This window comes from Aquirufa sp. 5-AUSEE-100C1 (assembly GCF_054558655.1).
This window is the reverse complement of the sequence record NZ_JBPXKO010000003.1, coordinates 7,501-238,186: the sequence shown is the minus strand read 5'-3', so window position 1 is coordinate 238,186 and position 230,686 is coordinate 7,501. Positions and strand designations below refer to the sequence as shown.

Sequence of the window (230,686 nt, the reverse complement as noted above, 5' to 3'; positions counted from 1 at the left end):
AGCCTCTTAAAGCCTTATGGCTATCATTCTTATTTTTTTCATGGCGCCGGAAAGGGATCGATGGGATTTGATGCATTTACTTCGTCTGTAGGGTTTGATACGTATGTGGGGAAAGAAGACTATCCAACGATGGATGAATATGATGGTGCTTGGGGTATTTGGGATGAACCCTTTTTACAGTATATGAATACCCTAGTAAGTAAGGAAAAAAAACCCTTTGTTTCCGTTTTGTTCACGATCAGCAGCCATCATCCCTATCGTACGCCAGCAAAATATGGTAATCGTTTCCAAATAAAGGGACATCCCATTAATTCCGTTGTAAAATACACCGATTTTGCTTTGCAGCAGTTCTTTGAAAAAGCAAAAAAAGAGGCGTGGTTTACTAATACCTTATTTGTCATCACGGCGGATCATACGGGTCCCAATACCGGGGATAATTTAACCAATAAAAAAGATGTCTCCATTCCCATTGTTTTTTACCAACCCGACGGGGCTTTGGTAGGCGAAAGGGATGATGTTGCCAATCAAATAGACATCATGCCTTCCATATTGGATATTTTACATTATAACAAGCCCTATTATTCGTTAGGCAAATCACTTTTTAAAGATGATTGCAACCGATATAGCATCAATTACAAAGCGGGCCTTTACCATTGTTACAGCCAAGAATATTGTTACCAATTTAATGGGGAATCCTGCGTGGGTTTTTACCATGTCAGCAAGGATCCCTTATTTAAACACAATTTGCAAAAAGATAAATCGTATCGTAACGCACTCATCGAGCATCAGACCTATATCAAAAAGCAAATCCAAGCATTTAATCAATCCATGATACGAAATACGATGACATTCGATCGCTTTGTCAATGTGCACAAAATCTTTCAGACTCAATGATCGATAAATTTTGCAAGCCCTTCGTTGAATTCGATGAGAGTATCGTAGTATTAGAAAATAATGTAGGCAAGCATTTATATTTGATTAGCTTTACGGGCTCCTAAAACTCAATAAGCATCTACAAAATGAAATATATCGTCGCATTCATGTCACTTCAATTCCTGGTATGGAATGCAAATGCCCAAGACAATATTAACATTAGCTTCTCGAACGATTATAAGGATGTGTATCACCTTTCGCTAATCATCTACACGCCGGATGGGAACATTCAAACCAGGGTAAGCAACCTAAATCCGAATCAAATCAAATCGTATTCTTTACCCCTTAATACCGAAATATTTATCGCAGATTGGAAACAAGAAGCCTTTGCGATGAAAGGGAACGATATCAAATCCACAGGCGTAAAGCCCTATATTGTACTCAAAGAGTCTGATTCCCACCGAATCGTTTCGTTAAGATCCGTTGCGGTGCACCATCCGATAAGGTATTAAATTCCTCTATTGAGTTCCATTACTCCTGATTTCTTCTGCAGTTAATAGGATTTTGTCTCCCTAAGAGACCTTTCGATTATTTTTTGGAAAAATCATGTACACGTATTATCTAGTTCAATACCTATTTAAAAACCTGTTCTTACTCTGAGCTTTTTGTCTCATAATTGTCCATGAAACTAGCGGAATTTTCTGTGTGTAAATGTATATGTACAAAATTTCAGACAACACAGTTTACTTGCAACTTATTTCCAAGTCAACGCGCTTAAATCGTTCCTTAAGCCTACATAGCAAGTACTTCAATTTTAATAATTGAAGGGGTCAAATATGACCTTGTGTCAAATATGACCTTTAACCAATTTTAAACATGAAATTAAAGAAAGAGGAGCTTGTTGTTAAGATTGGTACAAAGATCCGGGAGAAACGCATTGAGAAGGGTTTATCCATCGAAAAACTTGCCAATGAAGCGGAAATCGAAAGCAAACAATTGCGCAGAATCGAACTCGGGGAAATAAATACGAGTATCTACCAGATTTACAATATCACGCACACCTTGGCGATTCCCATGCGGGATATTTTCATTTTTTAATCTAAGCCCTCATCTTAAAAAGTGAAAAAAAATCAAAAACAACTCGGTAGAGAAAAAATCCTTTTATTGGCCATCGTGGTCATTTTTTTCCTCATTGTTTTGTTTTTGAGGTTTCAAATTTCGGCTTGATTCCTGATTTAATCCGACTAATATTTCGTAGGATCTGGGCAATTATCCCTATAAAAATCCACATCTCTTTGCGAACAAACCCCCGGATAATCTCCGTTCATCCCTTGCAGATCTCGGATCAATTGAAAATGTAAATGCGGTGGCCAGTTCCCATTCTCATGGGCCTCTCCCAAATGGCAAAGTTCTTGCCCTTGCGAAATCGAATCCCCTATTTGTATGTGGGCCAAATCCGCACTCGCCAAATGCCCATACAAGCTATAAATTTCTTCCACAGGATGATATAAGATGATGGTCGGCCCATAATTCCCCGAACCCGGATTAACCCGAAAGCTGTGCACCACTCCATCCAAAGGTGCCATAACCGGCGTGCCAGCTTTCGTCCAAAAATCCATTCCCAAATGAATGTTTCGGAAATCTGCCGAATCCGTCGCAAAGTTGTCATGCGCCTCGTAAATCACTCGATGTTCCAGGTAGCCCCCATAGCCAATCTTTCCATCCAATTTTGCATCGATGTATTTGGTAAATGCCTCAATATCTCCAAAGATTTCGGCGTTTAAATCTGTATTCGCAGCGCTGAGGTCGAGCGCGATGCTATTGGTTGGATTTAGGCTTTGATAAAACAAGCGATGAATCATGGCAATCTTATTTGGTCTTTTCGGCCACTAAAAATTTATTGACATCCAACCAATGCGTGAATGCATCAAACCATTTATTACTCGTTCGATTCGGGTTGCCTAAACCAAAGCCATGGCCACCGTTTTGGTAGAGGTGAAACTCGACGGGCCGACCTGCCTTAAACCAAGATTCAATAATCCCAAATTGCGCGTTAAATAAGAAATCATCCGATGCGATGGCGTTAAACATGGGGGGTGCGTTTTCGGGTACTTTGACAGGCCCCATGCCTCCATAGATCGGACCGATAAAGGCTAATTTCATCGTTTTCGAATGGAGTGTCGCATGCATCGTCAAACCGGCTCCCGCCGAGAATCCAATCATACCGATACGCTTGGTATCTACACCCCACGCAGAGGCATTTTTGAGAATCAGCGCATAAGCTGCTTCGGCATCTTCCAATTGATTCGATAGATCCAATTGTGCCATGGGATTCGTATTTTTCGCTGTGCTATCTGTTTTCTGAGGAGCCGGACGTGGGCGATTCATCCAGGCGGTGAAATCCTCCAGTTTTTCGGCCGTCGGGAAAAGGCGGTATTTTAACACAAAAGCGGTTATGCCTTTTTTGGCAAGTGCCTCGGCTACTTCCCATCCTTCGTTGCCCATGGAAAGCCAGCGGTATCCTCCGCCGGGTGCCACAATCACCGCGGCACCATTTGCCGTCCCCTTTTCCGGAAAGAAGGGCGTTAATGTGGCGGTGGAAATATTACGTGCCATCGGATCCCCCCATTGGCGGAACCAAGTCTCAGGGGCGGGTTGGTCCTTCACGGAACCGGTACCCAAAGGAATTGCATTAGGTTCTTTGGGGGCCTCCAAAGGATAGATGGTTCCATCTTGGGCGAGTGTAGTCCAACCAAGGAACACGAATAAAAGGATAAATACACTTTTCATAGGGTAGGTTAATTAATGATTGATAGATTATCCAACGGATAATTAATAATACGAAATTAATTTCTAGTTATTGTACTTAATTACCACTTGAATTGTGGAACGCCTTTCACACGGGAATTAATCGTGTTGTACTTATATGCATGCTTATTGCAATTCCACGAATTGAACATATACCCCCAATAAAATATGCCAAAATAGGTAGTGGCCCAATCGCAAACTCAACGAAGCGAGAAATCCTGCCTTTTTGAAATAATACGCCTGCAAAGCGTTCATGCCTAAACCCGTCAGGAAGGCATAAAAGATGTAAGCAATTTGACCCGTAGGGAATTGCTCCAGCGGTTCTCGAAGTGCGGTAAGTATAATTGCCGACCACATAAAACGGTCGTAATATTTCCCATTCGCAATCTTGTTTCCTAGCAAAAGTAGGAGGGTCATCGGAATGAGTCGGTAAAATACTTCTACCTCCAAAGCCCCCGAAAAGAACAAGAAAATCGAATAGGGGAAAGGCTGTAAAAACGGAGGGAGCTCGGTATATGATTCGGGATGTTGGAGAACTTTAATGACCAAAATATCGAGGATTCCAAATAACGCCCCGAATACCAGGGGCCGTAAAAACCGATGTTTGTTTGGGATATTTGTATCGATGAAATTAGGCAAGCCAGCCGCGGATTGCAGGAACAGAAAGGGTACTCCCAATCCGAGCCAAGCTATATTTTTCCATTCCCAAATTCGCAACCCCGTATAACTTGTCTTTATTTCCTGGGCATACAGAATGCCTACAGCCGCCACGAGTAAACATGCCGCATAGATGAAAATGTTTAACCTAGCGGATTTCATTTCAAGACAAATGCATTTAATATCTCGATAAACACCAAACCCAATACGATGGACAAGTGCGTCACTAAGGCTAATTTTTGCCAGCCGGGTCTTTCCGCCCAAGCTTGTTCCGGGTTAAATGGATCAAATGCCAAGGCAATTCCCAAATAAATGAGCGCATCGCCAATGGATTTTTGGTACAGTTCTACACAACCCAGTAGGACAAATCCGAGGTAAAGAAATTTATTGATGCCGTATTTTTTCATGTCGAAAAATACAACACATCACCTATTTTTTGAAATCGAATTTACATAAGTGGCAGAATTTCATTTATTTTCCGCTGAAATTGCATTTATACACATGAATGATTTTTATCAATTACCGACAGCCTTGCTTTGGTTGGCCACTTTACTGTTGTTGATCCTTGGCTTTGCCCCTGCTATCCTCATCATCGAATGGGCCTATACTTCTCCGGTGTATTATCTGCTTTTTCTGCCTTATATCCCCTTTGCCCAATTTGCCTTTACTCCCTTTTTTACATTGATAGGGTCCTATAGATATTATTCCCCCATGCTATTGGGTTATATGGCGACCGACAAGCAAATCGATTTACACAGCGGAACAAGTTTTGATTACCTGATGGTCATGCGAAATACGAAAGCGGGTCGAGGCTTTCGTAATACGATATTCATGTATCACTTGAAGGGCATCCTAAAATTGATCGAATTGATTGAGTCGAAGCAGATTTTACCGTCCGTGCAGGTTGTCGGCACGTCCTATTTTTTCAATCAAAGAACCCTCCGAAAAATGGGATTCGAAATGCAAATGGCATCCGGATTTTACACGCTAAACTTATACCTCAATTTCATCGATTTATGTTGGATGTATTCGGTCTCACAGGGCAAGTTTGCCATTCCCAATTTAAGCAATGCGCAGAAAGCCTGGACCACGGGCGAAAGGCTAGTGGAACACAAGCCACAGATTGAAACAATTTATAACTACCTGAAAAATAACACGACAAGGTAAATGTCGGCCAAATGACGCTTTCCTGTCAATTTTATGATCAATCCTTTAAACATATTTGCAAATGGAATTTGGTGAACGAGTAAAGGAACTACGAACCGGGTTAAATTATTCTCAAAAAGAACTCTCTGAAAAATCGGGCTTAACGCTTCGGACCATTCAGCGAATTGAGAACAACGAAGTCAAGCCGAGCTTATACTCCCTAAAAGTGCTTGGAGAGGCTTTAAAAGTAGACCTTTCGAATGTAGCACCGAAATCGGACGCCAAACCTTATGAATTTAATTTCACCATTAAAATTACGGATATGAACCAACTCATCTCAGACCTGAAAACACTCATCAAAAACAACTGGAAAATCATTCTTTTGATTGTTTTGGTCATTTATTTGATCTCCAACTACACCGACTTCAAAACCGGGATTATAGAGGGATGGAATAATAAATAAGCTAATTTGGCCGACCGCATGGTCGACTTTTTTTATGCCCAAATGTTCCCTCTCCCGAAATGGGAACAAGGAAGGCCTAATTTAGTCTTCATTTCCTTTCAGATTTAATAGGTTTGGGTAAACAAATGTTAACCCATGAAAAAACTTATTTACCTCCTATTTGCCTTGTGCCCTATGCTGGCTCACGCTCAAACCAAAAAAGAATGCGCCGAGCTGCTGCAAGCGGAACAACATGTGGCCGCCAACATCAAAATGTATACGGAAACCTGGGACAAAATCTTTAATCAGCGCGACATCGACCAAGTCAATGAAAAGAACTTTGCAGCCGACGTGATTTTATTAAATCAAAAAGAAAAAATAAGGGCCCAAGGTATCGAAGAATTTAAGAAGTCATTTAATTATTATTTAACGACCTTTTCCGATATCAAATTTACCTTCATTGATGTTTGGGGGCACGGCGACAAACTAGTAAAACACTGGAATTTTAAGGGTACTCATACCGCCACAGGCAAGCCGATGGACTTGTCGGGCGTAACCCTGGTTAAAATGAAAGATGGTAAGATTATCGAAGAACAAGATTTTGATGATAACCTATGGTACAACCAACAATTGGGGCAATACCTCGTAAAATAATCGCGATGAAACAGATTAAACTTATATTCCTAGTTCTCTTCATTTTTGCTGCGCTACGAGTTCAAGCGCAATATCCTTTGGTCAACAAATTTGAATTGGATTCAAAATCGAACAAGACACATTACACCATCGAAGTTTCGGTACCCGAAAATTACAATGCCTCCAAGAAATATCCCTTCTATTACATTTTAGATGGATACTATTCCGCAGCCATGGCACATGGTGCGCACCGGGTTTTACAAATGGAGAATCTTATCGAGGACGTGGTCGTTGTGACCATTACGGGCCCCGAAAAGACGACCAGCGAGTGGTTGATTAACCGCTGGCCCGACTACACCTTTACGGTCGACACGCTTAATGACGTGGGCGCAGCGAGGTATTTCAAATTACCCGTAGGTAGTCTCCATTCAGGCAAAGGAGATGCATTCCTCAAAACACTTACCCAGGAGATTTTTCCCTTGGTGGAGGGGAAATACGGATGCAATGGTGATCGAGGAATTGCTGGGCATTCGTTGAGTGGTCAATATGTGGCTTACCTGATGTTTGGGACCAAGGATCTATTTAAGCGATTTGCGATTAATAGTTCTTCCCAACGACTTTGGCTTCAGAATGAAATCCGTCGCATCGAAGCCAAATATGCTGAGACGCATAAGAGTTATCCGGTGCGCGCGTTCTTATCTTTTGGGAGTTTAGAGGCGAAAGACGGGATCGAGGATTTACGGGATTTTGAAGGCGTATTAAAAACACATTATCCGGATATGAAATCCCAATTTGTGGAATTTGCGGATGAGACGCATGTCTCCGTGACGCCGGCCATGATCACACGTGCCATGTGGTTTCTTTACAAAAAACAATAAAACTTAAACAAACATACCATGAAAAAAATCATCCTTCTTCTTGTGTTTGGCTTGGGCATTAGCCGTGCGGCATCCGCACAACATGCCATCAATTCAGTCCATTTTTACGACGTAAAAAATGCGGACATGGAAAAAACCTACATCGCTAGTTTAAAAGAAATCAATGCCATCATGGCGGAGATGGGTTATCCCAAAAACTATTACACCCATTTGAAATTGGCGGCGTCGGATACGACAAGCAAATACCGCAGTTGCACGATTGGACACTGGAGTTCAGAGGCGGAATACAAATTGATTCACGACCATCCGAAGTTCAAGGCTTGGTCTGAGAAGAATAAAGGTACCAACGCCGTCTTCATTTCGGGTCAGTTGTACCGCAAGTTTTATGCGGATTAAGGGAATAGAATGGCAAATAAAAAGGGCTGCTTCCATTTAAGAGGCAGCCCTTTTTGAATTATGGTTGCGTTAAAAAGGCCTTCGAGTAATTAATCTTCATCGCATCCATAGAGGGCAAATGACCCGTTAAGCGCTTCTTGAAATCTGCGTAGTTTTTGGATTCCTTTGCCGACCATGCTACTTCTGAAAGTGCCAATGCGCGCGGATAGGTCATGTATTCTGCGTAGCCAATATTGCTGATGTATTCCGTCCAGACATTGGCCTGAATACCTACGACATGCTTAGCCTCTTCTGCGGTCAATTCAGGCAAGTTGGGCTCAAAAGAATAACACTTGCTCAAAGGCAAATTTCCGCCTATCGCAATCGGCTCCGTTTTCGGATCCGCTTGGTAATAATCCAAATAGAAATAGGAATTCGGAGACATCACCACATCGTGATTTTGCTTCGCCGCCTCGATTCCTCCCTTCGTCCCGCGCCAGGACATGACCATTGCATTCGGAGATAGACCCCCTTCCAGGATTTCATCCCAACCTAAAAGCTTCTTGCCTTTTGACGTGACGAATTTATCGATCCGACGAATAAAGTAACTCTGTAATTCATGCTCGTCTTTGAGCCCTAATTTCTTGATTAAATCTTGGCAAAACTTACTCTCCTTCCATTGTGTTTTTGGGCATTCATCCCCACCGATGTGAATGTATTGTCCCGGGAAAAGTGCCATCACCTCCGTCAAGACATCTTCCAAAAAGGTGAAGGTTTCCTCGCGCGGGAATAAGACATCTTCCGACACCCCCCATTTTGTTTTGACCTGGTAAAGCTTGTCGGCATTCGCCCCAAACTGTGGATAAGCCGCTAATACCGCCTGCGAGTGACCCGGCATCTCAATTTCAGGGATAATCTGGATGTATTTTTTGGCCGCGTACGCCACGATGTCCTTCACTTGTTCTTGTGTGTAGAAACCTCCGTGCGGTTTACCGTCGTACTTTTGGTCCTTGTAATGACCCAGCATACTCTCTTTCCGGACCGAGGAAATGGAGGTCAACAAAGGATATTTTTTAATTTCGATCCGCCAGCCTTGATCCTCCGTTAAGTGCCAATGAAAGGTGTTCATTTTGTAAATCGCCATTAAATCGATGAAGCGTTTTACGGATTCGACTGGGTAATAATATCGGCCCACATCGAGCATCAAACCTCGGTAGGAAAATCGTGGCTCATCCTTAATTTGGACATTGGGAATCGCGATAGCTCCCGCCAATTTGGTGCCCGAATATATTTGTGCAGGCATCAATTGCAGGAGTGTCTGCAATGCATAAAAAGCACCTTTGCCAGTCTTCGCCTGAATGGAAATTTTACCCGAGCTGATTTGAAGCGTATAAGCCTCCTCGCCCAAGGAGGTATTTTGGGCAAATTGAATCGATCCACTTTTGGCCAATTTCGTGCTAATCGGATAAGCGCTCGCTTTTTGAAGATAGTCCTGCAATAATTCCGCGACTGGCGCGAATTCCGGATGCGAATAAGTAACATTCGTCGATTTCTTCACCACAAATTGACCCGTCTGTGGCACAACTTCCTTCGGCAAAGGAATGAGGTTATAGCTGTTTTGGGCGAAGCCGACAAAAGATATGCAAAGCAATAATGCGATCGTTTTCATAGTTATCTTGATAGGTTTTGTGTTTGAATTTAGTTAAAAATTTGAGGATTCATATCCCTAATTGCCTGAAACAGGCATATTTAAAATAACTAAAAATTTAGTTAGAAATATTTTGTAACTAAAAATTTAGTTATACATTTGTCCCAACGAAAACGTAGACAGATGAAAAAACTAACGCAAGCGGAGGAGCAGGTCATGCAGGTCATTTGGACTTTACCAGAGGGTGGATACCTGAAAGACATCATTGAAATTTTACCTGAGCCCAAGCCCCATTCCAACACGGTCGCGACCTTGTTGAAGATCCTTGTCGAAAAGGATTTTGTGCAAATCTCCAATCCGAATCGCAACAACCTCTATTCAGCCAAGGTTTCAAAGGCGGATTATTCTGGCCAACGGATGGCGGGTCTCGCCGAATCATTTTTCGAGGGATCTTATGCCAATGTCGTTTCTTTCCTCGTGGATAAGAATCAGATGTCGATTGAAGACCTAGAACTTTTGTTGGAAAACCTAAAATCCAAAGGCCATGAATAAGTCGGAGCTTTTCACCTACCTCCTAAAATCGACGATTTTATCGGGGATCTTCTTTGGCTATTATTGGCTCTTCCTGAAGAACACGATTTACCATGCCTATAATCGCTTTTTCTTGCTAGGGTCCATGCTCTTAAGTTTATGGATACCCTTCATAAAATTATCGATGTTTACCTATACGCCAGAGGAGCTTGCCGATGTGCCGGCTTTGCGCTTTATTAACCCATTACCCGCAGCTCTTGTCGCCCAATCCGAGTTCGCATGGGAGGTCATCGCCTTAAGTCTCATTAGTGCCTTATTGCTTGCCTACCTAGCTTATTCTGCGTTTCGGATCTACCTCATTAAAAGGACAAATCCCGTGACGCACATGGAAGGATTCGATTTCATCGAAACGGAATTGGAGGAGGCGCCGTTTTCCTTTTTCCAAAACCTCTTTTGGAAAAAATCGCTCTCCATGGATGACGAAACGGGACGCAAAATATTCCAACACGAGTTGGCCCATATCCAGCAATGGCATTCGCTGGACCGACTCATCAGTCAATTGATCTGTTCGATTTTTTGGATGAATCCCTTTAACTGGATCATTCAAAAAGAATTGCAAAATATCCATGAATTTATTGCCGACCGCGATGCGGTGGGGACGGACGAGGTGGATGCCTTTGCCAAAATGCTTTTACAATCCTATTATGGGAATCATTTTTTAAACCCGACTCACTCTTTTTATTATTCATCCATTAAACGACGAATTATCATGCTAACAACATCGAAATCACCCAAATACGCCTACGCCAGAAAGGTAGCCGTATTGCCACTTGTCGCCTTGACTTTGGCGGTATTTTCCCTTCAAGTGAAGGCACAAGAAAAGAAGGCCAAGAAAGCATCAGGGGCGCAGTACCTCGTAACGATGCGTCCGGATTCCACAACTTTTACTGACCCGAAAACGGGCAAAAAAGTATTCTCGGTATCGACCAAAGATATGCCACCTCCACCGCCACCCGCTGCAGCGCCGGCGGCTCCGGAAGCTCCTGAACCAGTACCTACCGTTAAAATGGTTTATGTGGATTCGACAACCGTAGAATTTAAAGGATCGAAAGACGGTAAGAATATCGTTTTCCGTGCCGAGAAAGTGGGAACTAGCGCCTCTTCTCCCAATGAAAAATCGGGTATCATTTTGAAACCATCCGCTTCGTCGCCTCAAGCAAAACCCTTGGTGGTCGTTGATGGCGTGGTGATGAGCAACTTGGACTTGGATAAAATCAGCCCGAGCAAAATCGAGTCGGTGAATGTCCTCAAAGGCGAAAAAGCCCTTGCCAAATACCCCACGAATGGGGCCAATGGCGTGGTCGAAATAACCACGAAGAAGCCCTAGTGTCACGAGTTTAGTTTAAAAAATGAAAAGGATTACGAAATAGGCGGTGAAATTCACCTGCCTATTCCCGTTTGGGGGTATCAATGTTTTTGATATTAGTTGGTTTTCGTGTTCATTTTTTATTCAAATTTGCAGGCAATCTCATCGACACAAGCTCTTGAAATAACCTGTGTATAAACACGTTTTGGCCCTTTGTTTGTTCGCCGTTGTGAGTCACACGTTGGCACAATCGGATACCCTGAAATGGCATGTTGACGTCTATTCAGAGGTCTATTATGTCCATGCTGAAAAAGGTCAAAAATCCCCCATTTTTTACAATCACACAACTACCCAACAGCCCGCACTTAACCTGGGGATCTTGGATTTCGCGGCGGAGCACAAACGATGGTCTCTGCAAAGCGCGATTATGCTAGGGACTTACGCCCAAAAAAATTTGGCGGCGGAGCCGGAGTTTTGGAGACATGTCTATCAACTAAGCATTCAATATCAGTTGAATCCATCGAATCAACTCCAAGTGGGGATTTTCCCATCTCACATTGGACTTGAATCTGCAAAAAACATGGATAATGATCTCTTTTCGCGAAGTTACTTGGCGGAGAATTCGCCGTATTACGAGACAGGGATTGCCTGGAATTATACGCCTAAATCGCCATTTTCCATGCGCGTGTTGGCACTCAGCGGTTGGCAACAAATTGCCAAATTTAATCCGGCTTTAGGCGCACAATTTGGATACAGTTCCTTATCCGGCTTGAAGATTAATGCGAGCCAATTTGTAGGAAATCAAGGTAAAGGCACGCGGGTCTTTTTTAACCAATACGCCCAAATTCCGATATCAGCCAAATGGAGCGGAACGATCGGTTGGGATCTCGGATTGGAATCAGGAAATACCTGGCATGGCGGATTAATGTATTTGACTTGGAGGCCTGCTTCCCGTTTGCGAATGAGTGGTCGATTGGAATATTATTCGGACCCTCGTGGAGTTATCATGCCCGCGGCATTTGAAGATGTGACGCGATCATTAGCCCTTGATTACACACTAACTAAAAAAATCTTACTACGTTCAGAAGCCAAGCATTCGAATAAATTTGGGAGTGAAATTCTATTTGGACTGATTTTTAATGCTACATTAGCCTCTAAATTTCATACGCATTAACTACCAATTTATGAAGTTCGAACAAATTTTCTGGGTGAGTTTTGCCTTTCAGCTCATTGGCCCTCTTTTTAAAATTATGCACCTGCCTATTGCGGAGGAATTATTGATTATTGGGGTTATTTCTCATTACCTTGTCGCGATTCTTGCGATGTTAGAAATTTGGCAATCGGCAAAAATTGAACGTAACGAGAAAATCATGTGGACGATTGCCTTTCTTTTTTTAGGCGGATTAGTTGGATTACTTTATGTATTCGTTGGTCGAAAACGTATTAATCATGAACGAAAAAACCTCTTTTTTTCAAAAGTACCGCAACGAAATCATCGTAGGGGTCTTGGTATATTTATTCTTGCTTTTGCGGCATATTTGGGACTAGATTTATCGTCCAAAACAAGTTGGGAAGCCCCACCAAATTCAACAAATTACTTACTTATGGTATTTCCAAAACTCTCTCTTCTTTTAAATATTCTTGTCCTGATTCCGGTTTGCTCGGGAATTTATTTAAAAAGTTCATGGACATTAAGGTCCTATGGGACAGATACGCCCGCCCAAAGGATTCTTCTTTCCATTTACTTAGCGATTCTGATTTCCTCCGCAATCTTAATTTTCAAATTTGACCCAAAATTTGTGATGGCGCTATTAACGGTCCAAATCATTTATAAGCTATTGAGCCCTTTTATGGTTGGGTCATTTACGAATCCTGTGATTATCAGCAATATCTTTATTGCCTTATTTCACATGGTCAGCGTTTGGAAATTATCCCGGTAAAATTAATCATCCACTCTACCCCATACTTATCCCGAAAGGCACCAAAATACGAACCCCATGGACTGTCGCCTTGGGGGAATTCTACTTCGCCGCCCACGGATAGTCCCGCGAAGAGCGCATCAGCTTCTTCCCGACTGCCCGCTTGGAGGCTAATCTTGCTACGATTTTCGGATTCATTCACGACGCCTAACATGCTGGGAACGTCACTGCCGGTTAACAAAACCACGCCATCAAGTACTAAGCTAATGTGCATGATTTTAATCAACTCATCTTCCGGAAATGAAAATCCCTCGGTTTGTAAATCTTTGAATCGCATGATACCGCGAAGCTCACCGCCGATAGTGGATTGATAAAATTCAAAGGCCTCCTCGGTATTGCCATTGAAGTGGATGTGTGGATTGATTTTTGTCATGGTTATTCGCCCAAATAAGGGTCTTTGATTTTTTTATTTGAATATGTGATTTCACTAAAGGTCACGCTGCACTCGGTCCCCGTAGGCGATTGCGACAAAAAGCCAATCTTCAAATTCTTCGTGCTATCAAAGGTAAAGTGTCTAAACAAATACCAGTTTTTACCCGTCTGAGAATAATATAGTGTAATCACGTTGTCCGCCTTGGCGATTTTAAAATACACCTTGTTGCTATTGATTTCTACGGAATTACAATCGTCCGAAATGCCTTTGGTTACGACGCTGACCACTCGCCTAGCTCCCGTATAATCCTTTTCAAAACAACATTTTACCCAGTTCAAACTGTCTTGTTTCAACACGAGTGCACCTCCATCCCACTTGTTCGCAAAGGCGTGTTCCACCGCCGCAGTAAACACGAAATTCGAATCCGCTTCAAACAATAATTTCGGGGCATTGTCAGTATTGTAGGTAACATTCGGATCCCGGAACATGTCGGTCTTTTCTCCAGAAGTAATGCGGAGAATGGACTTATTGATCGTAAAAGATTTGGCTTTGTTTTCCCAATGCAACGCTTTGGGAATACCCGGAATTTCTAATTTTTGGCCCATCGTTTTGTTGTTCATCATTAAACTCAAAATGGCAATAAATAGGGCGAATGGTATTTTATTCATGAGTTAAAAATTGCGTTTTTTCTTTTCTTTGACGGCATAATCCACCGCCCTTGCCGTCAAGGCCATGTAAGTCAAGGACGGATTCTGTGTCGAGGTCGAGGTCATGCATGATCCATCCGTCACAAACACATTCGAACAATGATGCATTTGGTTGAAGGCATTCAGCATCGAAGTCTTTGGGTCCTTGCCCATGCGGACTCCACCCATCTCGTGATTCTCGTTTCCAGGGAGGCGTTTGGTATCGATTAATTGGATGTTATGGAAACCTGCCGACTCATACATGTCCGTGAACTGCTGGTGAAAGTCCTTCAACATCTTCTCGTCGTTCTCATCATAGCCAATCGAAACCCGAAGCTGCGGCAAGCCATATTTGTCTTTGGCTTGTTCATCCAAACGTACCGTCGAATGCGCCTTCGGAATCGTCTCGCCCATCATGCCCACATTAATATGCCAGTTGGCCAATTTCGGTTTAACCAAAGCCTGCTTCAAGGACTCTCCCATCAGGTCTTGGGCGTTCTCCACTGCCCGACTCGCCGTTAGGTTACTCGCATAACCCCGCAAGAAATCGGTCTCCTGCTGGTATACATTTCGGAATCTGGGTATATACCCCGAGGTAGGCCGTTTGCCTTCCGTGGTGACGTCCAGCATTCCGTCAAACTCGGCGGTGATCCGACCGCGATACGAATGAAATGCCATGTGCGTTCCCAAAATGCCTGAGTCATTTCCGAGGCCATTCGGGAAGCGGGATGAAGTCGAATTCAACAAGATTAGATTGGTCGCCAAAGGGGATGCATTCACGAAAATCACAGAAGCAAAATACTCCTCCATTTCGAGGGTTTGGGCATTGATGACGCGTACCCCCACCGCCTTTTGCTTTCGCTCATCGTAGATGATGGAATGCGCAATGGAGTGTTCCTTTAGCGTTAAATTTCCGGTTTGATAAGCAGCAGGTAAAGTAGCCGAATTGCTGCTGAAATAAGCGCCGTATGGACAGCCGCGTTCGCATAGTGTCCTGCTTTGGCATCGGCTTCGACCTACCGTCAAATGAATCTTTTCGGCTTGACTTAAATTCGCCGTGCGGGCGCTGATGACATGACGGTTCGGGTATTTGTTTTTGACAGTTTTGCCAAAGTGACTCTCCACGCAATTCAATTCATAAGGTTTTAAAAACTCGCCGTCAGGTAAGGTTTCCAAGCCATCTTTATTTCCAGAAATACCGGCGAATTTTTCAACATAAGAGTACCAGGGTGCGATATCTTGATAACGAATGGGCCAGTCGACCGCGAAGCCATCGCGTGCCGGACCGCTGAAATCAAAGTCACTCCAGCGCTGGGTATGTCGGCCCCACAAAAGCGATCGACCACCTACATGATAAGCTTGAATCCAATCATAGGGTTTGTCTTGGATGTAAGGCTGTTCGCCGTCTTTCGTCAAGAAGTGTGAAGTCGCTTCGGAAAAGATGTAGTTCTTGCTGGCGGTTTTGTATTCCTTTTTGAGGTCAATCGGCGCCTGTCCGCGGTGTGGATATTCCCAGGGATTCAGCATGGCCGTGGGATAATCGATGACGTGTTTCACGTCCCGACCACGTTCTAGGACCAAGGTTTTTAGCCCTTTTTCGGTGAGCTCTTTCGCGGCCCAACCACCGCTGATTCCCGAGCCGATGACGATCGCATCAAACGTACGTTTTGCTTTGCTGTCCATGGTTAAACCCAGAAGTTTGAAAAGTTTTTGGCATAATGCGGAATGGCAATTTCCGGATCTTCAATTTCCGGATGCCAATGTTTCTCCCATTCAAAACTGTAATAGCCCGAATAGCCTCCGGTTTTTAAAGCATGCAAGGCCTCTTGGACGGGAGCGTTTCCTTGTCCCAAGAGGGTATATTTTTCACCGCTTCCGCTAAGGATAGCGTCTTTGATGTGGGTATGCAGAATGTATTTTTTTAGGACTTGGTAAACCTGGGCTGGAGGTTCTTGGGTGACCGACCACATATTAAAGAAGTCCCAAACAAGCCCAATGTTCTTGTGATTCGTTTCCTCCATGATGTGTAAAAGCATATCGCTTTTGATGACCTTTCCATGGGATTCCAGCAGCACTTTCACTCCCGTGTTTTTGGCGAAATCCCCTAATTCTTGAAGGGCGCGAATGATGGCATCCACCGTCTCGTTTTCAGGTTGATCTTTAGGTAAGTCATTCGGAAAGACCCGGATAAATGGACAGCCCAATTGGCTCGCGAGTTCAATGTATTTTTTCGCCTCATCGAGGTTGTTTTGGCGCTTCGTTGGATCGAGAAAATGCATGTTTGCCGATGACCCCAAATTCACAATCTTCAATCCGGCGTCAGCGACTTGTCGGCGAGTCGCCCCCATATTCGTCGCCAAAAAAATGGGATTATTGGGCAGATCCAAATCCCCTTTGACTCCCCGGATTTCAATCCCTGCGTAGTGATTTGCTTGGGCACGTTGGAGGACTTGTGTAAAATCCCAAGCAGGACAACCGAGTGTCGAAAAAGACAGCAGCGGTTTTTTGGTCTTTGAAAAATCAAAAGCAGAAAGGGCCAAAAGCCCGGTGCTTTGTTTTAAAAATTCCCGACGGGTGTTCATAGGTTTCAAGTTAGCTCCTTGAAATTTAGTAATTTATGATGAGTTTATCGAACTAATTTTGATAACCCATCGACAGGCCTATGTCGCCTTTTACGACAAGCTCAACACTTACTTCCTTATCGGTATTATTTTCAATTTTCAATGCGGTATTTTGTTCGACGCGTATTTGTATCATTTGATTTGGGCCAACGCCAAGGGGTGAATGTTTTCCGCCGCTGATGGGTGCTTGCCAAACGGTAATCGGTGAATTTGAAATATTTTTCAACTTTACCCCAAATTTCCTATGTTCATTATTGCCCAAAATGAAAGTATCATGTGCCTTGATGAACGTTGTTGAATGCAGTTTTTGGAAGGGTAATGCAGCACATGCCGATAACATTAGGCACGCGATGATTAGCAAATAGTGTAGTTTCTTCATTAGTTTGTATGTGATTTCTATTCCTTAACTCAACTATTAACTTTATGTTAGCTGACATTGTTCCGAAACTACCCATGCGCAATAAAAGTGAGACACAGGATTTTTACATTAATCATCTTGGGTTTAAGGAGTTGAACGATTACGGCGATTATATTCTTTTACAGAAGGATCAGATTGAGATTCATTTCTTTGAATTTAAGGCATTAAATCCAAAGGAAAATTATGGACAAGTATATATTCGTACATCGAATATCGACGATTTTTACCAAAGCCTAATCCATCAAAATTTACCTATTCATCCGAACGGTCCATTGCAAGTAAAGCCTTGGGGACAAAAGGAGTTTTCGTTGTTGGACCCCGACAACAATCTATTAACTTTTGGTCAAACCCTTCATTCCTAACGGCATGAAAGAGACTCCTGCACATATCGAAAAAATGGCGAAGTTAAGTTTTGCATCGGTTTATCCGCATTATGTAAATAAGATTGAAAGAAAGGGTCGAACCGTTGTTGAACTTCATGAAGTGATCAAGTGATTGACCGGATTTAATGCAGACGACCTTAACAAACTAATCGAAGAACAGGCCTTGTTCAGTACGTTTTTTGAGCGGGCCTCTTTGCATCCGAATGCGCCTTTAATCAAAGGGCTTATTTGTGGCTATCGGATTGAAGAAATAGAAGATCCATTGACTAAAAAAGTGCGCTATTTGGATAAGCTGGTCGACGAATTAGCCAAAGGAAAACCCATCGAAAAAATCTTACGTTAAAACTATGGATAGCAAACAATTATTTATGGATTCTTTGTTGGCTGACGCCCCTCCGGCTCATTTTTCTGCAATTTTAAAAAGCCTGTGGTTTGATGCGAAAGGGGATTGGGAAAAGGCGCACGACCAGGTCGACCAATTAGGAGGTTCGGATGCGGCTTGGGTGCATGCCTATTTGCATCGCAAGGAAGGGGATCTCTGGAATGCGGATTATTGGTATGCCCGAGCAAAGAAAAACAGGCCATCCATATCCTTGGAGGCTGAATGGGAAAGCCTTGTTGGCCATTTTGCTTAGTTGGTCAGCCCTTTAATTCTTTCAGGAATTCTGACGGTGTTTGATTCATGCAAGCGATAAATGCTTTATTGAAATTCGAACGGGAAGAAAATCCAGATTTGGTGGCGATGGTTTCGATGGTATATTTTGACCATCGACCCGATTTAACCTCCGAAACGGTATATTCGATTCTCAATTTATTTTTCCAGTCATTGAAATTAGTATGCAGAAAGTCTTTGTAGTATAGTGAAATTTGGTGCGCGGGAATTCCAGTCTCTTGTGTGATTTTAGTCACCGTAAACCCCTTCTCTAAAAAACGAGAATCTTCAATATATGCGCGGATAATTTGATCGATTTCCAGCAGCCGCTCTCGAGAGATAATGGAATCTTCTGTTCGGCCTTCTTCATTTACTTTTTTGGTAGGCTTTTCAACCGTTACTTGTTCCCGAAATAGAATTTGAGGGAAAAAGAGTAGAAGTAGATTTTGAGCAGCGGATAAATAATGGAAGAAATTATTGACTGTTTTGAAAGAGATACTTGTAAATAGGTTTATATCAAAACTTTGTACGAGTAATTTATTCAAGATAAAAATGAACGAGAGGCTGTTTAGCAAGGTTGCGATGGCCAGGACCATGACCATAAAATTTCGTTCATTGAACTTGGCTTTTTGGAATTCTAATTCATGTCGTTCATTGAGATAAACACTGACCGAGTAAAGGATGAATAATAAGTTAAAGATGGGTCTGAATAAGGATTGATAGTAATAGGGAAGAAAAAGGAGTTTTGCTTGATATAAGGCTTCTGCATTTTCCAATATGGATCTACCAATTATTAATTTTTCGGAAAATGGAGTAATTAGGTAGGGAAAAACATTAACTAAAATAGCCAAAAATGGCATAAAGAATAAAAGGTAGCGGCCCTTAAATCGATAATCCTTACGGTGACTAATTAGGTATAAATGAAGGAATGGTAGTGTTAGAAAATAAAAGGGAGTAAAATTGATAGCAAAAAAAGCAGCTAACGTGGCATTTTCATGTTCGAAAATGATGTAATAAATCAGCGAAAATAAATTTGCAAACAGCAAGTATCCAGCCAAAAAGGCATTCATACTTTTCTTGTAAGATGAAAAAATTAAGATAATCCCCGCAAAAATAAACCCTAAAAGGGAAACGTTTAGGAGCATGGGTTAGGTTGGAATTAGAACACTTCGTGCGAATATAGAATATTTTTTCAAATATTTCCTTTTCACTTATTAAACGGTAAAAATTGAGGTCAATAGGGTGAGCTTTCTTTGGTTAAAAATAGATTAATTTAAATTCAAGCCAAAACTTAAGCCAATCCAAGGTTTTTGATGGTAAATCCAATTGTTTTGATTCGAATCAAGTAAGTGATCCCAGCCATAGGCTACCCCCACCGTGAAGTTATTGATAGCGATGATGCCGGCAATTCCTTTGGTCATTAGGATACCTTGGTATTCATTAATAATTGCGGAATTTGTTACATCTGCGTTTATGACCGAATTTCCGATTCCGATTAGTCCTCCCAAAGAGAACCCAACATGTTCAATTGATCGGTTTCTTGTACCACTGGGTTTTATTGGGTAGTTTATTTTAAATAAATCATTTCGTAAACCAAGGTATAGCGAAGCATTAATTTCACTTATTAATTGGTTCGGGATATTTTGTTGGCCGCCACGAAACTTGACGGGAATAGTTAAAACGTCAATATCAAAGCTTGCTTTATGTAACAAATATGATTCGTCTTTTGTATTTGTAAGAGGAATATGGAAAATCGCTTTTTGCTCGCTAAACCCAATCAGGGTATCAGCGTGATTTTCTATATAAACGGCTTTACGTTTTTGAGTATTGATGTAAGTAAAATTTCCATTGGTAAGTTCATTTTTGGGTAGTTGTTTTAATACGCCACAGCTACTGAATAAGAAACTTACGATTGAAAATACCAGAATTAGTCGCATATGAAAAAGTGTATGCTGCAATTTAACTTCTTTCTTTGTATAATTGAAAAGACAATAAATAAATCAAAACAATGGGAATACACGTTCATGTCTCGCCAAACCAGCAAATCACCTGGGTGGATGTTTCTGCTCCTACCAAAGAAGAATTGGAGGAGTTGAGTAAAAACTATGCCTTGAACCCCTATGCGATTTTAGCTTGTTTGCAGCCGGATCATTTGCCGAAACATGAAGACATGGATGGCACGCATTTCATCATCACACGCGCTTTAAGCCAGCCCTTGCCCAAGCAAACGATTTCGATACAAAGCATCTCGACGAAGATTGCCTTTTTTTATCGCAAAGGGCTGTTGGTGACTATCCATCGCAAGCATCATGATTTTATCCCTGATGTTCGTGAGAAATATTTCGAAACGGGAATTTATTTAGAGGAAGAACTTATTGTGGCCAAATTACTTTGGCACATCTTGCATTCCTATGAGATACAAGCCGTTTACCTTTCCAATGAGATGGATGTCTTTGAGAATAAAGTATTTTCTCAAGAAGTAACCCCGCACATGCTTTCGGATTTATACCAAATGAAACGAAAGGCCTTAATCAGCAAAAAACTCTTGCTATTTAGTCAAGAAGCGGTGAGTTCATTGAAGTTGAATTCCGGCGATTTAACCGTCATTCAAGACGATCGAGACTTGCATGTCAAGTTGATGAATATCTACGACCAAATCCACGAAGATGTCTCAAACTTGGTAAATTTTTACCTTTCCATCTCCGCCCAAAAAACAAATGACGTCATTAAGGTCTTGACCATTTTCTCGGTCTTCTTCATGCCGCTGACCTTTATAGTGGGAATTTACGGCATGAATTTTGAGCACATGCCCGAATTAAAAAGCCCTTATGGCTACCTAGGGGTTTGGCTTTCCATGGTAGGAATTAGTGCCTTTATTTATCTCTGGTTTAAGCGGAAAAAGTGGTTGTAAATTATTGAGCTATTAATTTTAAATACATATATTTGTACATAAAATTGTACAACATGTTAACGACTACTTTATCGGATTTCAGGAAGGATATTAAATCGTACCTTGATCGAATTACTAAGAGTTTTGATACCTTAATTATCAATCGCGGAAAAGACTCAGGTGTTGTCATCATGTCGCTTGAGGAATATAATTCACTCCTAAATACACAGCATGAGTTATCATCTCGCAAAAATCAACAGCGATTAGATGAATCAATACAAGAATTAAAGGCCGGGAAAAAACTTGAGAAAAAACTCGTAGTCGAATGAAAATTGTTTTCACGTCTCATTCATGGGAGGATTATCTCTATTGGCAGAAAATTGATAAGCAGAAATTAAAGCGTATCAATGAGCTAATCAAGGATATTACCCGTAATCCTTACGCAGGTATTGGCAAGCCAGAGGCATTAAAATATCAATATGCTGGATTTTGGTCGCAAAGAATTGATGAAGAGCATCGGCTTATCTATCGGGTTGTCGATGAGGAAATTCAAATTGCCAAATGTCGCTTTCACTACGACTAAACGCATTTATTTCACAAATCCCGCAATCGAAGCCGCTACTTTACCTGGCACCTCTTCCATCGGAACGTGGCCCACATTCTTATAAATTTCGGTTTGGCTTCCTTGAATATCGCGCTGAAATTGTGCGACGTTATCCACGCTGATGAGGTTATCCTTGTCGCCCCATAGAATGAGAGTCGGTGTTTTAATATCCTTGATCCGAGCAATGTTGGAATTTAAGAATCGCTTCGAATTTCCCTGGAAAGAACCTTTAAATATCAGCAAAGCTGCCGCGCGGTTTCCCTCCCGAATTGCAAAATCGTGAAAGCGTTCTACTTGCTCATCCGTCACCCGAGCCTGATCATAATAAACGGTCTCCAAACTTTTACGAACCAAGAATTTTGGTGTAGCGTACAACAATAGATTATTGATAACGGGCGTCGAGGCAATTGTGAAACCTAAAGATCCACTCTCTCCTTTTTTCGGATATCCAGCTGCATCAACGAGGACCATTTTGGCAAGACCTTGTGGGTTATGCAAGGCATAGTTCCAAGAGATCGCACCCCCCATCGAATTACCCACCAATATAAAGCGCTTGATCTTTAATCGCGTCGTAAAGGAATCGATGAATTTCGAATAATAATCAAAATTGTAGGCATTCTCCGGCGAGGGACCCGTCAGGCCAAAGCCCGGCAAATCCAAGCTAATTACCCGCTTTTTATCTTTCAAACCAATCACTACGCTGTCCCAAGTATTCAAGGACGAAGACATGCCGTGCAATAAAATCAAAGGTGTCGAATCCGACTGAATTCCTTCATCGCGGTAATGTACTTTCATGCCTAAAATCGGCATGAACTTGGAGTCTTTGTTGGCATACAAGGGAATCAATTCCTCCAGCGGCCGATCTCGTTCACATACAATAAACAATAAAATGAAGATTAGGGCTAAGAAGCCTCCGAGTATTTTAGCGATTGTTTTCATTCGTTTGTTTTTCCTTTTAATAAGGCGAAAATAGCCATGGCATGTCCATGTCCTAAATCGAATTCATCCTTTAGCCAATGGGTTATTTCGGTGGCTTTTACACAAGGGGCACCCTCTTTAACAAAGCCTTTTTCTTCGGCCATGGCTTTAAAATCTTCCGGACCTTTTCCGGTCTTTGCCTGTATGTTGTCGAGGTAGGCTTGAAAGGACACGGTATTGTGATTTATGGCCCAAAACTACGGCAATCTTTCGAATATTTGCTAGCTTTAAGCATGAAAAAATTGTTATTAAGTTTTGGGTTTTGGCTTGTGTTTTCATCGCTTTGGGCCCAAGAAAAATCCTGGGATTTAACCAACGTCATCATTACCCAGTTGACCGAAAATACCTTCGTTCACACCTCTTTTCTTCAAACTAATGATTTTGGGAAAGTCCCTTGCAACGGTCTGGTCGTTCGCAGCGGATCGGAAGTGGTCATTTATGATACGCCCACAGATGATGCGGGTTCGAAAACATTAATTGATTGGATACAAAATACCCTGCATGCGAAGGTAAAATACATCATCCCGACACATTTTCACAACGACTGCCTAGGGGGCCTGCAGGCCTTTCATGACCAAGGAATTCAGTCAGTCGCGAATCAAAAAACGATTGAATTGGCTGAACTGAATAAGGTTGTGGTTCCGAAGCAGGGCTTTGGCCAACAAACCAATTTGGCCTTCGGGAAGGGCCAAGTTGCTGTTCGCTATTTCGGGCCGGGGCATACGCAAGATAACGTGGTTGGGTATTTTGACAAAGAACAAGTGCTCTTTGGAGGCTGCCTGATTAAGGAATTGGATGCGACCAAAGGGTATTTAGGCGATGCGCTTGTCGGAGAATGGTCGGCCACGGTGGAGCAAGTTAAAAACGCCTACCCAAAACTAAAGTGGGTTGTACCTGGCCATGGTCAGGTGGGCGATGTATCGCTCTTGGATTACACGATTCAATTGTTCTCAACGCGCCAGTAGCTCCGCGGCGAATGTTTCGTATAGGGTGTCCAAGAACCGAGCTAATTCCCAGTCTTTTTCAGTCACCTGATTTCCGGCATCGTGCGTCGTAAGTTTGACATGCAACTGATTGTAGGTATTCGTCCAAATGGGGTGATGATTTTTTTCGCTGATAAACGGAGTGGCCAATACCATGAAGCGCATGACATCTTCGAAGCTATCTAGCACAAAAGTTTTTTCGAGGGAATCGTTATTCTGTTGCCAGTGTTCCATGATTAGTTTAAATTTCAGCTATGAAACCAAGCATACTCCTGATTGTTTTGCTGTTGACGGCAAATTTATCAAACGCACAAAGTTCGTTGCCCGACTCGAAAACCCTCGCATCCAGTGTGGGGAATTGGAAAGGTACCTTAACCTATTTAGATTACAGTTCAGGAAAGCCTTTTTCGATGGCCGCTAATCTGATCATTCGTCAGACAAAGGATCAATCGGGCTACATTCGCCGTTTCGAATACCCGAAGGAACCGCATGCAAATAGTTCAGATACGCTATACATCACAAACCAACAATTTGGGGATGGCCAAATCGTTTCTTTCCAACAACGTGCGTCTGGAGATTTTACCTTGGTAACCGAGCGACAAGGCCAGGATGGGAATGATCATAAACCGGCTCGAATTCGACTGACTTATCACATCTCGCCGAATAAATACCAGCTTATCAAGGATGTGCTTTTTGAAGGATCATCGACTTGGATTAAACGACATGAATATCTTTTTTCACGCTAACGTAAACTTTTTCGATTAAATCGAGTTTAGCATCTGCACTTCACTATAAATCAGATGCTTATGAAACGTGGCGAATTTTTATCTACCCTAGCAGGACCTATTTCCATGGCTTGTTTCGCTTGTTTGGCGAGCGCATGTTCCAAAGATGATAATGGCGCTCCCAGTATGGTAAACAACCCTGGGACATCTTCGGGCTTTACCATTAATTTGGATTCAGAATTAAAATCCGTCAATACCTTCGTGGCGAAAAGTGGTTTTATCGTCATTCGTATAGCTACAGGAAATACAGCAGCTAGTTTTGTGGCCTTTTCATCGGTCTGCCCACATGCAGGAGCGACCGTGGAATACAACGCAACCACATCATCCTTTTTATGTGCGGCGCATGGCTCTACATTTAATTCCGCAGGCGATCGATTGCAGGGTCCTGCACCGAAAGGGTTGAGTAGATTATCGATTGAAATTACAGGTACTACCTTACGTGTGAGCGCCTAGAAATATAAATTTCGTTTATAATTATCATAACGAAATTAATTTTTTTTAATGATTTTGCCTGTTTAAGTTTGTGACGTTAACAATGAACAGACAGGTTACGTTTGAGTAATTTAATTAATGAAAAAGGGTTGTACATTAAAGCCAGGCTAATTTGCCTGGCTTTATTTATTCAAAGTGTTTTTGTCTAATGGCATCCTTTTCTTCCATGACATAATTTAGGAAAGCCTTGGCCACCGGGGAGGGGCTTTTCTCTTTATGCCAAACGAGCTTCCAAGAGGATTTAATGGGTAAACCATCGTAAGGGATGATGGCCAACTGGCCATTTTTTATTTCATTTTTGATCCCATACATCGGCATAATCGAATAACCTAAGCCCGCCATGATGGCTTGCTTAACAGCTTCGTTCGACATCAATTCAATTTTTTTCAAGGTTTGAATACCCTTCTTCTTTAAGAATCCCTCCATAATTTTTCGGGTTCCGGAACCGTTTTCTCGGAATATTAACGGCAACTCTTTGGTAAAGGCCTGAGGAGAAAAAGTGGGGTTCAAGGCGGCTGTTTGAACATTGCCAACTAAGTATAATTGGTTCTCTAAAATGTCAATGTATTCAAAACTCGGGCTCTCTAAATTGGTAGAAATTAAACTGAAATCTACTTCATTATTCTCCAAACTATGAATCACTTTTTCACGATTCGTCACTTCAATACTGATTTCCACACCCGGATTCGATTTCAAGAATCCCGTTAAGAAATAAGGCATTACATATTTACCTGTCGAAACAACTGAAATCTTCAAACGACCCAAGAGCTGATCTTTGAAAGCCATCGTTTTGTAGTTGATGGCATAGACCTGATCGATGATGCTTTCGGCCGACTTGGCGATTTCCAACCCAAAATCGGTCACATAAATCTTTTTTCCGATGATCTCAATTAAGGGAATTTCGAATTGAGCCTGGAAGTTTTTCACCTGTATCGAAACCGCTGGCTGCGTGAGGTTTAACTCTTCCGCCGCCTTTGTGATGCTCAACGTTTGCACCACCTTTAAATAGATCTGTAACTGATTTAGGGTATAATTCATAAATAATCATGATGTATTGTATAATAAACTTAAATAAAAATTATTTAATCGAGGCACCTTACTTTGTAAAAAATATACCTTGATGCATTTAACCAAGCGAAAAATTCAAATTACGCTTCACTTTTTGGCCTTATTTCTCGGCATAATAGCCTTCCTGCAAGTGGAAGATCCCATTTTGGATAAACTTGGGATTAGCCTTTTAATCTTCGTGAGTTTAAGCCTAATCAAGTGCCTTCAAGAACCCAATTAACCTGCATTTATGTCAAATTTCGAATTACTTATATTTAATCTTAAAAATCCCACCCTCTTATTTTTTCTTCTCGGGGTCGTTGCTAAAATCATCAAAAGTGACCTCGAAATTCCTTCCGCCTCAAAAAGCTTTATTGCACTCTATTTGCTCTTTTCCATTGGATTTAATGGAGGTTCAGAATTGGCAGTAACGGGTATTACCATGGAGGTTATTGCGCATTTGTTATTTGGGCTCTTTTTAGCCACGCTCATTCCGATCTATTCATTTTTTATCTTAAAAACGAAGCTTAATTCCTTCGATGCCGGTGCCATTGCGTCCTCTTATGGTTCTGTGAGTGCAGTTACCTTTGTTACCGCCGCGGCTTTGTTGGAAATGAATAAATTGCAAGTAGGCGGCGAAATGGTCGCCGTGATGGCATCCATGGAATTTCCGGCCATCATCATGGGAGTTATTTTAATGAATATGTTTCCGGATCGTTCCCCGATCAAATCCGAAAAAGCACCCTGGCGTTCCGCGCTAAAACACTCCCTAACAAATGGTAGTGTGTTGATGATTTTCGGAAGCTTGTTGATCGGCTTTATCTCTGACTCCCATCAATCTGAGGGTATAAAACACTTCACCTCCGATATCTTTAAAGGATTTCTTGCCATCTATTTATTAGACATGGGGATGGTAGCCGCCAGTCGCTTCTCCGCCTTTCGAAAACAAGGCCTATTTTTAATTGGTTTTGGAATGCTCATTCCACTCATCAATGGTGTGCTCACGGCCTATTTCAGCCAATACATCACGGGTAACGAGGCAAACCGTTTCGTGTTTGCGGTCCTTGCTGCCAGTGCCTCCTACATTGCAGTTCCTGCTGCCATGCGTTTGGTAGCTCCCAAAGCGGACCCAGGAATCTATATTCCCATGGCCCTGGGTGTCACCTTCCCGTTTAATATTACCATCGGTATGCCCCTGTATTTGTTGATCGTCCATGGATAGTATGCAGTTTTTTCAGGGAAGAACCTTGGTGGTGGCGAGCCAACATGCCAAAGAAAGCGTGATTGGCCCTCGCCTCTCGAAGGCTTTTAACCTAAAGGTTTCATCAGCCCCCAATTTAGATACCGATGCGCTCGGAACTTTTTCCGGGGAAGTTGACCGACTACTTTCCCCCATCGATGCCGCACGCGCGAAGTGTCAGAAAGCCATAGATTTAACGGGTTGTAATTTGGCCATTGCGTCCGAGGCGTCCTTTGGACCACATCCCATCTATCCCTTTGTAGCTGCCCACGAAGAAATTCTGTTGATGCAGGACCGGAAAAATGATTGGGAGTTTGTCGTGAAGACCCTCGAGACAACGACCAATTATAACACGTGGACCATCCGTTCGGTGGAAGAACTGACGGATATCCTCGAGCCCGCTAAATTCCCCAGCCATGCCTTAATTGTCAAAAAATCAGCGTCTGATGCGAGTCATTGTGTGAAAGGAATTCAATCAAACACCTTGCTGGAGGAGACCGTGGAAGATTTTTTACAACGTTATTCAATTTGCCAAGTAGAGACCGACATGCGTGCGATGCATAACCCAACGCGCATGGATGTCATCGCCCGTTTGACGGATCAAATAATCGAGCAAATCAACACAAGCTGCCCTCAATGCGATGCGCCTGGTTTTCGAATCAGCGATATCATTCGTGGATTGCCGTGTGCGATTTGTGACCATGAAACGCGCGGAATTCGCGCAGAAATTTATACATGCTCACACTGTCTGTTTGAGGAGCCGCGTAAAAAAGTTGGTTCTCCCGAAAAAGAGGACCCCATGTATTGTGATTACTGTAACCCTTAATTCATTATGATTACCTCTGATATCAAAATTATTCGAGAGCGACTATTAGAGGGGGATGTCATCGGACTTCCCACCGAAACCGTCTATGGCCTTGCGGCAAACGTATTTAATTCGTCGGCCGTGAAACGCATCTTTGAAACGAAACAAAGGCCAACAACCAACCCGCTCATCGTTCACGTAGCATCCATTAGCCAAGCGCGTGCCCTCGTGAAAAATTTCCCTGAAAAAGCATTACTTTTGGCTAAGGAATTCTGGCCTGGTCCCATGACACTTATTCTCCCGAAGAATCAAACAGTGAGTGATTTAGTGACAGCCAACCATACCCGTGTCGCGATTCGGATTCCTAGTCATCCACTTACCTTGCAACTATTAAATCACCTCGATTTCCCGCTCGTAGCACCTAGCGCGAATCCCTTTAATCGGATTAGCCCTACTACCGCGGAACACGTGGAGTCTTATTTTCCATCGATTTACACCTTGGACGGCGGACCTTGCCAGTCGGGCGTCGAATCCACCATCCTCGGCTTTGAAGACGACGAGGTTGTCCTTTTAAGACATGGAGCCATTCCCATCGAGGCCATCGAAGGAGTTGTAGGCCGAATCTTAAATCGAACACATTCCAGTCAGGAGGGAGCATTACCTGGCCAACATAAAAAGCATTATTCCCCCAACTGCGAGTTGATCGTCACCTATGAACCCCTGTTCATGTTAAGCGCCGTCAAGAACAAACGCGTTGCCATCGTTTGGTTTCAGTCGATTCAGATTGAAAGTATCGACGTAGAGGTCAATAAGGTTTTATCACCTTCTGGAGATCTTGCGGAGGCCGCGCAGCATATTTTTTCCGTGCTGCATGAATTAGACCAAATGGGTATCGAAATGATTATCGTCGAGCGACTACCTGCCCATGGGTTGGGATTAACCGTTAATGATCGATTAGATCGCGCTGCTGCCAAATGAAAAAATACTTAATCACGAACGCCCGCGTTGTCAACGAAGGCGAAATAAAAGCATGCGATGTGCTCATCGCTGGGGATCGCATCGAGCGAATCGCCCCATCCATCTCGGATTCTACGGCGGAGGTCATTGACCTGGCGGGTAACTATTTGATCCCCGGCATGATTGACGACCAAGTCCATTTCCGCGACCCCGGATTGACCTATAAGGCGGATTTGGAAACGGAGTCCCGGGCGGCTGTCGCCGGAGGGGTAACCTCCTTCATGGACATGCCAAATACGGTTCCGAATACCTTGACCCGGGAATTGTTGGAGGAAAAATACCAACAAGCCTCGCAGAAATCCTTGGCCAACTACTCCTTCTTCATGGGTATTACGGCAGCTAACCTAGAGGAGGCGTTGCGGGTAGACAACGAAAGTGTTTGCGGCATTACGGATGATGGGCTCTACCTGGAAAAGCAGGAAATTCTCGCCAATAACCCCGAATACCTTGAGAAACTTTTCTCACGGGCAGAAACCTTGGTTGCCTTGCATAGCGAAGATGATTCCATTATTCGGGAGAATTTAATCGCAGCGAGGAATCTATTTGGGGACGATATTCCCATTGAGATGCATCCCAAAATTCGTACGGTTGAGGCATGTTTGGAGGCCACCAAACGGGTGCTGGAAATTCAGGCACGATACAATAACCGACTGCATTTGTTTCATATTTCTACGGGCGAGGAGGCAAAATTATTTTCGAATGATTTGCCCACCATCGAAAAACGTGTCACTGCCGAAGCCTGTGTGCACCACCTTTGGTTTAACCATGCGGATTACCGGGAGTTGGGGAGTAAAATCATGTGGAATCCCTCGGTGAAGTGGGAGGACGACCGACAAGAATTATTGCGCGCGGTGCAGGATGGTCGATTGGACATTATAGCCACCGACCACGCTCCTCATGCCTTAACAGAAAAGTTTGGGCATTACCTACAAATTAAATCGGGCGCACCGATGGTTCAACATGCCTTGGTGGTTTTATTTGAACTCTTCGCGCGAGGAGAATTGAGCTTGACCTCACTCGTGGAAAGAACCAGCCATCGTGTTGCGGATTGTTACCGCATGAAAGACCGCGGTTATATTCGCGAAGGTTATTTCGCAGATCTTGTGGAAGTGGAAACGAATCATCCTTGGGTAGTCACCCCTGATTCTTTGCACTATAAATGTGCTTGGTCACCATTGGTCGGCGCGCGTTTTCAATCCGTCATTAAACGAACCATCGTCAGTGGAAACCTCGTATACGAATCGGGGAAATTCGTTTCCGACCAAAAAGGACAAAGACTTCAATTCGCCAAAATCAGATAAATCCATGAAACAAGTATTCATCACCGGAATCGGAACCGACGTCGGGAAAACCGTTATTTCCGCCATCCTAACCGAACATCTCCAAGCCGACTATTGGAAACCGATTCAGTCGGGGGATTTACATAACTCCGACAGCATGAAGGTAAAAGCGTTGATTTCAAATTCGAAATCTGTTTTTCATCCCGAGCGCTACCGCTTAAACAATCCCTTATCTCCGCATGCTTCGGCAGAGATCGATGGGATACGAATTTCCTTGGATGATTTTGAGTTGCCTCAGTCGGATAACAATCTGATTGTAGAAGGTGCCGGAGGACTCTTCGTTCCGATTAATGAAAAAGATACGGTTATCGATTTAATCGAGCACTTGAACATTCCGGTGGTTTTGGTCTCCCGAAATTACCTGGGCAGCATTAATCACACGATGCTTTCCATCGAGGCCTTGAAGGCGCGCAATATCCAGATTGAGGGGATCATATTTAATGGGGCTTTGACGCCGGCCACGGAACGCTTTATTGAAGAAAACGCCAACATCCCGGTACTGTTTCGGGTAGAAGATTTACCGGAAATTACCCCGACGATCATTCAAGAAAAGGCGGGAAATATCAGCCCATTTTAACGTTAATTTCAGGCTTTCGCTCAAAGACTTGTTGGGCCATCCCATTGTCATAGCAGGTAGAACTAACGCATTGAAATGCCAGCGGATTTTCGAGTTCCCCAAACAATTTGACACCATTCCCCAATAGTACGGGAATGGTCGTTATGGTCATGGACGAAACTTTATCTGCCTGCAAAAAAGATTGAATCACCAGCCCGCCATCGAGGTATAAATGGGTATATCCTTTGGCTTTGATTTGCTCCTCGACTTCGTGCAGATTTCCTCGGACGAGAAAAGCCTGATCGGCTAATGCGGCAGGAATTTCTTGGAGTGTTTGGCTCCAAATAAAGACCGGTTTGGTGTAGGGCCAGGCAATGCCAAATCCAAGCACCGTTTCGAAGCTTTTTCGCCCCATCAAGAGGGCGTCTATGCGGTCCATAAAGGCGCAATACCCCATATCGGAATTGCTGGGTATGGGATAAGTATCCAGAAAATGTACCGCCCCTTGGGCGTCTGCGATATAGCCGTCGAGACTGGTGGCGATGAATACGTGGTGGGTACTTTTCATTGTTATACGGGATTTTCAAAAGGGGCAGAAAATAGGAGGTAATAGACTGTACCTAAACCGATTAGACAAAAAAGTAAAATTAGCCCGGCATTCACATATTTTATTGCCATCTGTTTATGCATCCAAAAACCCAATACACCACCAAGCCCATTTAAGATAATGTCATCCACATCGAATATTCCTACGCTTAAACTTATCTGGATGATTTCAATCAGTCCGCAACATGCGCAGGAAAGGAGCCAAATTTGGCCTGAATGGATTTTTGGAAAGCATATTGGAAGTAAAAAACCGATGGGAGAAAGCAATAATAAATTACCCAAAATATTAAGTCCGGAAATCAATAAACCCTTTTCCCCATTTAGGTAAGCAAAGATGGTATGTAATGGGATCCAATTGGCCGTACCCGACTCTGCTCCCCCAAAATAAAATCTCATTTTCCCTATTAAAATCATATCCATGTCTTTTAATACCACAAACTTGATTAAGATTAGTAGGTAAAAAAGGAGCGTGATTTTTGATAAAAGCTTCATAAAAATTTAAATCGTCTTTGCCCAAAGGTAAATTAAAAAGGGATAAAATGGGTATTTAATTGAATTTCAGTAAGTTTGGAATAAAGAACCTATTTAAACATTGATGAAGCAATTACAATCCCTAGACTACCTAGTCTTTTTCCTGTATTTTATATCCGTAACAGGCTATGGTTATTGGGTTTATCAGAAGAAAAAGAAAGCCGAAATCTCTACTAAAGACTTTTTCCTCGCCGAGGGTTCCTTGACCTGGTGGGCTATCGGAGCGTCGCTTTTAGCATCCAATATTTCTGCCGAACACTTTATAGGGATGTCGGGCTCCGGCTTTGCCATAGGTTTAGCCATCTCATCTTATGAATGGATGTCGGCCGCCGCACTCGTCATCGTCGCCGTATTTTTCATTCCCATCTTTTTGAAGAACAAGATCTACACGATGCCGCAGTTTTTGTCGCAGCGCTACAACAATACCGTCGCGACAATCATGGCCGTTTTTTGGTTATTACTCTATGTCTTTGTGAACCTAACTTCGATCTTGTATTTGGGGGCCTTGGCGATTGAAAGCATTACGAATATTCCATTCCTTTATGCGATGATCGGCTTGGCGCTCTTTGCCATTTTCATCACCTTGGGAGGTATGAAGGTGATTGGTTACACCGATTTTATTCAGGTGATTGTCTTGATTTTCGGGGGCTTGGTGGTGACCTATTTGGCCTTGGACATGGTGTCGGATCGATTCAACAGCGGAGGCGTTTTCGGGGGCTTGTTGGAGTTAAGGTCGCAGGCCGACGACCATTTTCACATGATCTTTTCGGAGGGCGATAAGTATTACGATGCCTTGCCGGGTTTCGCGATTCTGTTTGGCGGGATGTGGATTAATAATTTGAATTATTGGGGTTGTAATCAATACATCGTGCAGCGGACCTTGGGGGCAGATTTACCAACGGCCCGTTCGGGTATTTTGTTTGCCGCATTTTTGAAATTATTGATGCCTTTGATTTGTGTGATTCCAGGCATTGCCATGTATGTGTTATACCAAAATGGAGCCTTCCAAAACGAGATGACCTTGGGTGGTGTGATCAAGCCCGACCATTCGTATCCTACACTCATGAACCTACTTCCGGCGGGTTTGAAAGGACTTTCCTTTGCGGCGTTGACCGCAGCGATTGTGGCGTCATTGGCCGGGAAAAGCAATAGTATTTCAACGATTTTCAGCTTGGACATTTACAAAAAATCCTTGAATCCGAATGCCTCAGAAGCTCAAACCGTTTGGGTTGGACGCATCGCCATTTGGGTGTCCTTTGCCGTTGCTTTGTTGATCGCTCCCCAATTACGCCAGTTGGAGCAAGCCTATCAGTTCATTCAAGAATATTCCAATTACCTCACACCGGGCGCATTCGCCTTGTTCTCGCTCGGGCTTTTTTGGAAACGTACCACCTCGACCGCAGCGATTGTCGCGGCCGTGGCATCTATTCCCTTGGTCGTGTTATTTAAAAATCTGCACACCTTTATTGGCGGCAATCCGATACCTTTCTTGAACGTGACAATGTGGGTGTATGTGATCTTGGTACTTTTGATGGTTTTGATTTCGTTGGCTGATAAATCGAGCGTGGATAATCCGAAGGGATTGGCGGTGGAGCGGGCCGACTTCAAAGTAAGTAGCCAGTTTGCCATCATATCGATTTTAATTATGGGCATCGTAACGGCCTTATACACCGTATTTTATTAATTTATATCTTTGCCTTTATGGATACTATCGCAAAAGAAAAATCTGAGTTTCGTAATTACGAACAGGGAGATATTACCGCTGCTGTGAAAGAGCACTATCGAAAGATGCGTTCACGTCAAACCTATGACTATGTGCAGCGCATGAAGAAAAAATATTTAACTTTTGATCACCCGATGGACCTTTGGGAAATGATGGAGCGTTTAAATGTTTTGGTGGATGTTTCCGATCCCGATTTAAATCTTCCCAACATCATTCACCTGTTGCAATCTGCGGAAGGACTTCGTGCCGAAGGAAGACCGGATTGGATGCAATTGGTGGGCTTGATTCACGATTTGGGCAAGGCGATGTATTTATTTGGAAGCGATGAAGATGGCACCTCACAAGCTGAGCAATGGGGCTTGGTAGGCGATGTGTTTGTGGTGGGATGTAAGTTGCCAGATTCTTGTGTTTATCCGGAGTTTAATGCTTTGAATCCCGACATGCAGGATCCGCGTTATAATACGGATTTAGGTGTTTACGAAGCGGGTTGTGGATTGGATAATTTACACTTGGCTTGGGGACATGACGAGTATTTGTATCAGGTTTTAAAGAACCATAAGGATAATAAAATTCCCGAAGCGGGGATGGCGATGATTCGTTATCACTCATTCTATCCTTGGCATTCCGGTGGAAGCTACCGCCAGTTTATGACAGCCAAAGACGAGCAATACATGGAGTGGATTCGCGATTTTAATAAGTACGATTTGTACACCAAATCACCTGTCGTTCCTGTATACGAAGAGTTGAAATCGTACTACATGCCGATTGCCGAAAAGTATTTGGGTAAGGGGCCGATCAACTGGTAATGACAGTTTAGTATTCAATTGAAAAGGCATACCGCGATAGCAGTATGCCTTTTTTATTAGTTGGCGAATTTCAGATTCAAACCGAGGTACCAGGTCCGTCCATCGGCAGGCAAAATCCCAGGCCCCGGATAACCTCCTGAACGCCGCGTGAAATACCGAGCATCTGCCACATTGTTCACCCCAAATTTCAATTGCGCGTATTTTTTAAACTTGTAAGAACCCGAAATGTCCTGAACTTGGTAAGCGGGAATAAATCCTGTTGTTGCGGCCGCATTGGGTTTCATCGTATTGCTGGCATCTGCAAATGCGGATCCGATGTCGCTGATTTGCCAACTCACCGATAGGCCTTTTTTGGAATAGGTAATCCCATATCGGTTAATTTTTTCGGGGGCATTTTCTACCCGTTTGCCGTTCAAATTTCCCTCCACAATTTGTCCATTCACCACCGAGGTTGTTTTGAAATCGAGGTAGCGCGCATCGATCGAAGCGATGGATGCAAACATGGATAGATTTCCCCAGCGTTGGGTTTTTAACCAGGCGGTCGTTGGACTAAATTCCACATACGCTTCGAATCCTTTGGAAACCGAATGACCCAGGTTCGTCCGGAACTGATAGATTTTTCCATCCAAATTCGTGCGGGAAATAGTCCCCACTCGGTTGTCGTAATCGAGGTAAAAATAGTCCACATCAAAGGTCAGGTAATTCCCGATTTCCCCGCGATATCCCAAGTCAAAATTAAAGCCCTTGGCATCCTTTAAATTCGGGTCGATGACATCGGTGGTCGCCGGAGGCAATAAGTCGGAGGCCAAAACCGGTCGGTAAGCCTGTGCAATGTTACTGTATAATTTAGTATTTGCACTAACCTTATATTCCGTTCCGGCTCCGAAAAGCATGAAGGTTCGGCCTCGGTTTGTCGGCGTGGCTGCGATGGGCTGGCCAGATGCCGTTAAACCCGATTGCCCCATCATGTGCGTGTCGATCTGCTCCAATCGTCCGCCAATCGTGATTAATAAAGATTCCGATGGGCGTAAAATGGATTCCGCAAACGCGGCATAGTTGGTGTTATGGAAAGTCAAGTTTCTGGTGAAAAGACCTTGTATCGCAAAATTCATATCGCTGTCTTTAGTCCCCACGCCCAACTGCTTTCGCTTAATCTCTCCTGAAAAATAGCGCAATCCAGTTGCGAGCGTATTCTTCCATGAACCTATTGAGTAGTTGGTCAAATAGCGTAGCTCAAGGCCATTGGTTTGGTAAAAATCTTGATCAACTTGTCGGTTACCCATGGGGTCGATTTCGGTAATGGCTTTGGTGAATCCTACTGAGCTTCGCTCCGCGGTTGTTCCAAAGTATTTCAGCGATAACTTCGATTCTGTGCTAATGAGGTAGTCGGCCGTCAAAGCATAAATCAACCAAGGATTGCTGAACCAGTTTCGCGCGCGCTTGCTTTGTTGGGCGTTCTGCGCGAACTCCACATCGGTCAATCCGCCGGCTTGTTGGCTCTGTGTATACATATAGGTCAACTGTGCTCCAACTTTTAATTTATTGCTTACGGCATAAGACAATTCGGCATGCGAGTGGTCGGTGTTAAAGTAGGAATTCTGGCGCCAGCCTTTCCCGAGTCTTTTTTGGTAATAGGTCGTATAGCTTAAGCGGCCGGAAGTTCCCCCGAGGTAATTGAAGGAGCTAAAAAGTCCATTATTTCCAGTGGTATTTTGGCTTTCTACGACAAGCTTGGTGGAAATATCGGGTTTGCGTAGGATAAAGTTCATGAGGCCACCGAATTGCGGGCCGTATTGCAATGAGCTCGCGCCGCGGATGATTTCGATGCGGTCAACGACCTCCATAGGCGGCGTATAATAAGCTTCCGGGTAACCCATCGGGTCAGGTGTGATGTCGTAGCCATCCATGCGCACATTAAATTCCCAGGAGCGATTGGGAGATAGGCCGCGGGACGCAACTCCGAGTTGGATCCCTGAACCATCACTCTCCCAAACAGAAATACCCGGTGTCCGCGAGAAAATCTGGCGCGAATTGTTCATCGCCAAGTTTGCTTGCAGATTATCGAGCACGATGACTTCATTTTTTTTCCCAGCTGTGATCGTATATTCGTTGACCTGCGGTAAAAATTCATTCCCCTTGACACCGGATTGTGCAAAGACGGAAACCCCGCTTAATTCGGTCGCATCATTCAGGGTGAAATTGGAGATGTTTGATTCGCCTTCTTTTAAGTTGATTTCTTTTTCGGCCGACTGCAATCCAACGAAACTTACTTTGATCGTGTATTTCCCGGGCTTCAATCCTTTGAGAATGTATTGTCCAGCGTTATTGCTTTGTACCCCTCTAACGGTTCCGACAAGTATGATAGAAGCGCCGGGTAATGCCTCATGTGAAGCCGTTTGAACAAGTCCGGAGATTTGAGTTGATTGGGCAAAAGATGTCAAAGGAAAAAGCCATATGAGCCCCAAAGTGATATATTTCATGTTATACTTATTTAGACTAATTTTAAATAGAGCACAAATGTAGGTTGGGGCTTTTGTTTATGCAAGCTTATTTAGAATTATTTTAAATAATAACAAAAATACCTTAGAAACGACATAAATGATACCTTTGGAATATAAAATTCACGGGTATGTACATCTCATTGACGGGTTTAAAGCCCAAAGGGTTCTTTGCTTACATTCGTTTTTGGCTATTAGCCATTCCTTCCTTTCGGCAGGCCCAAACGGCACCTGGCAATCTGCATTGTGATGTCAAGAAGGTGAAGGAATATCAATGCACGATCACGGCTTGGGACAGTCGAGAAGTGATGTTGAACTACTTACGTAGCGGCGCCCATTTAAAAGCCATGAAAGCTTTCACGAAAATTGCGACGGGGCCCACCTATGGCTATGAATCCGATACCATCCCCACTTGGGAGGAGGCCTATGTGTTGTTAACCGAAAAAGGGAAAATGCATTAATAGAAGAGCAATTCATCCACCCGGAGCCAAGCGCCCTTGCCCTTATTATCCACAAATGCCGGTAGGCTACGTAAACGGGTCGCTTTCACGCGGTAGTATTTTGCCGTAACGCCTTTTAAAGGAATGTTAATTCCCTTTGGCGAATAGCCATTTTTTTCCTTCGGCTGTTCTGGTTTGAATCGCGAAACTAACCGAAGCTTCGCCGCATCATCTCCCGCCCAAACCTCGATGCTCGTCGGCGGAAACACATCCGAATCCGTCTTTTCCAAATAGGAGAATGTCACCCCTTGAATACGGGTTGGTTTCGCAAATGACGCCACCGCATCAAAGTCCGTTTCCTTAAAGCCCATCCATGTAAAATTGGATACCCCTTTCACCTCTCTTGCTCCTGGAATAAAATCCATCAAACTTGCTCCTCCGGCCGCGGGATACTTCGGATCCGTTTTCGAAAGCAAATCAATTCGCGAAGGAATGTATTGGGATTTATACACTCGGACGTCGATGGGGTTACTGGCCAACCAGCCTTCTTTGGTCGCGATGATACGCACCTTGGTGAAGTTTTTGATATCGATGGACGCTCGAGTTTGCAGACTCGATAAGCTATCCGGCAAGGAGTCATTCACGGTATAACGGAAGAGCACATCCCGCAAGGTATGTTTGAAATTTAGCTTTTCGCCCGGACGTAATATCAAGTTTTCATTCACCAAAATCGGCGGGTTGATTTGCAACTTTTCATCCTTAGGAATATAACCCTCATCGAAATGTATCTTCGGGAATTGCTTTCGAAATGCACTCATTTCGCCTGCCGAGATGCCCGTATTCCAAACATGAATTTCTTTTAATGCCGATAAATTTGAAAGTAATTTCGCAAGCCCCGCCCTCGTCACCTTCGTTCCCGAAATCGATAATTTTTCCAAATGGCTTAAGCCCGCTAAACTCGATAAGCCTGCATCGCCGACCGCGGTAAAATTCAGATTCAATTTTTCCAGATTCGTGAATTTCGCGACTTTCTTTAGGTCTGGATCTTGGATGGGCATTTTGGATAATTGTAGGCCGACCAACTGATCTTGCACCTGGCTTAAATTTTCCAACGTCTTGGGATCAAATTTCCCGGCCACAAAGAAGTCGGCCGACAAAGCCGGCGAATCATAGGCCACCGGATAAACCGTGCAATAAGGAGTATTGACTGCTTTCAAATCCGACTCCGAGGCCTCTGAAAAATCATAGCTTTTAGTCGTTTCGCTCAGCTGTGTTGGCTTAATGAGCCCCTGAAATTCCTTGCTGAATTCGCCCAATTTGCGGTCAACGGAAGCCCCCTCTTTTACCCACAAAGTCAAGATCGTAATTTCATCGGGTGTCAATTGAACCTTACCCAGCGGAGGCATGTGCTCCTTCGCATTCATCGGTAATTTGATTCGCTGGATCAAATGGCTATTCAGTGCATCTCCCGCCTTCCAAATGGGGCCATGCTTCCCGCCTTTTAACAAGCCCGCAATACTGTTCATTTTAAGTGCCCCTTTTGTCTTTTGGTCATTGTGGCATGACTCGCATTTGGCCTTTAAGATAGGCTGGACAATGTCCTCAAATACCACACTTTCCACACTGATCTCGGATTGCTGCGCGCCGAATTTCAGGTAATCTTCCCCATGCGTAATGCTCGCCCCCGTATGACCTGCGATGACCAAGGCGATGAATCCCAATACCGCTCCGAAAATAAGATTGCGACGTAAAAGCACCCAGCTAAAATACACGAAGGAAACCGCGACTCCCGACCATTGATGCCAGTCCAAGGCAGCTGCTTCATAGCCTCCCTCTTTGGATAAAAATAAACCGAATATGGCGGTAAGGCTTGAGAAAATAGCGGTCAACAAAAGCAAAAAATCGGCTAAAACCTCAAAGGAGGCCAACTGCTTTTGGATGGCGAATAAGCCCAATAAAAGTACTCCAAACCCGATAGGCAGGTGTAAAATGAGCGGATGCAAATGTCCGATTCCCGCTAAGGGCAATTCAATCCTCGATTGAAAAATCAAGAGAAAAACGAGGAAACCTTGCAAGGCCCACAAAATGATATTCCCTATTTTTTCGATACGTTCCATTAGGCGATTAATCCAGGTAAGACATTGCCTGCGATATCCGTTAATCGGTAGCGGCGACCCAAATGTTTATACGTTAATTGTTCGTGATTAATACCCATCAAGTGCTGCACTGTCGCATGAAAATCATGGATATGCACCGGATCTTTCACCACATTATACCCAAATTCATCCGTCTCCCCGTAAACCGTTCCCGCCTTCACACCGCCACCCGCCATGAAAATACTGTAGGCGCGTGGGTGGTGGTCCCGACCGTAATTGTCGACCGTATATTTTCCTTGGCAATAATTCGTCCGACCGAATTCTCCGCCCCAAATCACCAAGGTTTCATCCAATAAACCCCGTTGCTTTAAGTCGGTAATCAATGCCGCCGACGAGCGGTCCACATCTTGCGCCTGCATCGCCATTTCCTTCGGTAAGTTTCCATGGGAATCCCAACCCTGATGGTAAATTTGTACGAAACGAACCCCGGATTCCGAGAGTTTTCGGGCCAGTAAAACATTCGCCGCATAGGTTCCCGGAACCAAACATTCTGGTCCATACATCTTCACGATGTGATCCGGTTCTTTCGACAAATCCGTCAATTCCGGAACAGCCGTCTGCATGCGATAAGCCATTTCATATTGCTGAACTTTGGCCTCTACCTCCGGATCTTTGTTCTCCGAAAATCCCTCGTGATTCAATTCGGCCAGTTGGTCCAACATCTTTCGTCGTCCCGCCTTATCAATTCCATCCGAGTCATTCAAATAAAGTATCGGATCCTCCGAACTACTGAATACAACACCTTGGTGTGTCGAGTCCAAAAAGCCATTTGTCCAAAGCTTCGAATAGACTCCCTGCCCATTTCCCCTACCGCGTGAAAGTAACACACAAAAGGCCGGAAGATTTTTATTCTCACTCCCCAAACCATAGGACATCCATGCCCCCATGCTCGGACGGTTACCCACCTGTGCTCCCGTCTGCAAAAAAGTCAAGGCCGGATCGTGATTGATCGCATCCGTATTCATGGTTCGGATCACGCAAATGTCATCCGCCACCGAACCAATATGCGGGAATAAATCACTGATATACGTTCCCGATTTTCCGTATTGCTTAAAATTGTAAAAGGACCCCACCAAAGGAAATTTATCCTGCGAGGCTGTCATCCCCGTCAATCGTTGACCGCCTCGAATCGAATCCGGCAAATCCTGCCCAGCCATCTTGTTCAAGGTTGGCTTGTAATCGAAACTCTCGTACTGCGACGGTGCTCCGTTTTGGCAGAGGTAAATCACGCGCTTTGCTTTCGGTGCAAAATGGGCTACGCCCAAGGGCAATGATTGCAAAGAGGATTCGCCCTTGAATAGGTCGGGGACCAACAAAGATCCTAAGGCCAAACCACCAATGCCCGCTGCGGTCTGTCCGAAGAAATGCCGGCGGGTAATGTTCAGTCGGTTTTTGAAAAATTCGTTTTCCATATTACACGCGCATGATGGCCTCCTCCATGTTATAAATTAATTGAATCGTCAGCATCATCGCCGCCGTCGACCCGGTAACCGCCGCCTTATCCTGTTTGTACTCCCCGATTTGCATCAGTTTTTGAACCTTCTTCGGGTTTTTCATGCAGGAGGCTTGTTCTTCTTCGTAGTATTTTTTCAGCAGGGCGAGTTCTTTTTCTTTAGGGGCCCGACAAATAATTCGTCGGAATGCCTTCGTCAATTTCTCCTCCAAAGTCCCTTTTTCATGGGAAAATTGACTCGCCAAAACCCGGGAGCTTTCCAACACATGCGGGTCATTCATCATCACCAAGGCCTGCAAAGGGGTATTCGTACGTCCGCGTTGTACCTCACATTGATCACGATTACTCGCATCAAATATCAACATCGTCGGCGGAGGAACTGTGCGCTTAATGAAGACATACATGCCTCGTCGGTATAAATCCTGGTTATGATCCTGGATGTAATTCATTAAAGATCCTCGACCCGATGTAGCAACTTCCCAAAGTCCTTTGGGCTGGTAAGTCTTCACACTCGGCCCGCCGATTTCCGGATTTAGAATGCCCGCGGCCGACAAGACCTGATCTCTTACTTGTTCAGCCGGAATGCGAATACGGGACATCCGAGAAAGATAGATGTTCTCGGGATCTGTTTGTAGCGAGGCCGAGGTCACGGTAGAGGCTTGTTGGTAGGTTGCCGACATCACCATTTGCTTCACCAATCGTTTGATATTCCAGCCATGACTTTGGAAATCTACGGCCAACCAATCCAATAATTCCGGATGGGTCGGCAGTTCGCCCTGCATCCCGAAATCGCCGACTGTTTTCACGATTCCCCGACCGAATATTTGTGCCCACATGCGGTTCACGAATACCCGAGCGGTTAAGGGGTTTTTCGGATCTAATAACCAACGTGCGAGACCCAAACGGTTTTGACCATACTTCGCTGGCGAATAGGGCAAGATGCTTTTGGGGATTCCGAAACTTACTTCGGGGCCGGGCATGTCGTAATTTCCGCGCGACAAGACATAGGTAGGCCGGAGCTTACTTGAGTCGGCCATGACCATGACATCGACGGTGGCGGTATCCTTTTTGTGGATAAATTTCAAGATGGATTGCACGTCCTTCGTCGTGATGGACATGTTCGGAGGATCTGCGAAGGAGGCATCAATGGTACCAAATAAGCCTTTCTCGGGAACTTGATTAAAGAAGGCATAGGTGCTGTAATAGTCCTTTTGGGAGATCGGGTCGTATTTATGATCGTGGCAACGTGCGCATTCGAAAGTCAATGCAAGAAAGGATTTCGAAAAGGTATTTGTGCGGTCATTCACATATTCGACGCGGTATTCCTCATCGATCACACCGCCTTCCTGGGTAATTTTGTGATTTCGGTTGAAGCCCGTGGCGAGCAACATCTCCTTGGTCGGGTTCGGCAAAAGGTCCCCGGCCAATTGCCAAGTGACGAATTTAGAATATGTATAATTCGAATTGAAGGCATGTATCACCCAATCCCGCCAAGGCCACATGGTGCGTAAGCCGTCATCTTGATACCCATGGGAATCGGCATAACGTGCCAAATCCAACCATTGAATGGACATTTTTTCGCCGTAATGCTTACTGCTCAACAATTCATTGACAATCTTTTCGTAGGCCTGCGGGCTTTCGTCCTTTAAAAAACGATCCTGCATTTCGATGGTCGGAGGAAGACCGGTCAAGTCCAAACAAACGCGCTTCAGCAATTGCTCCTTGCTCGCCTCCGGACTTGGTTTCAAGGATTTTTCGGCCATTTTCGCATAGACAAAATAGTCGATCGGATTACGAACCCAATCTTCATCCGCATCGGGCAAAGCCGCCTTAACCGGTTGGATAAAGGCCCAGTGGGGTTTATAAACCGCACCTTGTTTGATCCATTTTTCGATTAAATCAATCTCGTGCTGGGAAACCGTCAAATGCGAACTAATCGTTGGCATCCGAAGGGAAGTGTCTTTCGTGATCAAACGCTGAAATGCATCCGAGGCCTCCGGATTTCCGGGTACGATGGCATGCATGCTGGGATTGTCCTTGAAGGCGGCATAAGCTCCTTCGGGGGTGTCCAATCGTAGATTCGCTTTTCGTTTGTTGGCATCCGGCCCATGGCACTTAAAACAACGGTCGGAAAAGATGGGTCGAATGTGGTAGTTGTAGTCGACGACATCCGGCATAGCCGTGTCTTGCGCTTGCGTATCCGTGCAACGCGTGTAGGCGAAAATACTCATACCAATGATGATAAAAATGAGTATGAAACGGATGGACCTATTCATGTTAAATGCGCTCTAATTTGATAGGATAAGTTTTATTAGATGCCCATTGTGGAACATAAATGTTTTCATCAGAATCAGAATAGACGTCATGAGGATGAATAAATACGTGATTTTCATCCTCTTTATGTTGGGCTTGCAAAATCCCCTTTTCATAAATGGGAGCTGATCCGCCAGGTGTTGAAACCACCTGCATATTTTTGTCTAGGATTTGGATATAGCCAGACCCAACAAGCGATTCGGCTGTACTACGAAAACAGGCGGCTAGGATATATTCTCCATGAAGCACTGGCCGACAAATATATGAACCTGGATAATGATAGCGAGTAATGAATTTGCCATCTAGCGTAAATCTTTTCAACGAATTGTTAACACGATCTGTAATTAACAAGGTGGGATTGTTTGCGTCACGGGTATCCACTAAAACACCATGGCAGCAATTGAATTTGTCGTCGGAATAGGTGTTTGTCTTACCACCAAAATGCCGGATATATCGCCCTGTTGAATCGTATTGTATGATGTAGTTTGCCCCATAGCCATCGGCCACATAGATATCCCCATTTTTGGGATTGATAGCAGTCTCTGTCGGCAAAAATTGATTAGGCGCATCGTATACACCAGTCTCTTTCGGATATTCAATTTTAAATATTTCACGACCTTTAAGATCTGTTTTAATCACTTGGTGGCGTGCTGTATCGCAGATCAATAAATATTGTTCTCCCCCTTCATTCAGAATGGAAAGTCCATGGCCCCCTGGGTAGGAATGCCCCCATGTATCTAAAAGCTTTCCAGATTTGTCATAAATTAAGACATTGTTCTTTGTTTCGTTCGTCAAAAGGATCAATCGCCCTTTGGCATCCTCTACCATTTCATGGCAGTCGTTGACGGGATTTTTCCCGGCATCTAGAATTCCCCAGTTGGGAATAACTTTATATCGAAATGATCCATGGCCAAGAATAATTTCGCCGGCTTTTGGGGCTATTTTTTTCATAGAATGAGTTGGTAAAATCGAACCACAAAGGATTGCAGCACTCGACTTGATGAAGTCACGACGCAGGATAGATAGGGTCATAGCCGAAAAGCCTTTTTCGTAGGTTGAGATTAATACCAAATATATAAGTTAAATTTTATAAATTCCTGACAAAATACTATAAACATGAAAAAGCTACTCGCATTGATTTTGTTGCCTTTTATTTTTCAGGCCAAACCCTTGCGGGTAGGCATCGCTGGGATGACTCACGGCCATGTGGGGCAGGTGTATACGGCCATTAAAAAGCCGCAAGCAGATGTGATTATTGTCGGCTTTGCGGAGCCCAACAAAGAATTAGCACTTTCGCTTTTAAAAAAACAAAATCTGCCGGACTCCTTGTGGTTTCCATCCTTGGAGGCACTTATTGCGAAAACCAAACCGGAGGCGATTGCAGCCTTTAACAGCATCTATGAACACCTCGAAGTGGTCAAGACTTGCGCACCCAAGGGAATTCATGTGATTGTGGAGAAACCCTTGGCGGTGAACATGGATCATTTGAATCAGATGAAGGCCTTGGTCGCGAAACACCCGATTCACTTATTGACGAATTTTGAGACCACCTGGTACCCCTCGCATTCGAAGCTTTGGCAAATGGCTAAAGAAGAAAAGTCCTTGGGTACCATCCGAAAGGTTGTCATTATGGATGGACACTGTGGCCCGAAAGAAATTGGTTGTTCGCCTGAATTTTTAAACTGGTTAACCGACCCTGTCATGAATGGCGGCGGAGCGATTATTGATTTTGGTTGTTATGGTGCGAATATCATGACTTGGCTGATGGATGGTCGTAAGCCGATTTCGGTGACGGCGGTCACCCAACACCTAAAACCGGATGTTTATCCGAAAGTGGACGACGAGGCGAGTATCATCTTGACTTATCCGGATTGCCAGGCGATTATTCAGGCATCGTGGAATTGGCCCTTTGACCGGAAGGATACGGAGGTGTATGGAACGAAGGGGATTTTGGTGGCCGACAAAACGAATAAAATGCGGTACGTTACGGGGGATCGTTTTGGTCAGGAAGGGATGTTGGAGTTGAGCCCACTACCGCACGATGTCTCGAATGTCTTTCCGTATTTAGCGGCGGTCGTTCAGGGGCGGGTGAAATCGAAAATGGATTTGTCGTCCTTTGCAATCAATCAGGTTGTGGTGGAGATTTTGGAGGCCGCAAGGGAGTCGGCGAAAACGGGGAAACAGGTAGTTTTAAAATAAAATGGACCGACAAAAAAGTGTAAAACCTAGTTTTAAACTATATTTGCGGAAACAAAACAAGCGCACGTATGATTATTGAGCCTAGAATGAGAGGGTTTATCTGTTTGACATCTCACCCAAAAGGATGTGAGCAGAATGTTATCAATCAAATTAACTACGTAAAATCAAAAGGATCGATAGAGGGCCCAAAAAAGGTCTTGGTGATTGGAGCATCGACCGGTTTTGGTTTAGCCTCTCGCATCACGAGTGCGTTCGGTTCGAATGCTGCGACGATTGGCGTGTTCTTTGAAAAGGCACCTTCGGAAGGGAAAACAGCCTCTCCAGGCTATTACAATAGTTTAGCGTTTGAAGCACAAGCGAAGCAAGCCGGTCTATATGCGAAGAGCATCAATGGCGACGCCTTCTCAAATGAGGTGAAAGCGCAAACAATCGATTTAATCAAAACGGATTTAGGCCAAGTGGATTTGGTGATCTACAGTTTGGCATCTCCCGTACGTCAGCACCCCGTGTCGGGCGTGTTGCATCGTTCGGTGTTAAAGCCGATCGGCGATACATTTAGCGACAAGACGGTTGATTTCCACACGGGGATTGTTTCTGATGTGACGATTACCCCTTGCAATGAAGAAGATATTGCGAATACAGTTGCCGTCATGGGTGGTGAAGACTGGCAGATGTGGACAAATGCCTTGTTGGAGGCCGGTGTTTTAGCCGACGGCGCGATGACTGTTGCTTATTCTTACATTGGGCCAAAAGTAACCGAGCCCGTTTACCGCAAGGGAACCATCGGTATGGCGAAAGATCATTTAGAGGCGACTGCCTTCAAGATCACGGAGGATTTAGCTAAAATCGGTGGAAAAGCATTCGTTTCGGTGAACAAGGCTTTGGTAACTCAAGCAAGTTCTGCGATTCCTGTGATTCCATTATACATTTCTTTGCTTTACAAGATCATGAAGGCTAACGGCTCCCATGAAGGATGTATCGAGCAAATCCAACGTCTATTCAGCGCGCGTTTGTATAATAATGGTGGAGTTCCTGTCGATGAAAAAGGACGTATCCGCATCGATGATTGGGAAATGGATGATGCCGTTCAAAAAGAAGTGGCGGAATTATGGAAAAGCGCAACGACCGAAAACCTTCCAGCCATTGGCGATTTGAATGGATATAAATCGGATTTCTTGAATCTATTTGGATTTGGTTTGGATGGCGTGGATTACGCGGCGGAGGCCAATGAAAATGTAGCGATTCCGGGTTTAATCACGGTAGAAAAATAAAAGGAAAGCCATTCGCCAACTGACGAATGGCTTTTTTTATGACTAAATAATTTTTTCAAGGGCTAAGGTCCCGAGTAAACCCACCACCGCTAAGATGGTCTCCATGATCGTCCACGAACGCAAGGTGTTCTTGATGGATACGCCAAAGTATTCCTTGTAAAGCCAGAATCCCGTATCATTCACGTGTGACATGACCATCGAGCCCGCCCCAATGCTCAAAGCAAGGAGGTTGGGATTCGTTCCCGTTTGTGCCAAGAGTGGCAAAATTAAACCTGCCGTTGTGATTCCCGCGACCGTTGAGGAACCCGTTACAATCCGTAGAATCGCTGCTATTCCCCAAGCAATCACCAAGGGATTGAGGGGAGAGTTTTGGACGCTGGCCAACAAAGCATCACCCACGTGCATCGACTGCAACATTTCTTTAAAGGCTCCCGCACCGGCGAATGTTAAGAGCAAAGGCGCGACTTCTTTGATGGCATCTAAGAGCCATACTTGCATGGTCGACCAATCGATTTTCCGCCGGAAACCCAAGAGGAAAATGGCCATAAAAAGTGAAATGAATAAGGCGACGATCGGCTCGCCGATGAAATCCAAGACGGTCGATTGATTCTTAAAGACCGACTTCAAGGCAATGAGTAGGACGGGCAATAAAAGTACCCCAAGGCTAGAAATTAATCCCGGGTTTTCGTTCTCGGAACTTTCCTCCACGAAGGACATGGGTTCGGATGGAATGTTTTTGAGGGTTTTTCCAAAAAGCCAACCCGAGGTTAACATGGCCGGAATGGAAATGAGGATTCCATAACCCAGGGTCACACCCATGTCGGCCCCCGGCAAATGAGTCACCAAATAATAAGGCGCCGGATGCGGAGGCAGAAATCCTTGCGTGATCGAAAGAGAGGCCAGCATCGGGATACCCAGATAAACCGCTGGGATTTGATAGCGTTGTGCGGTCGAGATGACGAGCGGAGCGAGCAACAGAAAAGCGACCGAATAAAACAAAGGAAGCCCCACGATAAAGCCAATGATCATAAAGGCGACCGGTAGGTTTTTGGGCCCAAATAGGCCAACGAGAAATTCGGAGATGACCCAGGTGGCCCGACTTTTTGCCACCATTTTCCCGAGCATGGCACCGAGGATGATGATAGGTACGATGGAACCGAGCGTACTGCCCATGCCTTTTTGGATGGCGGCCATGCTGTCATCTATCGACATGTTTCCGGCGATGCCGAGTCCAAGGGAGACCAATAGGAAAGCTAAAAATGCCTGCAATTTCGCCACCGAGATCAGGAGGACTAAACTAATGATTGCCAGGCTGATGAGAATCCAAATGCTCATGCGTGATGTATAACCTTGTTTTTACGAAGATGGGAAATGACTCGCAGAATTCCCGGATAAATCCGCGATAAATTTGAACATGTTCCCTTACATTTGGTTTACATTTCTGAATTCAACTAAAACGATGAAAAAAGGTATCCAATTTATTCTCTCTCTCCTGTGTTTGATCGCATCAACGACATCGGTCTTCGCACAAAATGCTAAAGCCTCCGATAAGAATGGCCCCACGAGACCTATTGATTCGGTCGCGGTGAAAAAACCGGCCTCCAAAATCAAGGCCTACGAACAAGTCATTACGAAGGAAGCCAAATCCAAGAAGGGCTTGTTTACGACCCATCAAGTAGGGGATAAATATTATTTCGAAATACCTAAAAAACTCCTGAACAAAGACATGCTTTTGGTGAGTCAAATTGCCAAACTTCCTAGTGGTATTGGAGGAGGTTATGTCAATGCAGGCACATCTTCCCGCGAGCAGCTCATTGTATGGGAGAAATTCCAAGAAAAGATTTTAATCAAAGTTAAATCGTACGCGGCTGTAGCTGCTGATTCCCTGCCGATAAGTCTTTCCGTCAAAGCGAATAATTACGAACCGACGCTTTACGCGTTTGATATTGAAACCTATAGCAAGGATTCATCCATGGTGGTAGACGTCACCAAATTTTACAGCAGTGATATTCCGGCCATGAGTGGTTTGGATGCCAATCTACGTGAAACGCACAAGGTTAAAAACCTAGATCCATCGCGTAGTTTTATCCGTTCCATCAAATCTTTCCCATTGAACATTGAGGTGTTGCAAGATTTTACCTTCAATGCTTCCAAGCCTTCGGCGACACCTTATACGGAAACCATCAGCATGCAGATGAATCAGTCGATGATTCTATTGCCTGAAAAGCCGATGAAGCCGCGTTTATTCGATCAGCGTGTGGGTTATTTCACACAAAAGCAATACGATTATTCGAGCGAAGAATTGAAGTCGGACCAAAAAACCTACATCCAGCGCTGGCGTTTGGAACCCAAAGATATGGAGGCTTACAAGCGAGGCGAATTGGTAGAACCGATCAAACCGATCGTTTATTACCTGGATCCTGCCACGCCGATGAAGCTTCGGAAACACATGAAAAAAGGGGTGGAGAATTGGCAAAAAGCTTTCGAGGCAGCCGGATTTAAAAATGCGATTATTTGCAAGGATCCACCGACCAAAGAAGAAGACCCTGATTTCTCGCCAGAAGATATTCGGTATTCGGTGATTCGTTACGTGGCAAGCACGACGCGTAATGCAACGGGTCCTAGTGTGGCCGATCCACGTTCGGGGGAAATTATCGAGAGTGATATCATTTGGTACCACAATCACTTGCGCTCATACCGCAACCGCTTTTTATTAGAAACGGGCGCATCAAATCCGAACGCACGTACCTTGGATACCCGCGAGGAGGATATCGGCGAAATGATGGAAATGGTGATCTCGCACGAGGTGGGTCATGCCTTGGGATTCCCGCACAACATGGGGGCGAGTAGTTCCTATGAGGTGGAGAACTACCGCAAGGCCGACTTCACAAATAAGGAGGGGATATCGGCGAGTATTATGGACTATGCGCGTTTCAATTACATCGCTCAGCCGGAGGACAAAGGCGTACGTTACATTCGCCAAATGGGACCTTATGACGATTATGCCGTGAATTGGGGTTACCGTGTTTTACCGGATGCCAAGACACCGGAAGACGAAGTGCCTACGTTGGACAAGTGGATTGAGGCCAAAGCGGGTGATCCGAGATTCCGTTTTGGAAATCAAGGAACGACCTTTGACCCGAGTTCGCAAACGGAGGATGTGGGAAATGACCCAGTTCGTGCGAGTACTTATGCCGTGAAGAACTTGAAATATGTGGCCAAAAATCTTTCGGATTGGACGAGCAAAAAGACGAATGATTATGAGGATTTGATTGAATTAAACGATGAATTATTGGGTTGCTGGTCGCGCTATGTGGGCCATGTCACCACAATGGTGGGGGGTGTATACGAGCAATATGCGAAACCGAATCAAAATATTTCGACCTATGTGCCGGTGCCGAAAGCGAGCCAACAAGCGGCGGTGAATTGGATTATCAATAATGCTTTTTCAAATGTAGATTGGTTGATCAACAAAGACGTGGTGACGCATCAAATGGCTGGCTATACGGATCGCATTCGCAGCCTGCAAGTAAGTCCTTTGAATCGGATGTTGAGCCTCGAGACTTTCGCGCGTTTAGACAATAGCGGATTGACTTCGGCAAATCCTTACAAGACGATTGATTTGTTCCAAGATTTACGTGGAGGTATCTGGTCGGAATTAGCGAAAGCTAAGAGCATCGACCGTTACCGCAGAAATTTACAGAAGGCTTATTTAGAGCGCATGAAGGCGTTGATGACTGATCAAGCTCCTGCTCCTGCGGCAGCTCCAGGTGGGCCGGCACGCGAAAGCTATCCGATTGCGCAATCCGATGTTCGTTCGATTGTTCGTGGCGAATTGAAGGAATTATTGGCGGCCTTGCAGGTGGCTAAAGTCAAGTATGCCGATAAAGAAACAGCCTACCATTTGGCAGACTGTATCGATCGAATTCAGACGATTTTGAATCCAACCAAAGCCCTGAAATAGGGGCTTTGGTTTTATTCCAATAAAGCATTTACACACCAAAGCAAGGGGCCTTGGCCGTGTAAATCACCCGTGATGCGCTTGCGATCGAGGTAATATTGGTGGTCATTTTTCTTGTTTGTCCCCTCGCAAATCTCCGTCAGGTCGCCGTTTTCATTGATGTAGTCCTGCAATTTGATCCAGGCTTTTCGCGCCGCGGTTCCGTAGGTCTTTTCGTCTAGCCAACCTTTTTTCACCCCGACGATGAAGGCAAAGGTGAACATGCCTGTGCAAGACGTTTCCGGCCAAGCATTCGGGTCATTGATCAATTGATGCCACATGCCGTTTGGGTCTTGGTGTTTTAATAAAACGCTCATCATGTTTAGATATCCTTCGAGAATGCGGGGATAATGCGGATTATTTTCGGGAAGGACTTTAAGCAGGTCGGCCATGCCGGCGGCCAACCAGCCATCGCCGCGTCCCCAATAGAACGGTACGTCCGGAGCGTGGTAGAAAAGCCCATCCTTATTTTGTAGGGTGTCCAAATAGGCCACCATTTCATACGCTGCGCGGTCGATGTATTTCCGGTCTTTTGTCGTTTCGTAGGCTTTGGCTTGCACGGCGGTGATCATGTACATGTCGTCCATCCAGAAGCGGGTGACCCAACTTAATCCGGCGGCATACCAGTTACGAACTTCGGGTTTTAGGGCTGCGTATTCCTCCGGACTCAAGGTTTTGAATTCCTCATCCGCATAGGCCATGCCTAGCGTTTTAAATTCCTGTTTTCCATTTTCCAAATAGACTGCCAATGGAATCGCCCCAAAAACAAAGTTGTCCACGTGGTTTTTCTTGGGTTGAAGGTGGGCTTCCTCTTTGAGTAGCAAATCGGTTTTTGCGTAAAGGCGTGCCTGTAAATCTTTATCGTGGGTCCTTTTTGCAAAGCCCAAAGACCCTAACCAGGTACAGACATCCGGGTAGGTAATCTGAGTAGCGGGGGGATTCGGGAAGGTCACGCCATAACGGGAGTGCGGAACGGCCATGAAGCGCTCGGCGGTGCGTTTACCCACGGTGATGGGGTCGGCTTTTTTAGGCCAATTGGTAAATACTTTTTGCGCCATCAGGGGCGCGCTGATCAACAGAAGGAGAAGGATTTTTTTCATGCTTATTTGGCACCGTCGAGGTTGCTTTGTTTAGTTTGATCGATTTGAGCGACTTTGCCTTTGGCGTTTGAAATTTTCAATACGACAGCATTGGGCCATTTGTTATTGGTATAGAATCGTTGCCCATTCACCGCGCTAATGGTCAGTCCGAGTGGCCCGGCACTGACATAGGTTTTCGCGTCAAAATTCTGCTTGTATTCCACTAATTCAGCTTTATACCCGAGAATTTCTACAGTCGTTTTCTCGTTGCCGATGATATTATTCAACACGAAATTTTTCCGTTCGCCGTATTTCCAATCTTCTTGGGAGGAGCGCAGTATGAAGGCATAAATGTATTTTTCGTCGTTTGATTGCGTGTACCAAACGCCTTCCTCGCGGATGATGGGCAAGGGTTTTACGGCATAAATCGCCTCCGAATAGGCGAAGTTCCACAGGGCGATTTCACGCAAGATGGCTTCCTGTTCGATTTGAATTTCGCCGTTAGGTTTCGGACCTACGTTGAGGAGAAAGTTTCCGCCTTTGGCGCGGATTTCGGCCAACATATTGATGACCTGCGTACCGGATTTTTGGGGATCGTTGGTGGGCTTATACTGCCAGTCGGTCCCCATCGTATAACATGCCTCCCAGGGGCGTGGCAAGGCCGTGTTGGGCGTTGTTTGTTCGGGGGTTTTCATCGCGTCGCGGGTGATGACTAGATCGGGATTAATAGACCAAGCGAATTCGCGTAGACCGTCACCGGGTCCGTCGATGAAGAGGATATCGATTTTGCCGTATTGGGTTAATAATTCTTTGAGCTGAGCCTTGTCGTATTCCATCAAACCGGGATTGGTTTTTGGGTAGTGGGCAGGATTTTGTGCGCGGCCGATGGGTTGCTGGTGTTTGTGTAAATAGTAGAAATCATCTGGGGAAAAATAGAGTCCCACGGCGATGCCTTCGGCGCGGTAGGCCTCGACGATCTCTTTGGTGATGTCCCGTTTGAAGGGGGTATTCATCACGTTGAAAGGCGTGGTTTTCGTTTGGAACATGGCGAAACCGGCGTGGTGTTTCGCGGTAAAAACAACGTATTTCATGCCGGCGAGCTTGGCCAAACGTGCCCAATCTTTGGGCTTAAATTGTTCGGGATTGAAATAGCTGGGGAGTTCTTGAATGTATTTTTCCACGTAGGCGTCGGACGCACCGGCGAGGGAGTGGCTAATGACACTGCCTAAACTTACGTCCACGTTCCAGTGGATAAACATCCCAAAACCAAGGTCTTGAAACCATTGTACCCGTTCGGGTTTATTGGCGGTTTGCTGGCCGAAAACGGGTAGGCTCAGCAAGCAGAGCAACAGCAACTTTTTCATAAATAGGTTTATTTACTAGAAAGTCGCGGTTGCTTGAAATCTACTAGGTGGCTGATAATGAGCTTATAAATTATCAGCAAAAGGCTGGCTGTAATGTCTTTTGCCCGTTGCCTGGTATAGCGCATTCGCTAACGCCGCAAAAACAGGTGGGTAGGCGGGTTCCCCCATTCCTGTCGGATCAATATCATTTTTCACAAAATGGACATCAATTTTCTTGGGAGCTTCGTGATGCCGAATCATGCGGTAGTTATCGAAATTACTGCTTTGCGGAACCCCTTTTTCAATCGCCATTTTTCCATACATGGCTGCGCCAATTCCATCTACGATTCCGCCTTCTGAAAGATTTTTAGCCGCATCTGGGTTGATGACGATCCCGCAATCTACCGCACAACAAACATTTTCGATGATGGGATTGCCGTCTTGCATGCGTAATTCGAGTACATGCGCGGCATAGGAATCATGACAGAAATAGGCGGACAAGCCCATTTTTTTTGTTTTTTTCCGGGTATCCCATTGGGATTTTTCTCGAAGTAATTCGAGTACCTTGATAAAGCGATCAGGTTCGTATTCGTTATTTTTCCCAACGGGATTTGTTTGGGCACGTTTTAAGAGATCTAAGCGAAAATCAAAAGGGTCTTTGCCTGCTAATTCGGCCACTTCATCCAAAAAGGATTGCTCGGCTGCCGCCATGAAGTTGGAGCGCGGAGCTCGAAATGACCCAACTGTAATATTGCTGTCTATGGTCCAATCTTCCGCCAAATAATTGTCTACTGCTCCGGCAGGGAATCGATTAGGGTATAAGGGAGACTCGGGTGTTCCGCCTGTTTTGACATGGAATCCAATTAGTTGGTTATTTGAATTCAAGGCTGCTCGAAACTTTGCGCTGTAAGTCGAACGGTAAATTCCGGCGGTCATGTCATCTTCCCGACTGTATTGCAGTTTAATAGGAGCCTGCATTTTTTGGGAAATTAAGGCCGCTTCCAAAAGCCAGTGGGCGTAGGAACGCCGTCCAAACCCTCCACCCAAGCGAGTCATTTTGATGTCAATATTTTCCACTGAAATACCGAGACGCGCGGCTAGGGCTTGCTCCGTATATTCAGGTTTTTGTAAGGGGCCTGCCAATGCTACCTTGTCGCCTTGTACGTGAGCGAAGAAGTTCATCGGCTCCATGCAGTTATGCGCTAGATAAGGCCCATAAAAGGTTCTTTCGATAACCTTTGCGGCGGATTTGAAGGCAGTATCGATATCGCCATCTTTCCGGCGAACCGTTCCGGCTTGTTGCATTCTTGCATTCATGGCCGTTATATGTTCACTTGAGCTCTCAAGTCCACCAGGAACTTTTTCAACGACTTTTCTCCCCAACATATCACGCGATTGCGTAAAACTAGCAAAGGGTTCCCAATTTACTTGGAGGGCCTTTTTTGCCTGCATTACTTCCCAGGTGGAATTGCCCACAATGGCTACGACTTCGGGGAAAGTTGTCGTATCAAAGAAGGTTTTTTCGTATCCATCATTGAAAAGCTTGATTGGGAAAATGGCTTTAATCCCTGGCATTTTGTGCGCAGCTCCCGTTACTATATTTTTAAGTCGTAAGCCAAATGCCGGAGGATGTACAATCATTGCATAGAGCATACCTTTAACTTGGGTATCGATTCCAAACAATGGCTTGCCTGTGACAATTTTACGGATATCTACATTCTGTTTTGATTTCCCAATTATCTGGAAATCACTTATTTTTTTTAATTCGACTTGTGTAGGGACGGGAATTTGGGAAGCCGCTATGGCCATAGATCCATAGCTTGCCGATTTACCTGATGCCTTGTGGTTCAAAACGCCTTTATCGGTGGTGACTTCGTCGACAGGGACTTGCCATTGTTTGGCAGCTGCCTCACGAAGGAGTTGGCGCGCTGTCGCACCGGCTTGTCGGAGCGGTTTCCATCCCTGATGAATTGCTTGACTGCCTCCAATGAATTGTCGGGTAAAGTGCTTGGTATCTAAATCCGCTTGGATGACTTGCACCTGTTTCCAATCTACGTCCAATTCCTCCGCGACAATCATCGGCATAGAGGTCTTAACTCCTTGACCACCCTCAGGGTTGGGGGACATGATTTGAATGAGATTGTCGGAGGTAATTTTGACAAAACCATTTAATTCTTGAGTAGTTGCGTTCGCTTTTTCTTTAAAACTCGACAGAAAAGTGAAGCTCAACAATAAGCCTCCGCCGCTTAGGGCCGAGGATTGAAGAAAGGTACGGCGATTCATGTGCGATGCGTTTAAATGGATTGGATTTAATTTAAACCTTTATTTTTAAAAAACGTTTCAAGCAAGTCGGCAATTTGTTGATTGTTTAAATCGGAAAAGGGAAAATGCGTGTTTCCTTTTATTCCAATTTCAGGCAGGTGAACGACTGTGACATCTCCTCCATAAGCATTTACCTTATCCCGCCACTTTCGAGCCATTTCAAGGCGCGCACGCCATCCATCGGCACCTGGATTTTCATCATATTTTTCCGGAATAAAATCACCGTAATAAATGATGATGGGAATTTTGGTTAGTTTTAAAAAGTCTTCTTTGGAGACCGATATTGCTGTCAAGGCACCCGATGAACTCGGTATTGGTTCGGGCACTTCGCCTTCGGGGAATACGAATCCGCTGCCGGGTTCATAAGAGGCAATCGCCTTAATGTGAGGATTTTTGATGGCTGTCGCCCAGCCGAAACCACCGGAATGGGAATGTGTAACGAGAATCCCATCTCCAATTTTATCAAACAATTTGGATGTCGCTTGGATGATGACTTGTGTATCAAATCCTCCAATGTTTGGAGTCATTTGACGGAAATATTGATTTCTGGTTTCCTCATCTTGGGCAAATTGTACTCCTGGGTAGTAATTATTACCCACTCCGACGCGGAATGTACCCCACCACATTTGTTCATCTGGCGTTGGATTGATGGTCGCGGCTACCGTACTTCTGCCGGCATTACCCCGACGAGGTTGATCGATTAAATAAACGCTATATCGTTTACGCAAGAAAATGTTATTGAATCCTTCTCGGCCGTCAGGTGTGCTTGTCCAAGTTCGAGAAAATTGACCGATACCGTGCCAAAAAACCAAAGGTAATTTGCGCGCCTTCACGGGAATTTGATAAGTAATGTAGGCATGGTCCCCGTGAAAAGTCTGCCCCTCAGGCCCTCGCTTAATGGGGTCATAGGTGCCAGGATTCGTAATGACTGTACCCCCAACAGCAAAATTTCCCTGCTCTTGAATGAGCAAGGGGCGCTTTTGTGCAATAACAGGAGATGCAAATAGTAATGAAAAAACGACAAAAAGGTACTTCATTCTTGTTTAGTGTTTGATTTCGTGGGTGTCACGTACGCTGCTAAATGTTAAATCCAACAGTTTCCACTTGTCCCCATTTTTTTGATAAACTTCGGTTACTGTAAATTCGGTTATAGCCACTTGTTCGCGAACGATTGCATCTAATGTAATTCGATTCCAAACGATTGCAGTATTTCCAAACAGCTCCACCGCTGTATCTTTAACGGTGGCTTTTTTGTACCAAATTCGCCCTGTTTTGATGATATCAAGTTCTTCATCCTTTTTCCAGGTTCCGCTCATGTGAACGAATTTTGACTTGTCGTCAAAGAGCTCTTTTAATTTATCGACATCTTTATCGGACATCCACTGCCATTTATCTTGTGAAAGTTTGATTAACGATTGCGCTTCATTGCTTTGTTGGGCCATTCCCACCTGAATGAAAAGTAAGGTAAATAGGAAGGCTAAGACTGTTGTTTTCATGTAATTATTCGTTTTAAAATTTATTCAATTAAATGCCTCTCGACTGGATTGTCCCTCTTTTTTTCATCGCTTTTTCGATGACATCGAATCGAGCTTTGCGCGGGTCTGGTTTGCCAATTGTTTTGCCATCCAATTCTACATCCAACATGTCTTGATTTTGTTCGTTGTATGCAGGCCAACTCGGTAATCCATCGCCGTTGGGATTTCCGGTTTTGGCAAAATTAATCCAATATTGATTCATTTTTTTAGCAAGCTCATATTCGGACTCAGTTGGCTTGGAAGGAGGGCCAAAACGTGGTGCGTCCAGCGTGTTGAACACATAAGAAACTTCAGATCCATGACCTGCGCCAAAGGGAGAGCGTTGCTGGTTGGCCGGTGACACATATCCAAATTGATACATAAAGGTAGGCGCTTTCTTAGAAAGAAATGCCATGGCTGTCATTCTTGCGGGTTCGCCCCAAACCCAATCCGTATTGAATTTCGTGATGACTTCATTAAATGTTTTGTTGTTTTCTGGGTCATATGCCTTTTGGGCTTCTGAAGCTAAATCGCCCATGGAAGCAAATAATTCCTCCTTCGTTTTGGCATTACTAACAAAGGCCCCGCCTATTTCTGCACTACAATTACCAATCATCAATGGGATGTTAGGCTGTCTGCCTGCCATGTAAGAGCTTTCAGCGGTTTCAACAACCAATTTGCCATCAAGAATGGGTCCAGAATAGGTCCTCGGCCCATTGGGGCCATCGGTCTCTTGGCCTCCATCTACGATATCCTCTACATTTAATGCTCTCAATTTTGCTAAAGCTTCGGAATCAGTTCCTTCTATACCTTTTGATTTTGCAAAATTAAGTCCAATTGTCTCTGCCGAAACTTTATATAAGACATCTGCATTTTCTTTATTTATCGGCCGACCAGTTAACACGCCATCTCTTCCACCTCCAGATTCACTAATAAGTTTTTGAAATAAACCCTTTGCGGAAGGAATAGTTAGCAAGGAATGAACGGAAACTCCGCCTGCAGAAAATCCAAAAATGGTCACATTTTTGGGATTTCCTCCAAATGATTCAATGTTATTTTGGATCCATTTTAATGCGGCAATTTGGTCCATATATCCATAATTACCTTTTGGCTCATTCGGAAACTCTTTACTCAAAGCGGGATGCGCGAAATAGCCCAAACGACCTAAGCGATAATTGATTGTCACCAAGATCACACCTTGTTTAGCAAATGAATTTCCAAAATTTTGTGGGCTTGAGCCACTTCCACCTGTAAATCCGCCACCATGAATCCATACCATAACAGGCAGTTTGGAATCTTTAGTCGTTTTTTCCGGCTTCCAAATGTTTAATGCTAAGCAATCTTCTGATGCGTTTGCAGATATCTTTTGTCTTCCTCCTGGACCATATCCCGCTTGTCCACAGTCTTTGCAAAATGTCGTAGCATCACGTTCTCCCTGCCATGGCTTGACGGGTTGTGGTGGTCGCCAACGAAATTCGCCGGTTGGTGCAGCAGCAAAGGGGATTCCTTTAAATATCGACACACCTTCTTCCGTGATTCCACGAACATAACCGGATTGAGTCGAGACAACTGGGGCAGTTTGGGCCCGAATGAATAAAGGGGCAAAAAGCAAAATGGCCCATTTCAATGTTCGTAATTTTTGCATGTATCCAAGAGGTTTATTTATCCTACAAATCTCTTCTGATTACAAGGGAAACCAAGTAGATAAATTACCGCATTTTCTACCATTTTTACTGATACCCGTTTTACATGCGCCGAATTTGTTTAAATTTCGTTTACAAGCTTTTTTTCTATGGTTAGGAACTATTCCGTTGATTCGATAAGTCAGTACAATACTGACAACAATCATCCCACGCTACACCCTTTGGTGAGCGTCATTGATTTCTCCAAAGCCGCCCCACGTTCCTGGGGGGAGGAGATCAATCGAATTAAATTTAATTATGGGCTTTATTGTGTTTTCCTGAAGGATATTAAGTGCGGGGATATTGTGTATGGCCGTCATACCTACGACTATCAAGCAGGCACTTTGGTGTTTTTTGCACCGGGTCAAGTATCTGAATTTGAGATTCCGGCTCCTGTCTATCAACCGAAGGGATTTGGGCTCGTTTTTCATCCGGATTTAGTACATGGGACATCCTTGGGGAAAGCGCTTGCGACCTATCATTTTTTCAGCTACCAGTCGAATGAGGCTTTACACATTTCGGATGCGGAACGACAAGTCGTTTTGGATTGTTTTTCAAAGATTGCGTTTGAGCTAAGCCAAAGCATGGATAAACACAGCAAGAAATTGATCACAGCGAATATCGAGCTGTTTTTAAACTATTGTGAACGCTTCTATGATCGGCAGTTTATCTCGCGTGAACACGTTAACAAAGGTGTTGTTGCACGTTTTGAAGAGTTGTTGAATCAGTATTTTTTATCGGACCGCGCGCAAACTTTAGGTCTTCCTACGGTCGCCTATTTCGCCGAGCAATTACATTTATCCCCGAATTATTTTGGTGACTTGATTAAAAAGGAAACGGGACAATCGGTGAAAGAGCTTATTCAAAATAAGTTAATTGATGTCGCTAAGGAATTGGTCTTTGATGGCGATAAAACGGTCAATGAAATTGCGTATGAGTTAGGGTTTAAATACCCACAACACTTTACGCGCCTATTTAAGCAGCGTGTGGGTAACACGCCGCTCGCTTATCGGAATTTAAATTAATATGAAACATATAACTTTAAATAACGGAGTTGAAATGCCTATTTTGGGCTTTGGTGTTTTCCAAATCGCAGATGCAGCGGCATGTGAACAATGTGTTTTGGATGCAATCGAAGTAGGCTATCGTTCCATCGATACCGCCGCATCGTATGGAAATGAGGAGGCAGTAGGCATGGCGATTCGGTCTTCCGGGATTTCGCGGGACGATTTATTCATCACGACAAAAGTATGGATTCAGGGGAATGGCTACGAGGGGACCCTAGCTGCTTTTGAGAAATCGATGAAGAAGCTTGCCTTGGATTACTTGGATTTGTATCTAATTCATCAACCCTATGGCGACGTTTTTGGCGAATGGCGTGCTATGGAAAAGCTGTACAAAGAGGGACGAATTCGTGCGATCGGGATCAGCAATTTTCATCCGGATCGAGTAATGGACTTAATGAATCATACGGAAATTATTCCGGCAGTGAATCAAGTGGAGACGCATCCATTTCAACAGCAAATTGCGAACCAACAATTCTTAAACGAGCATAAGATTCAAATTGAATCTTGGGCGCCATTTGCTGAAGGACGAAATGCTTTGTTTGAAAACGATACCTTGAGTGGAATTGCCAAATCACATGGGAAATCAGTCGCGCAAGTTGTATTGCGCTGGTTGACCCAGCGAGACATCGTCGTAATTCCCAAAACGGTTAGTCGAGATCGAATGATTCAGAATTTTGAAGTATTTAACTTCAACTTATCTGATTCGGAGATGAATGCCATTCAAAGCTTAGATACACAAACGAGTAGCTTTTTCGATCACCGCGACCCGGCCATGGTACATTGGTTGGGCAACCGAGTAATCGATTAATTCAATTGTTTGATTCTTGTAATTAATGCCAAATAGAAAACGATAAATTGCGCTAAATACGAAAACTATGATCAAGAAATTCACCATTCGAATCAATAAGAAATCCCACACCGTGACGGTGGATGAGAACATGCCATTATTATGGGTGCTTCGGGATATTTTGGACATGAAAGGCACGAAATACGGTTGTGGCGTGGGATCTTGTGGAGCATGTACCGTTCACCTAGATGGCAATGCCGTTCGTTCTTGTCAATTGCCGATTTCGGCTTTGGCCAAACAAGAAATCACAACCATTGAAGGTTTAGCCGAGAAGGGAGATCATCCCGTACAAAAGGCTTGGTTGGACGTCGATGTCGCGCAATGCGGCTATTGCCAATCCGGTCAAATCATGAGCGCGGCGGCGTTATTGAAGAGCACGCCAAAGCCGTCCGAAGAGGATATTGAGAATTTCATGGCAGGAAATATTTGCCGTTGTGGAACCTATACGCGTATTAAAAAAGCCATTCAATTAGCTGCAGCCTCGAAATAAGATGAAAAAGACCGAATCAAATTACAGCAGACGCTCGTTTTTAAAAGTTTCGTCCTTATCTGGCGGAGGCTTGATGTTGGGGATTTCTTGGTTCGCTTCAGCGAAGTCGGAGGAAACCTTGAAGGCATTAGGCGCAGAACCAACTTGGGAGCAATTAACGAGTTACATAAAAATCACGCCCGACAATGTGGTGAAGATTTTCTCGCCTAATCCTGAATTTGGCCAAAACGTGATGACTTCATTGCCGATGTTAATCGCGGAGGAATTGGATGTCGACTTCAAAGCGGTACAAGTGGAACAAGCGAATTATAGCCTTGCCTTATACAATCGCCAGTTTACGGGAGGAAGCCAATCAATCCGACAAGCCTGGAAATTATTGCGTACGGCGGGAGCGTCTGCGCGTCAAATGATTTTGACAGCGGCGAGCCAGGAGTGGAATGTACCCGTGGCAGAGTTAACGACTGCGAACGGGATGGTGATGAACTCCTTTAGTGGGAAGCAAGCTACTTATGGTTCATTTGCTACGGCCGCGTCTAAGTTGGCCGTACCGAAGGATATCATTTTAAAAGGGAATAAAAGCTTCAAGCTTTTGGGAACGCCACAGAAAAATGTGGAGGGGCCAAAAATCGTGAAAGGACAGCCTTTGTTTGGGATGGATTATCAGGTTCCAGGCATGCTAATTGCGATGACGGAACGCCCACCGGCTTTCGGGATGCGCTTGAAGTCATTTGATGCGACAGCAGCGAAAAAGATGCCGGGAATCGTCGATATTTTCCCTATTCAGGTGTATGAGCCGACGCAGAAATTGGCCATGTTTGATACGCGTACGTTCAATGAGGTAATTGCCGTGGTGGGTAAGAATACCTGGGATGTGATGAATGCGCGCAAGGCCCTGAAGGTGGTTTGGGAAAATGCACCAGAGACGAAGGAGTTAGGTATGAATGGGCGAGATAACGTGGTTCCGGCAGGTCTGGAAAGTACGAAGAAACATTATGCCCAAATGCTAGAAATGGATAAGAAACCCGGACGTGTGGAGCGCAAGGATGGTGACCCAGAGAAGGCATTTGCGGAGGCGAAGCATGTGATAGAGCGGACATATACGGCGCCGTTTTTGGCACATAATATCATGGAGCCTACAAATACCTTCGCCCATGTGCAAGGAGACAAGGTTCGTATTTTGGGGCCCATTCAGGGTCCAGATTTTGTTGCCAACACCGTAGCTGCTCGGTTAGGGATTCCAAAAGAAAATATTGAGATTGAGTTGGCGCGTATGGGTGGCGGTTTTGGCCGCCGGGCCTATGGCCACTACATGGTGGAGGCGGTTTTGATTTCGAAGCAAGCGAACGCGCCGATTAAATTGATTTATAAGCGGGAAGATGATGTGAGTGGCGGTATCTACCGACCAACCTACCAAATGACTTATCGCGCGGCGTTTGATGAGAATAAGCGGTTGACAGCCATGCATATTAAGGGCGGAGGCGTACCGGAATCCCCTTTACATGCAAATCGTTTCCCGGCAGGAGCCTTGGATAATTACTTGGCGGAAAGCTGGTCTATCCCATCAAATATTACCATCGGAGCTTTCCGTGCACCGCGTTCGAATTTCAATGCGGCGGCGGAGCAGTCGTTTTTAGATGAGATATCGGAATACATGGGTAAGGATCCGATTGCCTTCCGATTGGAATTATTGCAACGTGCTAAAGACAACCCGGTAGGTAAAAGCAACGATTACGATGCCGCGCGTTACATGGGCGTCTTGGAATTAGTTCGAGATAAGTCTGGCTGGGGAAAACCCGAAAATGCGGGCAAGAAACGCGGTGTTTCGGCGTATTTCTGCCATAATTCTTATGCCGCCCAGGTGATTGACTTGCAAGTCAAAGATGGTCAGGTCATCGTCGATCAGGTGACATCAGCCTTGGATTGCGGCGTCGTGGTGAATCCGGAAGGGGCAAAAAACATGGCCGAAGGCGCGGCGATTGATGGAATAGGGAATGCTTTATTTGGTCAGTTGACCTTAACGGATGGCAAGACGGATCAGAAGAATTTTGATACTTACCGCATGATTCGCCACAATGAAGCACCGAAGAAAATCGACGTGCATTTTGTGCAAAATGAGGTAGATCCGACGGGATTAGGCGAGCCACCGTTTCCTCCGATTTTCGGGGCAATGGCGAATGCCTTGTATAAAGCAACGGGTAAGCGTTTTTACCAACAGCCTTTCCAGCCTCAGCTGTAGGAGTAGGCTTAAAAAGGGAATTAGATCTTGATGTCTTCCGGCTTGATATGCTCAATTTTGCCGTTTCGGGAGACAACAAGGTTGGTTCCCTTTTCCTTTTTCAATTGAGCGGGAATATTCCTCATTACGGCAACTATACGGTTGTATTCCTCTTCTTTGGGCCCTACTGGCGTTGTTATAGTTGATGCCATTTCAGTGGGTTGGTAATGATGATTGACTCATCCGAGATTATTTATTTCCTCATGCAGCAAAGCTACCGGTAATTAGGATACGTGTTTATTCGTTTTTGTAATTTTTCAGTTACCCGATTAAATGATTTTTTGCATCAAAATATCCGTTTGTGCTTCATCCCCAAATTGGAAGATATGCTGGCCGAATTCTACAAAACCTAGTTTCTGATAAAACTGTATGGCGCGCTGATTTTTCTCCCAAACGCCCAGCCAGAGATAGGGGGATTTGCGCTTTTGTGCTATAGCCAATGCTTTTTCAAAAAGCATCAATCCCACACATTTCCCCTGGTATTCCTGGAGTACATAGATCCGTTCGATTTCAAGGGCTTGAGGATCTTGCGCCTCACTTTGTGCCGTCCCGAAATTGACTTTTAGGTAGCCGATTACATGGCCTTTGGTCAAAGCTAGATAAAATTCCGACTTGGGGTTTTTCAGTTCTTTGGAAAGTTTTTCGGTTGCAAAGCCAAATTCCAAATAGCGCTTTAAATTCTCCTCCGTATTTCCCTCCGTAAAGGTTTGGGTGAAGGTTGTCCGACTGATCAACTGCAAGGCCGAAAGGTCTTGGCTTTTCGCTTGTATGATTTGAATCGTATGCATGACCATCAAAGGTATTAAAATTTTTCGCGTTATGCTTTCATGAATTTAATGTAATTTGAACCATGACATCATCTCGCAAAAATTCCCTGACTGCTGGTATTCTTTACCTATTGACTTTCATTTCCATCCCCACCTTATCGCTCTATCACGCGATTCACCAAGCGGATTTTAACACGAGTCAGGCGCCCGCATCTGACGTCGTGCTGGGCGGAATGTTGGAATTACTCATGGCCTTGTGTTGCATCGGAACCGCGGTGGTTTTGTATCCCGTCTTGAAGAAAGAGCAGGAAACCTTAGCCTTGGGTTTTGTAGCGACGCGAATCTTGGAAGCCTCACTGATCTTTGTGGGCGTGGGCGCTTTACTGACTGTCTTGAATTTGCGGACTTTGGGTCCTGAGGCGACGGTGCTCAGTCGGGGCCTCGTGATGTTCTATGACCGTATATTTTTAATTAGCCAAAGTTTTATTCCCGCCATCAACGCGCTTCTTCTCGGAACTTGTCTTTATAAAATGAAGCTCGTTCCTCGCATTCTTCCGATCATCGGAATCATCGGGGCGTTTACATTGACTGGGGGAGATGTTGCCGTATTGTTCGGTTTGGCCGGCCAAAGAGATCCGATGATTGCCTTAACCGCTGTTCCAATTGCCTTGTGGGAATTTTCCTTAGGTCTTTATTTAATATTGAAGGGTTTTAAAGACTAATTGGGGTTTGTCGGTTTGAATTAAATCGATCCCTAAACTTTTTGCTTTACGATAATTGGATACGGTATCCAAAGGGCCTAATAGATCCACAAAAACGCGTATGCCTTGCGTATGTGACTCGTCCACCATTTCTTTCGTTAGGGAATTGAAATCCGCATCAAAGGCATATGGATGCAAGTCTTGTATTTTTAGGTTTATTTGATCTTGTCGGCGAAGACTCGGCATTACTCGCGCGCCCGGATAAGCATTTTTTAATTCGGATAAGAAGCGATCATTTCCATAAAAGCAGGAGCTATCCGCTAATTGATAATGCTGCAATACGTTGATTAGTTTGCTAGGCTCTACTTCCTTGCAGTCGACGTACAAGTAGGTTTTCTTACGATGCCATGTATTCCAATGCCTAACTAATTGGCAAACTTCTGATAAGCTTGGAATTCGTTCATTTTCATAACCTGGTGCACTTTTTCCTGCAGATAAATTTTTTAAGTCGGCGAAAAGCCAATTTTTTACAGATCCCGTTCCGTTTGTGGTTCGTTCTAGACTTCCATCGTGTAAAATGATCAGCTCGCCATCTTGCGTCGTGCGAACATCTATTTCAATGAATTCGACCTGTAACTGGAGTGCCTTTTTATACGTTGACAGGGTATTTTCAGGTGCCGTTCCTGTATTTCCGCGGTGTGCAGAAATCATCGGTGGCAAATTGGATTGGGCTGAAATGCTTACTGCGCTTCCAGCCCCCAATAAGATGCAGATCAATAAAGTATTTTTAATGAACGATTTAAGGTTCATTTATTTCGCGTAATCCGTAAATGAGTCCGTTGCTGATTTTGAACGAATTTCGATTTTGGGATTTGTTAATGCAAAATCGTCGAGGTTTTCGATGCTACGGTTGCCTACTGTAATACGGATGTAATTTTTACCAGAAACAAGATCCGATGCACTTAGTAAAAAACTCAATTTTGCAGCTTGTGAGCCGATGGGGGAATTAACGATCAAGTCATTTTGAGTTTTCACTTTAAAGAAATAAAATTTGGCACCCTGACTAACATTTGGGAAATATATATTCGCCTGAATCGCCTTGCCATTTACAATAATTTCGGGCTTATCAAATGGATTGATGTGGTGCGCATCCATACTTACTTGGGCAAAGGCAGCATCAGAATTTCCATCGTACGTAAATGTCAATAATCGCGTGATGGTACTGGCAGCATTATCGCCTAATTTGATGGTGTCTGCAGAACTTGTTAATTGAATCGAGGCATATTGCGCCTTCACTTGAGTTTGAATGGCTGCAAAGAAAATTACAGCGCAGATTATAAAAAGTTGTTTCATTTTGCTTGTATTTAATGAAACGCTAATTAGCATTAATTTGAACGAATGTAGGTTATGAAATTGTTAAAAACTGCCAACTAGCCTACTCGAAAACAGGGCTATTTTTTTCCAAAAAAAGGGTCAAATTCAAGCAGAAATGAGCTTGAAAATTCTGCCTACTTTTTAATCAAAAGCAACTAATTCCTTAACCGTTTCATTAAATTCCGGACTGTCATTTCTGCTATTTTTGATTAGAAAATCAATAAAAAATCTAGCGTTATGGAAACTCCTCTAAACCTCACAGAACCTCAAATGGAGCTCGTTAGAGCCGTTTTTGAGTCTTATTCTTCCAAAGTGAAATCGATTTTTGATGTGGATTGTTACATCGATCAAATTTTCGAAACCTGTATATTTAAGTCAGAGGTCTTTGATCTTTCGAATGACGATGAATCGGGTGATTTAGCGGTATGCTATTTCAATTTGATTTATGATTACTTAGACATGGTTTACGAAGAGGTTGCCTAAGTTCTGATTAGAACTTTTAGCCTTACATCAACACCCCCGCGCTTGCCTGCAAGGTGTAAATCGATTGAAACAAATAAGCCTGCAAGTCCACCAGTTTTTCGGCCGCTTCCATGGCTTTGGTTTCTCGACTGTTTATCAAGAACAAGGACGACTCGCCCTGTTGGAACCGCGTTTCTTCCGCTTTGACCAAAGCTTGGTAATTGGCCACCGCCTGCTCTTGCGTCTGAACCTGTTTTTGTAAGCTGATGAATTGATTGTAGTAGGAACTTACTTTTACCTGAATCTGTTGGCTTTTTTGCGAACGATTCAAGGTTTCTTCCTCGAGCTTTAGTTTCGCTTTTTGGAAATCCCCCCGGCCTTGCGACAGGCGTAAAGGCATTTCAAATTTGATGCCGTATTGGAAGTTGTTATCTAATAGGCCTGTGCTGTGTAGCTCGAAGCTATTACGGGAAAGTTGGTTGTATTGCAGGTCCAACTTCGGTAGAAGACTCTGAAATTTCAGTCTACGCTCAATCGTTAAAATTTCCAGTTTATTCGTGTAGGCATTTAACGACGGGTGGTTTTCCTGCGCTTTGGTTAAGAGCGATGGAAGATTTAAGTCAAAATTAGCGAACAAGGTTTTGTCGGTCAAAGACCCATCCGGCGTCACGTCCGCAGGCAAATCCATGGGAATATTCCCTTCTTTCCACAAGTAAACCGATAATTCCAAACGGGAATTCTCATAAGCGACCCATTTTGCTTGGTACAAGTTCTCAAAGAATTGCTGCTGCGTAAATGCCTCCAAGGTATCTACAGCGGGTCTTTCGCCTAATTCTACACTTCGTTTTACGAGTTCAACGCGTCTTTTTGCGACGCCTAAGTTGTTTTCTACAATTTGTAAAACGCGATGACTTTTCGCCCAATTCCAATAGGCATTCATGGCCTCGTTGATCAACTCATTGAGTACCAACCGTTGCTCTTGTCCGGCCATTTGAATGCCGATTTTCGCTTGTTGGAGTGCCGCTCGACGCTTATCGATGACCAGGTTTTTGGCCAAGGGCACGCTAATTCCCATATAGGCGGTTTGGCCGGAAGTTTGGCTGGGGTCTAGTCGGCCGCCATTTAGGCTTTGGCTACCCGCACTTAATTCGATTCCGTACCATGTTGGGATGTTTAATTCCGGCGCATGGTATTCGTAATAATTTTTCCCATCCAAGGTTTTCTTGCTGCTGTAGTGGCTTAAAATGGGATCAAAACCACCCCGCGCGCTTAATAATTCGGCGTTCGATTTAAGAACCCCGATTTGCGCTTGACGAGCCTGCGGGTGATAGGTTTGTACGATTTTCAGGAAGGCCTCTGGGTGCAGGGTCTTCGACTGGGAATTAGCCAAGAAACTTATCAATAAAAAAAGAATCAGCTTACTTCTCATCTTTCTTTTCTTCTTTTTTGACTGTGTAATAATCCGCCGGGAAGCCGTTGATGTTTCGCCATAATTCATACCAAAGTGGCACGTCGTTTAGCAGCGCAATACCTTGTGCCCCTGCCCCTAATTTTAATTGAGGTGGCCAGCGTTTTTCTTTGGGGTCTTCGACCACAATGACGCGGAATAAACCCTTATCATTAATTGTATTTTCTACCGCTAGAATCTTTCCCCCAAAGGTTCCGAAGCTTTGATTCGGCCAACCACCTGCGAAGATGATTGCCGGGAAACCATCGAAAATAAATCGAACCGTTTGACCCGGTGCTACCAGCGGAAGATCCACGGGACGTACATACATTTCAACTGCGTATTGCTTCGATTTTGGGACAATCGTTAAAAGGTCTTCGCCCTCTTTGATGATCTCACCAATACCCGCTTTGTTGGCCTGAATGATCTGGCCATCCTGCGGAGCTAAAATGTAATACATTCCATTCCGTAGCGTATAATTGGAAACTTGATTCTCCAATTTCGCTACCTCTCCCTTGTTATTTTCGATTTGTCCGAGGCTCTGAAAACGCTCACTCTCAGCCTTGTTAATTTTCTCGTCGTATTCTTGCTCGACGCTATTCAATTCAATTTTGGTATTCGCCAAATCTTGTTGGGTTTGCGCGACCTTATTTTCCGCTGATATCTTTTTCGCCTGCGCATTTTGTACGGAAACGCTCCGTTGCTGGAACTGAGTTTGGGAAATTAAGCCCTCCTTGTACATCTTTTGGTTACGATCATATTGATCTTGGGCCAATTGATATTCATTAGTCACTGCGGCTAGTTCCGCTTTTTCGCTCGTAATTTTCTGTTGCAATTGAACGAGTTTGTTCGACAATTGAGACTTCTTCAAGGTCTTCGCTTGACGAAGGTTATTGATTTGTGCCTCCGTGGCGGTCACTTTTTGGGTATAATAATCCAAGGAGTTTTTCTTCGCGTCCAATTGGGTTTGGGTACGTGCGATCAACTGTGGATCGAGGTAATCTGCCTTGATCTCACTGATTTTTACCAATGTATCCCCTTTGGAAACGAGGTCCCCTTCCTTCACCCACCAGATAGCAATTTTACCCGCGATGGGGCTATAGATCTTTTGGGGTTTCTGTTCCTGGAAAAGTCCGGTTACATTTCCTTTGGCTCGGATATTTTGGGTCCAGGGAAGGAAAATGATCGCAAGGATCAGCATTAGAAATCCGATAAGCCATGGTTTCAATTGGGTAGACCGATCCAATCGGTAAATGGCCTGTTTTGATTTATATTTTTCCATGTTGAAAAGTCAATGATTTATTGGGTTTGAACGATGGATGGATTTGATTCGATACGACCACAACCGTACATTTTTCACCTAATTTGTTCAAATACTGGCTGATTTTTTCACCAGTTTGTGAATCAATCCCTAACCAAGGGTCCTCCAAAAGCAAGAGTCTTTTTTCACCGCAAATGGCGCGAAGTAAGAGGATTTTTTTCACCCACGTTTGTGGCGTTTTCTTGCCAATGGGCTCAATTTGTGTCTGAAAACCTTTTGGGAAATACGAGATGAAATCATCGATGCCCAAATTGGTTGCCGTTTCCAAAATCAATTTCGGCGTGATATCCGCCTGACCCAATTGAATATTCTCAAGGATCGTGCCGCCAAAAATTTCTTGGCCATGGAGTAACACGCCTGTATGTTGTCTCAAGGTCTGAATGTCATAGTTTTGAATCGGAACTTTATTCACCAATAAATTACCCATGAAATCCGAGTAATTTCCGGTCAACATCCGTAAAAACAAGGATTTTCCAGAGCCTTCTTCCCCTTGAACTTGTACCTTGTCGCCTGACTCAATATGCATGTTTAAATCATTCAAAAGGGGTACACCCTCTTCGAATTCAAATTTGAAATGTTGCATTTGGATTTCCAAACCACGATCTGATGTCAGCGTCAAATTGCCGGAGGATTCCAATGGAATCTCGGTCACCGATGAAATCTTTTCTAATCCCGTTAGGACATCATAGGCGCTATCCATGCTCGTGATGAGCTTCTCCACCGCCGCGATAATCATTAAGATAACGATTTCTGCCGCGATGAATTCCCCAATGTTCAATTGCTGGTTAATGAGTAGGTAGGTGCCTAATGTCAACATCAATACCGTCAAACTCACCTTGAAGAAGATCAGCGCGCGGTATTGTAACAGGAGTACTTGAAAGTGTTTGGTACGCGACTGAACATAGCCGAGAACGTTTTGGTCCGTTCTGCTGATCGTTAACTCCGCTCCCCGACTAAACTTAAAGGATTTTAGGGTTCGCGCCAATTCGCCGAAGAATCCTGTCACTTCATATTTGTAGTTGGATTCCTCAATACTTGTCTGAATCCCAGAAGGACTCGTATAGCTCAAGATGAGTCCGAGAATCACCAGAAGAGCGATACCCAAACCGATGTACAATGGGTGATAAAGCGATAACAAGATGATGCCCAAGATGATTTGCACCGAGGCGATGGGAATATCGAGTAGGAGTTTTGAGAAGCCTTTTTGAATGTTTAGGGTCTCAAAAAAGCGGGTAATTTTCTCCGGCATGAAATAGCCATCGATGTATTTAAGATCTACCTGTGGAATACGTTCCGCAAAATCGAAGGCATACGAGGCGAAAATTTTCTGTTGAATCGACTCAATAATCTTCATTTGATTCATTTGCAGAATTCCTACGAGTAGGACACCGAGTACCACGAGAAATATCAAAACATAAATGGAAGTCACCATGGTGGCACCCATGACCAAACCAATGATGGTTTGCACGCCCAAGGGCAAACTTAAATTCACCAATCCACTTAGGGCTGAAAAGAGGTAAATAGAAACGACTTCTTTCTTGTAAGCACTTAGCAAGTGGCTTAATCGCTGAAAGGGATGCTTTTTTGTCATGTTCGATTCAATGTATTTGCAAAGCTAAATATACTTTTTCGTATAATAGTGTCCCAAACTTCATTAGCATCATTAATGTTTGTATGGATGGTCTTAATATTTGTTAATGCTAATCGTCCATTCTGTGGATTTCATGGACTTTTGTAATTATCAATAAATTAAAACTTTTCGTTGGATATTATGTTTTAAACGAAGCAGATTATCATTTATGCAAGGCGTTAAGAAACAACATTTACCCTCTAAGACCTGCCCCGTATGCAATCGCCCCTTCGCCTGGCGTAAGAAATGGGAACGGAATTGGGATCAAATTATTTATTGCAGTGAAAAGTGCAGACGTAGCAAATAGATTTACCGACGAGGATATTGACCGAATCATTCAAATGGCTTGGGAGGATCGGACGCCCTTTGAGGCAATTGAATTTCAATTCGGCCTCAAAGAAAAAGAGGTCATCGAATTCATGCGTCTCAATAGCAAGGAATCTAGTTTTCGGATGTGGCGCAAACGGATGTCGGGCCGTGGCACCAAACATTTACAAAAACGGGTTGCCGTAGACCCTCGCTTCAAATGCACGCTGCAACGCAGTATTAGCATGAATAAAATCAGTAAGCGCTAGTGAATTTCCCAACTACCCTTGAAGCCGTATTTGAGCGAATCGACCGATTCGATCCTGAGCGTTATGCCCGTTCTCGGAACTTTATCCATGGGGCTGTTTCTTACCTTTCGCCTTATTTATCGCGCGGGTTCATTACGGTCCCTCAAGTTGTTGAGCGATTAAAAGAACGCGGTTTTGGGATCGAACAGGCCGAAAAATTCATTCAAGAATTAGCGTGGCGGGAGTTTTATACCCGAACCTGGTTTCAGAAAGGCGATCAAATTTTTGAAGACATTCGTCACCCACAGGAAGGGGTTTTGCATTCCGGTTTGCCCGCTGCTGTCCTTCATTCCTCGACGGGAATTCAGGCACTTGATAAGCATTTGGCAGCGTTCCCCGAAACTGGCTACCTGCACAATCACCTAAGGATGTACCTGGCAGCTGTTACCTGTAATGTGGGGAAATACCATTGGTCGGCACCTGCATCCTGGTTATACTACCATTTATTGGATGGGGATTTGGCGAGTAACGCCTTGAGTTGGCAATGGTGCGTCGGAACCTTCAGCAATAAACTGTATTATGCCAACCAAGAAAATATCAATAAGTATGCGGGAACGAATCAGGTAGGAACTTTCCTCGACTATTCGTACGAGGATCTGCCCATGCAGTCGGCCCCCGAGGTGTTGAAAGAATACATCAAACTTAAATTGGAATTTATTCCACCCGTGACAAAGCCATTGGAAATAGATCCTGACGTTCCCACATATATTTATACCCACTATACGCTTGACCCGAGCTTCCATGCGGATGAACCCGGGAATCGTATTTTGGTCTTAGAACCGAGTCATTTTGCTAAACATCCGATATCTCCGAAAGTCCTGCAATTCATCCTGGATTTGGCGAAAAATATTTCGGGCTTACAGGTTTATTATGGGGAATATGCGGATCTAAATGTTCCTGGAATTTTCCGGGATCATCCGATTAATGCGCATTTTCAAGGGTTAAGGGAAGAACATCCGACTTTGGTTCCGGGCCTTGTAGGGGAGTTTGCGAGTTTCTTCTCCTATTGGAATAAATTAAGTAAAAAGCTTCGTTAAAAATGTTTCCGCGTTGCTTAGGTGGGCCGACTTTTTTTCCTCAGGCATCTTATCCCAGGTACTAATTAGCATCGCCCAGCGGGGATTCTTTCGGAATGTCTCCCTTTGCTTATCCAAGAAGCGCCAGAAAAGGCCATCCCAAATTTCCTGCCATTCTCCTTTCGGGTAATCACTCATTTTTAGGATGTAATTCGAGCCGCAGATATAGGGTTTCGTGGTCATCAAGCCACCGTCACTGAATTGCGACATGCCATAAATATTAGGCACCATCACCCAATCATAGGCATCGATGTACATTTCCATGAACCAACGATAGACGGCATCCGGTTTGATTTCGCACAATAACATAAAATTTCCGAGCACCATTAGGCGTTCGATGTGGTGATTGTAACCCGTTTTTAGGAGTTTTTGAATGGTTTGATCGATGGGTGCTAGGCCCGTGGTTCCGTCATAAAAGGCCTTGGGCATTTCGTGGGTAAAATTCCAGTAATTTGTCGTGCGCTGCTGAACCCCAATCTTGCGGTATAGTAACTGAACGAATTCACGCCAGCCGAGCACCTGACGAATAAAGCCCTCCACACTATTCAATGGCCCGCCGGATGTGGCTACCCGTTCGATGACCTTGGCCGGATTGAGCAAACCCGCATTAATTAGGGGACTTAAAATGCTGTGGAAAAGGGTTTTTTCGTGTGCTTTGATGGCATCCTCGTAATCGCCGAATAGATGCATGCGTTCCCGTAGGAATAAGTCTAAGGCCGACTCCGCTTCGAGGTGCGTAACTGGGTAATACGCGCCCGAAAAGGGCAAGTCGCAAGTCCCCGGATTGTTGGGGAAGTGATGCTCTACATATTCAATGGCTTCTCGAATGTATTGGTTGGGTTCTTGGATCGGGAAAGGTGCCGGGATAAAGGTGTTTTTCGGAATCTTCTTCCGGTTTTCGGTGTCGTAGGTCCATTGCCCACCCAGCGGCTTACCGTCGTCCTCCAATAAGATGCCGCGGTCTTTTCGCTGTTGCGTGTAAAAGGCCGTTTGAAAATAGGGCTTTCGGGTACCGAGCAACGCCGTGTCGGTATTGAGAAAATTTGGGCTCGGTAATAATTGCACGTCGGCTCTCCGACGAAGCCGTCGTTCCACCAGGTAATCATTCGGGTCAAATAGCACTACTTCACCTGAAAGGGAGGCCGCTAAAACAAGTTCTGAGGAACGTGGATCTTGGGATTCAATGTATTCGACGTTCTTTCCTGCGGCCCGGAGCCGGTCGGCAAAGGCCCGCATACTCGCCCGGTGAAAGAGCAGTTTTTGCTTGTGGAAGGCGTATTGTTTGAAGAATAAATTCGATTCAACTACATAGAAGATATCCGCCACTTGCTCGAGTGTCTCTTCAAATAACTGATGGGGAAAGATTAAAAATGCACTCATGTGTTCGGATTATTCACGTGTTTTTCGAGGATTCGCGCCCCCTCTTGTCGGGCCTTCTTCGTCTTCCGCAATCCCCAAACCTGATCGGAAGCGGTCTTGCGCGTTGCTTCTAAATCGACCACGGGTGCAGGATAATCCACGCCTATTTTTACGCCATAAAGCGTTTGCTCCATATCACTTAGTTTCCAAGGTTCGTGGATGAGGGTCGCAGGTACTTGTGCGAGTTCGGGTACCCATTTTTTGATGAACACCCCGTCTGGGTCATGCGCAAACGAATTCTTAATGGGATTATAGATTCGAATGGTATTTATGCCCGTTAGTCCGGCTTGCATCTGAATTTGTGGGTAATGAATGCCGGGTTCATAATCCAGAAATTGTTTGGCCAAATGAATCGCCGCATCCCGCCAATCCTGCCAAAGGTTAAAGACAAAAAACGAAACGACCATGGCCCGCATCCGGAAATTCAAGTAACCCGTCGACGCGACACAGCGCATGCAGGCATCGACTAAAGGCACTCCAGTTTTACCAGTTTGCCAGGCTTGAATCAAGGCTGGGTCCGCGGATTTTTGGAGACTTTGGTAGGCTTTGTTGACCGGTTCAAATTCCATCCGACATTCATCTTCGAATTTCTGCATGAAATGGCTTTGCCAATGCAGGCGGGAAATGAAGTTTTGCAAGGAGCGTTTATTTTTCGCCTTGGGATAATGCTGCAGGGTATAGGTATAGGCCATGCGCATGCTGATGTTACCGTAGGCGAGGTAGGGGGAGATCCGACTGCAGGCTTTCCGACTCGCCTCCGGTTTACTGATGGAGGAGCTATATCCCGGATGCCGTGTTTCGATGAAACTTTTCATGTATTTCCAGCCCCAATATTCGCCACCCTCTTGAAAAACGGGATTTCGGGTTTTGATGGCCTCCGGTAATTCGGGACCTTTCAAGCTGTTATAAAAATCCGCAGGTAGATGAGCTAAATTCCAATTGTCTTCGCGCTGAAAATAGGGTTCATGGCGCATCGTTTTTTCCCAGCGTTGCTGCCAAGTTTTGCGCGATTTGAGTCGGCGGATAACGCCATTCGTTGGCGTTTCATTCCAAACGATTCCATTTTTTTGGCAGAAATTCTGCATGTGTAAATCCCGCTGATAACTGAGGGCATTCCCAATCTCTTGGTGGGAAAAGATTTGTTGAATGTCGTAGGTTTTGTTTAGCGTTTCCATCACAGGCTGCACCTCTGCATGGAAAAGGTAAATCTGACCATTTCGATCTTCCAATCGGCCCTGCATTTCCATGAGCGATTCATGGACAAATCGCCAATGCCGCAAATCGCTGTCGGCCGATTCCATCATTGAAGGCTCAAAAAAGTAGACCAATAACGCGGGGATATCGGTCGACAAAGCCCGAAACAAAGGTTCGTGATCCGTGAAGCGGAGGTCGCGTTTGAACCAGACGATATGGATGGGAGATTTGGGCATACCTACTAAACTTTAAAACCTTTGGGATGTTTTAAAAAATAAAAGTGTAGTTTTGCAGCGTCTTAATTCCTAATGTATCAAAATGAAACAATATCTGTTCGCCGCCTTATTATGTTTTGTCACCTTCCTTTCAAATGCTCAAACGGGTAGTATCGAAATGAGTTCGGGGGGATTCTCTTTTATTCCTGCCTTTACCTCGAAGGAACCGAATATCATCATCAATGCGAGCACGAATCCGAAGAAGCGCTTAACAGGTTCTTTGATGTATATGATGCGTATGAAGAGTATGACGCCTACGACGGTGGCGCTCTTTACCCGCTATCGATTTATCGATCGTAAGTTTAAGGCGATTGTTGGGATCCATATTCCGGCATTCCAAATGACGGAGGAATACAAGGTGACGAGTTTCTTTGGTCGGGAATTAACGATGATTTATCCGTTGAACGACAAGTGGAACATTGGGTCATTTATTCTCAATGGAAATGCGCGCAATACAGATTTTAAAGTGACGCTGATTTCTGGGAACACGAATTATCATTATAAAAAGTGGAGTCTATTGACCCAGGGATATTATTTAAGTGTGGGGGATTTGACGGGCGTTGCCGAGACCATTACCTATGACTTGAATAAACATTTTCAAGCGAAGGCTTTTGGGAATTATACCCTGACGGATGGGCAGGCCATCGCGACGGTGGGCTTGAATTATAAGTTATAGGAATTTGTTTGGGGCCGGAAGTACTTTTGGGTGGGTGCAATATAAAAAACCGTATCCACAAAATAGAGCATCCCATTTTGGGTAAGCACGTTCTCATCGTGTAAATCTTCCAAAATGAGCCCTAATTCTTCATGGTAGTAATCATGATTTTTGGTGTTACGAAAACCGTTATACTCCAAAAATAATTTGACTAGATTTAAATCAGTTTGTTCTGTTGCTTTTACAAAGGCTTGTTCTACAACGGCATATACTACGTTTTTGTCCTTGTAGAAACCCAATAATTGATAAGCGGTATCTGGGAAAAACAAATTATTGAGCAGCAGATTGTGCAAATAATCTATCCAAGATGCATAATAAACAGCATCATTCAACTTCAAAACAGTTGCCCCGTCCTTTAAGTAAACCTTTTGTTCAGCGCCTTGCGAAACGTAATTTTCGACATTTATGGGTGATATCCAAAGGTTGTTTTGGTCGGCAAATTCAATTAGGCGCTTTGTTTCTTGTTGCTTGATTTGCTTGTATTCTTGAGCCAAAGTGCCTGAGCCTTGGCTTCTTTAAAGGTAACTACAGGTTGTTTGGATAAGATGGTGGTACTTAACTTGGCTCTCTCCTGAAAGGATATATTGTATTTCATCTTTCATGTTATTTAGGGTATTACAAAGGTAGGAAAATTAAGCATCCCTTTTAAGAGATGCTTAATACCTCCTAATTTACTGAGTCTCCCCAAACATTCAAATCAGCTTGTTGATAATCTTAATAACTCAATCCTTGTCCGAAGGCAAACAGGCCATAGCCCGGTCCTTCCATGTGACCAGGTACGTCGGATTTATTATTCTCCACGGCGGCTTGACTTACCGGAGTCGTGAATGGCATTTTCCCAGTCGGGTTATACGCTCCGCTCACAATATCCAATAATGCCTCCGGCGTTGTTCCAAAAGTCGCAATGACCGATTTTACTTTTCCCTTGTCGATTTCTTCAATCACCCATGGATTCGTGTAATTGATTGCAACGATCGTTGGCTTGGCATTCAAGATTTCATTCACATGATTTACATCGATGCGATTCGCCGATAAATTCAAATCGATTTTCGAACCTTGTGAGCTAAATAATCCGCCTGCGGAAGGAACCAACCACAATAAAACGACATCAGCTTCCTCCTTCGTAGAGACAAACTCCAAGCCTGGATAATTGGGCTTGATTACTTTCACCGCTTCTCCGCCACTGCGCCCAGGTTGCGAATAGGTCTCAAAATACACCTTGGTTTTCTTCGCCAAAGGTAAACGCTTGTCATCGTTGCGCAACAGCACAATCGATTTGCGCAAGGCTAATTCCGCCGCCGCAACCGCGTCTTTATTTCCGACGATTTTCTTTGCCTCTTCCACATCCACATACGGATTTTCGAATAAGCCTAACTCGAATTTTTCAGTCAATAATTTCGCAACCGATTGGTTGATACGCTCCTCGCTAACGAATCCTTTCTTCACCACTTGAATCAAGGTCGTTGGATCCGCTGCACCCGAGAAAATATCCACACCCGCATTCAAAGCTTTTTGGTAACGCTCCTCAATGCTCAAGTTTTCCACGCCCCAAGGCATCATTTCAATGGGGCCCGTATCTGAGTTGATGATACCCTTGAAGCCTAACTTCGCTTGTAATAAATCACCGATCATCGCCTTGTTGAACGAGAATCCAACCTGTTCAAATTCCTTTCCTTTCGGAGCCGAATAATAGGGCATGATGGCCGAGGTTCCTGCTGCAATAGCTGCCTGGAAAGGCTTCACGTGGTAGTCGAACATGCCCCCTGGATAGTGCGCAAATTTACCCCAGTCGAAGTGCGAATCTTGTCCTCCTTCTTGTGGGCCACCGCCTGGGAAGTGTTTGGTGGTCATGGCGACCGACTTATTCGATAATTTGTTTCCTTGGAAACCTAATACGATTTGGGTAATCATTTTGGATGCTAAATCGGCATCCTCGCCGAAGGTTCCTTCCACACGGCCCCAACGAGGTTCTGTGGCCAGATCCGCCATGTACATATAGCCCTTGCGTAAACCTACCGCACGCCATTCGCTGGCCGCCGTTTCCGCAAATTTGCGCGTTAAATCGAAATCGCGCATCGCTGCCAAACCTAATTCACCCGGCCATTTCGAGAAGGATGTTAACCCCACGCTTAAACCCACTGAGGCATCCGTCGTCACGTGATTACGTGGGTTGGACGCTACGATTGCGGGAATACCCAAGCGTGTGCTTTCGCAAAGTGCTTGTAAATTATTTGACCAGCTCGCTAAAATCGCGGGTTCCGCATTGGCACGAAGGATAAAATGACGTAAGTGAAATTGCGTCACACCTTTGGTGGTGCCGGCTGCCGACATGTTCGGTGCTCCCAGCGGTTTGCGGGTGAACATATTTGTGTTTTGCACCAAATCCTCCTCATTAAATCCATCAGTGATGGTGGTTTTCGGACCACCTCCTTGTACGCCATTGGCGAAGACTTGATCACCGCCCATACGGGTTGTGCTGATCAACATGAATCCCAATTTTTCCTCGAGGGTCATTTGGGAGACCAAGTCTTTGACACGCACGGAAGTTGGCAAACGCCAATCTTCATATTGATCCAATTTATTATTCTTGTTTAAATCCTTAAAGGATAATTTCCCGATGCGCAAGGTAGGCGATTTCATCGCCACTAACACCGGTTGTGTTTGGGCAAATAGGTTGCCTGATGCGAAAAGCAAGGCTAAGAGGATACGTGATTTCATAGGATTTTTCTTTCTTTGTATAGGAAAGTAATTCCGTACGCAATTCTAATCATATGAAAGACCCGAATGTAGATGAATTTATGCAAAGTGCCGACAAGTGGCAGAAAGAGATGATTTACTTGCGTAGCATTTTGTTGGATTGTTTATTAATTGAAACCTACAAATGGCGTATGCCCATTTACATGTCGGGCTCCAAAAATGTCCTTGGAATTACGCCCCTAAAGGATCATTGTGCGCTGAATTTTTTCAAAGGAGCCTTATTGCAAGACGAAGAAAATTTGTTACTCAAACCTGGCGAACACACGCAGCTGGGTCGTTGGATGAAATTCGATTCTTTCAGCGATATACAAGCCAAAGAAGACTTGATTAAAGCCTATGTGATTGAGGCGATTGAGGTAGAAAAATTAGGTATTACACTTGAGAAGCCTACGGAAATCCCCTATCCAGAAGAGCTAAAAGAAATTTTTAAAGCGAAGCCTAGCTTGAAGCAGGCTTTTGAAAAACTGACTCCGGGTCGCCAAAGAGCGTATCTTCGCTTCTTCACCGATGGGAAACAATCCGAAACACGGAAGTTGCGAATTGAAAAAAATGAAAAATATATCCTAAAAGGAATTGGTATCACCGATTGCATTTGTGGCTTGACAAAACGGAAGCCGAGTTGCGATGGATCGCACAAAGCCATCAAGCATTTTAAAAGATGACGTAAACAAGTCAGGTAGCTGACGTTTGTTGATAGGTAATTTAAGCCCAAATTTACCCCATGAATTTTGGAGAACAATTAAAGGAACTACGTAGCTCGAAGGGACTCACGCAGAATGAACTGTCTGAAAAAAGTGGTGTCGCACTTCGGACCGTGCAGCGCATGGAGCGCAATGAGGTGAAACCGAGTCTGTATTCAATGAATGCAATTGGCGAGGTGCTTGGGGTCAATTTACCTTTGTTGTATGCTCCGGATGACGAAACCGAAAAAAGAAATATCATGGAAAGTACAGACCAACAATTGTGGGCGCTCGCGAAAAGACGGGCCAAATTTAAAAGAGGTATTAGTGCCTATTCATTAGTCATTCCGTTTTTGTGGATAATCTGGTATTTATCAACACCTCAAGAATTCCGCTTTAACCATATACCTTGGCCGATTTGGCCGATGTTAGGCTGGGGTTTGGGATTAGGCATCCAATATGTCTATGCCTATGTCATCGAGGTAGGATCCTTGGAACAACAGGAATACGACAAACTAAAAGGTCGAAAATAGAAAGCCAGCCGCAATTTGCGGCTGGCTTTTTTCAAACCTCAAACAACCCTATTTAAATGTTACATCGAAACGGTCTAGGTTCATCACTTTAGTCCATGCTGCGACGAAATCTTTTACAAACTTGGTTTGTGCATCCTTCGTTGCATAGACTTCCGCTAATGCACGGAGTTCTGAATTCGAACCGAAAATCAAATCGGCACGTGTCGCTGTTGCAACCACTTCACCTTTTTCATTTTTACCTACATATTGTTCCTTCGCTTCGTCTGTTGGCTTCCAGGTAGTTCCCATCTCCAACAAGTTCACAAAGAAGTCATTGGTCAAGGCATCTTTCTTCGTGGTAAACACACCGTGTTTCGAACCATTGTAATTTGTATTCAACACACGCATTCCACCGGTCAATACGGTCATTTCTGGCGCAGTTAATGTCAACAATTGGGCTTTATCTACGAAGATTTCCTCTGTTGAAATCGTGTAGCGCGCCTTTGTATAGTTACGGAAACCATCGCCCATGGGTTCCAATAGGTTGAATGATGCTACATCTGTTTGCTCTTGGGAAGCATCCATACGACCTGGGGTAAATGGAACCGTTGTTTTCACACCCGCATTCGCTGCTGCTTTTTCAACGGCAGCTGAACCACCTAACACGATTAAATCCGCGATTGAGATTTTCTTCTTACCTGATTTTGCATTGAACTCCTGTTGGATTTTCTCCAAAACCGCCAATACTTTCTCTAATTGCTTTGGATTATTAACTTCCCAATTGCGCTGTGGTAATAGACGGATACGCGCACCATTCGCACCACCGCGGCGATCTGAGTGACGGTAAGTCGAAGCCGAAGCCCAAGCCGTCGAAACTAATTCGCTGATTGATAAACCAGAGTTTAAAATGGTCGTTTTCAAAGCTGCTACGTCTTGCGCGTTCACTACTTCGTGATTCAATGCAGGAATTGGGTCTTGCCAAATTAATTGCTCTTTCGGTACTTCAGGTCCTAAATACGTCGAGCTCGGACCCATGTCGCGGTGCGTTAATTTAAACCATGCTTTGGCAAAAGCCTTCGCATACAATTCTGGATTATCCAAGAAGCTACGAGAAATCTTCTCGTAAATCGGATCAGCGCGCAAGGCGATGTCCGTTGTCAACATGGTCGGTTTGTGGAAGGTATTTTTGTCAAAGGCATCTGGGATAATGTTTGCGCTATTTTTTGCAATCCATTGATTTGCTCCCGCTGGGCTCTTCTCCAATGTCCACTCATTGTTAAATAATAAGTGTAGGTATCCGATACCCCATTGCGTAGGCGTCGATGTCCAAGTTACCTCTAAACCTGATGTAATCGCATCTTTTCCTTTTCCAGATTTGTAGGTGCTCTTCCAGCCTAAACCTTGTTCTTCAATACCTGCTGCCTCTGGATCTGGACCTACGTTCGTCGCCGGACCTGCGCCATGTGTTTTACCGAAAGTGTGACCACCTGCTATTAAGGCTACAGTCTCCTCATCGTTCATTCCCATGCGACCGAATGTCTCACGGATATCTTTCGCTGATGCAACCGGATCTGGCACACCATTAGGTCCTTCTGGGTTTACATAGATCAAGCCCATTTGAACAGCTGCTAATGGAGTTTCTAATTTGCGATCACCTGAGTAACGGTTTTTATCGTCTAACCATTTCTTCTCAGAACCCCAATACACGTTTTCTTCTGGCTCCCAAACGTCTGTACGTCCACCTGCAAAACCAAAGGTTTTAAAGCCCATTTGCTCAAGCGATACGTTTCCTGTTAAGACCATTAAATCAGCCCAAGAAATCTTATCGCCGTATTTTTGTTTGATGGGCCACAACAAACGACGTGCCTTATCCAGATTTGTATTATCTGGCCATGAATTTAATGGGGAGAAGCGCTGTTGGCCTGCGCGCGCACCGCCACGCCCATCCCCTGAACGATAGGTTCCTGCACTATGCCAAGCCATACGGATAAACAAGGGACCGTAATTACCAAAGTCGGCAGGCCACCAGTCCTGTGATTTTGTTAATACAGCCGCGATGTCTTTTTTCAACGCAAAATAGTCAAGGCTCTTAAATGCCTTAATGTAGTTGAAGTCGGGCCCCATCGGATTCGACTTTTCAGAGTTTTGACGAAGGATGCCTACATTCAATTGGCTAGGCCACCAATCTTTATTTGTCGTGGCATTTCGCATTCCTGTATGAGGATTGATGCCAGCGTGAGGGTTTGCACCCGCTGCTGCATGTGGGTTGGCACCAGCGGCATGCGGATTCGCTCCAGCCGCTGCATGCGGATTTGCGTATTCTTGCGCTTGAACTGCTGTAGCTGCAAAAATCGCACTGATGAGAAGTAGTTTTTTCATGATTCTTGATTTTTAGTGGGCTGAATTTAGGAGCAAAATTTTTATAGAGAAAACTGAAATTTTCTATATTTGTCATAGACAAAATCTATATCGATGAATATACAGCAATTAGAATATATATTGGCAGTTGACCAATTTAAAAGCTTCTCCAAAGCAGCTGATTATTGTCATGTTACGCAGGCCACCTTAAGTGCGATGGTCAAAAAGCTCGAAGAACAGCTTGATATCGTCATTTTTGACCGCAAGGCAAATCCGATTGCGACGACGGAAAATGGGCGGGAAATTTTGATTCATGCCCAACAGGTCGTTGGCCATGCGAATGCTTTGCTCGATGCATCGAAATCGATTCAACATAAACTGGAGGGTCGTGTGAAGATCGGGGTTATCCCGACCATCGCGAGTTCGGTTTTGTCGATTATCATTAAGCCATTAATGGCCAAATACCCACAGGTTGTTTTTGAGATTCAGGAACAAACGACGGCACATTTAAAGCGGAGTTTGCGCGAGGGAAAATTGGACATAGGAATTTTGAGCACGCCGATTGCGAGTTCGGATTTGGAAACGCAGCTATTGTATTCGGAAGAATTGGTTTTGTACGGCCAACTAAAATCGGGGGCTAATCAATTACCCAAATCCGAACTAAAAAATCAACGTATTTTCTTGTTGCAGGAAGGCCACTGTTTGCGCGATCAAGTGATTCAATTGTGTGAGTTGAAGAAGAATCCGGCCTTGCCCACAAATCTGAATTTTGAGTCGAATACCTTTGATACACTATTGAATTTGGTCGATGATTTTCAGGGCATGACCGTGCTCCCTAAATTGTATGTATCTCAATTGTCGGAATCCCGGAAAGGGCATGTGATTACACTTAGCGACGGCAAATTGGAACGGGAAGTCAGTCTTTGCTTTTACCGCCCTTATGCCAAATGGAACGTGATCAAGCATTTGTCGGCCGAAATCAAGCTGCTTGTCCTGCCTCATCTAGGTAGTTAAGATTGTGTTTGTAGAAATAATTTAAGTACTTTATCCCATCTGTTAAACCGACTATGAAAAAGTATCTTACTTTAGGCCTCATTGGCCTTACTGTTAATCTATTCGCACAAAGTCCGAAGCGACCCAACATCATCTTTATCATGTCGGACGATCATGCCTATCAAGCCATCTCGGCCTATGATCAGCGCTTGATTTCAACACCCAACATTGACCGTATAGCCAAAGCTGGGATACTGTTTACGAATGCTTCTGTCACCAATTCCATCTGCGCGCCGAGTCGGGCGACCATTTTAACCGGCAAGCATTCGCACCTGAATGGGAAGGTGGATAATCACTTTAAGTTCGATACAACCAACATCACCTTTCCGCAAATTCTACAGGCGAATGGCTACCAAACGGCTATGTTTGGAAAGCTACATTTTGGTAATAGTCCGAAGGGATTTGATCAGTTTAAAATCTTGCCCGACCAAGGGAATTATTATAACCCGGATTTTATCACAAAAAACAACGGGAACATCCAAGTCAAAGGCTATGTGACGGATATCATTACGGACATGACCTTGGATTGGTTAAAGCAGGAGCGATCGCAGGATAAACCCTTTATGTTGATGTATTTACATAAGGCTCCTCATCGTTCTTGGTTGATGGCTGAGCGGCATTTGGAGGAGATGACCCAAAAAAGCTATCCTGAACCGAAGACTTTGTTTGATGATTATGCGGGACGAACGGCACCGGCCAAGGAGGCGGAGATGAATATTTTGACAAGTATGAGTTGGTCCGGCGATAACAAGATTTACCCAGCCGTCATGGATTCCTTGAAGATTCCGGAAATCGGTTTTGATAAGCAACGGTTCAAGGCGGAAATGGGCCGATTGGACCCCAATCAAAAGGCGAATTTTGAAAAAGTATACGACCAGATCAATGCGGAGTTCAAGAAGGCCTATCCAAGTATGACGGATCAGGATAAGATGCGCTGGAAATTTCAGCGCTACATGCAGGATTACCTCGGGACGATTCGGGCAGTGGATGAGAATGTAGGCCGTCTCCTTGATTACCTGGAAGCGAATCATTTGATGGAAAATACGATTATCGTTTATACTTCAGATCAGGGATTTTACCTGGGGGAGCACGGCTGGTTCGACAAGCGTTTTATCTATGATGAATCTTTTAAGACTCCTTTGATGGTTTCTTGGCCGGGTAAAATCAAGCCAGGCCAAAAGTCGGACGCCCTAGTCCAAAACCTCGACTTTGCGCAAACCTTTTTGGATGCGGCGGGTGTGCCGGCACCGAAGGATATGCAAGGCCAAAGCCTTATCCCGCTGATGCTTGGTAAAAGCTGGAACCGCGACGCGGTATATTACCATTATTATGAATACCCTGCGGAGCACATGGTGAATCGGCACTATGCCATCGTGACGAAGAAATATAAGTTGATTCATTATTATTTTTCTACCGATACGTGGGAGTTGATCGATCGCGAAAAGGATCCTCTGGAATTAAAAAACGTCTATGACGATCCTGCTTATGCATCCATTCGCAAGACTTTACATAAGCAGTTGAACGCCTTGCGATCAAAGTACAAGGACAGCCAAACGATAAGCGATGGCTACATCGATCGTTTTTTAAATGATGCTTCTGAGGGGAAGGTTTTTGGCGTACCGAAGGCCAAAGCTGCCGAAATGCGCACCAAACGCATGAAATCAAAAAATTAATAATCTGGAAATTTAAAGGGTATACGCTTGTATTTCTCTTTTTCTATTTTAACTTTGCAACACAAAGTACTTTTTATTATGGAAAAACACGAAGAGCAATTAAAGGCTATACAAGAGATGCGGAACTTGATGGATCAGGCATCTCGATTTAAATCGATTAGTGGATTGGCGGGAATTTTGGCAGGAATTTTATCTTTTAGCAGCGTCGCTTTGGCCCATGGACTAACAGGAATTTCGCCTTTTGAGGCCCATGCCTTGGATCGCATTTGGCAAAGCGAAAACCAATACACCATTGCGATGATCTTTTTGGGATTATTCATCCTTTGTATTTCAATTGGAGTTTACCTATCTAAGCGTAATGCACGTCAGGCTGGCAAAATTGCATGGGCTAATGCCGCGAAAAGGCTTACTTGGAGTTTGGCCATTCCCGTTTTGGCTGGGGGCATTTTTGCGCTACTCTTAATTCGTATGGGTTTGGTGGAGTTGGCGGCACCCGTGACGCTCTTGTTTTATGGAATGGGCCTATTGAGTTCGAGTAAATATACGCTTGATGCCGTACGAACGGTTGGGCTATTGTTTATGCTTTTAGGCCTTATCGCCACAATCTTTTTGGAATATGGTTTATTGATTTGGACGGCTGGTTTCGGTTTGGTTCATGTAGCCTATGGTTTCATCATTTATGTCCATAACGAACGTGTCTAATTTCATCGAAAATTTAAATAAGGCATTTGAGAGTCGGGTCCGACTGGGCATGATGTCCTTGTTGGTGGTGCAAGAGGAGCTCGATTTTGCGAGCATGAAGGAGTCTTTGCAACTCAGCGACGGCAATTTGGCGAGCCACATGCAGGCCCTAGAAAAATTGGGCTATGTGGAGGTCCGAAAGCAATTTGTCGGCCGAAAACCGAACACCCAATATGCCACAACTGAGGCGGGTAGGCAGGCATTTGCTCAGCACCTCGCCAGTTTAGAAAAATTGATCAAACAAATGCAATCTTAAGTCATGAAAAATCAAATCAAAGAAAATTTACTTCATCCAGAAAAGCTGGAAAAGCTATATCGAGGTGAAACTGCTCAGTTCAAACAAGCTTTTCAGGAATTATATCCAGAAATCCAGTCGGAGATTGTTGCTCAAGTATGGAAAGAACGTTTAGGAGGGTCTTCCGAATCAGCATCTTGGGGGACTAAAAGGGATTGGATCTTATTAGCCTTTTTGGCGGGTCTCGCGGGGATGTTCATGCAATTGCCCGATTGGCTTTCGATTTCGCATGATTTTTATTATCCGCGAAATTTGTCCTTTTTTGTTATCCCGAGTATCGGAATCTTTTTTGCGAGTAGGCAAGCCTTTAGCTGGGCGAAATTTGGGCTTCCGATTGGTGCACTTCTTTTTTCGGTTTTGTATCTCAATTTTCTGCCGGAACCCATGAGCGACACGCTTGTGTTGACCTGTATTCATGTGCCTATCTTGTTGTGGATTTTGGTGGGGAGCCTATATCCATCGGGCTCGGATTTATCGACCAGTCGGATAGCATTCTTACGTTTTCATGGAGATCTTCTGGTGATGTCCGCTGTCATTTTATTAGCCGGTGGTCTGTTTTCGGCCTTGACTGTTAATCTATTTAGCTTGATCGATATGCCGATTGAGAAGTTTTATACACGATATGTTATCCTTTCGGCTTTGCCTTCTGTACCCTTATTGGCCACTTTTTTAGTCACCGAAAACCCCAATTTAGTCAATAAAATATCCCCTGTTATTGCGCGGATATTTACGCCCATCGTTGCCCTTATGCTCCTGTTGTTTTTGGGAGCCATTATCTTCACGGGCAAAGACCCATATAATGATCGTGATTTTTTGTTGGTCTTCAATGGCGTGCTGATCGGTGTGATGGCCTTGCTACTTTTCTCGACGAGTGAAACGACGAAATTTTCGAATCGAGGGATACAATCCTATTTTTTATTGGCCTTGGCTGTTTTGGCATTTATCGATAATGCAGTGGCACTCTCTGCGATCTCGTTTCGATTAGTTGAGTATGGTTTTACGCCAAATCGCCTGGCTGTGTTAGGGAGTAATGCGCTCATTCTAGTAAATCTTTTTGGGGTTTGTCGGCAGTTATTCCGCTCGGTGCGTGAGCAGGCAGACCTACAAGACGTGGAGGCAAGCATGACGCGCTTCTTGCCGATTTATGCTATTTGGGCGGCTTTGGTTAGTTTTATTTTTCCCTTCGTTTTTTCTTTTCAATAAACTGATTTTGATTATCAGTTTTCTTTTGACTGTTTAGCGCCACATCCACTACCTTTGGCAAACCTGAGTAAGGATTGCCAAAGGTAAAGAGGGGAAAGGCAGGATAGGATTGTATTGGGTTTATGAGTAAACTTACGATATACTAAACCTACCATGAAAAAGATCCTATTCCTGGCCCTAATAGCCAGCTCGCTTTCGGCGCAAGTACCTGCGGGCAAAAAAGTCATTAGTTCCCTGTACATCTATGACCTCGCGTCCGGCAAATCCGAAAAGATTTTGGAAGAGAAACGACACTTCGAGGCGCCCAATTGGTCGCGCGACGGGAAGTTTTTGTTGATCAATGCCTACGGTAAACTCGAGAAGATTAGCCCGAACGGCGAGAAACTGGGGGAGTTAAATACGGGAACGGTGCAGAAGGCCAACAATGATCATGGCTATAGCTTTGATGGGAAAACGCTCTATATTTCCAGCGCAAAGGCTGAAATTAAGGAGCATACCTCTTTTATTTATAAGGTAGACTCTGAAGGAGGTATACCCCTTCAATTAACACCTTCAACTCCATCTTATTGGCATGGCGTATCGCCCGATGGCAAGACCATGGTGTATTGTGCTGCACGAAATGGTAATTATGACGTTTACGCGATGTCCACCAACGGTGGTGAAGAAATTAGATTGACCAGTACGGATGGTTTAGATGACGGCCCCGAGTATTCCCCAGACGGGAAATACATTTACATCAACTCGTATCGCTCGGGTATGATGCAGATTTGGCGGATGAAGCCCGATGGGTCGGAACCGGAGCAGATGACTTTTGACCATTATTCCAATTGGTTCGCGCACATTGCCCCCAACAATAAAGTGGCTACGGTCATTACGTATATGGAGGATCAGGTGCAGGCGCATCCTTTTGGCCGACAAATCAAATTGCGCTTATTGGATTTGAAGACGAAGCAAATCAAGGATTTGACGGAGGCCTTTTATGGGGGGCAAGGTACGATCAACGTTCCTTCTTGGAGTCCCGATGGAAAAAAGTTTGCCTATGTGCGATATGCTTTAGAAGATTTGTAAATTAGAACCCGAAAAAATAACCGACTATGAAAAATAACAGTTCCGCATCCCGCAGACGATTCCTGCAACAAATTGGTGCAACGAGTATGGTGGCCGCTTCGGCGCCGCTTCAATCTTTTGCCGCGAAGCAAAAAGCGGAAGAGCGTATTTTGCAATACGAAAAACCGATTTCGGTCGGGGATAAAATCCGTTTAGGAGTTATTGGTTTTGGTGTCCAAGGGCACTTTGATTTGGCCTCTGCCTTGAAAGTTCCGGGTGTCGAACTAGCCGGGATTTGCGACCTATACTCGGGGCGTATTGAAAATGCCAAAGAACTTTACGGCAAGGATTTATATACCACACGTAATTATAAAGAATTATTAGACCGTCCAGATATCGATGCGGTGATTATCGCAACGCATGATGTTTGGCATGCGCGCATTACGATTGACGCACTTGCTAAAGGCAAGCACGTCTACGTGGAAAAACCGATGGTTTACAAAATCGATGAAGGCTATCGCGTCATTCAAGCGCAGAAAAAATACAACAAGGTTTTGCAGGTAGGCTCCCAGCGGGTTAGTAGCATCGGTTTGGCGAAGGCCAAAGAGATGTTGGCCAATGGCGAAATTGGTAAGTTAAATATGGTGAATGCGGTCTATGATCGTCAGAGTTCGATTGGGGCTTGGGAGTATACGATTCCGAAAGATGCGGATGCATCAACTTGCGATTGGAATCGTTTCATCGAAGCCACAGCGAAGATGGAATTCGATGCGAAGAAGTTTTTCTGGTGGCGTGCGTTTAAAGAAGTGGGAACCGGTGTAGCCGGAGATTTATTTATTCACTTGTTGAGCGGTACGCATTTTATGACCAACTCAAATGGTCCAGAAACCATTTTCTCCACGGGCCAATTCAGTCACTGGAAAGATGGTCGGAACTTGCCGGATGTGATGTCGGGCGTTATGCAATATGCGGATACACCTGAACATCCAGCTTTCCAATTGACCTTACAGGTGAACTTTGTTTCGGGAACGGGTGGACAGGAAGTAATTCGTTTAATCGGTTCAGAAGGGGTGATGGATGTGAAGGGAAATACGATTTCCGTAAAGCATAGCATTATGCCGGAGGCACCGGGTTTTGGCGGATATGATTCGGTATTTACCTTCTCGAAGAGCATGCAGGATGAGATGACAAAGGAGTACAATGCGAAGTGGACTGAAGCACAACGTAAGCGTCCAATCAAGGAGGATGTGATATTCAGAGCACCTGCAGGATATGATGAGCACGTGGATCACTTCACGAATTTCTTTGATGCGATTCGTACGGGTAAAAAAGTGGTAGAGGATGCCACGTTCGGATTCCGCGCGGCGGCACCGGCTTTGGCATGTAATGAAAGTTATTTCAGCAAGAAAATCATTCAGTGGGATCCGCTGAATATGAAATTAAAATAAAAAAAGGCGCCTATTTAGGCGTCTTTTTTTTGAGAATTAAATTCCTATTTTTGGGAATTACAAAATCCCTACCATGAAACAAATCTTGTGTCAAGCCTGTCTGGGCTTGGGCCTCTTGGCGCTTTTGGGCTCAGTTATTTGCTTTTTCTTGGGGATTTCAGGAGCTGCGCTTTGCCTGATGGCGGGCTTCATATTCGTGGCCTTGGGATTTCAGGGTTATCCGATATTGAAAGGCTTTTCGTATACGCTGTTCATTTTTGCGGCGTCGACCTACGCTTTGACCTACCCGGAAAATTTGGTTTCGTACCAGGGGATTCCATTGAAGAAATTGGTGACACCGCTCCTGGTGCTGACGATGTTTGGCATGGGAATCCACATGAATTTGACGCGATTTGTGGAGATTGTTAAATTCCCCAAACCTATTTTGGCTGGGATCTTTTGCCATTATTTAATTATGCCGGGGATTGGGATTGCGCTGGCGATGCTGACCGACTTGCCTCCTGAAATTGCAGCGGGAATTATCTTAGTGGGTTGTTCGCCCAGCGGGGTGGCTTCGAATGTCATGGCCTATATCTCCGGGGGAAATTTGGCTTTGTCGGTGACGGTCACTGCGATTTCTACCATACTCGCTCCCTTAGTGACCCCATTGTTGATGAAATTATTAGCGAACCAATTGGTCCCGATCAATTTCTGGGACATGTTTTGGCACATCATGGAGATCGTGATTTTTCCGGTATTAGCGGGTTTGGTGTACAATAAATATGTTTATGGGAAGCAGAAATGGTTGGATGAATTATTGCCGATACTATCCATGGCCTCCATTATATTTATCGTTGCCTTGACCGTTTCGGCCGGACATGATACCTTACTTTCGATCGGCTGGTTATTGATTTTAATCGTGTTGGTACATAATCTATTGGGCTATTTTTTCGGCTATCGAATTAGTAAATGGATGGGAATTAACGAGCAGGATTCGCGGACGATTGCCTTTGAGGTAGGCTTGCAGAATGCGGGCTTGGCTACGGGCATTGCCTCCAAAATGGGCATGATGGCGACGATGGGTTTAGTGCCGGGAATCTTTGGTTCGATGCAAAATATAACGGCTTCCATTTTAGCCAATTGGTGGGGTAGAAAGAAAAAATTTTAATTGTACATTTGGCGCATGAATTTTTCGATCGATAAGTTTCTGGAGTTGTTTAGTAAGGTGGGAAGTCGCTATTTTCTATTAGCGGGGTTCACTTTTCTTATTTGCTACGTGATTCTTAAACCACGGATTTCCAAATATAAAATTCAGGCAGCCTTTCCGGGTTCAAAGGATCTTTGGCGGGAAGTCATTTATTCCTTTTCAAGTATGGTGATTTTTGCGGTCATCGTGACAGCCGTTGTTTTCAATCCGGTGGTGCGACCGCATACAACACTGTATCTGGATATCCAAGATTATGGGATGGCATATTATCTTCTAGCCTTCCCGATTATGTTTGTCATTCACGACACTTATTTTTATTGGATTCATCGCATCATGCATCATCCGTCCCTATTCAAATGGTTTCATTTGGTGCATCATCAATCGACGAACCCATCACCTTGGGCTGCTTATGCCTTCCATCCTTTGGAAGCCATATTGGAAAACGGGATTATCCTGATTTTTTACTTCAGCATTCCCATGCATGTGACGCATGTACCTATTTTCTTCTTGTTTTCGATTATTTACAATATCTATGGGCACCTGGGTTGGGAACTATATCCCAAAGGATTCAGTCGGACCGCCATCGGACGCTGGGTAAACACCTCGGTCGCGCACAACCAGCACCACAAATATTTCAAGGGGAACTATGGCTTATACCTGCTCTTCTGGGACCGTGTTATGGGAACTTTGCGCGAGGATTATGATCAAGCTTTTGATTCTGTAAAAAGTAAGGCATAAAAAAACGGCCCAATGAGCCGTTTTAATTCAATCTAAAATACTTTTTACTGCATTTGTTGCATGTCTACATTGCTATTGTTATTCCGTTTCATTTGACTCATATCAAACTTTCCGAAACGGATGGATAGCGTTAATCGAACCTGTTGCGGATTCGAAATCCGATAACTCGTTTGGGTAAATCCTTCCCCAAATGAAACGCGCGTATTGCCACGTGTTTTCAGGATGTCATTAAACGCAAGTGTCAAAGAGGCCATGTCGTTTTTCAAGAAGCTTTTCTTGATTGCGATATCGATACCGTAATAGGGTTCCACATATCCCTGCGAAGAACTCTGCGACTGCATGCCCGGAGGCCCCATCTGTCCTTGGCCTTGGCTAACCGGCATATTGGTTTTGCCTTGGTAGTCGGCCGAAAGCTGAATCACCCATTTCTTCGGTAACATGAAATTATTATTCACCTTTCCAAAAGCCGTCCACATTCCGTCTGCCACCGCACCCGAGCTTTCGATGTTGCTCACGTTGATTTTGGAATTGTACACGTTGAAGTTGGCCGTGAAATCCCACCAATTCTGGAACTTGTTGGTATACGTAAATTCCGCTCCGTAGTTGGTGCTTGAGTTCGCATTCACGAAGGTGTTAATCAAATCCAACTTCCCGCTGATCGGGTTGATTTCTTGACTAAAAAAGCGCGTAATTAAGTTATCGGTGTATTTGTAATAAGCCGAGAACAAAAACGTCGCAGAGCCTTGTGATTTACTATAGGATAGCTCCCCCGATGTCGTAAATTCAGGCACCAAATCCGCATTTCCACGCGTGATATTTAAGCTATCGCTGTAATCCACAAAGGGAATCAACTGAAAGAAATTCGGGCGATTCACGCGGCGCGTCACGCTTAATTGCAATTGATCCGTTTTCGATAAATCTTTCTTCAAGAAGATCGATGGGAAAAGACTCAAGGGGTACTTGTTGCTGAATTTTTGATTCGTGGTCAACAACTCGCCCGCGTAATCCGAGCTTTCTCCGCGCAATCCAATTTTATACGAGAAAGCGGGTGTTTTCCCTGAAATCGAGAAGTAGGCCGCATAAACATTGTTCGTGCTGGCATAATTGATGGATGCCGACGGAATCGGTTTGTAAATGTCCGAGCCTACAGCCTTCAGGGTGTTGTCGTTTTTGTTCGCCAACTCATTGATCTGTGCACGAAGACCCATTTCAATCGTCCCCTCGTTTTTAATTGGCTTCACATAATCCGTTTGAATGGTGATAAACTTGTTATTCCCTTCCCCTGCATTTTTTTGAATCTGCGAGCCTGTGATGGCATTGTTATTCAGGTAGTTGGTCGTAATCAAGGCCTCATTTTTATTCGTTCCTCCAAAGAAGTTCATGTCCATTGTTAGCTCCTCGCCAGCTTTTGGAAAGGTATGTTTGAAGCCCAATTGGAAACCTTGGGGTCTAAATTCACGAAGGCTCTCCGTATACCGCGTACTGAATGATTTTACACCGTTAAGGGTGCTAGCTATTTGAAGGGTCTCTTTCGGTTTAAATTGGCCACCACCCCCAAAGAAGGCCCCAAGGCTAATCGTCGAACGATTTGAAATCGCATAATCAGCTGAGAAACGAGGGAATAACATAAAGCCTTTCGTCTTGCTATCCGAATTTTGGTAGATCGAAGAGGTATTGCCCCCGATCGTCGCTTGACGATCGCTGTATCCATTCGCTTCGTTGCGCTCGATGTTGTTTAAAAGCGTTGCGCTTAGGTTCCATTTATTTTGTTGGAAACTAAAATTACCCATTAAGTTCACACCGCCCCGACGGTTCGCACCGGTATTCACCATGCCATTGTACCCATTCTTTTTGTTCTTCTTTAGGACAATGTTAATGATACCCGCTACGCTACCGGAGGCATCGTATTTCGCGGATGGATTGGTTATAACCTCGACTTTGTCGATGATATCGGCAGGGATTTGGTCCATCGTAAGGCTAGTTGGCCGACCGTCTATAAAGAGCGTTGGATTCGCATTACGAACTTTCACATTGCCGTCGATGTCCACTTGAACCGAGGGAATGTTTCGCATGACGTCGATGGCGGTTCCACCTGTTGTCACGAGGTTTTGACTTACGTTGAAGGATTTTTTATCGATGTCCATTTCGACCAAAGCTTTGGTTCCTGTTACGACAACGGCATCCAATTCTTTGGAATCATTTACGAGTTTGATATTTCCTAAATCTTTCTCGAAAGCGGCTAACATTTTTGCCATCGTTTCGGGATCGGGCGCTTGGCCGGGTTTCATGCCACCCATCGGAGGCATCGCGAAAGCTACCGGAGCTTCGTAGGAAGTAAAGCCTACGAAACTGATTTTGATTTTCAACTTAACGTTGATCGGAATTTCTTTGAAATTAAAGTCGCCATTCAATTCGGCTTGTTGGGCCTTTACCAAAATGTCTTTCGGTTTCTTGGTCGTGGGATCAATGGTCGTTTTCAGTAAAACCACGGAGGCAAACTCGACCGGCTTACCTTCTTCGTCCACGACTTTACCGTAGACATGCCCACGATTCATGTCGGGCATCTTAGCGCCAGCCGGAGCGCCGGGAACCTGTGCGAATGCGAAAAATGCGCTAATCGAAACAAGTGTAGTCAGAATGAATTTTTTCATTAGGCGGATTGAATTTATTGTATCGCGAAGATACATTGCTTAGTTTTTACTCGTTTAATTTTTCTGCTCAAGGGTAGAATGTATAGATGAATGGGGGGAATGTTGAGTATAGTCACTAGTCGCTAGTCACTAGCCCATTTAATAGTTTAGATGATCCATCACAATTTTACATGGGTACGTAGATAGCTTAGTGACTAGCGACTGGTCACAATCCCCTTCCCCACCACAAACAAAATCGTATTCGCAAGCGCTGCACATCCGAAGATGATGATCGCCATCGTGAATGGGGTGCCGTCAAACATGAGTCCCACTAAGACCGAACAAACCGCTCCCCAAGCCATTTGAATAGAGCCAAGCATAGCGGACGCCGTACCTGCTCCGCGGTGAAAGGGACGCAAAGCCAAGGTCGCCACATTCGGGAAGTTGAAACCCTGGCAACCCATAATCAAGAACAAAAGGAAGATGTTGAGTTCCATGGTCAATTGGTTAGTTTTGGCCAAAATGGACAACAACAAACCTAAAGACAATTGCGTCGGTAAGGTCACCCGTAAAATTTGTAGACTCGTATATTTCTTTAAAACCACCCGGTTTACCTGACTAGCTGATATGATTCCTGATGCCACGATGGCAAACAATAAGCCGAATTTCGATTCGCTAACTTTGTAATAAGTCAGAAATGTTAGCGGTGCTCCTCCCACGTAGGTGAAGATACTTCCCGCTCCGATGGCACCGGTAAATGCAAAGATCAAATATTCCTTCTCCTTGAATAAATCTCGGTAAGCTCGGGCAATGGTTGTAATCCGGAAGGGTCCGCGTTTTTCATGATTGATTTTTTCCGGTAACCACGATTTGATCAAAAAGATGATCAGCAATAGAATGCTAGCTAATACCAAAAAGATGGCTTTCCAGCCCGTAAGGGTCAATAATAAACTTCCCAACGAAGGGGCTAAAATCGGTGAAACGCCTAAAATCAAGATCATCGTAGACATTACTTTTGGTCGATCCTTTTCCTCAAAAGTTTCCCGAATTACGGCGTTTGGCGCCACCATTCCCACACTACCTCCTAAAGCTTGAAATAAACGAAACACGACCAATGCCTCCACGGAAGTAGAAAAGGCGCAGGCAATCGAGCTCAATACATACAGCGACAATCCAACGTACAATACGTTTTTTCGTCCGAAGTGATCTAATAAGGGTCCGCTGATTAATTGTCCCAGGCAGATTCCAAAAAAGAAACTGGATAAGGTATAGCCCATTTCTTCTTGGGAACATTGTAAAGCCGCAGCGATATTCTTGAAAGCGGGTAAATACATGTCGATCGACAAAGGTCCAATCGCAGATAATACACCGAGGACTAAAATGATTTTAGTCCGATTAATTTGTTGAGTCATTTAGAGCAGGTTAACAGTTTACAAAACTACCACCATTTCCCGGGGATTAAAAATACGCTTCCGTATTCAGGGATAAACCTAAACTTATCTCGAAATTTTTCAATTTCGTCTCTAAATAGTTGTAAATCAGGATATTCATTTGTTCTTTCATTCTGTTATTGCAATAACCTATTTAAACCTTATGAAACGTATCCTCTCATTGAGCCTCTTAGGGCTTGTTGTGTTTTTGGCCTTTGTTGCCGCCAAACCCCATTTACCCCATTCTTTTTTTCCTTTAGACTCGCTTAAATTACCTGCCGGAGTCGATCCCAATGACGAAAACTGGAAGGGTATCGACCTGGCACCGAAAGACCCTATTCAGCCTTTAACCGTTGAGGAAGAAGCCAAGCGTTTTCAATTGCCTCCGGGCTATAAAATTCAACCTGTTTTAACGGAACCGGCCATCGAACAACCTGCCGAAATCGTCTTCGACGGCAATGGTCGGATGTATGTGCTCGAGTTGCGATCGTATATGTTGGACGCCGACTCGAAAAACGAACTCGAACCCATCAGCCGCATCTCGCGCTGGGAGGATAAAAATAACGATGGGGTGTATGAGACGGGGACGACCTTTGTCGATAAGTTGATCTTCCCCCGTTTCGTCTTGCCTTATGGAAAAGATGCAGTTTTGACCATGGAATCGGATGCGGATAACATCTATAAATACACAGATACCAACGGCGATGGCAAGGCCGATAAAAAGGAATTGTTCACGACCAAATATGGCCGATCGGGGAATGTGGAGCACCAACAAGCCTTCTTGTTTTACGGGATGGACAACTGGCTTTACAGTACGGTGAACGCCTTCCGTATACGTGAAACGCCGAATGGGATTATCCGTGAAAAGACTGGCGCGAACCGGGCACAGTGGGGAATCACACAAGATGACAATGGTAAATTATGGTTCCAAGGTGGGGCCTCTGGTGTGCCATCCTATTTTCAGTTCCCAATTCAATACGGGAATTTTGAGGTACCGAATGAATTAGCCAAAGGCTTCGAGGTGCCTTGGGGTGCGGCGGTGAAAGTTGCCGATATGCAAGGGGGCATGGATGAAATCCGTCAGCCGGATGGTTCGCTAAATCGCGTGACCGGCTCCGCGGGAAATGATATTTACCGGGGTGACCGTTTGCCTGCTTCGTTGCGGGGCCAACTCTTTTACGGGGAACCCGTGGCACGTATCGTTCGCCAAATCAATCCCGAAGTGAAGGAAGGTTTGACGACCTTACACAATGTTTTCCAGGAACAAAAATCTGAATTTTTAAAATCGACCGACCCGCTTTTTAGACCGGTGGACATGGCGACGGCACCGGATGGATCGATGTACATTGTGGATATGTACCATGGCATCATCCAAGAAGGCCAATGGACGCCGAAAGGCTCTTACTTGCGTACGAAAATCGATCAATACCGCTTGGATAAAGTGGTGGGTCTCGGACGTATTTGGCGAATTACCTACGATGGCATGGAACGGGACAAGAAGCAAGCGAAGATGTATGAGGAGAAATCTGCGTCACTGGTGGCTTACTTGAATCATCCGAATGGCTGGTGGCAGGATATGGCCCAACAGGTTTTAGTGCTGCGCAAAGATAAATCTGTGGTTCCGGCTTTGACGCAAATGGCTTTGAAGGGTTCTACCGTGAATGGACGAATTCATGCGCTTTGGACCTTGGAAGGTTTGGGGGCATTGAAGGCACAAACCGTTCAAAGTTTATTGGCTGATGCAAATCCGCGTTTGCGCATTCAAGCTTTGAAAGCATCCGAGACTTTGTACAAGGCAGGGGATAAATCTTTCGCGGCAAGCTACCAGAAAGCGATGTTGGACGCCGACCCCGAGGTTGCCATGCAGGCCATTTTCTCAGCTAAATTTTTGAAGATGCCAGATTTGGAAACGCATGTGAAAGCGAGTTTGGTGAAGCATCCTAGTGGTGGTGTGAAGCTCGTAGGTGAGCAAACCATTACGCCTCCGAAACCGAGAACGAATGGGCCATTTAATGCAATGGAATTGAGCAAGGACCAAAAGGAAATTTTAGCGCGCGGGGAACTTGTCTTTGCCGAGTTATGCTCGCAATGTCATGGAAATGATGGCATGGGGAAATCCATGGGCAATAATAAATTACTAGCGCCTGCATTGGCTGGAAGTTTCCGCATTCAGTCGCATCCGGAATATGCTGTGCGTGTTTTATTGCACGGCTTAGATGGAACGGTTGATGGGAAGAATTATGCCGGTGGGATGATGCAACCTATGAAGGAGCAATCCGATCAATGGATTTCAGATGTGGTGTCGTATATCCGAAATGGATTGTCGAATGATGCGTCTTTCGTGACGCCTCAGCAAGTTGCGGCGATTCGCGCGAAGACCTCGAAGCAAGCTGGGATGTATAAATTCGATGCCTTGATGAAAGTGGTTCCGCAGGAATTTCCGGCGGATGCGGCTTGGAAATTTAGTGCAAGTAATACGGTCTCGACGCGTGTCGGCGGAAACGCATCCCCACGCAGCGCGACGAATTACGAGGGCTGGTCGACCGGCATCACGCAGGCAAAAGACATGTGGTATCAAATTGAGTTCCCCCAATTAATCAATCTTTCCGAATTCCACTTTACCTCGAATACAAACTTCAAGCGTCCGGCGAAACCGACACCCGGAGTGGCGCCAACCGTGATTGCGACCTACCCTCGTTTGCTACACATGGAGACCTCGGAAGATGGGTCAAATTGGAAAACGCATGTCGCGAATTGGAAAGGAAAAGAGGGCGACAATGTCATTAGTTTCGATCAGGTGAAAACGAAGTTTGTTCGTTTGAAGTTGGCCGATGGAATTAATAAAGAGGCGGACGATATCCCGTGGTCGATGCGCCAGTTAAAAATTTACGGATTAAAATAAAACCTATATCGATGAAATCAAATCGCAGAAATTTTATCCAGTCTTTGGGACTGGGGGCCGCTTCACTAAGCGTAGGAAAACAACGATCAACGAGCGCCACTGCCGCGAGTTCGGATGATCAAGTCCTTTTTGTGGGGGATGAGATCGCCGTAGCCAACACCGAATACGGCAAGGTACGCGGATTCATCTTACGTGGTATCAACCAGTTTTTGGGGATTCCTTATGGAGCGGATACGAGCGGAAAGAATCGCTTTATGCCCCCTCAAAAACCCGCGGCTTGGTCCGAAGTAAAACCCTGTGTTTGGTGGGGAAATACGGCTCCCCAAATCATGGAGAAGCGCTATGCGAATGCCTATGCTTCCTTTGTGGATCATTGGAATTACGACGATGTCTCGGAGGATTGTTTGCGCTTGAATGTTTGGACGCCGGCGATTGATTCGAAGAAAAGACCTGTGATTGTATGGTTGCACGGTGGTGGCTTCACGAACGGAAATGCGATTGAACAGGATGGTTACCATGGCGAGAACATTTCGCGTTTGGGGGATGTAGTTTTCGTGTCGATTAATCACCGTCTGGGACCCTTTGGCTATTCGCACTTAAAGGCTGCGGGCGGACATCCACATTCAGGGAATGTTGGCAACTTGGACATGGTCGCGGCATTGGAATGGGTGAAAAATAATATCGCGAATTTTGGTGGCGATGCGGCTAATGTGACGATCATCGGCCAGTCGGGCGGAGGCGCGAAAGTTACCACGCTGATGAACATGCCGGCTGCCAAAGGCCTATTCCACAAAGCAGTTGCTTTGAGTGGTACGTCCCTGGGTGGAGTGAATAAAGAATATGCGGAGAAACTGGGCGTTAAGGTAATGGAGGAGGCCGGATTGAAGCCGGGGGAAATCGAGAAATTGCAGCAAATTCCTTGGCGGGAATACATCGATATTACGACACGTGCCGTGGAGAAAATGGCGGATGAGGCGAAAAAAATGGGCATCGCACGGGGTGGATTTTCACCGGTGGCGGATGGCGTCACGATGAACGATAAGCCTTTTTTCAGTGACCCCAATCATTTCTCAGCAGACATTCCGTTGATCATTAATACAACCTTCCATGAGTTTAGCCCCTCACGTACGGATGCGAGTTTGGAGTCTATTAGTTTAGATAGCGTGGCAGAAAAAATCAGACCGCGCTTTGGAGACAAATCTGCTGAAATCGTGAACGCTTTTCATCAAAACTTCCCGAAAGCGAAACCGGTAGAATTATGGGCGATGATCAATTCGAACCGGAAGGGTGCGATTGCGGCAGCGGATGCTAAAGTATCTCAAGGAAAGGCTCCTGTATATGTTTCGTGGTTCGGTTGGCAGCCACCGCTTTTCGACGGGCGGATGCGTGCCTTCCATTGCGATGATATTTGCTTTTGGTTCTACAACACAGATTTGATGTTGACCCACACGGGTGGCGGAAAACGTCCTCGTGCTTTATCTACGAAAATGGCGAAGTCCTTCTTGAACTTTGTGCGAACCGGAAATCCCAATGGCGGAGGCTTACCGAATTGGAAGCCTTATTCAAAGGAAAATGGGGAGACGATGATACTGGATGACCAATGTTTGTTGGCCAATAACCCCGACGGCATCGCAAGAAAGGCCTTAGGATAGTTAGTGAAAAGCCCGGGATGAATGCCGGGCTTTTTTGTTATTTAAGCTTGAATATTTTGTTGAAGGCATAGGTTGCGGCGATGTTCCACACGGGGAGTTTGCCTCCAGTAATGTTGGTGTTTATCGGTTGATTGTAAAAATAGGAGAGTGTGACAGGGCTTTTTCTGTGCCCAAGAGTAACAGTTCCGTTCATATAGGAGCCCTCTTCCCCATTCGTAAACAGGTAGATTAACTGAGTGTTTAGCCCTGCTACAAACTCCTTCCCTAGTGGGATGTTGTTATATCCTCCTCGGATTGTTATCAGGTTGGTTGGCTTGGTTTTATTCTCGACGCTTCCGGCGCCAACTAAATAATAGAGACCCACATTGACATGTTGGTTAACACGAAAGTTTTGTGAAACTTCTGCCGCAAGGAATCGTTGAGCGCGTAGGATTTTTTCGTCGTTGCCATTAATAGTCACAGGGATGGTCTTGAAAATGATGGCCGGGTGAGCGCCAATGTTTAGCGAATACTTGGAGGTTTTAGCTACTTTGTAGCGGAACCAATAGATAAAGGACCAGGGTTTCCCTTCTAAGGAAACACGAAATTCGGGCTCAAAAGTGAGGCGACGGCCTACGGTGAAGTTGATAATGGTCGCGGGTTTACCCAAGGTAAATATGGGTACCACCGAAATACCATTGTTGGTCACTAAAGCCGTTGTGGCAAATTGCATTTCTTTTTGGGTGCTGTCGGCGCTTGTTTCCGCATAGCTGATTTGACTGAAAAGAAGGAAGCAAACAAAACCAATGATTTTTAATGAAGACATGAGACAGGTTAACGTTTATATAATTAGCTAGGTGTTACCTTTTTCCAAGGTGTATATTGTTTTTGTACTTCACGGGGCTAATGCCCACATGTTTTTTGAAAAAATGATTGAAATAACTGATCTCGTTGAAGCCCAGGGCATCCGTGATTTCCGCAATTCCCCACTCGCCCTGGGATAGAATGAGTTTGGCCTCTTGGCTGATTCGCTCGGCGATCAACTGCGATGTAGTCTTGCCTGTTGTTTCTTTTACCGCCCGATTTAAGTGATTGACATGAACGGCCAATTGATTCGCGAATTCAGATGGGCTCTTCAATTTGATTTTATTGTGCGCGCCCTCGATGGGGAATTGCCGCTCCAAAAGCTCCAGGAATAACATGGAGATTTTTTGATTCGCATTTCCCGGTGCATAACGAGCGGAATTAGCTGGTTCGAGTTTGAGTGCGGTGTGCATCATCTCGAGCGCTAAATTCCGGAGCATGTCGTACTTGTGGATGTATTCGGAATTGATTTCGCCCAACATCCTTTCGAAGATTAACTGAAACTGAAGATAGCCCGAGTCATTCAATTCGATGACCGGCGAACCGTCGGGTTGATAAAGGGAATAAGACGAAAAATTTCCATAACCTTGGAAAAATTGGTCGTTAAAAATGCAAAAATATCCCGTGCTTAATTGTTCCAACGATTCCCATTTGTAAGGAATAAATGGATTTGAAAAGACGATGGCATTTTCTTTGACCTCAATTACTTTGTTGGCGTAATTGATCTTTCCATTACCCTTTACAAGCGTTATTTTGTAAAAATCGCGCCGACGGTAGGGTACGGGTTTTGGGGTATTCCCAAGGAATGGGTCTAGTTTGAAGACATTAAAGTGCCCCCAGTCTTTACTAAGGCTGTCAGGTATCCAATTGAATTTTCGTTCGTAGAAATCCCTTAAACTTTCAATTTGCTCCATGCTTGGGTTATTGAATCCGATAGAAATCAAACAAAGGTAGCAGGTAGAAGGGCTTTTATATTTATAATTTTCAAATACTTACTTATAAAAATCAAACAAAAGGCCCAGCATTTGCCGGGCCTTTTATTTACCATTTCGTTAATCCAAGTATTTTTTCGCCCAGCGGATTGAGTTTGGCGGTTTCGTATTTCGTTTGTTCCCAGTTGCGCGGATCACCCGGAAAGGCAAAGCCTTCGGGAGCGATGCGATTCTTCCAGGAATTGACACGCCATTCACGAAGCGAATCGTTGTCTTCCTCGGCGGGCATCATGGAGATGTATTGCGCGCAACGAACCTTTTCGCTGTTATTGGCCCGGATTCCATGGGGTTGAAGGCTGTTGAAGATTAACAAATCCCCGGCCTCCAATTTTACTTTCGTCGGCGTAAAGCCAGTCGTGTCGGGAAGGAAGCGATTGCGGTCTTCGGGTTGGGTTAGTTTCCAGGTATCGTAATTGCGGAAAAGTTCCGGGATGCATTGGAATCCGCCCATGTTTTCATCAAGCTGGTCGGCTAAGGCCAAAACGCCTTGTACCTGGACGGGTTTCGTTTCCGGATCATAATCCCAGTGAATGAAGGCTTTGTATTCATGGCCGGGTCGGATCGGGAAATTCAAGTTGGCCCGATCAATCGTCACCCATAATTTCTCAGTTCCCCAAATATCCACAAAGGCATCGTAGACCCGTTGCATTTGTCGGTTATTCCAAAGGTGCTGGTTATTATAACATTCCACCATGCCCGTATTCGCCAATTCCTTCATTTTCATCTCCGCGCGGGGAGGAGCATACCAGGTCCTGGGATCATTCGGATCTTTTTCCTCGAACTCCCACAGGAATTGCGCAGTGGCCAGCGCCTGTTCTCTCGGAACAGCCTGCTTGATCACAACATAGCCATTGTGTTTCCAAAATGCCCAATCCTCCTCGCTCAAGACGCGAAGGGCTTCTCCGTTCAAGCGATTATTGAGCGATAATTGGCTGCTTTTGGCTGTCGATGGGTTTCCCGGAATGTCGTAATGCGCATTGTTTGGGATCATGGTTTCGTTTTGCATAGGTGATAAGGTTTTGATCAAACAAATCTCTGATAATTTAGCAGCAAGTATGCATGCGCTATTGATAATTTTTTGCACGCTATTGATATTTTTTGAACATATGTGGAAAAAATGTGGATATTTGGGTCAATGAAATTGAAACTCGAACAAATTCATCCGGATACGGATAGCTCCTTTCGCTTGTTGCTCACGCCGCAATTGAATGAGGTGTTCTATTGGCATTTTCACCCGGAAATCGAGTTGGTCTATGTGGAAGCTGAGCAAGGAATTCGTCACATCGGAGACCATGTGTCCACTTACCACGGGGCGGATTTGGCGTTAATCGGTTCGAATATCCCACATTTGAATTTTGATTATGGCGCCAAAACCCGTGTGGAAACGGTCGTGATTCAATTTCCGCCAGATTATTTTCGGATGAGTTTGGGCTTGGTTCCTGAGATGCAGAGGGTCCAACAATTAATGGAGCGCGCGCAATCGGGTTTGGCTTTTGATGGGGACACCAAGCGTGTAGTGGGGGAGCGCATGAAGAAAATTCCGGGTCTTTCGCGTTTCGAACAGTTTGTGGAGTTGTTGCAGATCTTCCAAATTTTGGCCGAGAGTACGGATGCCATTTCATTAAACGTCCGACCGATTGCCAGCCAGGCTGTTTTGAAACAACAGGAACGCATGGCACGGATACATCAATACGTCGAGAAACATTTTCAGGACAAGATCGATACGGAAGCGATGGCCTCCGAGGTGAGTTTGACGGTCCCGGCTTTTTGCCGCTACATCAAGAAAACGACGCACCTCACGTACACGGATTTTGTGAATCGCTATCGGATTAATTATGCCAAGCAATTACTCCTGCAAGACAAGAACGTAACGGAATGCTGCTTTGAATGTGGCTTCGAGAGCTTGTCTTATTTCAACCGGGTTTTTCAGCGATTTGAGAAGATGTCGCCGTCGGCGTTTAGGCGCTCACAATCTATTAATTAACGGATACCTCAAACGGCGATGCCGGGAATCCTTCTTCGTTCACGAGGTTTCCTTCCGGGAAATCGGACCAGGCGTAGCGAACAAACATGGGTTCTGCGATGTCGTCCGACCAAATGATGAGCGTATTGTTTTCAATCCGAGCCTTGGCCCAAACGAATTTCCGGTCTTTCCCTGCGATGGAAATGTATTGCAATTCATCCTCATCACATCGATCGATGGTCGGGTTTCCTCCTGCTGATGTGAATCGAAGGATGATTTGATTTCCCGTTTTGCTGGCGCTTTCTACACGAGGCCCAGAGCTGGCAGATGCGACCTTTTCGATGAGTTGGTTTGCCGACAAGGCCATACGCTCCCCTATCGGTTTTTTGTTCAGCGGGTGAATGTCATTCCACTCCCCTTGATCAATGGTTACAACCATCGCGCTATTCGGAATTTGACTTTCAGCCTGGCGCATCTCTTCGCGAAGGATGGCCCAATTGCTTTCCACAGGCAGCAGTTGGCGATCACCAAAACCCGGCAATTGTGCATAGATAAAGGGCAGATTCGTCTGCTTGAATTTCGCACGCCAATCCGCAGCCAAGGCTTCTAATTTCTTTCCATAATTCTTCGGATCGCCGCCATTCGATTCCCCTTGGTACCACAAAATGCCATTCAGCGTATAGGGCAACAGCGGGCTAATCATCCCTTGGTAAAGCGTCTTGGGCTGATACATTTGGGCATTGGAAATTTGGGGATTCGGGTTCCAAACATCGCCTACTTTGTATTGCCAATTTCCCACCAGCGAGATGGTCTTTTCCCCGAGGAGTAGTTCATAGCGTTTGTCGGGCACAAAGCCGCCCTTCCCCGCTGAATTGCTAACTCGAATAACCAATAGATTTTTTCCCGCATGTAAAATTCCGGGTTTGATTTCGTAGCGACGAGGTGGGTATTGATAGGTCACATTGCCTACGCGAGTTCCATTGACATACATCTCGTCGGCATCTACAATCCGCCCCATGAAGAGCTTGGCCGCTTGATTTTCCAGCCCAGTTGGGATATCGATTTCCTTTCGAAACCAAACGATTCCATTGAGATCTTTCAGACCTTGGTCTTCCCAAAATCCCGGGATGAAATAATTTTTCCAACCCTTGGGTTCATAGCTTGGGTCGAACCATTTTTTCGCCTCCCGAAGACCGCGGTCCTTTTCGATGGGAGCTGGGCCGGCCGCGATGGGCGTTTGGGCAGGCATGGGAAAGGGTTTGAGAACGGATTCAGAGATCCAGGATTCGATGGGCGATCCGCCCACGCTGGCGTTGATGATCCCGATGGGTACATGCGTTTGTTCGAAGCGTTTTTGGGCGAAGAAATAGGTCACCGCCCCCATTTTTAAGACATTTTCGGGATTGGTTTCGAGCCATTTGGTATTGGGAATATCGTCTTTTTCGATGTCTTTACTGACGATGGTTGGGATGAAAAAATTCCGAATGAGCGGATAATTTGCCGCAGCAATTTCAGAAGGATAGGTTTCCTTCACGCGTTCCATGGGCAAGACCATGTTAGACTGTCCAGAACAAAGCCAGACTTCTCCCCAAAGCACGTTGTGAATAACGATGTCATTAACTCGAATATCAAAAGGACCCCCTGCCGCAAATGCCGGCAATTGCGCCTGCCATTTTCCCGATTTATCGGCCTGGGTTTTGATGGATTTATTGCGCGTGTTGATGCGAATTTTTTCTTCAGGACTAGCCCAGCCCCAGATGTGTGTGGCTTGATTTTGTTGTAGCACCATCCCATCGCTTACGAGCGAAGGAAGCTTTACTTGGCCGAATGCCGTTAGCGAAAATGAAATGAAAAGGACTAAAATAATCTTTTGCATGTGTTCAATTTTATCAGTTTCTTGTTCAAAATTCTGCCCCCTCCGTACTACCTTTGGCAAACCTGATGAGGATTGCCAAAGGTTAGTTGACAACAAATGTATATTTCCCACTCACTAATTCTTGTATAAAGCTGTCGCCACTTGCCGTCCAGCTTCGAGAACCTTCTTTGATTTTCGCACCCGGTTTCACGCTTAATCGCAATTCGGCGTTGGTGTTTGCCGGAACCTCAAACGTGTAGGTCGTCTGTCCTCCATTTACCGACCAGCGACTTGCAATCTTCCCGTACATGCTCGTAATATGCCCTTTGGCATGTGTCAAAACGCCCGTCGGATCCGGAATCGGACGCAAATAGAAATGCTTGAAACCCGGTGATTTTTCATTGCGCTGGATTCCCAAGGAATGATTATACATCCAGGCAGCCACCGCCCCAAAGGAATAATGGTTAAACGAATTCATGCTATTATTCCCCCCAAAACCATTCTCCTCCGTGTAGGAATTCAATCGCTCCCAAATCGTCGTCGCCCCATTTGCCACCGAATACAACCAAGACGGATAGGTCTTTTGGGTTAATAATCGATAGGCTTCGGCGTGTTGATTATTGGCCGATAAGGCCTCACTGATCGATGCGGTTCCGATAAAGCCGGTCATCAAGGAATAAGCTGGTCGTGCCACGCCACCATCATCCGTATTCGAACGCTTCACCGTTTCCACCAAACCCGCAATCGCATACGGCTTATTCGTCGCATCAAACAGACCCAATGCCAAAGGTATCGCATAGGACGCCTGCGTGTCCACCAACTGTCCCTTATCAGAAGACCCATTCGCCGCCGCTGCATTCGGTGGCCCCATGGTTGCGGTTTTGATCCCCGACTTCACCGATTTATGGCTTACAGGATCCATGTAGATTCGGTTAAAGAGGGCTTTGCGCTCAGAAGATTTTTGAGCAAAATTCACCGCATCATCTGAATAGCCCAAAATGGTCGCCACCTTCGCCATGATCTCATAATTATAGGCCTGATAGCTCATCCAAAAGGCCGTGTTGTCGTTCTTGTTCCCCTCGGGGCTCAACCAATCTCCCAGCGGACCCTCATTCAATATCCCCTCCGGCGTTTGTTTAGACGCCAAAAAAGACACATAACGCTTCATCGCATCGTAGTGTTCCGCCAATAGCGCCTTGTCTCCATATTGTTGGTAAGTCTCCCAAGGCACCACAATGCCCGCACTGCCCCAAAGCGTCCCGCCAAATCCTCCACCCATCGGTGCCACATCCGTGAAACGCCCATCCGCGCGTTGCACATCGCGCATGCCTTGTAAATGTCGGCGCATGAAATTATTAACGGGAGCTAAAAAGGTAGCGGTTTTGGAGAAGACATTGATGTCGCCCGACCAGCCCATGCGCTCATTTCGGGCCGGGGTATCGGTCGGGATGGACAGGAAATTCCCACGCATCGACCAAGTGATGTTGGTCCAGAGTTTATTCACCATGGGGTCCGAGGTCTCATAAGACGAACTAATTTCTTTGATCGACGAAAGCACAATCCCGGCCACTTGTGGCAAGGCGGGTGCCTGTTCAAGGCCTGTTATTTCCAAATAGCGGTAGCCATGGAACGTAAAGCGCGGTTGGATATATTCATCGCCGCCCTTTAAAACATAGATGTCCTGTGCCAAAGCCGCCCGAATATTCTCTATCATAATCATCCCTTTTTGAGACGCATATTCCGCCAAATCCGGGTACAACATTTCCGCATAGCGTAAGGTGATTACCTGACCCGCCTTGCCATTAGGGATGAAGATCTTCGGAAAGCCGACCATGTTTTGACCCATGTCATAGACATATACGCCTTTGCGGGGTTCTTGAATCGATTGAGCTTGTAAGACCTTGCGAACCTGCACGCGGTCGTCCAATTGCCCGACTAGTTGTTGCTTGCTGTACTCGATGTTCTTATCCAAGAATGCCGTTCCCTCCAAAGGGATTGTTGATGCGCTTTTCCAATTTTTATCGGAATAGCCTGTCGTTGACCAGCCGGCAATCGCAGCCTCTTTTTGGGCATCATAAACTTCGCCCTGGAAGAAACTTCCCACTCGAATCGGTCCATCGTTGAAGGTTTTCCATTGGGTGGGATTAGTGGTAACGATTTGCTCGGAGCCATCAGTATAGCTAATGACCAATTTGGCCAATAAGGATTGTCGGTCCCCGAAATAATTCCAACTATCCCCGCTATAGGTAATATTCCCTGACCACCAGCCCTCGCTCAACCAGGCTCCCCAGGCGTTTTCACCGGATTGCAAAAGCGAGGTCACGTCGAAACTTTGGTATTGATGCGTCTTGTTGTATTGGGTCAAACCAGGATTAAAATAATCATCGCCCACGCGTTTCCCGTTTAGGTAGAGCTCGTAAATTCCACGTGCTGTGGCATAAATGCGTGCTTTTTTGATGGCTTTCCCTGACGTAGCAAATTGGGTGCGTAGCATGGGTGCGGCGTACCGACTCGGATTGGCGACAGCAAAAGAGCCGCTTACCCGAAAGCGTTTGCCATCCCAGTTGGGCCATAAGCCGGGATTTTCTTCCGCCGCGAAAAGCGTGTTAGCCGGTTGGCGGAAATTCTTAATCTGCACATTCGAAAAATAGGCGGTTTCGCCTTCCGGTGCCTGAAAACCTATTTCGGCCAACATCGGAAAGGAGATGAAATTATTCCCCATGCCTACCGGATTCAGATTAAAACCTGTGGGCGCATAGGGGCTCGCATTTTTCGGTGTGGGGTTGACCTTATGTTCTTTATCTACCTGATCGATGTAAACATCATACACCCCAAAATTACAGGTCGCAAAAACGGTGTGTTTTTGGTATTTAGTGGCTTTCGAGATGAGGTTTTGAGGAATTGGGAATTGGTAGAGGGCCTTATTCGCGTTGTCTTTGGGATCATAGCCCGCTCGGTAGACATTGAAAAAGGCTTGAGTGCTGTCGGAAAGATCAAGCTCAAAGCGAATGTATGAGCTGTTCTTCGCACTCGCCACCCCTTGAATGTTCAGGTTTTTATTTTGTAAACGCGGGTCATTGGCACCGAAAATGAAGGAGGCTTTTTTGGATTTGGAGGCCTCGTCCAATTGAATTCCGTATTGAAATTGATAGACGGATAGGTATTGGCTGTAAAGCGGCAAATCGTTTGATCCGATCCAGCTCGCTTCGTTCCAAGATTCGTTTAATAGGCCCGTTTCAAAGGATGATTTGGCGCTGGAAACTTGATTTTTCTGATCCCAAACTTGCAAGGTCCAGGTATATTTTGTGCGCGCTTCCAGGGCTTTCCCGGCATAGGAAATTCCAAGCGAAATATCAGAGTTCACTTTTTTACTATCCCAAACAGCTTGATTTTTTTCATCCTGCACGAGGATGCGGTAAGCGATTTGTCGGTCGCCCCGTACGACTGCTTTACTGAGCATTTGCCAGGAAAAACGCGGTTTGCTTTCGTCCATGCCGAGGGGCATTTCTTGGTATTCGACTTGGAGATGGGTGAGGTTAACCTGTGCGAGGCTAGAATAGGTCAAAAAACTCAAGCAAAGGAGTAAAGCAAATTTCATATTGAATCGGTTTAGCGCTCGAATGTACTTAAAATCTCAATAGTGCCTGTCCCTAAGGGGGGTAGGATGGTTTGGCCTTCGGCTAAATGCCCCGGGTTTAAACCTGGTGATAAAAAAATTATGTCTATGACCCTACACCTCAGTCTGGGGACTAAGGAAAAGACGGAACATCTTCTTATAACCCTAGGCTTTAGCCTAGGGATGCGAAGCGAGGAGACTTATAAAAACTTACGAATCTTTAACCAATTCTCGAAATCATTGATCCAGTTGTCGCTCGCTGTATTGTTTTTCCGCATACCAAAGCCATGGCTTCCATTTTCGTAGACGTGCAGTTCGCTCGGGTGTTTGGCGGCGCTCCACCGTTCGAAGAGTCGAATGCTGTGCGGCGCGAAGCCTAAATTATCGTCGGCCGCCACGGCGATAAACGCCGGTGTACTGGCCTTAGGCATATCTTTACCGGTGACGGCATATGCGTAGTGGTAGATGGGCGCTATGAAATTCGGTTTTAATTCTTGTGGTGCGCTTAATAGCACGTTCATCGTCAGTGTTCCACCTGCCGAGAATCCCATGAAACCCATTTTTTGGGGATCGATACCGAGATTGCTTGCGTTTGTTTTTACATATTTAATGGCCTCGATGCCGTCTTGAGTAGCCATTTCGACCACGGGAGCATTAATCTCGTCCAGTTTCTTGAAGTCTTTCATCAAGGGCATCAATTCGGCGAAGGGATTAGGGCCGTTTGATTTCACGACGCGGTAGGTCAGGACGAATGCGGTAATTCCGCGCTTACTTAAAAACTTGGCCACATCGTGGCCTTCGGAATCGATGGATAAAATGTGGAAGGCTCCGCCAGGGGCGATGATGATGGAGCTGCCATTTCCTTTGCCGGCAGCTGCGGGGTAAATGGTTAAGGTGGGTTCGGTGACATTGAACAACATCCGGTTGTTTGGCATCGGAGTAAACTCTTTGACCTCCCAATTCCAGTTTTCAGATCCCGGAGCTTTGCCCGGATAGAGTTTGATGGTGGTTTGGCCTAGGGCCAAGAAACTAAGTAGTAACAGTGTGATAATTTTCATGTTTTCAAGCTAATATTGTATCAAGATTAGACAATATTAATATAGTTTCTATATTTGTTTTCTTATTAACCCCTAAAATCATTTGATTATGAAAAAGATTATTGCGCTTATTTTTGTTTTGACGACCTTGTTTTCGGCTTCAGCTTTCGCGAAGCAACCAGATCCAACAGATTTCTTCGCAGGTAAATGGAAAATCATGGTGGCAGGTACACCCAATGGAGATGTAACTTTTGCGACGAATTTAATTCGTAAAGACGGTGTCTTGACTGGCCAATTAAAGATTGTTGGCGACGATTCATTGCCATTAGTAGACATTTCAAAAGTTGAAGATGACAGCGAAAAGGTTGTTTTGTATTTTACAATTCAAGGTTATGATGTGAATGTTGAATTAAATAAAGTAGATTCAGACAATTTGAAGGGCTCATTGATGGGCATGTTTGAGGCGAAAGGAGCACGCGTAAAAGAATAATTAGCCCTTGGCTGATTAGACCATGTACATTTAAGAAGCCATGAAAATAGCTGGAAAAGTATTTCTAATTACCGGTGCGGGTAGTGGAATGGGTCGTGAAATGACCCATCAAATTATCGCCAAAGGCGGTAAGGTTGCCGCATTGGATAGGCATTTGCCCGCTTTGTTGGAAACTCAACAAGTTTGCTCCGGAACTTCCAAAACATTTCTAGCCTTAGAAGTAGACATATCCGATCGGCCCCAAGTGCTTGCATTGCCCGAACAGGTGATCAAGCACTTTGGGCAGATTGATGGCATCATCAACAATGCTGGAATCATTCAGCCCTTTGTGAAGGTCAATGACTTGACCTTTAATCAAATTGAACACGTGATGAACGTGAATTTTATGGGTACTGTTTCGGTAAGCAAAGCATTTCTTCCCCATTTATTGGAGCGTCCAGAGGCGCATATTGTCAATATATCCAGTATGGGAGGTTTTTTGCCTGTTCCCGGCCAAAGTATCTATGGGGCATCCAAAGCGGCCGTGAAATTATTCACAGAAGGTTTGTATGCCGAACTGAAAGAAACGACGGTACGTGTTTCGGTGGTTTTTCCGGGGGCTATCGCGACAAATATTACCGCTAATTCAGGAATCGAAATGCCCAAAGTCTCAGGCGATGCATTGAGCATGCCGACCATGCCAGCTAATGAAGCGGCGAGGATTATTTTACAAGGAATGGAAACGAATCAATACCGTATTCTCGTCGGTTCTGACTCCAAATTCATGGATTTCTTATGCCGACTGGCACCCGAATATGCGACAAACTTCATCGCAAAAAAGATGAAGGCACTGCTGGGGTAAAATATCAGGAAACTTATGTTTCTTCCCACTACCTTTGCCAAACCTTGGAGGATTGGCAAAGGTTAGGAGGCAGGGACGAAAGTCTCCACCATCGTCAAGGCACGATCGATAATTTGGTGCATGTCATAATACTTATACTCCCCTAAGCGCCCTCCGAAAAATACATCTGGCTCCTGATCTGCCAAGCTACGGTATTGCTGGAACAAGTCATTATTCGTTTGGTCATTCACTGGGTAATAAGGTTCTGTCACCTCCGCCTTGTAAGGCTCCGGATATTCGTAACTAATCCAGGTTGTCGGGGTTTCATTAAACTCAAAATGCTTGTGTTCAATGATACGCGTATACGGAATTTCGACCTCCGTGTAATTCATCACCGCAACACCTTGGTGGTTCGGATATTCCTTCTTCACGTGATCGAATCGCGTGGTTTTGTACTCTAACTCCCCAAATTGATACCCAAAATAGGAGTCGATCGGACCTGTGTAAATCACCTTATTCGCCAAGGCATTGTAAGTTGATTTGTCGGCCAAATAATCCACATTCAATCGCACCTCAATTCCTTCCAACAGCTTCTCAAATATCTGTGTATATCCTCCTTCCGGAATTCCCTGGTAACGATCATTAAAATAATTGGTATCAAAGGTAAATCGAACCGGCAAGCGCTTGATGATTTCCTTAGGAAGCTCTTTCGGATCTTTGATCCATTGCTTAGCTGTATAACCTTTGATGAGTTTTTCGTAGATGTCCTTGCCGACTAACTTAATCGCTTGTTCCTCTAAATTCTTTGGCTCTCCCTCAATGTCTTTTCCTTGCTCGGCGATGATTTTTTGCGCCTCTTCCGGAGTGTTTACATTCCACAATTGGTTGAACGTCCACATGTTGAAAGGCAAAGCAAATAATTCTCCCTTGTAATTCGCTATCGGACGATTCGTATAGTGATTAAATTTGGCATATTGATTAATCCATTTCCAAACTTTCTCATTCGATGTATGGAAAATGTGCGCGCCATAGACATGCAAATGGATGTCGTCCCGCTTTTCCGTGTAGCAATTTCCCCCGATGTGATCGCGCTTTTCAATGACCAAACAGCTGTATCCTTGATTGGTCAATTCTCTCGCACAAATACTGCCGAAAAATCCGGCGCCAACAATCAGAAAGTCATAGGGTTTTGACATTACCTTAGGGTTATTTAGGCCACAAAATTAGTTAATTTTCGCATGCCTTTTCCAAATCGGCAATGATGAATTTTGACATTTGCAAAAAGGCATAAGTCGCCTTCGGTGCCGTTACCGGATTATTCATGAATTTCCCCAAACAGCTCGGAACAACCTGCCAAGAAACACCGTAGCGATCCTGAAGCCAGCCACATTTGCCGGGCTTTCCTCCCTGCGTCAAATGATCCCAATAATAATCAATCTCCTCTTGCGTATCCGCAATAATCAAATGGGAAACCCCCTCATTAAATTGAAAAGCATGCATGTGCGAACTATCCATCGCGCCATAGGCCTGATTGCAAAGTTGAAACTGCGCATAACTCAAATGCTCGGCCGTATCGGCTCCCCCTTCTCCATACGGGCTCACGCGCACCGTCTTCGAATCCGGGAAAATTGAGGTGTAATATTCGATCGCCTCGGCTGCCTTGCCATTATTATCCCCCGTAAACATCATGTTCGGGTAGACCTTATCGCCGCTGACATGGTCGAGCATTAACTGCCAGTTGACCCCAAATTTATCCGCCACCCAGCCATACTTACGACTCCAAGGATAGGCATTCAGCGGCATCATGACTTGACCTCCATCCGTTAACTTCGCCCACATTTGGTCGATTTCCGCTTCGGAGTCCACATTGTAAAAAAAGGAAATCGAAGGATTGATCTTAAACTCCGGCCCACCGTTTAGGTGCATAAAGCGCTTGCCGGCTAATGTATAGTTAACTGTAAACGGATTCTCAGAAATTAGTTTGATGTCGGGGAATACCGACTCGTAAAATGTAAAGGCCTCCTTGGCTTGCTTATCAAACCAGAGGCAAATGCCTAACGGATGTGTCATTTCGATTTTGCTTTAAAACTCCAGGTAAAGGTGAATTCCGCGACGATTACACCCTCTTCATTTTTCCCGATCGACTTCGAAAGGAGCTTAACCCCCTCGCCCGTGCAGACGGTTTCATCGACGGCCGCTTCCATCGCCGCACCATCCTCGCAGGTAAAGTAGATGGTTCCGGTGGCTTTTTTGACGAAGGTGGCTTCGACTTTTTCGACCAACATGCTTACGGCCGGTTTGCGCTTGTGGACTTGGGCATAGGCCAACATCCCGCTGCTCATCTCGGCCGCCATTGCTTCGACCGCGAAATACATGGAGCGGAAAGGGTTTTGGTTAAACCAAGATAATTTGGTTCGGACCACGCAGCTGTCCTTATCGAATTGGTGAATATTCAGACCTGCCCAAAATGCGGCCGATAAATTTTTCAGAATGAAAAACTTGAATAAAATGGGCGTCGTAATGATGCGCTTAAACTCGTTGAAATTCGGATTCATAGCTTTACGTTTTGGACAATAAATGTAGGGGTTTTTGAGGCATTAAAAAAGTAAGGTCGCCATTGGGTTCCCTGCCGATTTCTTCCCACCCCCGCTTTCGATAAAATTCTTCAGCTCGCGTTCCGCCTTCTATGCCCAAATGCAAGGGTATATCCGTTTCTGCAAAATACCATTCCAGCATAAGATTATGCAAAGCCCCTCCGATTCCTTGAGCCTCCTTCTCCGGATTCACAAAGAGCGCCCAAACATCATGACCCTGCAAATCTACAATGGCAAACCCCACGATTTCGTGTTCGATTTCAGCCACCCAGCCTTGCCCCTTTTCTGTCAGATAGGGAATATAGTCGGCCTCCTGAACCGCCAAGGGATTTCGAAGTACGTTTTCTTTGACCGCCAAACGAATGCGGCGCATCGCAGGAATATCGGCCATTTCAGCCGCTCTAATAAACATAGGGAATGAGGGCTTTGACTTCTTTGGCATAATCCTCGTAGGCCTGGCCATAGTGTTTTTTCAACTTTCCTTCCTCCAATTTACTGCCAATCAGAATGTAGGAATAGCTAATTCCCAGCACCATCAACATACCCTTGCTAGGGAATATCAAGCATAATCCACCAATCACCAATATCGTTGCGAAATACAAAGGATGTCTCACGTAGGCATACATACCTGTTTTGACCAAGGCCGAATTCTCCTCTGGTTTTAAGCCCAAAAATGCGGGCATATCGAAGGCGCGAAAGGCTTTCCATAGGAAAAATAATCCCACAAAAGCGAGAAGTAAACCCACGGGCTGATGAAAGGGAATCTCATATTCGATGGCTTGGCTTAGGCTAAAATAGAGCAAGGGCAAGAGACCCAGTATCGCAATGAGGTTATAGACGATGCGGTAATAGGGAAACAAGCCTGGCACAAGTAAACCCACTTTTTCCTTGACCCATAAGCTCGCAAGGGCGCTATGGATAAAAAAGTAGAGGAGCCAAAAAATGCCAAGTAGGAGCATCGGGTGTGTTTGAATTCTCAAATCTACACGCTTTTTTTAATTTATTCCGGTAAATTAGTAGTTCAAACCTAAACCTATGCAACGCAGAAAATTCATTCAATGGTCGTCCCTGATTAGTTCATTTTCCTTTTTCCCGACTAAGCGTGAAAACATCGTTGACTCAGCCAGTGACCGTGCCTATTGGGTAAATTTATTGGATAAAATTTCCGCCCCCATCTTGAAGAATATGTCCAAAGGGGAGCTTCGTAAAAACATGACTATTGCCTTCAGCCCCACCTGGGATAGGCGGCCCTCGGAGGTTGCCTACATGGAAGCCTTCGGTCGGATGTTGATCGGTATCGGACCCTTTTTAGCCTTAGCGGATGATGAGAGTTCGTGGGCGGCTCGGGAGGAGAGCAATATTCGTCGGCGAATGAAAGCCCAAGCCCTTGCCAGCTTAAGCCATGCCGCGAATCCCTTAAGTCCCGACTATTTGTATTGGGGTTCTCCTACGTCCAAACAGCCCCTCGTGGATGCGGCCTTCATCGCCCAAGCTTTTTTGATTGCCCCTACTGCCTTGTGGGAACCTTTGTCGGCCGAAACCAAAATGAATTTCATTCGCGAGTTTACGATGATGCGTCAAATCGTTCCTCCCAATAACAATTGGGTCTTGTTTGCTGCCACCATCGAGACTTTTTTGCTTTCCATCGGAAAACCTTTTGATGCCGCGCGGATTGATCAGGCGATTGCTAAAATTCAGTCTTGGTATGTGGGCGATGGCTGGTACAAGGATGGCGAGAAATTTCATTTTGACCATTACAATGGCTTCGTGATTCATCCCATGCTGATCGATGTGATGCGGGTGAATGTCGCGAAAGGCAGATTCGCCCAAGCCGATTTTGATTTAGCCTACAAGCGGATGCAGCGCTACGCGAGTTTTCAAGAGCGATATATCTCGCCGGAAGGTACCTTCTTGGTGGTGGGCCGCTCATCGACCTACCGGGTAGGGCTGTTCCAACCCTTAGCTAAATTAGCCTTGGAAAATGCCTTGCCTTCGGAGATTAGCCCGGCCCAAGTGCGCTCTGCTTTGACCGCGGTTTTCAAGCGTGTCTTTGTTCCCTCGACATTCGATCGCGATGGTTGGTTGACCTTGGGTTTAGTGGGTGCCAAACAAGCGAATCTAGCGGATACCTATTCCAATACCGGAAGTATGTACCTGACCTCGGCAGCCTTTTTGCCTTTGGGCTTAAAGGCAGATCATCCATTTTGGTCGGGACCTGAAACCGAATGGACCCAGAAAAAAGCCTGGAGCGGACAGCCCTTCCCGAGAGACTATGCGGTCGAATATTAAATCTCCTCTTCACCTTTGGCAATCCTTCCCGGTTTGCCAAAGGTAGTGAGCCCGAAACAAATAGGTAGACTTAAAACTGATAAAAAAAGATGCTACAAGAACTCATTACCTTATACGATCGGGATTTGAAAGCCCTTCGAAAAGAAATTGAATTATATCAATCCGATGCCCATGTTTGGCAGGTCGCGAAAGGAATCAATAATCCAGGTGGAAATGTATTTCTGCATTTGATGGGAAACTTAAATACATTTTTTGGGGCAGTGTACGCAAATACAGGTTATGTGCGCGACCGACCGCTGGAATTTACAGCGCGGGATATTCCGCGTGAGACGTTATTGCACATGCTGGATGAAATTCATCCCATTGTGTTACAGGTTTTATGCGATTTCCCGAGCGATAAATTAGGGGATACTTACCCCATTCGAATTTTCGATGAGGATAAAACGAATGGCTATATTTTTATCCATTTGGAAACACATTTGGCCTACCATTTAGGCCAAATTAATTACCACCGACGCCTGCTAATTTAACTACCTTTGGCAAACCTTGGAGGATTGCCAAAGGTAAAAGGGGAAAACGAAACGAACGATTATAAAACTGATAAATACATGAAAAAATTCTTTAAAATTTTAGCTTGGGCCCTCTTCTGTATCATCATGATGCTGTCGGTCGCTTTAGGTACTTTTATGTACAAAGTAAAGTACGGCTTTCCCGTTAGTTATGAAACGGAGAAGCCGACCATTCAATTTCCGGCTGATAAACCTGCGGTTTTGGTATTTACGAAAACAACGGGTTTCCGACATGCAGAATCAATCGATGCCTCCATTCCACTGATCAAGCAGCTCGGAGAAAAACATCAATTATTTATCTATGAAACGGCCGATGGTGGGGTGTTTAATCCGGAACAATTGAAGCAATTTAAATTGGTGATTTTCGATAACTCGACGGGTCGTGTGTTGAATGACGACCAACAGTCCGCTTTGGAAAAATACGTGGAAGATGGCGGCTCATTGATGGGTATCCATGGCGCGGGGGATGATTCTCACCGTTGGGATTGGTATGAGAAAAACCTCTTGGGCGCGAAGTTTTCGCATCACCCGTTGAATCCGCAGTTCCAACAAGCCGATGTACGCTTGTCGGAGAATGTCGACTCCCTCTTTTCGCAAAACCTAGCCAAACAATGGAGCAATACCGACGAGTGGTATGTCTTTTTTAATGCGCCTAAAGATGTCCATGTTTTGTACACGATCAATGGAGACAACATTATTCCGAATGGCAATATGCTTTGGATGAAGGATAAGAATTTCGGAATGGGACCCAACCACCCAGTGGCATGGTATCGCACGGTGGGTAAGGGCAAGAGCTTTTACACCTCGATGGGTCACTCGGCCGCGGTATGGGCGAATCCGGACTATTTAAAATTAATCGAGCAGGGAATCCTGTGGAGTATTCAATAATTCAACTTAAATGGGGGAGGAGTTCGGCGCGTAAGAGCCCGCTTCCTCCTCCAAAATGTTGAATCACGGGAACTGTAACGCGTTCCCGAATCAGGCCTTCGTCACTTTCCGTGACACTACTACTCAATAATACTAAATCGTATTTTGGCTGCGCGGAGAAGAATTCTTCCGCGCTGGAAAATCCAATCGCTTCCGTTGATTCATAGTTATTGATCAATCGCACTAATAGCGCCACGATATCCGCATTTCCCCCAAGCACAGCGACTGTTTTCATACACTTAGATTTGCATCGGAACTTCCATCAGTATTACCTCGGCGCCGGGACTTAGGGCTTTAAATGAAACATCCGATGCTTGGCGAATCCCCAATCCATCACGGGTTTGCACGACTTGGCCATCCACTTCGAATTCCCCGGAAAGTACGAAGACGTATAAACCGTTGCCTTCTTTTTTAATCGAATAATCGACTGAAAAATCCTGATCAAATTTACCCAAATGAAACCACGCATCTTGGTGTACCCAAACGCCTGCATCCTCCGGATTTGGCGATAAAACCTGCTGGAACTGATTCTGGCGATCTGCAGGATTCAAGGTGATTTGATCGTATCGCGGAGTGACATTTTTCTTGTTTGGGAAGACCCAAATTTGTAAAAATTTCACGGTCGCGTCTTTGTTGCGGTTGTATTCGCTGTGGTAAATCCCTGTTCCCGCGCTCATCACCTGGATATCCCCGTTGCGAATCACGGTCGTATTTCCCATGCTATCCTTGTGCTCCAAGTCACCTTCCAAAGGAATACTGATAATCTCCATGTTGTCATGGGGATGCTCGCCAAAGCCCATGCCTCCTGAAACCGTATCATCATTTAACACGCGCAAGGCGCCAAAATGGATGCGTGACGGGTTGTAATAATTGGCAAAACTGAAGGTGTGGTAACTTTGAAGCCAACCGTGATTGGCCGCTCCGCGCGAATCCGCCGAGTGAAATTCGTAGGTTTTCATGTTGATTTTTTAGATACTCTTACAAAACTAAACAAATTAGCATTAGTTTTGATTCCAAATGAAATAACTATGAATGGTAATTCTGAACACGCATTTTTAGCCGGTCCTCGTTCTCGTTGGAAGGAATTTTTATTCTCACTTCAAGTACTTTTTCAGTTTATCAAAGGCTTCCGTAACCTGCATTTTATCGGGCCCTGCATCACCATTTTTGGCTCTGCTCGCTTCAAAGAAACGGATGTCTATTACCAAACAACCGAGGAGCTCGCCTCCCAACTCGGCACGATGGGATTTGCTATCATGACGGGTGGCGGTCCGGGTATTATGGAGGCGGCCAACAAAGGTGCTAAAAAATCGGGAGCACTTTCACTGGGCTGTAACATCGAACTGCCTTTTGAGCAACATCCGAATCCCTACTTAGATCGGATGGTCAACATCCGTTACTTCTTCGTTCGGAAAGAATTACTACGAAAATATTCCTCCGGTTTTGTCATCATGCCGGGAGGCCTCGGGACCCTAGATGAATTTGTGGAGGTCATTACGCTCATCCAAACCGGCAAGATGAAAAACTTTCCGGTGGTGGTCATGGGCGTGGAATACCATGATAAATTGATGCGTTATTTTGAGTCCTTGATCGATCAAAAGACGGTAGGTGCGACCGATTTTCAGCATATCTTGTTTACCGATGATATTGCGGAGGCGGCGGAACATATTCGAAACTTTACGGAGAAATCGCCAGATAAGCATGTTCCAGGTAATGCACCTTTGTGGATACTTGGGGAAAGAAAAATAGCTCCTAAACCTTAATCAGTTGAAAATACGAAAAGTATTTGCTCAATTGATTCAAAATCAAGCGAAGAGTTTCTCGATTAAAAAATTGACAACTTCGATAGCAATTAAGATAATAACTACCCATTCCAAGTAGATACTATTTCGGTATTGCAAGATATCTTTAAAGAGCTCAAGATTTTCTTTTACAATACCAAGTTCTTCAGAAACACTCCGTGCGCGATCTTGTAGATCAAGATGTCTTTTCAGTTCGATGTGCAGTTTATCCAATCGTTCATTATCCCAAGTTTCCTCCGGTGAGTCAAATATATAAAGGTTTTGAGCGATTAAATTTTTAAGTAAAAGGGTTTTCCCAATGTATTTTTTCAAATTAGTCCCAGTAATTGAAAGCTTCCCTTTTCTTTCTAGTAATTGGGTATGTTGATTGGTGTCCTCCAATAATTTAGTGGTTAATTCGGCATAATAATCCAAAGTTACCGATTGGGAAATATACAACATTACCATTCGAAGGACATCCGTATTTGAATTCTTAATCTGGATTTTATTATGGCTGATTTTATTTTCAACACCCGTCTCTATAAGCTGATCTTCTTGGATGCTTGTTTCCACCAAATTTCGACAAGCCGGAAGAATTTGTTTTCTAATTTCCGAAAATTTTTCTTCGGACAAATTAAGCTGAGTCAATACCCCATATCGTAAAATATAAAGAAATTCGTTTTGCTCTATTTGAAAAAATAGTTCATCATTATCAGCATAGATGACTTCCCCCAATGAGGTGAATCTCAAGCTTTTAATATCGATATAATCAGCAATTTGATAGGATTTTACTTGCATTTTAAGGTCTTTTAAGTAAATCGCGAATATCTTTTAGTAATTCAATCTGCGGATCTTTCTTTTTTTCTTCTTTAGGTACATCGACGAGGTTGACCTTGTTGATGGCTTTGATGATGGCAAAAAGGACAAAGGAGATTAAGATGAATTGAATGATAGCCGCTAGTGATTTACCATATTTGACGGCACCCCAGGAGAGCTTATCGATGTCGGCAACACCCGCGGCCTCAATAGCCGGGGTCAGGATGAGGGGCGTAATGATGTCGGAAACGAGCGAATTGATGATGCTTGAGAAAGCGGCTCCGATCACCACGGCGACCGAAAGTTCGATGACATTTCCTTTGATGGCGAAGGCCTTAAATTCTTTAATCCAATTCATGCGTAAAATCATTTGCTCCCTCAAAGTAAACCTTAATTTTGCAGAAAAAATATCTTCCATGAAAAAGTACTTATTCGGATTACTACTTATTTCCTTTGCGAGTTTCGCACAAGGGCCTTTTGGAAAAATTAACCCAAGTATTCCTGTGGATACCTTAGAGGCTTCTTGTGGGTCTTGTAATTTTCAGATGAGCAAGAAGGGCTGCTATTTGGCCGTTAAGAAATCAGGGGTAGCCTATGAGGTGAAAGGGACGGGATTAGATGATCATGGGGATGCACATGCCAAAGACGGATTTTGTATGGCGGTAAGAAAAGCACGTGTTCAGGGGAAAATTGAAAATGGCTATTTTGTCGCCCAATATTTCGAATTATTGAAATAAAAAACACCACTCGAATTTCGGGCGGCGTTTTTTGAATTACACTTCATCAACAAACTAAATAACAACATTAAAAGCTGTTATAGGGATTATTATACTCATGTTTTAGCTTAAATTTTTGTAAGTTTGGCCCTCATTCCTAGTTATATCATACCATGAAAAAGTTATTATTTATTGCGGCATCATTCGCCCTTTTTTCGTTTGCGGCTGAGAAGTTTATCACGATGCGTGTGGCGGAGCCAACCATCAATTACCACTGGAACAACTTAAATAATATCAAGGCTATCGCAGATCAGAGTAATTTGCCGCATGCACAAGTGAAATTCATCATCGCGTCGATTGATAGTTTGCAGAAGGATTTAGCCAAAAATGCGCGTTTGGATAGCAATGTGGTCGCTCCGGCTCCCGTAAGTAACGGAAAGAAGAAATAGGCAATCCGCTTGATTTGTCTTTTGGGCGTCATAATTACCTTACCGGTCGATTGAACATGTTGTCCTTGCGCTTTCGCTCTATCTTGTTGGCCTAAACATCAAGCTCATGCGCATTCAATTGATTTTCTTTGCATTGGTGGTATTTTCATGCTCCCCCGATGCTGATCAAGTTACTGACCCTTTGGATCTTTTAGCTGCAGCAAAAACGACATTTGGGACGAATATCGATTTTGAAGTTTTGCCCAATTATGCGAATCAGGGAAAACCCAATTACATCACGAAAGACAATGCCGGAGGGAATGGCATTATAGACAAGCAAGCGACACTCGGTCGGGTCCTTTTTTACGATAAAAATCTGAGTATTGACAACAGTATTTCCTGTGGCTCTTGCCATAAGCAAGAGTTTGCATTTGGAGATACGGCAATACAAAGTTCAGGCGTTGCCAATGCCAAAACGATTCGGCATTCGATGCGATTAATAAATACTCGTTTTGCGAATGAACGAAAGTTTTTCTGGGATGAGCGGGCCGCTAATTTGGAAACCCAAACAACGATGCCCATCCAAGATCATTTGGAGATGGGATTTAGTGGTCAATCGGGGCGGGGGAACATGGCGACGCTGTTAGTTAAATTAAGTGCGATTCCTTATTATAAATCCTTGTTCACGTGGGCCTATGGCGATGCCAATGTCACGGAAACACGGATGCAAAGTGCATTGGGCCAATTTATCCGAAGCATTCAATCCTTCGATTCGAAGTATGATCAAGGCCGTGCGATTGCGGGGAACGACCAGGCCCCCTTCTCTAATTTTACTGCGCTCGAAAATCAAGGAAAAAATCTATACCTGACGCCTCCCGTGTTTAACGCAAATGGAGAGCGTATTGCAGGAGGATTCGGCTGTCAAGGCTGTCATCAAGCGCCTGAATTTGACATCGATCCAAATAGTCGGAATAATGGCATCATCGCCGTCATCGGATCGAATAGTGTAGATGTGAACGTCACGCGTGCCCCTTCGCTCCGTGATATCGTCAACACTTCTGGGAATGTCAATTCCCCATTGATGCATACGGGTGGCGTCAGAGGGTTAAATAATATGTTGGGACATTACAATGATATCAACGCCCCCGCTCGCAACACCAATTTGGACCCAAGATTACGCCCGAATAATGTCGGCCAAAAACTACTCATGACACCCACCGAGATGACAGCTGTCATTCAATTTTTGCGGACCTTAAGCGGGAAAAATGTCTATGTGGATAAAAAGTGGTCAGATCCCTTTGTTCGGAAATAGGCGCTTAAAACCCTGGTACATCTCGGAGGCTAGTTGCTCGACGGTAAATATCTGCACATTGCGCGCGGAAAATGTCTGAATCGCTTCTTGGTTTTTGGGTAAATCCTTTAGAAAAGCTTGAATGCGTTCGATGTTTTGGGCCTGGACAATGTCCTCGAGCACCAAACCATTTTTGCCATCGATCACCAAATCATTCGCGCAACCGCATGCTGCGGTACATATCACGGGTTTTCCTAATTCTTGTGCCTCATTGGCCACCATTCCCCAGGTTTCGGCCGTAGAGACTAGCATGAGTGCCTCGGCATGTCGGTATAAATTGGCCAAATTTACCCATGCTACCGTGCCCAATAACTGAACATTTTCAATCCCTTCGCGCTGTTTCTTTTCTGCTAATTCCTCGTAAAGCGGGCCATTCCCGGCGATCAACAAATCGATTGGCAATTGCTTCATCAGCTCCATTAAAGCGGGAAGGTTTTTCTCGGGAGACAATCGGCCGACGAACAACACGTAGGGTTTTGGGTGAGGCTTGGGCTGTTCCTGCGTCAGGGTTTTTAGGAAGGCGACTTTGTCGAAGGCGTTAAGGTAGCTTAAGATCTTTCGTTTGGGGACGCCCGACTGAAATAAAAAGTTATTCGTATTTATTCCATAGGAGAAAAATCCATCACAAAGCTTGATGAGGAATTTTTTATAGCTCGATTTGATCGCGTGCAAGAGACTATTTCCATGCGCGGAAATATGTTGGACCGATTCGACTGTCATGACCGTTTTTATCCCGCGTATTTTTGCAAGCAATAAAACGGGCAGGGTTCCCAATTCATTATAGCCGGTTAAATTGATAACCTCAGGTTTAAATTCAAGGATGATGTTGATCCAATCCCAAGCTGTTTTCCATGCTGAAACTTGTTGCAGCGGAATTCGATTCAGGAGTTTTACGGGGAACTGATAGGCATAGGTAGCTAACTCAAAATCGACTAAATCTTCGCGCCCTTTTTCGGTAATAGCCGTTTGGACAACGAGCACCTCGTCGGTGGGACTGCAGGTCTGGGCGATTTTTTCGAAAATCACCGACTTGTATTGCGACCACAATAAGTTATGTAAGATTAATATCCGCATGCTACTTTACTCCGCTTGCAAAGCTACGGGCTTTTTGTATAAATTCGTGCAAATTGAAAAATTCATGCATCGCTGCGATTTAAAAGATAAGGATGAAAAAAGGGCTTGGTATCAGGCGCAAATAAACCAGATGTCTCCCGAACTTTTGGCCTTGCGACTCAGTCAACCGGCGTTGCGGGCATTGGTCGATTTACAGGTGTTTAATGTGCTTGATTTACAGCAGGTGGATGCGCTTACCCTTAAAAATAGCCACGGAATCGGCCCCAATGCGTTAAAAAAATTGGAAAGCCTTCGCTAATCTTGTATTATTGTATCAAAGCGTGACAATAAAACCTATTACACATGAAAAAAATGTTATTGACCCTGGGCTTTGGCCTATTGTGTTCATGGGCATCTGCTCAATCCATTAATTTATTTCCGGTGCAAACAACAATCCAACATGGCGTTATCGAAGGGAATTATGATACCAAAACCGGTGTTCAGAAGTATTTCGGTATTCCTTTTGCCAAACCTCCTGTGGGGGAGTTGCGCTGGAAAGCGCCGCAACCTTTAGCTCCCTGGAAAGGGGTGAAAGAAACCAAGAAATTTGGTCCTCGTCCAATTCAGGGAATCGTTTTCGGTGATATGATGTCCCGTTCCGATGGTTTAAGTGAGGATTGTTTATACCTAAATGTTTGGACACCTGCCCAAAAAGGTACGAAAGATTTACCCGTTTTAGTGTATTTCTACGGCGGTGGGAACGTCGCTGGCGATGGCTCGGAGCCGCGTTATGATGGCGAAAGTATGTCAAGAAAAGGCGTAGTCGTGGTTACTTGCAACTACCGTTTGAACATCTTTGGCAACATGGCTCATCCCGAATTAAGCGCGGAAACGTCTTACAAAGGTTCAGGGAATTATGGATACTATGACCAATTAGCTGCTTTGCAATGGGTTCAAAAAAACATCGCGGCCTTTGGCGGTGATCCCAATCACGTAACGATTGCCGGGGAATCTGCCGGGTCCATTGCCGTGAGTTACCAAATGTCATCTCCTTTATCCAAAGGTTTAATTCACGGAGCCATCGGTGAGTCGGGCGGAGGAATCAACCCAACCATGGCACCGGTTTCTTTAGCGGAAGCGGAAAAAACAGGCGCGGAATTCTTGCAAAAAGCAGGAGTAAAATCCATCAAGGAATTACGCAGCATGTCGACCAAAGATATCTTCGACCTCTATCAGGATTCAAAACGCTTTGGTTTCCCCGTGGTGGTTGACGGCAATTTTTTACCAAAGAAATTACCTGAAATCTATGCGGCCAAAGAGCAACATCAAATCCCATTATTGTTAGGCTGGAACTCCGCGGAAATTCCGGGTGGCGCCTTCATGCAAGGAAAGCCCTACACCGTAGAGAACTACATCGAACGCGTGAAAAAGGAATATCCGAACGATGTAGATAAAGTATTAAGCCTATATCCTGCCCACTCAGAAAAGGAAGTAGAATTGTCGGCAACCGCTTTAGCCGCCGATCGTTTTATTTCGTATTCGACGTGGAAGTGGTTTGACCTACACCGCAATCATTCGACCCAACCGGTTTACCGTTACCTGTACAGCAAATTACGTCCTCCGTTGGTAGATCAAAATTCGGTGTCGGCTTTAGCGGGCGGAACGGTTCGTCGGGAAGGCCCAGCACAAGCACCTCCTCCAGCTGTGGGTGCTCCGCATGCTTGCGAGATCGAGTATGCAATGGGGAATCTTCATTTGGTGAAGGAATATGCTTGGACGGCAGATGATTTTAAGGTGTCGGATACGATGTTGAATTATTTCACCAACTTCGTTAAAACCTTCAATCCGAATGGCGATAAATTACCCGAGTGGCCAGCTGCCAAAGGTGGCGACGCAACGCCTCCGGTCATGATTATCGATACCAATTCCCGCGCGGAAAAAGCGCAAAACGATGCGCGTTATCTGTTCCTAGATAAGGAATACATGAAATAAGAGTCTAGGGCGAATCGAAAGGTTCGCCCTACTTATTTAAAGTGATTAAGGCCTTGACGATTTTACGCGCAGGGTCGTGGATGCTTGGGAATTCGCTGCCAACTGCCGACCAATCAAAGCGGTGACTGATAAACCATTCCGAACGAATTTTGCCCTGGCGGAATAAATCCATTACATATTCAAAATCCTCGATGGTGGCGTTCCGACTGCTCATGAGCGTCGCCTCGCGCTTATGAAATTCCGGATGTGAAAAGCTAATCGCCTGCTTTTGTAAACCAATCAAAATGTATTGTCCTCCATGGGCTAATCGAGCGAATCCTGATTCAATCGCTGCTAGGTTTCCTGTGGCGTCGATGACCTTCGCATAGCTTTGTTGTGTTGATTCCGGTATTCCCAGTCGTTCGGTACAAAATCGCAATCGGTCCGCATTGGGCTCCGAAACTTCGACCTGCGCACCCTTCAGTTTAGCTAACAAGATTGTGAATAAGCCAATAGGTCCGGCACCCATCACGAGCACCTTTTCTCCCGATTCAATCTGGCCGCGACGCAGTCCATGCGCGGCAATTGCAAAGGGCTCGACGAAGGCTAATTCATCGATTGAAAGTCCTTTCCCGGCTAAAATGAATCGGTTTTCTACTGAGATATATTCACGCATTCCGCCATCCGTATGCACCCCAAATACCTGAATGTTTTCGCAGCAATTCGGTTTGCCTTGGTTACAGGCCGCACAGTTTTGGCAATTAAAGTAGGGGATGATGGTGACGAATTCTCCGGAAGCAAACGTGTCGGATTGAACAACTTCCAATCCTAATTCATGGCCCAGTATTCGGGGGTATTGGAAAAAAGGTTGGTTACCGGCGAAGGCATGAATATCCGTCCCACAAATTCCGATGGCCTTTACCTTTAAAAGGGAATACCCGGATTTTACTTGAGGCATGTCGGCCTCTTGTAAGTCCATTTGTCCTGGAATTGTACAGGTCCATTGTTGCATCAGCTGAATTTTGTTTTCAAATTAACAATTTTCGCTAAATTAGTTGGCATAAATCTAAACCTCATGAAAATCAAGCTATTAATCTGGGCGCTCTGCCTAAGCTCTGCCTCTATATTTGCGCAAAAAACCTATCAGCCCAATTGGGAGTCGATTGATAGTCGGCCTGTCCCCGCCTGGTTCGAAGATGCCAAATTCGGAATATTTATTCACTGGGGTTTGTATTCGGTTCCGGCCTATAGCCCAACGGCCCGGGATAAAGTTGGGGTTTATGATCGCTACGCGGAATGGTATTGGCGTCGTTGGCAAGAGCCAAACAAAACGCAATCGTTTTTTACGGAATTCCACAACAAGGCATTTGGGCCGAATGTAAAATACCAGGACTTCACCCAGCACTTTAAGGCGGAGATGTTTCAGCCGGATGAATGGGCAAAATTATTCGAAAATGCGGGGGCCAAATATGTAGTCTTGACTTCGAAACACCACGAGGGATTTACGCTTTGGCCATCGAAACAATCTTGGAATTGGAATGCGATGGACGTGGGTCCACACCGGGATTTATTGGGGGATTTGACCAAATCGGTGAAGAGCAAAAACATCCGAATGGGTTATTACTATTCATTACTCGAATGGTATAATCCACTGTATAAAAAAGAAACCTTGAATGAGTACATCAACCAGCACATGTTCCCGCAGATGAAGGACTTGGTGAATACCTACCATCCGGATTTGGTTTGGACGGATGGCGAGTGGGATTATACCTCAGATAAATTACGGAGTACGGAATTTTTGTCTTGGTTGTACAACGATTCACCCGTGAAAAACTCGGTGGTAGTCAACGATCGTTGGGGAAAGGAAACGCGTTCCAAACATGGTGGATTTTACACCACCGAATATGATTTAGTACATAACGGCGACGCTAATGGGTTGGATTTTGCGCGACCTTGGGAAGAGTGTCGGGGTATTGCGGGATCTTTTGGCTACAACCGTAACGAGAACTTGGAGGACTATTCGACCTCGGAGCAATTGGTACATATGTTGATCAATAAGGTAGCCCGTGGTGGAAACTTATTGTTAAACATTGGACCCACAGCGGATGGACGTATTCCGGTGATCATGCAACAACGTTTGACGGATATCGGTTCCTGGTTAAAGGTCAATGGGGAAGGCATTTACGGGACGCGCAAATGGGCGAATGCACCTAAAATCACGCCGAGCACCAAGCAATATTTCACGCAAAAAGGCAATGATTTATACTTGATTACAACCGAATTCCCTACGGCTCCCTTGCAGGTTAGTGGAATTAAAAAACCGACATCCGTGAGTTTGTTGGGATCTAATGTGGCCATTAAATCGACTTACAAAGCGGGCGTGCTAACCATCGCTCCGCCTGCGATTACGCCGGGGAATAATCCTTGTCAGTATGCGTGGGTGGTTAAAATAGCAAGTGGTTTATAACCTGTAGAGACGCGATACTTCGCGTCTTTTTTTATGGGTATACGCGAGTATCGCGTCACCACGGATTGTCTAGACGCGAGGTATCGCGTCTCTACGGATTGGCTAGACGCGAGGTATCGCGTCTCTACGGATTGGTTAGACGCGAGGTATCGCGTCTCTACGGATTGGCTAGACGCGAGGTATCGCGTCTCTACGGATTGGTTAGACGCGAGGTATCGCGTCTCTACGGATTGTCTAGACGCGAGGTATCGCTTCTCTACGGATTGGCTAGACGCGAAGTATCGCGTCTCTACGGATTGGCTAGACGCGAGGTATCGCGTCTCTACGGATTGGCTAGACGCGAGGTATCGCGTCTCTACAGGGATAGCTGATGCATATCATTTTTCCCCATCCCATCCCCTTTTACCTTTGCGGCCTATGCAACAGGTATCGCTCGACTTACTTCAAAAATACAATGTTCCTATTCCGCGCTACACGTCTTACCCGACGGTGCCGTATTGGGACGAGACGATAGATGTTTCCACCTGGAAGTCCTTTTTCGCTCAACGCTTCGAGGAAAGCCATGAGATCAGCCTGTATTTGCATCTTCCCTTCTGTGAAAATTTGTGCACGTTTTGTGGGTGCAATAAACGCATCACGACAAATCATTCGGTAGAGGAAACTTACATGCTTACCTTGTTGAAAGAATGGGAAATCTACCGAGGGATGATGTCGCATACCCCCATTATTCGGGAATTACACATCGGTGGAGGAACCCCCACGTTTTTCTCTCCGGCCAATCTGAAACATTTGATTGAGACCATTCTTGCCGACGCCATCGTGCCGGAGGTACATGAGTTTGGATTTGAAGGTCACCCCAACAATACCACGTTCGAGCACCTGAAAACACTTTTCGACTTAGGCTTTAATCGGGTGAGTTTCGGGATGCAGGACAGTAATCCAGAGGTTCAAAAAGTCATCAATCGAATTCAGCCACATGCCCATGTTGTTCAGGTGGTGAATTGGGCCAGGGAAATTGGTTATGATTCTGTGAATTTGGATTTGGTCTATGGTTTACCACTGCAGACATTGCCGCGTTTGGAGAAGACGATACAAGATGCCTTGGAAATTAAGCCCGACCGGATTGCGTTTTATTCCTATGCGCATGTGCCCTGGACGAGTAAAGCCCAACGGCTTTTTGACGAAAACGATTTACCTGGTGCCGACGAAAAAATGCAGCTCTATCAGCTGGGCAAGAAGCGCTTCACGGAGGCTGGGTATACAGACATCGGGATGGATCATTTTGCCTTGCCGGGTGATTTGATGGTTCAAGCACATGAAGCGGGTCATTTGCATCGAAATTTTATGGGCTATACGGTGCAGCAAACGGGCATGCTTTTGGGCTTGGGCGTTTCGAGCATCAGCGATATTTATTATGGTTTTGCCCAGAACAAAAAGACCATTCAGGAATATTACGAACAGATTAACCGGGGTGAACTGGCCGTATTCCGCGGGTATTTCCTCGATGAAATCGATCAAAAAATGCGCCAATACATCCTCGATGTGGCTTGTCGGGGCAAAGCCCATTTCAACAAAGCCGACCTCGAATTATTGCGCGAATACACCTTTCACGAATTAGACGAGTTGGCCTTGGATGATTTGGTCACTTGGGGCGAACATGGATTATTGGTCACTGAATTAGGCAAGCATTTCATTCGCAATATTTGCAAGGCCTTTGACCTCAAATTGCTGGCCTCGGAAATTCAGAAAAAGACTTTCAGTCAAGCGGTATAAACCTGCAGGTATTTCAGTAAAATTTGTGCATTTTCGCCTTTACAAGCGTAAGCCTCTAAACAATTTTACATGATACATACGATGCGTTGGTTCGGACCAAACGATCCGGTTTCACTAATGGATATTCGTCAGGCGGGTTGTACCGGCGTGGTCACCGCCTTACACCAAATCCCCGTTGGGGAAATCTGGCCTGTCGAAGCCATCCAAGAGCGCATTGCCATCATCGAAGCAGGGAATCAACAATGGTCGCCTTTACATTGGTCGGTCGTGGAATCCCTCCCCGTCCATGAGGGCATCAAAAAAGCCTTGCCATCCCGGGCTGGATTGATTGAAAACTATCAAACATCTCTTCGGAATTTAGCGGCTTGTGGCATCAAGACCGTTTGCTATAATTTCATGCCGGTGCTCGACTGGTCACGCACCAAATTAAACTTCGAAATGCCCGACGGCGCAAAAGCTTTGCGATTCGTTTGGACAGATTTCGCGGTCTTTGATTTACATATCTTACAGCGCCCAGGTGCTGCAGCGGATTACACGCCAGCCGTTCAGGCAGCTGCGGCGGAACGGTTCGCGCGCATGACCGCGGATGAAAAAGAGGAATTAAAAAACACGGCCTTATTGGGTCTTCCGGGTTCCGAGGAGGCCTTTCATTTGGAGAATTTTCAGTGTTTATTAGACGAGTACCGCGATATATCCGCGGAGCAGTTGCGGGAGAATCTGCATTATTTTGTCCGTTCGATCGCACCTTTGGCGCAGGAGTTGGGGATTAATCTATGCATCCATCCGGATGATCCCCCGTTCCCATTATTGGGTTTGCCTCGGGTGGTGAGTACGGAGGCAGATTTGGTGGCTTTGATGGCGGCATCGCCGGAGCACGCGAATGGTATTACGTTTTGTACGGGTTCCTTGGGGGTACGGGCGGATAATGATTTACCCAAAATGCTTCGTCGTTTCGCCGACCGGATTCATTTTTTGCATTTGCGTGCCACTTTTCGGGAGCAAAATAAGCCCTTGATTTTTCATGAGGCTCCTCACCTAACGGGGGATGTGGATATGTTTGAAGTGGTCAAAGCCGTCGTGGAAGAAGAAAAGAGGCGTGGTGGCGAAGGCATCCCGATGCGCCCGGATCACGGCCATCAGATGTTGGACGACTTGAAGAAAAAAACCTATCCGGGCTATTCGGCCATTGGACGCTTGCGGGGCTTAGCGGAAATACGTGGATTGGAATTGGCCATTCGTTCGTTTTTAGCCGTGTTTATGGTCGTGTCTAGTTTTGCGATGAAGGCGGATGATGGCTATCGTTTGTGGTTGAAATTTGATAAGGTGGCTAGTGCTGCGGGTTATGCGCCATTTGCGCAATCGATTTCATCGGAATTTCCATCGAGCCCCATCCTGGAGACAGCAAAAAAAGAATTGGCGCAGGGTTTGAAAGGCTTGACGGGCGTTTCGCCACGCTCGATCGCGGCGAATGGGAGCATACAGTTTTTAAGGGATGCCACGATTCCAGAGGAAGGCTTTGAGATTCAAGTGGATAAAAAGGTACAGGTAAAAGTGGAAGGCCTGAGTGTCGTAGGTCGGAAATATATTCGAATTAAAGCGAGCTCTGATCGTGGTATCTTGTATGGCGTTTTCGAATTGCTGCGCACGATACAGCAAGAGAAAGCTTTGGATAATCTCACATCCTCCCCCAAAGTTAAATTCCGCATGTTGAACCATTGGGACAATGTGATGGGAACGATCGAACGCGGATACGCGGGGCAATCCCTATGGAAATGGTATGAATTGCCGGAGACCGTCGATCCACGTTACACGGAATATGCGCGTGCGAATGCCTCTATCGGAATTAATGCGGTGGCCATCAATAATGTAAATGCCTCCGCGCGCTTTTTGACGCCGGAGTATTTGGCGAAAGTCAAAGCGCTGGCTGATGTGTTTCGTCCTTATGGGATTAAGTTATTTTTATCGGTCAACTTCGCTTCACCGAAAATCCTGGGACGTTTGAAAACTTCGGACCCATTGGACCCTGAGGTACGTGCCTGGTGGCAAGCGAAAACGAAAGAGGTCTACCACTACATTCCAGATTTTGGGGGATTCCTCGTGAAGGCGAATTCAGAGGGCGAGCCGGGGCCACAAGAATTTGGCAGAACCCATGCGGATGGTGCAAACATGTTGGCGGAGGCCGTGAAACCTTTTAATGGCATCGTTATTTGGCGCGCTTTTGTCTATGCGCCGAATCCGAAAGGGGATCGTTTCAAGGAGGCCTACAATGACTTCAAGCCCTTGGATGGAACCTTTGCGAAAAACGTGATTGTGCAGGTGAAAAATGGCCCGATTGACTTCCAACCGCGGGAGCCGTTTCATCCGCTTTTTGGCGCGATGCCGAAGACGCCTTTGGCTTTGGAATTTCAGATTACGCAGGAGTATACCGGATTTAGCACGAATGTCTTTTACCAATCGATACTGTTCAAGGAATGTCTAGATTCCGATACCTATCAAAATGGCAAGGGTTCCACAGTCGCGAAGGTCATCGATGGAAGTTTAGGGAATGACCACATCACGATGATGGCTGGGGTGGCGAACACGGGTTCGGATCGAAATTGGACGGGGCATTTATTGTCGCAGGCGAATTGGTATGCCTTTGGACGCTTGGCTTGGGATCATACCCTGAGCTCAGAAAAAATTGCCGACGAATGGGCGAAGCAGACCTTGACGCGGGATGCGGAGGCATCGCAGACAATTGAAAATATTTTGTTGAAATCGCGGGATGTATATGTGAATTTCACAACACCTTTGGGCTTGCACCATGTGATGGGCCAAGGTATTCACTGGGGTCCAGAACCCTGGTTGGAGCGCAGCCAGCGTCCCGACTGGACTTCGATTTATTACCATCGGGCGGATTCCCTAGGTTTAGGTTTTGACCGAAAAACAACGGGCAGCAATGCTCTGAGTTTATATCACCCTGAGGTCGCAAAACAATGGCTAGATCCCGCCAAAACGGATTTGAATTATTTGTTGTGGTTTCATCATGTGGGATGGCAGGAGAAATTGTCCTCGGGCCGAACGCTTTGGGATGAATTCTGCTATCGTTATGATACAGGACTGAGGGAAGTGGAGGCCTTGCAAAAAGATTGGGAATCTGTGAAAGGGAAAGTGGATCCGGAGCTATTTGCGGATGTTCGGGGGCGGTTGGCGGCCCAACAACGCGAGTCGGTTTTGTGGCGCGATGCGAATGTTTTGTACTTCCAAACCTATTCGAAACTCCCAATAAACTACGGAAAACCGACACGGACCTTGGCCGAACTAAAAGAAATTGTACGAATTTATCAGTTAAAATAAGATGCAACAACCATTTTCATTACAGGGGCGTGTCGCGCTCATCACAGGCGGTGGAACCGGAATCGGATTCGATATTGCCAAATGTTTTTTAGCGTCTGGCGCGACGGTCGTGATTACTGGTCGGCGAGAAGATATCCTCAAAGAAGCGGTAGCAAATCTAGGTGCAGGTGCGCAATATGCCGTGAATGATGTGGCGGATTTGAGTCTGACGTCTGCATTGGTTTCAGAGCTGATTTTGAAACACGGGGGTATCGATATTTTGGTGAATAATGCGGGAATCAACATGAAGCGTCCGGCGGTTGAAGTTTCGGATGCTGATTTTTCGAATATTATCAATGTGAATTTAAACGCTGTTTTTGCCTTAACGCGCGAAGTGGGAAAACACATGTTGGAACGCGGAAAGGGATCCATCATCATGATCTCCTCGATGGCGGCGTATTACGGCATAGACCGAGTGGCGGCTTATGCGTCCTCCAAAACAGGGATTTATGGACTGGTTCGCGTGTTGGCCTCGGAGTGGTCGGGCAAGGGCGTTCGCGTGAATGCGATTGCACCCGGATTTATTGAAACGGCGATGAGTCGGACTGCCATGAATTCGGATCCGGATCGGAAGCACAAGGCGATGGATCGCACGCCGATGGGCTATTTTGGAAAGCCGGAGGATATTGGCTGGGCGGCGGTGTATTTGGCATCGGATGCTTCCAATTATGTAACAGGCGTCTCAATCCCGGTTGACGGCGGGAATTCAATCGGATTCTAATGAAAGGAAATTATCGCTGGGTGGTAGTCGCCCTCTTGTTTTTTGCGACGACGATCAATTATTTGGATCGCCAGGTGATTGGTTTGTTGAAGCCTACGCTGGAAAAGGAATTGAACTGGACGGAGACGGATTACAGTTTTATTGTCATGTGTTTTACCGCGTCGTATGCAATAGGCTTGTTGGCCTTCGGAAAAATCATCGACAAGATTGGTTCCAAAATGGGCTACATCATCTCGATCATTATCTGGTCGGTGGCGGCGATGGCGCATGCCTTGGCGAAGACAACGTTTGGTTTTGGTGCGGCGCGCGCGGCCTTGGGCGCGGGTGAGGCGGGGAATTTTCCAGCGGCGATTAAGACGGTTGCGGAGTGGTTCCCGAAAAGGGAGCGGGCTTTTGCCACGGGGATTTTTAATTCGGGGGCGAATATTGGGGCGATGGTTGCGCCGATTATGGTGCCTTGGATATTGGGAGCTTACGGTTGGCAGGAGGCCTTTATTATCACCGGGGCAATTGGTTTTGTGTGGTTAGCCCTGTGGTGGTGGTTTTACGAGGTGCCTGCGAAACATGCATCCGTGACCACGGAGGAATTGGCACATATTCAATCTGAGGAAGAGGTGACGGAAGTGGCTCCGATAGCCTGGAGCAAATTGTTTGGCTATCGCCAAACCTGGGTTTTCATTGTGGGAAAATTCTTTACGGATCCGATTTGGTGGTTTTTCTTGTTTTGGTTGCCTTCGTATTTCTCGACGACCTTTGCATTGGACTTGAAAAAGCCGAGTTTGCATTTGGCGATTTTGTTTACGTGCACGTCAATTGGGAGTATTGGCGGAGGCTATATTTCGGGGTATTTTATTAAGAAAGGTTGGCCGGTGTATAAGGCTCGGAAATTTTCGATGTTCTTTTTTGCGCTCTGTGCGGTGCCGATTATCGGGGCTCGTTGGGCGACAGACATTTGGCAGGCTGTATTTTTGATTAGTATTGCGGCCTCGGCACACCAGGCGTGGTCGGCGAATATCTTTACGACGGTTTCCGACATGTTTCCGAAGCATGCGGTTTCATCGGTGGTGGGAATTGGAGGTTTGGCGGGCTCCTTGGGTGGGGTGATTTTTCCGTATATCATCGGGGTGGTGTTGGATGCATACAAGGCAGACCAGGCTTTGTCTGATGGATATAATGTTATATTTGTAGCTTGTGGTTGTGCGTATCTGTTTGCATGGCTGTTGATTCATTTTATTTCGCCCAAAATGGAGGCGGTTAAAAAATAAGAATTATGAAAAAACTATTGATTGCCTTGTTGGCTATTTCAGGAAGTATTTTTGCTCAAGAGCATCATCCGTTGGAGGGAGCTTGGGATTTAACGGTATCGATGGAGAATCGCAATGGGGGTGTTTCGACGGCGCCATCGTGGTTGGAGGTTCGTCATTCGGGTTTGCGAACCTTGACGGGGCGTTTTGTAGGAGACGGGGGTTCGGCCCGACCGATTTCAGAAGTGTTCTTCAAGGATGGACATGTATCGTTTAAGATTCCGCCCCAGTGGGAAAAGGAGGATGCTTATTTATCATTTGAGGGAGACTTGAAGGATGGGAAGTTGGCTGGTACGCTCGTAAAACCCAATGGAAAGTCGATGGCATTTACGGGAGTTCGTGCCCCTTCCTTGTGGCGTGGCACTGAGCCGAAATGGGGAAAGCCGATTTCTTTGTTGAACGGAAAGGATTTATCAGGATGGAAGGCATTGGGCCCAAAGAATCAGTGGGTAGTCGAGAATGGTGTGATGAAGAGCCCAGCGTCAGGAGCGAATATTTGTACGGAGCAGAAATTTTCGGATTTCAAATTGCATGTTGAGTTTCGTTTGCCTCCGGGAAGTAATAGTGGGGTGTATTTGCGTGGGCGTTATGAGGTACAAGTGGAAGATAGTTATGGAAAGGAGCCCTACAGCATTTACTTAGGAGGGATTTATGGATTTATTGATCCATTGGTACAGGCAGCTAAGCCTTCGGGGGAATGGCAGACGTATGACATTACGCTGGTTGGCCGGAAGGTTTCGGTGACCTTAAATGGACAGCCGGTGATTGTGGATCAGAATATTCCGGGAGTTACGGGAGGTGCCATGGATAGTGATGAGGCAGCTCCAGGTCCGATAATGATACAGGGGGATCATGGACCGGTGGAATATCGGAATGTGGTGATTACGCCGGCATTGTAAGATTATCAGCTTTGTCAAAAATTGCGGCCTTCCCGCGAATTGAAATTAAACGAATACGATGACAACGAATAAACAATTACTCAACGAAGACTGGACGGTCGTTTTTCTTGGATTTTTTCTCATCATTATCGCGCTCCTAGGTTATCAAATGCCTAGTCCGAGTTTCGGATGGGAATCGACCTCTGAGTTGACGGAGAAGGTATTTGCCGGTAAAAATTTGTTCAAATTGGCGCAAGTGTTTGGAGTCACCTATGTGATTGCCTTACTATCCGCTCGTTTGTTGGGCAAATCCATCAAGGCCACGGCACAAGGATTTCCGATTGTGTTCGTGTTAACGTCGTTGGCACTGGTATTAGCTGGGAATGCTTTCTTGAAAAATTGGAATTTGGAGGCGGTGATTTTTAGTTTGACGATTGGCCTCTTGTTGAGCAATTTTTTCATGCTTCCTGCGTGGTTGACCGAATCGCTGTCGACCGAGCTTTTCGTGAAGATCGGTTTGATTTTACTGGGTACGAGTGTGATTTTCGGAGATATCCTGAAGGCAGGTTCATTGGGATTGATTCAGGCATTGGTCGTGGTGATTTCCGTTTGGTATTTTGCTTTTTGGGTATCCAAAAAGATGGGGATCGATGAGGAGTTTGCGATTATGATTTCGAGTGCCGTATCGATTTGTGGGGTTTCGGCGGCGATTGCGACGGCAGGAGCGATTAAGGGAGATTCCAAAAAGCTTTCTTATGTGATTTCGATTGTCTTGATTACGGCGATACCGATGATCATATTCTTGCCTTTTATCGCGAATGCGCTAGGATTATCGCAGGCGGTGACGGGTGCGTGGTTAGGTGGGACGATTGATACGACGGGGGCTGTGATTGCCTCGGGAACGATGGTGGGCGAAGAGGCTTTGAAGATCTCAACGATCGTTAAATTTTCTCAAAATGTCTTGCTCGGTTTCGCGGCTTTTGCGATCTCGATTTACTGGACATTGACCAATAATCAGAGTGAAACGGCGAAAGAAAGCAAGCCAACTTTAGGCATCATCTGGGAGCGTTTCCCCAAATTCGTTTTGGGTTTCATCGCAGCATCCTTGATTTTCTCTTTTGTGGTTTCTCCCGAAACCATTGATTCGGTGAAAGGCGGATTTAAGTCCTTGCAAGGATTGTGGTTTGCGTTGGCCTTTACAAGCATTGGATTGGAAACGAAGTTTTCCGACTTGTTTTCGAAGGAAGGGAAGAAACCGCTGTACGTGTTCTTGATTGCGCAGTTGTTTAATGTCTTTGTGACTTTGGCGGTGGCGTATGCGCTTTTCAACTAGCCTTTTCTTGTTTATTCCCTTCATGGCTTTTGGACAAAAAAGTGTCCCTGTTTGTCATGTGCCTGTACCTTCGCGTATTAAGACAATCACGAAGAGTCCAGTTAAATTCAGGCCACTTAAAAAATCCTACATCGGAATGAAACGCATTCCGGGTGGGACTTTTGCCATGGGGTCCCATGATGCGCAAGGACGCACAGATGAGTTCCCGGTGCATCAAGTTCAGGTGAAGGGTTTTTGGATGGATGAAACGGAGGTGACCAATGAGGCTTTCGCCCGATTTGTTAAGGCCACCGGATATATAACAACTGCTGAGAAGGCAATCGATTGGGTAGAATTATCGAAGCAGGTGCCTACGGGTACGCCCAAGCCCGCCGATTCTTTATTGGCTCCGAGTTCCTTGGTCTTTGTGCCCACGACGGGCCCCGTAGATTTGAATGATTATTCACAATGGTGGGCGTTTAAGCGTGGGGCCGACTGGCGTCATCCGGAGGGGCCAGGCTCATCGATTATTGATCGAGAAAAACACCCGGTCGTGCATGTTTCTTGGGATGATGCGGCGGCTTATGCGCGCTGGGCGGGTAAACGCTTACCTACGGAAGCCGAATGGGAGTGGGCGTCACGGGGTGGCTTGCATGGAAAAATTTATCCATGGGGAGATGAGTCTGTCAACAAAGCTCCCTACAAAGCGAATAGTTTTCAAGGACATTTTCCTTATGAAGATCAAGCCTTGGATGGATACAAGACCACGACTGCTCCGGTGAAATCCTTTCCAGCGAATGGCTATGGATTGTATGATATGGCGGGTAATGTTTGGGAATGGTGCCAGGATTGGTATCGACATGATTACTATAAAAATAGCCCAAGGCTTAACCCCAAAGGACCGTCTACAAGTTCTGATCCGGATGAGCCAGGCGTTGCCAAACGCGTGATGCGCGGAGGATCATTTCTCTGCAATGATGGCTATTGTTCGAGCTACCGAAGCTCGGCACGAATGAAGTCGAGCCCGGATTCGGGCCTACAACACACGGGTTTTCGTTGTGTGAAAGATTTATAAAATATAAAGACTATAGACTTTATAGTTTTTTATTTTACATTTGTGAAAAAATTAAGATGAGGTATCTATTTTTCTTTTTATTTCCGCTGATGCTTTCCTATGGCCAACAGAAAATCGAGCATCAGAACCAAATTTGGTTAGGTTATTACTTGACCTATCCGATTAATTCGGAATGGTTTGTTCAGGGAGAGGTGCATGAGCGGCATTTTATTAATCCAAATGTTTACCACCAAACGGCTTTTCGCGCACATTTTCATCGTACTTGGGGTCAAAATTTGGATGTATCGGCAGGAGCAGCGATTTTTTTAAATACTCCGAATGATGAAAGGGCCACGATTCGTTTAGCTGTACCTGAATATCGACCACATTTTGATATTGTTTATAAACATTTTTGGTCACGTGCTCGTATTGATCATCGTTTTCGGACTGAAATACGATTTAATCGAGGAACTGATGGCACTAGGTCTCGTTTGACAAACGAAATTAATTTTAATAGTTATCGTCTAAGATATCGAGTACAAGCGCTTTTTCCATTGATTAAATCAATATCTGGGAAGGTAAATACTGAGATTCTTCTGAATGCTGGCCAAGAGAATCCAGATAATTTTTTAGATCAACATCGAATGTTTGCAGGACTAAGTATTCCATTGCATAAAAATATTACCTTAGATATGGGCTATTTACATGTCTTCCAGCAGCGGCCCAATTTGAATTATTATGATCGAAGTATTTTGAGTTTTATGCTATATCATCAGTTAAAATAAGTAAACTTGGTTCAATAGGTTTGTAATAAATTCAACTTAAAAACCTTTAAAGCTTAGACCATTTATTTAAGTAATTTTTTATTCCAATCCCACAAGACAATATCCCAAGCAATTCCGCCATATTCCAAGGTATCAATGACCTGAAAGCCCCGCTTTTGATGTGCCCGCAATGAACGGGTATTGGCCTGTGCCACATCCGTCACACAATACGTATAACTATCCGCATAATGATCCCGGAATGCCCCATATAAGCGTTGTACCAAATTCTGTCCCCGGTAATGCTTGTCCACACATAATTGGCCCACGATGGAATAATTTGAAATCCCTTCATTTTGGTACCGACAGCGTTCAATATTTCGAACCAAATCGGCCAATAAATCGTGTTGTCTTGCTTCCTCCGGCAAGGCCACAATGCTGTATCCGACCACCTTTTCGCCATCTTTGGCAATAATACTTGGGCTCTTGGCATGGAGGGCTTGTAAAAATTCAAGGTCATATTCCGCCATCAGAAAACCTTGGGACAGCGCCTCTTCCTCGCTGATATTTTTTCGTAAGTTGGCTTGTTGGAGCGCTAAAATCCCAACTAATTCCTCATTCCTTGTTGCTAATTGTATTTCGACCATGTAGTTTTAACGATTCATCGACAAAATAAAAAATATGATTCAGATATATGTTACCGGAGGAACATTTGATAAGGAGTACAATGAATTAAATGGAACCCTGTTCTTCAAAGAAACGCATCTACATGAAATGCTGGTGAAGGGTCGTAGCCGACTGGATTTGCAGACCGAAACCTTATTCATGAAAGACAGTCTCGAATTCACCGATACTGAACGTAAATTGATTGGTGATGCATGTCTGAATACCGCTGCGAAACGAATTCTAATCACGCACGGTACGGATACGATGACCCAAACAGCCGAGTATTTGGCCCAGCAAATTACCGATAAAACCATCGTCTTGACTGGGGCAATGGTTCCGTATAAATTCGGGAGCTCCGATGGGATGTTTAACCTCGGCAGTGCGCTTGCCTTCGTTCAAATGCTTCCTCCAGGCGTTTATATCTCCATGAATGGCAAATGCTTCAAAGCAAGAGAGGTACGAAAAAATCTAGATCGCGGGGAATTTGAAGCGATTTAACGAATTCGAATGACCACCCTTCGGTATCGCGTTAAAGCCGGTTTCCCTTGATCAGTACCCTCGAAGACCACATGAAAACTGTCGCCTTTTTTGGCCGTAGCAGGTATCGTCACCTTGGCTTCTAACCCCGTTAATTGGATTTCCGCTTTCCCGGAGCCTGCCTCCGGATAAGGCCAAGCCGATAAGCTCACCCCATTACGATCGGGATCTCTAGTTTCCAGGTGCAAGGTCAGGCTTTGCCCCGGTGATGCCGATAAACTCATTCCTTCTTTCACCGTAATTTGTGGGGCATGGTTTGCATCCGCATAAGATTTGATGCACCAATCAGCCCGAGCCGCAAAGTCTTCTTGCGCGGCAATCAGCCAACGCGTCTGTGAATAATTGATATCCATTTTCCCGGTTTCCGGATTGAAATCTGCCGCTTCTTCATTGTCCTCAAATCGGTAGGGGTTGTCTTTGGCCTGAACAAATCGTCCGCCCCAACCGCCATACGATGGGTTATTTAAGTTATTCAGTCCCACATCCACCAAATGCAAAAAGGCCGGAGAGTCACCCTCCGAAATGAAATCATATTGACTGAATGTGCCCCATTGCGCATTGTTGAGCTTGGTTGGATCACCATGTATATGCTCATCGTCGCCCGCCTGTTTTTGCCCATCTCCATAGGAGTAATACATTTTTAAAAGCGGTCCATGGTCTAAAATAATTCGATTCGCCATATAAGCGCCTTCAAAATAGGGTTGCGTGGCCTTAGGCATAATGCGTTTCCAAGGATACGCGAAACTGCCAAATTGATGCGCATTGTAGAATACCCGAATCTGCGGCCAATGCCCCCCGATGTAGTTTTTATAGGTTGCGTCCTGGTCCATCACTGTGTAGATGATGGCTTTTTGCGAAATTTTCGCCTTAATATTCGGCCAGTTTTTGTCGGATTGGTATTGTTCTTCGATCGACTTCAAAGCGCGCGCGATGGTATTCGTTCCACCCCATGCTTGTAAATAAATAGGCTCTGGGTCCTTGTCTAATAGCTTCGCCTTAATCCATTCCGATCCCTCAGTTACCTGTTCCATCTCACCCTCAAAATCAATATTCCCTACTTTCACCAAACTAGTTAAATACGCTGGGCTCGGATAATTTTTGTCATGCAACAGGAGATTTGGGTGAACCTGTGCATAGGCTTTTACTAACTCCTGAATCCAGTTGACCCCCGGCCACCTAAGATCGGTCTTCTCCCCATACATTTTTCGGGTCATCTCCATCTCGGAGATGAATTTTGTCCCTTTGCCATCGCCTTTGTAATGCCACATGGAGCTGGAATAGATGAGACCTTCTAGCTGATATTCATTCGAATACATCAACATCCGGATGAATGTATCCACATCATCAATTTCGCCGTCGGTCGTCACGATGGTCCGAGGTAAATTGCCTTTTGGGAATGAGAAAAAAGAAATGAGAAGCAATAATGCTACCACAAGGATTCGTTTCATAATTAGGTTTAGTTCAAGCGGAAGTCTCCGTATGTGTATTGCGAAGTTAGTGCTTTTCAGGTAATAGGACCTGCCAATAACTTGATAAAATGGATTTATCCCGTGTAAAATTCCTAAAAACCGCTTAGCTTTGGCAATCCTAAGATTATTTGAGAATACTTAGGGATGAAGTATATCCTAAACCTATGAAGAAAATTATCATTTTGCTGTTATGCAGCATGGGGACAATCTTTGCTCAAGACGCTCCGAAACTCGAATTTTTCTGTGAATTACAAGTCAAACTTAGCCCAGCACTCAGTGTGGGGGAAACAGCGCATGGTACCCGACGAATCATTCCGATTATCGGAGGAACAGTGGAGGGACCGGGGATTAAAGGGGAGATTTTTAATGGGGGGGCCGACTGGCAGGTGGTACGGAAAGATGGAGTTGCTGAATTGGAGGCACATTATCAGTTCAAGACAGATGATGGCTCGATTGTCTATGTGAAAAATATTGGGGTTCGAGTAGCGACACCGGACGTGGCGGCGCGCATTGCAAGGGGTGAGAAGGTGGATGCCTCACAATATTATTTTCGGGCTATCCCTAAATTGGAAACGTCCCTATCAAGCAAGTATGCTTGGATTAATGACACCATTTTTGTTTGCACGGGGGAGCGTATGCCGGATGCCGTGAAAATCCGAATTTATAAACTACTATGATATACTGTTTCCTATTATTTTGTTGCTTTTCCATCAGCGCAATGGCGCAAAAGGCCGTCGACCTCGGTAAATTAAATGGAGGGGATTATCAGGTACATATTCCGGCCAACTGGAATAAAAAACTGATTATGTACGCACATGGCTATCAATTTATGGGGACGCCTCCGAATAGTGCGAATGCGCAATTAGCCCAGCGCTTAAAACCATTTTTAGATCGTGGTTTTGCTATTGCGGCGTCCGACTATCCAATTCAAGGTTTTGCGATGGCGGAAGGCATAGATGCGACAGAAGAATTACGCCAGGCTTTTATCAAGAAAATGGGTCAGCCGGATTCGACTTTCATGGTTGGGCATTCCATGGGCGGTGGAATTACGCTGGCGACCTTGGAGAATTATGGGCAGTTTTATCAAGGGGGATTGCCGCTTTGCCCGCTTTCGTCGAGACCCTATTTACAGTGTCGGAAAGAGTTTGATATGTATGCGACATTCCATGGCTTATTTCCAGGAATCGTTCCTACGTTAAAAGAGATTTTTGACCCGTCGAGTTCCATTCAATTTGTTTCCTTTGCGCAAGCGGGCTCGCGTATGGGAGCGATTAAACAAGCATTATTGGCTAAAGATTCGGTATTGGCAGTAGCCTTCGCCAAGCGATTTGACCTCAAATTGGATGATCTTCCAGCGGCCTTGTTTTTTAATCAAAATGTCTTGCGCGACCTAGCGCTCAAGTTTAACGGAAATCCTTTTGATAATACACAGACGGTCTATACCGGGTTTCCTGATAATTTGCTCGTAAACAAAAAAGCGGAGCGCTTGGCGAGTACGCAAGATCCGCAAAAATTGTTTGCGCGCTACGATCGGACCGGGAAAATCGATAAACCGGTGGTGCTAATGCACACGATTTATGATCAATTGATTCCGGTGAATTATGCGGTGACCAATTTTGAGAATATGGTTCATGCGCAGGGGCGCGGGAAATATTTTACCGTGAAGTATACCAATGGACAAGCGCATTGTCAATTTACGGACCAACAAACGGGGGAGGCTTTTGATGCCTTACGAAACTGGGTTAAAACGGGCGTGAAGCCTTCTTTTGGATATGTCAACTAAAAATTACTTAGCGATTTTTATCTGCTTTTTGATGAACATGCTGGATGGCATGGACGTCTTAATTATTTCCTATGCCGCTCCAGCGATTGCCAAGGCATGGAGTATCACTCCGGCGAATTTGGGGGTCGTATTCAGTTCGGGCTTAGTTGGCATGACGATTGGAGCCATATTTTTGGCGCCCTTTGCGGACCGTATGGGTCGTAAGCCAACGATGCTGATCGCAGGGTTTTTGATGGCATCTTGTATTTATATGACTTCGATGGCAGCAGATATTAACATGTTGATGATTTTTCGATTCATTAGTGGATTGGGAATCGGTGCGATGATGGCAACTACTGCTGCTCTAACGGCGGAGAATTCCCCTGCGTCAACTCGAAATTTTTGGGTGAGCACGGTCGTTGCGGGATATCCGGTCGGAGCCGTATTATCCGGTCTCGTGTCCGCCACCGTCATCAAGACGAATGGCTGGGAGCGTTTATTTGAATTAGCGGGATATGCAACCGTATTATCGCTTCCGCTGGTGGGCTTATTTATTCAGGAATCCTTTACTCCAGCCAATCAAAATGAACCGAAGCCTAAAGTTCAGGTATTGGTTCAAGAAACTTATCGGTTATCTACTTTTCAGCTTTGGACGGCGCTTTTTTTAGCATTTGCTACCCTTTATTTTATGTTGAATTGGATTCCCAAATTAGCTACGAATGCTGGGATGTCCCTGTCTGCGGCGATATACGCGGGAACCGTCTTTAATTTAGGGGCGATTGTTGGAATTCCGATTCAAGGTTATTGCTCGTCTCGTTTTGGTTTGAAAAAAACGATTGGAATTATTCTCTTATTTACGGCAGTAACGATGTTGTCTTTTGGCTTTTTCGTTCATACTTCATTTGCCTTGGTGCTCTTCTTCTTAATGGGATTTGGTATTCAAGGCGGATTTGTGGGCCTGTATGCCGTTGCGGCGAGTATGTATCCGACTTACATTCGTACCACGGGAGTGGGCTGGGCGATAGGAGCCGGGCGAATCGGTGGGATTATAGGTCCGATTGTTGGCGGATTATTGGTTGCATGGGGCTTGGATATGACACAAAGTTTTTGGTTTTTTGCCATACCATCTGCCTTGGCAGGTTTAATGACATTTAACATTTCTTCCAAAGATATTTCATAAGATGATTGAAGTTAAAACGCTAGTATTAGGTACCCTAGATAATGTTTGGGCTTTTTGGACCCAAGCGGAGCACATTCAAAATTGGAATCACGCCAGCGATGATTGGCATTGTCCGAAGGCGATCAACGATTGCGTGGAAGGTGGTCGATTTGTTTTTACCATGGCGGCTAAGGACCAATCTTTTTCATTTGATTTTTGTGGAACCTACACAAAGGTCATTCAAAATCAAGAGATCGCTTACACAATGGATGATGACCGGAAAGCGGTGGTTTCGTTTCAAGCAATAAACGAGGGAGTAGAAATTACCGAACGATTCGATCCAGAAAATCAAAATCCAACGGACATGCAACAGGCAGGTTGGCAAATGATTTTGGATAATTTTAAAAAATACGCGGAGTCTATTTCGTAAAAAGGCCTACGAAGGAATTCGTGATTCCCACGACAAAACTAAATATCAAAGGAGCAACGAATCCAGTTACTTTGAATCCCTCCACATAGGCTTCCACAATGTAGACAAGGGCTACCGTGATTACCAAGGAAAACAACCCGAGGGTCATAAAGGTAATCGGGAAGCTTATAATTTTTAAAATCGGTTTTACGAAGGAATTCAAGAATCCCATGGCGAGCGCCACGATTAAGGCGGTGCCAAATCCATCCACAGTTATTCCTTTTAAGTAACGTGGAATGATCAATACCACACAAGCGATGATGATGTAACGAATGATAAATCCAATCATATTATTTCTGGTGTCTTGCTTGTAATGTCTTAACAATTTCCTCTAAACCAATGCCGCGATCTTCCAGTAATACTAATAAGTGGAAGATTAAATCGGCCGCCTCGCCCTTAAATAATTCATCGTTTTTCATTAAGGCTTCTATGACTAATTCAACGGCTTCTTCGCCAACTTTTTGGGCGACCTTGTGCGTACCTTTTTGAAATAGAGATGCTGTATATGAAGTATCAGCCGAGGCATTTTTACGGGAACGAATGATGTGTTTCAAATGATCTAACCACGCTGCGTTATCGGAATTTGATTCATTGAAACAAGTATCTGCTCCAGTGTGACAGGTGGGTCCCGCTGGGTATGCTTGGATTAATAGGGTGTCTTGGTCGCAATCTATTGCCACGTCCACCACGTCTAAATAGTTTTCAGATGTCTCTCCTTTGGTCCAAAGACGATTCTTCGAACGAGAGAAAAAGGTCACACGCTTTTCGGCCAGTGTTTTCATGTAGGCTTCCTCATTCATGTAGCCAAGCATCAATACTTTACGTGTTTGAGCGTCTTGGATAATGGCAGGAATGAGGCCTTTGGAAAAATCGGGTTGTAAACTCATAGCGTTAAATTAGTATATGCGCATCGGAATTCCTTTGCTGGCCAAGTATTTTTTCAATTCGATAATCTCAATTTCTTTGAAATGGAAGATGCTTGCAGCTAAACCGGCATCCGCTTTTCCCATAGTAAATACCTCATAAAAGTCTTCCATGGTACCCGCACCACCGGAGGCAATAATGGGAATCGATGATTGAGCGGATACTCGACTCGTTAAATCATTCGCAAATCCCGCTTTCGTTCCATCTGCATCCATGGAGGTAAGTAAAATTTCTCCCGCACCCCGAGATTCCACTTCTTTTGCCCATTGCAATGTTTGGATGTTGGTGATTTTTCGCCCTCCATGCGTATGTACCCAATCATTCCCATCTACGAAGCGCGTATCAATTGCGACGATGATGCACTGGGAGCCAAACTGTAACGCTAGCTCATCCACAAGTTCCGGTCGGCGGACTGCAGAAGAATTAATCGATACCTTATCGGCACCCGCATTCAATAAGGCGGACACATCTTCGATGGAACTGATTCCACCGCCCACTGTAAAAGGGATATTCACGTGCCTGGCAACCTCGCGGACTAAATTCACTAAAGTCTTCCGGTTATCCACCGTCGCTGTGATGTCTAAAAAGACTAATTCATCCGCCCCTTGTTCGGCATATAATGCCCCCAGCTCCACCGGGTCGCCGGCATCCCGCAAATCCACAAAGTTGGTCCCTTTAACCGTCCGACCTTCTTTGATGTCCAAACAGGGTATAATTCGTTTCGTTAGCATAGGGATTCTTTGGCAAATTGAGCTAAATCTTCTAAGGTAATGCGGCCCTCATAAAAGGCTTTCCCGACAATAACGCCAAACAAATTCATGGCTCTTAATCGTTCTAAATCCTGCATGTTGGCCACTCCTCCACTCGCAATAATATGTAAGCCTGGATTGTCCGCTTGGATTTTTTCATATAAATCAAAGCTCGGCCCCAGCAATAATCCGTCCTTCGCTACATCGGTGGAGATGACATATTGTGCACCCGCATTTTGATAGTCAGTCAGAAAATCATAGATCGAAATGTTTGAATTTTCTTGCCATCCTGACACCGCAATTTGCTCCTTGTGCGCATCAGCTCCTAAAATAATCTTATCGGTACCGTATTTTTTGAACCACCCATGCACCATTTCGGGATTCCGAACGGCAATGCTGCCTGCTGTTATTTGAGCAGCCCCAGCTGAAAAAGCGCGGTCGATCATTTCATCTGACTGTACGCCTCCCCCGAAATCGATATGCAAGGAAGTGTTTTTTGCGATTCGTTCCAGAACCGCCGCATTCACGATCTCCTTTGCTTTGGCGCCATCTAGGTCGACCAAATGCAGTCGCTGAATTCCCGCCCCCTCAAACGCCTTCGCGATTTCCAAGGGATCCGAACTATATACCTTCTTTTGTTGGTAATCTCCTTGCGTTAATCGAACGCATTGTCCTCCGATAATGTCGATGGCCGGGATGAGTTGGAACATAGGATTAAAGCGCTAAGAAGTTTTGAATAATTTTTTGCCCAGCCATGCCGGAGATTTCTGCGTGGAATTGCGCCGCGTAGAAATTATCTTTTTGCAACATCGCCGAGAAAGGTTGGGTATAATCACAAACCGCTGTCGTATAGGGATTTACAGGTGCATAATACGAGTGCACGAAATATACATATTCCTCCTTTTTCAGGCCCTGCATCAAGGCATTTTCGCCCTGCGCCTGGATGGAATTCCAGCCAACATGCGGTATTTTGAGGTCAGTGCTCACAAATCGTTTTACGGAAACATCAAAAACTCCCATGCAAGTGGTGGTGTTTTCTTCGGATTCCTTGCATAACAACTGCATGCCAATGCAAGTTGCTAATACGGGTTGTTTGAGGCTCGGTATGAGTTGGTCCAACCCTTTCTCCCGCAAATAGGACATGGCTGTACTGGCTTCGCCTACTCCGGGAAAAATCACTTTGTCGGCCGATTGAATCGTCTTTTCATCATCCGTCCATTGGTATTTTACCCCAATCCGGTCCAAGGCGTACATAACCGATTGCACATTTCCGGCGTTGTATTTGATGATTGCGATTTCCATGGACGAATTTTAAATGGGCAAAATGCCCTGCAAAGGTAGTTAAAAGGGCTTGGATTATGAAAAGAAGCGTATATTTGTTGGCCTTATGCTTCCCAACCGACGAATTCTTCTCGAAACCTTATACCTCATTTGGATGGGTGCTCTACCTGTTCTATCTAGCCTATTACTCGGTTATTTTGCACTCGCGAACCCCAGTTTCTTCACGAGTTTTTCGATCATGGAATTCGTGTTATTCTGGATTTCAGCCATATTTATTATGGGCTTGGCATTTTGCCCTACCACCTTTTTTGCCTTATTCACGGGCTATCTCTGGGGCTGGTCTGGCTTGTTCCCTTTAATTATTGCCTATGCCATCGCATCCATATTGGGCTATGGCCTAGCCCGCAAAATGAAGGGGGACGCGCTCATCGAATTAATTCGAACGAAATTTAAAGCCAGTGAATTCCTGTCGAATGTTCAGGCTCAATCGTTTGCTTGGGTGTTTTTAGCCCGACTATCCCCCATCTTCCCCTTTGCCATCACCAATGCCTTAATGGCCTTTTTGGGTGTTCCTTTGCGGCAATTTTTTATCGGAGGGACTTTGGGTATGCTTCCTAGGACGCTCATTGCCTTATGGACCGGTAGTCAAGCAGCCTCCTGGGCTAATCTCATAAATCATCCGGAGGCGATGCGTTGGCAAGATTTCGTTAGTATTATAATGTTGGGTTTTTCCGTGATTGGTATGTTTTTCCTCGCCAAACGAAAATCCTAGTGCTTGACAAATAGGTATAGAAATCCGACCATTACCGCCAATTGTCCAATCCAAAAAGTAAACATCCACCGTAGAATATTTTTTTCTGACTCGGCAATCTTGGTAATTAATTTTAGTTCTAACTCCATCAGTCGGACATCCAAATATTCTTTGGTCACAAAGTTCTTCGTCCGATCTTCGATCGTTTCCTCGATAATATTCACAAATTCCATGGCATCTTTTTCCACCAAGTGGAGTTTTTTATGCGCTAATTGATACAATTGAATTGATTTCGCTTCCATGCTGTAAACTTATATAATGCCTCATTAGGGGTCAATTCGAAACTCGCATGGTTCTCAAATTATCAGTTTTTAATTAACATTGAAACAATCAAATAGGTCACGGCACCTTGCCCCATCCAAAAAACAAACATCCATTTAATCAAATCACTTTTGGCCTCGGATATAGCCTGACGCATGTAATCTTTGGTTACGAATTCGGTCGTTTTATCGTCAATTTCATCTTGTATGCCTTGTATAAACTTCAAGCCATCCTGCTCCGCTAAATTGAGCTTGGTACGTATAATTTGATAAAATTTTCGGCTGTGCGCTTTCATGCCCTAAAGGTAGGGCCATGAAATAAAGCAGACAATTCACTTTCCGACTAATTTAGATTAATTCCGAATCGATTACTTGAACTTTTCCCCAAAGATGCTTGTTGTCATCGATGAACTTCTTGTGCAAGGGGTGGTAGAGGTATTCAGATTCTTTTGTTGCGTTTTCGAATACTAAAACGACCGAAAAAGTATAACTTCCATCCGTGGCGCCTTTGTCAAATTCAGTCACGATGGGTCTACCTACGTGAGCCGATTGAATCATAGGTAAGGTGCCTAACTGCTTTAAAGCGGTAAGTAATTGTGCTTTTTCAGCGTCATTGCCCGGATTTTTAGCCCAAAATAAAACGTGATGAATAAAAGTCATGGGTGTTTTGGCAGAAGATAACAAGCTACTCGCGGCAGTCGCTAGTCCAGCTTGTTGAAGGAAGTTTCGTCTTGAAGTCATTAAACAGGTTATTAAATAATATTCAATTCTACAATGGAAATTCCAAAAAAGCAATTAATCATTACCGGCGTTACCGGCATGGTCGGGGAAGGTGTCATGCACGAAGCCTTGCAATCGCCCTTTGTCAGTCAGGTGCTCGTTATTAATCGGAAGCCTTGCGGTGTGTCACACCCCAAACTCAAAGAATATCTATTACCTAATTTTCTCCAGCCTGAGGAAATTCGATCGGTAGTCAAAGGATACGATGCCTGTCTGTTTTGCCTGGGTGTCTCCTCGGTGGGTATGAATGCCGACGAATACAAGCAAAAAACCTATGATTTAACTTTAGGCTTTGGCAAGGTTTTACAGGCAGAAAATCCCAACATGTCGTTTAGTTATATTTCGGGAGCAGGGACTGACAGCACGGAACAAGGGCGTTTGGCCTGGGCACGCGTGAAAGGCAAAACCGAAAATGACCTTTCAAAGCTCGGGTTTGCCGACTATTACTCCTTCCGTCCGGCGATGATCCAGCCCACACCGGGCTTGAAAAATGCCTTGAAATTTTACAAGTACATTAATTGGATGTTCCCCATCTTAAAACGAGTGGCTCCGAATTCAGCTTGTACCTTGCGTGAATTGGGCGAAGCGATGTTGGAGGCCGCTATTTTTGGTTCGCCCACTAAAACCATCGAAGGTGGCGATATTTTGGCATTAGCCAAACAAATGCGTGCTCGTTTATAGCTTTTTGGCTATTTTTGTCCGATAATTTAAATGATATACCCGTGAATAAGAAAGTCGTACTCATGATTTTAGACGGTTGGGGAATTGCTACCAACCCAAAAGTTTCAGCGATTGATGCTGCCAAAACTCCCTTTATCGATTCCCTATATTCGAAATATGCACATTCTAAATTAGAGGCATCCGGTGAGGCAGTAGGTCTTCCTGAAGGTCAAATGGGTAATTCCGAAGTGGGTCACATGAACCTAGGTGCAGGTCGCGTCGTATATCAAAACTTAGTACGTATCAACAAAGCCGTTCGTGAAAACACGCTGGGCCAAGAACCCGAATTAGCCAAAGCGTTTGAATATGCGAAGAAGGAAGGCAAATCGGTTCATTTCATGGGCCTTGTTTCCGATGGTGGTGTGCACGCACACATCGAACACTTGAAGTCCTTATTAACTTCCGCTTCAGAGGCAGGTTTATCCAACGTTTTCGTTCATGCATTTACCGATGGGCGTGATACAGATCCGAAGTCGGGCATGAAATTCATGACCGATTTAGTGAATCACACCAAGCAAACAGGTAGTGCAGTTGCTTCTGTGACAGGTCGTTATTTCGCGATGGATCGTGATAACCGTTGGGAACGTATTGCCCTTGCCTACCATGCGATGGTTGATGCGGAAGGTACGCCTACGCAAGATGTTTTAGCCGCTATCCAAGCGAGTTATGATGCCGGAGTAACGGATGAATTTATCAAGCCAATTATTGCGACGGACGCGGATGGAAAGCCTTTGGCGAAAATTGCAACGGGAGATGTGGTGATTTGCTTCAACTTCCGAACAGACCGTGGACGGGAAATCACGCAGGCCTTAACGCAACGCGATTTCCACGAGGAAAATATGCATAAATTGGATTTGTATTACTTGACCATGACGGAATACGATAAAGAATTCCAAAATGTGAAGGTGATTTTTAATGACTCCAATCTACCAATGACCATGGGCGAGGTGCTGGAAGGAGCGGGTAAAAAACAAATTCGGATTGCGGAAACGGAGAAATATCCACACGTAACCTTCTTCTTTTCGGGAGGGCGTGAACAATTGTTTGAGGGCCAACAAAACATCTTGCGTAATTCACCGAAGGTGGCTACTTACGATCTACAACCGGAGATGTCGGCGGCCGACTTACGTGATGCGTTAATCCCAGAATTAGAAAAAGAGGAAGTAGACTTTGTTTGCTTGAACTTTGCAAATCCCGACATGGTTGGACATACCGGTGTTTTTGAAGCCGTCGTGAAAGCAGTTGAAACGGTTGATGCATGTGCGGAAGCCGTGGTAAAAACAGGATTAGCGCATGGATATTCATTTGTCATTATTGCCGACCATGGAAATGCAGATGTCATGATGAATGAGGATGGCACACCGAATACGGCACACTCGACAAATTTGGTGCCTTGTATCTTGGTAGATAATGATTTTAAGCCGACACTTCAAAATGGAAAGTTAGGGGATGTTTCACCAACCATCTTAAAATTAATGGGTGTTGCACAGCCGAAAGAAATGACGGGAACACCTTTGTTTTAGGGGATGGAATTGGGCGCTAACGTATAAATTAGACCGTTCAATAAATAACCTATGTGAATACAACGTTAATTAGCGATTCTCTATCTACCTTTATTGCTTTAATTTGATCTATGGCTAAAGTTATCCTATTTGGTAATACCCGTACTGCCGAATTAGCGCTCTATTATTTGCAAAACGACTCAGAACACGAGGTGGTTGCATTTACGGTTGAGCAAGATTATATACATGAACCCACTTTTCACGGTCTACCTTTGGTTCCGTTTGAGACGGTTGAGCAAGTATATTCACCTTCGGAATATAAGTTTTTTGCCCCAATGACGGAAAGAAACATGAACCAAGTGCGTGCTCGTGTATACGAACAAGGACTCGAGAAGGGGTATTCGTTTATTTCCTATGTATCCTCCCATGCTACCGTCCTAACGGATAAAATTGGTGAGAATTGTTTCATTTTGGAAGATAATACGATTCAACCTTATGTAAGCATTGGAAATGATGTGGTGCTTTGGTCAGGGAATCACATTGGTCATCACAGTAATATAGGGAATCACGTATTTTTCACCTCCCATGTAGTTTTGTCTGGGGGATGCCAAGTAGGTGATTATTGTTTTGTGGGTGTAAACGCAACAATTCGTGATCAAACCGTATTGGGTGAGGGTACGCTAATTGCCATGGGAGCAAACTTAACGCGTCAAAAAACGGATCCTTGGAGTATTTGGAAAGGTAATCCTGCGGAGAAGGCAGCGATTTCGAGTAAAGATATTAAGATATAAAAAAAGCCCTTCAGACGAAGGGCTTTTTTATTAGTGTTCAATGGGTTGATTGTTTTCATCCACAATCACGAAAATATCCTCTTTGGGTTTCCGCATCAGATATTTTTCGCGCGCATATTTTTCGAGTAAGGAAGGATTCCCGATAACCAAACGGCGCTCCTTTTGAAGTTCCTTGGTTTTTTGTTGGTAATATACCTTCTCGTTCTCAAGCTGCCGTAATTCATTCCAAAGTCTAAACTGAACTGTAATATCATTGGAATCCAATACGAACATCCACACGAAGAGGATGCTCGCGGAAATCCAATAGAATCGGTTTTGACCAAGAAAAAGCTGCTTGATGCGCTCCATTTATCTTAGAAATTTAAACCAGGGAAGTAAGCGTTTGCTCCTAATTCTTCCTCGATACGCAACAATTGGTTGTATTTCGCCATACGGTCAGAACGTGACGCAGAACCCGTTTTGATTTGTCCTGTGTTCAACGCTACTGCTAAGTCGGCAATCGTCGCATCTTCCGTCTCACCGGAACGGTGTGACATGATGTTTTTGTACGAGTTACGTTTCGCCAAGTTAACAGTATCAATTGTTTCCGTTAATGAACCAATTTGGTTTACTTTTACTAACACAGCATTGGCAACACCTTTTTCGATACCTTCTTGTAAACGCTTCACGTTTGTTACGAATAAATCGTCTCCGACCAATTGGCATTTCGAACCGATCAATTTCGTTTGCTCAGCCCAACCAGCCCAATCGTCTTCCGCCATACCATCTTCAATCGAAATGATTGGGTATTTGTTCGCCCATGTCTGCCAGTAAGCAGCCATTTCCATGTTATTCAATTGCTTACCATCTGATTTTTTGAAGGTATAAAGACCTGTTTTCTCATCGTAGAATTCAGATGCAGCAGCATCCATAGCGATGAAGATTTCCTCACCTGGCTTGTAGCCTGCTTTCTCAATAGATTGCAATACGATTTCAATGGCCTCTTCATTCGACTTGATGTTTGGAGCAAATCCTCCTTCATCACCTACGTTGGTTGAATACCCTTTTGATTTCAACACACCTTTCAATGCATGGAAAACCTCTGTACCCATGCGTAAAGCATGTGAGAATGACTCCGCTTTCGCTGGCATAACCATGAATTCTTGGAAGTCGATTGAGTTGTCCGCGTGTGAACCACCATTCAAGATGTTCATCATTGGAACGGGTAATGTATTTGCGTTAACACCACCGATGTAGCGATATAATGGTAAGCCTGCTTCTTGTGCCGCTGCTTTCGCAACTGCCATCGAAACACCTAAAATCGCATTAGCTCCTAATTTTCCTTTGTTTGAAGTACCATCTAATTCAATCATTAAACGGTCGATCATGTTTTGCTCAGAAACTTCTAAGCCCCATAATTCTTCAGCAATAGCTCTATTTACGTTTTCAACCGCCTTTAAAACTCCTTTACCTACGTAAACTGATTTGTCCTCATCGCGAAGCTCAACTGCTTCGTGGATACCTGTAGAAGCTCCTGAAGGAACGGCTGCTCTTCCGAAAGCACCGTCTTCGGTTTTGATATCAACTTCGATTGTAGGATTTCCGCGGGAATCTAAAATTTGTCTGGCGTGTACGTACTGTATTGCACTCATCTTTTTATTGTTATTGTGAATAAATGATTACGATGTAATTGCTTAAATTGCCTTGCAAAATAACGCAAAATTTGGATAATTTTCGTGGATTTTGTGTTTATTCATGATTTTATAACCTGGCATCCTTCTAAAATGAAAAAATATTCCCTTCTAATCCTGTTTTTGACTTTACTATCTGGTGAATTATTTTCACAAGTGCTTGAGGTTGAATCGTTTTCGCAAAAATTAGCATCCACGCCGAACGCCTATTTATTGGATGTACGCACTTCGGGGGAATATGGTGGAGGTCATTTGCCACAAGCAAAAAACATCGATTTCCGCTCTCCCAAATTCAGCGAGGAAGTCGATCAATTACCCAAAGATAAACCTGTATTTGTGTATTGCCTCTCGGGGGGTCGATCTGCGCAGGCAGCGGAAATATTACGCGCAAAGGGCTATCAAGTCACGGAGTTGAAAGGGGGCTATCTCAAATGGACAACGAAAATGAAACCCTTGGAAGGTGTACCGATTGTTCAACACGATGCGGCTTGGAGTTTGGCAGATTTTGATAAACTAACCAAAGAAAATGAGGCGGTCGTGGTGGATTTTTATGCGAAATGGTGTGCTCCTTGTTTGAAAATGATGCCGATCGTCGACAAGCTTGCTGGTGAATTTCAAGGTAAAGTTCGTGTCATCAAAGTAGAAGCTGATGGGAACCAAGCGATTTTGCAAGCCCACGAAATAGACGAAATCCCGAGCTTTTTGGTTTTCCACAAGGGGAAACTGCTCCAAAAAACATCGGGATTCCGAGAAGAGCCGAAGCTAAAAGAATTATTTGATCAAGCTATTGGGACCATTCAGTAGGTTGGCGATCCCAGCGATGCGCGCGTAATTCTTTTACTAAGGAATCGTTCAATCCTTTTCCGTCTGAGCAAGCGATGTTGCTGCGCACGTGATTCTGTTTTCTCATTCCGGGAATTATCGTTCCTACATCCGGGTTCGAAAGGATAAAACGTAAAGCCATTTCGGGCAAATTCATTCCTTCAGGAACCAAGGGTTTCAAGGCATTGGCGTGGTCGACACTCGAAATTAAATTCTCAGGTACAAAATAGGTGGATCGCCAATCATCCGCCGGGAAAGTCGTTTCGTAGGTCATAAGTCCCGTCAAACTACCCTCATCGAAAGGAACGCGGGCAATAATACCCACATCCAACTTCTGACATAAAGGGAACAGTAAATCTTCCGGGTTTTGATCGAATATATTGTAGATGACCTGTACGGAAGAGATTAATCCAGTTTCAAGCGTATTTAGGCAGTTGTTGGGCTCCCAACGGTTTACGGAAATTCCCCAATGGGCAACTTTCCCCTGTGCCGTTAATTGTTCGACAGCTTTTTGCCATTCCTCATGGGTAGCCCATGCATCTTCCCAAACGTGAAATTGTTGAAGGTCAATTTGCTCGACACCCAAATTTTTCAAACTCTTCTCGGTATACTCAATGATGTGGTCTGCAGGAAAACACTCCTCTAGCTTAAAATGAGATTTCGATGGCCAGGTAAAATTCTTAGGTGGAATTTTTGTGGCGGCATATAGTTTTTTCTCGGGATGTCTTTTGATCACCCCCCCTAAAATTTGCTCACTTTTTCCTTCGGCATAACCCCAGGCCGTATCGAAAAAATTGGCGCCCAACTCAACAGCTAATTCGAGCGAGTCATTCACCTCTTTAATATCTGATCCTGTCCAACCAGCCAAGCCCCACATGCCATAGCCCATCTCACTTACCTCCCAATTCGTTCGTCCAAATCGTCTCGTTTTCATTTTTATATCTGTCTATCTTTTCAACAATATTATCACTTTTTCTGACACAGCCTATCCCGTTTGGGTTAATTTAACCAAAAGCATAGAACCCATTTAAGCTTCTTTAAAGTAATAAAATGCGTTTTTACATATTGTTCGCAATTTTAAATTAACCTTTTAATAAACGATTTGAGCCCAAAAATCAGCAATAACGCAAATAACTCAATTCTATTACTTTTTCGCTCTAGAGAAGTCTAATTTCGAATAATCCTAGTCCTGGAAGTTGTTAATTAAATTTATGATGTTTGAAGAAAAGTTAGTCACATTACCTGCCTTCGTTTTGGATGGAACCGAAGTGTTGGCCTTCGATATATTACTTGTTCGGGGAGAAGGGAACTATTCACATGTCATTTTAAAGGACGGACGAAAATTTTTATCCTGTCGTACCCTAAAATATTTTGCGGATGTATTGGAGCTTGGTGGATTTATACGTCCGTCTAAGTCGGCCTTAATTAATCCGGCGGCCATTCGTCACATCGACTTTAAATCGCAAAAGGCTATTCGATTAATCAATGACGAAATCATTCCGATTTCTCGTCGAAAAGTTCGTTCGATTCGCATGTTATTCGAATCATAAGATTGCTTATCTCAAAGCGGAATTATTTGTTTTGAATATACCTCTTCCAGAATTTTGGGTTATAGCGTTCCCATGCATGACAACCAAAAGGTAATTTACCCAGCAAACGCATACTCGTTTCAGGGTTTTGTTCAATCGCAAAGGATAATGCTTCTTGCCAACTCGGAAGTTTGAGAAGAAATCGGAAAGGATAAACCCGGCGTTGGGCAAACGAAAACATGGCATCTTCATTGGCCAACCATTCTCGAAAAAATAGTTGATAAATTTTGATGTACCGTAGGATCGGTTTGACTCTGCGTAAGGACAAGCCCCCGTTTAGCAAAACCGGTTGGCAGGAATACGTGTTTGACAAATGGTGCTTTCTTAATTTGGGGGCTCCGATGTAATCATATCCCTTAGCACACCATTCGAGAAGTTGGTCTTCAAACACATACGCATCCAATTGGTGAATTAAAATGTATTCAAAGTTTACAAATGCGTCGTAAAAGATCGGACTAGTTAAAAGCTTGTTGTAGGTTTTTGGGCTTTTAAAGTACTTATCCTCAAATCGAATGATCTCAACTTGTTCAATCCACGGCTTCAGAAATTCAATGCTTAAGGACTTGGGTCCTACAAATCGAATAGGATATTTACTCAATACCTTCAAACATTGCGTCAGCGAAAGGATTTCCTCGTGATTTAACTGTGTTCGATATATGGGGATGACGATTGCTACCTTTTCCATGCCTATTCAACTAAATCACCTAAGATAGGCCGCCACCATTTGCCCCCTTCTTCGAGTTGGTAGGATCCTTTCATTGCATATCGTAAAATAGGCAAGATTCTCGCTATGCGATTGTTGGGCAATGTAGCTCGCATGTTGTAGAAGCCTTCCCTGGCGCGCAAGGCAGGGATGATGGATTCGGCAATTTCAGGCCGACTTTCAAAGTAGGTAAGTAGTGCCTTTGCGATTTCGGCTTTTTTTCGAAGGCCAACCAGTTTTTCTTCCCTGGCTCGGGTGAACCGCTTTAGTAAAGAAACACGTGGAGGCTTACTTTTGAATCCAACTTGTTGGTTAGAATGTTCACGGTACTGAATCAAACAGTCCTTAATAAATCCGATTTGATTTTGAATGCTCAGGTTCAGGGCGATCCAGCCATCGTGTATAAGCTCTTTCGTAATCATGGGAACCGGCGATATATTTGCCAAAGCATTTTTCTTGATGGCTAAGGCAGCTCCCGTAACAATATAGCCTTTTAGTAAAATTCGAAACGAAGCACCCTGGAGCCATTGCGACTGTACCTCATTCGTAAACTCGATTTGTTCAAATGACGTTTTCCCAGTCGGGAATCCGGCCTGATCTATCATCGTGGCATTGGAAAATACTGCCTCATGTTCGGGATGAGCTTCCAAATATTGAACGATTCTCGCTACCTTTTCGGGCATCCAAACGTCATCTTGATCACAAAGAAAGATTAAATCTCCTTGGCATAATCTCAAGCATTGTTCGAAATTTTTGCTACTTCCTAAATTTTTAGGATTGCGATGGACAGTGACTGGAAAGGCGACCTGCTTACTAAATCGCTCAAGAATTGCCAACGTTTCATCGGAGGATCCATCATCGCACACGACCATCTCATGTATAGGCATGGTTTGCTGTTTGATGGATTCCAATTGCTTTGAAAGGAATTCAGCACCGTTGTACGTACATAAAGCGACGGATCGTTTCTGCATAGGATTTACATCGGGACGTAAACGAGTTTTTTGGTCTCAAAAAAATCCTCCTGAAAATAGCTAGTCAGGTCCGTTACGGTAACCTTTTTTCCTAATTCAGCGATTTCTTCCGTTAAATCACCCCCTTTCAGCAACAATAAGCCGTTACGTTTGGTATGGAAATGATTGGGGCTGATTTTCTTTTTCACCCAATAATATAGGGGTGTTAGGCGGGTAACTGCCCGACTAACGATAAACTCAAAATCATGATCTACATCTTCTGCGCGCATGTGCTTTGCCTCGACATTGCTTAATCCGAGCGCTTCCGCGACACCCTCTACCACTTTGATTTTTTTCCCAATACTATCCACTAATAGAAATTGGGTTTCGGGGAATAATATCGCTAAGGGAATACCCGGAAAACCGCCACCGGTTCCCACATCGAGAACCTCCGTGCCCGGTCGGAAGGGAAGGAATTTCGCAATCGCGAGCGAATGCAAGACATGATGCAACATCAAATTTTCAATATCCTTGCGAGAAACCACATTTATTTTCTCATTCCATTCTTTGTATAAGGGGATGAGCTGATTAAACTGAGCTTCTTGCTGTTCGGTTATGTCCGGAAAATATTTTTTTAGTATTGTTGCGTTCATGTTCATTTACAAGCAAAGGTACGAATTTCCGTACATGCCCCACTTGCCTTTATTTCCTTTTTCGTCTCGCTTTTTTAGCTTCCGATAATAATTTTTTTGCTTCAGTATGTTGGGCCGATTTCTTTTCTGCCTTGTCTAACACCTCCTTGCAATAATCAACCGCTTGGTCGTAATCATTTTCTTGGAAAGCAATTCGTGCTAATCCAAGTACCGATGCCCAATAATAGCCTGATTCCATCGCATCAGTTTGCTTACTGAATTCCATGCATTGCTTAAAATATTGTTTGGCGTCCACTCGGTTTTTATAAACATAGAGTTGATAATAGCCCAAAATATAACTCGCATATCGACCCGAGACTGCCTCATATCCTACTTGATGTTGCGCAATGCGATTTAAGATTTCCTTGGATAGCTCCATTGCCTCGTCCATTCGGCCTTGTATGAATGCCGCACGTGCGTGGTAACGATGAAAGAACGGATTATCTGGAAAATTCTCGTGTGTATATTTTGCCATATCGTATGACTTATCTGTCATATTTTCCATGGCATAGATCTGTAATAGAAAGTAACGCGCCTCGGTCCGAGTGTAGAAGGCTTGGTAACTTACTTTTTCCAACTGCGCAATACCTTGCGTTTTGTTTGCCTTGGGGAATAACCAAAGCACGGGACGCAGAAGAGGGAAGTTTTGTTTGATGAAATGGTAATAGTAATTGTAAAGACCGTCTCCAAACATTAATTCAGGACTGAAATCGGCAAAATTACGGGAGTATTCCAGGTATTTAAGTGCATTTTTTGCTGCCAATGTCGCACGTGTCCAATTCTTACGCTCAGCATGTAAACGTCCCTTAAAGCCATAGGCTGCTGCCATGAAGAAGGCCGCCTCAGGGTTTTCGGTATCATCCCAGATTTTCTCGGCCTTTGAAATACTATTATCCATGTATTCAATCAGGCGTTCATCGTAGACTTCGTTACCTGTATTAGGGACAATTTTCCACCATTGCATGAGTCCCAATAGAAAATCAGGAAGGGGATGATTGGGGTATTTAACTTTTAGGTAATTGAATTCGCGCTCTGCCTCAGGAAAGTGAAAATTATACATCTGATTAATCGCCGTGGTGGCCTCAATCTGTACTTCTGAGGTTAAAAGAAGCATGCCTTTCGAGCGCTCTTTTTCAGCTTCTTCCGTTAACTTCCACCATTGGCCTTCCGCTTGAAAGGCCAATGGGGTAGTTAGGAATAAAAAAATGAGTATCCTAAGATGAGATTTCAATTTCATCTCCGTTTTGGTTTAAGAATTTAAATTCTGTAATGCCAAACGAGGAGTCTTCCATGATGGAAATCCAGGTTTTGTATTTGAAAAACCAATTCATACGAATGGATGGGAATCCTTTCGTAAAATAAGCATGCAAGAAAGGATGAACCAAAATGGTCAATTTCTTTTCGTTTTGCTTCAACACCAAATGCTCCACATGCTGGGCAACGATTTCAGAAACCGCAATACTCGCCGTAATGGTCCCGGTACCGCCACAACTCGGGCAGGTTTCATGCGTAGAAACATTCATTTCCGGACGAACACGTTGACGCGTAATTTGCATCAAACCGAATTTCGTCAACGGAAGAATCGTATACTTCGAACGATCTCCACGCATTTCATCGCGCATGATGTCTTGAATCAACTTGCGATTTTCGGCCTTCTTCATGTCGATGAAGTCGATCACAATGATTCCCCCCATATCACGCAAACGCAACTGACGAGCAATCTCTTTGGCAGCCTCTCGGTTGACACTTAAAGCCGTAGCCTCTTGATCCTCCTCCGAGTTGGACTTGTTCCCTGAATTGACATCAATGACGTGTAAGGCTTCGGTATGCTCTACAATCAAATACCCTCCACCAGGTAATGATACCGAACGGCCAAAAAGCATTTTCAATTGCTTTTCGATGCCTACTTGTTCGAATAACTTTGTTTTACCTGTGTGAAGTTTGACGATTTTTTCTTTTTCAGGAGCTACGTTATGTACATAATCCTTTGCTTCGTTGTAAAGCTCTTGACTATCCACAATCACATTGTCGAAATCGTTATTTAATAAGTCACGCAACATAGAAGTTGCCCGGCTCATTTCTCCGATGATACGCTCAGTAGGTTTCGCATCCACCAATTTCTTGATGCCCTCCTCCCATTTCGCGATCGACTCTTTTAAGTCGCGCTCCATTTCTTCCACCGCTTTCCCTTCAGCTACCGTACGTACAATAACCCCATAATTTTTGGGCTTAATGGACGTCATCAATTTTTGAAGGCGGTTACGCTCGGCTTTCGAGGTGATTTTCTTGGAGATATTCACCCCGTTTGAAAATGGCACCAAGACCAAGAAGCGTCCAGCAATGGAAATATCGCAAGAAAGGCGTGGTCCCTTCGTTGAGATAGGCTCTTTGACAACTTGCACGAGTGCCAATTGTCCGCGAGTCAGTACTTTATCGATTTTGCCTAATTTGTCAATTTCGGTCTCCAACTTATAGTTTTCCAACTTGATGTTTTTCCCTTTTTTGTTAAGGACATCGCGTGTGAATTTTTGGAGTGTGGCTAAATTAGGGCCTAGGTCATGGTAATGCAAGAATGCATCTTTCTCATAACCGATATCAATAAATGCGGCGTTTAATCCGGATACCAGTTTTTTAATCGTACCTAAATAAATATCTCCTACGGAGAATTGAGGTTCCGATTGTTCAATGTGGTATTCGACGATCCTTTTGTCTTGCAAAAGGGCTATTCTATCACCCTTGGGCGTAGAATTAATGATCAATTCATTACTCACAATGTTGACAAGAAGAATGTTTTATAAGGGCGTTTGCCCGAATATGAACTATATAGGAAATTAAACGCCAAAAACAGGCTATTTATTGTTGAATAAAATGCCTGTTCTTGGGTTTATCATACAATCTCAGAATGAAACTGTTAACCGTATATTATTTCTTCTTATGACGATTCTTACGAAGACGTTTTTTTCTTTTGTGTGTTGAAATCTTGTGACGTTTTCTTTTCTTTCCGCAAGGCATAGCTTTTAGCGTTTAAGTTTTTAATAATTTACCAAGCTGACTTTCAGCTTTTCTATTTTTGTGAAGATATCCATTGATACCTCTACCGTATTTAATGCTGCATTTCTGCGAGCAATTCTTTCGCGGCTTTCGTTTCCTCAGCGTCTTTACTTTCGTTTAAAACGCGCTTGAGGATCTTCTTCGCCTCTTCTTTTTTATCTAACTGGGCCAAACAATAACCGAGGTTTAAGGCGGCTTTGTAGTTGGTAGGTTCCAGCTTCAATATTTGTGTGAATCGTTCTTGGCCTTTGCCAAACTGATTCGATTTAATGGCTAATATACCTAAGTTGAAGATCGCCGGCACGAAAGTCGGCTCCTGTTCAATCACTTCCCGTAAAAGACTAATGCCCTTCATGGGAGTAGGTGTATCTACATAAGTCATCGCTAGATTCGTTTTTACCAACAGGTTATTCGGATCGATTGATAACGCTTTTTCAAAGTACACTCGCGCCTTTTCACCCATTTTTTGCCCTTTCTGGGCATTAATCGCATAGGTTTGGGCCTCAAAATACAATTGACCTGCACGTAACAGATGCGGTAATGTCGCATGCTTTTCGGCAAAATCAGCTGCATAATACGCAGCACTATCGTATTTGTCCGCGCCTATGAATGCTGCGGCGAGTTTTTCCAATGCAGAAACTTGTTGGGCCTCTGTTTTGGCTTGTTGAAGGTTTACTTTTAAACCCGCAATTTGTTTTTGTTGCGCGGCTGTTAAAGGCGTTGCATGGCTTGATTCAGACTCTTTCGGGGCTGCTTCATTTGCTGCCGCATCCCGATTTGCCCCTCCTGCCACGGAGTTTGCCGTCTTATTACTCACATTTCCTTTGGGTAATTGGAAAAGGAGTGCACTAATGGCTAGGCCAATAAATAAAATGATGGCTGTTGTCTTCTTCATTTTATCGACCTATTAAACTTATTCAAAATGAATTAAGCCTTCGCAGGGTCAGTGCTGGTTTTAACTTGTTCAATAAACACTTTCGCCGGCTTAAAGCTAGGCACATAGTGCTCATCTATGGTTATTGACGTGTTTTTGGAAATATTACGGGCGATTTTCTTCGCTCTTTTCTTGTTGATAAAACTTCCGAATCCACGAACATAAATATTTTCTTGTTTCGCTAGGTTGTCTTTTACTACTTCAAAGAAAGTTTCAAGCGTTTTAGATACATCGTTCTTTTCAATCCCTGTTTTGCTGGAAATCTCAGCAATTACATCTGCCTTAGTCACGGTAATGAGTCTTTATTTATTCGTCAATTCTTTTTCTTCACCTCTTGCTTTCAAAAGGGACACAAAAGTAAGGTTTTTCTTTAAAAGGGGCAAATGAAAAAGTGATATTTATTTTTTTGCGTCTGTTGGGCAACTTATCTTTGAATAGTATATGAAAAAAAGTCCTCTTCATCCCTTCGCTGATAGCCTCCTAAGTTGGTATAAGGGCCATGCGCGTGATTTGCCTTGGCGCCAAACCCGCGACCCCTACCTAATTTGGTTGTCGGAGATCATTCTCCAGCAAACCCGGGTCGCCCAAGGATTGCCCTATTTTTATAAGTTATCCGAGGCTTTTCCGAGTGTTTATGATTTGGCTGCCGCAGATGAGACCACGTTGTTCCGACTTTGGCAGGGCTTGGGCTATTACAGTCGGGCAAGAAATCTACACAAAACAGCCCGCTATGTGGTGGATTCGCTCGATGGAAATTTCCCCAATTCGTATGCGGAATTGATAAAACTCCCCGGCGTGGGGCCCTACACCGCTGCTGCGATTGCTTCGTTTGCCTTCGATGAGGCCACACCCGTCGTGGATGGGAATGTATTTCGGATTTTGGCACGGTACTTTGGCATCGAAACGGACATCATGCATTCGTCGGCTCGCAAGGAATTTACCACGCTTGCGCAGGAGTTGATTCCTGAATCAGATCCCGCCCGATTTAATCAGGCGATTATGGAGTTTGGTTCCTTGCAATGCAGCCCCAGTCCTTCTTGTGATACTTGTCCTTTGGTAGGCAGTTGTTTTGCTTTTCAACATAATCGTATCCAGGAACTCCCCGTCAAGTCCAAGGCGAAAGCACAACGCATTCGGAAATTTCAGTATTTTATTATCGAAAGGGGGGGCGAAATTTTGGTTCATCGCCGACAAAAAAAAGATATTTGGCAAGGGCTTTGGGAGTTCTTCTGTGTGGAGTCTGAGGACTTGGATAAATCGATTGAACTATATCCATTTTTGTCACTAATGAAGGCATTTATGTTGCCCCTTAGCTCGCCGGGAATTCATGTTTTAAGTCATCAGAAAATTGTTTCGCAGGCATTTTTAATCCGTTTACCCGAAAAATTTAGTTTTGAACTACCCGAAGATCACCAGTGGATTTTGTCATCAGAATTTGAGCAAATGGGCAAGCCTGTGTTGTTATTAAATCTGATTACTGATAATTTAGCCCTGAAGGAATTGTTGGATAGCTAGATGATGTACATTTGCTTATTCAATTACCTAACCTTTAAACGATACAATTATGGCAGGCGTAAACAAAGTGATTTTATTGGGCAATTTGGGCGGAGATCCTGAAGTGCGGGCATTACCGAATGGGGTAAAAGTAGCGAATATCAACATTGCTACCTCTGAGTCTTATACCGGGAAAGATGGGCAGCGGGTAGAACAGACTGAATGGCATCGCGTTGAGTTGTGGGACAATCTAGCGAACATCGCGGAGCAATACCTGAAAAAGGGAAATCAAGTTTATATTGAAGGTAAAATTCGTTCGGAGGAGTGGCAAGACAAAACGGGTGCTACGGTTCGGGGTTACCGAATTCGTGCGACGAATATGAACCTAATTGGTGGGCGAAATGAACGAGGTCCTGAGCAGCCTGAGCGTCCTAAGCCTGAAGCTGTGAATCTGCAAGCAACAACCCCAAATACAAATCCTTTCCCGAGCGTCATGCAAGAGGATGGCGACGATTTGCCGTTTTAAATTTTAAATAAGATTTAGGGAATTTAGGATGACTCTATTCCCTTTTTCTTAAATTTGTGTGTACTGTGCACAAAATATATGGAGGCTGACCCCTTTCCCATTCATTTATTAACCTTTATTAATCCCAGCGTGAACATCAGTTCCGTCGTATTTATCGGGATTATATTAATTGGCTTACTTCTTCTTTCAGCTTTATTGGCAGGTTCTGAAGTTGCATTTTTTTCCTTGAATGCAGACCAGCGTGCCGCATTGCGCGACAGTGATAATCCTACGGAAAAAGTCGTTAGCGCCTTATTGGATAAGCCACAGCAACTATTAGCGACCTTATTGATTTCCATCAACTTCGTTAATATCATTTTCATTACGCTGTCTAATTATTTGACGGAAATGATATTAGGGCCACAGTCTGTGGAAACGCTTTTGGTAACCTTGTTTTTATTATTTGGGGTAACCTTTGTGATTACTTTTTTTGGGGAATTGATTCCAAAAGTTTGGGCCCAGCAAAATAATATCCGGTTTGCTACGTTCTCAGCTACATTAATCCAATTTTTCACTTTGGTCTTCACGCCACTTTCCAAAACCTTACTAGGGATTTCGAATCTGATTGAAAAGCGCATTGAGAAGCGTTCCTATACGCTTACGGCGCATGAGCTGAATCATGCTTTGGAGATTACGACGGATGAGAACACCACCGAACAGGAAAAGGATATCCTGCGGGGTATTCTGAATTTTGGGAATACCTCGGTGAAGTCGGTGATGAAGGCTCGAAGGGATATTGTGGCTTTTGATACCGAAATGGATTTCCATGAATTGATGGATAAAATCAATAAAAACGGCTACTCACGTGTGCCTGTTTTTAAGGAAACCATCGATAAGATTGAGGGAATTTTATACATCAAAGATTTATTGGTACATGTAGAGGAGGATGAAAAGTTTGATTGGGTTTCCTTGTTACATCAACCCTTTTTTGTTCCCGAGAACAAGAAGATTGATGATTTGCTCTATGATTTTCAAGAGAAGCGCGTACACATGGCTATCGTGGTTAACGAATATGGCGAAACGGAGGGATTGGTTACCATGGAGGATATTATCGAGGAGATTGTGGGTGAGATTAATGACGAATTCGACGATGAGACTGCGGATTACAAACGTTTAGATGAAAATACGTTTTTGTTTGAGGCTAAAACGTCCTTGAATGATTTTAGTCGGGTCTTCGATTTAGAACCCGTTTATTTCGAAAAAGCCAAAGGGGAGAGTGAAACCTTGGGCGGCTTGATGATTGAATTATTTGGGCGTATTCCCAATTCGGGCGAGGAAATGCGTTTGGAGGCTTTTCAATTTAAAATACAATCGGTCGATGCGCGACGCGTCAAGAAGATTGTTGTCACACAAATTCCTACCGAAAAGTCTGATGAAAGCTAAAAGCATACCCTATTTATCGGTATTCTTTTTGAGCCTCCTTGTCTCGGCTTGTATTAAGGTCATGCCAGATCCTACCGATCCGACAGCCGGCGAATCTTCCTATTCAGAAGCAATAGATCGTGGTGAACTTGAAAATACGCGCTTGTTGGAAGCATCCGGCATAGCGGCCAGTCGGAAAAATCCAGGATATTTCTGGGTGACGAACGATTCTGATGTACAAGGCCCGATGCTTTACCTCGTCGATTCACTGGGTAAGGGTAAAAAGGAATATTTGTTACAGGGAGCTACTCAACGCGACTGGGAAGATATTGCCGTTGTGGGGGAATCAGATGGTTCGGCCACCGTTTATGTGGCTGATATTGGTGATAATTTCCAAGATAATTCCAAGTATTCCATTTATTGGTTCAAAGATTTGAAGATTACGAGCAATCCCTATACGGTGTTGACGGATGTTAAAAAAATTACCTTCCAACTTCCGGATGGCTTCCGAGATATGGAGACAATACTTGTCGACCAGCAAAGTAAAGATATTTTTCTAATCAGCAAGCGGGAAAATAATAAGCGGCTGTATAAAATTGCAGCGGCGAAAGTGGTCAATGGGGCCAATTTAACCGCTGAATACGTACAAGATTTGTCATTTTCGGTTCCCTTTACGAATGATGCCAAAATCCAACAGGCTTATTACATCACAGGCGGCAGTATATCCCCGGATAATTCAGAAATTCTGATTCGCAATTACATTGGTATTTATTATTGGAAACGAAAATCTGGCGAGAGCATTCCTGCTGCATTGCTTCGTTCCGCCAAGGCAGTTCCCTATAAATTAGAACCTCAGGGAGAAGGGGTGTCTTTTGCGCATGATGGTTCTGGGTACTATACGATTTCGGAATCTTCTGATAATACCCAGCCTCATCTCTATTATTATCGAAAAAAATGAGACTGAACGCACGCATACAAGTATTTGTTGTGGGAATGCTTATTTGGGCTAGCCAATCATTCTATGTGGCGGATGGCGTATACGAATCCATCGATTTTCAGTCGGCAAAGGATTTAGGTATTTTAGAAAATATCGAGATAGATGAAGCTTCCGGGATGGTCGCCTCCCAACGGAATCCAGATCATTATTGGGTAATTAATGATTCTGAGAATCTAAATCGCATGTTTTTAGTTAGTGAATCTGGGCAAGGGAAAGCTGAATATAGCTTCACGGGTCTTAAAAACCGTGATTGGGAAGCGATGGGCCGTTGGCAAAACCGTACTGGTCAAACCTACCTGTATATTGCTGATATCGGTGATAATTTAGCTCAAAATGCGAGCTACCACGTTCATCGTTTCCTAGAACCTTCTTTAAAATTAACAGATCCCCTTCGCCGCGTTATTCATGCCACGCAAAGTGTTGAATTTACCTTGCCGGATGGCCCTCGAGATATGGAATGCATGTTGATCGACCAGAAAAGTGGAGATCTATTTCTGATTAGCAAGCGGGAGGATCATAAACGACTTTATCGTCTATCCGCAGATGTGTTTGCTAAATCAGGTATTCAGCAGGCGGAATTTATTAGTGAATTGAATTTTTCGGTGCCAACTTCCGATGTGGGCCTATTGAAGCAATTGTATTACATCACCGACGGCAATATGGCTTCATCCAATGAAGAAATTATCATCCGGAATTACTTGGAAATCTACTATTGGAAGAAGAAACCCGAAGAAAGCATAGCAGATGCATTACGTCGTAAACCTCGTGTTGTGCCGAGTGTCCTTGAACCCCAAGGGGAATCTTTGGCTTTCGATGGATTAAACAAGGGATACGCGACAATTTCAGAGGTAGCAACCATGTCCAGCCCGGCCCATTTATTTTATACGGCTAAGCGATAATCATCAATTTCGCGAAACTCAATAACAAGGTTTTTTCGCCTACTCCTTGTTCAAATAAGATATGTGCCTTACGCTCCGCGCCGTTCACCTCTAATTTCTGTATTGTTCCAAAACCAAACTTCTGATGCTCGACACGCTGTCCTGCTGCTAAGCTCATCGGATCTGATTGAACGAAATTCGCCGAAGGCACATGCTGGTAATTTGTATTCAACTTCGGCTTTTGAATTAACTGCGCAGCACTGGCACTCGTCGACTTCTCCACAAAGCCCGTTTTCTGAACCGGTCGGAAATTGCTGGTATCCTTCTTGCCCGGCGTCTTCGCCATTTTCAAATACGTGCTGTCGAGCTCGTCAATGAAGCGACTCGGTTCACAGCTCTTCAAGCGTCCAAATTGGTAACGGGATTCCGCATACGAAATCATTAATTTCTTTTCGGCACGTGTGATGGCTACGTAAAATAAACGACGCTCCTCTTCAAGATCCGCCTGACTTTGCAACATCATTTGACTCGGGAACAAATCTTCCTCCAGTCCTACTAAAAATACGTGTTTAAATTCTAGACCCTTGGCCGAGTGAACGGTCATCAAGGTTACTTTGTCCTTATCGTTCGGGTCTTCGGTCGTGTCGGCATTTGTCAGCAGGGATACCGATTGCAAAAAGGTTGCTAGTGATTTGTCCTCGTTCTCCTCAGAATCCACGAACTGCTTGATGGCATTCAGTAATTCTTGTACATTTTGGTAGCGTGCTAATCCCTCAACAGTCTTGTCCTCGTATAATTCACGAACTAGGCCAGACGTCTTCGCCACATGACTCGCGACCTCGTAGGCATCTTTTTGCTCAACTTCCACCATCAATTTGTACGACTTAATCAAGTCGGCAAATTGCTCTATCGGTACGGTTCCACGAACCCCTTGAAATTGGTTGATGTTCGCCACCACATCCCAAACCGTCGAATTTTGTTCCGCTGCTGTCAGTGCAATTTTGGCGATGGTCGTATCTCCAATTCCCCGTTTAGGTAAATTGATAATTCGTTTGAATGCCTCTTCGTCTTGTTGGTTCACTACAAAACGCAAATAACCCAAGACATCCTTGATTTCCTTACGTTGGTAGAAGGATAATCCGCCAATAATCCGGTACTTGATATTTAATCTACGCAATGATTCCTCAAATGAACGTGATTGGGCATTGGTACGGTAGAGAATGGCAAAGTCGGAGAAACGAAGCCCTTCTTTCTGGCATGTCTCAAAGATGGTCGATGCTATAATTCGCCCCTCCTCATTGTCACTTCCTGCGCGAATGATTTCGATTTGGTCACCAGCCTCATTGGAGGTAAAGACATCCTTTTTTAGTTGGTTTTTATTTCGTGCAATCACGGAATTCGCCACAGCTACAATGGCTTTCGTGGAGCGGTAATTCTCTTCAAGCTTGATTGTAGTCAAATCCGAATAATCACGTTCGAAGTTCAGGATATTTTGAATATCCGCTCCGCGGAAGGCATAAATACTTTGTGCATCGTCACCTACCACGCAGATGTTGCGGTGAACGGCCGACAGCTTTTTGGTGATCAAGTATTGGGATACGTTGGTATCCTGAAACTCATCCACCATGACGTGCTTAAATTTATGTTGGTACTTATGCAGTACATCCAAGTGATCCCTAAAAAGGATATTCGTTTGGAATAGTAAATCGTCAAAGTCCATCGCATTCGCTTGGAAGCAACGGGTACAATACAGCTTGTACAGTTGACCCATCATCGGGATTTTGGCGTAGCGGTCTTCTTGCTCGAGAACCGGACTATTCAGGTATTGTTCAGGTCCGATCAATCGGTTCTTTGCATTCGAAATACGATTAAGTACCAAATTGACTTTGTAGACTTTATCGTCGAGGTTTTGTTCTTTGATTAGGGTACGAATGAGCGATTTGGCATCGTCTGTATCGTAAATGGAAAAGTTTGATGTGTAGCCCAAACGTTCCCCTTCAAAACGTAGGATTTTGGCGAAGACTGAGTGGAAGGTTCCCATCCAGATATTTTTCGCTTGGCTACCGATTACGGTTTCGATACGGTGACGCATTTCCCCAGCGGCTTTGTTGGTAAATGTCAACAACAAGATACCGAACGGATCGACTCCTTTGGCGATTAAATGCGCTGTCCGATAGGTAAGCACGCGGGTTTTGCCCGAGCCGGCACCGGCGATGATCATGAGGGGACCGTCGATGTGTTCAACTGCTTTTCGTTGGGGTTCATTCAGACCAGCCAGGTAATCCATAGGGTAACAATTTAATTAAAATAGGGGGAGCAAAAATAGGAAATTTTGGCGGGTATTTGGGTGTGCCGACTGATAAAAAAAGGCGCAGAAATTCCGCGCCCTTTTGCCCTTAATCTTTCACTTGTTGATGATCTTATTGAACAGCGACTAAATCGCGTTTAACTTCGGTTTGAATGTTGAATGTCTTGGTTTGAATGACCTGCTTCCTAGAATTCAATATCTCCAATTTATACTTTCCGTCCATCAAACTAGCGAAGTTATAAAGCTTTTGATTGGTGACGGCATCTTGAAGAATGATATTTTGATCGGCATCATAAATGATGACAAGCAGTTTCGAATTCGGTTCTGCGCTAACGAGGAATTTCATTTTTCCTACTTGGCTGATACTAGCGGGTAAAGTTACTTCGGCGGCATGAGCCAGTGAAGTCGTGAACATGCTCGTTGCGAAGAAGGCAAGAGCCACTGCGTTAAGAATGAGCTTTTTCATACTGTTTTGATTTTAAATTACTTAGGCGGAAATATTTCCGTTTGTTGACTCAAAACTAGGGTTTCAGAATTAAGTCCAAATTAAATCCAAGTAAAATTTCATTTTTTCAAGAAAATTCTTCTTTGAAAAATGATAATTCTTGAAATAGTTAAATATTTATTAGCCTTTTCGCTAAAGATTTATTTGAAAAGTACATGGCTCACCTTTATGTTAACAAATTGTTAACAAATAGATTTTCCATTTAATCATTTGGTAATATATCGTTAACAAACGGTTAACTGGAGCCCTATTTCTTTCGGTTAGTTTTGCATCGTAAAAAATTCACCAGTATTAAAATCATATGAAATCTATTTACGTTTTTCTTCTGTTAACATTCACCACATTTTCAGGTTTAGCTCAAGATGGCGGTACCATTCGAGGTACCATTAAAGATTCTAAGACTAAAGAAGATATAATTGGCGCTACAATTTTGGTTCAAGGTATCAACAAAGGTGCTGCGACAGATGTCAATGGTTTTTTCTCATTCGGAAAGTTGCCTGCCGGTTCTTATTCTTTAAAGGTCTCTTTTGTGGGTTACGAATCAAAAATCTATGAAGGCGTTAAAGTTGAGCCCAATCAGGTAACTGAATTAAATTTATCACTAGCCGAAGAATCAGCGACCTTAGCCGAGGTAAAAGTCGTAGCTCAAAAGTTGACCAACACGGAGGTGTCGGTTATTTCAGAGATCAAGGCAGCTCAATTAGTTGTTTCGGGTATATCGGCCGCTCAAATTACCAAGACACTAGATCGTACAGCAGCCGAGGTTGTGAAGCGTGTTCCGGGGGTTACGATTTTTGGTGAGCGTTTCATAAATATTCGAGGTCTAAACGAGCGCTATAATACGGTTCAATTAAATAATGCATTCGCTCCTTCGATGGAAACGGATGTGCGTTCCTTCTCTTTTGATATTATTCCTGCAGGTCAGATCGACCGTATCTTGGTATTTAAATCACCATCCGCAGAAATTCCTGGTGAATTCGCGGGTGGGGTTGTAAAAATCTTTACCAAATCGATTCCTGAGAATAACTTCTTAACACTTGATATTTCGAGTGCCTATCGTGAAGGGACGACAGGTTCTACTTTCTTTGCGACAAAAAATTCAAATCTAGCCTGGACGGGATTTGATCAAGGTTATTTTGATTTACCGAAGTCCTTTCCTGCTAATCGTTCTGCCTTGATTTCATCGGGTCCAGCAGGATTAGATGCCATTGGAGCATCTTTAAAAAATAACTGGGTGCCGATTGAATCTAATGCGTTGCCGGATCTTCGTGCCTCTTTGTCGGGTGGCTTGAAATTTGATTTGGGTTCTGTGAAGATAGGTAATGTAACAGCGATCAACTATTCGAATACGCGTTCGATTTTCCAAATGGAGCGTAACGATTGGGGTTACAGTAATATTATCACTACAGGCGAGCCTGATGAAATTTTTAATTATGTAGACAATCAATACACAAATGCTTTACGTGTGGGTGTTTCACACAATTGGTCGGCACGATTTGCGGGCGGTTCAGTGATTGAATTTAAAAATTTATATAACCAATTAGCGAATACGCAATACATTCAGCGTAGTGGATTTGACAACGGTTCAAATTGGGATATTCGCTCATTTGATCAGGTTTTCCGGGGTATTTACACGGGTCAATTGACGGGTCGCCATGATTTTCAAAATGGCACGTTGAAGACCGACTGGATGGTGGGTTACAACTCTGCTTACCGTAACCAGCCGGATTATAAGCGTTTCCGTTATAATGTAGATGGTTCGTCATCGTACTTATTTATTCCAAATGGTGCTGCTCAAACCTTCTTGATGGGAAGAACTTACATCAATTTGGAGGAAAGCTCTTATACCGCTGCGTTCAATTTAGAGAAGAGGGTAGCATTGGCAGATGGGAAAGAATTGGATTTCAAAGCTGGGGCTTTTTATGAAGATAAGGCGCGTGATTTCGGTGCGCGAAATATTGGATACGTAAAGTCTACCCCATCATTCCAGACTTCGTTACCCATTGATCAATTGTTCTCGCCACAAAACTTCAATTCGAAGACAGGTATCAAGATTGATGAGCAAACAAATCCCAATGACTCTTATAATGCGAGCAATAACCTCTTAGCCGTTTATGCGTCTGTTAACTATGCATTAGGTAAGAAATTCAATGCGATTGCCGGTGTTCGTGCGGAGCAAAATAGCCAGAAATTAAATTCAGCAGATTTAGTAGGTAAGCCAATCAACTATGACAATACGCGTTTGGATTTATTGCCATCAATGAATTTAACGTACAACTTCTCTGAGAAAGCTTTATTACGTTTGGCTTATGGTAAGACCTTGAATCGTCCAGAATTCCGTGAGTTAGCGCCGTTCTCTTTCTATGATTTCGTAAATAACCGTACGGTATCAGGTAATCCGACCTTGAAGAATGCAGATATTCAAAACTTTGATTTCCGTTATGAATTTTATCCAACGCCATCGGAATTAATTAGTGTAGCAGCTTTTTACAAAGACTTTACAAATCCAATCGAGGTAGTATTTGCTTCTGGAGCGAATCCAATCTTGAACTTCTCGAATGCAAAGTCGGCCTATTCAACAGGTATCGAAGCCGAGTTACGTAAAAACTTAAGTCCGGAAAAACCGAATTCTATCTTGGGTAAAACGAGCTTGGTATTTAACGGTACGTACATTTTCAGCCGAGTGAAATTAGACGATGCATTAGCTAAAGATCAATCAGACAATCGTCCGCTACAAGGTCAGTCCCCATACATCGTGAACGCGGGTTTGAATTACAATGATATGCAAAAAGGCTTGCAAATTAATTTTAACTACAACGTGATTGGAAAACGAATCTTTGCGGTAGGTAATAACTTCGGTTCACCTTATCCGGATTGGTTTGAAATGCCTCGTAACGTAATTGATTTTAGCTTCTCGAAGCAATTGACAAAAGCGGTCATGTTAAAGGGGGGGGTGACCGATATTTTGAACCAAGGCAATGTCATCTTGCAAGATGGAAACCAAGATCAAATATTTGATCGAAATCGTGATCAAATTATTCAGAATTACGCTCCCGGTCGTGTAGCTTCTTTAGGACTTATTATTTCTCCATTTAATTAAACAATCAATTTCAACTTAAATTCTAAAAACAAAAAAGTGATGAAACGCTTACAAACAAACATGTTTAAAGTTTTTGCTATGTTAGCTATTGCGGTAGTAACATTAGCAGGTTGCGCAAAGGAAGAGGAAGTTTTTCCAGTGCCAACTGTCTCTACATCAGGTACACTTGCGGGAATCCCGGGTGCAACTGTTACGGTGAAAGCATCAGTGAATGCTCCAGCAGGTATTAAGTCCATTACTGTATTGAAAAATGGTGCAGCATTTGATTCAAAGATGTACACAGGCGAGAAAACGGCTGAGTACTCGAAGGATTACGTAATTGAAGGTACAACTGGTTCCACGGTTACATTTACAGTTCAGGTAACAGATAACAAGAACCAAGTTTCTTCTTTGGTTTCTATTCCGGTAACTGTTTCAGTGGTTCCTCCTAAAACAATCGTAGATGTGGAAGGTGTGATCGAAGGAAACGTAACTTGGACTGCTGATAAGATTTACCGATTAAAGGGATATGTTCGTGTGGGTGAAGAGCCAACATTCGGAACGGTGACTAAGGTAGGTCAATTGACTATTCAGGCAGGTACTGTAATTATCGGAGATAAAGCAACAAAGGGTACCTTAGTGGTACACCGTGGATCTAAATTGATCGCTAACGGTACGGCTGCTGCTCCAATTGTATTCACATCGGCTGAAGGTGTGGGTAACCGTGCTCCAGGTGATTGGGGTGGTGTCGTGCTTTGCGGTAAGGCTCCGAATAACTTGACTGGAACGGTTGAATTAGAGGGAGGTTACAAAGGTTACCATGGTGGAACAGATGCGGCAGATAATTCAGGTTCATTGAAATATGTTCGTATTGAGTATGCAGGTATTCCTTTGAATCCAAATCAAGAGATTAACTCATTGACGATGGGTTCAGTAGGTTCTGGAACGACAATTGAATATGTAATGGCTTCATTCGGATTGGATGACTCATTCGAGTGGTTTGGTGGAACCGTTAACGCGAAATATTTGATTGCTTACAAAGGTACGGATGACGATTTTGACGTGGACAACGGATATTCAGGTAACGTACAATTCGGTTTAAGCTACCGTGATGGGAACTTAGCGGATGCTTCCGGTTCAAATGGTTTTGAGGTTGACAACAATTCAAACGGTGACAACGCAACTCCATTTACGTCTGCAACATTTGCGAACATCTCAGTAATCGGAGCAAAGGGAACATCCTCTTCTTACTTAGATTTCAACTTCCAGAACGGTGCTCAATTACGTCGTAACAACAAATTGAAAATCTACAATACATTTATTACTGGATACCCAACAGGTTTATATATCGATAGCCAAAAAGGTTCTGCGAAGACAAATGCTGCCAATGGTGAGTTGATCGTTAAGAACGTAGTTATCGCGGGTACTTCAGGTTGGGGAACATCAGGTTTCACTGCTTTGAACACGAATGTTTACGGTTTCGGTGTGGCAGTAGCTGATGAAGAGCAAATTGCTAAAACTGGTTCTGCAGGAACTGTAGCTACAAAGCCTATCGAAATCGGTACAGGTGTAAAGGCATCGGATTGGTTCAAAGCAATCGCGGGTAACAAGGTATTGACATCTACTGCCAATACAGGTATTTCATCTGCCTTGTGGTCTGCACGTCCTACGTTAACGCTAACGGCGGGTACGTCTGAGTCATTAATTGGAACTGCATTGCCATCTTTACCTGGAATGACACCAACGGATTACATTGGAGCGTTCAAGGATTCTGACTGGACAGCTGGTTGGGCTGAATTCTCACCTAACTCAGTTCTTTATATTAAGTAATTAGCTTATTTTCCAAAAGGCCGCACAAGTAGTGCGGCCTTTTTTATACCAATATGAAAAATAGTATTTTAGGAATAGTTTTTAGTTTTATTGCCTTGGCCTCATGTCAATCAAAAGATGAAGTAGGCTATTATTTTTCTGATTCTGATCGGGATACCTTACTCACCAATATTATAACAATCATCAGTGAAAAAGCGCTTTACGCGACTGATTCGACAAAATATCAAGCTCAGTTTCGCGCGGAATATGTGAAGCGATTGCCCTTGTATCAGTTTGTCAATTTAGTACAGGATACAACGGGTAAATATACTTATTTGATTAGTAGACCTGTCGCTGGCCGAATGGATTTACGCCGAGGGGTACTGGGGACTTTTACCTTAAAACCCAATTCTTTGGAAATAGATCAATTTGAGGAAGTGGTCAACACCCCACATTTTGATGAAAAGACAGTCGTTGAACGTGGTGGATTTTTATTCCGTGAATTGGCTAAAAAGGGTTACTTAACTGAATATCTGAACATGAAACACTATGTGGAATGGCCAGATTCTACATTACGATACGACAAGCAAAAAAGAGCTTGGGTATCTACCATCGGACTTTAATACGATTTTATATTGGTGTAATTAAGAAAATGTCGGCCGGATTCCTGCCGGCATTTCTTGTTTTTATTTATATAATTTGATTATTACTTTATGATGATTTAATCTCTTTTGAAATGGATAGTGCTTAATTGAATTCATAAATCAAATTTTTATGTCAAAGAAAATCTATTTAATCTTTTTTTGTTTGCTTTCATTTTCAACACTTTTCGGCCAAAATAGTGAAGGTCATCGGGTTATTGTCATTATGACCGACGGCTTCCGTTGGCAAGAAGTTTTTGGTGGTATGGATTCCTCCATCGTCAAAGTAAAGCGTTTTCATCATGGGGATAGTGCTGCGATTGTCTCGAAATACTGGTCGGCCGATGTAACTACCCGCCGTGCGAAACTCCTCCCATTTTTCTGGAATACGATTGTAAAGAAAGGGCAGATACACGGTAATCGAGCTTTGGGGTCTAAGGTTGATGTCGCCAATCCCTATTGGTTTTCTTATCCAGGATATAGTGAGTTGTTGACGGGTCAAGTAGATACCGCGGTTAATTCAAATGATTACCGTGCGAACCCCAATACCAATTTCTTTGAATATTTGAATGGCTTGCCAGCCTACAAAGGTTCGGTCGCAGCCTTTGGTGCTTGGGATGCCTTTGATCGAATTTTAAACGAGAAGCGTGCAGGTTTCCCAGTGGTTAATGCGTTTGATTCCTATAAATCTTATGTAAATACACAGGCAAGTTCTTTATTGTCAGATATGGCGAAAGATTCCTTCCGGGCATTCGGGGATGCAGAGATTTTGGATGGATTTATGCATTATCAGGCCATGGATTATTTGAAAAACAAGAAGCCTAAGGCCATGTTTATTTCTTATGGAGAGACGGATGAGTTTGCCCATGAAGGGCATTATGGACATTATTTAAATGCGGCACATCAGTTTGATGCTTGGTTGGCCGATATCTGGAACTTTGTAGAATCGGATCCCTTATACAAAGGCAAAACGACGATATTGATTACCACGGATCATGGTCGTGGGGATGTGATCAAAACACAATGGACTTCCCACGGGGAGAAAGTAAAGGATTGCTATCAAATTTGGTATGCTATGTTGGGAGCGAAGGTTTCGGAGTTAGGTGAGGTTCATCAATCTGAACAAGTTTATCAGCGGGAGCTGATTCATCAAGTAGCTGATTTGATGGGTTTGAATTTCCAGTCGGTCAAAAAATAGGTTTTGTACTGAGCTGTTGGGAATAATTTCCCAACAGCTTTCCTGAAAAAAGGGTTATTGCTTTAATCTTTTTAAGAAGTAGAAACAAGATCCCAAGCAAATTAGTAGGCCTAAAATTCCCAGGGCTTTGACCCAATCGAAGAATAGTTCAGGGATATTGATATTGGGAGCAATAAAACCTAGCATCAATAATAAGACGTTATACCCTAGGTATCCGATAGAATCTACGATGTACATCAAGAAACCTATATTCGCTTTATGCCGGGTGATGGCTATCATGCGCTCAAATACAGAAGTCGTTATAGTCAAATATGGTAAGTAGATTCCAAAGCCTGTTAAAACAATAAGCCAAAATGGATTCAGATGATCCACACCCCAAAAACCGGCTAATAACAAGAGGGCAAAACCCAAGGATATCGAGAAGATGCTGATAAAAAAAGCGTTGAAGTTGCTCTTGATTAATACGAGACTTCCATTGATTCCCAGTATACCCAAAGTAACCCAAATCTCCGTTTGTGAATACGTTTGAGGTAAACTTATAAAGCCTAAATATTTCCAAATTTCTGGGGCAAAGTCGGAACGAATTCCTCGTAATAAGGACGCGCATAAGTACAATAAACTGATGCTTAGGATGCCCGGCCATAATAGTTTAACAACGTGCAATCGATCACTTTGGGACATGGGTTCTCGCTCGGAGCGATCGGCGATTTCTTGTTGGTTGGGTTTTGGGATTTGCGTCAACATCCAAACAAAAAATAGCAAGGGAATGACATAAAGTAAACCCGCGAAAAAAGGCATCCAATTTTCGGATACACCCCAATGTAAAACATTGATACCCACGGATTTCGATACGCCATCCGCTAAGATAAAACTGGATCCCAAGGCTGCGATATATAATTCCGTATTTTTTTTACCTTCCAAATACCCCTGAATGTAGCCAAAAATCATACCCAGTGGCAAGCCATTTAACACCAAGAAAAGTAAATTCCACGGCCTAGGAATTAAACCAAAACCTAACAGGGCGAATTCGGCGACGAGGGTGCTAAGGATTATAGCACGAGCTCGTTTTTCCCAGGTAATGGACGAAACAAAAAAGATTCCGCACCATTTTGATAGCATGTAACCTGCAATTTGTGACGAGATTAATATCGATTTCCAGTGGATGCCCAACCAATATTGATCAATGTATTGCCCTGCCGTAAAGGGTTTGCGAAATCCATAGACGCAGAAGTAACATCCAAATGCTGCAATCATCGACCAGGCCGGATGAAGTGCCCATTTGGAAGACCGATTTAATACGATATTCATTTAAGCTGACCCTCGATTAATGTTAGGTAAAATGCGAGTGGACGTACCTCCATGTTAGGAACTTTCGCCAAATCGTCAAAGCGTCGCAGTTGAACTGCATCAAGGTAATGGGCATTTTGCTCAAACTCCTGGCATTCGGCTTCGCTCATGGGACCACCTTGTAAATTCAAACTCACAATAGATGGTTCACTAAGCATTTCAAAATATTCGGGTTCGCGTGTGCACAAATAGCGTTTAGCAGCCACGTGTAATTTCACGGGTTCGGCAACTGCCTCTTTGAAATATTTGCCTAAAAATCGATATCCAAGTTCTTCGTGTAGGTCATCGATTCCATGCTCGGGAGCATCATCGGGTAATTGGTGTAACATGTGTCCTACATCATGAAGCAGACTTGCCACCACGACATTCGCTAAGCAACCTTCCTCCATGGCAAGGTGTGCTGCTTGAAGGGCATGTTCCCCTTGTGTAACGGCTTCGCCCCCATATTCGGAATCCCCATTTTTTTCAAACAGCGAAATGATTTTTTCTACGACTAAATTTGGCATTTGAATCAAATTATTTCTTTAAATTAAGCCGGATATGGCTCAATAAAATCGGCTAAATTGTTATTTAAACGTAATTTTAAATGGGAATAATTATTTCGTAATATGGCAGAAATGATAAAAATCCGTCGGGCAGAAAAAAGTGATGTACTTTCGGTGAAAGCACTCATAGACGAATTGGAAAAGTGGGATTCCGAAATGACAATTTTCGCTCTTATTTATGAGGCGTATTTAAATGATCTGAATACTTTCATGTATCTGATTGTTCATCCCATTGACGGTGTTGTGGCCTTTATTTCTTGTAAAGGACAGCAATTATTGCATCATTTAGGCTGGGTTTACGAAATCCAAGAGTTAATTGTAAAGGATGCGCATCGAGGCAAAGGTTACGGACGTCTTTTAGTAGATAAAATTCGCGAACAAGTGGAATTACGTGGTGCTAAATCATTGGAGGTTACTTCCAATAAACGAAGATTGGAAGCCCATGCTTTTTATGAGGCGGTAGGCTTTCGAAATTCGCATGAAAAATTTACGATTTACTTTTGAGGTAGGCGAAGGGCAGTCTTCATTTTCGTAAAGAGATCATAATTGTGGTAGATACCTGCAAATTCAGTCGCACCAGGCCCAAAGGCAAAGACGGGGATCATTTGACCCGTATGCCCTTTGGTCGTGAAGGCCGCATTCACTTCACCTGTTTTCATATTTCCACCCATGAGTGCCATGCCCCCCGTTTCGTGATCGGCTGTTACGATAACTAATGTTTCCTTATTTTTTTTCGCGAATTCTAATACCCACCCGATACTCTTGTCGAAGTCAATCATTTCGGCAATCGCATAGGGCGCATCATTGGCATGTCCACCCCAATCAATTTGAGACCCCTCAATCAAGATAAAAAAACCTTGTTGGTTATTCGATAATAATTCGATGGCTTTTTGACTGGATTTAAGCAAAGCATCACCTCGACCATCAGATATCTTTACGGGATTTTCTTCCGCGTATAAATTCACTAGTTTCCCGGAATGAACTGATTCCATGGCAGGAATATCACTTAATACTTGGTAATTTCTTTTGCGTAAGGAATCTAATAAATTCGACTTATCTTGGCGATTTTCGAAATATTTACGCCCGCCTCCAATGACCACATCAACATCTGTTTTCAGAAAGTCTGCAGCAATTTCTTCGTGCATGGAACGCTTTTTTTGATGAGCAATAAAGGAGGAGGGAGTTGCGTCCGTGATATCGCAGGTGGATACAAGCCCGGTCGATAAGCCCTTACGCTCGGCAAGTTCTAATAGGCTTACACTTGGTTTCTGAGTTGAGTCCAAACCAATGGCTCCATTGTAGGTTTGTTTACCAGTTGCGAAGGCAGTAGCGCCCGCTGCAGAATCTGTGACATAATTGTCAGATGCTTGATTACGATGGAATCCAATGACCTTGAATTGTTCAAGGTTTAAAGTCCCATGATTGGCTGTCAAGCCCGCATAGATTTGGCTGACTCCCATACCATCCCCAACCATGAAAATGATGTTTTTAGGGGCTTTTTGGGCAACTACCTGATTGACTAAACAACAAATCAATATGGCGATCTTTTTCATTCGTATAGTTTTTGAATGTATTCCTGTGTGAATCCTGGGCTTGTGGTCATTCCCTTGCCACCGATCCCATTGATGATATGAATTACGCCGTCGACCGTTTTCGTAAATACATCGTCGACGCTACTTTGTAGATAATACCCAGCCCAAGAAGAATCTACTGTCCAGTCTGACAGGTGTAGGATTTTCTTGGCCTCATCTAGCATAAGTTGATTGATCTCTGTGGAAATCTCAAAACCCAATTGAGATTGCTTGTGCACAGGCGCATATTCATGCGAATCCCCCAAAATAATCGATCCATCATCAGCCTGCTTAAAAAGAATGTGTATCCCCGCTGCTTGTAATTTTTTTTGGTGGTCGGAAGCAATCAGTTTTGAATAGGATGGGCAGGAATGAAAGCTCTCATACCGCCGAATCGTTAAGCCCGTTAAAATATTTGCTTTGAGTATTTTTGCTTGCGGGGCTAAACGCATCATTTGCAATTTGCTGATTTTTAATTCATCGGCTTGATAGTGTTCGGGAAGGAGGAATTGGGTGTCCCGACCATTCGCTAGGATGATATGATCTGCCCAAAGGCTTTCCTTTTTCGCGGTCATAAGTTTGGCAATGCCACGTTTTTTCTCTACTTCGATTACAGCCGTATTGGGCATAAAGTGGAGGTTCAGGTTACGAATCATAAAATCACGAACTCGGTGAACCATCACTAATGGATTTAAGGAAGCCTCTTCAGGCAAGAACATTCCACCCTTTACATACGCTTTATGGAAATGGGGGTTGATCGACAAACAATCCTTCGCTGAGTATAGTCTGTTTTCGTAGGCTCGCTCCTTAAATAGGGCGCTCATTTCCTCGAGCATCGTTAATTCTTGCTCATCAGACGCGAGATACCATGAACCTTGTTTAACCAATGATATGTCGGTTTCTTCTTGAAGTTCTTTGTAAATTTTGAGGGATTTCCGACCATAATCAAACCATTTATTTAGGGATTGGCCGGAGGGAACCGCCTGTCCAAAATTTCGGAAACTAGCCTCGAAGGGAATTTCATCCTTTTCTATGAGAAGGACCGTTTTATTCTTGCGTAATGCATGTAGTGCGCAGAAAGTACCGATGATTCCACCCCCTACAATAATCAAATCATATTTTTTACTTTTTATCATTTTCTATTATGTCGATTAAATCCGAGATTTTTTCAAATAATCCATCATTCGGGTAGGATACAAGTTGTTCACGGGTATGTGTCCCATTGCATACCCCCAAGGCAAGCCGGACACCCGCATTTTTTCCAAACAATAGGTCAACGGGCGTATCCCCGATGTTGATGACTTCTGATTTATCTTTGATGCCGGCCATTTTCATGGCGTATTCAATCATGTCGGGAGCGGGTCTTCCATTTCCGCCGACTTCATCCGGGGTAACGGAAATATGAATTCCCTTTTTGTTCTGGAGATTCATATAGTTGCCATTTAAAGACTGTCCCCATCCGAGTTTATCTAGTATGATATTGGCAACCTTGCGATAGAAACCCGTTGTTAGTGCGATGAGGATACCATTTTGATGCAGATACGAAAACAACTCCAAACATCCCTCCGTTGGGTATATTGGATTAGTCTTATAATGATTCTCCAAAATTGCGGTGAAGTCTTGATAGGATTTTTGCGCATTTGCTTCAATCTGCGAAGCCCCTTTTCCGAGTTGTTCTTCCCACAACATACGGAACACGAGTAGTTTGGCGTAGCCTTGCAGGGCGAGAATTCGCTCATCACTCGCCTGAAGTCCATTTTTAATAGCTGCTTGCTTAAAGCAAAGTTCTACTTCGTGCTGGTCCTGAACGGTCGTTCCGGCCATGTCTAAAATAACGAGTTTAATGGGCATAAGGCTTGATTATTTTTACGAAGTTCCAAATTCTGCATTATCCCGCAATTAACCAGATGTCATCAAATTGTAAAGGATTATAATAGTATTTTTCTAAGAAATTTTGCTATTCAAATTGGATAAATTCCGCCCCGTAATCTTTCCTTAATCTAAGCCTATTTTTCTTAATGATTTGTTGTTCTCCTACTGATTCTGCACTTATATAGTCAAGTTAGTTTTGTGCCAAAATTAATTATAACAATATTTATGAACACAACACTACTAAAAAAAGGTCTCAAAAATAGCCTTTTAAAGTCTTTAGGACTTGTTTTGCTGTTTTTGCATTTGGGGGCTACCCTCGTTTATGGTCAAGCACAGACGGTGAAAGGTCGGGTAATCGCGCAAGATGATCAAGCAGCTATTCCAGGTGCGACAATTCAAGTAAAAGGAAGCAATTCCGGAACAAATTCCAATGCAGACGGTCAATTTACGATTAATGTTCCGGCAAATGGAGTTTTGCAAATTTCCATGATTGGTTACATAAAGAAAGAAGTGTCAGTAGGAAGCCAATCTGAAATTACAGTGGTTTTAGCTACGGATACGAAGCAATTACAAGAAGTAGTTGTTACTGCCTTGGGTATCAAAAAAGATGTCCGCAAAATTGGTGTGGCTATTCAGTCGGTCGACGGAGCAAGCTTAGTGAAGTCGCGTGAACCCAACGCCATAAACGCATTAGCAGGTAAAGTAGCCGGTTTGACGATCGGTGCACAACCCGAGTTGTTGCGTAAGCCAAACATCTCGTTGCGGGGTAACTCTACTGTATTATATGTGGTAGATGGTGTGCCAATCAACTCGGATACATGGAATATATCTCCAGATGATATCGAAACGTATTCGGTATTGAAAGGAGCCTCGGCATCTGCTTTATACGGTTTCCGTGGAAAGAATGGTGCGATTTTGATTACGACTAAACGTGGTTCGAAAGACAAGCGTGGATTTTCAGTAGAAGTAAATTCATCGACGATGATGGAAAAAGGTTTCTACGCGATTCCAGAAGTACAAGACGAATATGGTCCTGGTGACCACGGTGCTTATGCCTTCGGTGATGGTAAAGGGGGTGGATTGAACGATGGTGACTACGATGGTGGTTGGGGTCCAAAATTCAATGGTCAATTGATTCCACAATACGATTCGCCAGTAGATCCTATCACTGGAAAGCGTCAAGGTACACCTTGGATTGCACGTGGTAAAGACAATTTAAAGCGTTTCTTGGAAACAGGTCTTTTGTCTACCAATAATATTTCGGTTTCAGCGACAGGTGAGAAATATAACTTACGTTTCTCGACTTCGCATATTTACCAAAAAGGTATTGTGCCAAATACAAAGTTGAATATTACGAATTTCAACGTAACAGCAGATTACAAATTCTCAAACAAATTGAAGTTTGAGTCGAATTTACAGTATAATCGTCAGTACACGCCTAATATTCCGGATGTGAACTATGGTCCTAATTCGATTATTTACAACATTGTGTATTGGGCGGGGGCCGACTGGAATGTAGCGGATATGCGTAACTACTGGCAAAAAGGTAAGGAGGGTATTCAGCAAATCTATGCGGAATATCAACGTTACAACAACCCTTACTTCATGTCATATGAGTGGTTACGCGGTCATTACAAAAATGACATTGTAGGTCAAGCGGCATTGCGTTACCAATTAGCAGATGGATTAGAACTGGTCGGACGTACGCAAGTAACTACTTGGGATATGGTTCGTACGGAGAAATTCCCATATTCAGCGGGTACCTATGGTCGTGATGAGCGTCGTGGTGATTACCGAGAAGATCGTCGTTCTTTATTTGAGAACAACACGGAATTGTTATTGACTTACGACAAGGATTTGTTTGCAGGTATAAATACCAAGATCACCGGGGGTGCTTCTATGCGTACATTCCAATATCGTTCGATGTATGGAACAACGGATTACTTAAACGTACCGGGCTTATATAATTTCTCAAATTCAGCGAATCCAGTTAAGATTGCCAACTTCGGTTCGGAGATGCGCGTTTTGTCAGCTTACTATTCTGCTGACTTTAGCTACAAGAATTTCTTGACAATTTCAACAACGGGTCGTATGGATAAGTTGTCGACATTGCCTTCAGGAAATAATACATTCTTCTATCCTTCGGTTGCGGCTTCTACTGTCTTAACGGATTATATCAAATTGCCGGAAGTGATTTCATTTTTGAAATTCCGTGCATCGTATGCGAATGTGAAGGATGGTTTGACTCAGTCAACAATTGGTAACATGGCAGGGGTTTATTCAGGTGAGAATTATAACTCACCTTACGATGGTCCATCGTATACAAACTCGGCGGTGTACTCAACATCATTTGCGTACAACAACCAGACGGCAGCATCGTTCACAAATACATTGAACAATCCAAATTTGAATCCATCTGAGACATCGCAGAAGGAGATCGGTATGGACTTACGTTTCTTGCAAAATCGCATTGGTTTAGATGTGACATATTGGAACTCACAAGACGGTCCTTCGATCTTCTCATTGCCAATCTCATCTACTTCGGGATATACAGCGGCATTGGTAAATGGTATCAAAACAGAAAAGAATGGTTTTGATATTTCATTGACAGGTACGCCTGTGAAGACAGCAGATTTTGCTTGGGATGTGGTTGCTAACTACGGATCTTACATTGAGAAATTAACAGAGATTTATCCAGGGGTAAATAACTTGAATACGTTCTTAAAAGTGGGGGATCGTGTGGATAAATTTTATGGTCGTGCATTTGTTCGTACACCAGATGGTAAGATTATCAATGATGCTTCGGGTCGTCCAATTTATGCACCGGTGAATCAGTATTTAGGAAACTTGAATCCTGACTTCGTGTATGGTATCAATAACAAATTATCCTACAAAGGTGTAAGCTTAAGTTTCCAGTTTGATGGTCGTGTGGGTGGTGTAATTTCAAATTACACGCAACGTCAAGCGTACCGTGGAGGTCGTCACATTGGAACAACAACGGGAATCTTCGCTGCAGCGCGTCCACAAGATGCATTGGGTGTGAAGGCATTCGTAGGTGAAGGTGTTCAAGTAAGCAATGGAGTGGCGATCGCATATGATGCGGATGGAAAAGTAACGAACTATGCTGCATTACAATATTCTCCAAATGCAACGAAGCAATTCGTTCAAGATTATGTGTCTCGCTACTATAACTCGGATGAAGGAAACTTGATGAGCCGTACATTCAGCATGTTACGTGATGTGAATGTCACTTTCAACCTGCCAAAATCTTGGTTTGGTAAGTATGTGAATCAAGCAACTGTTTCGTTGGTTGGACGTAACTTATTGTACTTCGCAGAGAAGAAAGACATCGACTTAAATCAGTACATTTCAGATGGTAGCTCAAGTCCACAAACGCCCTCAGTTCGTCGTTACGGTGTGAACCTTAACCTTACTTTCTAATTCATATTAAATCATCGTATATAATCATATATAAAATGAAAATTAAAAATTATTTATTCGGTTTCATTGGCTTAGCAACTGTTGTTTTAACGAGCTGCGAAAAGCCTTTTGAGCAATTGGAATTTGATTCCAATCGTCCAGTAAACGTACCTGCATCTTTGGTGTTGCAGGGGGTAGAGTCTAGCTTGTTCAATGATAACGGTCGTCCTTTTTCAGCAGAGATGCGTTGGAACCAATTTTATTGCTCGAACTACAATTATTACGCAAATAATGAATATAATTTGGGTCAAATGCCTAACCAGTACACGACGTTAAAGAACGTTGTGAAAATGGAAGAGGAGGCAAAGCGTGCAGGCTTAGCTGAGGTCAATGGCTATTCAGCGTTGGGTAAGTTTTTCCGGGCATATTTCTTTGATCAAATGTCGAAGCGTGTAGGTGATTTACCTATGACGGGAGCCTTGAAAGGAATTGAAGGGATTGCTCCAACCTATGATTCTCAAAAAGTAATCTATGTTCAAATCTTAAAATGGTTAGATGATGCGAATACGGATTTGACCTCATTAATCGCAAAGGGTGAAACTGTTTCAGGAGACATCTATTTTGGTGGTGATTTGAAGAAATGGCAGAAGGCGGTTAATGCTTATCGTTTGCGCGTTTTATTAACCTTGTCAAAGAAAGAAGCGGATACCGATTTAGGAATCAAAGCAAAGTTTGCTGAAATGGTATCTAATCCGACGAAGTACCCGATGATGGCTTCCAATGGTGAGAGTCTTCAGTATGTATGGAATTCATTTAATAAGTATCCATCTAATCCAGACAACTTTGGTTTCGATGCGACACGTCAAAACATGTCGGCAGCTTATGTAGACCTTTTGGTTTCATTAAAAGATCCACGCGTAATGGTTACTTGTGAGCCAGCCGGTTTTGAGTTGAAATCGGGCAAATTGCCGTCTGATTTCAGTGCATTTGTTGGAGCTAGCTCAGGCGAAGATTTGGCGGATATGTCTTCGAAGGCAGGTGTCAATAACGGTGCTGGATTCGCTCCAGGAAAGTATTCTTTCCAAAACCGTAACCGTTACTACAAGAATTATACAGCGGAAAATACGTTCATCGTAGGTTATCCGGAATTATGTTTCAACATCGCGGAGGGTTATGCACGCGGTTGGGCAACAGGTTCTGCGGAGGATTGGTATAAGAAAGGAATTCAAGCTTCACAGTCATTCTATGGCTTGAAAGACGGAGCTAATACGATGGTATATTCAAAGACAGGTTCTATGGCCGCCGCCGATCAAGTTAGCTACAGCATTGATTTCAATTTCGAGACCTATTATGCACAAGATGCGGTAAAATTAAATGCCACGAAAGCTGTTGAGCAAATTGTCTCACAAAAGTATTTGGCATTCTTCATGAATTCTGGAATGGAGGCCTATTTTAACTGGAGACGTACAGGGTTCCCTAAATTCTACACGGGAGTAGGAAATGGGAATTCAAGCCGCATCGCGTTGCGTTGGATTTATCCGACCTCTGAGCGTACGACCAACCTAAAAAATTATACAGCGGCAATTTCAAGCCAGTATGCTGGTAAAGACGACATCAATGACGTGATGTGGTTGATTAAGTAATTACTAGTTTTCTAATGTTGATTAATGATTCTTTACTAAGTGGCAGGACCTTGTTCTGCCACTTTTTTGAACTTTAACTTAAAGCTTTATGAAAAAATTATTACTCTTGACTCTGTGTATTTTATCCCTAACGGCATGTCAAAAAGACGAAGTTTTGGATTTCCAAAATGACCCGCAAGCATTTCAATTTAAAGAAATCGGGTCGATTAAACTTGGGGGCATCGGAGCCTCAGAAATATCAGCATACGATCCTACGACAAAACGTTTGTTCGTTGTGAATAATTCCGCCGATCTTAATCGCATCGATGTAATTGATTTAAAACAGCCATCAGCACCGGTTGTTACCGGGAAAATATTAATGGATCCATACGGTGGTTTTGTTAATTCGGTAGCTGTTTCAAATGGTAAATTGGCTGCTGCGATTGAAGCAAAAGTAAAGCAGGCAGCAGGAAAATGTGTTGTATTTAACACGGCTGATTTAGCTGAAATTAAACAAATAACGGTAGGCGCTCTACCTGACATGGTGACGTTTTCGCCGGATGGTAATTTCATACTTACTGCAAATGAAGGGGAGCCTTCAGATGACTACACAAATGATCCTGAGGGTAGTATTTCTGTAATTAATGTTGCAGCTGGATATACAGTTAAGACATTAAATTTCGCAGGCTTTGAATCCTATGCAACGATCTTAAAGAAGAAAGGATTTAGAATGTATGGGCCTAAGGCGACTTTGGCAAAGGATGTTGAGCCTGAGTACATCACTGTTTCTGCCGATTCCAAAACAGCTTGGGTTACCTTGCAAGAAAATAATGCGATTGCGAAGCTTGATTTGAATTTGCAAGTCATTACGGACGTATTTCCTTTAGGTTTTAAAGATTATGGTATTGCAAATAATGCATTCGATTTCTCAGATAAAGATTCGAAAGTTGGTTTTGGTGCGTATGCAAAAGTAAAGGGTATGTACACGCCAGATGCAATTGCGGTGGTTGAGAAAGATGGCATTCCTTATTTATTCACTGCCAATGAGGGAGATGCTCGTGAATATACAGCATTTGCAGAAATCAAACGCGTGAAAGATTTGTCTTTGGATTTTGCAAATTTTCCATTTGGTGCGGCTTGGAAGTCGGACGCCGTGTTGGGTCGCTTAAATGTTACAACGACATTAGGTGATACGGATGGTGATGGCGATTTCGATGAACTTTATTCGATGGGTGCTCGCTCCATGTCTGTATGGAATGGCTTAACTGGCGCACAAATTTATGATAGCCAAAATGAGGTTGACATGCGTTCAATTGCTGCTGGTTTGTATGATGATGCTCGTTCGGACGATAAGGGCTCCGAGCCAGAGGGTATAAGCATTGGAAAAATCGGGAATCGCACCTATGCTTTTTTAGGCTGTGAGCGCACGGATGCCTTGATGATTTTTGATGTAACAAATCCGCGTTATCCGTCATTTATCATGACGCTTGCAACAGGGGATGCACCAGAGGGAGTCATTTTTATTCCGGCTGATAAAAGTCCAAATGGAAATCCAATCATTGTAGTTTCTTCAGAAAATGATGGTGTAGTAAAATTTTATTCGCTTTAATTTAATTTTCTCGTGAAAAAAATCATTCAATTATCACTCGTTTGTTTAGCAGCATGCCTTCCTTTGGGGGCATTTGCACAATCCATTCAAGGAAAAATAACCTCTCAAGATGGGTCTTTACCTGGCGCAACTGTTCGTGTAAAAGGTACGAATTTGGCTTCAATTTCCAATGAATTTGGGGATTTTAGATTGGCGCTACCGAAGTCGAGTTCTGTAAATCTTCAGTTCTCATTTATCGGATATCAGAACTTAGATACGACAATAACTTTAACGACCTCCCTTAACTCAATAGGTGAAATTCGCTTAAAACCAGCTGCAAATACGCTGGGCGAGGTAATCGTAAAGGGCTTTGTAGCTGGTTCACAGTCAAAAGCCTATTCAATCAAGAAGAACTCGATGGCGATCATGGATGTGTTAGTAGCCGATGCAATAGGTAAACTACCGGATCGTAATGCGGCGGAGGCGATTCAACGTATTCAAGGAGTTGCTGTGGCACGTTATCACGGGGAGGCAGATCAAGCAACTGTACGTGGTACGCCTTTCTCTTGGACTTCAACTTTATTTAATGGAAGCCGTTTGCCATCAGCATCTGTATACGGGACTCGTGCATCAATTTTAGATGCTGTTCCATCGGAAATGATTCAACGCGTGGAAGTTTCCAAAGCGATTACTCCAGATATGGAGGCGGATGCAATTGGAGGATCGATTAATTTCGTCACGAAGACTTCACCTCTTAAGCGAGTGCTTAATGTAAGTGCAGCAGGTGGATATAATTCATTTTCTCAAGATGGTTCTTCGAACGGATCGGTAACATTTGGCGATCGTTTCTTCGGCGGGAAATTAGGGCTTGTAGTGACAGGTGCATTTTGGGACCGTAACTGGGGAGCTGATTCCTATGATGTCTCTTATAACACGGGTGCTGCGATCGCCATGGAGCGTACATCGATTAACAGCATCATGTTTAAGCGTTACATGGGTAAGCGTCAAACGTATGGTTTGACCTATGGTATTGAATACAAATTCAATAACAACCATAAAATTTTCTCTCGTGGATTATGGGATAAATTTAATGACATCCGTCCTGTTCATGAGTCATATGTTGATTACACAAATAGACGCTACCAATATAATTATCGCTATTCCCATTATCAAACAGCTTTGAATGGATTTGAATTAGGGGGAGAGCATTATTTTGGGGATAAGTTAAAAGTAGATTGGTTGGCATCGAGTTACCAAACTAAATTTTTCTTGGAGACTCCCTCGACTAGCGGAACAAAAGGCTTACCCATTGCGACTTTCCGCCAAAGAATTAATGGAGGATTTATTGGATTGTCTTCCAATGGAAAAAAATATTGGAACTTCGATTCGCCGGATGGTATTGGTCAAGATCCGTTGTTGTTTGATCCGATGTTAGGGGATGCTAATGAAAAAATGGATGCCACTAAATTGACGCTTCAACAAATGGTGATTTATGGTTTGGATACAGAAGAAGCAGACAAAAATTTACAAATCAATTTTACCCATGAGACAAACTCTCGTTTAAAATTGAAGTCGGGCTTAAAATTCCGTACGAAAACGCGCGATGCATCTTTCGGAACAACAGCTGTTTGGGTACCAAACGCAGCCTTGGGAATACCGAATTCACCTGCCTTACTGACATTGTCCAGCTTGCCACGCGAAGAATTCCCTATCGGTGCCGGGTATTTCAATCCCTTAACGTTGGATTATTCATCATTAATCATGAATCCATTGACTCCACAAGGGCTTTTTGATTTATTTTCACCTGCTGCTTTGACAGCGAATGGGATGCGCGATGTTTCGCCTGCTACAAACGCTACGTTGAAATATCAAGCCAACGAATCCGTTGTTTCTGCTTATGCTATGGCAGAATATAAACCATCGGATGCCTTAACATTAATTGGTGGTTTACGTTCAGAAACTACCTTATTAAATTTAGATGGAAACAAGCTTTCCACCACACGTGTTGGTACCACCACTACGACGGGTATCACGCCCATTAAACAAGAAAATAATTACACCAATTTATTACCAATGTTGCATGCGAAGTTAGCTTTGAACGAGAAGTCTACTTTACGTTTTGCGTATACGAGTACATTTTCCCGCGCGAATTTCTCCGAACTTAATCCTGGAGAAAATGTGGATTTGACGCAAGCAATCCCAACAATCACGCGCGGAAATACGGGTTTGAAACCTACGCGTGCTAACAATTTTGACATCATGTACGAGAACTATTTTGATAATTTAGGTCTTGTTTCAGGGGGTGTATTTTACAAACAATTGAAGGACATTATTTTCTCCAATCGTTCAATGGAGAATATTGGTGGAACAAGCTACCTGTTGACACAAGCTTCCAATATTTCCAATGGATCATTACTTGGTTTTGAGATGGGGATAAACAAGCGTTTCACATTTTTACCAGGTATCTTGGGTGGTTTGGGTGTCGAGGCCAATTATACCTATATTCAGAGCGAAGCATCTGTACCCGTTATCGGTACGACTCGCGTAGATAAAACATCCTTACCGAATCAATCAAAGCATTTGTATAACTTGATATTGTTTTACGAGCGCAATGGTTTGATGTTACGATTGGCGGGCAATTACCGCGGGGCTTCATTAGAGACAATCAATCAAGCGCTTGGAAAGGAATTTTATACGTATACAGGAAAGAATTTTACGGTAGATGCTTCAGCGAGTGTGCAAGTGTCAAAGAAAATTAAGGCATTTATTGAGTTAAATAACTTGACCAACGAACCTTTGAAAACATACTTAGGTGATGAACGCCGCGTAACAATGTCAGAGTGGTACTCAAGTCGTGGTCAAGCGGGTATTCGTTGGGATTTATTTTAATTTAGGAGTATGAAAAAATTATTGTTTTTGGTGGCGATGGGAATCGCCACCATTTCAAAAGCTCAAATCGCGGATAGCTTACAACGCAAAGTAGACCTACAAGGCGCTGTTAATTTTCGTGACCTAGGGGGTTATTCCACAAAAGATAGACAAAAAGTCAAGTGGGGTCAAGTATACCGTTCAGCGGATATTAGTCGGCTGACTGAACAAGATTTACAAAAACTACAAGCATTAAAACTTGCCTTAGTTTGTGATTTACGCGGACCTTCGGAAATTAAAACAAGTCCTGACCGTATACCGGCTGGCGCGACGTATTTAAATCTTCCGGCGGGTAGTGAAACACTTCCTTCGAGTTCAAGCTACGCGACCATGAACACGGATTCACTTATCATGAGCATGTATTCGACGACCTCATTCTTAAAAGCCAAATACAAGCCGATGTTTGAGCAATTGCTAGCATTGCCCACTGATAAATCTATGGTATTTCATTGCACTGCAGGAAAGGATCGCACAGGAATAGGAGCAGCTTTATTCTTAGCCGCATTGGGTGTCGACCGATCCACTATCATTGCCGACTACGAGGCAACAAATTATTATTGGAAATCGACTCAAGAAAAAATGACAGCCATGATGGTGAAGTCAGGCATGAATGAGTCGAAAGTCAAAGCCATGTTAGGAGCCAATCGATTATATATCGAAACGTTTCTGAATACTTTAGACAAACAATATGGAAGTGTTGACCAATTCTTTATTCGCGAACTTGGATTAGGGGCGGAACAAATGGCCCAACTGAAATCAAGGTATTTGAGCAAGTAAATTTGTTAAACTAAATGAAAGGTAGCCTCGCAAGGGCTACCCTTTTTTGTGCCATTGTTAGGGATTTGTGTCCACATTGTTGTGAAATTATTAAATCGATTTTAGCCTTCAATTATATCCCGTCATTTGGCTTATTTTTACTTTAATAATTCAATAATACCAATGACAGCTAAGTCGATTTTGTTCTTAACGGGTTCATTGAATCAAACCACTCAAATGCAGCAAATAGCCTCCTATTTGCCTGAATTTGATTGTTATTTTAGCCAATTTTTTTCAGATAATCCGGTGATCGCGTCCGCGATTAAAATGGGTATTTTAGATAATACTGTCATGGGAAGGCCGCTTCGAGCTAAGGCGGAGCAATACATGCTAGAACAAGGTATGGCGATGGATTACCAAGCCAAAGACCGTGTCTATGATTTGGTGGTATTTTGTTCAGATTTATTATTTCCAAAGAAATTCGAAGGAACGAAAACCATTTGGGTGCAAGAAGGAATGATTGATCCTTTTACCTCCATCAGTCGGATTATACAGAAGCTCAAGTTGCCAAGATATCTCAGCATTGGAACCTCGCTGAATGGGACCTCCAACTTGTGTGACATCTATTGTGCCGCCTCGAAAGGTTACCGAGATTATATCGTACATCATGGTACCGATGCGAACAAAGTCGTCGTAACCGGAATTCCCAATTACGATGATTTAGAGAAATATCGAACGAACGATTTCCCACATCATGGTTATGTCATGGTGGCAACGTCGGACATGCGGGAGACTTACCGACCAGAGGATCGGGTTGCCTTTCTAAAATCTTGCGTGGATATTGCTAAAGGCCGCCGACTGCTCATCAAGTTGCACCCGAATGAGCAAATGGACCGGGCTATTCAAGAAATCAAGCAGACATGTCCTGCTGATACCTTGATTTATACCGACGGAAATACGCATGAAATGATTGCGAATTGTGACGAGTTAATCACCCAATATTCCACCGTGGTGTATGTCGGATTAGCACTTCAGAAACCGGTGCATTCTTATTTTGATTTAGCTGAGCTGAAAGCTTTACTGCCCATTCAAAATGGAGGTAAATCGGCTGCACACATCGCATCAATTTGTAAGAATTACCTACTCTACGAAGGCCCCAAAGACATGTTTATCAATAAACTTAACCGAGAGCCCATTTCAGAATTAAGTTATGCAAACTGATTTATTCATTTTTGTGCAGGCTCGAATGAGCTCAACGCGATTACCAGGTAAGGTACTTAAATGGGTACAGGATAAACCAGTTTTATTTCATCAACTTGATCGAATCAAATTAACCAAGTGGCCTTGTCAAGTCGTTGTCATCACCTCTGATCAGCCGGAAGATGATTCGCTTTCGGAAATTTGTGAACTAGAGGGATATCAAGTTTTTCGTGGATCGCTGAATGATTTATTGGATCGACATTATCAAGCTGCGCTTCATTTTAAGGCCAAACACATTGTCAAAATTCCATCGGATTGTCCGCTGATTGATCCGGCCATCATTGACCGAGTTCTCGGATTTTATTTGTTTAATCGTGGCAAATTTGATTACGTCAGCAATTTACACCCCCAGTCATATCCCGATGGAAATGATGTAGAGGTGATGTCCTTTGAAGCGTTACAAACAGCTTGGAAGGAAGCTAAAAAATCCTTGGAGCGCGAACACACCACCCCCTATTTCTGGGAAAACCCTGAACGTTTCACGATCGGAAACGTCAAGTGGGAAACAGGCTTGCGCTACGACATGAGCCATCGATTTACGCTTGATTATGCAGAAGATTTGGAATTTATTGAAACGGTTTACAATCGACTGTATCCCTTAAACCCGCAGTTTTCGCTGAAAGATATTTTGGACTTATTAACCTTCGAGCCATCCATCATGCGGATTAATCAATCGCTCGCTGGGGTGAATTGGTATCGAAATCATATAGGTGAATTAAAAACTATTTCCCCAAGTCAAACCAAACAAAAATATGACTGAAGATAAACGCAGCGAACTTCAAGCTTTCGCTTTAAAAGTACGCGAAAGAATCATACCGATGTCTACAGACGGCGGATGTTTTTTAGGAGCATCCTTGTCCGCGGTTGATGTGTTAACCTACCTGTACAGTGAATTTTTGACCATTGATCAATCGACATTAAATGACCCCAAGCGGGATTATTTATTTTTATCCAAAGGGCACGATGTCCCTGCATTATATGGAATCTTTGCAGAATTAGGTTGGATTGAAAATAATCGTTTAGCAAATCATTTATCTACCTCAGACCATATTTATTGGCATCCGAATCGTGAAATTCCGGGTGTTGAGTTTCACGCTGGATCTTTAGGTCAGCTCCCTGCTGTTTCCATTGGCGTAGCCATGGATCTAAAAATATCAAAAGCTGCGAACCGTGTCGTTTGTGTGATGGGAGATGGTGAATTAAACGAAGGGTCTTGTTGGGAAGCATTCTTGGTAGCAGCTGCGCATAAATTGACCAATCTGATTTTTGTAATTGATCGCAATCAGTTCCAAGCCAACATGCCTACGGAAGAGCTCATTCCTTTGGAGCCCATGGTGGATAAATTTGAGGCTTTTGGAATGAAAACCCAACGTATCGATGGCCACAATTTTGACCAAATAGCCGAAGCATTTGAAGAAACAAATAATAATCCTGGCCCACATGTGATCATTTGTGATACCGTGCGCGGGAAAGGTTTGCCATCCATTGAGGCCCGTGCCGACCGCTGGTTTTGTAATTTCTCAGCTGGAGAGATCACAGAATTGTTGAATGAATTACATCAAAAAGGATCAGCTGTCATTACCGCTGAAACCATTGTAGCCCGTTAAATAGATGATGAAGACATACGAAGAATTATTGAGAGATACCGCATTAGCTGATGAGCGATTTGTGGTAATGACAGCTGAGAACCGAGCACTTGTTCGTAATTTACCAAGTGTTTTGGGGGATCGATTTGTGGATACGGGTATTACCGAGCAAACTATGTTGGGCGCAGCTGCAGGACTAGCCTTACGCGGTCGTATTCCGGTCGTTCATGCACTTGCCGCATTTTTAACGATGCGCGCCTTTGAATTTACGCGTACATCGGTGGGAATAGCCAACTTACCCGTAAAGATGAGTAGTTTCATCCCAGGGGTTTTGTCGGACGGTAATGGTCCTACTCACCAAGCCATCGAAGATATTTCTATCATGCGTGGTATTCCCGGAATGGAAGTTTATGCTCCAGCAGATGCACAGGATTTAGTGGATATGTTGCCGACAATTTGGGCGACACCCAATCCAAGTTATGTACGTATCAATACGCGCCCTGCGAAATATGACCACGCTCCTTACGAACATGGAAAAGCTGAGGTTATTGCGAAAGGAGATGACTTAACGATTGTTACGTATGGATTTATGTTTGAAGCATCCTTGGAAACTCAACGCAAATTAACGGATAAAGGATTTAGCGTAGGACTTATCAACTTCCGTTCCTTAAAGCCATTTGATGGGGAAGCGATTCGTTCATTAATTGGCCAAACCAAACAAATTATATGTATTGAAGACCATTTTATTACCGGTGGATTATTCAGCATTTTAGCGGAATTTTTAGTTAAAGAAGGATTGTCGATTCCTGTGCATCCCATTGGTTTTGACGCGAAATGGTTCAAGCCCGCACGTTTACCAGAAGTACTTGCCTATGAAGGTTTGGATGCTGAAGGTTTAGTTAAACGAATTACTCAATTGATATAATCATGAAAAATAAGGTTCAATTTAACGCGGAACTTCCGCAGATTCAAGAATCACTGTCGTTGTATGCGCGTGGTCTGCAAGTTCAACATCCGATTACCCAAACCTTAGCCAAAGGCCCAGGACAATTTTCCAAAGGTGTGTCTCCGATTTATTTAAAGAAAGGGAAAGGCGCGCGGGTATGGGATGTCGATGGCAATGAATATATTGACTTTAATATGGGTATTGGCCCGCTTTCATTGGGATATTGTATTCCTGAAATTGATTCCGCAATCAAGGAGCAATTGGAAGATGGAATTACCTTTTCATTAATGCATCCCTTAGAAGTAGAAGTAGCTGAAAAAATTTCTCAAATCATCCCTAATGCGGAGGCTGTTAAATTCAGTAAAACAGGAGCCGATGTGACCTCTGCAGCCGTTCGTGTTGCGAGAGCGTTTACAGGCCGAGAAAAAGTATTTTGTTGTGGATATCACGGTTGGCATGACTGGTATATCGGAATTACGTCGCGAGGCAAAGGCATTCCGGAGTCTATCAAAAACCTAAGTTATACCTTCGCGTTTAATGATATTGAATCCATTAAAAATGCATTGGATGAAACCGTAGCTTGCGTGATATTGGAGCCGTTCATTTTCGAGAAACCGCAGGAAGGGTTTTTACAAGAATTGGCTGAAATATGTCGTCAAAATGGAACCTTATTGATTTTTGATGAAATGTGGTCAGGCTTCCGAATTTCCTTAGGGGGAGCTCAGGAGTTTTTTGGAGTAAAAGCAGATCTAGCTACATTTTCTAAAGCTTGTGCGAACGGCATGCCTATCGCGATATTAACGGGGCGTAAAGATGTCATGTCCTTATTTGATCACGATGTTTTCTCCTATACCACTTTCGGAGGAGAAGCACTTTCCTTAGCTGCCTGCCAAGCTACCATTCAATTCATGGAAGAGCATCAGGTATCTTCCGTATTAGCAGCGAAAGGCAAATTCATGCAAGATTCATATAATCAATTAGCGAAAGTCTTAGGCATGTCGGATATTACAAGTTGTGTCGGATATCCTTGTCGGACGATGTTAACCTATGCCGCACCAGGTCAAGATGCCTTGGAATTAAAAACCTTCATGCAACAGGAATTACTGCAAAAGGGTATTTTATGGGGAGGTTTTCACAACATGTGCTACAGCCATAGCCATGAAGACATGGAGTATACGTTATCGGCCTATGCCGAAATACTCCCTCGACTAAAAGCAGCCATTGAATCAAATTCGGTGAAAAGTCAATTGAAAGGCGAGGTCTTAGAGGCCGTATTTAGAAAGATTAGTGACCATAATATTAAACCGAAAAATTAATGCAATTATTTGAATTGTCGGGGAAGGTTGCCTTGGTGACGGGAGCTTTGGGATTAATCGGCAAAGCACATTGTCGAGCTTTGGCTGAGGCTGGAGCTATGGTGATTGTGGCGGATATTATGGAAGAAAATTGTGAGGTATTTGCTCGAGAGCTTGGCTCAAATTCTTACGGGATTGGCATGAACATTGCAGATGAAAATTCCGTTCAGGCGGCAGCTAGCCGGGTTTTCGCGCGTTCTGGAGGTGTTGATATTATAGTTAATAATGCCGCGATCAATGATCATTTTCAGGAGTCGGCGGATATTCTCGAGCAATCCGCCTTTGAAAATTATCCCGTCGCCATGTTTCAAAAATCTTGGGAGGTAAATGTGATGGGAATGTTTTTGGTTTGCCAACAATTCGGTAAGCAAATGTTGTCAAAAGGGGGTGGTAGTATTATCAACATTGCATCGACATATGGGATGGTTGGTCCAGACCAACAACTATACAAAAATGAAAAGGGGGAGCAATTGTTTTACAAGACGCCTGCTTACCCGACAACGAAAGGAGCCGTGATTAATTTTACCCGTTACCTAGCGGCTTATTGGGGTGATCAGGGAATACGTGTGAATACGCTTTCACCGGGTGGGGTTGAAAATGGACAATCTGAATTTTTTCAACAAAATTATTCGGCGAAAACACCTTTGAAAAGAATGGCTAAGTCAACGGATTATGCAGGAGCTTTGGTATTTTTGGCGAGTGATGCGTCAGCTTATATGACTGGAGCGAATTTGGTAGTCGACGGAGGATTCACCTGCATTTAATTAAAAATGATGGAAGCACGATTAGCAGCAATTAAATTAGTTTTGACAGATTGCGACGGCGTATTGACGGATGGCGGCGTGTATTATGGGGAGCAAGGTGAGGTGTTAAAGAAATTTAATATTCGTGATGGTATGGGGGTGGAGCGTTTACGGAAATGGGCCTCGGTACCTACGGGAATAATTACAGGAGAAATGTCTCCTTCTGTTAAGCAAAGAGCTTCGAAATTAAACATTAAGGAATTGCATTTGGGAATTAAAGACAAAGAGCGTGTGCTTCTGGAAATCCTAGAGCGTTTTTCCTTGAGTCCTGAACAGATTGCTTATATAGGGGATGATGTTAATGATCTTGTCGTTCGCCCATATGTTGGGGTTTTCTTTTGCCCATCGGATGCATTACCGCAAGTGAAGCATCAAGCAGATATTGTTTTACAGTTACCGGGGGGATCCGGCTGTTTTCGAGAAATGGCGGAGTTAATTTTAGCCGCGAAAGGTATTAATTAGCGCTGTATTGTTTCATCCCGATAATCCCAATGACTATCAGTGTTAGGAAGAATATTTCCGTATAATTGGTCGCCTGCTTAAAGTACCAAACATCACATATTTTGATTAAAACCAATGAAACAGCTGTCCATATAGCAATGGCTGTGGAAGTCGGAATGTCTTTTAATGCCACCGAGAGATAATAGATGTTTCCTCCGCCAAAAAACACATAGGCGATAAATGGAATTAACGCGGCACCTAAATTTTCTTGGCTTGCCCAAGCTGTTTTTAAGCTAGAAAAGTTCATGAATTTTAAGGCATAAGTCCAGCCAGTTTCAAATATGGCTGCAAGAAAAAGGGATATCCAGGCTTTACTCATTTTTTGTTATTTGTTCATCGAGCCGCTTAAATGTCCACCGATAAAATGCGTAGACATGCTGGGCAAAATAGTTTTTGGGAAATTCGTAATAAAGTCCCCATTTTACAGGTTTTTCATTCGTTTCATATAAAGTTCCAAATAGTTTATCCCATATGCTAAATTTCGTAGCGAAATTAGCATGAAATACCTCTTGATGGTTGGCATGATGCCAAAGATGAAACTCTGGCCCGTTAAAAATGTATTTAAGTCGGCCAAAACTGAATTTTAAATTCGCGTGAATAAACATGCCCCATAGCCCATCGATCAAGCCTTTAATAGGAACTACAACGGGGTCGGCTCCCAAGATGAAAATTGGTAAAAATTCAATCGTTTGATTAATTATTATTTCCACGGAATGAGAACGAGCTCCGGCTATCCAATCAACTTCTTGATTCGAATGATGTGCCTCGTGAGTTCGCCATAAAATTTTATTAGCATGTTGCCAGCGATGGAACCAATAAATGTACAAGTCGTGGGTAACTAAGAAAAACAAAACCTGCAACCAAACAGGCCAAGACGTAATTTGGGGAAAGCCATGCCATGCCGATGCATGTTGTATGGGCGTTATGATGTAATCGAAGATGAGAATCTTCAATAAAAAACTTTGAATGATCGTATACCCGATGACATCGGTCCAGAAGCCCTCTCTGAAAAAAGGAATTCCCCTACGATAGGGGAATTTCCTTTCTAAAAAAATGAGCAGTAATGTACCAATAACGAGTATGAGGGAACAGAGTTGTGTTGCCGACAACTGCATAAGAATTAAAGTGTATCTACTAATCTACTTTCTGTAATATTAACACGTAATTTCTTCATCGGCCCGATTTCGCTTTCATAGACAACTTTTACGCCATCGCCCAAAGCCGTTTCTGTGTCGCGTATGTCTTTTACCAAACGAACGAATCCTTGAGGTTCTACTGAAGCTGCGTGATCTGATCCCCACATGGCACGATCTAATGTAAAGTGGCGTTCCACAAATTGGGCACCAATGGCTACTGCTGAAACCGTTGTGCTTAAACCTGTTTCGTGGCCAGAGTAACCGATGATGTATTCAGGGTACATTTGTTGCAAGGTGTTGATCATACGCAAGTTTAATTCCTCAGGCTTACATGGATAAGCCGATGTAGCATGAGCAATCATTAATGGATAATCGCCATATTCACGAATTAATTCCACTGCAAATGTGATTTCATCAATACGTGACATACCTGTTGAAATCATAATCGGTCTACCCGTTTCACAAATTTTACGGATAAGTGCATCATCAGTCAAAGATGCAGATGCCAATTTATACATGACAGGTTCGAATTGCTCCATGAAATCAACAGATGGCTCATCCCAAGCAGAAGCGAACCAATCAATTCCCTTTGATTTGCAGTAATTATCTATTTCAGAATATTCTAAAATGCCGAATTCTGTTTTGCGCTTATAGTCGATGTAAGTCATTTTACCCCATGGCGTATCGCGAACAATTTCCCACTGATCTTTTGGTACGCAAATCTCCGGCGTTCTTTTTTGAAATTTCACGGCATCTACTTTAGCCTCAACGGCAGCATCAATTAATTGCTTGGCAGTTTCTAAAGATCCGTTGTGGTTGATGCCAATTTCAGCTATAATGTAGCAAGGCTTTCCGAAGCCAAGCTCTTTTCCTGTGTTTAATTTAATTGTTTTCATGAATATTGATTAATAAATTTTAGGATTGATAATTTGTATACGTATTAGTAAAGGTTCCATCAGGATATAAATCGATCAATGCATAACCTGGTTGGGTTTGTTGGTAATTTCCGCTCCACCAAGCGCCACTGACAGCTCCATTGCAGCAATAGGTTACGCCATTGTATTCTACTCGATCCAATAAATGAATATGACCACTGATAGCAAGTTTTATATTCGGGTACTTCAAGAACAAATCCTTTAATTGTGCAGCGTCTTCGTGCATCCATCTTCCTGGAATGTTCCATTGGTTTTTCTCGAATCGATTGCCATCAAAAAAGATACAAGCAGCTAAAATCGGAATATGAGATACAATCATGATGGGCTTAAATGAAGGTATGGTAGCCAGTTCATTTTTGAACCAATCCATTTGCGCCTCATCAATTTTGCCGGTATACCATTGTCCCTCGTGATTTGGGCTGATGCTATCTAGACTGATTAGATGCCAGTTTCCTAAATCTTTTGAATAGTAGCTATGGGATTCTTTTAATTCATCAAGTGCCCATTTTTTACCATCTAAAATCGATTGTGGTGTTTCATTTTTCACCCAAATATCATGGTTTCCCAGTGACTGTATGATAGGCGTTGAAAGTTCTTTCCCCACTACCTCATTCCAAAGTTTCCATTGCTTTTCAGCTACATTTCGTCCGCCCCTGTGCGCATCCATGATGGCATCGCCACTATTGATAATTAAATCCGGTTTAACTGGCAAGCTTTGAATGTGATTAAGACACTTCGAAAAACCTTTTGCTGCGCCAATGAGTGGCATCATGTGTACATCGGTGATGTGGGCAATTCGAAAGGGTTTTTGAGGGGCTGAAGATTTGGCTTGTCCTGTAAGTGGCAAACTGAGGGCTCCGGAAATAATTCCGAGTTGTTGTAGTAAGGATCTTCTGTTCATCAATGAACTTTTATCATTCGATGCACAAAATTGCACATTACACTTAAACACGACGTTTCCTGTTATTTATAGATATGTTATCATTCGCACTTATTTGGTAAAGATTTTTTAACAGACAGGAAGGCCTAAAAATTTTATTCGTAGCTTTTAACAATTCGATAATGTTAAAGTATGGGCATTATTGTATTTTTGAAGAATTCAATTGTGAACTTTATCTAACTACAACTATGTTCGGACTTGATCCAACTCTCCTCTTCCTGTTATTCTTTTGCTTATTCGCAGCCTGTGCTTTTGAGTTTGTCAATGGATTTCATGATACCGCAAATGCTGTCGCAACCGTTATTTACACACATTCCCTGAAGCCGACCCAAGCTGTTGTTTGGTCAGGGTTTATGAATTTTTTGGGACTATTAACAGGCGGCGTAGGTGTTACGATGAGTATCATAGGGCTTCTCCCGACCGAATTACTCATTGACTCCAATGTATATCATTCCATGGCGATGGCGCTATCATTATTAATTTCTGCTATTTTATGGAATTTAGGGACATGGTATTTAGGTATTCCGGCATCCAGTTCGCATACCCTGATTGGTTCGATTATCGGAATTGGCGTTGGTCACGCATTACTTCCTGAAAATTCAAACAAAGGTATCTCTGCGATTAATTGGGATAAAGCGATCGAAATTGGACAAGCCTTATTGTTGTCTCCCATTTTTGGTTTTGCTTTAGCTATCATCTTAATGTATGTCTTGAAGAAAACCGTTCATAATAAAGATATTTTCAAGGAACCAAAGAAGAATACTCCTCCACCCATGTGGATTCGAGCCATATTAGTTTCTACTTGTACGTTGGTATCTTTCTTTCACGGCCGGAATGATGGTCAAAAAGGGATTGGTTTGGTAATGGTTATTCTTATTGCTTTTTTACCAGGCTATTTTGCGGTTAATACAAATTTGAATCTAGCTGAGGTCAAAACAAACCTTAGCCAAGTAAGACAAATCGTCTCTAAAATTGACACAGTTCCTTTATCTAAAAAAGAAATAGAAAGTTATCATAAAGTCTTAGCATCGGGAAATGAGTTAGATCTAATTTTGACAGAAGGGTTGACCACCAATAAATTAACAGTTGACCAAAAATTTCAAATACGTAAAGCAGCACTTAACATTAATAAGAATGCGAAAAGGTTAATCGAAAGTGAATCGGTTGCGTTATCTTCATCAGATTTAACATTATTAAAAGTTGCAACGGCTGGGAAGAAGGCCCCATTTATTAGTTATGGAGCAAGTGCCTCGTCAACAGGTTTAGCAGGAATTACTGATTTTGCTCCAGCTTGGGTCATGTGGTTAGTCGCCCTTTCCTTAGGACTTGGAACAATGGTCGGCTGGAAGCGTATCGTGATAACGATCGGTGAGAAAATTGGCAAGAACCACTTGACCTACGCACAAGGAGCTTCTGCAGAATTAATCGCATCGCTTACCATTGGTTTAGCTACCGCTTATAAATGGCCAGTAAGTACCACACACGTTTTGTCTTCAGGTATCGCCGGTACCATGGTTGCCAATCGTGGTATTAAAAATTTGCAGGGTGGAACGGTGAAAAATATTGTGATGGCATGGGTATTGACATTGCCTATCACGATTGTATTATCCGCAACATTGTTCGTATTATTCCGTTGGATTACAGGTTAATCTTCTTCTCGAAAAATTTTAGTTAGGGTATTGAAAAAAGCCGGGGGAAATTCCCTCGGCTTTTTGTTTGTACTACCTTCATTAAATTAAACGTAATTTCTACCATGTTGTGGATAATCCACCTTCATTCTTCGGACTGTAATTCGAAACATAAATAGGCTTACGAATTAAGTCACTCAATTGATAAGCAAAATTGGCTTGATGTACCCATTGCTGGTAAGCGCTTTGCACCGATTGATGCGTGGGTAAATAAGTGTGGAATATGTCCAAATCAAATGTTCTTGCCTGTACGCCCGCACCGGATAATTCGCCATCATGCGCATTAATCATTTGTTCAATGTGATTTGGTACCGGTACCATCATGACCGGCTTGCCTAAATACATGGCTTCTGCGACCGACTCAAATCCAGCCGTCGAGATTAAGCCCGCACATTGCGTCATCTTGTCTAAATACTTTTGTGCATCAATCGGATGAAAAGTCAATGAGGACGAATAGGTAAATTCCTTTTTATGAACGGGATGATCCCAAAAACAATCCAATTGCACCTCGGGGTGTTTATCTGACCAGGCCATAATCTCATCCGCTAATCGGTAATGGGTTAAATAAGCCAACCAATTTTTGCCTGCTGTAGGCTCAATCGACTTGACCTCTTGGCGCAAAAGGGGAGGAACTGTTACAATATTGCGTTTGATGTCATTCGGAATTGGACGAAACGATAAGCCCAATAATTTTTTCGAACCAATAGCCGTAATCTTCGTATTGATGTTGAGTAAAAAGCGATCCAACGCTTTCTCTGCAATCGATTCAAAATGCTCGCTCAATAAAAGGTATTGATGACCTATCGACATGCACGGAATTTTCGAGCCTGATTTCAGATTATACAATCCCGTAATCGACTCATAAAAATTGACAATCCCATCGGGTTGTAATTGTTCTACAAAAGCCTCCAGTTTCGAGGCACTTTTCCAATAGGTATGAAACTTCGTAAAACCTTGTAAAGCAGTTTTACCAATATTTACTGATTTACCTGTACCATAATTCAAAGATGGACTTTCAAATTGAATGATGGGGGTTTCTCCAATAAAATTAAGAAAGAATGAAGGAATTACTCTGCCCTCTGATGCTCCTAATGCATAACCAACCACTTCATGGCCAGCTTCACGGGCAATTTGAGTAAGCGAAATGGCCTGTGTTAAATGCCCGCGACCTTCGCCTTGGACGGTAAAGATGAACCTTCCCATAAAATTTCGTTTAATTCGTTAGCAATATCTATTGCTGGATAATCAATCAGTTTCCATTCGCCTTCATGTGTTTCAACGAGCGCCGTAAGGGATTCTACCCAATCACCGGAATTCATGTAAATAATTCCTTCTATTTCTTTGATTTCTGCTTTGTGAATATGTCCACAGATAATCCCATCCGCACCTTTGGCCTTAGCTAATTCAGCTAATTTTTCTTCGAAGTCGGAGATGAAATTCACAGCTGCCTTTACCTTCTGTTTAATGACCTGGGATAAAGAATAATACGGCTTACCTTGCCACGAGCGGTATTGGTTATACCATTTGTTCAACCACAAAAGAAAGGTGTATCCGATGTCGCCTAAATAGGCAAGCCATTTCATTTGGCTGGTGATGCTATCAAAAATATCACCATGCGTGATGAAGTATTTTTTACCATGCGAGTCTAGCATATAATCCTGACGAATTGAGAATTGCTTCCCAATTTTTAAGGGTAAGATTTGATCGAGGAAATCATCGTGATTTCCGCGTAGGTAAATGACTTCCGTATCAAAACGATCCATCATTTTTAATACCGCACGAAAGAATCCGGTATGTTTCTTTTTCCAAGTGCCCCCTTTTTTTAATTGCCATCCATCTATGATGTCACCATTTAAAATAAGTTGGTGGCAGGAATTTGATTTCAGAAATTCGTTAACTTCTTTGGCTTTTGCTCCTTTACTTCCTAGATGTAAATCGGAGATGACGATCGTCTTGTAGGTTGGCCGCATGGCGTGTATTTTCGTTTAACAAAAATACCTGTCTTCGTGGGAGCCCGTGTTAAGCCAATTTTAAGGAATAGTAACTATTTGATAATGTGTAACATCCCTTTCCACACTAAATGCATATCTACGGGAAACAAATGGGCAAAATAAGGGGCATCTCCACCGGTTAATATAACCTTGATATCGGGTTGGGATTTTTTAATATCTGCGACAAATCCCAAAATCTCATATTCGATTCCGGCCATGACACCAGCTAATAAATTACTCCTGGTGTCCGTTCCCCAGCGTGGGAATTTCTCCTCTATGTCTATTTTGGGGAGTTTGACTGTGCCATCGGACATGGATTTAACGCGCAAGTTGATTCCAGGGCTAATGGCACCTGCATAAAATTCATGGGCACCATTTGTCACATTGTAGGTAATGCATGTCCCCAAACAAATCACCAATGAATTCGCGCCTCCCCCCAATGCTAAATACTTTCGGTCCTCGCCCAAACTATCAATCGAATAGTTTTTGGATTTCAATTCGGGAGTAAGCTGATATAGCCTAGGTCGAATCAATAATTCGCTTTCTTTGGGTACCTTGACTACTGAACTAATCAGGATTTTTGTAATCTCATTCCAAAAAGGAATCGAATAAAAGGATGCTGGACTTAGATCAAATAAGACTCCCTCTGTAAGAATATTTTCATCCTTACATATGGCATATTTTGAACGCGTATTACCTAAATCCAAGAGTAAAATCATAATAATTTGTTAATTTTGGCACTCAATAATTCCGCCTTTTATGTATCAAATTCAAATTCTAAAGTCAAAAGTACATCGCGCTACTGTTACCGAAGCAAATATAGATTATGTTGGTAGTTTAACCATGGATGCCGACCTCATGGATGCGGCCAACATGCTGGAGCACGAAAAAATCCAAGTTGTGAACGTCAACAATGGCGAAAGAATCGAAACCTATTTAATCAAAGGCGAACGAGGTTCCGGGGTGATTTGCCTGAATGGCCCTGCTGCACGCAAAGCCGTCGTTGGCGATATCGTCATCATTATTTCCTATGCCTTAATGGATTTTGAACAGGCCAAAACATTCAAGCCTACAGTAGTTTTCCCAGACGCTAAAAATCGTTTGAATTAATACGATTCTTTGTCATTTGGAAAGGACTTTGATTTCACATCACTGACATAGGATTTTACGGCTTGAGGAATTAATTCGCTTAGATTTAAGTATTGACGAATGAATCGGGGTTTAAACTCCGAATTCATTCCAAGCATGTCGTGCATGACCAATACTTGGCCGTCGCAATCTGCTCCCGCACCAATCCCGATCGTTGGTATGTCAAGAAGTGTACTCACTTTTCCGGCTAAAGCTGCGGGAATTTTTTCTAAGACTAAACCAAAACATCCATTAGCTTGCAGCAACTGGGCCTCCTCTATCAACTTTTCTGCCTCCGCATCTTCTTTGGCACGGACAGCATAGGAACCAAATTGATAAATACTTTGGGGCGTCAGCCCCAAATGTCCCATCACGGGGATGCCTGCACCTACAATTTTTTTGATGCTTTCAATCACCTCGCTGCCCCCCTCCAATTTAATGGCATGGGCACCCGTTTCCTTCATAATTCGGATGGCTGATGATAAAGCAATCTCCGGATTTGATTGATAGGAGCCAAAAGGAAGGTCGACAATCACCAAAGCCCTTTTTGTCCCACGTACCACACATTGTGCATGATAGATCATTTGATCTAAGGTGATCGGCAGTGTCGTTTCATGGCCCGCCATGACATTACTTGCACTGTCTCCCACCAAGATACAATCTACGCCCGCCGCATCGAGCAGGGTCGCCATCGTAAAATCATAGCAGGTTAGTATAGAAATCTTTTCCTGCTGTTGCTTCATGATTTGAAGGCTGTGAGTGGTGATTTTTTTAAATTCTTTTAAATAGCTCATGCGAAAATTTGGTTATCAATGAGGCGAACTCCGCCGATAAAAGCTGCAACGAGAATTACACAGGGTTTGGCTTTCCAAGGTTTTAATTCTAAGGTATTTGGGTCGCAACATGCAATGTAATCAATGGAATCAAATCCGGCTTCGAGTAGACGCTGTTGAAATTCTTCTTGGTTAGAACTTTCAAATCCTTTGAAAATGGCACAGGCTTTTTCTCTTTGATCATCGTTTAAACGCATGTTCCGACTGCTCATAGCCAGGCCGATGTTTTCCCGAACAGTTGGGCAGGCAATGAGTTTGCAATTTTGCTTGGTCAGTGCTAATAAGCGTTCAACCACGGCAACTTGTTGGTAATCTTTTTGCCCCATAAATAAGTAGTCGGGCTGAACTGCTTGAAGTAATCGGTCGACCACCACACAAACGCCTTGAAAATGTCCAGGTCTAAATTTGCCTTCCAAGACCCGTTCTAAATTCCCAAGATCGTAAGTAGGCAAATTGTCAAAACCAGAGGGATAAATATCCCGAACCTCGGGAAAGTAAACGACATCGCAACCGACTTCCTTTAATTTTTGAAGGTCATCTTCGAGCGTTTTGGGGTATTTTTCAAAATCGGAGAGATCGTTAAATTGAGTCGGATTAACAAAAATACTGCAAACGACTAGTTCGCATTGACCTTTTGCTGTTTGAATCAAGGATAGATGACCCTCATGCAAGGCCCCCATGGTAGGCACGAATCCGATACTTTTGGAGGTGCTTTGGAGGTATTCTTGTAATTCCTTTTGGGTCTGATATTGCTTCATGCGTGGTAAATAGTTCGCAATATTACCTATTTTTGAACTTATGTTTCAAGGGAAAAAAATAATTCTGGGAATTTCGGCAAGTATTGCTGCATATAAGTGTATTTATCTGGTTCGTTTGCTGACTAGTCAAGGGGCTCAGGTACGTGTTGTGATGACTCAAGCTACAAAAGACTTTGTGTCTCCATTGGTACTTTCTACTTTTTCGAATCATCCCGTTTGGATTGATTTTCACGAAAATAATGTTTGGAATAATCATGTGGAATTGGGGCTTTGGGGAGATATTTTTGTGATCGCACCTAGTACTTGTAATACGCTTGGAAAATTAGCGTATGGACTTTGTGATAATATGCTGATCGCCACTTATTTGTCGGCGCGCTGCCCGGTTGTCATCGCTCCCGCCATGGATGAAGACATGTATTTGCATCCTGCAACACAGGCGTCTATTCATACGTTAAAAACGCGCGGGAATCATGTACTAGAGGTTAATTCAGGCGCCCTAGCATCGGGCTTACATGGGCCGGGACGCATGGCTGAACCTGAAGAGATTGTTGCGTATTTAGCGACACATTTTTTTCGCGATAAAGTTTTGACCGGAAAGCGCGTATTGATTTCTGCAGGGCCCACCCAAGAAGCCATTGACCCGGTACGTTTTATTTCCAATCATTCGACAGGGAAAATGGGTATTGCTTTGGCAAATGCCTTTTTTATGGCAGGAGCAGATGTTACCCTCATTGCTGGACCGATGAATCTTCAACCTGATTTTCAGGGGATTACCACGGTGGATGTTGTGTCGGCTGCCGATATGGAAAATGCATGTCTGAATGCTTTCGAAGAATCAGATATTTGCATTATGGCTGCTGCGGTTGCGGATTACCGACCCATAAAAATCGCGGATCAAAAGATTAAAAAAGTCGATTCAGATTTATCCATCGAACTAACGCGAACTTCAGATATCTTACAAAAATTAGGAACGATGAAAAAATCGGGCCAATGTTTGATTGGTTTCGCGCTAGAAACCCAGCATGAGGAGGCCAATGCGAAAGCAAAACTAAAGCGAAAAAATGCTGATTTTATCATCCTAAATTCAATGCAGGATGAGGGAGCCGGATTTGGACTAGACACGAACCAAGTAACGATTTATTCGGCCAATGGAAGCCAAGAATCGTTTGCATTGGCTAGCAAAAAAGATATTGCAAACCAAATCTGTCAATACATTATCTCGTCATTAATGTACTAAGCTTTGGCAATCCATTAAGAATTGCCAAAGCTCGAGATCTTATTAATCGATATTCGCCGTTTCTAACTTCGGCGCTAAGGTATAGATAATCGCCCATGCTAACACATAAGCCGATCCACACAGCAAAAAGATGATGTTATAGCCATCGTTGATGTCGCCGGCTAATTTGTATTTGTCCAACAAATAACCAACGATCATTGGGAAGAAAATACCGCCCACAGAACCCGCCATTCCACCGATACCGATCACCGAACTAACGGCTTTCTTCGGGAACATGTCGGTCGCGATTGAATAGATATTCGCACTCCATGCTTGATGCGCCGCTGCCGCCAAGGAGATCAAAGCAACCGCCTGCCAGATATTTTCGCAATAACGGGCTAACATGATCGGAACAACCGCCAAGGCGAAGCCCAACATGGAGAATTTACGCGCTTTGAACGAAGGCCAACCTCGATTAATCAAATAGCCGGATAGCCAACCGCCACCGATACTTCCGATCGTCGTCGCCGTATAAACAATAATCAATTCCAAGCTCGGTTTCTTTAAATCCAAGTGGAAACGCTCGTTGAAATAAGATGGCAACCAGAATAAGAAAAACCACCAGATCGGGTCGGTCAACATCTTTCCGAATACGAATGCATAGGTTTGTTTAAACCCGAACAAACGACCCCACTTAACCGGATCTTGATTCTCGTCCTTCTCCTCTTTGTCGGCATGGATATAATCAAATTCCGCCTGCGACAACATCTTATGCTTAGAAGGCACTTCATAATAGAACCACCAAAAGATTAACCAGATAAATCCGATCGCACCGGTGACAATAAAGGCCATTTCCCATCCGTATATGCCCAAGATCCAGGGTACCAAAATAGGTGCTGCGACCGCCCCGATATTCGCTCCCGAATTGAAAATTCCCGTTGCTAAGGCACGTTCGTTTTTAGGAAACCATTCGGCCGTGGTCTTAATCGCAGCTGGGAAGTTTCCTGCTTCGCCTAATCCCAACAAACCACGCATGAATGCGAAGCTTAAGGTTCCCGTTGCCAAGGCATGCAACATGGCAGCAATACTCCAAACGACGATCGATATGGAATAACCTAATTTAGTACCGATACGGTCGATGATACCACCGAATCCCAAAAGACTAATGGCATAGGCCGCCTGGAAAGTAATAACAATGTTCGAGTAATCCGTTTCCGACCAGTTGAACTGATCTTCCAAGACAGGCTTTAACAATCCAATTACTTGACGATCCAAGTAATTGATGGTCGTCGCGAAAAAGAGCAGCGCGCAAATTCGCCAACGGTAAGTTCCTATTTTATTCATGGTTTAGAGGGTTTTTTGGTTGGCCTTTACAAGCCTTGGTAGATTTTGATTAAATCACTAATGGTATTCGTAATCGACTGATAATCTTGTTTGGCTATCAAAGCAGGAGGGAATAATTGCGATCCCATGCCCACGGCAGATGCTCCTGCATCAAACCATGTTTTCATGCTTTCCTGTGTCGGCTCCACACCCCCTGTTACCATAATCTTGCTATGCGGCATGGGTCCTTTAATCGCTTTCACAAATCCGGGGCCCACGACGTTGCCTGGGAAAATCTTCACGATTTTAGCCCCTAACAATTCTGCACGGCGGATTTCCGTTAAGGTCATCGTTCCCGGCATCCATGGGATATCGTGTTTCGCACAAATTTCGCCCACTTCTGGGGTCGTAAATGGCTGTAACATGAAATCGGCACCCATCTGGATGAATTCGGATGCCTGTTTCGCATCATAAATGGTTCCAATTCCCAAAACCAAATCCGGACATTCCTTCTCACAGAAATCAATCAATTTCGCGAAAATCGCTGGCGCCTCAGCCCCGCGATTAGTGAATTCAAAAACGCGAATTCCCCCTTCATAACATGCCTTCAAGACGTTTTGAGCAATGCCCAAATCGGAATTGAAAAACAATGGAACTATCGGTGTTTCAGCGATTCGTTGGTATACAACTGTGGAACTATTTCTGGCCATGTTTATCGGTTTAAACGACCACTCAAGTCGCCTTTCATTACTAATTCAATTTCATCCAAATTCGCGCGGTTGATGTCGCCTTCAATGGTATGTTTCAACGCTGACGCCGCGACCCCAAAGGCCAAGGACTTCGCCTCATCCACATAGATCAAATTTCCATAAATATATCCCGCCATGAACGCGTCGCCGCCTCCAATTCGATCTACAATTTGAGAAATTTCAACTGTGCTTGATTTCAAAACCTCGTTACCGTCGAATGAAACCGCCGAAAGCGTATTTTGAGAGGCAGAGATTTGACCTCGCTTCGTATTGATGATCTTCTTCAAGCGTGGGAATTGCGCCATGATTTGCTTACAAATGGAATGCCAACCGCTCTTCGTGCTTCCATCCGGAACTATGCCCAAAATGTCTTCCGCATCCCCTTTTCCACAAACAATGATATCACAGCCTTCAATTAATTCAGGCATCACCTCTTGTACGCTCTTGCCGTATTTCCACAAATTTTTGCGGTAATTCACATCCGCGGAAACGGTGATTCCCATCGCATTTGCGACCGAAATGGCTTCGCGTAATGCTTGTGCGGCCGATTCGGAGATAGCCGGGCTGATGCCTGTCCAGTGGAACCAACAAGCATCTTTGAAAATCTCTTGCCAGTTAAATTCTGATGGGCTCAAATTGGCAAACGCCGAATCCGCCCGGTCATAAGTCACCTTACTCGGACGCATCGCTGCACCAAATTCCACAAAATAGAGGCCCAAACGACCCTCGCCATAAACAATATCCGAAGTGTCGACACCGACTTGTGCATAATAGCCTGCCGCGGCCTTACCAAGCTCATTCGCCGGAAAGCGCGTCACGTGTTTTGCGGGAATACCCAAATGCGCCAAACCTCCGGCTACATTCGCCTCTCCACCGCCATAGGTAATATTAAATGATTGCGTCTGTACAATGCGGCCATAGCCCGGAGGACTTAAACGACCCATAATCTCACCAAACGTGACTACTTTTTTCATGCCTTATTCAAAATTAAAAAACGACGAGGCATTCTTGTACGAAATGTCCTCTACCAATTTTCCTAACCAAGCGATGTCAGCCGGCAACTCGCCATTTTCCACATCTTGGCCCAGTAAATTACATAAGATTCTTCTAAAATACTCATGGCGTGGGAAAGATAAGAAACTCCGAGAATCCGTTAACATCCCCACAAAGTGACTCAACATCCCCATATTCGATAAAGCATTAATCTGCTTCTCCATCCCATCTTTTTGATCCAAGAACCACCAGCCTGAACCGAATTGCATCTTCCCTACGATCGTTCCGTCTTGGAAATTACCGGTCATGGTTGCTAGCAACTCATTGTCGCGCGGGTTCAAGTTATATAGAATTGTTTTGGCCAATTGGTTCGTTGAATCCAAGTGATTCAAGAACGCCGATAGGGGACGAGCTTGCTCAAAATCACCAATCGAATCAAAACCGGTATCAGGTCCTAAGGCACCCAAAAGACGCGCATTGTTGTTCCGAATTGCCCCCAAGTGAAATTGTTGGGTCCACCCACGTGCATGATCCAAATGTGCAAAATATACGAGCATGGCCGATTTAAATTGCCATTTCTCTTTTTTGCTAATCACCTTACCCGTGATCAATCGATCAAAAATCAATTCAATTTCCTCATTCGTAAACTCCTCCGCATAGATATGCTCCAAGCCATGGTCACTCAAACGACAACCCGCCTCATGGAAGAAATCATGGCGCGACTTGATGGCAGCCTTGTAATCAGCCAACGTACGAATCGTCTGACCTGCGGCTGTCGCCAATGCATTCACATAAGCTACGAAAACAGCCTCATCGTCTACCCCCATCGCCTTGTCGGGACGGAAAGTTGGCAATACCTTGATCGAATATCCACTGGCCGCGATTTGCTTGTGATAGCTCAAATTATCAATCGGATCATCCGTTGTACATAACGCTTTCACATTCATTTTTAACAACAAATTACGAACCGAGTATTCCTTCGTACGCAACAAAGCAGAGCAATGATCATAAATGCGTTTGGCAGAATCCTTGTTCAATAATTCCGTAACGCCAAAGTAGCGTTGCAATTCCAAATGCGTCCAATGGTACAATGGATTTCGCATCGTGTAAGGAACTGTTTCCGCCCATTTCATGAACTTCTCCTCATCGCTGGCATTTCCGGTGATGTACTTTTCGTCCACGCCATGCGCACGCATAGCACGCCATTTGTAGTGGTCGCCATATAGCCAGATTTGCGTAATATTATCGAATTGCTTGTCCTCCGCGATTTGTTCAGGTACCAAATGATTATGGTAATCGATGATCGGCTGTTTGGCCGCAAACTCATGATACAAAGTTTGGGCCGTTGGCGATTGCAATAAAAAATCTTCGTTTAAAAATGCCTTCATATTTGCTTATATGTATTTCTGTACCGCTGCTTCAAAACCAGGAAGTGCACTTAAATCTTCTCCCCATAGGCTCTTATCTGCTAATACCTGATTCAAATTAAAATCCTTCCAAGCCTCGTAAAAGTACCCAGCATGGTCGCAATTAATCGGATATAATTCCCCATTGGAATCTCCGAAATACTTGCCATTCTCTTCCTTCACCGCATGCATGAACTGCAAGTAGGCCGCAAAGCCCATGGCGAATAATTCGGGAGCTTTACCGAATTCCTTGTAGTAATTCACCAACAATGGAATATTTCGCATCCGCATCTTGGTCGTATACTGAACCGTGATATCGATTAATTTATGATTAATGAACGGGTTTTTGAAACGATCTAATACCGCCCGACCAAAACGATCCGCGACTTTAAAGTCCATCTTGTAAGGAATAGCCAAGGCCAATTCGCTCAACATCAAGTTCATGATTAATTTGCTCAAATAATTATTGGCCATCGCATCCTTCACCAAGCGGAAACCTAGTAAGTACGACATTCCGCACATCAACGAATGTGTTCCGTTCAAGAGACGAAGTTTCAATTCACGATAGATTTCGATGTCTTCGGCAATCACCACGCCGGCATCCGCTTTCGCAAAGCTCAATACCTCTTTGACACGAGCTCCCCCCTGAATCGCCCACAAACGATATACCTCCGAAACAATGATATTCTTATCTTCATAGCCCACCTCCGCACAAATCGAAGCAGCCGTTTCCGCATCTGGAGCACCCGGTACAATGCGATCTACTAAGGAATTACAGAAATCATTTTCCGTAGCCAACCACGTCATGAAATCGGCGGGCAATTGATGATCGGCGGCCAACTTCAATACGATGTCTTTCAATACATCGCCATTGTTGATAATGAGTTCCGTGGGGATAATCACCATGCCCGTTTTAGGGGCACCCTTGAAATGATTATAGCGCGCTACTAAAAATGCTAATAATTTCGCTGGAAATGATTTTGGGCAGGCTGTATCAATTGGATCATTCGAATGGTATTGAATACCCACCTCGGTTGTATTGGAAATAATTACCTGCATATCAGGGCTTTGCGCGCAAGCTAAAATATCAGCCCAAGCGGTAGCTGCCGTAATGGTTCGTGAAATGGAGGCGTTGATTAATGTCTCCTCGATGGCAACTCCTTCCTCAATCCCCTTGATGCAATGGGTGAATAAACCATCTTGATCGGTAAATGCATCAGCACCTGGTCGGTCGGTCGACTTAACCACCACTACGCGGCCCTTAAATTGACCCGCATTATTTGCCTTGTCGATAAAATAATCACATAGTCCACGTAACAAGACTCCAGTTCCAAACTGTAATACTTTTTCTGGGTAGTCGAAGACCGCAGGATTCGGTTTTTGAACCGAAATATTGGATGAAAATCCTGCTGCTAAATTTTGTTTGTTTAAGATGGCCATGCCTTTGATCGGGTTGTTCTTTCCTCTTAAAAGGCTATCTAAACCCATTTTTACCCTAAAAGCCCGAAAATTTTCGGGCTTTTAGGAAGAATAAAAAATTTAAAACGATTACGCTTCGCCTATTGGCCCATTATAATTCATGGGAAATTGGAAGCCGGCATCGCTACCATCCTTGTTTATGGGTCCAAAACTATCTTCGTAGCGTTGTACATTCTCTTGCAAAGCCTGTAATAATCGGTAAGCATGGTCGGGCGTCATCACCACCCGGGACTTCACTTTGCCCTTCGGGATACCCGGTAAAATGCGAATAAAATCCATCACAAATTCCGATGGAGAATGGGCGATCAATGCCAAATTCACATAGGCGCCTTCCGCTAAATCTTCTGGCAATTCAATATTCAGTTGGTTCTCTTCTGTGGGATTTTCCATAAGCTATTTTTATAAGTTTTGAAATTACAAAAGAGCAAGGACAGATTAAACCAATTCCCCATTTTGTTTTGAATAGAGATTAAAATAGGCGCCAACTTTTTGCATTAAATCGGCATGTGTCCCTGACTCCACAACCGTACCTGCTTGGATGACATGTATACAATCGGCATCTTGGAATTGAGTTAAGCGATGACTAATGCAAACAACTGTTCTGATCTGAGAACGTATAACCTGCAGAATTTTTCGTTCAGCTACGCTATCTAACCAGGCTGTGGCCTCATCCAAGAGGATTACTTCCGGTAGAAGATAGAATGCCCGCGCAATCCCTAAACGTTGTTTTTGTCCGCCCGACAAAGCTATTCCATTTTCGCCTAAACCTGTCTCATAACCGTGCGGTAATCGCTCAATGATCTCTTGTAGCCCCGTGATTTCTGCCACATGCCTAATTCGTTCAAGGTTTGGGTTAGCATCCCCCAAGGCAATATTGCTGTAGAAGTTGCCATCAAATAATTCGATTTCTTGAGGCACGAAGGCCATTTTTTTGCGAAGCGCAACGCCTGAAATAGTTTGTATGTCTTCATCATCCCACAAAATCTTACCCGATTGCGGTGTATATATTTTCATGCATAACTTGAGCAGCGTGCTCTTCCCGGAACCACTTTCTCCAACAATCCCTGTGAATGTACCCAACGGAATGGATAGGTCGACTCCCTCCAAAATCGATTTTCTAAATCCAAAACGAAAACCAACTTGCTGGATGCTGATTTCTTTTTGAAGTTCATTAGGTGGTGATTGACCCTGCTCCTCGGTTTCTTGATCGAGGATATCATGGAGTCGCTCGCTGGCAATTCGGGCGGATTGTATGGCTTGATTGGCCTGAACCAATTGAGCGATGGGCCCCGAAAAATAACCATAGAGGGCAAAGAGGGCGAACAATTCCCCAATACTTAACGCTTCGTGCATCACGAATTCACCTCCCTTCCAAAGCAGCAATAGGGTAAAAAGGGATCGAATTCCCTGCGCTAGCAACTCCGTGGAAAAGTTGATTCGCTTCGAATCCTGCACGGTATCCAAAAGTGAATCCATCAATCGTCTGCCCTTTTCGACGAACAATGACTCCGCTCCAAACAGTTTCAAGGTCCTGACTTTGCTTAAGCTCTCAACCCAATGGTTTTCTAGTCGGGCACTTCCCTCCATCACCTGCCGCTCCAGTTTTTTATTTCTACGATTACTTAAATAATAGATTAAGGCATAAATAGGAAGCAATGCCGTCATGTACCATGCAAGTAGACGATTAACCCTAAATAGAATTCCATACGCACAAATGACAACGCTCGCCTGCATGAATAATTCAACGAGTACCTCGCTCATAAAGTGACGAATCTTAACCGCATCACTGATTCTTGAAAGCATATCACCCACCCGATGGGTATCGAAGAATGACTGCGGGAGGCTAAGCATATGTTGAAAATACGTTTGCGTCAATCGCTGATCGATTCGCTTTCCGATATAGAGCGTATTCCTAAATTTGAAAGCTAGGCATCCGAATTGCAATAATAGGATTGCCAACATCATCAGCGCATACTCCCTAAGTAGCGATATGTCTCTTTGGGGGATGATAACATCGGAAATTTGCTGTATAAAAAAGCTCATACTGAGGCCCAAAAGTGTATAAAGGATGCCCGCTAACCATGTGCCCAACAAGCTCAGCCAAAAGGCCTTCACATATTCCCACATCCGGTGGTACATCGGAAGAATATCATTGTATGGCTTAAAGGAATCCATGGGTTGTAATCGCAGTACGACGCCTGACCAAAATGCGTCGAATTCCGACCAACTCATTTTGATTGTTTCACCTACGAGCGGATCCATCACCCGTACATAGCGCGTGTGAACTTGTTGGATGACCACAAAATGGCTCAGATTTTTTTCAATCATCCCATGGGCAATTGCCGGCAAGGGGAGATGTTTAAGTTGGCCGACTGTTCCACGTAAGGCCTTGCCTTTAAATCCCATTTGCGTGGCTGCGTGCAGCATTCCCAAGAGATTTGTTCCCTGTAAATCCGTTTGGGCCCAAGCCCGAATTTTGGATTGTGGTAAATACAAGCCATAATGCTGCCCAATCGATGCCAGGCAGGCTATTCCACAATCCTTGTTTTCTTGTTGTTTGATGTTAGCCATGCCCTGAAATTGGCAAAGCCAGGAAACAATGGCTATTCGAAAAATGGATTTATCAAGAGGCTGATAAAAAAAGAACCCTGAACGTTGCCGTCCAGGGTTCTAGATGAATAAGCTTCAAGCAAGATTAGTTGCTCGCAGCGGTTTCTTTTACTTCGTCTACTTCTACAGCAGCCGCTTTCTCCAATTGTTTCAACTCATCTGCTGAGTTTACTAAAATGTTTTGGTAGCGACGAACACCTGTACCCGCTGGAATCAAGTGACCTACGATAACGTTCTCTTTCAAGCCGTCCAAGGTATCTTGTTTCGCGCGAATCGATGCTTCCGAAAGAACTTTGGTAGTCTCTTGGAACGATGCTGCTGAGATGAATGAATCCGTACCTAACGAAGCTTGTGTGATACCTTGCAAGTTCGATGAGGATACCGCTGCTTGCGCATCACGGACTTTCATCAACTTCAAGTCACGACGCTTCAATGATGAGTTCTCATCACGTAAAGCACGTGCTGTCAAGATCATACCTGCTTTGTATTTCTCTGAATCACCCGCGTCAGTAATTACTTTCTTATCCAAGATCGTATCATTTTCTTGACGGAAGACAAAACGATCTACGTTTTGACCTTGCAAGAATTGCGTATCACCTGGCTCAAGGATTTCAACTTTCTGCATCATTTGGCGTACAATACACTCGATGTGCTTATCGTTGATTTTTACCCCTTGTAGACGGTATACATCTTGGATTTCGTTTACTAAGTATTCCTGAACCGCTGTTGGTCCTTTGATCTTCAAGATATCTGATGGCGTAATCGCACCATCCGATAACGGCATACCCGCACGTACGAAGTCATTATTTTGTACCAAGATGAAACGAGTCAATGGCACCAAGTAACGACGCTCTGTACCTTCTTTCGGCGTTACGATAATTTCACGGTTACCACGCTTGATAACACCGTAAGAAATTACCCCGTCGATTTCAGATACCACCGCTGGGTTCGATGGGTTACGTGCCTCGAATAATTCTGTTACACGTGGAAGACCTCCCGTAATGTCACGCGTTTTACCCGCAGCACGTGGAATCTTCGCGATGATTTGGCCCGCTTTGATTTTATCGCCCTCGTCGATCGCTAAACGCGCACCCACAGGAACGTTGTATACTAAGTTTTCTTTGCCTTTCGCAACAACTAAAACGGATGGGTTTTTCGTCTTGTCTTTCGACTCGATGATTACCTTCTCACGCATACCTGTTTGCTCATCCGCCTCTTCTTTGTACGTATTGTTTTCTTCGATTGCCTCGAATTCTACTTTACCTTCAGCTTCCGATAAGATGACCGCGTTGTATGGATCCCATGCACAAATCTCCTCGCCTTTCTTGATGGTTTGACCATCTTTCACGCGTAAGAATGAACCGTAAGGCACGTTGCTTGAAATCAATACTTGCTTGTTAGCTGGATTCACAATTTGAACCTCACCCGAACGACCCATCACGATTTCAGTGGCATTACCCTCTGCATCCGTTGAGCTTACCGAACGAACCTCTTCAAACTTGATCACACCATCAAACTTCGCTTTCACGCTCGCATCCAAGGAAACGTTTTGTGCGGTACCACCCACGTGGAACGTACGTAAGGTCAACTGCGTTCCTGGCTCACCGATGGATTGTGATGCAATTACACCAACAGCCTCACCGATGTTCACCATGCGTGCTGTAGACAAGTTACGTCCATAACACTTCGCACAAACACCACTACGTGTTTCACAAGTCAATACCGAACGAATCTCTACGGAATCAATCGCCGTTTCGTCGATTTTCTGAGCAGCAATTTCCGTGATTTCATCTCCCGAAGAAACGATTAATTCACCAGAAACTGGATCAATAACATCATGTACCGATACACGACCCAAGATACGCTCCGACAATGGCTCGATGATCTCCTCATTGTCTTTCAATGGGAACACCTCAATACCACGTAAAGTACCGCAATCCTCTTCATTCACGATAACATCTTGTGCGACGTCATGTAAACGACGAGTCAAGTAACCCGCATCGGCTGTTTTCAAGGCAGTATCCGCCAAACCTTTACGCGCACCGTGTGTCGAGATAAAGTACTCTAATACGTCTAGACCTTCTTTAAAGTTAGAAAGGATTGGGTTTTCGATGATTTCACCTACCGAACCTTGTAAGTTCTTCTGAGGTTTCGCCATCAAACCACGCATACCACCCAGCTGACGAATCTGCTCACGAGAACCACGTGCTCCTGAGTGCATCATCATGTAGATGGCGTTAAATCCTTGGTTGTCCTCCTCCATCTGCTTCATCAATGTCTCGGTAATTTTCGAGTTCACTTTTGTCCAGATGTCAATAACCGCGTTGTAACGCTCGTTATCTGTGATTAAACCCATTAAGTAGTTGTCCCAAACCGCTTGAACATCATCTTGCGCTTTCTTCACCAAAGAAGCTTTCTCCGCAGGAATCTGAACGTCGCCAATACCCATCGATAAACCACCGTGGAAGGCTTGTTGGAAACCTAATTCTTTAATATCATCCAAGAATTGTGCCGTACGCGCCATACCACAGATCTTGTGAACATGTGAGATGATTTGTTGCAACTTCTTCTTTGTCAACAATTCGTTGATATAACCTACTTGCTCCGGAACACAAAGGTTGAACAATACACGGCCCGCAACAGTTTCCACCATTTCTTGTACCAATGTACCATCTTCCTTACGAACTGTAGCTTTCACCACGATGTTCGCGTGCTTCGATAATTTCTTCTCGTTCAAGGCGATAACTACCTCCTCAAATCCGTAGAAACGAGATCCTTCACCCGCTACTTTATGATCTGGAGTCGACTTACGTCCTTTCGTCACGTAGTATAGACCCAAAACCATGTCTTGTGATGGTACCGTGATCGGCGCACCATTCGCAGGGTTCAAGATGTTATGTGATGCAAGCATTAACAAGGAGGCTTCCAAAATCGCTTCATGTCCTAGTGGAACGTGAACCGCCATCTGGTCACCGTCAAAGTCGGCGTTAAATGCCGTACATGTCAATGGGTGCAATTGAATCGCTTTTCCTTCGATTAATTTCGGTTGGAATGCTTGGATACCCAAACGGTGCAACGTAGGAGCACGGTTTAAAAGAACTGGGTGTCCTTTCATTACGTTTTCCAAAATATCCCAAACAACTGGGTCCTTGCGGTCAACGATTTTCTTCGCCGACTTCACCGTCTTCACGATACCACGCTCGATCAACTTACGGATCACAAACGGCTTGAATAATTCAGCCGCCATGTCTTTCGGAAGACCACACTCGTGCATTTTCAATTCTGGACCTACCACGATAACCGAACGACCTGAATAGTCGACACGCTTACCTAATAAGTTTTGACGGAAACGACCTTGCTTACCTTTCAACATATCAGAAAGGGACTTCAAGGCACGGTTACCCTCAGAACGAACCGCGTTTACTTTACGTGAGTTGTCGAATAAACTATCAACAGCCTCTTGTAACATACGCTTCTCGTTACGTAAGATTACCTCTGGCGCTTTGATTTCGATCAAACGCTTCAAACGGTTGTTACGGATAATCACACGACGATATAAATCGTTCAAGTCAGATGTCGCGAAACGACCACCATCCAATGGCACCAATGGACGCAATTCCGGTGGAATTACAGGGACCATTTTGATGATCATCCACTCCGGACGGTTGTCGATACGACCTACCGACTCACGGAATGCCTCAACTACTTTCAAACGCTTCAAAGCCTCAGCTTTACGTTGTTGAGAAGATTCAGTATCCGCAGCATGACGTAGATCAGCTGATAAGCTATCTAAATCGATGCGAGTTAATAACAAGTTTAACGCGTCAGCACCCATTTTCGCGATGAATTTCTGTGGATCTTCATCAGGTAGGTGTTGGTTTTCACGCGGTAACTTATCCAAAATATCCAAGTACTCGTCTTCCGTCAAGAAATCTAGGTATTGGCTACCAATCTTTCCTTCTTCCGCGTACATACCCGGTTGAACTACGACATAGCGCTCGTAGTAGATAATTTGGTCTAATTTCTTCGTTGACAATCCAAGCATGTAACCGATCTTGTTCGGTAAGCTACGGAAGTACCAGATGTGTGCAACAGGAACCACTAATTCGATGTGGCCCATACGCTCACGACGTACTTTTTTCTCCGTCACCTCTACTCCGCAACGGTCGCAGATAATGCCTTTGTAACGAATACGCTTATATTTTCCGCAATGACACTCCCAGTCCTTTGTTGGACCGAAAATACGCTCGCAGAACAAACCACCCATTTCGGGTTTGTAGGTACGGTAGTTAATAGTCTCCGGTTGAGTTACCTCACCGTTTGAACTTTCAAGAATCGACTCCGGTGATGCCAATGAGATGGTCACCTTTTGGAAATCGCTGTTCAGTTTTCTCGTCTTTTTAAATGACATTTTCGATGTATTTAATTGGAAAATGATTTCTTTTTAAGGGCCGGTGTTAGCGGCCCGGTAAATGATTACTCAAGTGTGATTTCAAGAGCCAAACCTCTCAATTCGTGAATCAATACGTTGAATGATTCTGGAATGTTTGGTTTCGGCATATTCTCGCCTTTCACAATTGCCTCGTACGCTTTGGCACGGCCGATCACGTCATCCGACTTCACAGTCAAGATCTCTTGCAAGATATTCGCTGCTCCGAAGGCCTCCAATGCCCAAACCTCCATCTCACCGAAACGCTGACCACCGAATTGAGCTTTACCACCCAATGGTTGTTGTGTAATCAATGAGTATGGTCCAATTGAACGTGCGTGCATTTTATCATCTACCAAGTGACCAAGTTTCAACATGTAAATGATACCCACAGTTACCGGTTGATCAAATTTATCTCCCGTTAAACCGTTGTATAGGTAAGTACGTCCCCAATCTGGTAGACCTGCTGCCGCTAATTCAGCTGCAACTTCTGCCTCAGTTCCACCGTCGAAAATAGGTGTCGCATAACGCTTACCTAATTTTTGACCAGCCCAACCTAATACAGTCTCGTAAATTTGACCTAAGTTCATACGAGATGGTACCCCTAGTGGATTCAATACGATATCTACCGGTGTTCCATCTTCCAAGAATGGCATATCTTCTTCACGAACAATACGAGCTACAACACCCTTGTTACCGTGACGACCCGCCATCTTATCACCCACTTTCAACTTACGTTTTTTCGCGATGTACACTTTCGCCAACTTCACGATGCCTGCAGGTAATTCATCACCTACTTCAAGAACGAAACGCTCACGCTTGAATCGACCAGCGATTTCATTACGCTTCACGTTGAAGTTCTTAATTAAAGCCATGAACAATTTGTTCAATGCAGCATCCGAAGTAGCCTCTTCTACGATCAAGTCGGAAAGCAAGTTTGCCTCTTCTTGAACCGCATAAGTAGACTCATCACGGTATAAGTTTTTATCTGGGAATAATAATTCTTCGATGTTCTTTGCTGAGAATTTCACACCTTTCTCAACGATCACCGTTCCGAATTTGTGCTTAATTCCTGCGCAAGTTTTACCCGCTAACAAAGCAACAGTCTTCTCGATCATTTGGCGACGAATCTCCAAAAGGTCTTTGCTGTACTCCTTCATTAACTTCTTCAATTCAGCTTTCGACTTCTCACGCTCTTCTTTATCCTTCTTAGGACGAGAGAACAATTTCGTATCAATAACCACACCTTTTAACGATGGTGGCGCTTTCTTCGAAGCATCTTTCACGTCACCTGCTTTGTCACCAAAGATGGCACGTAATAATTTTTCTTCGGGTGTCGGATCAGATTCTCCTTTTGGCGTAATCTTACCGATTAAGATATCACCCTCTTTCACTTCCGCACCTACGCGAACAACACCGTTCTCGTCTAGGTTACGAACTGTTTCTTCCGAAACGTTTGGAATTTCAGATGTTAATTCCTCCTCACCACGTTTAGTATCACGAACTTCTAATTCGAATTCTTCAATGTGGATTGAAGTAAAGATATCATCACGAACAACTTTCTCCGAGATTACGATCGCATCCTCAAAGTTGTAACCTTGCCATGGCATGAACGCCACTTTCATGTTACGACCTAATGCTAACTCGCCTGCCTCTGTTGCATAACCTTGGCAAAGCGCTTGACCTTTCTTCACTTTCTCGCCCTTGAACACGATCGGCTTTAAGTTGATCGTCGTATCTTGGTTCGTTCTACGGAATTTGATCAATTCGTATGTTTTCAATGATCCGTCGAAGCTAATTAATGCCTCTGATTCAGTTTGATCGTAGTTGACAACGATTTTCAATGCGTCTACGTACTCGATCACACCATCTCCTTCAGCAACCACTAAGGTACGCGAGTCAATCGCCACACGGTGCTCTAAGCCAGTTCCTACGATAGGAGCTTCTGGACGTAAAAGAGGTACCGCTTGACGTTGCATGTTCGATCCCATCAAGGCACGGTTCGCATCATCATGCTCCAAGAAAGGAATCAATGAAGCCGCAACCGAAACGATTTGGTTTGGAGCAACGTCCATGTATTGTGCATCCGATGGATTTACCAATGGGAAATCACCTTCAAAACGAGCCTTCACACGATCCGATAAGAACTTACCAGATTTCATGTCGATCGGAGCATTCGCTTGAACGATGTTCTTACCATCTTCCTCTTCAGCTGTCAAGTATTGTACATTGCTTGTTGTATCTACTTTACCTCCATCGATTAAACGGTAAGGCGTTTCGATGAAGCCCATTGAGTTTACTTTCGCGTGAACACAAAGAGAAGAAATCAAACCAATGTTTGGTCCCTCGGGTGTTTCAATCGTACAAAGACGACCGTAGTGCGTGTAGTGAACGTCACGAACCTCAAAACCAGCTCTTTCACGAGAAAGACCACCTGGCCCTAGTGCCGACATACGACGCTTGTGTGTAATCTCAGCCAATGGATTCGTTTGGTCCATGAATTGAGATAGTTGGTTCGTTCCAAAGAATGAGTTGATCACCGACGAAAGCGTACGTGCGTTAATCAAGTCAACAGGTTTGAAATCTTCGTTGTCACGAACATTCATACGCTCCTTGATGGTACGCGCCATACGTGCTAGACCCACACCGAACTGCGCATATAATTGCTCACCTACGGTACGAACACGACGGTTAGATAAGTGGTCAATATCATCGACTACCGCACGTGAGTTGATCAATCCGATCAAGTACTTCACGATAGAAATGATATCTTCTTTGGTCAAGACTTTCACATCCATTGGGATATCATGACCTAATTTTTTATTGATTCGGTAACGACCTACTTCACCCAAATCGTAACGCTTGTCTGAGAAGAACAAGTTTTGGATGATGTCACGTGCCGTTTGCTCATCGGGAGCATCCGTGTTACGCAATTGCTTGTAGATAACTTCAACCGCCTCTTTCTCCGAGTTTGAAGTATCTTTTTGCAAGGTATTGTAAATGATATTGTAGTCAGAAACGTTCACGTCATCTTTGTGCAAGATAACCGTTGCAGAACCTGATTCTAAAATCGTTTCTACTTCGTTTTCAGTGATAACGGTATCACGCTCGATCAAGATCTCGTTACGGTCGATCGAAACAACCTCACCCGTATCTTCATCTACGAAGTCTTCTTGCCATGTTTTCAAAACACGTGCCGCCAAACGACGACCTACGATGCCTTTGATGGCTTTTTTATCTACCTTGATTTCTTCAGCTAAGCCAAATAAATCCAAGATATCCTTGTCATTTCCGTAACCAATAGCACGAAGCAATACGGTTACAGGGAACTTTTTCTTACGGTCGATGTACGCATACATTACATTGTTTACGTCCGTAGCAAATTCAATCCAAGAACCCTTGAAAGGAATGATACGTGCTGAATACAATTTTGTACCGTTGGTGTGCTTCGATTGTGCGAAGAAAACACCGGGTGAACGGTGAAGCTGGGAAACGATAACACGCTCCGCACCGTTGATCACGAAGGATCCACGCTCGGTCATGTAAGGGATGTTTCCTAAGAAAACCTCTTGTTCGATGGTTTGGAAATCCTCGTTGTCTGTATCATTACAGATCAAACGCAATTTCGCTTTTAAAGGTACTGAATACGTTAAACCGCGGTCGATACACTCATCTACCGAATATTTCGGTGGATCTACAGAGTAGTCGACAAACGACAAAACGAAATTTTCCCGCGAATCCGCGATTGGAAAATTTTCAGCGAACACTTTAAATAAACCTTCGTCTGTACGGTTTTCCGCAGCTGTCTCAAGCTGGAAAAAATCCTGGAAGGATTGGACTTGGATATCCAGAAAATCTGGATAATTGATCACAGACTGCGTTTTCGCAAAGCTGTGTCTTCCTGTGGCAGTGATGTTACTCAAGGCTTTATACGTTTTAAATTAAAATGAAAAATGGCCCGTGGGCGCAATTTCTCGCCGTTTCCGACGAAAATTAAAAGCTGAATGCCTCGTAGAGATCAGATCGAATTTCCCTTTGCGCCTCCCCTACGATAAGAGATTTGTGTTTCAGAAAAACCATCTGCGGATTCGCCCGGAGGCGTTAATCCTAAAATAGCCTGCAAAATTAGTAAAAGTTTTTTTAACTGCCAAATAGGGGAGGGGGAATTTTTATAAGTAGTCAGTGGGCAGTAATCAGTGGACAGTGTTCAGAGATAGTAGTTAATTTGATTTTGATATTCTCGTGGAGGGATTACTTATCAATTAACAGATACAATCTATCCACCTAACTTTCGTTTTTGAACAAGTAAAATAAATACCGCCCCCTGACTACTAACTACAGATTACTGCCCACTGACCACTGAACTACTGATTTTATGCTCCCCCGCTTCCGTTACTACATCCGTTTTATGCTTGGAATGACCCGACAAGAAATACGGGGAATAGGTCTTTTAATATTTCTGATCTGTTTGGGGATGTCGGTACATTATCTCTATCGTTTTTTCGCTTTGCGGGAGGAGCTTACTGAAATCAATCCGAAACGATATGAGGAGGTTTATGAGGCGGCGGAGGAGAAGCGATTGAAAAATTATGTCAGGCGAACTACCTATATATATAATAGGCCTGATAAAATTAGAACGACATACGTCAAAAAAGTGCAGGATTGGCAGATTGATATCAACCAGGCGGATTCGGCTGCATGGGTCGCTTTGCCGGGAATTGGGCCGGGGTTTGCGAGGCGAATTATGGGATTTCGGGAGCGTTTGGGTGGATTTGCGGTTGCGGAGCAATTACTTGAGGTATATGGGATTGATACGGTATGGGTGAGGCAGCATCTTAAAAAGTTCCGACTGGGTTCTGGGGTTTATCGACCCCTGTTTGTGAATCGGGCGATTTGGAATGAATTTCGACATCCTTATTTGCCTTACGCTCAAGCCAAGGTCGTTTTGAACTACCGAAAACAGCATGG

Annotated in this window: 218 protein-coding genes and 1 pseudogene (2 of these 219 running past the window's edge); 113 read left to right on the top strand and 106 right to left on the bottom strand. The window is 44.0% G+C overall.

Going from position 1 to position 230,686, the window contains the following annotated elements; translation table 11 throughout:
* From ACMH5P_RS08105 to ACMH5P_RS08095, 3 genes are all read left to right on the top strand, one after another.
* On the top strand, window positions 1-894 hold the 3' end of the coding sequence (locus tag ACMH5P_RS08105; protein WP_459493851.1) for an LTA synthase family protein. 1,047 nt of this gene lie to the left of the window's left edge; only the last 894 of its 1,941 coding nucleotides appear in the window; its start codon lies beyond the left edge, outside the window; it ends in the stop codon at window positions 892-894.
* Between the two features lie 125 nt (window positions 895-1,019).
* The gene (locus ACMH5P_RS08100) at window positions 1,020-1,385 is read left to right on the top strand and encodes a hypothetical protein (RefSeq protein WP_459493850.1); all 366 of its coding nucleotides are present in this window, start codon (window positions 1,020-1,022) and stop codon (window positions 1,383-1,385) included.
* Window positions 1,386-1,749: 364 nt separating this feature from the next.
* Window positions 1,750-1,971: a helix-turn-helix transcriptional regulator gene (locus ACMH5P_RS08095; protein WP_459493849.1), complete on the top strand. Its 222-nt coding sequence runs from the start codon at window positions 1,750-1,752 to the stop codon at window positions 1,969-1,971.
* A gap of 146 nt (window positions 1,972-2,117) precedes the next feature.
* Here ACMH5P_RS08095 and ACMH5P_RS08090 read toward each other — a convergent pair whose 3' ends face one another.
* The 4 genes from ACMH5P_RS08090 to ACMH5P_RS08075 all read right to left on the bottom strand — a co-directional run bounded on the left by ACMH5P_RS08090 (window position 2,118) and on the right by ACMH5P_RS08075 (window position 4,745).
* Window positions 2,118-2,735: a peptidoglycan DD-metalloendopeptidase family protein gene (locus tag ACMH5P_RS08090; RefSeq protein WP_459493847.1), complete on the bottom strand. Its 618-nt coding sequence runs from the start codon at window positions 2,733-2,735 to the stop codon at window positions 2,118-2,120.
* A gap of 7 nt (window positions 2,736-2,742) precedes the next feature.
* Window positions 2,743-3,663: an alpha/beta hydrolase gene (locus ACMH5P_RS08085; RefSeq protein WP_459493846.1), complete on the bottom strand. Its 921-nt coding sequence runs from the start codon at window positions 3,661-3,663 to the stop codon at window positions 2,743-2,745.
* Between the two features lie 144 nt (window positions 3,664-3,807).
* Complete coding sequence (locus tag ACMH5P_RS08080; protein ID WP_459493845.1) at window positions 3,808-4,500, bottom strand: hypothetical protein; 693 nt, start codon at window positions 4,498-4,500, stop codon at window positions 3,808-3,810.
* Window positions 4,497-4,745: a hypothetical protein gene (locus ACMH5P_RS08075; RefSeq protein WP_459493844.1), complete on the bottom strand. Its 249-nt coding sequence runs from the start codon at window positions 4,743-4,745 to the stop codon at window positions 4,497-4,499. The genes ACMH5P_RS08080 and ACMH5P_RS08075 overlap by 4 nt, the downstream gene beginning before the upstream one ends.
* 49 nt (window positions 4,746-4,794) lie before the next feature.
* On the opposite strand from ACMH5P_RS08075, the gene ACMH5P_RS08070 reads away from it, so the two are divergent.
* The 5 genes from ACMH5P_RS08070 (at window position 4,795) to ACMH5P_RS08050 (ending at window position 7,833) form a co-directional block, all read left to right on the top strand.
* A complete protein-coding gene (locus tag ACMH5P_RS08070) occupies window positions 4,795-5,505 on the top strand; it encodes a hypothetical protein (RefSeq protein WP_459493843.1) in 711 nt (236 codons plus the stop codon).
* Between the two features lie 61 nt (window positions 5,506-5,566).
* Entirely contained in the window at window positions 5,567-5,947 is a 381-nt protein-coding gene (locus ACMH5P_RS08065; RefSeq protein WP_459493842.1) for a helix-turn-helix domain-containing protein, read from the top strand.
* Window positions 5,948-6,082: 135 nt separating this feature from the next.
* On the top strand, window positions 6,083-6,580 hold the full coding sequence (locus ACMH5P_RS08060; RefSeq protein ID WP_459493841.1) for an ester cyclase: 498 nt from the start codon (window positions 6,083-6,085) through the stop codon (window positions 6,578-6,580).
* 5 nt (window positions 6,581-6,585) lie between these two features.
* Window positions 6,586-7,437: an alpha/beta hydrolase gene (locus tag ACMH5P_RS08055; RefSeq protein ID WP_459493840.1), complete on the top strand. Its 852-nt coding sequence runs from the start codon at window positions 6,586-6,588 to the stop codon at window positions 7,435-7,437.
* A gap of 18 nt (window positions 7,438-7,455) precedes the next feature.
* Complete coding sequence (locus ACMH5P_RS08050) at window positions 7,456-7,833, top strand: hypothetical protein (RefSeq protein WP_459493839.1); 378 nt, start codon at window positions 7,456-7,458, stop codon at window positions 7,831-7,833.
* A 58-nt stretch (window positions 7,834-7,891) separates the two neighbouring features.
* On the opposite strand, the gene ACMH5P_RS08045 is transcribed toward ACMH5P_RS08050, so the two are convergent.
* The gene (locus ACMH5P_RS08045) at window positions 7,892-9,481 is read right to left on the bottom strand and encodes a beta-N-acetylhexosaminidase (protein ID WP_459493838.1); all 1,590 of its coding nucleotides are present in this window, start codon (window positions 9,479-9,481) and stop codon (window positions 7,892-7,894) included.
* 162 nt (window positions 9,482-9,643) lie between these two features.
* Here ACMH5P_RS08045 and ACMH5P_RS08040 point away from each other — a divergent pair, with 162 nt between their 5' ends.
* From ACMH5P_RS08040 to ACMH5P_RS08025, 4 genes are all read left to right on the top strand, one after another.
* Window positions 9,644-10,012 carry a BlaI/MecI/CopY family transcriptional regulator gene (locus ACMH5P_RS08040; RefSeq protein WP_459493837.1) on the top strand — a complete coding sequence of 123 codons (369 nt, stop codon included), beginning with the start codon at window positions 9,644-9,646 and terminating at the stop codon, window positions 10,010-10,012.
* Window positions 10,005-11,378 (top strand): M56 family metallopeptidase, encoded by a 1,374-nt coding sequence (locus ACMH5P_RS08035; protein ID WP_459493836.1) that lies wholly within the window; start codon window positions 10,005-10,007, stop codon window positions 11,376-11,378. Before ACMH5P_RS08040 ends, ACMH5P_RS08035 begins: the two co-directional genes overlap by 8 nt.
* 169 nt (window positions 11,379-11,547) lie before the next feature.
* Complete coding sequence (locus ACMH5P_RS08030) at window positions 11,548-12,531, top strand: outer membrane beta-barrel protein (RefSeq protein WP_459493835.1); 984 nt, start codon at window positions 11,548-11,550, stop codon at window positions 12,529-12,531.
* Between the two features lie 10 nt (window positions 12,532-12,541).
* Entirely contained in the window at window positions 12,542-13,297 is a 756-nt protein-coding gene (locus ACMH5P_RS08025; protein ID WP_459493834.1) for a hypothetical protein, read from the top strand.
* Here the strand turns inward: ACMH5P_RS08025 and ACMH5P_RS08020 are convergent.
* The 5 genes from ACMH5P_RS08020 to ACMH5P_RS08000 are packed head-to-tail and all read right to left on the bottom strand — an operon-like array spanning window position 13,272 to window position 17,395.
* A complete protein-coding gene (locus ACMH5P_RS08020) occupies window positions 13,272-13,709 on the bottom strand; it encodes a VOC family protein (protein ID WP_459493833.1) in 438 nt (145 codons plus the stop codon). The two genes, ACMH5P_RS08025 and ACMH5P_RS08020, sit on opposite strands and share 26 nt — an antisense overlap.
* 2 nt (window positions 13,710-13,711) lie before the next feature.
* Window positions 13,712-14,377, bottom strand: coding sequence for a DUF1349 domain-containing protein (locus tag ACMH5P_RS08015; RefSeq protein WP_459493832.1), 666 nt, complete (start codon window positions 14,375-14,377; stop codon window positions 13,712-13,714).
* Between the two features lie 3 nt (window positions 14,378-14,380).
* Window positions 14,381-16,078: a GMC oxidoreductase gene (locus tag ACMH5P_RS08010; RefSeq protein WP_459493831.1), complete on the bottom strand. Its 1,698-nt coding sequence runs from the start codon at window positions 16,076-16,078 to the stop codon at window positions 14,381-14,383.
* A 2-nt stretch (window positions 16,079-16,080) separates the two neighbouring features.
* Window positions 16,081-16,977: a sugar phosphate isomerase/epimerase family protein gene (locus ACMH5P_RS08005; protein ID WP_459493830.1), complete on the bottom strand. Its 897-nt coding sequence runs from the start codon at window positions 16,975-16,977 to the stop codon at window positions 16,081-16,083.
* A gap of 52 nt (window positions 16,978-17,029) precedes the next feature.
* Window positions 17,030-17,395, bottom strand: coding sequence for a putative periplasmic lipoprotein (locus ACMH5P_RS08000; protein WP_459493829.1), 366 nt, complete (start codon window positions 17,393-17,395; stop codon window positions 17,030-17,032).
* A 44-nt stretch (window positions 17,396-17,439) separates the two neighbouring features.
* On the opposite strand from ACMH5P_RS08000, the gene ACMH5P_RS07995 reads away from it, so the two are divergent.
* From ACMH5P_RS07995 to ACMH5P_RS07985, 3 genes and pseudogenes are all read left to right on the top strand, one after another.
* Window positions 17,440-17,796, top strand: a complete 357-nt coding sequence (locus ACMH5P_RS07995) for a bleomycin resistance protein (RefSeq protein WP_459493828.1) — start codon at window positions 17,440-17,442, stop codon at window positions 17,794-17,796.
* 4 nt (window positions 17,797-17,800) lie between these two features.
* Window positions 17,801-18,160, top strand: a pseudogene (locus ACMH5P_RS07990) (DUF2200 domain-containing protein).
* 4 nt (window positions 18,161-18,164) lie between these two features.
* On the top strand, window positions 18,165-18,452 hold the full coding sequence (locus ACMH5P_RS07985) for a hypothetical protein (protein ID WP_459493827.1): 288 nt from the start codon (window positions 18,165-18,167) through the stop codon (window positions 18,450-18,452).
* 4 nt (window positions 18,453-18,456) lie between these two features.
* Here the strand turns inward: ACMH5P_RS07985 and ACMH5P_RS07980 are convergent, their stop codons facing one another.
* Together ACMH5P_RS07980 and ACMH5P_RS07975 are read right to left on the bottom strand one after the other, a co-directional pair.
* Window positions 18,457-19,614: a helix-turn-helix domain-containing protein gene (locus ACMH5P_RS07980; RefSeq protein WP_459493826.1), complete on the bottom strand. Its 1,158-nt coding sequence runs from the start codon at window positions 19,612-19,614 to the stop codon at window positions 18,457-18,459.
* Between the two features lie 123 nt (window positions 19,615-19,737).
* Entirely contained in the window at window positions 19,738-20,406 is a 669-nt protein-coding gene (locus ACMH5P_RS07975; protein ID WP_459493825.1) for a hypothetical protein, read from the bottom strand.
* 71 nt (window positions 20,407-20,477) lie between these two features.
* Here ACMH5P_RS07975 and ACMH5P_RS07970 point away from each other — a divergent pair, with 71 nt between their 5' ends.
* From ACMH5P_RS07970 to ACMH5P_RS07960, 3 genes are read left to right on the top strand one after another with little or no spacing between them, the layout of a single operon-like run.
* Window positions 20,478-21,380, top strand: a complete 903-nt coding sequence (locus tag ACMH5P_RS07970; RefSeq protein ID WP_459493824.1) for a magnesium transporter CorA family protein — start codon at window positions 20,478-20,480, stop codon at window positions 21,378-21,380.
* A gap of 53 nt (window positions 21,381-21,433) precedes the next feature.
* Window positions 21,434-21,688: a type II toxin-antitoxin system Phd/YefM family antitoxin gene (locus ACMH5P_RS07965; protein WP_459493823.1), complete on the top strand. Its 255-nt coding sequence runs from the start codon at window positions 21,434-21,436 to the stop codon at window positions 21,686-21,688.
* A complete protein-coding gene (locus ACMH5P_RS07960; protein WP_459493822.1) occupies window positions 21,685-21,942 on the top strand; it encodes a Txe/YoeB family addiction module toxin in 258 nt (85 codons plus the stop codon). The genes ACMH5P_RS07965 and ACMH5P_RS07960 overlap by 4 nt, the downstream gene beginning before the upstream one ends.
* 6 nt (window positions 21,943-21,948) lie before the next feature.
* On the opposite strand, the gene ACMH5P_RS07955 is transcribed toward ACMH5P_RS07960, so the two are convergent.
* Window positions 21,949-22,902 carry an alpha/beta fold hydrolase gene (locus tag ACMH5P_RS07955; protein ID WP_459493821.1) on the bottom strand — a complete coding sequence of 318 codons (954 nt, stop codon included), beginning with the start codon at window positions 22,900-22,902 and terminating at the stop codon, window positions 21,949-21,951.
* A complete protein-coding gene (locus ACMH5P_RS07950; RefSeq protein ID WP_459493820.1) occupies window positions 22,899-23,114 on the bottom strand; it encodes a DUF4287 domain-containing protein in 216 nt (71 codons plus the stop codon). Before ACMH5P_RS07950 ends, ACMH5P_RS07955 begins: the two co-directional genes overlap by 4 nt.
* Before the next feature lie 60 nt (window positions 23,115-23,174).
* On the opposite strand from ACMH5P_RS07950, the gene bla reads away from it, so the two are divergent.
* On the top strand, window positions 23,175-23,906 hold the full coding sequence (bla, locus tag ACMH5P_RS07945) for a subclass B1 metallo-beta-lactamase (protein WP_459493819.1): 732 nt from the start codon (window positions 23,175-23,177) through the stop codon (window positions 23,904-23,906).
* On the opposite strand, the gene ACMH5P_RS07940 is transcribed toward bla, so the two are convergent.
* Window positions 23,892-24,158, bottom strand: a complete 267-nt coding sequence (locus ACMH5P_RS07940; RefSeq protein ID WP_459493818.1) for a 4a-hydroxytetrahydrobiopterin dehydratase — start codon at window positions 24,156-24,158, stop codon at window positions 23,892-23,894. The genes bla and ACMH5P_RS07940 overlap by 15 nt on opposite strands.
* Window positions 24,159-24,178: 20 nt before the next feature.
* On the opposite strand from ACMH5P_RS07940, the gene ACMH5P_RS07935 reads away from it, so the two are divergent.
* Both ACMH5P_RS07935 and ACMH5P_RS07930 read left to right on the top strand, forming a co-directional pair.
* Window positions 24,179-24,670, top strand: coding sequence for a hypothetical protein (locus tag ACMH5P_RS07935; RefSeq protein ID WP_459493817.1), 492 nt, complete (start codon window positions 24,179-24,181; stop codon window positions 24,668-24,670).
* 60 nt (window positions 24,671-24,730) lie between these two features.
* On the top strand, window positions 24,731-25,162 hold the full coding sequence (locus ACMH5P_RS07930) for a QcrA and Rieske domain-containing protein (RefSeq protein WP_459493815.1): 432 nt from the start codon (window positions 24,731-24,733) through the stop codon (window positions 25,160-25,162).
* 165 nt (window positions 25,163-25,327) lie between these two features.
* On the opposite strand, the gene ACMH5P_RS07925 is transcribed toward ACMH5P_RS07930, so the two are convergent.
* Window positions 25,328-26,239: a LysR family transcriptional regulator gene (locus ACMH5P_RS07925; RefSeq protein ID WP_459493813.1), complete on the bottom strand. Its 912-nt coding sequence runs from the start codon at window positions 26,237-26,239 to the stop codon at window positions 25,328-25,330.
* A gap of 259 nt (window positions 26,240-26,498) precedes the next feature.
* On the opposite strand from ACMH5P_RS07925, the gene ACMH5P_RS07920 reads away from it, so the two are divergent.
* Genes ACMH5P_RS07920 through bioD form a run of 5 tightly spaced genes read left to right on the top strand, consistent with a single transcriptional unit; the run spans window position 26,499 to window position 31,227 of the window.
* Window positions 26,499-27,470 carry a sodium-dependent bicarbonate transport family permease gene (locus ACMH5P_RS07920; RefSeq protein WP_459493812.1) on the top strand — a complete coding sequence of 324 codons (972 nt, stop codon included), beginning with the start codon at window positions 26,499-26,501 and terminating at the stop codon, window positions 27,468-27,470.
* Between the two features lies 1 nt (window position 27,471).
* A complete protein-coding gene (locus tag ACMH5P_RS07915; RefSeq protein WP_459493811.1) occupies window positions 27,472-28,314 on the top strand; it encodes a DUF6671 family protein in 843 nt (280 codons plus the stop codon).
* Window positions 28,315-28,320: 6 nt separating this feature from the next.
* A complete protein-coding gene (locus tag ACMH5P_RS07910) occupies window positions 28,321-29,271 on the top strand; it encodes an L-threonylcarbamoyladenylate synthase (protein ID WP_459493810.1) in 951 nt (316 codons plus the stop codon).
* A complete protein-coding gene (locus tag ACMH5P_RS07905) occupies window positions 29,268-30,611 on the top strand; it encodes a dihydroorotase (RefSeq protein ID WP_459493809.1) in 1,344 nt (447 codons plus the stop codon). Before ACMH5P_RS07910 ends, ACMH5P_RS07905 begins: the two co-directional genes overlap by 4 nt.
* A 4-nt stretch (window positions 30,612-30,615) precedes the next feature.
* Window positions 30,616-31,227 (top strand): dethiobiotin synthase, encoded by a 612-nt coding sequence (gene bioD / locus ACMH5P_RS07900; RefSeq protein WP_459493808.1) that lies wholly within the window; start codon window positions 30,616-30,618, stop codon window positions 31,225-31,227.
* On the opposite strand, the gene ACMH5P_RS07895 is transcribed toward bioD, so the two are convergent.
* Together ACMH5P_RS07895 and ACMH5P_RS07890 are read right to left on the bottom strand one after the other, a co-directional pair.
* On the bottom strand, window positions 31,214-31,774 hold the full coding sequence (locus tag ACMH5P_RS07895; RefSeq protein ID WP_459493807.1) for a dihydrofolate reductase family protein: 561 nt from the start codon (window positions 31,772-31,774) through the stop codon (window positions 31,214-31,216). The genes bioD and ACMH5P_RS07895 overlap by 14 nt on opposite strands.
* Window positions 31,775-31,776: 2 nt before the next feature.
* Complete coding sequence (locus tag ACMH5P_RS07890) at window positions 31,777-32,304, bottom strand: VanZ family protein (protein ID WP_459493806.1); 528 nt, start codon at window positions 32,302-32,304, stop codon at window positions 31,777-31,779.
* 103 nt (window positions 32,305-32,407) lie between these two features.
* Here ACMH5P_RS07890 and ACMH5P_RS07885 point away from each other — a divergent pair, with 103 nt between their 5' ends.
* Both ACMH5P_RS07885 and ACMH5P_RS07880 read left to right on the top strand, forming a co-directional pair.
* Entirely contained in the window at window positions 32,408-34,027 is a 1,620-nt protein-coding gene (locus tag ACMH5P_RS07885) for a sodium:solute symporter family transporter (RefSeq protein WP_459493805.1), read from the top strand.
* Between the two features lie 17 nt (window positions 34,028-34,044).
* Window positions 34,045-34,872: an inositol oxygenase family protein gene (locus ACMH5P_RS07880; RefSeq protein WP_459493804.1), complete on the top strand. Its 828-nt coding sequence runs from the start codon at window positions 34,045-34,047 to the stop codon at window positions 34,870-34,872.
* Between the two features lie 56 nt (window positions 34,873-34,928).
* Here the strand turns inward: ACMH5P_RS07880 and ACMH5P_RS07875 are convergent, their stop codons facing one another.
* Window positions 34,929-37,352: a TonB-dependent receptor domain-containing protein gene (locus ACMH5P_RS07875; RefSeq protein WP_459493803.1), complete on the bottom strand. Its 2,424-nt coding sequence runs from the start codon at window positions 37,350-37,352 to the stop codon at window positions 34,929-34,931.
* Window positions 37,353-37,501: 149 nt separating this feature from the next.
* On the opposite strand from ACMH5P_RS07875, the gene ACMH5P_RS07870 reads away from it, so the two are divergent.
* Complete coding sequence (locus ACMH5P_RS07870) at window positions 37,502-37,831, top strand: hypothetical protein (protein ID WP_459493802.1); 330 nt, start codon at window positions 37,502-37,504, stop codon at window positions 37,829-37,831.
* On the opposite strand, the gene ACMH5P_RS07865 is transcribed toward ACMH5P_RS07870, so the two are convergent.
* The 4 genes from ACMH5P_RS07865 to ACMH5P_RS07850 are packed head-to-tail and all read right to left on the bottom strand — an operon-like array spanning window position 37,828 to window position 44,764.
* Window positions 37,828-39,927 (bottom strand): c-type cytochrome domain-containing protein, encoded by a 2,100-nt coding sequence (locus ACMH5P_RS07865; protein WP_459493801.1) that lies wholly within the window; start codon window positions 39,925-39,927, stop codon window positions 37,828-37,830. The two genes, ACMH5P_RS07870 and ACMH5P_RS07865, sit on opposite strands and share 4 nt — an antisense overlap.
* Window positions 39,927-41,378 (bottom strand): DUF1501 domain-containing protein, encoded by a 1,452-nt coding sequence (locus ACMH5P_RS07860; protein WP_459493800.1) that lies wholly within the window; start codon window positions 41,376-41,378, stop codon window positions 39,927-39,929. Before ACMH5P_RS07860 ends, ACMH5P_RS07865 begins: the two co-directional genes overlap by 1 nt.
* Window position 41,379: 1 nt before the next feature.
* On the bottom strand, window positions 41,380-43,695 hold the full coding sequence (locus tag ACMH5P_RS07855; RefSeq protein WP_459493799.1) for a PSD1 and planctomycete cytochrome C domain-containing protein: 2,316 nt from the start codon (window positions 43,693-43,695) through the stop codon (window positions 41,380-41,382).
* Window position 43,696: 1 nt separating this feature from the next.
* Window positions 43,697-44,764: an NHL repeat-containing protein gene (locus tag ACMH5P_RS07850; protein ID WP_459494204.1), complete on the bottom strand. Its 1,068-nt coding sequence runs from the start codon at window positions 44,762-44,764 to the stop codon at window positions 43,697-43,699.
* 84 nt (window positions 44,765-44,848) lie between these two features.
* Between ACMH5P_RS07850 and ACMH5P_RS07845 the strand changes: the two genes are divergently transcribed.
* Both ACMH5P_RS07845 and fabV read left to right on the top strand, forming a co-directional pair.
* Window positions 44,849-45,931 (top strand): Gfo/Idh/MocA family protein, encoded by a 1,083-nt coding sequence (locus ACMH5P_RS07845; protein WP_459493798.1) that lies wholly within the window; start codon window positions 44,849-44,851, stop codon window positions 45,929-45,931.
* Window positions 45,932-45,999: 68 nt separating this feature from the next.
* A complete protein-coding gene (fabV, locus tag ACMH5P_RS07840) occupies window positions 46,000-47,202 on the top strand; it encodes an enoyl-ACP reductase FabV (RefSeq protein ID WP_459493797.1) in 1,203 nt (400 codons plus the stop codon).
* Between the two features lie 42 nt (window positions 47,203-47,244).
* On the opposite strand, the gene ACMH5P_RS07835 is transcribed toward fabV, so the two are convergent.
* Window positions 47,245-48,537: a GntT/GntP/DsdX family permease gene (locus ACMH5P_RS07835; protein ID WP_459493796.1), complete on the bottom strand. Its 1,293-nt coding sequence runs from the start codon at window positions 48,535-48,537 to the stop codon at window positions 47,245-47,247.
* 124 nt (window positions 48,538-48,661) lie between these two features.
* On the opposite strand from ACMH5P_RS07835, the gene ACMH5P_RS07830 reads away from it, so the two are divergent.
* Window positions 48,662-51,166, top strand: a complete 2,505-nt coding sequence (locus ACMH5P_RS07830; protein ID WP_459493795.1) for a zinc-dependent metalloprotease — start codon at window positions 48,662-48,664, stop codon at window positions 51,164-51,166.
* 11 nt (window positions 51,167-51,177) lie between these two features.
* Here the strand turns inward: ACMH5P_RS07830 and ACMH5P_RS07825 are convergent, their stop codons facing one another.
* The 6 genes from ACMH5P_RS07825 to ACMH5P_RS07800 all read right to left on the bottom strand — a co-directional run bounded on the left by ACMH5P_RS07825 (window position 51,178) and on the right by ACMH5P_RS07800 (window position 59,105).
* Window positions 51,178-52,302 (bottom strand): glycoside hydrolase family 88/105 protein, encoded by a 1,125-nt coding sequence (locus ACMH5P_RS07825; protein ID WP_459493794.1) that lies wholly within the window; start codon window positions 52,300-52,302, stop codon window positions 51,178-51,180.
* A gap of 2 nt (window positions 52,303-52,304) precedes the next feature.
* Window positions 52,305-53,645, bottom strand: coding sequence for an alpha-L-fucosidase (locus tag ACMH5P_RS07820; RefSeq protein ID WP_459493793.1), 1,341 nt, complete (start codon window positions 53,643-53,645; stop codon window positions 52,305-52,307).
* Window positions 53,646-53,708: 63 nt separating this feature from the next.
* Window positions 53,709-55,907, bottom strand: a complete 2,199-nt coding sequence (locus ACMH5P_RS07815; RefSeq protein WP_459493792.1) for a xanthine dehydrogenase family protein molybdopterin-binding subunit — start codon at window positions 55,905-55,907, stop codon at window positions 53,709-53,711.
* A 26-nt stretch (window positions 55,908-55,933) separates the two neighbouring features.
* Window positions 55,934-56,983 (bottom strand): alpha/beta hydrolase, encoded by a 1,050-nt coding sequence (locus tag ACMH5P_RS07810; RefSeq protein WP_459493791.1) that lies wholly within the window; start codon window positions 56,981-56,983, stop codon window positions 55,934-55,936.
* Between the two features lie 6 nt (window positions 56,984-56,989).
* Complete coding sequence (locus ACMH5P_RS07805; RefSeq protein ID WP_459493790.1) at window positions 56,990-57,442, bottom strand: nuclear transport factor 2 family protein; 453 nt, start codon at window positions 57,440-57,442, stop codon at window positions 56,990-56,992.
* Window positions 57,443-57,470: 28 nt separating this feature from the next.
* Complete coding sequence (locus ACMH5P_RS07800; protein WP_459493789.1) at window positions 57,471-59,105, bottom strand: carboxylesterase/lipase family protein; 1,635 nt, start codon at window positions 59,103-59,105, stop codon at window positions 57,471-57,473.
* Window positions 59,106-59,252: 147 nt separating this feature from the next.
* Between ACMH5P_RS07800 and ACMH5P_RS07795 the strand changes: the two genes are divergently transcribed.
* The 4 genes from ACMH5P_RS07795 (at window position 59,253) to ACMH5P_RS07780 (ending at window position 63,782) form a co-directional block, all read left to right on the top strand.
* Window positions 59,253-60,167, top strand: coding sequence for a helix-turn-helix domain-containing protein (locus ACMH5P_RS07795; protein ID WP_459493788.1), 915 nt, complete (start codon window positions 59,253-59,255; stop codon window positions 60,165-60,167).
* A gap of 1 nt (window position 60,168) precedes the next feature.
* On the top strand, window positions 60,169-61,017 hold the full coding sequence (locus ACMH5P_RS07790; RefSeq protein WP_459493787.1) for an aldo/keto reductase: 849 nt from the start codon (window positions 60,169-60,171) through the stop codon (window positions 61,015-61,017).
* A 70-nt stretch (window positions 61,018-61,087) separates the two neighbouring features.
* Window positions 61,088-61,546, top strand: coding sequence for a (2Fe-2S)-binding protein (locus tag ACMH5P_RS07785; RefSeq protein ID WP_459494203.1), 459 nt, complete (start codon window positions 61,088-61,090; stop codon window positions 61,544-61,546).
* 1 nt (window position 61,547) lies between these two features.
* Entirely contained in the window at window positions 61,548-63,782 is a 2,235-nt protein-coding gene (locus ACMH5P_RS07780; RefSeq protein ID WP_459493786.1) for a xanthine dehydrogenase family protein molybdopterin-binding subunit, read from the top strand.
* 20 nt (window positions 63,783-63,802) lie between these two features.
* On the opposite strand, the gene ACMH5P_RS07775 is transcribed toward ACMH5P_RS07780, so the two are convergent.
* Window positions 63,803-63,973, bottom strand: a complete 171-nt coding sequence (locus ACMH5P_RS07775; protein ID WP_459493785.1) for a hypothetical protein — start codon at window positions 63,971-63,973, stop codon at window positions 63,803-63,805.
* Between the two features lie 117 nt (window positions 63,974-64,090).
* Window positions 64,091-64,609 (bottom strand): GNAT family N-acetyltransferase, encoded by a 519-nt coding sequence (locus ACMH5P_RS07770; RefSeq protein WP_459493784.1) that lies wholly within the window; start codon window positions 64,607-64,609, stop codon window positions 64,091-64,093.
* A gap of 62 nt (window positions 64,610-64,671) precedes the next feature.
* On the opposite strand from ACMH5P_RS07770, the gene ACMH5P_RS07765 reads away from it, so the two are divergent.
* The gene (locus tag ACMH5P_RS07765) at window positions 64,672-65,310 is read left to right on the top strand and encodes a DUF4386 domain-containing protein (RefSeq protein WP_459493783.1); all 639 of its coding nucleotides are present in this window, start codon (window positions 64,672-64,674) and stop codon (window positions 65,308-65,310) included.
* On the opposite strand, the gene ACMH5P_RS07760 is transcribed toward ACMH5P_RS07765, so the two are convergent.
* Both ACMH5P_RS07760 and ACMH5P_RS07755 read right to left on the bottom strand, forming a co-directional pair.
* Window positions 65,284-66,099, bottom strand: a complete 816-nt coding sequence (locus ACMH5P_RS07760) for a glycerophosphodiester phosphodiesterase family protein (protein ID WP_459493782.1) — start codon at window positions 66,097-66,099, stop codon at window positions 65,284-65,286. The genes ACMH5P_RS07765 and ACMH5P_RS07760 overlap by 27 nt on opposite strands.
* Window positions 66,100-66,642 carry a hypothetical protein gene (locus ACMH5P_RS07755; RefSeq protein ID WP_459493780.1) on the bottom strand — a complete coding sequence of 181 codons (543 nt, stop codon included), beginning with the start codon at window positions 66,640-66,642 and terminating at the stop codon, window positions 66,100-66,102.
* A gap of 258 nt (window positions 66,643-66,900) precedes the next feature.
* Between ACMH5P_RS07755 and ACMH5P_RS07750 the strand changes: the two genes are divergently transcribed.
* Complete coding sequence (locus tag ACMH5P_RS07750) at window positions 66,901-67,146, top strand: hypothetical protein (RefSeq protein ID WP_459493779.1); 246 nt, start codon at window positions 66,901-66,903, stop codon at window positions 67,144-67,146.
* Between the two features lie 22 nt (window positions 67,147-67,168).
* Here the strand turns inward: ACMH5P_RS07750 and ACMH5P_RS07745 are convergent, their stop codons facing one another.
* Genes ACMH5P_RS07745 through ACMH5P_RS07735 form a run of 3 tightly spaced genes read right to left on the bottom strand, consistent with a single transcriptional unit; the run spans window position 67,169 to window position 71,484 of the window.
* Window positions 67,169-68,554 (bottom strand): TolC family protein, encoded by a 1,386-nt coding sequence (locus ACMH5P_RS07745; protein WP_459493778.1) that lies wholly within the window; start codon window positions 68,552-68,554, stop codon window positions 67,169-67,171.
* Window positions 68,544-69,854: an HlyD family secretion protein gene (locus tag ACMH5P_RS07740; RefSeq protein ID WP_459493777.1), complete on the bottom strand. Its 1,311-nt coding sequence runs from the start codon at window positions 69,852-69,854 to the stop codon at window positions 68,544-68,546. The genes ACMH5P_RS07745 and ACMH5P_RS07740 overlap by 11 nt, the downstream gene beginning before the upstream one ends.
* The gene (locus tag ACMH5P_RS07735) at window positions 69,841-71,484 is read right to left on the bottom strand and encodes an ATP-binding cassette domain-containing protein (RefSeq protein ID WP_459493775.1); all 1,644 of its coding nucleotides are present in this window, start codon (window positions 71,482-71,484) and stop codon (window positions 69,841-69,843) included. The genes ACMH5P_RS07740 and ACMH5P_RS07735 overlap by 14 nt, the downstream gene beginning before the upstream one ends.
* A gap of 208 nt (window positions 71,485-71,692) precedes the next feature.
* Here ACMH5P_RS07735 and ACMH5P_RS07730 point away from each other — a divergent pair, with 208 nt between their 5' ends.
* The 3 genes from ACMH5P_RS07730 to ACMH5P_RS07720 are packed head-to-tail and all read left to right on the top strand — an operon-like array spanning window position 71,693 to window position 73,174.
* On the top strand, window positions 71,693-71,830 hold the full coding sequence (locus ACMH5P_RS07730) for a DUF2256 domain-containing protein (protein ID WP_459493773.1): 138 nt from the start codon (window positions 71,693-71,695) through the stop codon (window positions 71,828-71,830).
* Complete coding sequence (locus tag ACMH5P_RS07725; RefSeq protein WP_459493772.1) at window positions 71,805-72,098, top strand: TIGR03643 family protein; 294 nt, start codon at window positions 71,805-71,807, stop codon at window positions 72,096-72,098. Before ACMH5P_RS07730 ends, ACMH5P_RS07725 begins: the two co-directional genes overlap by 26 nt.
* Window positions 72,098-73,174: an FAD-binding domain-containing protein gene (locus ACMH5P_RS07720; protein ID WP_459493771.1), complete on the top strand. Its 1,077-nt coding sequence runs from the start codon at window positions 72,098-72,100 to the stop codon at window positions 73,172-73,174. The genes ACMH5P_RS07725 and ACMH5P_RS07720 overlap by 1 nt, the downstream gene beginning before the upstream one ends.
* Here ACMH5P_RS07720 and ACMH5P_RS07715 read toward each other — a convergent pair.
* Together ACMH5P_RS07715 and ACMH5P_RS07710 are read right to left on the bottom strand one after the other, a co-directional pair.
* Window positions 73,154-74,593 (bottom strand): cryptochrome/photolyase family protein, encoded by a 1,440-nt coding sequence (locus ACMH5P_RS07715; RefSeq protein ID WP_459493770.1) that lies wholly within the window; start codon window positions 74,591-74,593, stop codon window positions 73,154-73,156. The two genes, ACMH5P_RS07720 and ACMH5P_RS07715, sit on opposite strands and share 21 nt — an antisense overlap.
* Entirely contained in the window at window positions 74,590-76,062 is a 1,473-nt protein-coding gene (locus tag ACMH5P_RS07710; RefSeq protein WP_459493769.1) for a cryptochrome/deoxyribodipyrimidine photo-lyase family protein, read from the bottom strand. Before ACMH5P_RS07710 ends, ACMH5P_RS07715 begins: the two co-directional genes overlap by 4 nt.
* 82 nt (window positions 76,063-76,144) lie before the next feature.
* Here ACMH5P_RS07710 and ACMH5P_RS07705 point away from each other — a divergent pair, with 82 nt between their 5' ends.
* The gene (locus ACMH5P_RS07705; protein WP_459493768.1) at window positions 76,145-76,777 is read left to right on the top strand and encodes a hypothetical protein; all 633 of its coding nucleotides are present in this window, start codon (window positions 76,145-76,147) and stop codon (window positions 76,775-76,777) included.
* Here the strand turns inward: ACMH5P_RS07705 and ACMH5P_RS07700 are convergent.
* Window positions 76,765-77,310 carry a putative polyvalent protein kinase domain-containing protein gene (locus tag ACMH5P_RS07700; protein WP_459493767.1) on the bottom strand — a complete coding sequence of 182 codons (546 nt, stop codon included), beginning with the start codon at window positions 77,308-77,310 and terminating at the stop codon, window positions 76,765-76,767. The genes ACMH5P_RS07705 and ACMH5P_RS07700 overlap by 13 nt on opposite strands.
* A 220-nt stretch (window positions 77,311-77,530) precedes the next feature.
* Window positions 77,531-79,534 carry a glycoside hydrolase family 3 protein gene (locus tag ACMH5P_RS07695; protein ID WP_459493766.1) on the bottom strand — a complete coding sequence of 668 codons (2,004 nt, stop codon included), beginning with the start codon at window positions 79,532-79,534 and terminating at the stop codon, window positions 77,531-77,533.
* A 53-nt stretch (window positions 79,535-79,587) separates the two neighbouring features.
* Here ACMH5P_RS07695 and ACMH5P_RS07690 point away from each other — a divergent pair, with 53 nt between their 5' ends.
* Window positions 79,588-80,235, top strand: a complete 648-nt coding sequence (locus ACMH5P_RS07690; RefSeq protein WP_459493765.1) for a DUF1801 domain-containing protein — start codon at window positions 79,588-79,590, stop codon at window positions 80,233-80,235.
* Window positions 80,236-80,294: 59 nt separating this feature from the next.
* Window positions 80,295-80,786 (top strand): 2TM domain-containing protein, encoded by a 492-nt coding sequence (locus ACMH5P_RS07685; RefSeq protein WP_459493764.1) that lies wholly within the window; start codon window positions 80,295-80,297, stop codon window positions 80,784-80,786.
* 48 nt (window positions 80,787-80,834) lie between these two features.
* Here the strand turns inward: ACMH5P_RS07685 and katG are convergent, their stop codons facing one another.
* A complete protein-coding gene (katG, locus tag ACMH5P_RS07680) occupies window positions 80,835-83,144 on the bottom strand; it encodes a catalase/peroxidase HPI (RefSeq protein ID WP_459493763.1) in 2,310 nt (769 codons plus the stop codon).
* A 93-nt stretch (window positions 83,145-83,237) separates the two neighbouring features.
* Between katG and ACMH5P_RS07675 the strand changes: the two genes are divergently transcribed.
* The 9 genes from ACMH5P_RS07675 (at window position 83,238) to ACMH5P_RS07635 (ending at window position 92,507) form a co-directional block, all read left to right on the top strand.
* Entirely contained in the window at window positions 83,238-84,137 is a 900-nt protein-coding gene (locus ACMH5P_RS07675; protein ID WP_459493762.1) for a LysR family transcriptional regulator, read from the top strand.
* 53 nt (window positions 84,138-84,190) lie between these two features.
* The gene (locus tag ACMH5P_RS07670) at window positions 84,191-85,849 is read left to right on the top strand and encodes a sulfatase family protein (protein ID WP_459493761.1); all 1,659 of its coding nucleotides are present in this window, start codon (window positions 84,191-84,193) and stop codon (window positions 85,847-85,849) included.
* Between the two features lie 78 nt (window positions 85,850-85,927).
* A complete protein-coding gene (locus tag ACMH5P_RS07665; RefSeq protein ID WP_459493759.1) occupies window positions 85,928-86,551 on the top strand; it encodes a hypothetical protein in 624 nt (207 codons plus the stop codon).
* Window positions 86,529-86,846 (top strand): winged helix-turn-helix domain-containing protein, encoded by a 318-nt coding sequence (locus tag ACMH5P_RS07660; protein ID WP_459493758.1) that lies wholly within the window; start codon window positions 86,529-86,531, stop codon window positions 86,844-86,846. Before ACMH5P_RS07665 ends, ACMH5P_RS07660 begins: the two co-directional genes overlap by 23 nt.
* A gap of 3 nt (window positions 86,847-86,849) precedes the next feature.
* Complete coding sequence (locus ACMH5P_RS07655) at window positions 86,850-88,088, top strand: hypothetical protein (RefSeq protein ID WP_459493757.1); 1,239 nt, start codon at window positions 86,850-86,852, stop codon at window positions 88,086-88,088.
* A 153-nt stretch (window positions 88,089-88,241) separates the two neighbouring features.
* Window positions 88,242-89,156, top strand: a complete 915-nt coding sequence (locus ACMH5P_RS07650) for a TolB family protein (RefSeq protein ID WP_459493756.1) — start codon at window positions 88,242-88,244, stop codon at window positions 89,154-89,156.
* 26 nt (window positions 89,157-89,182) lie between these two features.
* Complete coding sequence (locus ACMH5P_RS07645; protein WP_459493755.1) at window positions 89,183-90,583, top strand: Gfo/Idh/MocA family protein; 1,401 nt, start codon at window positions 89,183-89,185, stop codon at window positions 90,581-90,583.
* 73 nt (window positions 90,584-90,656) lie between these two features.
* On the top strand, window positions 90,657-91,730 hold the full coding sequence (locus ACMH5P_RS07640; protein ID WP_459493754.1) for a bile acid:sodium symporter family protein: 1,074 nt from the start codon (window positions 90,657-90,659) through the stop codon (window positions 91,728-91,730).
* 15 nt (window positions 91,731-91,745) lie between these two features.
* On the top strand, window positions 91,746-92,507 hold the full coding sequence (locus tag ACMH5P_RS07635; protein WP_459493753.1) for a sterol desaturase family protein: 762 nt from the start codon (window positions 91,746-91,748) through the stop codon (window positions 92,505-92,507).
* 44 nt (window positions 92,508-92,551) lie between these two features.
* On the opposite strand, the gene ACMH5P_RS07630 is transcribed toward ACMH5P_RS07635, so the two are convergent.
* Together ACMH5P_RS07630 and ACMH5P_RS07625 are read right to left on the bottom strand one after the other, a co-directional pair.
* Window positions 92,552-95,158, bottom strand: a complete 2,607-nt coding sequence (locus ACMH5P_RS07630; protein WP_459493752.1) for a TonB-dependent receptor — start codon at window positions 95,156-95,158, stop codon at window positions 92,552-92,554.
* Window positions 95,159-95,352: 194 nt separating this feature from the next.
* On the bottom strand, window positions 95,353-96,549 hold the full coding sequence (locus tag ACMH5P_RS07625; protein ID WP_459493750.1) for a multidrug effflux MFS transporter: 1,197 nt from the start codon (window positions 96,547-96,549) through the stop codon (window positions 95,353-95,355).
* A 181-nt stretch (window positions 96,550-96,730) separates the two neighbouring features.
* Here ACMH5P_RS07625 and ACMH5P_RS07620 point away from each other — a divergent pair, with 181 nt between their 5' ends.
* Entirely contained in the window at window positions 96,731-99,469 is a 2,739-nt protein-coding gene (locus tag ACMH5P_RS07620) for a DUF7133 domain-containing protein (RefSeq protein WP_459493749.1), read from the top strand.
* Window positions 99,470-99,480: 11 nt separating this feature from the next.
* A complete protein-coding gene (locus tag ACMH5P_RS07615) occupies window positions 99,481-101,121 on the top strand; it encodes a carboxylesterase/lipase family protein (protein WP_459493747.1) in 1,641 nt (546 codons plus the stop codon).
* 37 nt (window positions 101,122-101,158) lie between these two features.
* Here the strand turns inward: ACMH5P_RS07615 and ACMH5P_RS07610 are convergent, their stop codons facing one another.
* From ACMH5P_RS07610 to ACMH5P_RS07600, 3 genes are all read right to left on the bottom strand, one after another.
* On the bottom strand, window positions 101,159-101,926 hold the full coding sequence (locus tag ACMH5P_RS07610; RefSeq protein WP_459493746.1) for a hypothetical protein: 768 nt from the start codon (window positions 101,924-101,926) through the stop codon (window positions 101,159-101,161).
* Window positions 101,927-101,960: 34 nt separating this feature from the next.
* Window positions 101,961-102,878 carry a helix-turn-helix domain-containing protein gene (locus ACMH5P_RS07605; RefSeq protein WP_459493745.1) on the bottom strand — a complete coding sequence of 306 codons (918 nt, stop codon included), beginning with the start codon at window positions 102,876-102,878 and terminating at the stop codon, window positions 101,961-101,963.
* Between the two features lie 127 nt (window positions 102,879-103,005).
* Window positions 103,006-103,962 (bottom strand): phytanoyl-CoA dioxygenase family protein, encoded by a 957-nt coding sequence (locus tag ACMH5P_RS07600; protein ID WP_459493744.1) that lies wholly within the window; start codon window positions 103,960-103,962, stop codon window positions 103,006-103,008.
* Window positions 103,963-104,091: 129 nt separating this feature from the next.
* Here ACMH5P_RS07600 and ACMH5P_RS07595 point away from each other — a divergent pair, with 129 nt between their 5' ends.
* On the top strand, window positions 104,092-104,940 hold the full coding sequence (locus tag ACMH5P_RS07595; RefSeq protein ID WP_459493743.1) for an AraC family transcriptional regulator: 849 nt from the start codon (window positions 104,092-104,094) through the stop codon (window positions 104,938-104,940).
* Here the strand turns inward: ACMH5P_RS07595 and ACMH5P_RS07590 are convergent.
* From ACMH5P_RS07590 to ACMH5P_RS07580, 3 genes are all read right to left on the bottom strand, one after another.
* Window positions 104,933-106,795, bottom strand: a complete 1,863-nt coding sequence (locus ACMH5P_RS07590) for a sialate O-acetylesterase (protein WP_459493742.1) — start codon at window positions 106,793-106,795, stop codon at window positions 104,933-104,935. The two genes, ACMH5P_RS07595 and ACMH5P_RS07590, sit on opposite strands and share 8 nt — an antisense overlap.
* 82 nt (window positions 106,796-106,877) lie before the next feature.
* Window positions 106,878-110,372 carry a family 78 glycoside hydrolase catalytic domain gene (locus ACMH5P_RS07585; protein WP_459493740.1) on the bottom strand — a complete coding sequence of 1,165 codons (3,495 nt, stop codon included), beginning with the start codon at window positions 110,370-110,372 and terminating at the stop codon, window positions 106,878-106,880.
* A 218-nt stretch (window positions 110,373-110,590) separates the two neighbouring features.
* Complete coding sequence (locus ACMH5P_RS07580; RefSeq protein ID WP_459493739.1) at window positions 110,591-111,448, bottom strand: alpha/beta hydrolase; 858 nt, start codon at window positions 111,446-111,448, stop codon at window positions 110,591-110,593.
* Window positions 111,449-111,536: 88 nt separating this feature from the next.
* On the opposite strand from ACMH5P_RS07580, the gene ACMH5P_RS07575 reads away from it, so the two are divergent.
* Window positions 111,537-111,917: a hypothetical protein gene (locus ACMH5P_RS07575; RefSeq protein ID WP_459493738.1), complete on the top strand. Its 381-nt coding sequence runs from the start codon at window positions 111,537-111,539 to the stop codon at window positions 111,915-111,917.
* Between the two features lie 40 nt (window positions 111,918-111,957).
* The gene (locus ACMH5P_RS07570; protein WP_459493737.1) at window positions 111,958-112,758 is read left to right on the top strand and encodes an SDR family NAD(P)-dependent oxidoreductase; all 801 of its coding nucleotides are present in this window, start codon (window positions 111,958-111,960) and stop codon (window positions 112,756-112,758) included.
* A gap of 62 nt (window positions 112,759-112,820) precedes the next feature.
* On the opposite strand, the gene glf is transcribed toward ACMH5P_RS07570, so the two are convergent.
* Genes glf through ACMH5P_RS07545 form a run of 5 tightly spaced genes read right to left on the bottom strand, consistent with a single transcriptional unit; the run spans window position 112,821 to window position 116,311 of the window.
* Window positions 112,821-113,933 (bottom strand): UDP-galactopyranose mutase, encoded by a 1,113-nt coding sequence (gene glf / locus ACMH5P_RS07565; protein WP_459493736.1) that lies wholly within the window; start codon window positions 113,931-113,933, stop codon window positions 112,821-112,823.
* Between the two features lie 31 nt (window positions 113,934-113,964).
* The gene (locus tag ACMH5P_RS07560) at window positions 113,965-114,807 is read right to left on the bottom strand and encodes a VOC family protein (RefSeq protein ID WP_459493735.1); all 843 of its coding nucleotides are present in this window, start codon (window positions 114,805-114,807) and stop codon (window positions 113,965-113,967) included.
* Complete coding sequence (locus ACMH5P_RS07555) at window positions 114,804-115,292, bottom strand: DUF4442 domain-containing protein (protein ID WP_459493734.1); 489 nt, start codon at window positions 115,290-115,292, stop codon at window positions 114,804-114,806. Before ACMH5P_RS07555 ends, ACMH5P_RS07560 begins: the two co-directional genes overlap by 4 nt.
* Before the next feature lie 4 nt (window positions 115,293-115,296).
* On the bottom strand, window positions 115,297-115,743 hold the full coding sequence (locus ACMH5P_RS07550; RefSeq protein WP_459493733.1) for a GNAT family N-acetyltransferase: 447 nt from the start codon (window positions 115,741-115,743) through the stop codon (window positions 115,297-115,299).
* On the bottom strand, window positions 115,733-116,311 hold the full coding sequence (locus ACMH5P_RS07545; protein ID WP_459493732.1) for a methyltransferase family protein: 579 nt from the start codon (window positions 116,309-116,311) through the stop codon (window positions 115,733-115,735). The genes ACMH5P_RS07550 and ACMH5P_RS07545 overlap by 11 nt, the downstream gene beginning before the upstream one ends.
* 55 nt (window positions 116,312-116,366) lie before the next feature.
* On the opposite strand from ACMH5P_RS07545, the gene ACMH5P_RS07540 reads away from it, so the two are divergent.
* From ACMH5P_RS07540 to ACMH5P_RS07530, 3 genes are all read left to right on the top strand, one after another.
* The gene (locus tag ACMH5P_RS07540; RefSeq protein ID WP_459493731.1) at window positions 116,367-117,620 is read left to right on the top strand and encodes a DUF2264 domain-containing protein; all 1,254 of its coding nucleotides are present in this window, start codon (window positions 116,367-116,369) and stop codon (window positions 117,618-117,620) included.
* An 89-nt stretch (window positions 117,621-117,709) separates the two neighbouring features.
* Window positions 117,710-118,150 carry a DUF1572 family protein gene (locus ACMH5P_RS07535; RefSeq protein ID WP_459493730.1) on the top strand — a complete coding sequence of 147 codons (441 nt, stop codon included), beginning with the start codon at window positions 117,710-117,712 and terminating at the stop codon, window positions 118,148-118,150.
* A 78-nt stretch (window positions 118,151-118,228) separates the two neighbouring features.
* Complete coding sequence (locus ACMH5P_RS07530) at window positions 118,229-119,077, top strand: ThuA domain-containing protein (RefSeq protein ID WP_459493729.1); 849 nt, start codon at window positions 118,229-118,231, stop codon at window positions 119,075-119,077.
* Window position 119,078: 1 nt separating this feature from the next.
* On the opposite strand, the gene ACMH5P_RS07525 is transcribed toward ACMH5P_RS07530, so the two are convergent.
* Both ACMH5P_RS07525 and ACMH5P_RS07520 read right to left on the bottom strand, forming a co-directional pair.
* Complete coding sequence (locus tag ACMH5P_RS07525) at window positions 119,079-119,351, bottom strand: hypothetical protein (RefSeq protein ID WP_459493728.1); 273 nt, start codon at window positions 119,349-119,351, stop codon at window positions 119,079-119,081.
* A gap of 4 nt (window positions 119,352-119,355) precedes the next feature.
* Window positions 119,356-120,075: a pirin family protein gene (locus tag ACMH5P_RS07520; protein WP_459493727.1), complete on the bottom strand. Its 720-nt coding sequence runs from the start codon at window positions 120,073-120,075 to the stop codon at window positions 119,356-119,358.
* Between the two features lie 69 nt (window positions 120,076-120,144).
* On the opposite strand from ACMH5P_RS07520, the gene ACMH5P_RS07515 reads away from it, so the two are divergent.
* On the top strand, window positions 120,145-120,879 hold the full coding sequence (locus ACMH5P_RS07515; protein WP_459493726.1) for an LOG family protein: 735 nt from the start codon (window positions 120,145-120,147) through the stop codon (window positions 120,877-120,879).
* Window positions 120,880-120,921: 42 nt separating this feature from the next.
* Here the strand turns inward: ACMH5P_RS07515 and ACMH5P_RS07510 are convergent, their stop codons facing one another.
* Window positions 120,922-121,695, bottom strand: a complete 774-nt coding sequence (locus tag ACMH5P_RS07510) for an RMD1 family protein (protein ID WP_459493725.1) — start codon at window positions 121,693-121,695, stop codon at window positions 120,922-120,924.
* Between the two features lies 1 nt (window position 121,696).
* Entirely contained in the window at window positions 121,697-122,071 is a 375-nt protein-coding gene (gene mscL / locus ACMH5P_RS07505) for a large conductance mechanosensitive channel protein MscL (protein WP_459493724.1), read from the bottom strand.
* Between the two features lie 58 nt (window positions 122,072-122,129).
* Between mscL and ACMH5P_RS07500 the strand changes: the two genes are divergently transcribed.
* From ACMH5P_RS07500 to ACMH5P_RS07490, 3 genes are all read left to right on the top strand, one after another.
* The gene (locus ACMH5P_RS07500; RefSeq protein WP_459493723.1) at window positions 122,130-122,450 is read left to right on the top strand and encodes a DUF6370 family protein; all 321 of its coding nucleotides are present in this window, start codon (window positions 122,130-122,132) and stop codon (window positions 122,448-122,450) included.
* A gap of 152 nt (window positions 122,451-122,602) precedes the next feature.
* Entirely contained in the window at window positions 122,603-122,878 is a 276-nt protein-coding gene (locus ACMH5P_RS07495) for a hypothetical protein (protein ID WP_459493722.1), read from the top strand.
* A 106-nt stretch (window positions 122,879-122,984) separates the two neighbouring features.
* Window positions 122,985-124,169: a cytochrome-c peroxidase gene (locus tag ACMH5P_RS07490; RefSeq protein ID WP_459493721.1), complete on the top strand. Its 1,185-nt coding sequence runs from the start codon at window positions 122,985-122,987 to the stop codon at window positions 124,167-124,169.
* Here the strand turns inward: ACMH5P_RS07490 and ACMH5P_RS07485 are convergent.
* The gene (locus tag ACMH5P_RS07485; protein WP_459493720.1) at window positions 124,146-125,282 is read right to left on the bottom strand and encodes a glycosyltransferase family 4 protein; all 1,137 of its coding nucleotides are present in this window, start codon (window positions 125,280-125,282) and stop codon (window positions 124,146-124,148) included. The genes ACMH5P_RS07490 and ACMH5P_RS07485 overlap by 24 nt on opposite strands.
* A gap of 46 nt (window positions 125,283-125,328) precedes the next feature.
* Between ACMH5P_RS07485 and ACMH5P_RS07480 the strand changes: the two genes are divergently transcribed.
* Both ACMH5P_RS07480 and ACMH5P_RS07475 read left to right on the top strand, forming a co-directional pair.
* The gene (locus tag ACMH5P_RS07480) at window positions 125,329-125,580 is read left to right on the top strand and encodes a hypothetical protein (protein ID WP_459493719.1); all 252 of its coding nucleotides are present in this window, start codon (window positions 125,329-125,331) and stop codon (window positions 125,578-125,580) included.
* Window positions 125,581-125,624: 44 nt separating this feature from the next.
* On the top strand, window positions 125,625-127,253 hold the full coding sequence (locus ACMH5P_RS07475; protein WP_459493718.1) for a carboxylesterase/lipase family protein: 1,629 nt from the start codon (window positions 125,625-125,627) through the stop codon (window positions 127,251-127,253).
* Window positions 127,254-127,281: 28 nt separating this feature from the next.
* On the opposite strand, the gene ACMH5P_RS07470 is transcribed toward ACMH5P_RS07475, so the two are convergent.
* Window positions 127,282-128,244 (bottom strand): zinc-binding alcohol dehydrogenase family protein, encoded by a 963-nt coding sequence (locus ACMH5P_RS07470; protein ID WP_459493717.1) that lies wholly within the window; start codon window positions 128,242-128,244, stop codon window positions 127,282-127,284.
* 63 nt (window positions 128,245-128,307) lie between these two features.
* Between ACMH5P_RS07470 and ACMH5P_RS07465 the strand changes: the two genes are divergently transcribed.
* The 9 genes from ACMH5P_RS07465 (at window position 128,308) to ACMH5P_RS07425 (ending at window position 140,901) form a co-directional block, all read left to right on the top strand.
* Window positions 128,308-129,699, top strand: a complete 1,392-nt coding sequence (locus tag ACMH5P_RS07465; RefSeq protein ID WP_459493716.1) for an alpha-L-fucosidase — start codon at window positions 128,308-128,310, stop codon at window positions 129,697-129,699.
* A gap of 33 nt (window positions 129,700-129,732) precedes the next feature.
* Window positions 129,733-131,472, top strand: coding sequence for an oxygen-independent coproporphyrinogen III oxidase (gene hemN / locus ACMH5P_RS07460; protein WP_459493715.1), 1,740 nt, complete (start codon window positions 129,733-129,735; stop codon window positions 131,470-131,472).
* 69 nt (window positions 131,473-131,541) lie between these two features.
* Window positions 131,542-134,808 carry a mannonate dehydratase gene (gene uxuA / locus ACMH5P_RS07455; protein ID WP_459493714.1) on the top strand — a complete coding sequence of 1,089 codons (3,267 nt, stop codon included), beginning with the start codon at window positions 131,542-131,544 and terminating at the stop codon, window positions 134,806-134,808.
* A 1-nt stretch (window position 134,809) separates the two neighbouring features.
* On the top strand, window positions 134,810-135,568 hold the full coding sequence (locus tag ACMH5P_RS07450; protein WP_459493713.1) for an SDR family NAD(P)-dependent oxidoreductase: 759 nt from the start codon (window positions 134,810-134,812) through the stop codon (window positions 135,566-135,568).
* On the top strand, window positions 135,568-136,833 hold the full coding sequence (locus ACMH5P_RS07445; protein ID WP_459493712.1) for an MFS transporter: 1,266 nt from the start codon (window positions 135,568-135,570) through the stop codon (window positions 136,831-136,833). The genes ACMH5P_RS07450 and ACMH5P_RS07445 overlap by 1 nt, the downstream gene beginning before the upstream one ends.
* 5 nt (window positions 136,834-136,838) lie before the next feature.
* Window positions 136,839-137,771 (top strand): 3-keto-disaccharide hydrolase, encoded by a 933-nt coding sequence (locus ACMH5P_RS07440; protein ID WP_459493711.1) that lies wholly within the window; start codon window positions 136,839-136,841, stop codon window positions 137,769-137,771.
* 58 nt (window positions 137,772-137,829) lie between these two features.
* Window positions 137,830-139,083, top strand: a complete 1,254-nt coding sequence (locus tag ACMH5P_RS07435) for a YeiH family protein (protein WP_459493710.1) — start codon at window positions 137,830-137,832, stop codon at window positions 139,081-139,083.
* A gap of 22 nt (window positions 139,084-139,105) precedes the next feature.
* Complete coding sequence (locus tag ACMH5P_RS07430) at window positions 139,106-140,137, top strand: formylglycine-generating enzyme family protein (RefSeq protein ID WP_459493709.1); 1,032 nt, start codon at window positions 139,106-139,108, stop codon at window positions 140,135-140,137.
* 56 nt (window positions 140,138-140,193) lie between these two features.
* Window positions 140,194-140,901: a DUF2490 domain-containing protein gene (locus ACMH5P_RS07425; protein WP_459493708.1), complete on the top strand. Its 708-nt coding sequence runs from the start codon at window positions 140,194-140,196 to the stop codon at window positions 140,899-140,901.
* Between the two features lie 62 nt (window positions 140,902-140,963).
* On the opposite strand, the gene ACMH5P_RS07420 is transcribed toward ACMH5P_RS07425, so the two are convergent.
* Window positions 140,964-141,524 carry an N-acetyltransferase family protein gene (locus tag ACMH5P_RS07420; RefSeq protein ID WP_459493707.1) on the bottom strand — a complete coding sequence of 187 codons (561 nt, stop codon included), beginning with the start codon at window positions 141,522-141,524 and terminating at the stop codon, window positions 140,964-140,966.
* 34 nt (window positions 141,525-141,558) lie between these two features.
* On the opposite strand from ACMH5P_RS07420, the gene ACMH5P_RS07415 reads away from it, so the two are divergent.
* Complete coding sequence (locus tag ACMH5P_RS07415) at window positions 141,559-142,041, top strand: asparaginase domain-containing protein (RefSeq protein WP_459493706.1); 483 nt, start codon at window positions 141,559-141,561, stop codon at window positions 142,039-142,041.
* Here ACMH5P_RS07415 and ACMH5P_RS07410 read toward each other — a convergent pair.
* On the bottom strand, window positions 142,038-143,528 hold the full coding sequence (locus ACMH5P_RS07410) for a DUF1593 domain-containing protein (RefSeq protein ID WP_459493705.1): 1,491 nt from the start codon (window positions 143,526-143,528) through the stop codon (window positions 142,038-142,040). The genes ACMH5P_RS07415 and ACMH5P_RS07410 overlap by 4 nt on opposite strands.
* Before the next feature lie 185 nt (window positions 143,529-143,713).
* Here ACMH5P_RS07410 and ACMH5P_RS07405 point away from each other — a divergent pair, with 185 nt between their 5' ends.
* Genes ACMH5P_RS07405 through ACMH5P_RS07390 form a run of 4 tightly spaced genes read left to right on the top strand, consistent with a single transcriptional unit; the run spans window position 143,714 to window position 146,900 of the window.
* The gene (locus ACMH5P_RS07405; protein ID WP_459493704.1) at window positions 143,714-144,226 is read left to right on the top strand and encodes a DUF3237 domain-containing protein; all 513 of its coding nucleotides are present in this window, start codon (window positions 143,714-143,716) and stop codon (window positions 144,224-144,226) included.
* A 41-nt stretch (window positions 144,227-144,267) separates the two neighbouring features.
* Window positions 144,268-145,332 carry an alpha/beta hydrolase family protein gene (locus ACMH5P_RS07400; protein ID WP_459493703.1) on the top strand — a complete coding sequence of 355 codons (1,065 nt, stop codon included), beginning with the start codon at window positions 144,268-144,270 and terminating at the stop codon, window positions 145,330-145,332.
* Window positions 145,322-146,491, top strand: a complete 1,170-nt coding sequence (locus ACMH5P_RS07395) for an MFS transporter (protein ID WP_459493702.1) — start codon at window positions 145,322-145,324, stop codon at window positions 146,489-146,491. Before ACMH5P_RS07400 ends, ACMH5P_RS07395 begins: the two co-directional genes overlap by 11 nt.
* Before the next feature lies 1 nt (window position 146,492).
* Window positions 146,493-146,900: an SRPBCC domain-containing protein gene (locus tag ACMH5P_RS07390; protein ID WP_459493701.1), complete on the top strand. Its 408-nt coding sequence runs from the start codon at window positions 146,493-146,495 to the stop codon at window positions 146,898-146,900.
* Here ACMH5P_RS07390 and ACMH5P_RS07385 read toward each other — a convergent pair.
* Genes ACMH5P_RS07385 through hisH form a run of 5 tightly spaced genes read right to left on the bottom strand, consistent with a single transcriptional unit; the run spans window position 146,890 to window position 149,914 of the window.
* Window positions 146,890-147,228: a phage holin family protein gene (locus tag ACMH5P_RS07385; protein WP_459493699.1), complete on the bottom strand. Its 339-nt coding sequence runs from the start codon at window positions 147,226-147,228 to the stop codon at window positions 146,890-146,892. The genes ACMH5P_RS07390 and ACMH5P_RS07385 overlap by 11 nt on opposite strands.
* A gap of 1 nt (window position 147,229) precedes the next feature.
* Entirely contained in the window at window positions 147,230-147,826 is a 597-nt protein-coding gene (gene hisIE / locus ACMH5P_RS07380; RefSeq protein ID WP_459493698.1) for a bifunctional phosphoribosyl-AMP cyclohydrolase/phosphoribosyl-ATP diphosphatase HisIE, read from the bottom strand.
* A 9-nt stretch (window positions 147,827-147,835) separates the two neighbouring features.
* Window positions 147,836-148,594: an imidazole glycerol phosphate synthase subunit HisF gene (gene hisF / locus ACMH5P_RS07375; RefSeq protein WP_459493697.1), complete on the bottom strand. Its 759-nt coding sequence runs from the start codon at window positions 148,592-148,594 to the stop codon at window positions 147,836-147,838.
* Window positions 148,588-149,322: a 1-(5-phosphoribosyl)-5-[(5-phosphoribosylamino)methylideneamino]imidazole-4-carboxamide isomerase gene (gene hisA, locus ACMH5P_RS07370; protein WP_459493696.1), complete on the bottom strand. Its 735-nt coding sequence runs from the start codon at window positions 149,320-149,322 to the stop codon at window positions 148,588-148,590. Before hisA ends, hisF begins: the two co-directional genes overlap by 7 nt.
* Window positions 149,323-149,326: 4 nt before the next feature.
* Window positions 149,327-149,914, bottom strand: coding sequence for an imidazole glycerol phosphate synthase subunit HisH (gene hisH / locus ACMH5P_RS07365; protein ID WP_459493695.1), 588 nt, complete (start codon window positions 149,912-149,914; stop codon window positions 149,327-149,329).
* 85 nt (window positions 149,915-149,999) lie between these two features.
* Here hisH and ACMH5P_RS07360 point away from each other — a divergent pair, with 85 nt between their 5' ends.
* Window positions 150,000-150,665 (top strand): TVP38/TMEM64 family protein, encoded by a 666-nt coding sequence (locus ACMH5P_RS07360; RefSeq protein WP_459493694.1) that lies wholly within the window; start codon window positions 150,000-150,002, stop codon window positions 150,663-150,665.
* On the opposite strand, the gene ACMH5P_RS07355 is transcribed toward ACMH5P_RS07360, so the two are convergent.
* The 3 genes from ACMH5P_RS07355 to ACMH5P_RS07345 form a co-directional block, all read right to left on the bottom strand.
* Window positions 150,662-150,946, bottom strand: coding sequence for a hypothetical protein (locus ACMH5P_RS07355; protein ID WP_459493693.1), 285 nt, complete (start codon window positions 150,944-150,946; stop codon window positions 150,662-150,664). The two genes, ACMH5P_RS07360 and ACMH5P_RS07355, sit on opposite strands and share 4 nt — an antisense overlap.
* A gap of 62 nt (window positions 150,947-151,008) precedes the next feature.
* Window positions 151,009-151,260, bottom strand: coding sequence for a hypothetical protein (locus ACMH5P_RS07350; RefSeq protein ID WP_459493692.1), 252 nt, complete (start codon window positions 151,258-151,260; stop codon window positions 151,009-151,011).
* A 52-nt stretch (window positions 151,261-151,312) separates the two neighbouring features.
* Complete coding sequence (locus ACMH5P_RS07345; protein ID WP_459493691.1) at window positions 151,313-151,705, bottom strand: Dabb family protein; 393 nt, start codon at window positions 151,703-151,705, stop codon at window positions 151,313-151,315.
* A 33-nt stretch (window positions 151,706-151,738) separates the two neighbouring features.
* On the opposite strand from ACMH5P_RS07345, the gene ACMH5P_RS07340 reads away from it, so the two are divergent.
* The 3 genes from ACMH5P_RS07340 to ACMH5P_RS07330 all read left to right on the top strand — a co-directional run bounded on the left by ACMH5P_RS07340 (window position 151,739) and on the right by ACMH5P_RS07330 (window position 154,757).
* Complete coding sequence (locus ACMH5P_RS07340) at window positions 151,739-152,425, top strand: Rossmann-fold NAD(P)-binding domain-containing protein (RefSeq protein ID WP_459493690.1); 687 nt, start codon at window positions 151,739-151,741, stop codon at window positions 152,423-152,425.
* A gap of 41 nt (window positions 152,426-152,466) precedes the next feature.
* On the top strand, window positions 152,467-153,987 hold the full coding sequence (gpmI, locus tag ACMH5P_RS07335) for a 2,3-bisphosphoglycerate-independent phosphoglycerate mutase (protein ID WP_459493689.1): 1,521 nt from the start codon (window positions 152,467-152,469) through the stop codon (window positions 153,985-153,987).
* Window positions 153,988-154,097: 110 nt separating this feature from the next.
* On the top strand, window positions 154,098-154,757 hold the full coding sequence (locus tag ACMH5P_RS07330; RefSeq protein WP_459493688.1) for an acetyltransferase: 660 nt from the start codon (window positions 154,098-154,100) through the stop codon (window positions 154,755-154,757).
* A gap of 30 nt (window positions 154,758-154,787) precedes the next feature.
* Here ACMH5P_RS07330 and ACMH5P_RS07325 read toward each other — a convergent pair whose 3' ends face one another.
* Together ACMH5P_RS07325 and eno are read right to left on the bottom strand one after the other, a co-directional pair.
* The gene (locus ACMH5P_RS07325; protein ID WP_459493687.1) at window positions 154,788-155,105 is read right to left on the bottom strand and encodes an FtsB family cell division protein; all 318 of its coding nucleotides are present in this window, start codon (window positions 155,103-155,105) and stop codon (window positions 154,788-154,790) included.
* Window positions 155,106-155,110: 5 nt separating this feature from the next.
* Window positions 155,111-156,388 (bottom strand): phosphopyruvate hydratase, encoded by a 1,278-nt coding sequence (gene eno, locus ACMH5P_RS07320; protein ID WP_459493686.1) that lies wholly within the window; start codon window positions 156,386-156,388, stop codon window positions 155,111-155,113.
* 132 nt (window positions 156,389-156,520) lie between these two features.
* Between eno and ACMH5P_RS07315 the strand changes: the two genes are divergently transcribed.
* Window positions 156,521-157,231 (top strand): thioredoxin domain-containing protein, encoded by a 711-nt coding sequence (locus ACMH5P_RS07315; RefSeq protein ID WP_459493685.1) that lies wholly within the window; start codon window positions 156,521-156,523, stop codon window positions 157,229-157,231.
* On the opposite strand, the gene ACMH5P_RS07310 is transcribed toward ACMH5P_RS07315, so the two are convergent.
* Window positions 157,212-158,183 (bottom strand): aldo/keto reductase, encoded by a 972-nt coding sequence (locus ACMH5P_RS07310; protein ID WP_459493684.1) that lies wholly within the window; start codon window positions 158,181-158,183, stop codon window positions 157,212-157,214. The two genes, ACMH5P_RS07315 and ACMH5P_RS07310, sit on opposite strands and share 20 nt — an antisense overlap.
* 277 nt (window positions 158,184-158,460) lie before the next feature.
* Here ACMH5P_RS07310 and ACMH5P_RS07305 point away from each other — a divergent pair, with 277 nt between their 5' ends.
* Window positions 158,461-158,799 (top strand): LytR/AlgR family response regulator transcription factor, encoded by a 339-nt coding sequence (locus ACMH5P_RS07305; RefSeq protein WP_459493683.1) that lies wholly within the window; start codon window positions 158,461-158,463, stop codon window positions 158,797-158,799.
* Between the two features lie 22 nt (window positions 158,800-158,821).
* On the opposite strand, the gene ACMH5P_RS07300 is transcribed toward ACMH5P_RS07305, so the two are convergent.
* From ACMH5P_RS07300 to ACMH5P_RS07270, 7 genes are all read right to left on the bottom strand, one after another.
* Entirely contained in the window at window positions 158,822-159,523 is a 702-nt protein-coding gene (locus ACMH5P_RS07300; RefSeq protein ID WP_459493682.1) for a DUF5672 family protein, read from the bottom strand.
* A gap of 2 nt (window positions 159,524-159,525) precedes the next feature.
* Window positions 159,526-160,512 carry a glycosyltransferase family 2 protein gene (locus ACMH5P_RS07295; RefSeq protein ID WP_459493681.1) on the bottom strand — a complete coding sequence of 329 codons (987 nt, stop codon included), beginning with the start codon at window positions 160,510-160,512 and terminating at the stop codon, window positions 159,526-159,528.
* A 5-nt stretch (window positions 160,513-160,517) separates the two neighbouring features.
* Window positions 160,518-161,150 (bottom strand): 16S rRNA (guanine(527)-N(7))-methyltransferase RsmG, encoded by a 633-nt coding sequence (gene rsmG, locus ACMH5P_RS07290; protein ID WP_459493680.1) that lies wholly within the window; start codon window positions 161,148-161,150, stop codon window positions 160,518-160,520.
* 43 nt (window positions 161,151-161,193) lie between these two features.
* On the bottom strand, window positions 161,194-162,420 hold the full coding sequence (locus tag ACMH5P_RS07285) for a tetratricopeptide repeat protein (RefSeq protein WP_459493679.1): 1,227 nt from the start codon (window positions 162,418-162,420) through the stop codon (window positions 161,194-161,196).
* Window positions 162,398-163,954, bottom strand: a complete 1,557-nt coding sequence (locus tag ACMH5P_RS07280) for an Rne/Rng family ribonuclease (protein WP_459493678.1) — start codon at window positions 163,952-163,954, stop codon at window positions 162,398-162,400. Before ACMH5P_RS07280 ends, ACMH5P_RS07285 begins: the two co-directional genes overlap by 23 nt.
* A gap of 332 nt (window positions 163,955-164,286) precedes the next feature.
* Entirely contained in the window at window positions 164,287-165,129 is an 843-nt protein-coding gene (locus ACMH5P_RS07275; RefSeq protein WP_459493677.1) for a tetratricopeptide repeat protein, read from the bottom strand.
* 32 nt (window positions 165,130-165,161) lie between these two features.
* A complete protein-coding gene (locus ACMH5P_RS07270) occupies window positions 165,162-165,458 on the bottom strand; it encodes an HU family DNA-binding protein (RefSeq protein WP_459493676.1) in 297 nt (98 codons plus the stop codon).
* A 151-nt stretch (window positions 165,459-165,609) separates the two neighbouring features.
* Between ACMH5P_RS07270 and mutY the strand changes: the two genes are divergently transcribed.
* From mutY to ACMH5P_RS07245, 5 genes are all read left to right on the top strand, one after another.
* On the top strand, window positions 165,610-166,683 hold the full coding sequence (gene mutY, locus ACMH5P_RS07265; RefSeq protein WP_459493675.1) for an A/G-specific adenine glycosylase: 1,074 nt from the start codon (window positions 165,610-165,612) through the stop codon (window positions 166,681-166,683).
* Window positions 166,684-166,732: 49 nt separating this feature from the next.
* Window positions 166,733-167,188 (top strand): single-stranded DNA-binding protein, encoded by a 456-nt coding sequence (locus ACMH5P_RS07260; protein ID WP_459493674.1) that lies wholly within the window; start codon window positions 166,733-166,735, stop codon window positions 167,186-167,188.
* Window positions 167,189-167,266: 78 nt separating this feature from the next.
* A complete protein-coding gene (gene gldE, locus ACMH5P_RS07255; RefSeq protein WP_459493673.1) occupies window positions 167,267-168,610 on the top strand; it encodes a gliding motility-associated protein GldE in 1,344 nt (447 codons plus the stop codon).
* Entirely contained in the window at window positions 168,600-169,547 is a 948-nt protein-coding gene (locus ACMH5P_RS07250) for a hypothetical protein (protein WP_459493672.1), read from the top strand. The genes gldE and ACMH5P_RS07250 overlap by 11 nt, the downstream gene beginning before the upstream one ends.
* Window positions 169,544-170,485: a hypothetical protein gene (locus tag ACMH5P_RS07245; protein WP_459493671.1), complete on the top strand. Its 942-nt coding sequence runs from the start codon at window positions 169,544-169,546 to the stop codon at window positions 170,483-170,485. The genes ACMH5P_RS07250 and ACMH5P_RS07245 overlap by 4 nt, the downstream gene beginning before the upstream one ends.
* On the opposite strand, the gene ACMH5P_RS07240 is transcribed toward ACMH5P_RS07245, so the two are convergent.
* Both ACMH5P_RS07240 and ACMH5P_RS07235 read right to left on the bottom strand, forming a co-directional pair.
* The gene (locus ACMH5P_RS07240) at window positions 170,475-172,751 is read right to left on the bottom strand and encodes an ATP-dependent helicase (protein WP_459493670.1); all 2,277 of its coding nucleotides are present in this window, start codon (window positions 172,749-172,751) and stop codon (window positions 170,475-170,477) included. The two genes, ACMH5P_RS07245 and ACMH5P_RS07240, sit on opposite strands and share 11 nt — an antisense overlap.
* A gap of 133 nt (window positions 172,752-172,884) precedes the next feature.
* Window positions 172,885-173,238 (bottom strand): hypothetical protein, encoded by a 354-nt coding sequence (locus ACMH5P_RS07235; RefSeq protein WP_459493669.1) that lies wholly within the window; start codon window positions 173,236-173,238, stop codon window positions 172,885-172,887.
* A 340-nt stretch (window positions 173,239-173,578) separates the two neighbouring features.
* Between ACMH5P_RS07235 and ACMH5P_RS07230 the strand changes: the two genes are divergently transcribed.
* The 4 genes from ACMH5P_RS07230 to ACMH5P_RS07215 all read left to right on the top strand — a co-directional run bounded on the left by ACMH5P_RS07230 (window position 173,579) and on the right by ACMH5P_RS07215 (window position 180,004).
* Window positions 173,579-176,377 (top strand): TonB-dependent receptor, encoded by a 2,799-nt coding sequence (locus ACMH5P_RS07230; RefSeq protein WP_459493668.1) that lies wholly within the window; start codon window positions 173,579-173,581, stop codon window positions 176,375-176,377.
* A gap of 39 nt (window positions 176,378-176,416) precedes the next feature.
* Window positions 176,417-178,186: an Ig-like domain repeat protein gene (locus ACMH5P_RS07225; protein WP_459493666.1), complete on the top strand. Its 1,770-nt coding sequence runs from the start codon at window positions 176,417-176,419 to the stop codon at window positions 178,184-178,186.
* Between the two features lie 53 nt (window positions 178,187-178,239).
* Window positions 178,240-178,788: a hypothetical protein gene (locus ACMH5P_RS07220; protein ID WP_459493665.1), complete on the top strand. Its 549-nt coding sequence runs from the start codon at window positions 178,240-178,242 to the stop codon at window positions 178,786-178,788.
* Window positions 178,789-178,939: 151 nt separating this feature from the next.
* A complete protein-coding gene (locus ACMH5P_RS07215) occupies window positions 178,940-180,004 on the top strand; it encodes a phosphoglyceromutase (RefSeq protein WP_459493663.1) in 1,065 nt (354 codons plus the stop codon).
* A gap of 54 nt (window positions 180,005-180,058) precedes the next feature.
* On the opposite strand, the gene ACMH5P_RS07210 is transcribed toward ACMH5P_RS07215, so the two are convergent.
* Window positions 180,059-181,312, bottom strand: a complete 1,254-nt coding sequence (locus ACMH5P_RS07210; RefSeq protein ID WP_459493662.1) for a DUF5690 family protein — start codon at window positions 181,310-181,312, stop codon at window positions 180,059-180,061.
* Complete coding sequence (locus tag ACMH5P_RS07205) at window positions 181,309-181,857, bottom strand: phosphonate degradation HD-domain oxygenase (protein WP_459493661.1); 549 nt, start codon at window positions 181,855-181,857, stop codon at window positions 181,309-181,311. The genes ACMH5P_RS07210 and ACMH5P_RS07205 overlap by 4 nt, the downstream gene beginning before the upstream one ends.
* 102 nt (window positions 181,858-181,959) lie before the next feature.
* On the opposite strand from ACMH5P_RS07205, the gene ACMH5P_RS07200 reads away from it, so the two are divergent.
* On the top strand, window positions 181,960-182,400 hold the full coding sequence (locus ACMH5P_RS07200; RefSeq protein WP_459493660.1) for a GNAT family N-acetyltransferase: 441 nt from the start codon (window positions 181,960-181,962) through the stop codon (window positions 182,398-182,400).
* On the opposite strand, the gene ACMH5P_RS07195 is transcribed toward ACMH5P_RS07200, so the two are convergent.
* From ACMH5P_RS07195 to ACMH5P_RS07185, 3 genes are read right to left on the bottom strand one after another with little or no spacing between them, the layout of a single operon-like run.
* Window positions 182,391-183,449, bottom strand: a complete 1,059-nt coding sequence (locus ACMH5P_RS07195) for an alkaline phosphatase (RefSeq protein ID WP_459493659.1) — start codon at window positions 183,447-183,449, stop codon at window positions 182,391-182,393. The genes ACMH5P_RS07200 and ACMH5P_RS07195 overlap by 10 nt on opposite strands.
* Window positions 183,446-184,603, bottom strand: coding sequence for a TIGR03364 family FAD-dependent oxidoreductase (locus ACMH5P_RS07190; RefSeq protein WP_459493658.1), 1,158 nt, complete (start codon window positions 184,601-184,603; stop codon window positions 183,446-183,448). The genes ACMH5P_RS07195 and ACMH5P_RS07190 overlap by 4 nt, the downstream gene beginning before the upstream one ends.
* Window positions 184,590-185,318 carry an HAD family hydrolase gene (locus ACMH5P_RS07185; protein WP_459493657.1) on the bottom strand — a complete coding sequence of 243 codons (729 nt, stop codon included), beginning with the start codon at window positions 185,316-185,318 and terminating at the stop codon, window positions 184,590-184,592. The genes ACMH5P_RS07190 and ACMH5P_RS07185 overlap by 14 nt, the downstream gene beginning before the upstream one ends.
* Before the next feature lie 246 nt (window positions 185,319-185,564).
* On the opposite strand from ACMH5P_RS07185, the gene ACMH5P_RS07180 reads away from it, so the two are divergent.
* The 12 genes from ACMH5P_RS07180 (at window position 185,565) to ACMH5P_RS07125 (ending at window position 202,065) form a co-directional block, all read left to right on the top strand.
* Window positions 185,565-188,780, top strand: coding sequence for a SusC/RagA family TonB-linked outer membrane protein (locus ACMH5P_RS07180; RefSeq protein ID WP_459493656.1), 3,216 nt, complete (start codon window positions 185,565-185,567; stop codon window positions 188,778-188,780).
* A gap of 35 nt (window positions 188,781-188,815) precedes the next feature.
* Window positions 188,816-190,402, top strand: coding sequence for a SusD/RagB family nutrient-binding outer membrane lipoprotein (locus ACMH5P_RS07175; RefSeq protein WP_459493655.1), 1,587 nt, complete (start codon window positions 188,816-188,818; stop codon window positions 190,400-190,402).
* 88 nt (window positions 190,403-190,490) lie between these two features.
* Window positions 190,491-191,990, top strand: coding sequence for a choice-of-anchor I family protein (locus tag ACMH5P_RS07170; RefSeq protein ID WP_459493654.1), 1,500 nt, complete (start codon window positions 190,491-190,493; stop codon window positions 191,988-191,990).
* 12 nt (window positions 191,991-192,002) lie between these two features.
* The gene (locus ACMH5P_RS07165) at window positions 192,003-194,858 is read left to right on the top strand and encodes a TonB-dependent receptor (RefSeq protein ID WP_459493653.1); all 2,856 of its coding nucleotides are present in this window, start codon (window positions 192,003-192,005) and stop codon (window positions 194,856-194,858) included.
* Window positions 194,859-194,867: 9 nt separating this feature from the next.
* Entirely contained in the window at window positions 194,868-195,674 is an 807-nt protein-coding gene (locus ACMH5P_RS07160) for a tyrosine-protein phosphatase (protein ID WP_459493652.1), read from the top strand.
* A gap of 162 nt (window positions 195,675-195,836) precedes the next feature.
* Window positions 195,837-196,874 carry a hypothetical protein gene (locus ACMH5P_RS07155; protein ID WP_459493651.1) on the top strand — a complete coding sequence of 346 codons (1,038 nt, stop codon included), beginning with the start codon at window positions 195,837-195,839 and terminating at the stop codon, window positions 196,872-196,874.
* Entirely contained in the window at window positions 196,864-197,673 is an 810-nt protein-coding gene (locus ACMH5P_RS07150; RefSeq protein WP_459493650.1) for a cytidylyltransferase domain-containing protein, read from the top strand. Before ACMH5P_RS07155 ends, ACMH5P_RS07150 begins: the two co-directional genes overlap by 11 nt.
* Window positions 197,666-198,520, top strand: a complete 855-nt coding sequence (locus tag ACMH5P_RS07145) for a transketolase (RefSeq protein WP_459493649.1) — start codon at window positions 197,666-197,668, stop codon at window positions 198,518-198,520. Before ACMH5P_RS07150 ends, ACMH5P_RS07145 begins: the two co-directional genes overlap by 8 nt.
* A 4-nt stretch (window positions 198,521-198,524) precedes the next feature.
* Window positions 198,525-199,424, top strand: a complete 900-nt coding sequence (locus ACMH5P_RS07140) for a transketolase family protein (protein WP_459493648.1) — start codon at window positions 198,525-198,527, stop codon at window positions 199,422-199,424.
* Window positions 199,425-199,426: 2 nt separating this feature from the next.
* Window positions 199,427-200,761 (top strand): aminotransferase class III-fold pyridoxal phosphate-dependent enzyme, encoded by a 1,335-nt coding sequence (locus tag ACMH5P_RS07135; protein ID WP_459493647.1) that lies wholly within the window; start codon window positions 199,427-199,429, stop codon window positions 200,759-200,761.
* Window positions 200,761-201,564, top strand: a complete 804-nt coding sequence (locus tag ACMH5P_RS07130; RefSeq protein WP_459493646.1) for an SDR family oxidoreductase — start codon at window positions 200,761-200,763, stop codon at window positions 201,562-201,564. Before ACMH5P_RS07135 ends, ACMH5P_RS07130 begins: the two co-directional genes overlap by 1 nt.
* A gap of 6 nt (window positions 201,565-201,570) precedes the next feature.
* Entirely contained in the window at window positions 201,571-202,065 is a 495-nt protein-coding gene (locus ACMH5P_RS07125) for a KdsC family phosphatase (protein ID WP_459493645.1), read from the top strand.
* On the opposite strand, the gene ACMH5P_RS07120 is transcribed toward ACMH5P_RS07125, so the two are convergent.
* From ACMH5P_RS07120 to ACMH5P_RS07105, 4 genes are read right to left on the bottom strand one after another with little or no spacing between them, the layout of a single operon-like run.
* Entirely contained in the window at window positions 202,058-202,423 is a 366-nt protein-coding gene (locus ACMH5P_RS07120) for a DMT family transporter (protein ID WP_459493644.1), read from the bottom strand. The genes ACMH5P_RS07125 and ACMH5P_RS07120 overlap by 8 nt on opposite strands.
* The gene (locus ACMH5P_RS07115) at window positions 202,416-203,219 is read right to left on the bottom strand and encodes a sterol desaturase family protein (protein ID WP_459493643.1); all 804 of its coding nucleotides are present in this window, start codon (window positions 203,217-203,219) and stop codon (window positions 202,416-202,418) included. The genes ACMH5P_RS07120 and ACMH5P_RS07115 overlap by 8 nt, the downstream gene beginning before the upstream one ends.
* A gap of 5 nt (window positions 203,220-203,224) precedes the next feature.
* Complete coding sequence (locus tag ACMH5P_RS07110) at window positions 203,225-204,136, bottom strand: N-acetylneuraminate synthase family protein (protein ID WP_459493642.1); 912 nt, start codon at window positions 204,134-204,136, stop codon at window positions 203,225-203,227.
* A 19-nt stretch (window positions 204,137-204,155) separates the two neighbouring features.
* Complete coding sequence (locus ACMH5P_RS07105; RefSeq protein WP_459493641.1) at window positions 204,156-205,076, bottom strand: metallophosphoesterase family protein; 921 nt, start codon at window positions 205,074-205,076, stop codon at window positions 204,156-204,158.
* A gap of 227 nt (window positions 205,077-205,303) precedes the next feature.
* Between ACMH5P_RS07105 and ACMH5P_RS07100 the strand changes: the two genes are divergently transcribed.
* A complete protein-coding gene (locus tag ACMH5P_RS07100) occupies window positions 205,304-206,764 on the top strand; it encodes an inorganic phosphate transporter (RefSeq protein ID WP_459493640.1) in 1,461 nt (486 codons plus the stop codon).
* Window positions 206,765-206,863: 99 nt separating this feature from the next.
* On the opposite strand, the gene ACMH5P_RS07095 is transcribed toward ACMH5P_RS07100, so the two are convergent.
* The 3 genes from ACMH5P_RS07095 to ACMH5P_RS07085 form a co-directional block, all read right to left on the bottom strand.
* Entirely contained in the window at window positions 206,864-208,006 is a 1,143-nt protein-coding gene (locus tag ACMH5P_RS07095; protein WP_459493638.1) for a glycosyltransferase family protein, read from the bottom strand.
* A complete protein-coding gene (locus ACMH5P_RS07090; RefSeq protein WP_459493637.1) occupies window positions 207,958-208,773 on the bottom strand; it encodes a UDP-2,3-diacylglucosamine diphosphatase in 816 nt (271 codons plus the stop codon). Before ACMH5P_RS07090 ends, ACMH5P_RS07095 begins: the two co-directional genes overlap by 49 nt.
* A 74-nt stretch (window positions 208,774-208,847) precedes the next feature.
* Entirely contained in the window at window positions 208,848-209,513 is a 666-nt protein-coding gene (locus ACMH5P_RS07085) for a type III pantothenate kinase (RefSeq protein WP_459493636.1), read from the bottom strand.
* A 40-nt stretch (window positions 209,514-209,553) separates the two neighbouring features.
* Here ACMH5P_RS07085 and panD point away from each other — a divergent pair, with 40 nt between their 5' ends.
* A complete protein-coding gene (gene panD, locus ACMH5P_RS07080; RefSeq protein ID WP_459493635.1) occupies window positions 209,554-209,904 on the top strand; it encodes an aspartate 1-decarboxylase in 351 nt (116 codons plus the stop codon).
* Here panD and panB read toward each other — a convergent pair.
* Window positions 209,901-210,716, bottom strand: a complete 816-nt coding sequence (panB, locus tag ACMH5P_RS07075; protein ID WP_459493634.1) for a 3-methyl-2-oxobutanoate hydroxymethyltransferase — start codon at window positions 210,714-210,716, stop codon at window positions 209,901-209,903. The two genes, panD and panB, sit on opposite strands and share 4 nt — an antisense overlap.
* The gene (gene panC, locus ACMH5P_RS07070) at window positions 210,713-211,513 is read right to left on the bottom strand and encodes a pantoate--beta-alanine ligase (RefSeq protein ID WP_459493633.1); all 801 of its coding nucleotides are present in this window, start codon (window positions 211,511-211,513) and stop codon (window positions 210,713-210,715) included. Before panC ends, panB begins: the two co-directional genes overlap by 4 nt.
* 40 nt (window positions 211,514-211,553) lie before the next feature.
* Here panC and coaBC point away from each other — a divergent pair, with 40 nt between their 5' ends.
* A complete protein-coding gene (coaBC, locus tag ACMH5P_RS07065) occupies window positions 211,554-212,750 on the top strand; it encodes a bifunctional phosphopantothenoylcysteine decarboxylase/phosphopantothenate--cysteine ligase CoaBC (RefSeq protein WP_459493632.1) in 1,197 nt (398 codons plus the stop codon).
* Between the two features lie 42 nt (window positions 212,751-212,792).
* On the opposite strand, the gene ACMH5P_RS07060 is transcribed toward coaBC, so the two are convergent.
* The 9 genes from ACMH5P_RS07060 to rpoB form a co-directional block, all read right to left on the bottom strand.
* Complete coding sequence (locus ACMH5P_RS07060) at window positions 212,793-214,073, bottom strand: MFS transporter (protein ID WP_459493631.1); 1,281 nt, start codon at window positions 214,071-214,073, stop codon at window positions 212,793-212,795.
* A gap of 26 nt (window positions 214,074-214,099) precedes the next feature.
* The gene (locus ACMH5P_RS07055) at window positions 214,100-214,762 is read right to left on the bottom strand and encodes a bifunctional 4-hydroxy-2-oxoglutarate aldolase/2-dehydro-3-deoxy-phosphogluconate aldolase (RefSeq protein ID WP_459493630.1); all 663 of its coding nucleotides are present in this window, start codon (window positions 214,760-214,762) and stop codon (window positions 214,100-214,102) included.
* Between the two features lie 2 nt (window positions 214,763-214,764).
* Window positions 214,765-215,775 (bottom strand): PfkB family carbohydrate kinase, encoded by a 1,011-nt coding sequence (locus ACMH5P_RS07050; RefSeq protein WP_459493629.1) that lies wholly within the window; start codon window positions 215,773-215,775, stop codon window positions 214,765-214,767.
* A 3-nt stretch (window positions 215,776-215,778) separates the two neighbouring features.
* Window positions 215,779-217,182 carry a glucuronate isomerase gene (gene uxaC, locus ACMH5P_RS07045; RefSeq protein WP_459493628.1) on the bottom strand — a complete coding sequence of 468 codons (1,404 nt, stop codon included), beginning with the start codon at window positions 217,180-217,182 and terminating at the stop codon, window positions 215,779-215,781.
* 6 nt (window positions 217,183-217,188) lie between these two features.
* Complete coding sequence (locus ACMH5P_RS07040; protein ID WP_459493627.1) at window positions 217,189-218,688, bottom strand: tagaturonate reductase; 1,500 nt, start codon at window positions 218,686-218,688, stop codon at window positions 217,189-217,191.
* 60 nt (window positions 218,689-218,748) lie between these two features.
* The gene (locus tag ACMH5P_RS07035) at window positions 218,749-219,069 is read right to left on the bottom strand and encodes a DUF3467 domain-containing protein (protein ID WP_459493626.1); all 321 of its coding nucleotides are present in this window, start codon (window positions 219,067-219,069) and stop codon (window positions 218,749-218,751) included.
* 45 nt (window positions 219,070-219,114) lie between these two features.
* On the bottom strand, window positions 219,115-221,250 hold the full coding sequence (locus tag ACMH5P_RS07030) for a peptidase domain-containing ABC transporter (protein WP_459493625.1): 2,136 nt from the start codon (window positions 221,248-221,250) through the stop codon (window positions 219,115-219,117).
* Window positions 221,251-221,374: 124 nt separating this feature from the next.
* Complete coding sequence (gene rpoC / locus ACMH5P_RS07025; protein ID WP_459493624.1) at window positions 221,375-225,700, bottom strand: DNA-directed RNA polymerase subunit beta'; 4,326 nt, start codon at window positions 225,698-225,700, stop codon at window positions 221,375-221,377.
* A gap of 65 nt (window positions 225,701-225,765) precedes the next feature.
* A complete protein-coding gene (rpoB, locus tag ACMH5P_RS07020) occupies window positions 225,766-229,641 on the bottom strand; it encodes a DNA-directed RNA polymerase subunit beta (protein WP_459493623.1) in 3,876 nt (1,291 codons plus the stop codon).
* A 452-nt stretch (window positions 229,642-230,093) separates the two neighbouring features.
* On the opposite strand from rpoB, the gene ACMH5P_RS07015 reads away from it, so the two are divergent.
* On the top strand, window positions 230,094-230,686 hold the 5' portion of the coding sequence (locus ACMH5P_RS07015) for a helix-hairpin-helix domain-containing protein (protein ID WP_459493622.1). The gene runs 94 nt beyond the window's last position; the window shows 593 of its 687 coding nt (coding positions 1-593); the start codon lies at window positions 230,094-230,096; the stop codon falls past the right edge of the window.

Coding starts and splice junctions, on each gene's coding strand:
- ACMH5P_RS08100 (WP_459493850.1), top strand. CDS start 1,020: ATGAAATATATCGTCGCATTCATGTCACTTCAATTCCTGGTATGGAAT.
- ACMH5P_RS08095 (WP_459493849.1), top strand. CDS start 1,750: ATGAAATTAAAGAAAGAGGAGCTTGTTGTTAAGATTGGTACAAAGATC.
- ACMH5P_RS08090 (WP_459493847.1), bottom strand. CDS start 2,735: ATGATTCATCGCTTGTTTTATCAAAGCCTAAATCCAACCAATAGCATC.
- ACMH5P_RS08085 (WP_459493846.1), bottom strand. CDS start 3,663: ATGAAAAGTGTATTTATCCTTTTATTCGTGTTCCTTGGTTGGACTACA.
- ACMH5P_RS08080 (WP_459493845.1), bottom strand. CDS start 4,500: ATGAAATCCGCTAGGTTAAACATTTTCATCTATGCGGCATGTTTACTC.
- ACMH5P_RS08075 (WP_459493844.1), bottom strand. CDS start 4,745: ATGAAAAAATACGGCATCAATAAATTTCTTTACCTCGGATTTGTCCTA.
- ACMH5P_RS08065 (WP_459493842.1), top strand. CDS start 5,567: ATGGAATTTGGTGAACGAGTAAAGGAACTACGAACCGGGTTAAATTAT.
- ACMH5P_RS08060 (WP_459493841.1), top strand. CDS start 6,083: ATGAAAAAACTTATTTACCTCCTATTTGCCTTGTGCCCTATGCTGGCT.
- ACMH5P_RS08055 (WP_459493840.1), top strand. CDS start 6,586: ATGAAACAGATTAAACTTATATTCCTAGTTCTCTTCATTTTTGCTGCG.
- ACMH5P_RS08050 (WP_459493839.1), top strand. CDS start 7,456: ATGAAAAAAATCATCCTTCTTCTTGTGTTTGGCTTGGGCATTAGCCGT.
- ACMH5P_RS08045 (WP_459493838.1), bottom strand. CDS start 9,481: ATGAAAACGATCGCATTATTGCTTTGCATATCTTTTGTCGGCTTCGCC.
- ACMH5P_RS08040 (WP_459493837.1), top strand. CDS start 9,644: ATGAAAAAACTAACGCAAGCGGAGGAGCAGGTCATGCAGGTCATTTGG.
- ACMH5P_RS08035 (WP_459493836.1), top strand. CDS start 10,005: ATGAATAAGTCGGAGCTTTTCACCTACCTCCTAAAATCGACGATTTTA.
- ACMH5P_RS08025 (WP_459493834.1), top strand. CDS start 12,542: ATGAAGTTCGAACAAATTTTCTGGGTGAGTTTTGCCTTTCAGCTCATT.
- ACMH5P_RS08020 (WP_459493833.1), bottom strand. CDS start 13,709: ATGACAAAAATCAATCCACACATCCACTTCAATGGCAATACCGAGGAG.
- ACMH5P_RS08015 (WP_459493832.1), bottom strand. CDS start 14,377: ATGAATAAAATACCATTCGCCCTATTTATTGCCATTTTGAGTTTAATG.
- ACMH5P_RS08010 (WP_459493831.1), bottom strand. CDS start 16,078: ATGGACAGCAAAGCAAAACGTACGTTTGATGCGATCGTCATCGGCTCG.
- ACMH5P_RS08005 (WP_459493830.1), bottom strand. CDS start 16,977: ATGAACACCCGTCGGGAATTTTTAAAACAAAGCACCGGGCTTTTGGCC.
- ACMH5P_RS08000 (WP_459493829.1), bottom strand. CDS start 17,395: ATGAAGAAACTACACTATTTGCTAATCATCGCGTGCCTAATGTTATCG.
- ACMH5P_RS07995 (WP_459493828.1), top strand. CDS start 17,440: ATGTTAGCTGACATTGTTCCGAAACTACCCATGCGCAATAAAAGTGAG.
- ACMH5P_RS07985 (WP_459493827.1), top strand. CDS start 18,165: ATGGATAGCAAACAATTATTTATGGATTCTTTGTTGGCTGACGCCCCT.
- ACMH5P_RS07980 (WP_459493826.1), bottom strand. CDS start 19,614: ATGCTCCTAAACGTTTCCCTTTTAGGGTTTATTTTTGCGGGGATTATC.
- ACMH5P_RS07975 (WP_459493825.1), bottom strand. CDS start 20,406: ATGCGACTAATTCTGGTATTTTCAATCGTAAGTTTCTTATTCAGTAGC.
- ACMH5P_RS07970 (WP_459493824.1), top strand. CDS start 20,478: ATGGGAATACACGTTCATGTCTCGCCAAACCAGCAAATCACCTGGGTG.
- ACMH5P_RS07965 (WP_459493823.1), top strand. CDS start 21,434: ATGTTAACGACTACTTTATCGGATTTCAGGAAGGATATTAAATCGTAC.
- ACMH5P_RS07960 (WP_459493822.1), top strand. CDS start 21,685: ATGAAAATTGTTTTCACGTCTCATTCATGGGAGGATTATCTCTATTGG.
- ACMH5P_RS07955 (WP_459493821.1), bottom strand. CDS start 22,902: ATGAAAACAATCGCTAAAATACTCGGAGGCTTCTTAGCCCTAATCTTC.
- bla (WP_459493819.1), top strand. CDS start 23,175: ATGAAAAAATTGTTATTAAGTTTTGGGTTTTGGCTTGTGTTTTCATCG.
- ACMH5P_RS07940 (WP_459493818.1), bottom strand. CDS start 24,158: ATGGAACACTGGCAACAGAATAACGATTCCCTCGAAAAAACTTTTGTG.
- ACMH5P_RS07935 (WP_459493817.1), top strand. CDS start 24,179: ATGAAACCAAGCATACTCCTGATTGTTTTGCTGTTGACGGCAAATTTA.
- ACMH5P_RS07930 (WP_459493815.1), top strand. CDS start 24,731: ATGAAACGTGGCGAATTTTTATCTACCCTAGCAGGACCTATTTCCATG.
- ACMH5P_RS07925 (WP_459493813.1), bottom strand. CDS start 26,239: ATGAATTATACCCTAAATCAGTTACAGATCTATTTAAAGGTGGTGCAA.
- ACMH5P_RS07920 (WP_459493812.1), top strand. CDS start 26,499: ATGTCAAATTTCGAATTACTTATATTTAATCTTAAAAATCCCACCCTC.
- ACMH5P_RS07915 (WP_459493811.1), top strand. CDS start 27,472: ATGCAGTTTTTTCAGGGAAGAACCTTGGTGGTGGCGAGCCAACATGCC.
- ACMH5P_RS07910 (WP_459493810.1), top strand. CDS start 28,321: ATGATTACCTCTGATATCAAAATTATTCGAGAGCGACTATTAGAGGGG.
- ACMH5P_RS07905 (WP_459493809.1), top strand. CDS start 29,268: ATGAAAAAATACTTAATCACGAACGCCCGCGTTGTCAACGAAGGCGAA.
- bioD (WP_459493808.1), top strand. CDS start 30,616: ATGAAACAAGTATTCATCACCGGAATCGGAACCGACGTCGGGAAAACC.
- ACMH5P_RS07895 (WP_459493807.1), bottom strand. CDS start 31,774: ATGAAAAGTACCCACCACGTATTCATCGCCACCAGTCTCGACGGCTAT.
- ACMH5P_RS07890 (WP_459493806.1), bottom strand. CDS start 32,304: ATGAAGCTTTTATCAAAAATCACGCTCCTTTTTTACCTACTAATCTTA.
- ACMH5P_RS07885 (WP_459493805.1), top strand. CDS start 32,408: ATGAAGCAATTACAATCCCTAGACTACCTAGTCTTTTTCCTGTATTTT.
- ACMH5P_RS07880 (WP_459493804.1), top strand. CDS start 34,045: ATGGATACTATCGCAAAAGAAAAATCTGAGTTTCGTAATTACGAACAG.
- ACMH5P_RS07875 (WP_459493803.1), bottom strand. CDS start 37,352: ATGAAATATATCACTTTGGGGCTCATATGGCTTTTTCCTTTGACATCT.
- ACMH5P_RS07870 (WP_459493802.1), top strand. CDS start 37,502: ATGTACATCTCATTGACGGGTTTAAAGCCCAAAGGGTTCTTTGCTTAC.
- ACMH5P_RS07865 (WP_459493801.1), bottom strand. CDS start 39,927: ATGGAACGTATCGAAAAAATAGGGAATATCATTTTGTGGGCCTTGCAA.
- ACMH5P_RS07860 (WP_459493800.1), bottom strand. CDS start 41,378: ATGGAAAACGAATTTTTCAAAAACCGACTGAACATTACCCGCCGGCAT.
- ACMH5P_RS07855 (WP_459493799.1), bottom strand. CDS start 43,695: ATGAATAGGTCCATCCGTTTCATACTCATTTTTATCATCATTGGTATG.
- ACMH5P_RS07850 (WP_459494204.1), bottom strand. CDS start 44,764: ATGACCCTATCTATCCTGCGTCGTGACTTCATCAAGTCGAGTGCTGCA.
- ACMH5P_RS07845 (WP_459493798.1), top strand. CDS start 44,849: ATGAAAAAGCTACTCGCATTGATTTTGTTGCCTTTTATTTTTCAGGCC.
- fabV (WP_459493797.1), top strand. CDS start 46,000: ATGATTATTGAGCCTAGAATGAGAGGGTTTATCTGTTTGACATCTCAC.
- ACMH5P_RS07835 (WP_459493796.1), bottom strand. CDS start 48,537: ATGAGCATTTGGATTCTCATCAGCCTGGCAATCATTAGTTTAGTCCTC.
- ACMH5P_RS07830 (WP_459493795.1), top strand. CDS start 48,662: ATGAAAAAAGGTATCCAATTTATTCTCTCTCTCCTGTGTTTGATCGCA.
- ACMH5P_RS07825 (WP_459493794.1), bottom strand. CDS start 52,302: ATGAAAAAAATCCTTCTCCTTCTGTTGATCAGCGCGCCCCTGATGGCG.
- ACMH5P_RS07820 (WP_459493793.1), bottom strand. CDS start 53,645: ATGAAAAAGTTGCTGTTGCTCTGCTTGCTGAGCCTACCCGTTTTCGGC.
- ACMH5P_RS07815 (WP_459493792.1), bottom strand. CDS start 55,907: ATGAATCGCCGTACCTTTCTTCAATCCTCGGCCCTAAGCGGCGGAGGC.
- ACMH5P_RS07810 (WP_459493791.1), bottom strand. CDS start 56,983: ATGAAGTACCTTTTTGTCGTTTTTTCATTACTATTTGCATCTCCTGTT.
- ACMH5P_RS07805 (WP_459493790.1), bottom strand. CDS start 57,442: ATGAAAACAACAGTCTTAGCCTTCCTATTTACCTTACTTTTCATTCAG.
- ACMH5P_RS07800 (WP_459493789.1), bottom strand. CDS start 59,105: ATGCAAAAATTACGAACATTGAAATGGGCCATTTTGCTTTTTGCCCCT.
- ACMH5P_RS07795 (WP_459493788.1), top strand. CDS start 59,253: ATGGTTAGGAACTATTCCGTTGATTCGATAAGTCAGTACAATACTGAC.
- ACMH5P_RS07790 (WP_459493787.1), top strand. CDS start 60,169: ATGAAACATATAACTTTAAATAACGGAGTTGAAATGCCTATTTTGGGC.
- ACMH5P_RS07780 (WP_459493786.1), top strand. CDS start 61,548: ATGAAAAAGACCGAATCAAATTACAGCAGACGCTCGTTTTTAAAAGTT.
- ACMH5P_RS07775 (WP_459493785.1), bottom strand. CDS start 63,973: ATGGCATCAACTATAACAACGCCAGTAGGGCCCAAAGAAGAGGAATAC.
- ACMH5P_RS07770 (WP_459493784.1), bottom strand. CDS start 64,609: ATGCATACGATTCAAATCATACAAGCGAAAAGCCAAGACCTTTCGGCC.
- ACMH5P_RS07765 (WP_459493783.1), top strand. CDS start 64,672: ATGACATCATCTCGCAAAAATTCCCTGACTGCTGGTATTCTTTACCTA.
- ACMH5P_RS07760 (WP_459493782.1), bottom strand. CDS start 66,099: ATGAACCTTAAATCGTTCATTAAAAATACTTTATTGATCTGCATCTTA.
- ACMH5P_RS07755 (WP_459493780.1), bottom strand. CDS start 66,642: ATGAAACAACTTTTTATAATCTGCGCTGTAATTTTCTTTGCAGCCATT.
- ACMH5P_RS07750 (WP_459493779.1), top strand. CDS start 66,901: ATGGAAACTCCTCTAAACCTCACAGAACCTCAAATGGAGCTCGTTAGA.
- ACMH5P_RS07745 (WP_459493778.1), bottom strand. CDS start 68,554: ATGAGAAGTAAGCTGATTCTTTTTTTATTGATAAGTTTCTTGGCTAAT.
- ACMH5P_RS07740 (WP_459493777.1), bottom strand. CDS start 69,854: ATGGAAAAATATAAATCAAAACAGGCCATTTACCGATTGGATCGGTCT.
- ACMH5P_RS07735 (WP_459493775.1), bottom strand. CDS start 71,484: ATGACAAAAAAGCATCCCTTTCAGCGATTAAGCCACTTGCTAAGTGCT.
- ACMH5P_RS07730 (WP_459493773.1), top strand. CDS start 71,693: ATGCAAGGCGTTAAGAAACAACATTTACCCTCTAAGACCTGCCCCGTA.
- ACMH5P_RS07715 (WP_459493770.1), bottom strand. CDS start 74,593: ATGAGTGCATTTTTAATCTTTCCCCATCAGTTATTTGAAGAGACACTC.
- ACMH5P_RS07710 (WP_459493769.1), bottom strand. CDS start 76,062: ATGCCCAAATCTCCCATCCATATCGTCTGGTTCAAACGCGACCTCCGC.
- ACMH5P_RS07705 (WP_459493768.1), top strand. CDS start 76,145: ATGAAACAATATCTGTTCGCCGCCTTATTATGTTTTGTCACCTTCCTT.
- ACMH5P_RS07695 (WP_459493766.1), bottom strand. CDS start 79,534: ATGAAATCACGTATCCTCTTAGCCTTGCTTTTCGCATCAGGCAACCTA.
- ACMH5P_RS07690 (WP_459493765.1), top strand. CDS start 79,588: ATGAAAGACCCGAATGTAGATGAATTTATGCAAAGTGCCGACAAGTGG.
- ACMH5P_RS07685 (WP_459493764.1), top strand. CDS start 80,295: ATGAATTTTGGAGAACAATTAAAGGAACTACGTAGCTCGAAGGGACTC.
- katG (WP_459493763.1), bottom strand. CDS start 83,144: ATGAAAAAACTACTTCTCATCAGTGCGATTTTTGCAGCTACAGCAGTT.
- ACMH5P_RS07675 (WP_459493762.1), top strand. CDS start 83,238: ATGAATATACAGCAATTAGAATATATATTGGCAGTTGACCAATTTAAA.
- ACMH5P_RS07670 (WP_459493761.1), top strand. CDS start 84,191: ATGAAAAAGTATCTTACTTTAGGCCTCATTGGCCTTACTGTTAATCTA.
- ACMH5P_RS07665 (WP_459493759.1), top strand. CDS start 85,928: ATGGAAAAACACGAAGAGCAATTAAAGGCTATACAAGAGATGCGGAAC.
- ACMH5P_RS07660 (WP_459493758.1), top strand. CDS start 86,529: ATGTCCATAACGAACGTGTCTAATTTCATCGAAAATTTAAATAAGGCA.
- ACMH5P_RS07655 (WP_459493757.1), top strand. CDS start 86,850: ATGAAAAATCAAATCAAAGAAAATTTACTTCATCCAGAAAAGCTGGAA.
- ACMH5P_RS07650 (WP_459493756.1), top strand. CDS start 88,242: ATGAAAAAGATCCTATTCCTGGCCCTAATAGCCAGCTCGCTTTCGGCG.
- ACMH5P_RS07645 (WP_459493755.1), top strand. CDS start 89,183: ATGAAAAATAACAGTTCCGCATCCCGCAGACGATTCCTGCAACAAATT.
- ACMH5P_RS07640 (WP_459493754.1), top strand. CDS start 90,657: ATGAAACAAATCTTGTGTCAAGCCTGTCTGGGCTTGGGCCTCTTGGCG.
- ACMH5P_RS07635 (WP_459493753.1), top strand. CDS start 91,746: ATGAATTTTTCGATCGATAAGTTTCTGGAGTTGTTTAGTAAGGTGGGA.
- ACMH5P_RS07630 (WP_459493752.1), bottom strand. CDS start 95,158: ATGAAAAAATTCATTCTGACTACACTTGTTTCGATTAGCGCATTTTTC.
- ACMH5P_RS07625 (WP_459493750.1), bottom strand. CDS start 96,549: ATGACTCAACAAATTAATCGGACTAAAATCATTTTAGTCCTCGGTGTA.
- ACMH5P_RS07620 (WP_459493749.1), top strand. CDS start 96,731: ATGAAACGTATCCTCTCATTGAGCCTCTTAGGGCTTGTTGTGTTTTTG.
- ACMH5P_RS07615 (WP_459493747.1), top strand. CDS start 99,481: ATGAAATCAAATCGCAGAAATTTTATCCAGTCTTTGGGACTGGGGGCC.
- ACMH5P_RS07610 (WP_459493746.1), bottom strand. CDS start 101,926: ATGTCTTCATTAAAAATCATTGGTTTTGTTTGCTTCCTTCTTTTCAGT.
- ACMH5P_RS07605 (WP_459493745.1), bottom strand. CDS start 102,878: ATGGAGCAAATTGAAAGTTTAAGGGATTTCTACGAACGAAAATTCAAT.
- ACMH5P_RS07600 (WP_459493744.1), bottom strand. CDS start 103,962: ATGCAAAACGAAACCATGATCCCAAACAATGCGCATTACGACATTCCG.
- ACMH5P_RS07595 (WP_459493743.1), top strand. CDS start 104,092: ATGAAATTGAAACTCGAACAAATTCATCCGGATACGGATAGCTCCTTT.
- ACMH5P_RS07590 (WP_459493742.1), bottom strand. CDS start 106,795: ATGCAAAAGATTATTTTAGTCCTTTTCATTTCATTTTCGCTAACGGCA.
- ACMH5P_RS07585 (WP_459493740.1), bottom strand. CDS start 110,372: ATGAAATTTGCTTTACTCCTTTGCTTGAGTTTTTTGACCTATTCTAGC.
- ACMH5P_RS07580 (WP_459493739.1), bottom strand. CDS start 111,448: ATGAAAATTATCACACTGTTACTACTTAGTTTCTTGGCCCTAGGCCAA.
- ACMH5P_RS07575 (WP_459493738.1), top strand. CDS start 111,537: ATGAAAAAGATTATTGCGCTTATTTTTGTTTTGACGACCTTGTTTTCG.
- ACMH5P_RS07570 (WP_459493737.1), top strand. CDS start 111,958: ATGAAAATAGCTGGAAAAGTATTTCTAATTACCGGTGCGGGTAGTGGA.
- glf (WP_459493736.1), bottom strand. CDS start 113,933: ATGTCAAAACCCTATGACTTTCTGATTGTTGGCGCCGGATTTTTCGGC.
- ACMH5P_RS07560 (WP_459493735.1), bottom strand. CDS start 114,807: ATGACACATCCGTTAGGCATTTGCCTCTGGTTTGATAAGCAAGCCAAG.
- ACMH5P_RS07555 (WP_459493734.1), bottom strand. CDS start 115,292: ATGAATCCGAATTTCAACGAGTTTAAGCGCATCATTACGACGCCCATT.
- ACMH5P_RS07550 (WP_459493733.1), bottom strand. CDS start 115,743: ATGTTTATTAGAGCGGCTGAAATGGCCGATATTCCTGCGATGCGCCGC.
- ACMH5P_RS07540 (WP_459493731.1), top strand. CDS start 116,367: ATGCAACGCAGAAAATTCATTCAATGGTCGTCCCTGATTAGTTCATTT.
- ACMH5P_RS07535 (WP_459493730.1), top strand. CDS start 117,710: ATGCTACAAGAACTCATTACCTTATACGATCGGGATTTGAAAGCCCTT.
- ACMH5P_RS07530 (WP_459493729.1), top strand. CDS start 118,229: ATGAAAAAATTCTTTAAAATTTTAGCTTGGGCCCTCTTCTGTATCATC.
- ACMH5P_RS07525 (WP_459493728.1), bottom strand. CDS start 119,351: ATGAAAACAGTCGCTGTGCTTGGGGGAAATGCGGATATCGTGGCGCTA.
- ACMH5P_RS07520 (WP_459493727.1), bottom strand. CDS start 120,075: ATGAAAACCTACGAATTTCACTCGGCGGATTCGCGCGGAGCGGCCAAT.
- ACMH5P_RS07515 (WP_459493726.1), top strand. CDS start 120,145: ATGAATGGTAATTCTGAACACGCATTTTTAGCCGGTCCTCGTTCTCGT.
- ACMH5P_RS07510 (WP_459493725.1), bottom strand. CDS start 121,695: ATGCAAGTAAAATCCTATCAAATTGCTGATTATATCGATATTAAAAGC.
- mscL (WP_459493724.1), bottom strand. CDS start 122,071: ATGAATTGGATTAAAGAATTTAAGGCCTTCGCCATCAAAGGAAATGTC.
- ACMH5P_RS07500 (WP_459493723.1), top strand. CDS start 122,130: ATGAAAAAGTACTTATTCGGATTACTACTTATTTCCTTTGCGAGTTTC.
- ACMH5P_RS07495 (WP_459493722.1), top strand. CDS start 122,603: ATGAAAAAGTTATTATTTATTGCGGCATCATTCGCCCTTTTTTCGTTT.
- ACMH5P_RS07490 (WP_459493721.1), top strand. CDS start 122,985: ATGCGCATTCAATTGATTTTCTTTGCATTGGTGGTATTTTCATGCTCC.
- ACMH5P_RS07485 (WP_459493720.1), bottom strand. CDS start 125,282: ATGCGGATATTAATCTTACATAACTTATTGTGGTCGCAATACAAGTCG.
- ACMH5P_RS07475 (WP_459493718.1), top strand. CDS start 125,625: ATGAAAAAAATGTTATTGACCCTGGGCTTTGGCCTATTGTGTTCATGG.
- ACMH5P_RS07470 (WP_459493717.1), bottom strand. CDS start 128,244: ATGCAACAATGGACCTGTACAATTCCAGGACAAATGGACTTACAAGAG.
- ACMH5P_RS07465 (WP_459493716.1), top strand. CDS start 128,308: ATGAAAATCAAGCTATTAATCTGGGCGCTCTGCCTAAGCTCTGCCTCT.
- hemN (WP_459493715.1), top strand. CDS start 129,733: ATGGGTATACGCGAGTATCGCGTCACCACGGATTGTCTAGACGCGAGG.
- uxuA (WP_459493714.1), top strand. CDS start 131,542: ATGATACATACGATGCGTTGGTTCGGACCAAACGATCCGGTTTCACTA.
- ACMH5P_RS07450 (WP_459493713.1), top strand. CDS start 134,810: ATGCAACAACCATTTTCATTACAGGGGCGTGTCGCGCTCATCACAGGC.
- ACMH5P_RS07445 (WP_459493712.1), top strand. CDS start 135,568: ATGAAAGGAAATTATCGCTGGGTGGTAGTCGCCCTCTTGTTTTTTGCG.
- ACMH5P_RS07440 (WP_459493711.1), top strand. CDS start 136,839: ATGAAAAAACTATTGATTGCCTTGTTGGCTATTTCAGGAAGTATTTTT.
- ACMH5P_RS07435 (WP_459493710.1), top strand. CDS start 137,830: ATGACAACGAATAAACAATTACTCAACGAAGACTGGACGGTCGTTTTT.
- ACMH5P_RS07430 (WP_459493709.1), top strand. CDS start 139,106: ATGGCTTTTGGACAAAAAAGTGTCCCTGTTTGTCATGTGCCTGTACCT.
- ACMH5P_RS07425 (WP_459493708.1), top strand. CDS start 140,194: ATGAGGTATCTATTTTTCTTTTTATTTCCGCTGATGCTTTCCTATGGC.
- ACMH5P_RS07420 (WP_459493707.1), bottom strand. CDS start 141,524: ATGGTCGAAATACAATTAGCAACAAGGAATGAGGAATTAGTTGGGATT.
- ACMH5P_RS07415 (WP_459493706.1), top strand. CDS start 141,559: ATGATTCAGATATATGTTACCGGAGGAACATTTGATAAGGAGTACAAT.
- ACMH5P_RS07410 (WP_459493705.1), bottom strand. CDS start 143,528: ATGAAACGAATCCTTGTGGTAGCATTATTGCTTCTCATTTCTTTTTTC.
- ACMH5P_RS07405 (WP_459493704.1), top strand. CDS start 143,714: ATGAAGAAAATTATCATTTTGCTGTTATGCAGCATGGGGACAATCTTT.
- ACMH5P_RS07400 (WP_459493703.1), top strand. CDS start 144,268: ATGGCGCAAAAGGCCGTCGACCTCGGTAAATTAAATGGAGGGGATTAT.
- ACMH5P_RS07395 (WP_459493702.1), top strand. CDS start 145,322: ATGTCAACTAAAAATTACTTAGCGATTTTTATCTGCTTTTTGATGAAC.
- ACMH5P_RS07390 (WP_459493701.1), top strand. CDS start 146,493: ATGATTGAAGTTAAAACGCTAGTATTAGGTACCCTAGATAATGTTTGG.
- ACMH5P_RS07385 (WP_459493699.1), bottom strand. CDS start 147,228: ATGATTGGATTTATCATTCGTTACATCATCATCGCTTGTGTGGTATTG.
- hisIE (WP_459493698.1), bottom strand. CDS start 147,826: ATGAGTTTACAACCCGATTTTTCCAAAGGCCTCATTCCTGCCATTATC.
- hisF (WP_459493697.1), bottom strand. CDS start 148,594: ATGCTAACGAAACGAATTATACCCTGTTTGGACATCAAAGAAGGTCGG.
- hisA (WP_459493696.1), bottom strand. CDS start 149,322: ATGTTCCAACTCATCCCGGCCATCGACATTATCGGAGGACAATGCGTT.
- hisH (WP_459493695.1), bottom strand. CDS start 149,914: ATGGAAATCGCAATCATCAAATACAACGCCGGAAATGTGCAATCGGTT.
- ACMH5P_RS07360 (WP_459493694.1), top strand. CDS start 150,000: ATGCTTCCCAACCGACGAATTCTTCTCGAAACCTTATACCTCATTTGG.
- ACMH5P_RS07355 (WP_459493693.1), bottom strand. CDS start 150,946: ATGGAAGCGAAATCAATTCAATTGTATCAATTAGCGCATAAAAAACTC.
- ACMH5P_RS07350 (WP_459493692.1), bottom strand. CDS start 151,260: ATGAAAGCGCACAGCCGAAAATTTTATCAAATTATACGTACCAAGCTC.
- ACMH5P_RS07345 (WP_459493691.1), bottom strand. CDS start 151,705: ATGACTTCAAGACGAAACTTCCTTCAACAAGCTGGACTAGCGACTGCC.
- ACMH5P_RS07340 (WP_459493690.1), top strand. CDS start 151,739: ATGGAAATTCCAAAAAAGCAATTAATCATTACCGGCGTTACCGGCATG.
- ACMH5P_RS07330 (WP_459493688.1), top strand. CDS start 154,098: ATGGCTAAAGTTATCCTATTTGGTAATACCCGTACTGCCGAATTAGCG.
- ACMH5P_RS07325 (WP_459493687.1), bottom strand. CDS start 155,105: ATGGAGCGCATCAAGCAGCTTTTTCTTGGTCAAAACCGATTCTATTGG.
- eno (WP_459493686.1), bottom strand. CDS start 156,388: ATGAGTGCAATACAGTACGTACACGCCAGACAAATTTTAGATTCCCGC.
- ACMH5P_RS07315 (WP_459493685.1), top strand. CDS start 156,521: ATGAAAAAATATTCCCTTCTAATCCTGTTTTTGACTTTACTATCTGGT.
- ACMH5P_RS07310 (WP_459493684.1), bottom strand. CDS start 158,183: ATGAAAACGAGACGATTTGGACGAACGAATTGGGAGGTAAGTGAGATG.
- ACMH5P_RS07305 (WP_459493683.1), top strand. CDS start 158,461: ATGATGTTTGAAGAAAAGTTAGTCACATTACCTGCCTTCGTTTTGGAT.
- ACMH5P_RS07300 (WP_459493682.1), bottom strand. CDS start 159,523: ATGGAAAAGGTAGCAATCGTCATCCCCATATATCGAACACAGTTAAAT.
- ACMH5P_RS07295 (WP_459493681.1), bottom strand. CDS start 160,512: ATGCAGAAACGATCCGTCGCTTTATGTACGTACAACGGTGCTGAATTC.
- rsmG (WP_459493680.1), bottom strand. CDS start 161,150: ATGAACATGAACGCAACAATACTAAAAAAATATTTTCCGGACATAACC.
- ACMH5P_RS07285 (WP_459493679.1), bottom strand. CDS start 162,420: ATGAAATTGAAATCTCATCTTAGGATACTCATTTTTTTATTCCTAACT.
- ACMH5P_RS07275 (WP_459493677.1), bottom strand. CDS start 165,129: ATGAAGAAGACAACAGCCATCATTTTATTTATTGGCCTAGCCATTAGT.
- mutY (WP_459493675.1), top strand. CDS start 165,610: ATGAAAAAAAGTCCTCTTCATCCCTTCGCTGATAGCCTCCTAAGTTGG.
- ACMH5P_RS07260 (WP_459493674.1), top strand. CDS start 166,733: ATGGCAGGCGTAAACAAAGTGATTTTATTGGGCAATTTGGGCGGAGAT.
- gldE (WP_459493673.1), top strand. CDS start 167,267: ATGGAGGCTGACCCCTTTCCCATTCATTTATTAACCTTTATTAATCCC.
- ACMH5P_RS07250 (WP_459493672.1), top strand. CDS start 168,600: ATGAAAGCTAAAAGCATACCCTATTTATCGGTATTCTTTTTGAGCCTC.
- ACMH5P_RS07245 (WP_459493671.1), top strand. CDS start 169,544: ATGAGACTGAACGCACGCATACAAGTATTTGTTGTGGGAATGCTTATT.
- ACMH5P_RS07240 (WP_459493670.1), bottom strand. CDS start 172,751: ATGGATTACCTGGCTGGTCTGAATGAACCCCAACGAAAAGCAGTTGAA.
- ACMH5P_RS07235 (WP_459493669.1), bottom strand. CDS start 173,238: ATGAAAAAGCTCATTCTTAACGCAGTGGCTCTTGCCTTCTTCGCAACG.
- ACMH5P_RS07230 (WP_459493668.1), top strand. CDS start 173,579: ATGAAATCTATTTACGTTTTTCTTCTGTTAACATTCACCACATTTTCA.
- ACMH5P_RS07225 (WP_459493666.1), top strand. CDS start 176,417: ATGAAACGCTTACAAACAAACATGTTTAAAGTTTTTGCTATGTTAGCT.
- ACMH5P_RS07220 (WP_459493665.1), top strand. CDS start 178,240: ATGAAAAATAGTATTTTAGGAATAGTTTTTAGTTTTATTGCCTTGGCC.
- ACMH5P_RS07215 (WP_459493663.1), top strand. CDS start 178,940: ATGTCAAAGAAAATCTATTTAATCTTTTTTTGTTTGCTTTCATTTTCA.
- ACMH5P_RS07210 (WP_459493662.1), bottom strand. CDS start 181,312: ATGAATATCGTATTAAATCGGTCTTCCAAATGGGCACTTCATCCGGCC.
- ACMH5P_RS07205 (WP_459493661.1), bottom strand. CDS start 181,857: ATGCCAAATTTAGTCGTAGAAAAAATCATTTCGCTGTTTGAAAAAAAT.
- ACMH5P_RS07200 (WP_459493660.1), top strand. CDS start 181,960: ATGGCAGAAATGATAAAAATCCGTCGGGCAGAAAAAAGTGATGTACTT.
- ACMH5P_RS07195 (WP_459493659.1), bottom strand. CDS start 183,449: ATGAAAAAGATCGCCATATTGATTTGTTGTTTAGTCAATCAGGTAGTT.
- ACMH5P_RS07190 (WP_459493658.1), bottom strand. CDS start 184,603: ATGATAAAAAGTAAAAAATATGATTTGATTATTGTAGGGGGTGGAATC.
- ACMH5P_RS07185 (WP_459493657.1), bottom strand. CDS start 185,318: ATGCCCATTAAACTCGTTATTTTAGACATGGCCGGAACGACCGTTCAG.
- ACMH5P_RS07180 (WP_459493656.1), top strand. CDS start 185,565: ATGAACACAACACTACTAAAAAAAGGTCTCAAAAATAGCCTTTTAAAG.
- ACMH5P_RS07175 (WP_459493655.1), top strand. CDS start 188,816: ATGAAAATTAAAAATTATTTATTCGGTTTCATTGGCTTAGCAACTGTT.
- ACMH5P_RS07170 (WP_459493654.1), top strand. CDS start 190,491: ATGAAAAAATTATTACTCTTGACTCTGTGTATTTTATCCCTAACGGCA.
- ACMH5P_RS07160 (WP_459493652.1), top strand. CDS start 194,868: ATGAAAAAATTATTGTTTTTGGTGGCGATGGGAATCGCCACCATTTCA.
- ACMH5P_RS07155 (WP_459493651.1), top strand. CDS start 195,837: ATGACAGCTAAGTCGATTTTGTTCTTAACGGGTTCATTGAATCAAACC.
- ACMH5P_RS07150 (WP_459493650.1), top strand. CDS start 196,864: ATGCAAACTGATTTATTCATTTTTGTGCAGGCTCGAATGAGCTCAACG.
- ACMH5P_RS07145 (WP_459493649.1), top strand. CDS start 197,666: ATGACTGAAGATAAACGCAGCGAACTTCAAGCTTTCGCTTTAAAAGTA.
- ACMH5P_RS07140 (WP_459493648.1), top strand. CDS start 198,525: ATGATGAAGACATACGAAGAATTATTGAGAGATACCGCATTAGCTGAT.
- ACMH5P_RS07135 (WP_459493647.1), top strand. CDS start 199,427: ATGAAAAATAAGGTTCAATTTAACGCGGAACTTCCGCAGATTCAAGAA.
- ACMH5P_RS07130 (WP_459493646.1), top strand. CDS start 200,761: ATGCAATTATTTGAATTGTCGGGGAAGGTTGCCTTGGTGACGGGAGCT.
- ACMH5P_RS07125 (WP_459493645.1), top strand. CDS start 201,571: ATGATGGAAGCACGATTAGCAGCAATTAAATTAGTTTTGACAGATTGC.
- ACMH5P_RS07120 (WP_459493644.1), bottom strand. CDS start 202,423: ATGAGTAAAGCCTGGATATCCCTTTTTCTTGCAGCCATATTTGAAACT.
- ACMH5P_RS07115 (WP_459493643.1), bottom strand. CDS start 203,219: ATGCAGTTGTCGGCAACACAACTCTGTTCCCTCATACTCGTTATTGGT.
- ACMH5P_RS07110 (WP_459493642.1), bottom strand. CDS start 204,136: ATGAAAACAATTAAATTAAACACAGGAAAAGAGCTTGGCTTCGGAAAG.
- ACMH5P_RS07105 (WP_459493641.1), bottom strand. CDS start 205,076: ATGAACAGAAGATCCTTACTACAACAACTCGGAATTATTTCCGGAGCC.
- ACMH5P_RS07100 (WP_459493640.1), top strand. CDS start 205,304: ATGTTCGGACTTGATCCAACTCTCCTCTTCCTGTTATTCTTTTGCTTA.
- ACMH5P_RS07095 (WP_459493638.1), bottom strand. CDS start 208,006: ATGGGAAGGTTCATCTTTACCGTCCAAGGCGAAGGTCGCGGGCATTTA.
- ACMH5P_RS07090 (WP_459493637.1), bottom strand. CDS start 208,773: ATGCGGCCAACCTACAAGACGATCGTCATCTCCGATTTACATCTAGGA.
- ACMH5P_RS07085 (WP_459493636.1), bottom strand. CDS start 209,513: ATGATTTTACTCTTGGATTTAGGTAATACGCGTTCAAAATATGCCATA.
- panD (WP_459493635.1), top strand. CDS start 209,554: ATGTATCAAATTCAAATTCTAAAGTCAAAAGTACATCGCGCTACTGTT.
- panB (WP_459493634.1), bottom strand. CDS start 210,716: ATGAGCTATTTAAAAGAATTTAAAAAAATCACCACTCACAGCCTTCAA.
- panC (WP_459493633.1), bottom strand. CDS start 211,513: ATGAAGCAATATCAGACCCAAAAGGAATTACAAGAATACCTCCAAAGC.
- coaBC (WP_459493632.1), top strand. CDS start 211,554: ATGTTTCAAGGGAAAAAAATAATTCTGGGAATTTCGGCAAGTATTGCT.
- ACMH5P_RS07060 (WP_459493631.1), bottom strand. CDS start 214,073: ATGAATAAAATAGGAACTTACCGTTGGCGAATTTGCGCGCTGCTCTTT.
- ACMH5P_RS07055 (WP_459493630.1), bottom strand. CDS start 214,762: ATGGCCAGAAATAGTTCCACAGTTGTATACCAACGAATCGCTGAAACA.
- ACMH5P_RS07050 (WP_459493629.1), bottom strand. CDS start 215,775: ATGAAAAAAGTAGTCACGTTTGGTGAGATTATGGGTCGTTTAAGTCCT.
- uxaC (WP_459493628.1), bottom strand. CDS start 217,182: ATGAAGGCATTTTTAAACGAAGATTTTTTATTGCAATCGCCAACGGCC.
- ACMH5P_RS07040 (WP_459493627.1), bottom strand. CDS start 218,688: ATGGGTTTAGATAGCCTTTTAAGAGGAAAGAACAACCCGATCAAAGGC.
- ACMH5P_RS07035 (WP_459493626.1), bottom strand. CDS start 219,069: ATGGAAAATCCCACAGAAGAGAACCAACTGAATATTGAATTGCCAGAA.
- ACMH5P_RS07030 (WP_459493625.1), bottom strand. CDS start 221,250: ATGGCTAACATCAAACAACAAGAAAACAAGGATTGTGGAATAGCCTGC.
- rpoC (WP_459493624.1), bottom strand. CDS start 225,700: ATGTCATTTAAAAAGACGAGAAAACTGAACAGCGATTTCCAAAAGGTG.